Annotated in this window: 236 protein-coding genes, 3 pseudogenes and 1 riboswitch (2 of these 240 running past the window's edge); of the genes and pseudogenes, 64 read left to right on the top strand and 175 right to left on the bottom strand. The window is 38.7% G+C overall.

The window, feature by feature from the left end:
- From cbiB to MHB44_RS10235, 5 genes are all read right to left on the bottom strand, one after another.
- A protein-coding gene (cbiB, locus tag MHB44_RS10255; protein ID WP_341302680.1) for an adenosylcobinamide-phosphate synthase CbiB crosses the window boundary here: on the bottom strand, positions 1-800 show its 5' portion. Its footprint begins 157 nt before the window's first position; only the first 800 of its 957 coding nucleotides appear in the window; the start codon lies at positions 798-800; the stop codon falls past the left edge of the window.
- Complete coding sequence (locus tag MHB44_RS10250; RefSeq protein ID WP_341302679.1) at positions 800-1,480, bottom strand: adenosylcobinamide amidohydrolase; 681 nt, start codon at positions 1,478-1,480, stop codon at positions 800-802. The genes cbiB and MHB44_RS10250 overlap by 1 nt, the downstream gene beginning before the upstream one ends.
- Positions 1,481-1,599: 119 nt before the next feature.
- Complete coding sequence (locus tag MHB44_RS10245) at positions 1,600-1,782, bottom strand: hypothetical protein (RefSeq protein ID WP_341302678.1); 183 nt, start codon at positions 1,780-1,782, stop codon at positions 1,600-1,602.
- Between the two features lie 103 nt (positions 1,783-1,885).
- On the bottom strand, positions 1,886-3,244 hold the full coding sequence (locus tag MHB44_RS10240; protein ID WP_341302677.1) for an aspartate kinase: 1,359 nt from the start codon (positions 3,242-3,244) through the stop codon (positions 1,886-1,888).
- A 410-nt stretch (positions 3,245-3,654) separates the two neighbouring features.
- Complete coding sequence (locus MHB44_RS10235; RefSeq protein WP_341302676.1) at positions 3,655-4,407, bottom strand: glucose 1-dehydrogenase; 753 nt, start codon at positions 4,405-4,407, stop codon at positions 3,655-3,657.
- A gap of 203 nt (positions 4,408-4,610) precedes the next feature.
- On the opposite strand from MHB44_RS10235, the gene MHB44_RS10230 reads away from it, so the two are divergent.
- On the top strand, positions 4,611-5,222 hold the full coding sequence (locus MHB44_RS10230; RefSeq protein ID WP_341302675.1) for a TetR/AcrR family transcriptional regulator: 612 nt from the start codon (positions 4,611-4,613) through the stop codon (positions 5,220-5,222).
- On the opposite strand, the gene MHB44_RS10225 is transcribed toward MHB44_RS10230, so the two are convergent.
- Positions 5,223-7,370 carry a DNA topoisomerase gene (locus MHB44_RS10225; RefSeq protein WP_341302674.1) on the bottom strand — a complete coding sequence of 716 codons (2,148 nt, stop codon included), beginning with the start codon at positions 7,368-7,370 and terminating at the stop codon, positions 5,223-5,225.
- Positions 7,371-7,581: 211 nt separating this feature from the next.
- On the opposite strand from MHB44_RS10225, the gene MHB44_RS10220 reads away from it, so the two are divergent.
- A complete protein-coding gene (locus MHB44_RS10220) occupies positions 7,582-8,127 on the top strand; it encodes a dihydrofolate reductase family protein (protein WP_341302673.1) in 546 nt (181 codons plus the stop codon).
- Positions 8,128-8,178: 51 nt separating this feature from the next.
- Here MHB44_RS10220 and nagZ read toward each other — a convergent pair whose 3' ends face one another.
- Complete coding sequence (nagZ, locus tag MHB44_RS10215; RefSeq protein ID WP_341302672.1) at positions 8,179-9,831, bottom strand: beta-N-acetylhexosaminidase; 1,653 nt, start codon at positions 9,829-9,831, stop codon at positions 8,179-8,181.
- A gap of 84 nt (positions 9,832-9,915) precedes the next feature.
- A complete protein-coding gene (locus MHB44_RS10210; RefSeq protein WP_341302671.1) occupies positions 9,916-10,698 on the bottom strand; it encodes a copper amine oxidase N-terminal domain-containing protein in 783 nt (260 codons plus the stop codon).
- Positions 10,699-10,878: 180 nt separating this feature from the next.
- Between MHB44_RS10210 and MHB44_RS10205 the strand changes: the two genes are divergently transcribed.
- Positions 10,879-11,274 (top strand): glucosamine 6-phosphate synthetase, encoded by a 396-nt coding sequence (locus MHB44_RS10205; protein WP_341302670.1) that lies wholly within the window; start codon positions 10,879-10,881, stop codon positions 11,272-11,274.
- 84 nt (positions 11,275-11,358) lie between these two features.
- Here MHB44_RS10205 and MHB44_RS10200 read toward each other — a convergent pair whose 3' ends face one another.
- Together MHB44_RS10200 and MHB44_RS10195 are read right to left on the bottom strand one after the other, a co-directional pair.
- On the bottom strand, positions 11,359-11,574 hold the full coding sequence (locus MHB44_RS10200) for a hypothetical protein (RefSeq protein ID WP_341302669.1): 216 nt from the start codon (positions 11,572-11,574) through the stop codon (positions 11,359-11,361).
- 317 nt (positions 11,575-11,891) lie between these two features.
- A complete protein-coding gene (locus MHB44_RS10195) occupies positions 11,892-12,401 on the bottom strand; it encodes a hypothetical protein (protein WP_341302668.1) in 510 nt (169 codons plus the stop codon).
- Between the two features lie 83 nt (positions 12,402-12,484).
- On the opposite strand from MHB44_RS10195, the gene MHB44_RS10190 reads away from it, so the two are divergent.
- The 3 genes from MHB44_RS10190 to MHB44_RS10180 all read left to right on the top strand — a co-directional run bounded on the left by MHB44_RS10190 (position 12,485) and on the right by MHB44_RS10180 (position 14,682).
- Entirely contained in the window at positions 12,485-12,937 is a 453-nt protein-coding gene (locus tag MHB44_RS10190; protein WP_341302667.1) for an NUDIX domain-containing protein, read from the top strand.
- Between the two features lie 66 nt (positions 12,938-13,003).
- Positions 13,004-13,249 carry a YkuS family protein gene (locus MHB44_RS10185; protein ID WP_341302666.1) on the top strand — a complete coding sequence of 82 codons (246 nt, stop codon included), beginning with the start codon at positions 13,004-13,006 and terminating at the stop codon, positions 13,247-13,249.
- A gap of 269 nt (positions 13,250-13,518) precedes the next feature.
- A complete protein-coding gene (locus tag MHB44_RS10180; RefSeq protein WP_341302665.1) occupies positions 13,519-14,682 on the top strand; it encodes a Ger(x)C family spore germination protein in 1,164 nt (387 codons plus the stop codon).
- Positions 14,683-14,853: 171 nt separating this feature from the next.
- Here the strand turns inward: MHB44_RS10180 and MHB44_RS10175 are convergent, their stop codons facing one another.
- From MHB44_RS10175 to MHB44_RS10160, 4 genes are all read right to left on the bottom strand, one after another.
- Complete coding sequence (locus MHB44_RS10175) at positions 14,854-17,079, bottom strand: ATP-binding protein (protein ID WP_341302664.1); 2,226 nt, start codon at positions 17,077-17,079, stop codon at positions 14,854-14,856.
- 98 nt (positions 17,080-17,177) lie between these two features.
- Positions 17,178-17,336 (bottom strand): competence pheromone ComX, encoded by a 159-nt coding sequence (gene comX, locus MHB44_RS10170; protein WP_341302663.1) that lies wholly within the window; start codon positions 17,334-17,336, stop codon positions 17,178-17,180.
- A 936-nt stretch (positions 17,337-18,272) separates the two neighbouring features.
- On the bottom strand, positions 18,273-19,208 hold the full coding sequence (locus tag MHB44_RS10165; protein ID WP_341302662.1) for a PD-(D/E)XK nuclease family protein: 936 nt from the start codon (positions 19,206-19,208) through the stop codon (positions 18,273-18,275).
- Positions 19,201-19,785, bottom strand: coding sequence for a TetR/AcrR family transcriptional regulator (locus MHB44_RS10160; protein ID WP_341302954.1), 585 nt, complete (start codon positions 19,783-19,785; stop codon positions 19,201-19,203). The genes MHB44_RS10165 and MHB44_RS10160 overlap by 8 nt, the downstream gene beginning before the upstream one ends.
- Positions 19,786-19,929: 144 nt before the next feature.
- On the opposite strand from MHB44_RS10160, the gene MHB44_RS10155 reads away from it, so the two are divergent.
- On the top strand, positions 19,930-20,850 hold the full coding sequence (locus MHB44_RS10155; RefSeq protein ID WP_341302661.1) for a DsbA family protein: 921 nt from the start codon (positions 19,930-19,932) through the stop codon (positions 20,848-20,850).
- A 42-nt stretch (positions 20,851-20,892) separates the two neighbouring features.
- On the opposite strand, the gene MHB44_RS10150 is transcribed toward MHB44_RS10155, so the two are convergent.
- Entirely contained in the window at positions 20,893-21,633 is a 741-nt protein-coding gene (locus MHB44_RS10150; protein WP_341302660.1) for a sulfite exporter TauE/SafE family protein, read from the bottom strand.
- A 92-nt stretch (positions 21,634-21,725) separates the two neighbouring features.
- Here MHB44_RS10150 and MHB44_RS10145 point away from each other — a divergent pair, with 92 nt between their 5' ends.
- On the top strand, positions 21,726-22,223 hold the full coding sequence (locus tag MHB44_RS10145) for a DUF1648 domain-containing protein (protein ID WP_341302659.1): 498 nt from the start codon (positions 21,726-21,728) through the stop codon (positions 22,221-22,223).
- 306 nt (positions 22,224-22,529) lie between these two features.
- Here MHB44_RS10145 and MHB44_RS10140 read toward each other — a convergent pair whose 3' ends face one another.
- From MHB44_RS10140 to MHB44_RS10130, 3 genes are all read right to left on the bottom strand, one after another.
- The gene (locus tag MHB44_RS10140; protein ID WP_341302658.1) at positions 22,530-22,832 is read right to left on the bottom strand and encodes a hypothetical protein; all 303 of its coding nucleotides are present in this window, start codon (positions 22,830-22,832) and stop codon (positions 22,530-22,532) included.
- Positions 22,833-22,842: 10 nt separating this feature from the next.
- Positions 22,843-23,007, bottom strand: coding sequence for a hypothetical protein (locus tag MHB44_RS10135; protein ID WP_341302657.1), 165 nt, complete (start codon positions 23,005-23,007; stop codon positions 22,843-22,845).
- Between the two features lie 78 nt (positions 23,008-23,085).
- On the bottom strand, positions 23,086-23,679 hold the full coding sequence (locus MHB44_RS10130; RefSeq protein ID WP_341302656.1) for a CPBP family intramembrane glutamic endopeptidase: 594 nt from the start codon (positions 23,677-23,679) through the stop codon (positions 23,086-23,088).
- A gap of 242 nt (positions 23,680-23,921) precedes the next feature.
- Here MHB44_RS10130 and MHB44_RS10125 point away from each other — a divergent pair, with 242 nt between their 5' ends.
- The gene (locus tag MHB44_RS10125; RefSeq protein WP_341302655.1) at positions 23,922-24,614 is read left to right on the top strand and encodes a class I SAM-dependent methyltransferase; all 693 of its coding nucleotides are present in this window, start codon (positions 23,922-23,924) and stop codon (positions 24,612-24,614) included.
- Positions 24,615-24,930: 316 nt separating this feature from the next.
- Positions 24,931-25,272 (top strand): VOC family protein, encoded by a 342-nt coding sequence (locus MHB44_RS10120; protein WP_341302654.1) that lies wholly within the window; start codon positions 24,931-24,933, stop codon positions 25,270-25,272.
- A 26-nt stretch (positions 25,273-25,298) separates the two neighbouring features.
- Here the strand turns inward: MHB44_RS10120 and MHB44_RS10115 are convergent, their stop codons facing one another.
- On the bottom strand, positions 25,299-25,511 hold the full coding sequence (locus MHB44_RS10115; protein ID WP_341302653.1) for a GNAT family N-acetyltransferase: 213 nt from the start codon (positions 25,509-25,511) through the stop codon (positions 25,299-25,301).
- 2 nt (positions 25,512-25,513) lie between these two features.
- Positions 25,514-25,717, bottom strand: a complete 204-nt coding sequence (locus MHB44_RS10110; protein ID WP_341302652.1) for a hypothetical protein — start codon at positions 25,715-25,717, stop codon at positions 25,514-25,516.
- 109 nt (positions 25,718-25,826) lie between these two features.
- Here MHB44_RS10110 and MHB44_RS10105 point away from each other — a divergent pair, with 109 nt between their 5' ends.
- Positions 25,827-27,218, top strand: a complete 1,392-nt coding sequence (locus MHB44_RS10105) for a PLP-dependent aminotransferase family protein (protein ID WP_341302651.1) — start codon at positions 25,827-25,829, stop codon at positions 27,216-27,218.
- Between the two features lie 49 nt (positions 27,219-27,267).
- Here MHB44_RS10105 and MHB44_RS10100 read toward each other — a convergent pair whose 3' ends face one another.
- The 4 genes from MHB44_RS10100 to MHB44_RS10085 all read right to left on the bottom strand — a co-directional run bounded on the left by MHB44_RS10100 (position 27,268) and on the right by MHB44_RS10085 (position 31,287).
- Positions 27,268-28,491, bottom strand: a complete 1,224-nt coding sequence (locus tag MHB44_RS10100) for a GNAT family N-acetyltransferase (protein WP_341302650.1) — start codon at positions 28,489-28,491, stop codon at positions 27,268-27,270.
- The gene (locus tag MHB44_RS10095) at positions 28,488-29,216 is read right to left on the bottom strand and encodes an AAA family ATPase (protein WP_341302649.1); all 729 of its coding nucleotides are present in this window, start codon (positions 29,214-29,216) and stop codon (positions 28,488-28,490) included. The genes MHB44_RS10100 and MHB44_RS10095 overlap by 4 nt, the downstream gene beginning before the upstream one ends.
- A 571-nt stretch (positions 29,217-29,787) precedes the next feature.
- The gene (locus tag MHB44_RS10090; protein WP_341302648.1) at positions 29,788-30,144 is read right to left on the bottom strand and encodes a VOC family protein; all 357 of its coding nucleotides are present in this window, start codon (positions 30,142-30,144) and stop codon (positions 29,788-29,790) included.
- A gap of 195 nt (positions 30,145-30,339) precedes the next feature.
- Positions 30,340-31,287 (bottom strand): YafY family protein, encoded by a 948-nt coding sequence (locus tag MHB44_RS10085; RefSeq protein WP_341302647.1) that lies wholly within the window; start codon positions 31,285-31,287, stop codon positions 30,340-30,342.
- Positions 31,288-31,751: 464 nt separating this feature from the next.
- On the opposite strand from MHB44_RS10085, the gene MHB44_RS10080 reads away from it, so the two are divergent.
- Complete coding sequence (locus MHB44_RS10080) at positions 31,752-31,967, top strand: hypothetical protein (RefSeq protein ID WP_341302646.1); 216 nt, start codon at positions 31,752-31,754, stop codon at positions 31,965-31,967.
- A gap of 284 nt (positions 31,968-32,251) precedes the next feature.
- Positions 32,252-33,643 (top strand): class II fumarate hydratase, encoded by a 1,392-nt coding sequence (fumC, locus tag MHB44_RS10075; protein ID WP_341302645.1) that lies wholly within the window; start codon positions 32,252-32,254, stop codon positions 33,641-33,643.
- Between the two features lie 319 nt (positions 33,644-33,962).
- On the opposite strand, the gene MHB44_RS10070 is transcribed toward fumC, so the two are convergent.
- Positions 33,963-34,979: a DUF4238 domain-containing protein gene (locus MHB44_RS10070; RefSeq protein ID WP_341302644.1), complete on the bottom strand. Its 1,017-nt coding sequence runs from the start codon at positions 34,977-34,979 to the stop codon at positions 33,963-33,965.
- Between the two features lie 174 nt (positions 34,980-35,153).
- Positions 35,154-36,350, bottom strand: a complete 1,197-nt coding sequence (locus MHB44_RS10065; RefSeq protein ID WP_053993757.1) for an IS256 family transposase — start codon at positions 36,348-36,350, stop codon at positions 35,154-35,156.
- A gap of 648 nt (positions 36,351-36,998) precedes the next feature.
- Between MHB44_RS10065 and MHB44_RS10060 the strand changes: the two genes are divergently transcribed.
- Entirely contained in the window at positions 36,999-37,574 is a 576-nt protein-coding gene (locus tag MHB44_RS10060; RefSeq protein WP_053995823.1) for a Uma2 family endonuclease, read from the top strand.
- 1,210 nt (positions 37,575-38,784) lie between these two features.
- Here MHB44_RS10060 and MHB44_RS10055 read toward each other — a convergent pair.
- Positions 38,785-39,663, bottom strand: a complete 879-nt coding sequence (locus MHB44_RS10055; protein ID WP_341302643.1) for a DMT family transporter — start codon at positions 39,661-39,663, stop codon at positions 38,785-38,787.
- Between the two features lie 514 nt (positions 39,664-40,177).
- Here MHB44_RS10055 and MHB44_RS10050 point away from each other — a divergent pair.
- The gene (locus MHB44_RS10050) at positions 40,178-41,047 is read left to right on the top strand and encodes a LysR family transcriptional regulator (RefSeq protein WP_341302642.1); all 870 of its coding nucleotides are present in this window, start codon (positions 40,178-40,180) and stop codon (positions 41,045-41,047) included.
- Between the two features lie 179 nt (positions 41,048-41,226).
- Here MHB44_RS10050 and MHB44_RS10045 read toward each other — a convergent pair whose 3' ends face one another.
- The 18 genes from MHB44_RS10045 to MHB44_RS09960 form a co-directional block, all read right to left on the bottom strand.
- Complete coding sequence (locus MHB44_RS10045) at positions 41,227-41,724, bottom strand: DinB family protein (protein WP_341302641.1); 498 nt, start codon at positions 41,722-41,724, stop codon at positions 41,227-41,229.
- Between the two features lie 259 nt (positions 41,725-41,983).
- Positions 41,984-42,922, bottom strand: coding sequence for a malate dehydrogenase (gene mdh, locus MHB44_RS10040; RefSeq protein ID WP_341302640.1), 939 nt, complete (start codon positions 42,920-42,922; stop codon positions 41,984-41,986).
- Between the two features lie 23 nt (positions 42,923-42,945).
- Positions 42,946-43,308 (bottom strand): BMC domain-containing protein, encoded by a 363-nt coding sequence (locus MHB44_RS10035; protein ID WP_341302639.1) that lies wholly within the window; start codon positions 43,306-43,308, stop codon positions 42,946-42,948.
- 12 nt (positions 43,309-43,320) lie between these two features.
- The gene (locus tag MHB44_RS10030; RefSeq protein ID WP_341302638.1) at positions 43,321-43,587 is read right to left on the bottom strand and encodes a EutN/CcmL family microcompartment protein; all 267 of its coding nucleotides are present in this window, start codon (positions 43,585-43,587) and stop codon (positions 43,321-43,323) included.
- A 6-nt stretch (positions 43,588-43,593) separates the two neighbouring features.
- Positions 43,594-44,436 carry a phosphate propanoyltransferase gene (locus MHB44_RS10025; RefSeq protein ID WP_341302637.1) on the bottom strand — a complete coding sequence of 281 codons (843 nt, stop codon included), beginning with the start codon at positions 44,434-44,436 and terminating at the stop codon, positions 43,594-43,596.
- Positions 44,437-44,451: 15 nt separating this feature from the next.
- Complete coding sequence (locus MHB44_RS10020; protein ID WP_053995832.1) at positions 44,452-44,733, bottom strand: BMC domain-containing protein; 282 nt, start codon at positions 44,731-44,733, stop codon at positions 44,452-44,454.
- 24 nt (positions 44,734-44,757) lie between these two features.
- Complete coding sequence (gene fabG / locus MHB44_RS10015; RefSeq protein WP_341302636.1) at positions 44,758-45,528, bottom strand: 3-oxoacyl-ACP reductase FabG; 771 nt, start codon at positions 45,526-45,528, stop codon at positions 44,758-44,760.
- 139 nt (positions 45,529-45,667) lie between these two features.
- Positions 45,668-45,952: a BMC domain-containing protein gene (locus MHB44_RS10010; protein WP_341302635.1), complete on the bottom strand. Its 285-nt coding sequence runs from the start codon at positions 45,950-45,952 to the stop codon at positions 45,668-45,670.
- A 40-nt stretch (positions 45,953-45,992) separates the two neighbouring features.
- Positions 45,993-46,616 carry a hypothetical protein gene (locus tag MHB44_RS10005; protein ID WP_341302634.1) on the bottom strand — a complete coding sequence of 208 codons (624 nt, stop codon included), beginning with the start codon at positions 46,614-46,616 and terminating at the stop codon, positions 45,993-45,995.
- Between the two features lie 5 nt (positions 46,617-46,621).
- Complete coding sequence (gene pduL / locus MHB44_RS10000; protein WP_341302633.1) at positions 46,622-47,224, bottom strand: phosphate propanoyltransferase; 603 nt, start codon at positions 47,222-47,224, stop codon at positions 46,622-46,624.
- Between the two features lie 18 nt (positions 47,225-47,242).
- Positions 47,243-47,524 carry a BMC domain-containing protein gene (locus MHB44_RS09995; protein WP_053995836.1) on the bottom strand — a complete coding sequence of 94 codons (282 nt, stop codon included), beginning with the start codon at positions 47,522-47,524 and terminating at the stop codon, positions 47,243-47,245.
- 14 nt (positions 47,525-47,538) lie between these two features.
- Positions 47,539-49,026: an aldehyde dehydrogenase family protein gene (locus tag MHB44_RS09990; protein ID WP_341302632.1), complete on the bottom strand. Its 1,488-nt coding sequence runs from the start codon at positions 49,024-49,026 to the stop codon at positions 47,539-47,541.
- 15 nt (positions 49,027-49,041) lie between these two features.
- Positions 49,042-49,332 carry a hypothetical protein gene (locus MHB44_RS09985; RefSeq protein WP_053995838.1) on the bottom strand — a complete coding sequence of 97 codons (291 nt, stop codon included), beginning with the start codon at positions 49,330-49,332 and terminating at the stop codon, positions 49,042-49,044.
- Entirely contained in the window at positions 49,325-50,083 is a 759-nt protein-coding gene (locus tag MHB44_RS09980) for an HAD-IA family hydrolase (RefSeq protein ID WP_341302631.1), read from the bottom strand. Before MHB44_RS09980 ends, MHB44_RS09985 begins: the two co-directional genes overlap by 8 nt.
- A gap of 21 nt (positions 50,084-50,104) precedes the next feature.
- Positions 50,105-51,508, bottom strand: coding sequence for an ethanolamine permease (gene eat, locus MHB44_RS09975; RefSeq protein ID WP_341302630.1), 1,404 nt, complete (start codon positions 51,506-51,508; stop codon positions 50,105-50,107).
- A gap of 31 nt (positions 51,509-51,539) precedes the next feature.
- Positions 51,540-52,553: a phosphotransferase gene (locus MHB44_RS09970; RefSeq protein ID WP_341302629.1), complete on the bottom strand. Its 1,014-nt coding sequence runs from the start codon at positions 52,551-52,553 to the stop codon at positions 51,540-51,542.
- Positions 52,554-52,598: 45 nt separating this feature from the next.
- Complete coding sequence (locus MHB44_RS09965) at positions 52,599-53,885, bottom strand: aminotransferase class III-fold pyridoxal phosphate-dependent enzyme (protein WP_341302628.1); 1,287 nt, start codon at positions 53,883-53,885, stop codon at positions 52,599-52,601.
- Positions 53,878-54,669 carry a DeoR/GlpR family DNA-binding transcription regulator gene (locus MHB44_RS09960; protein WP_341302627.1) on the bottom strand — a complete coding sequence of 264 codons (792 nt, stop codon included), beginning with the start codon at positions 54,667-54,669 and terminating at the stop codon, positions 53,878-53,880. Before MHB44_RS09960 ends, MHB44_RS09965 begins: the two co-directional genes overlap by 8 nt.
- Before the next feature lie 348 nt (positions 54,670-55,017).
- Between MHB44_RS09960 and MHB44_RS09955 the strand changes: the two genes are divergently transcribed.
- The gene (locus MHB44_RS09955) at positions 55,018-56,604 is read left to right on the top strand and encodes a PucR family transcriptional regulator ligand-binding domain-containing protein (RefSeq protein ID WP_341302626.1); all 1,587 of its coding nucleotides are present in this window, start codon (positions 55,018-55,020) and stop codon (positions 56,602-56,604) included.
- 43 nt (positions 56,605-56,647) lie between these two features.
- On the opposite strand, the gene MHB44_RS09950 is transcribed toward MHB44_RS09955, so the two are convergent.
- The 8 genes from MHB44_RS09950 to MHB44_RS09915 form a co-directional block, all read right to left on the bottom strand.
- Entirely contained in the window at positions 56,648-57,415 is a 768-nt protein-coding gene (locus MHB44_RS09950; protein WP_341302625.1) for an SDR family oxidoreductase, read from the bottom strand.
- Between the two features lie 12 nt (positions 57,416-57,427).
- Positions 57,428-58,255 carry a mycofactocin-coupled SDR family oxidoreductase gene (locus tag MHB44_RS09945; RefSeq protein ID WP_341302624.1) on the bottom strand — a complete coding sequence of 276 codons (828 nt, stop codon included), beginning with the start codon at positions 58,253-58,255 and terminating at the stop codon, positions 57,428-57,430.
- Positions 58,256-58,268: 13 nt separating this feature from the next.
- Positions 58,269-59,600, bottom strand: coding sequence for an ArgE/DapE family deacylase (locus MHB44_RS09940; RefSeq protein WP_341302623.1), 1,332 nt, complete (start codon positions 59,598-59,600; stop codon positions 58,269-58,271).
- A gap of 18 nt (positions 59,601-59,618) precedes the next feature.
- Positions 59,619-61,133 (bottom strand): sodium:solute symporter family protein, encoded by a 1,515-nt coding sequence (locus MHB44_RS09935; RefSeq protein ID WP_341302622.1) that lies wholly within the window; start codon positions 61,131-61,133, stop codon positions 59,619-59,621.
- A complete protein-coding gene (locus MHB44_RS09930; RefSeq protein WP_341302621.1) occupies positions 61,133-61,408 on the bottom strand; it encodes a hypothetical protein in 276 nt (91 codons plus the stop codon). Before MHB44_RS09930 ends, MHB44_RS09935 begins: the two co-directional genes overlap by 1 nt.
- A gap of 236 nt (positions 61,409-61,644) precedes the next feature.
- Positions 61,645-62,571 carry a stalk domain-containing protein gene (locus MHB44_RS09925; RefSeq protein WP_341302620.1) on the bottom strand — a complete coding sequence of 309 codons (927 nt, stop codon included), beginning with the start codon at positions 62,569-62,571 and terminating at the stop codon, positions 61,645-61,647.
- A gap of 223 nt (positions 62,572-62,794) precedes the next feature.
- On the bottom strand, positions 62,795-64,567 hold the full coding sequence (locus tag MHB44_RS09920; RefSeq protein WP_341302619.1) for a glycerophosphodiester phosphodiesterase: 1,773 nt from the start codon (positions 64,565-64,567) through the stop codon (positions 62,795-62,797).
- A 21-nt stretch (positions 64,568-64,588) separates the two neighbouring features.
- Entirely contained in the window at positions 64,589-64,732 is a 144-nt protein-coding gene (locus tag MHB44_RS09915) for a hypothetical protein (RefSeq protein WP_341302618.1), read from the bottom strand.
- 47 nt (positions 64,733-64,779) lie between these two features.
- On the opposite strand from MHB44_RS09915, the gene MHB44_RS09910 reads away from it, so the two are divergent.
- Positions 64,780-64,989, top strand: coding sequence for a hypothetical protein (locus MHB44_RS09910; protein ID WP_341302617.1), 210 nt, complete (start codon positions 64,780-64,782; stop codon positions 64,987-64,989).
- Between the two features lie 34 nt (positions 64,990-65,023).
- Here the strand turns inward: MHB44_RS09910 and MHB44_RS09905 are convergent, their stop codons facing one another.
- From MHB44_RS09905 to MHB44_RS09850, 12 genes are all read right to left on the bottom strand, one after another.
- Positions 65,024-66,589, bottom strand: coding sequence for an amidohydrolase (locus tag MHB44_RS09905; protein ID WP_341302616.1), 1,566 nt, complete (start codon positions 66,587-66,589; stop codon positions 65,024-65,026).
- A gap of 18 nt (positions 66,590-66,607) precedes the next feature.
- A complete protein-coding gene (locus tag MHB44_RS09900; RefSeq protein ID WP_205442841.1) occupies positions 66,608-67,159 on the bottom strand; it encodes a biotin transporter BioY in 552 nt (183 codons plus the stop codon).
- Positions 67,160-67,882: 723 nt separating this feature from the next.
- Complete coding sequence (locus MHB44_RS09895) at positions 67,883-68,545, bottom strand: TIGR04104 family putative zinc finger protein (RefSeq protein WP_341302615.1); 663 nt, start codon at positions 68,543-68,545, stop codon at positions 67,883-67,885.
- The gene (locus tag MHB44_RS09890) at positions 68,532-69,050 is read right to left on the bottom strand and encodes a sigma-70 family RNA polymerase sigma factor (RefSeq protein WP_341302614.1); all 519 of its coding nucleotides are present in this window, start codon (positions 69,048-69,050) and stop codon (positions 68,532-68,534) included. Before MHB44_RS09890 ends, MHB44_RS09895 begins: the two co-directional genes overlap by 14 nt.
- 103 nt (positions 69,051-69,153) lie before the next feature.
- Positions 69,154-69,909, bottom strand: a complete 756-nt coding sequence (locus tag MHB44_RS09885) for an ABC transporter ATP-binding protein (RefSeq protein ID WP_341302613.1) — start codon at positions 69,907-69,909, stop codon at positions 69,154-69,156.
- Positions 69,910-69,914: 5 nt separating this feature from the next.
- Positions 69,915-72,233 carry an FtsX-like permease family protein gene (locus MHB44_RS09880; RefSeq protein ID WP_341302612.1) on the bottom strand — a complete coding sequence of 773 codons (2,319 nt, stop codon included), beginning with the start codon at positions 72,231-72,233 and terminating at the stop codon, positions 69,915-69,917.
- Positions 72,234-72,289: 56 nt separating this feature from the next.
- Positions 72,290-72,940 (bottom strand): TetR/AcrR family transcriptional regulator, encoded by a 651-nt coding sequence (locus MHB44_RS09875; RefSeq protein WP_341302611.1) that lies wholly within the window; start codon positions 72,938-72,940, stop codon positions 72,290-72,292.
- Between the two features lie 120 nt (positions 72,941-73,060).
- Positions 73,061-73,282: a helix-turn-helix transcriptional regulator gene (locus MHB44_RS09870; protein WP_341302610.1), complete on the bottom strand. Its 222-nt coding sequence runs from the start codon at positions 73,280-73,282 to the stop codon at positions 73,061-73,063.
- Positions 73,283-73,292: 10 nt separating this feature from the next.
- Positions 73,293-73,763: a DUF2975 domain-containing protein gene (locus MHB44_RS09865; RefSeq protein WP_341302609.1), complete on the bottom strand. Its 471-nt coding sequence runs from the start codon at positions 73,761-73,763 to the stop codon at positions 73,293-73,295.
- A gap of 200 nt (positions 73,764-73,963) precedes the next feature.
- Positions 73,964-75,412 (bottom strand): GGDEF domain-containing protein, encoded by a 1,449-nt coding sequence (locus MHB44_RS09860; protein WP_341302608.1) that lies wholly within the window; start codon positions 75,410-75,412, stop codon positions 73,964-73,966.
- A 239-nt stretch (positions 75,413-75,651) separates the two neighbouring features.
- Positions 75,652-76,845 carry a hypothetical protein gene (locus tag MHB44_RS09855; RefSeq protein ID WP_341302607.1) on the bottom strand — a complete coding sequence of 398 codons (1,194 nt, stop codon included), beginning with the start codon at positions 76,843-76,845 and terminating at the stop codon, positions 75,652-75,654.
- Positions 76,838-77,344 carry a sigma-70 family RNA polymerase sigma factor gene (locus MHB44_RS09850; protein ID WP_341302606.1) on the bottom strand — a complete coding sequence of 169 codons (507 nt, stop codon included), beginning with the start codon at positions 77,342-77,344 and terminating at the stop codon, positions 76,838-76,840. Before MHB44_RS09850 ends, MHB44_RS09855 begins: the two co-directional genes overlap by 8 nt.
- A 114-nt stretch (positions 77,345-77,458) precedes the next feature.
- Between MHB44_RS09850 and MHB44_RS09845 the strand changes: the two genes are divergently transcribed.
- Genes MHB44_RS09845 through MHB44_RS09835 form a run of 3 tightly spaced genes read left to right on the top strand, consistent with a single transcriptional unit; the run spans position 77,459 to position 78,580 of the window.
- Entirely contained in the window at positions 77,459-77,884 is a 426-nt protein-coding gene (locus MHB44_RS09845; RefSeq protein WP_341302605.1) for a MerR family transcriptional regulator, read from the top strand.
- Positions 77,877-78,239, top strand: a complete 363-nt coding sequence (locus tag MHB44_RS09840) for a DUF4260 domain-containing protein (protein WP_341302604.1) — start codon at positions 77,877-77,879, stop codon at positions 78,237-78,239. The genes MHB44_RS09845 and MHB44_RS09840 overlap by 8 nt, the downstream gene beginning before the upstream one ends.
- Positions 78,239-78,580 carry a YrdB family protein gene (locus tag MHB44_RS09835; RefSeq protein WP_341302953.1) on the top strand — a complete coding sequence of 114 codons (342 nt, stop codon included), beginning with the start codon at positions 78,239-78,241 and terminating at the stop codon, positions 78,578-78,580. Before MHB44_RS09840 ends, MHB44_RS09835 begins: the two co-directional genes overlap by 1 nt.
- Positions 78,581-78,627: 47 nt before the next feature.
- On the opposite strand, the gene MHB44_RS09830 is transcribed toward MHB44_RS09835, so the two are convergent.
- From MHB44_RS09830 to MHB44_RS09820, 3 genes are all read right to left on the bottom strand, one after another.
- Positions 78,628-80,403 carry a sodium:proton antiporter gene (locus MHB44_RS09830; RefSeq protein ID WP_341302603.1) on the bottom strand — a complete coding sequence of 592 codons (1,776 nt, stop codon included), beginning with the start codon at positions 80,401-80,403 and terminating at the stop codon, positions 78,628-78,630.
- A 318-nt stretch (positions 80,404-80,721) separates the two neighbouring features.
- Entirely contained in the window at positions 80,722-81,738 is a 1,017-nt protein-coding gene (locus MHB44_RS09825) for an inorganic phosphate transporter (protein WP_341302602.1), read from the bottom strand.
- A gap of 15 nt (positions 81,739-81,753) precedes the next feature.
- On the bottom strand, positions 81,754-82,374 hold the full coding sequence (locus MHB44_RS09820) for a DUF47 family protein (protein ID WP_053995867.1): 621 nt from the start codon (positions 82,372-82,374) through the stop codon (positions 81,754-81,756).
- Between the two features lie 398 nt (positions 82,375-82,772).
- Between MHB44_RS09820 and MHB44_RS09815 the strand changes: the two genes are divergently transcribed.
- From MHB44_RS09815 to MHB44_RS09805, 3 genes are all read left to right on the top strand, one after another.
- Complete coding sequence (locus MHB44_RS09815) at positions 82,773-83,537, top strand: TSUP family transporter (protein WP_341302601.1); 765 nt, start codon at positions 82,773-82,775, stop codon at positions 83,535-83,537.
- A gap of 101 nt (positions 83,538-83,638) precedes the next feature.
- The gene (nhaC, locus tag MHB44_RS09810; protein WP_341302600.1) at positions 83,639-85,030 is read left to right on the top strand and encodes a Na+/H+ antiporter NhaC; all 1,392 of its coding nucleotides are present in this window, start codon (positions 83,639-83,641) and stop codon (positions 85,028-85,030) included.
- Positions 85,031-85,107: 77 nt separating this feature from the next.
- Entirely contained in the window at positions 85,108-85,863 is a 756-nt protein-coding gene (locus tag MHB44_RS09805) for a methyltransferase domain-containing protein (protein WP_341302599.1), read from the top strand.
- A gap of 32 nt (positions 85,864-85,895) precedes the next feature.
- On the opposite strand, the gene MHB44_RS09800 is transcribed toward MHB44_RS09805, so the two are convergent.
- The gene (locus MHB44_RS09800; RefSeq protein ID WP_341302598.1) at positions 85,896-86,630 is read right to left on the bottom strand and encodes a sulfite exporter TauE/SafE family protein; all 735 of its coding nucleotides are present in this window, start codon (positions 86,628-86,630) and stop codon (positions 85,896-85,898) included.
- Positions 86,623-87,492, bottom strand: coding sequence for a LysR family transcriptional regulator (locus MHB44_RS09795; protein WP_341302597.1), 870 nt, complete (start codon positions 87,490-87,492; stop codon positions 86,623-86,625). Before MHB44_RS09795 ends, MHB44_RS09800 begins: the two co-directional genes overlap by 8 nt.
- A gap of 112 nt (positions 87,493-87,604) precedes the next feature.
- On the opposite strand from MHB44_RS09795, the gene MHB44_RS09790 reads away from it, so the two are divergent.
- The gene (locus MHB44_RS09790) at positions 87,605-88,372 is read left to right on the top strand and encodes a sporulation protein (protein WP_341302596.1); all 768 of its coding nucleotides are present in this window, start codon (positions 87,605-87,607) and stop codon (positions 88,370-88,372) included.
- Positions 88,373-88,701: 329 nt separating this feature from the next.
- Here the strand turns inward: MHB44_RS09790 and ptsP are convergent, their stop codons facing one another.
- The 9 genes and pseudogenes from ptsP to MHB44_RS09745 form a co-directional block, all read right to left on the bottom strand.
- Positions 88,702-90,414, bottom strand: a complete 1,713-nt coding sequence (gene ptsP / locus MHB44_RS09785; RefSeq protein WP_341302595.1) for a phosphoenolpyruvate--protein phosphotransferase — start codon at positions 90,412-90,414, stop codon at positions 88,702-88,704.
- On the bottom strand, positions 90,411-90,677 hold the full coding sequence (locus MHB44_RS09780) for an HPr family phosphocarrier protein (protein WP_341302594.1): 267 nt from the start codon (positions 90,675-90,677) through the stop codon (positions 90,411-90,413). Before MHB44_RS09780 ends, ptsP begins: the two co-directional genes overlap by 4 nt.
- On the bottom strand, positions 90,674-91,378 hold the full coding sequence (locus MHB44_RS09775) for a glucosamine-6-phosphate deaminase (RefSeq protein ID WP_341302593.1): 705 nt from the start codon (positions 91,376-91,378) through the stop codon (positions 90,674-90,676). The genes MHB44_RS09780 and MHB44_RS09775 overlap by 4 nt, the downstream gene beginning before the upstream one ends.
- A 13-nt stretch (positions 91,379-91,391) precedes the next feature.
- Complete coding sequence (locus MHB44_RS09770) at positions 91,392-92,102, bottom strand: SIS domain-containing protein (RefSeq protein ID WP_341302592.1); 711 nt, start codon at positions 92,100-92,102, stop codon at positions 91,392-91,394.
- A gap of 14 nt (positions 92,103-92,116) precedes the next feature.
- Positions 92,117-93,265, bottom strand: a complete 1,149-nt coding sequence (gene nagA, locus MHB44_RS09765; RefSeq protein ID WP_341302591.1) for an N-acetylglucosamine-6-phosphate deacetylase — start codon at positions 93,263-93,265, stop codon at positions 92,117-92,119.
- Positions 93,266-93,364: 99 nt separating this feature from the next.
- The gene (gene nagE / locus MHB44_RS09760; protein ID WP_341302590.1) at positions 93,365-95,311 is read right to left on the bottom strand and encodes an N-acetylglucosamine-specific PTS transporter subunit IIBC; all 1,947 of its coding nucleotides are present in this window, start codon (positions 95,309-95,311) and stop codon (positions 93,365-93,367) included.
- A gap of 235 nt (positions 95,312-95,546) precedes the next feature.
- Positions 95,547-97,232, bottom strand: a complete 1,686-nt coding sequence (locus tag MHB44_RS09755) for a HAMP domain-containing methyl-accepting chemotaxis protein (RefSeq protein WP_341302589.1) — start codon at positions 97,230-97,232, stop codon at positions 95,547-95,549.
- Positions 97,233-98,170: 938 nt separating this feature from the next.
- Positions 98,171-99,109 carry an ABC transporter permease gene (locus MHB44_RS09750; RefSeq protein ID WP_341302588.1) on the bottom strand — a complete coding sequence of 313 codons (939 nt, stop codon included), beginning with the start codon at positions 99,107-99,109 and terminating at the stop codon, positions 98,171-98,173.
- Positions 99,087-99,890, bottom strand: a pseudogene (locus MHB44_RS09745) (ABC transporter ATP-binding protein); the annotation flags it as partial. The gene MHB44_RS09750 and the pseudogene MHB44_RS09745, both read right to left, overlap by 23 nt.
- A gap of 450 nt (positions 99,891-100,340) precedes the next feature.
- Here MHB44_RS09745 and MHB44_RS09740 point away from each other — a divergent pair.
- Positions 100,341-103,070: an InlB B-repeat-containing protein gene (locus MHB44_RS09740; protein WP_341302587.1), complete on the top strand. Its 2,730-nt coding sequence runs from the start codon at positions 100,341-100,343 to the stop codon at positions 103,068-103,070.
- A 430-nt stretch (positions 103,071-103,500) separates the two neighbouring features.
- Here MHB44_RS09740 and MHB44_RS09735 read toward each other — a convergent pair whose 3' ends face one another.
- Positions 103,501-103,671, bottom strand: a complete 171-nt coding sequence (locus MHB44_RS09735; RefSeq protein WP_341302952.1) for a JAB domain-containing protein — start codon at positions 103,669-103,671, stop codon at positions 103,501-103,503.
- Between the two features lie 147 nt (positions 103,672-103,818).
- Here MHB44_RS09735 and MHB44_RS09730 point away from each other — a divergent pair, with 147 nt between their 5' ends.
- A complete protein-coding gene (locus MHB44_RS09730; protein WP_341302586.1) occupies positions 103,819-104,367 on the top strand; it encodes a hypothetical protein in 549 nt (182 codons plus the stop codon).
- Positions 104,368-104,746: 379 nt separating this feature from the next.
- Here the strand turns inward: MHB44_RS09730 and MHB44_RS09725 are convergent, their stop codons facing one another.
- Positions 104,747-104,929, bottom strand: coding sequence for a hypothetical protein (locus MHB44_RS09725; RefSeq protein ID WP_341302585.1), 183 nt, complete (start codon positions 104,927-104,929; stop codon positions 104,747-104,749).
- 62 nt (positions 104,930-104,991) lie between these two features.
- A pseudogene (locus MHB44_RS09720) lies at positions 104,992-105,276 on the bottom strand (JAB domain-containing protein); the annotation flags it as partial.
- Between the two features lie 658 nt (positions 105,277-105,934).
- Between MHB44_RS09720 and MHB44_RS09715 the strand changes: the two are divergent.
- The 6 genes from MHB44_RS09715 to MHB44_RS09690 all read left to right on the top strand — a co-directional run bounded on the left by MHB44_RS09715 (position 105,935) and on the right by MHB44_RS09690 (position 109,549).
- Complete coding sequence (locus MHB44_RS09715; RefSeq protein WP_341302584.1) at positions 105,935-106,303, top strand: hypothetical protein; 369 nt, start codon at positions 105,935-105,937, stop codon at positions 106,301-106,303.
- A gap of 822 nt (positions 106,304-107,125) precedes the next feature.
- A complete protein-coding gene (locus tag MHB44_RS09710) occupies positions 107,126-107,521 on the top strand; it encodes a hypothetical protein (RefSeq protein ID WP_341302583.1) in 396 nt (131 codons plus the stop codon).
- A 725-nt stretch (positions 107,522-108,246) separates the two neighbouring features.
- Complete coding sequence (locus MHB44_RS09705) at positions 108,247-108,504, top strand: DUF6870 family protein (protein ID WP_053995887.1); 258 nt, start codon at positions 108,247-108,249, stop codon at positions 108,502-108,504.
- A gap of 55 nt (positions 108,505-108,559) precedes the next feature.
- Positions 108,560-108,706, top strand: coding sequence for a recombinase family protein (locus MHB44_RS09700; RefSeq protein WP_161804084.1), 147 nt, complete (start codon positions 108,560-108,562; stop codon positions 108,704-108,706).
- An 11-nt stretch (positions 108,707-108,717) separates the two neighbouring features.
- On the top strand, positions 108,718-109,191 hold the full coding sequence (locus MHB44_RS09695; RefSeq protein WP_053995888.1) for a recombinase zinc beta ribbon domain-containing protein: 474 nt from the start codon (positions 108,718-108,720) through the stop codon (positions 109,189-109,191).
- Between the two features lie 7 nt (positions 109,192-109,198).
- Positions 109,199-109,549, top strand: coding sequence for a hypothetical protein (locus MHB44_RS09690; RefSeq protein WP_053995889.1), 351 nt, complete (start codon positions 109,199-109,201; stop codon positions 109,547-109,549).
- Here the strand turns inward: MHB44_RS09690 and MHB44_RS09685 are convergent.
- The 4 genes from MHB44_RS09685 to MHB44_RS09670 all read right to left on the bottom strand — a co-directional run bounded on the left by MHB44_RS09685 (position 109,542) and on the right by MHB44_RS09670 (position 111,768).
- On the bottom strand, positions 109,542-109,718 hold the full coding sequence (locus tag MHB44_RS09685; protein ID WP_161804085.1) for a hypothetical protein: 177 nt from the start codon (positions 109,716-109,718) through the stop codon (positions 109,542-109,544). The genes MHB44_RS09690 and MHB44_RS09685 overlap by 8 nt on opposite strands.
- Positions 109,715-110,152, bottom strand: a complete 438-nt coding sequence (locus MHB44_RS09680; protein WP_341302582.1) for a helix-turn-helix domain-containing protein — start codon at positions 110,150-110,152, stop codon at positions 109,715-109,717. Before MHB44_RS09680 ends, MHB44_RS09685 begins: the two co-directional genes overlap by 4 nt.
- Before the next feature lie 251 nt (positions 110,153-110,403).
- Positions 110,404-111,168 (bottom strand): VOC family protein, encoded by a 765-nt coding sequence (locus MHB44_RS09675; RefSeq protein WP_341302581.1) that lies wholly within the window; start codon positions 111,166-111,168, stop codon positions 110,404-110,406.
- Between the two features lie 54 nt (positions 111,169-111,222).
- Positions 111,223-111,768, bottom strand: a complete 546-nt coding sequence (locus MHB44_RS09670; RefSeq protein WP_053995892.1) for a PadR family transcriptional regulator — start codon at positions 111,766-111,768, stop codon at positions 111,223-111,225.
- Between the two features lie 638 nt (positions 111,769-112,406).
- On the opposite strand from MHB44_RS09670, the gene MHB44_RS09665 reads away from it, so the two are divergent.
- The 3 genes from MHB44_RS09665 to MHB44_RS09655 all read left to right on the top strand — a co-directional run bounded on the left by MHB44_RS09665 (position 112,407) and on the right by MHB44_RS09655 (position 114,546).
- A complete protein-coding gene (locus MHB44_RS09665; protein WP_341302580.1) occupies positions 112,407-113,342 on the top strand; it encodes an alpha/beta hydrolase in 936 nt (311 codons plus the stop codon).
- A gap of 376 nt (positions 113,343-113,718) precedes the next feature.
- Positions 113,719-114,069 (top strand): DUF4830 domain-containing protein, encoded by a 351-nt coding sequence (locus MHB44_RS09660; protein WP_341302579.1) that lies wholly within the window; start codon positions 113,719-113,721, stop codon positions 114,067-114,069.
- Between the two features lie 99 nt (positions 114,070-114,168).
- Complete coding sequence (locus MHB44_RS09655) at positions 114,169-114,546, top strand: hypothetical protein (protein ID WP_341302578.1); 378 nt, start codon at positions 114,169-114,171, stop codon at positions 114,544-114,546.
- A 91-nt stretch (positions 114,547-114,637) separates the two neighbouring features.
- On the opposite strand, the gene MHB44_RS09650 is transcribed toward MHB44_RS09655, so the two are convergent.
- Together MHB44_RS09650 and MHB44_RS09645 are read right to left on the bottom strand one after the other, a co-directional pair.
- The gene (locus MHB44_RS09650; RefSeq protein ID WP_341302577.1) at positions 114,638-115,021 is read right to left on the bottom strand and encodes a hypothetical protein; all 384 of its coding nucleotides are present in this window, start codon (positions 115,019-115,021) and stop codon (positions 114,638-114,640) included.
- Between the two features lie 20 nt (positions 115,022-115,041).
- Positions 115,042-115,284 (bottom strand): hypothetical protein, encoded by a 243-nt coding sequence (locus MHB44_RS09645; RefSeq protein ID WP_341302576.1) that lies wholly within the window; start codon positions 115,282-115,284, stop codon positions 115,042-115,044.
- A 604-nt stretch (positions 115,285-115,888) separates the two neighbouring features.
- On the opposite strand from MHB44_RS09645, the gene MHB44_RS09640 reads away from it, so the two are divergent.
- Entirely contained in the window at positions 115,889-116,182 is a 294-nt protein-coding gene (locus MHB44_RS09640; protein ID WP_053995897.1) for a GyrI-like domain-containing protein, read from the top strand.
- 91 nt (positions 116,183-116,273) lie between these two features.
- On the opposite strand, the gene MHB44_RS09635 is transcribed toward MHB44_RS09640, so the two are convergent.
- Both MHB44_RS09635 and tnpA read right to left on the bottom strand, forming a co-directional pair.
- On the bottom strand, positions 116,274-117,350 hold the full coding sequence (locus tag MHB44_RS09635; protein ID WP_341302575.1) for a transposase: 1,077 nt from the start codon (positions 117,348-117,350) through the stop codon (positions 116,274-116,276).
- A gap of 4 nt (positions 117,351-117,354) precedes the next feature.
- Positions 117,355-117,753: an IS200/IS605 family transposase gene (gene tnpA, locus MHB44_RS09630; RefSeq protein WP_053995899.1), complete on the bottom strand. Its 399-nt coding sequence runs from the start codon at positions 117,751-117,753 to the stop codon at positions 117,355-117,357.
- Positions 117,754-118,314: 561 nt separating this feature from the next.
- On the opposite strand from tnpA, the gene MHB44_RS09625 reads away from it, so the two are divergent.
- Positions 118,315-118,632 carry a cytochrome c gene (locus MHB44_RS09625; RefSeq protein ID WP_341302574.1) on the top strand — a complete coding sequence of 106 codons (318 nt, stop codon included), beginning with the start codon at positions 118,315-118,317 and terminating at the stop codon, positions 118,630-118,632.
- A 45-nt stretch (positions 118,633-118,677) separates the two neighbouring features.
- On the opposite strand, the gene MHB44_RS09620 is transcribed toward MHB44_RS09625, so the two are convergent.
- From MHB44_RS09620 to MHB44_RS09575, 10 genes are all read right to left on the bottom strand, one after another.
- Positions 118,678-120,150, bottom strand: coding sequence for an IPT/TIG domain-containing protein (locus MHB44_RS09620; RefSeq protein WP_341302573.1), 1,473 nt, complete (start codon positions 120,148-120,150; stop codon positions 118,678-118,680).
- A gap of 8 nt (positions 120,151-120,158) precedes the next feature.
- Positions 120,159-120,629 carry a hypothetical protein gene (locus MHB44_RS09615; RefSeq protein ID WP_053995903.1) on the bottom strand — a complete coding sequence of 157 codons (471 nt, stop codon included), beginning with the start codon at positions 120,627-120,629 and terminating at the stop codon, positions 120,159-120,161.
- A 589-nt stretch (positions 120,630-121,218) separates the two neighbouring features.
- Complete coding sequence (locus tag MHB44_RS09610) at positions 121,219-121,368, bottom strand: hypothetical protein (protein ID WP_341302572.1); 150 nt, start codon at positions 121,366-121,368, stop codon at positions 121,219-121,221.
- A 7-nt stretch (positions 121,369-121,375) separates the two neighbouring features.
- A complete protein-coding gene (locus MHB44_RS09605) occupies positions 121,376-121,702 on the bottom strand; it encodes a hypothetical protein (protein ID WP_341302571.1) in 327 nt (108 codons plus the stop codon).
- Positions 121,703-121,727: 25 nt separating this feature from the next.
- Positions 121,728-122,108, bottom strand: coding sequence for a hypothetical protein (locus MHB44_RS09600; RefSeq protein WP_341302570.1), 381 nt, complete (start codon positions 122,106-122,108; stop codon positions 121,728-121,730).
- Positions 122,109-122,291: 183 nt separating this feature from the next.
- A complete protein-coding gene (locus MHB44_RS09595; protein ID WP_341302569.1) occupies positions 122,292-122,816 on the bottom strand; it encodes a hypothetical protein in 525 nt (174 codons plus the stop codon).
- 316 nt (positions 122,817-123,132) lie between these two features.
- Positions 123,133-124,683 (bottom strand): hydantoinase/oxoprolinase family protein, encoded by a 1,551-nt coding sequence (locus MHB44_RS09590; protein WP_341302568.1) that lies wholly within the window; start codon positions 124,681-124,683, stop codon positions 123,133-123,135.
- Positions 124,676-125,779, bottom strand: coding sequence for a DUF917 domain-containing protein (locus MHB44_RS09585; protein WP_053995907.1), 1,104 nt, complete (start codon positions 125,777-125,779; stop codon positions 124,676-124,678). Before MHB44_RS09585 ends, MHB44_RS09590 begins: the two co-directional genes overlap by 8 nt.
- Positions 125,776-127,044, bottom strand: coding sequence for a cytosine permease (locus MHB44_RS09580; RefSeq protein WP_341302567.1), 1,269 nt, complete (start codon positions 127,042-127,044; stop codon positions 125,776-125,778). Before MHB44_RS09580 ends, MHB44_RS09585 begins: the two co-directional genes overlap by 4 nt.
- Positions 127,045-127,165: 121 nt before the next feature.
- Positions 127,166-128,758: a PucR family transcriptional regulator ligand-binding domain-containing protein gene (locus tag MHB44_RS09575; RefSeq protein ID WP_341302566.1), complete on the bottom strand. Its 1,593-nt coding sequence runs from the start codon at positions 128,756-128,758 to the stop codon at positions 127,166-127,168.
- A gap of 142 nt (positions 128,759-128,900) precedes the next feature.
- On the opposite strand from MHB44_RS09575, the gene MHB44_RS09570 reads away from it, so the two are divergent.
- Positions 128,901-129,734, top strand: a complete 834-nt coding sequence (locus MHB44_RS09570; protein WP_341302565.1) for a pentapeptide repeat-containing protein — start codon at positions 128,901-128,903, stop codon at positions 129,732-129,734.
- Positions 129,735-129,761: 27 nt separating this feature from the next.
- Here the strand turns inward: MHB44_RS09570 and MHB44_RS09565 are convergent, their stop codons facing one another.
- The 8 genes from MHB44_RS09565 to MHB44_RS09530 form a co-directional block, all read right to left on the bottom strand.
- Complete coding sequence (locus tag MHB44_RS09565) at positions 129,762-131,480, bottom strand: FTR1 family protein (protein WP_341302564.1); 1,719 nt, start codon at positions 131,478-131,480, stop codon at positions 129,762-129,764.
- On the bottom strand, positions 131,455-132,714 hold the full coding sequence (gene efeB / locus MHB44_RS09560) for an iron uptake transporter deferrochelatase/peroxidase subunit (protein WP_341302563.1): 1,260 nt from the start codon (positions 132,712-132,714) through the stop codon (positions 131,455-131,457). The genes MHB44_RS09565 and efeB overlap by 26 nt, the downstream gene beginning before the upstream one ends.
- A 6-nt stretch (positions 132,715-132,720) precedes the next feature.
- Positions 132,721-133,590, bottom strand: a complete 870-nt coding sequence (gene efeO, locus MHB44_RS09555) for an iron uptake system protein EfeO (protein ID WP_341302562.1) — start codon at positions 133,588-133,590, stop codon at positions 132,721-132,723.
- Between the two features lie 163 nt (positions 133,591-133,753).
- Positions 133,754-134,953: an MFS transporter gene (locus MHB44_RS09550; protein WP_341302561.1), complete on the bottom strand. Its 1,200-nt coding sequence runs from the start codon at positions 134,951-134,953 to the stop codon at positions 133,754-133,756.
- An 11-nt stretch (positions 134,954-134,964) separates the two neighbouring features.
- The gene (locus MHB44_RS09545; protein WP_341302560.1) at positions 134,965-135,393 is read right to left on the bottom strand and encodes a MarR family transcriptional regulator; all 429 of its coding nucleotides are present in this window, start codon (positions 135,391-135,393) and stop codon (positions 134,965-134,967) included.
- A gap of 326 nt (positions 135,394-135,719) precedes the next feature.
- Entirely contained in the window at positions 135,720-136,217 is a 498-nt protein-coding gene (locus MHB44_RS09540; RefSeq protein ID WP_341302559.1) for a hypothetical protein, read from the bottom strand.
- Complete coding sequence (locus MHB44_RS09535) at positions 136,210-136,548, bottom strand: nuclease-related domain-containing protein (RefSeq protein WP_341302558.1); 339 nt, start codon at positions 136,546-136,548, stop codon at positions 136,210-136,212. The genes MHB44_RS09540 and MHB44_RS09535 overlap by 8 nt, the downstream gene beginning before the upstream one ends.
- A gap of 290 nt (positions 136,549-136,838) precedes the next feature.
- On the bottom strand, positions 136,839-137,069 hold the full coding sequence (locus tag MHB44_RS09530; protein WP_341302557.1) for a hypothetical protein: 231 nt from the start codon (positions 137,067-137,069) through the stop codon (positions 136,839-136,841).
- Between the two features lie 147 nt (positions 137,070-137,216).
- Between MHB44_RS09530 and MHB44_RS09525 the strand changes: the two genes are divergently transcribed.
- The 4 genes from MHB44_RS09525 to MHB44_RS09510 all read left to right on the top strand — a co-directional run bounded on the left by MHB44_RS09525 (position 137,217) and on the right by MHB44_RS09510 (position 140,876).
- Positions 137,217-137,924, top strand: a complete 708-nt coding sequence (locus MHB44_RS09525) for a class I SAM-dependent methyltransferase (protein WP_341302556.1) — start codon at positions 137,217-137,219, stop codon at positions 137,922-137,924.
- A 96-nt stretch (positions 137,925-138,020) separates the two neighbouring features.
- Positions 138,021-139,151 carry a DUF418 domain-containing protein gene (locus MHB44_RS09520; RefSeq protein WP_341302555.1) on the top strand — a complete coding sequence of 377 codons (1,131 nt, stop codon included), beginning with the start codon at positions 138,021-138,023 and terminating at the stop codon, positions 139,149-139,151.
- Between the two features lie 76 nt (positions 139,152-139,227).
- A complete protein-coding gene (locus MHB44_RS09515; RefSeq protein WP_341302554.1) occupies positions 139,228-140,274 on the top strand; it encodes a sensor histidine kinase in 1,047 nt (348 codons plus the stop codon).
- Positions 140,271-140,876: a response regulator transcription factor gene (locus tag MHB44_RS09510; protein WP_341302553.1), complete on the top strand. Its 606-nt coding sequence runs from the start codon at positions 140,271-140,273 to the stop codon at positions 140,874-140,876. The genes MHB44_RS09515 and MHB44_RS09510 overlap by 4 nt, the downstream gene beginning before the upstream one ends.
- A gap of 62 nt (positions 140,877-140,938) precedes the next feature.
- Here MHB44_RS09510 and MHB44_RS09505 read toward each other — a convergent pair whose 3' ends face one another.
- The 6 genes from MHB44_RS09505 to MHB44_RS09480 form a co-directional block, all read right to left on the bottom strand.
- Positions 140,939-141,637 carry an ankyrin repeat domain-containing protein gene (locus MHB44_RS09505; protein WP_341302552.1) on the bottom strand — a complete coding sequence of 233 codons (699 nt, stop codon included), beginning with the start codon at positions 141,635-141,637 and terminating at the stop codon, positions 140,939-140,941.
- Between the two features lie 44 nt (positions 141,638-141,681).
- Positions 141,682-142,368, bottom strand: coding sequence for a response regulator transcription factor (locus MHB44_RS09500; RefSeq protein WP_341302551.1), 687 nt, complete (start codon positions 142,366-142,368; stop codon positions 141,682-141,684).
- Positions 142,346-143,824, bottom strand: a complete 1,479-nt coding sequence (locus MHB44_RS09495; protein ID WP_341302550.1) for a HAMP domain-containing sensor histidine kinase — start codon at positions 143,822-143,824, stop codon at positions 142,346-142,348. Before MHB44_RS09495 ends, MHB44_RS09500 begins: the two co-directional genes overlap by 23 nt.
- A 192-nt stretch (positions 143,825-144,016) precedes the next feature.
- Positions 144,017-145,378, bottom strand: coding sequence for a PepSY domain-containing protein (locus tag MHB44_RS09490; RefSeq protein ID WP_341302549.1), 1,362 nt, complete (start codon positions 145,376-145,378; stop codon positions 144,017-144,019).
- A 552-nt stretch (positions 145,379-145,930) separates the two neighbouring features.
- Entirely contained in the window at positions 145,931-146,107 is a 177-nt protein-coding gene (locus tag MHB44_RS09485; protein WP_341302548.1) for a hypothetical protein, read from the bottom strand.
- A gap of 63 nt (positions 146,108-146,170) precedes the next feature.
- Positions 146,171-146,293, bottom strand: coding sequence for a hypothetical protein (locus MHB44_RS09480; protein ID WP_341302547.1), 123 nt, complete (start codon positions 146,291-146,293; stop codon positions 146,171-146,173).
- 28 nt (positions 146,294-146,321) lie between these two features.
- Positions 146,322-146,514: riboswitch (cobalamin riboswitch) on the bottom strand.
- A 186-nt stretch (positions 146,515-146,700) separates the two neighbouring features.
- On the opposite strand from MHB44_RS09480, the gene MHB44_RS09475 reads away from it, so the two are divergent.
- From MHB44_RS09475 to MHB44_RS09465, 3 genes are all read left to right on the top strand, one after another.
- A complete protein-coding gene (locus MHB44_RS09475; RefSeq protein ID WP_341302546.1) occupies positions 146,701-147,246 on the top strand; it encodes a hypothetical protein in 546 nt (181 codons plus the stop codon).
- Positions 147,247-147,611: 365 nt separating this feature from the next.
- Positions 147,612-147,779: a hypothetical protein gene (locus tag MHB44_RS09470; RefSeq protein WP_341302545.1), complete on the top strand. Its 168-nt coding sequence runs from the start codon at positions 147,612-147,614 to the stop codon at positions 147,777-147,779.
- A 778-nt stretch (positions 147,780-148,557) separates the two neighbouring features.
- The gene (locus tag MHB44_RS09465; RefSeq protein WP_341302544.1) at positions 148,558-149,913 is read left to right on the top strand and encodes an NlpC/P60 family protein; all 1,356 of its coding nucleotides are present in this window, start codon (positions 148,558-148,560) and stop codon (positions 149,911-149,913) included.
- 42 nt (positions 149,914-149,955) lie between these two features.
- Here the strand turns inward: MHB44_RS09465 and murF (MHB44_RS09460) are convergent, their stop codons facing one another.
- Complete coding sequence (gene murF, locus MHB44_RS09460) at positions 149,956-151,344, bottom strand: UDP-N-acetylmuramoyl-tripeptide--D-alanyl-D-alanine ligase (RefSeq protein WP_341302543.1); 1,389 nt, start codon at positions 151,342-151,344, stop codon at positions 149,956-149,958.
- Positions 151,345-151,380: 36 nt separating this feature from the next.
- Complete coding sequence (murF, locus tag MHB44_RS09455; protein WP_341302542.1) at positions 151,381-152,775, bottom strand: UDP-N-acetylmuramoyl-tripeptide--D-alanyl-D-alanine ligase; 1,395 nt, start codon at positions 152,773-152,775, stop codon at positions 151,381-151,383.
- A 140-nt stretch (positions 152,776-152,915) separates the two neighbouring features.
- Between murF (MHB44_RS09455) and MHB44_RS09450 the strand changes: the two genes are divergently transcribed.
- Positions 152,916-154,127, top strand: coding sequence for an ATP-grasp domain-containing protein (locus MHB44_RS09450; protein ID WP_341302541.1), 1,212 nt, complete (start codon positions 152,916-152,918; stop codon positions 154,125-154,127).
- 131 nt (positions 154,128-154,258) lie between these two features.
- Here the strand turns inward: MHB44_RS09450 and MHB44_RS09445 are convergent, their stop codons facing one another.
- The 13 genes from MHB44_RS09445 to queF form a co-directional block, all read right to left on the bottom strand.
- Positions 154,259-156,433 (bottom strand): YheC/YheD family protein, encoded by a 2,175-nt coding sequence (locus tag MHB44_RS09445; RefSeq protein ID WP_341302540.1) that lies wholly within the window; start codon positions 156,431-156,433, stop codon positions 154,259-154,261.
- 30 nt (positions 156,434-156,463) lie between these two features.
- Positions 156,464-156,883 (bottom strand): hypothetical protein, encoded by a 420-nt coding sequence (locus MHB44_RS09440; protein ID WP_053995927.1) that lies wholly within the window; start codon positions 156,881-156,883, stop codon positions 156,464-156,466.
- 296 nt (positions 156,884-157,179) lie between these two features.
- The gene (locus MHB44_RS09435; protein WP_341302539.1) at positions 157,180-157,530 is read right to left on the bottom strand and encodes a multidrug efflux SMR transporter; all 351 of its coding nucleotides are present in this window, start codon (positions 157,528-157,530) and stop codon (positions 157,180-157,182) included.
- 1 nt (position 157,531) lies between these two features.
- Entirely contained in the window at positions 157,532-157,855 is a 324-nt protein-coding gene (locus tag MHB44_RS09430; protein ID WP_341302538.1) for a multidrug efflux SMR transporter, read from the bottom strand.
- Between the two features lie 44 nt (positions 157,856-157,899).
- Complete coding sequence (locus MHB44_RS09425) at positions 157,900-158,112, bottom strand: helix-turn-helix transcriptional regulator (RefSeq protein ID WP_053995929.1); 213 nt, start codon at positions 158,110-158,112, stop codon at positions 157,900-157,902.
- 11 nt (positions 158,113-158,123) lie between these two features.
- Positions 158,124-158,762, bottom strand: coding sequence for a DUF2975 domain-containing protein (locus tag MHB44_RS09420; RefSeq protein ID WP_341302537.1), 639 nt, complete (start codon positions 158,760-158,762; stop codon positions 158,124-158,126).
- A gap of 165 nt (positions 158,763-158,927) precedes the next feature.
- Positions 158,928-160,445 (bottom strand): osmoprotectant update ABC transporter permease/substrate-binding subunit OpuFB, encoded by a 1,518-nt coding sequence (gene opuFB, locus MHB44_RS09415; RefSeq protein ID WP_341302536.1) that lies wholly within the window; start codon positions 160,443-160,445, stop codon positions 158,928-158,930.
- Positions 160,438-161,394: an ABC transporter ATP-binding protein gene (locus MHB44_RS09410; protein WP_341302535.1), complete on the bottom strand. Its 957-nt coding sequence runs from the start codon at positions 161,392-161,394 to the stop codon at positions 160,438-160,440. The genes opuFB and MHB44_RS09410 overlap by 8 nt, the downstream gene beginning before the upstream one ends.
- Positions 161,395-161,426: 32 nt before the next feature.
- Complete coding sequence (locus MHB44_RS09405; protein WP_341302534.1) at positions 161,427-163,226, bottom strand: VWA-like domain-containing protein; 1,800 nt, start codon at positions 163,224-163,226, stop codon at positions 161,427-161,429.
- Positions 163,227-163,229: 3 nt separating this feature from the next.
- Entirely contained in the window at positions 163,230-164,288 is a 1,059-nt protein-coding gene (locus tag MHB44_RS09400; RefSeq protein WP_341302533.1) for a MoxR family ATPase, read from the bottom strand.
- A gap of 134 nt (positions 164,289-164,422) precedes the next feature.
- Positions 164,423-164,956 (bottom strand): VUT family protein, encoded by a 534-nt coding sequence (locus MHB44_RS09395; protein ID WP_341302532.1) that lies wholly within the window; start codon positions 164,954-164,956, stop codon positions 164,423-164,425.
- On the bottom strand, positions 164,953-165,618 hold the full coding sequence (queC, locus tag MHB44_RS09390) for a 7-cyano-7-deazaguanine synthase QueC (protein ID WP_341302531.1): 666 nt from the start codon (positions 165,616-165,618) through the stop codon (positions 164,953-164,955). The genes MHB44_RS09395 and queC overlap by 4 nt, the downstream gene beginning before the upstream one ends.
- A 58-nt stretch (positions 165,619-165,676) precedes the next feature.
- Positions 165,677-166,177, bottom strand: a complete 501-nt coding sequence (gene queF, locus MHB44_RS09385; RefSeq protein ID WP_341302530.1) for a preQ(1) synthase — start codon at positions 166,175-166,177, stop codon at positions 165,677-165,679.
- A gap of 378 nt (positions 166,178-166,555) precedes the next feature.
- On the opposite strand from queF, the gene MHB44_RS09380 reads away from it, so the two are divergent.
- Complete coding sequence (locus MHB44_RS09380) at positions 166,556-167,305, top strand: glucosaminidase domain-containing protein (protein WP_341302529.1); 750 nt, start codon at positions 166,556-166,558, stop codon at positions 167,303-167,305.
- A 66-nt stretch (positions 167,306-167,371) separates the two neighbouring features.
- On the opposite strand, the gene MHB44_RS09375 is transcribed toward MHB44_RS09380, so the two are convergent.
- From MHB44_RS09375 to MHB44_RS09345, 7 genes are all read right to left on the bottom strand, one after another.
- Positions 167,372-168,292: an LD-carboxypeptidase gene (locus MHB44_RS09375; protein ID WP_341302528.1), complete on the bottom strand. Its 921-nt coding sequence runs from the start codon at positions 168,290-168,292 to the stop codon at positions 167,372-167,374.
- Positions 168,293-168,534: 242 nt separating this feature from the next.
- The gene (locus MHB44_RS09370; protein ID WP_341302527.1) at positions 168,535-170,490 is read right to left on the bottom strand and encodes a methyl-accepting chemotaxis protein; all 1,956 of its coding nucleotides are present in this window, start codon (positions 170,488-170,490) and stop codon (positions 168,535-168,537) included.
- A gap of 418 nt (positions 170,491-170,908) precedes the next feature.
- Complete coding sequence (locus MHB44_RS09365; RefSeq protein WP_341302526.1) at positions 170,909-171,445, bottom strand: DUF1572 family protein; 537 nt, start codon at positions 171,443-171,445, stop codon at positions 170,909-170,911.
- A 169-nt stretch (positions 171,446-171,614) separates the two neighbouring features.
- Positions 171,615-172,223, bottom strand: coding sequence for an SCO family protein (locus MHB44_RS09360; protein ID WP_341302525.1), 609 nt, complete (start codon positions 172,221-172,223; stop codon positions 171,615-171,617).
- 104 nt (positions 172,224-172,327) lie between these two features.
- Positions 172,328-172,450 (bottom strand): YvrJ family protein, encoded by a 123-nt coding sequence (locus MHB44_RS09355; protein WP_341302524.1) that lies wholly within the window; start codon positions 172,448-172,450, stop codon positions 172,328-172,330.
- Positions 172,451-172,519: 69 nt separating this feature from the next.
- The gene (locus MHB44_RS09350; RefSeq protein ID WP_341302523.1) at positions 172,520-172,744 is read right to left on the bottom strand and encodes a DUF2922 domain-containing protein; all 225 of its coding nucleotides are present in this window, start codon (positions 172,742-172,744) and stop codon (positions 172,520-172,522) included.
- A gap of 14 nt (positions 172,745-172,758) precedes the next feature.
- A complete protein-coding gene (locus tag MHB44_RS09345; protein WP_341302522.1) occupies positions 172,759-172,974 on the bottom strand; it encodes a DUF1659 domain-containing protein in 216 nt (71 codons plus the stop codon).
- 121 nt (positions 172,975-173,095) lie between these two features.
- Between MHB44_RS09345 and MHB44_RS09340 the strand changes: the two genes are divergently transcribed.
- On the top strand, positions 173,096-173,524 hold the full coding sequence (locus MHB44_RS09340) for a DUF2621 domain-containing protein (protein ID WP_341302521.1): 429 nt from the start codon (positions 173,096-173,098) through the stop codon (positions 173,522-173,524).
- A 217-nt stretch (positions 173,525-173,741) separates the two neighbouring features.
- On the opposite strand, the gene MHB44_RS09335 is transcribed toward MHB44_RS09340, so the two are convergent.
- From MHB44_RS09335 to MHB44_RS09320, 4 genes are all read right to left on the bottom strand, one after another.
- A complete protein-coding gene (locus MHB44_RS09335; protein ID WP_341302520.1) occupies positions 173,742-174,236 on the bottom strand; it encodes a cytochrome c biogenesis protein CcdC in 495 nt (164 codons plus the stop codon).
- Positions 174,237-174,260: 24 nt separating this feature from the next.
- The gene (locus MHB44_RS09330; protein ID WP_341302519.1) at positions 174,261-174,647 is read right to left on the bottom strand and encodes a response regulator; all 387 of its coding nucleotides are present in this window, start codon (positions 174,645-174,647) and stop codon (positions 174,261-174,263) included.
- Positions 174,648-174,682: 35 nt separating this feature from the next.
- Positions 174,683-175,393, bottom strand: coding sequence for a cytochrome c biogenesis protein CcdA (locus tag MHB44_RS09325; protein WP_341302518.1), 711 nt, complete (start codon positions 175,391-175,393; stop codon positions 174,683-174,685).
- A gap of 227 nt (positions 175,394-175,620) precedes the next feature.
- Positions 175,621-177,297: an L-lactate permease gene (locus MHB44_RS09320; RefSeq protein ID WP_341302517.1), complete on the bottom strand. Its 1,677-nt coding sequence runs from the start codon at positions 177,295-177,297 to the stop codon at positions 175,621-175,623.
- 524 nt (positions 177,298-177,821) lie between these two features.
- Between MHB44_RS09320 and MHB44_RS09315 the strand changes: the two genes are divergently transcribed.
- From MHB44_RS09315 to MHB44_RS09300, 4 genes are all read left to right on the top strand, one after another.
- Positions 177,822-178,568 (top strand): FadR/GntR family transcriptional regulator, encoded by a 747-nt coding sequence (locus MHB44_RS09315; RefSeq protein WP_341302516.1) that lies wholly within the window; start codon positions 177,822-177,824, stop codon positions 178,566-178,568.
- Positions 178,569-178,697: 129 nt separating this feature from the next.
- Positions 178,698-179,414 carry a (Fe-S)-binding protein gene (locus MHB44_RS09310; protein ID WP_341302515.1) on the top strand — a complete coding sequence of 239 codons (717 nt, stop codon included), beginning with the start codon at positions 178,698-178,700 and terminating at the stop codon, positions 179,412-179,414.
- A 15-nt stretch (positions 179,415-179,429) separates the two neighbouring features.
- Positions 179,430-180,857, top strand: coding sequence for a LutB/LldF family L-lactate oxidation iron-sulfur protein (locus tag MHB44_RS09305; protein WP_053995950.1), 1,428 nt, complete (start codon positions 179,430-179,432; stop codon positions 180,855-180,857).
- Positions 180,857-181,573 (top strand): lactate utilization protein C, encoded by a 717-nt coding sequence (locus MHB44_RS09300; protein ID WP_053995951.1) that lies wholly within the window; start codon positions 180,857-180,859, stop codon positions 181,571-181,573. Before MHB44_RS09305 ends, MHB44_RS09300 begins: the two co-directional genes overlap by 1 nt.
- Before the next feature lie 711 nt (positions 181,574-182,284).
- On the opposite strand, the gene MHB44_RS09295 is transcribed toward MHB44_RS09300, so the two are convergent.
- From MHB44_RS09295 to MHB44_RS09255, 9 genes are all read right to left on the bottom strand, one after another.
- Positions 182,285-184,189, bottom strand: a complete 1,905-nt coding sequence (locus MHB44_RS09295) for an endonuclease MutS2 (protein ID WP_341302514.1) — start codon at positions 184,187-184,189, stop codon at positions 182,285-182,287.
- Between the two features lie 506 nt (positions 184,190-184,695).
- Positions 184,696-185,604: an EamA family transporter RarD gene (gene rarD / locus MHB44_RS09290; protein ID WP_341302513.1), complete on the bottom strand. Its 909-nt coding sequence runs from the start codon at positions 185,602-185,604 to the stop codon at positions 184,696-184,698.
- 136 nt (positions 185,605-185,740) lie between these two features.
- Complete coding sequence (locus MHB44_RS09285) at positions 185,741-186,277, bottom strand: hypothetical protein (RefSeq protein WP_341302512.1); 537 nt, start codon at positions 186,275-186,277, stop codon at positions 185,741-185,743.
- Positions 186,278-186,511: 234 nt separating this feature from the next.
- The gene (locus tag MHB44_RS09280) at positions 186,512-187,711 is read right to left on the bottom strand and encodes a toxic anion resistance protein (protein WP_341302511.1); all 1,200 of its coding nucleotides are present in this window, start codon (positions 187,709-187,711) and stop codon (positions 186,512-186,514) included.
- Positions 187,712-187,769: 58 nt separating this feature from the next.
- On the bottom strand, positions 187,770-188,030 hold the full coding sequence (locus MHB44_RS09275; protein ID WP_053995956.1) for a hypothetical protein: 261 nt from the start codon (positions 188,028-188,030) through the stop codon (positions 187,770-187,772).
- Between the two features lie 106 nt (positions 188,031-188,136).
- Entirely contained in the window at positions 188,137-189,381 is a 1,245-nt protein-coding gene (locus tag MHB44_RS09270) for an ABC transporter permease (protein ID WP_083448587.1), read from the bottom strand.
- Positions 189,365-190,270, bottom strand: coding sequence for an ABC transporter ATP-binding protein (locus tag MHB44_RS09265; protein ID WP_341302510.1), 906 nt, complete (start codon positions 190,268-190,270; stop codon positions 189,365-189,367). The genes MHB44_RS09270 and MHB44_RS09265 overlap by 17 nt, the downstream gene beginning before the upstream one ends.
- Positions 190,271-190,281: 11 nt before the next feature.
- Positions 190,282-190,767 (bottom strand): DUF2812 domain-containing protein, encoded by a 486-nt coding sequence (locus MHB44_RS09260; RefSeq protein WP_341302509.1) that lies wholly within the window; start codon positions 190,765-190,767, stop codon positions 190,282-190,284.
- A 27-nt stretch (positions 190,768-190,794) separates the two neighbouring features.
- Positions 190,795-191,109 (bottom strand): helix-turn-helix transcriptional regulator, encoded by a 315-nt coding sequence (locus tag MHB44_RS09255; protein WP_341302508.1) that lies wholly within the window; start codon positions 191,107-191,109, stop codon positions 190,795-190,797.
- Positions 191,110-191,292: 183 nt separating this feature from the next.
- Between MHB44_RS09255 and MHB44_RS09250 the strand changes: the two genes are divergently transcribed.
- Together MHB44_RS09250 and MHB44_RS09245 are read left to right on the top strand one after the other, a co-directional pair.
- Complete coding sequence (locus MHB44_RS09250) at positions 191,293-191,874, top strand: TetR/AcrR family transcriptional regulator (protein ID WP_341302507.1); 582 nt, start codon at positions 191,293-191,295, stop codon at positions 191,872-191,874.
- 59 nt (positions 191,875-191,933) lie between these two features.
- Positions 191,934-193,106, top strand: coding sequence for an ABC transporter permease (locus tag MHB44_RS09245; protein WP_341302506.1), 1,173 nt, complete (start codon positions 191,934-191,936; stop codon positions 193,104-193,106).
- Positions 193,107-193,241: 135 nt separating this feature from the next.
- Here MHB44_RS09245 and MHB44_RS09240 read toward each other — a convergent pair whose 3' ends face one another.
- On the bottom strand, positions 193,242-193,823 hold the full coding sequence (locus MHB44_RS09240; RefSeq protein WP_053995964.1) for a TetR/AcrR family transcriptional regulator: 582 nt from the start codon (positions 193,821-193,823) through the stop codon (positions 193,242-193,244).
- A gap of 143 nt (positions 193,824-193,966) precedes the next feature.
- On the opposite strand from MHB44_RS09240, the gene MHB44_RS09235 reads away from it, so the two are divergent.
- Entirely contained in the window at positions 193,967-194,725 is a 759-nt protein-coding gene (locus tag MHB44_RS09235) for an SDR family oxidoreductase (RefSeq protein WP_341302505.1), read from the top strand.
- 50 nt (positions 194,726-194,775) lie between these two features.
- On the opposite strand, the gene brnQ is transcribed toward MHB44_RS09235, so the two are convergent.
- Both brnQ and MHB44_RS09225 read right to left on the bottom strand, forming a co-directional pair.
- Positions 194,776-196,116 (bottom strand): branched-chain amino acid transport system II carrier protein, encoded by a 1,341-nt coding sequence (gene brnQ, locus MHB44_RS09230; RefSeq protein ID WP_341302504.1) that lies wholly within the window; start codon positions 196,114-196,116, stop codon positions 194,776-194,778.
- A 158-nt stretch (positions 196,117-196,274) separates the two neighbouring features.
- On the bottom strand, positions 196,275-197,027 hold the full coding sequence (locus MHB44_RS09225; RefSeq protein ID WP_341302503.1) for an alpha/beta fold hydrolase: 753 nt from the start codon (positions 197,025-197,027) through the stop codon (positions 196,275-196,277).
- 281 nt (positions 197,028-197,308) lie between these two features.
- On the opposite strand from MHB44_RS09225, the gene MHB44_RS09220 reads away from it, so the two are divergent.
- Positions 197,309-198,199, top strand: a complete 891-nt coding sequence (locus tag MHB44_RS09220; RefSeq protein WP_341302502.1) for a LysR family transcriptional regulator — start codon at positions 197,309-197,311, stop codon at positions 198,197-198,199.
- A 42-nt stretch (positions 198,200-198,241) separates the two neighbouring features.
- Here the strand turns inward: MHB44_RS09220 and MHB44_RS09215 are convergent, their stop codons facing one another.
- Positions 198,242-199,039: a DUF1835 domain-containing protein gene (locus MHB44_RS09215; protein ID WP_341302501.1), complete on the bottom strand. Its 798-nt coding sequence runs from the start codon at positions 199,037-199,039 to the stop codon at positions 198,242-198,244.
- 11 nt (positions 199,040-199,050) lie between these two features.
- A complete protein-coding gene (locus tag MHB44_RS09210) occupies positions 199,051-199,674 on the bottom strand; it encodes a LysE family translocator (protein WP_341302951.1) in 624 nt (207 codons plus the stop codon).
- Positions 199,675-199,890: 216 nt separating this feature from the next.
- On the opposite strand from MHB44_RS09210, the gene MHB44_RS09205 reads away from it, so the two are divergent.
- The 6 genes from MHB44_RS09205 to MHB44_RS09180 all read left to right on the top strand — a co-directional run bounded on the left by MHB44_RS09205 (position 199,891) and on the right by MHB44_RS09180 (position 205,315).
- Positions 199,891-200,274 (top strand): sodium:proton antiporter, encoded by a 384-nt coding sequence (locus MHB44_RS09205; RefSeq protein ID WP_341302500.1) that lies wholly within the window; start codon positions 199,891-199,893, stop codon positions 200,272-200,274.
- Positions 200,275-200,658: 384 nt separating this feature from the next.
- Positions 200,659-201,753, top strand: a complete 1,095-nt coding sequence (gene proB / locus MHB44_RS09200; protein WP_341302499.1) for a glutamate 5-kinase — start codon at positions 200,659-200,661, stop codon at positions 201,751-201,753.
- 12 nt (positions 201,754-201,765) lie between these two features.
- The gene (locus MHB44_RS09195; RefSeq protein WP_341302498.1) at positions 201,766-203,016 is read left to right on the top strand and encodes a glutamate-5-semialdehyde dehydrogenase; all 1,251 of its coding nucleotides are present in this window, start codon (positions 201,766-201,768) and stop codon (positions 203,014-203,016) included.
- Between the two features lie 38 nt (positions 203,017-203,054).
- On the top strand, positions 203,055-203,933 hold the full coding sequence (locus MHB44_RS09190; protein WP_341302497.1) for a DMT family transporter: 879 nt from the start codon (positions 203,055-203,057) through the stop codon (positions 203,931-203,933).
- A gap of 15 nt (positions 203,934-203,948) precedes the next feature.
- Positions 203,949-204,908 carry a carbohydrate kinase gene (locus MHB44_RS09185; RefSeq protein ID WP_341302496.1) on the top strand — a complete coding sequence of 320 codons (960 nt, stop codon included), beginning with the start codon at positions 203,949-203,951 and terminating at the stop codon, positions 204,906-204,908.
- An 11-nt stretch (positions 204,909-204,919) separates the two neighbouring features.
- The gene (locus MHB44_RS09180) at positions 204,920-205,315 is read left to right on the top strand and encodes an RDD family protein (RefSeq protein WP_341302950.1); all 396 of its coding nucleotides are present in this window, start codon (positions 204,920-204,922) and stop codon (positions 205,313-205,315) included.
- Positions 205,316-205,374: 59 nt separating this feature from the next.
- On the opposite strand, the gene MHB44_RS09175 is transcribed toward MHB44_RS09180, so the two are convergent.
- The 8 genes from MHB44_RS09175 to MHB44_RS09140 form a co-directional block, all read right to left on the bottom strand.
- A complete protein-coding gene (locus MHB44_RS09175; protein ID WP_341302495.1) occupies positions 205,375-205,806 on the bottom strand; it encodes a GNAT family N-acetyltransferase in 432 nt (143 codons plus the stop codon).
- Positions 205,807-205,995: 189 nt separating this feature from the next.
- A complete protein-coding gene (locus MHB44_RS09170) occupies positions 205,996-207,123 on the bottom strand; it encodes a virulence factor (RefSeq protein ID WP_341302494.1) in 1,128 nt (375 codons plus the stop codon).
- A 12-nt stretch (positions 207,124-207,135) separates the two neighbouring features.
- Positions 207,136-209,022: an ABC-F family ATP-binding cassette domain-containing protein gene (locus tag MHB44_RS09165; RefSeq protein ID WP_341302493.1), complete on the bottom strand. Its 1,887-nt coding sequence runs from the start codon at positions 209,020-209,022 to the stop codon at positions 207,136-207,138.
- A 173-nt stretch (positions 209,023-209,195) separates the two neighbouring features.
- Complete coding sequence (locus MHB44_RS09160) at positions 209,196-209,810, bottom strand: HD domain-containing protein (protein ID WP_341302492.1); 615 nt, start codon at positions 209,808-209,810, stop codon at positions 209,196-209,198.
- 710 nt (positions 209,811-210,520) lie between these two features.
- The gene (locus tag MHB44_RS09155; protein WP_341302491.1) at positions 210,521-211,561 is read right to left on the bottom strand and encodes a DUF917 family protein; all 1,041 of its coding nucleotides are present in this window, start codon (positions 211,559-211,561) and stop codon (positions 210,521-210,523) included.
- A 17-nt stretch (positions 211,562-211,578) separates the two neighbouring features.
- Positions 211,579-213,153 carry an OPT/YSL family transporter gene (locus MHB44_RS09150; protein WP_341302490.1) on the bottom strand — a complete coding sequence of 525 codons (1,575 nt, stop codon included), beginning with the start codon at positions 213,151-213,153 and terminating at the stop codon, positions 211,579-211,581.
- A gap of 159 nt (positions 213,154-213,312) precedes the next feature.
- Positions 213,313-214,992, bottom strand: a complete 1,680-nt coding sequence (locus MHB44_RS09145) for a hydantoinase B/oxoprolinase family protein (RefSeq protein ID WP_341302489.1) — start codon at positions 214,990-214,992, stop codon at positions 213,313-213,315.
- 3 nt (positions 214,993-214,995) lie between these two features.
- Positions 214,996-217,032: a hydantoinase/oxoprolinase family protein gene (locus tag MHB44_RS09140; RefSeq protein WP_341302488.1), complete on the bottom strand. Its 2,037-nt coding sequence runs from the start codon at positions 217,030-217,032 to the stop codon at positions 214,996-214,998.
- Positions 217,033-217,323: 291 nt separating this feature from the next.
- Here MHB44_RS09140 and MHB44_RS09135 point away from each other — a divergent pair, with 291 nt between their 5' ends.
- Positions 217,324-218,061 carry a hypothetical protein gene (locus tag MHB44_RS09135; RefSeq protein WP_341302487.1) on the top strand — a complete coding sequence of 246 codons (738 nt, stop codon included), beginning with the start codon at positions 217,324-217,326 and terminating at the stop codon, positions 218,059-218,061.
- 74 nt (positions 218,062-218,135) lie between these two features.
- On the opposite strand, the gene MHB44_RS09130 is transcribed toward MHB44_RS09135, so the two are convergent.
- From MHB44_RS09130 to MHB44_RS09080, 11 genes and pseudogenes are all read right to left on the bottom strand, one after another.
- Positions 218,136-219,488, bottom strand: coding sequence for an erythromycin esterase family protein (locus MHB44_RS09130; RefSeq protein WP_341302486.1), 1,353 nt, complete (start codon positions 219,486-219,488; stop codon positions 218,136-218,138).
- Between the two features lie 18 nt (positions 219,489-219,506).
- The gene (locus MHB44_RS09125; RefSeq protein ID WP_341302485.1) at positions 219,507-220,235 is read right to left on the bottom strand and encodes an ABC transporter permease; all 729 of its coding nucleotides are present in this window, start codon (positions 220,233-220,235) and stop codon (positions 219,507-219,509) included.
- Complete coding sequence (locus tag MHB44_RS09120; protein ID WP_341302484.1) at positions 220,236-220,946, bottom strand: ABC transporter permease; 711 nt, start codon at positions 220,944-220,946, stop codon at positions 220,236-220,238.
- Positions 220,943-221,854 carry an ABC transporter ATP-binding protein gene (locus MHB44_RS09115; RefSeq protein WP_341302483.1) on the bottom strand — a complete coding sequence of 304 codons (912 nt, stop codon included), beginning with the start codon at positions 221,852-221,854 and terminating at the stop codon, positions 220,943-220,945. The genes MHB44_RS09120 and MHB44_RS09115 overlap by 4 nt, the downstream gene beginning before the upstream one ends.
- Positions 221,855-222,009: 155 nt before the next feature.
- A complete protein-coding gene (locus MHB44_RS09110; protein WP_341302482.1) occupies positions 222,010-223,368 on the bottom strand; it encodes a HAMP domain-containing sensor histidine kinase in 1,359 nt (452 codons plus the stop codon).
- Positions 223,365-224,033, bottom strand: a complete 669-nt coding sequence (locus tag MHB44_RS09105; RefSeq protein ID WP_341302481.1) for a response regulator transcription factor — start codon at positions 224,031-224,033, stop codon at positions 223,365-223,367. The genes MHB44_RS09110 and MHB44_RS09105 overlap by 4 nt, the downstream gene beginning before the upstream one ends.
- Before the next feature lie 74 nt (positions 224,034-224,107).
- Positions 224,108-224,407 carry an AraC family ligand binding domain-containing protein gene (locus MHB44_RS09100; protein WP_341302480.1) on the bottom strand — a complete coding sequence of 100 codons (300 nt, stop codon included), beginning with the start codon at positions 224,405-224,407 and terminating at the stop codon, positions 224,108-224,110.
- Positions 224,408-224,421: 14 nt separating this feature from the next.
- Positions 224,422-224,805 (bottom strand): annotated as a pseudogene (locus MHB44_RS09095) (DUF86 domain-containing protein).
- 94 nt (positions 224,806-224,899) lie between these two features.
- Complete coding sequence (locus MHB44_RS09090; protein WP_341302479.1) at positions 224,900-225,175, bottom strand: nucleotidyltransferase domain-containing protein; 276 nt, start codon at positions 225,173-225,175, stop codon at positions 224,900-224,902.
- The gene (locus MHB44_RS09085) at positions 225,172-225,621 is read right to left on the bottom strand and encodes a GNAT family N-acetyltransferase (RefSeq protein ID WP_341302478.1); all 450 of its coding nucleotides are present in this window, start codon (positions 225,619-225,621) and stop codon (positions 225,172-225,174) included. The genes MHB44_RS09090 and MHB44_RS09085 overlap by 4 nt, the downstream gene beginning before the upstream one ends.
- A gap of 156 nt (positions 225,622-225,777) precedes the next feature.
- Entirely contained in the window at positions 225,778-227,457 is a 1,680-nt protein-coding gene (locus MHB44_RS09080; protein WP_341302477.1) for a formate--tetrahydrofolate ligase, read from the bottom strand.
- A 208-nt stretch (positions 227,458-227,665) separates the two neighbouring features.
- Here MHB44_RS09080 and MHB44_RS09075 point away from each other — a divergent pair, with 208 nt between their 5' ends.
- Positions 227,666-227,866, top strand: coding sequence for a cold-shock protein (locus MHB44_RS09075; protein WP_004269397.1), 201 nt, complete (start codon positions 227,666-227,668; stop codon positions 227,864-227,866).
- 186 nt (positions 227,867-228,052) lie between these two features.
- Here the strand turns inward: MHB44_RS09075 and MHB44_RS09070 are convergent, their stop codons facing one another.
- Positions 228,053-229,483: a PLP-dependent aminotransferase family protein gene (locus MHB44_RS09070; protein WP_341302476.1), complete on the bottom strand. Its 1,431-nt coding sequence runs from the start codon at positions 229,481-229,483 to the stop codon at positions 228,053-228,055.
- 175 nt (positions 229,484-229,658) lie between these two features.
- On the bottom strand, positions 229,659-230,686 hold the 3' portion of the coding sequence (locus MHB44_RS09065) for a benzoate/H(+) symporter BenE family transporter (RefSeq protein WP_341302949.1). It continues 199 nt past the right edge of the window; only the last 1,028 of its 1,227 coding nucleotides appear in the window; the start codon falls outside the window, past its right edge; it ends in the stop codon at positions 229,659-229,661.

The following is a 230,686-nucleotide window of genomic DNA, read 5'->3' as shown; positions in this document are numbered from 1 at the left end:
TAGCTATTTTTGCCCCCAAGCTGTATACCGAGCTGCACAGCCGTTGCTGCCTCTAAATAGCCACTATTAGGGCTTGGATGCTTCCTTGCATCCTGTACCCAACGCTTTAACCTTTTGCCAAGTGACCAGTTGGTGTCATTTTTTGTCCCAAGTACTAGTAGTAAGCCTGTAAGACGACTTGGAATAAAGTTTAACACATCATCCAACTTGGCAGAAAACATCCCAAAATCTTTATAGGTGTCATTTTTATAGCCAACCATTGAATCTAATGTATTCACAGCCTTATAGCCCCATAAGCCGATTGCACCAAATAAAAAAGCATAAAAGAGTGGAGCTGTCACCCCATCACTAGTATTCTCAGAAACAGTTTCCACAACACCACGAACAATTTCTTCCTCGCCAAGCTTATCCGTATCACGCCCTACAATCCAGGAGAGCTTCACCCGTGCTTCCGTCAAATCCCCGTTGACAAGTGGCACATACACCGCCATTGCTGCTTCCTTAAGACTGCGCTGTGCCAATCCAATGCCAATCAATAGTCCTTCTACGACGATGCCAAAGAGCAAGCTTACCTGATAGCTCAGCAGTACAATCAGTGTAACCACAAACATGGTTGTACCAACAACTGCTAGTGCCATCACCATACCGCGTAATTTACGCCATTTTCCCTTATTCCATAAAACGGTTTGTGATTGAATCAGCTTGCCAATCCAGCGTACAGGATGGGGCAGCTTTGGCGGATCACCCATTACTAGGTCGAATATAAGCCCTATTACACAGGCAATTATGAGTGTTATCATTATGCCTTCTCCTCTTTATCCTTTTTATAGTTGCCAATTGCCTCACGCATCGTCGTATAGACACCATAGCCAATCACCTTGCCGAGCATCGTAATGGGCCCTGCATATTGATGGTAGTCCCCCTTTTCTGTAGAGGCAATCAGTAAGCTATCTGTAGAGGTACCTGTAGCCTGTGTGCCTGTTGTAGGGTCTGTCACCTCTTCATCCATCAAGGCTTTCACTTTTGCCTCTGTCGTGGAAATCATCGCCTGAAATAATGCTTCATCAGACAGCTTGCCATTAATTATTACCCATGTATTAATAGTGCCTGCATGATACTGCTCTGTACGATGAAAAGCACGTGTAATATCGACAGCATTTCCTAGCCCTGCTGTAATCATAATAACAATATGGATACCTTCATATGTAAATTCCTGAACAGTTGCAAACTTAGCTTGGACAGCCGTCATCATTGCCACTGTATTGTCGATAGGAAAGCCCTGTGCCTGCAAAAATTGCTGATATTCATGGTGGGGCTGCCTTTCATCATATGTAATCGGCACTGTGCGGTTCATCAAATGCGTATAATAGCCAAAGCCAGGATTATGCATCGCTGAGGATACAACCTTTAATGGCGAAGTGGCTCGGAGTGCAACATAGTTGTCAGCAATTTCAATATGTTCCTTGCTCAGTATGGGCATCTTTTCATCTCCTTTTATTCGTCTGGAATGGCACATAAAAAAACAAATTCTTGCAAGAAGAATTTGTACTGTTGATGCTCTAACATTATACTTAAATTATTTATGCTTGCCCAGCACTGTTATTGTTTTTGTTTAAGATGCTTAAAGCGAATGACAGAACCAATAATAATAAAGATCCATCCAATGCCTATGTAGACAAATTTCATTGTGTTTGTTGATGACGGCAAAATATTCATAATCGTTAAACAAACAATAACGATTCCAATAACCGAAAACAACATACCGATTGATAAATTTTTCACGTAAGCCCCTCCCAACTATGTACGCCCTCGATTTTACCGTATTCTCCACAAAAAGAAAACACTAATCCAAGCAAAGAACACCTGGATTAGTGTGGATGTTGTGTTAAGCTCTTGCATGAGCAAAAAACTCTTCATATAGCGCTTGTAAAATACGATTTTCATATTCCTGAAGGACACCGAAAACAAGGCTTACTTCAGACGAACCTTGATTGATCATTTCAATGTTTGCACCTGTTTTTGAAATCGCTGTAGCAGCACGAGCAGCTAATCCCGTATTATGACGCATTCCCTCTCCAACGATTACAATCATTGAAAAGCCATGACGCATCTCTACGTGCTCTGCATGTAGCTCTTCTTTTACACGGTTAATAATGCGTGCTTCACTTTCTGGTGTTAGCTGGTCTGAACGCATAATAACGGAAATATCATCTAAACCAGAGGGAGTATGCTCATAGGAAATATGCTCATCCTCTAAAACTTGTAGTAGCTTACGTCCAAAGCCTACTTCACGATTCATTAAATATTTAGAGACATATAAAGTTGAAAAGCCACTGTCTGCCGAAATACCTGTAACGGGACGACCTGTTGCAGGACGGCTCGGTACAATACGTGTACCTGGGGCTGAAGGGTTATTTGTATTTTTAATGTTCACTGGCACCCCAATCTTATAGACAGGCATTAACGCTTCATCATGGAATACGGAAAAGCCTGCATAGGATAATTCACGCATTTCGCGATACGTAATTTCTTTAATTTCCACTGGATCATTAACAACCTTCGGATTCGCAGAGAATACACAATCGACATCCGTAAAGTTTTCATAGAGCTCCGCTTCAACGGCTGCTGCTAAAATAGAGCCTGTAATATCAGAGCCACCGCGGTCAAAAGTTCGCAATACGCCCGCTTTAGTGTAACCGAAGAAACCAGGGAACACAATAATTTCTTTTGTATCTTTTAATGGCGCTAAATTTGTATAGGCCTCTGGTAAAGCAAAGGTACGTTCGGGTAAATCATTAACCACCAAACCTTCCTTTGGGCTTACATAGCGAGCGGGCATACCGATTGCATTAAAATAAGCGGCAATCAGCTTCGCGTTATTATCTTCACCTGCTGCTTTAATGTTATCGACGAATAAATCAATGTTTGTTTTATCACCTTGCACACGTTCACGTAAATCTTCAGCAATAATATCACAAATAACATAGTCTAATGCCAAACCGTCTGCAATCGCCTGATAGCGAGCAACAACCGTTTGCAATTTTTCCTCGATATTCTCCTGCTGTAGCGCTGCATTTGCTAGCTGTATTAATAGGTCTGTTACTTTTATATCGTCACCAGAGCGTTTCCCTGGCGCTGAAACAGCAACGATTTTACGTGCTGGATTAGATTTCACAATATTTGCTACTTTTTGAATTTGCTCTGCACTTGCTACAGATGTTCCACCAAATTTACATACGATCATATCTATCAAATCCTAACTTTTTCAAATTAATTGTATTCCTATAAAAAACATTTGACTGTACACAGTGTACAAATTATCATTTCCCACGTCAATACAATTTCAAAAATTCACGCAATTTATCGAGAAAATGGACAATTTTCGTACTATTTGATTTATTATACGGATTTCATTTGAAATAGTTAAGGTTTTTATGCATTTTTTTCAGGATGTTCACATAATTTTAATGAAGAAAACGCTTTCTCTTCCTATAGTATGCTTTATAAGGTACGATGTTTGTGTTTATTAAGATTTTGTGAAAGTGCAGGGATTACTTAACAAAATTCTCCCCCCTTTTTATCATTAGGATCAATCTTAATCCATATAAAAAAACTAGGCTCACATTGCTGTGATACCTAGTTTTGTTCATGCTATTAAATGGCTGTCCAGCCTCCATCAATAACTAGCTCCGCACCTGTCATAAAGCGTGATTCCTCAGAGGCAAGGAAAACAACGCCATACGCTACATCTTCAGGCTCCCCAAAGTACGGTAGCTGTGTATATGCTTGATAATAAGGCAATGCGCCACCTTCCTCCATTGTAGGGGCTGTCATTGGTGTGACAATTATACCTGGGTGAACCGAATTGACACGGATTTTATCTTTGCCGTACTCAATAGCAGCCGATTTTGAAAGCACACGTAGCGCTCCTTTAGCAGCTGTATATGGGCTTGTCCCAGCCATTCCCACAATACCACCAATGGAAGAAATATTGATGATTGAGCCGCCACCAGCTTTCTGCATTTCAGGAATGACATATTTCATGCCAATGATACAGCCATTCAAATTAATATCCATGACTTTATTCCATTCATCCATTTCCATATTGGCAATTGTTTTTGGAGATGACACGCCCGCATTGTTGACAAGCACATCGACTTTGCCATAAGACTTTACTGCCTCTGCAATCACGGCCTTCCACTCATTCTCAGATGTTACATTATGCTGGAGACCAATGATATCTCCACCATTTTCTTTAATGGCTGCGACTAAGTTCATCAAGGGCTCGATTTGCACATCTGTTGCAATGACCTTTGCTCCTTCTTGTGCAAAAAGCTTTGCCTCTGAAGCACCCATACCCATTGCTGCTCCTGTAATAATTGCTACTTTTCCAGTTAAACGTCCCATCTAAAAAACTTCCCTTCTATTCTATAAATGAACAATTCGTGAATTCATTAACAACTAGTTGTATTATCGACACTGTGTCGTTAATATAATTATAACCTTTTACGCACAAAGGGCAAACAACGCTTACACCATTTATGACGTATTGACAACATTTAAGATAAGTATGTTGTCAAAACAATACATTTAATACAAGGAGCTTAAAAATGTCGAAAAAATTAGACCCTCGTGTAAGAAGAACACGGCAGTTATTAAGAGATGCATTAGTAGAATTAATTGATGAACAAGGCTATGAGAAAATTACTGTGCAAGATATTACCCAGCGTGCAACCTTGAATCGTGCCACTTTTTATTTACATTATCGTGATAAGTTAGATTTACTGTATCAAAGCTCAGCGGAAATTTTACAGGAATTAGTAAGCAGTATTCAGCCAACTGTGCGTGAAAAGAAGGAAGTTGATTTATTACCCAATTACGACCAGCCCCATGAAACATTTATGCATTTATTTGAGCAAATTGCGTTTAATAGCAAGCTTTATAAGGTTTATTTAACAGAGCAAAATATTCCGTATTTTGCGGCTGGCCTAAAGGATATTATTATTGAGTTTGTGGCAAACGGTATTGCTTTAATGGAGCCTAACGATCAGAAGCTTACTGTGCCGCGTGATATGGCTGTGCGTTTTTATGCTGCTGCCTTTCTTGAGGTCATTATTTGGTGGCTTGAGCAAGGTATGCCCTATACACCCAAATTTATGGCGACACAGCTTATGCGGCTTACGATAAAGGGGCCGTATATGGACAACCCCTTTCAGCAATAGCTATTGATTTTTATCTGGAAAATGCATCTGCCAGCTAAAATAGTCGTTATCTGCATTCTTTGTATATTGTAAATAAGCATCAAATTTCTGCCCTTTTTTACTTGTTAAGCCTTTCACCAACACCGTCCCTTTGGTAAGTAAGGCTTTCACCATTGTTTTCGTTGGCTTTTTCTTTAATGCTGCAAGAAATTTATCATTTTTCCAAATAACAAATTGACAGCCATTTTTCCAATTACTACAGCCAAAGCCCTTATGCCCTTCAATGACTTGATGGCCGCATAGAGGGCATTTGCCAACTGCCTCAAACTTTTTCTTCGTACGTGTGACCTTATTTAATGTCACATCTTCGCTATTTTTAATGGTTTCTACAGCTCGAACTGTAAATTGGCAAATAAAATGTAAAAACTGCTCTTTGGAATACCTTCTTTTTTCAATATCAGCCAATGTTTTTTCTAGTCGTCCTGTAAATTCTAAATCAAATAAATCTTTCACAGGGAAGGTTTCCACTAAATTGCGCCCAAGCTCTGTGCATACTAAGTTTTTATTATCCATTGTGATATAGCCAATCGTCAGCAGCTTTTTAATCGTTTCAGCGCGTGTAGCAGGTGTGCCAATACTATAGCCGCTTAAAATAGCTGCCATAGTAGCAGGGTCCTCCACACCTTTGCCGCATGTTTCCATTACACGCAGTAATGTTTTTTCAGTATGACGCTGAGGTGGTGTTGTGACATGCTTTGTAATTTGGTGCTCTATAATATCAACAGGCTCATTGACATGAACAAGTGGCAAAATAACATCCGTTGACGTTATGCCCTCAACCTTTTTCCAGCCCTCCACTAATTGCACCCTTCCCTTTGTCGCAAAAATTCCAGGTATCTCCTGCACCTTTGTTATAATACGTGTTTCCTCATACTCCGCAACAGGCATAAACTGCATAATAAAACGATTTTTAATGGCCTGATAAACAATTGCTTCATCTGTGGGTAATGATTTCGGCATCACATATGTAGGAATAATGGCACTATGGCTTTCCACTTTTGCATTGTCAAAAATTCGCTTCTTCTTTGCGAACTGAATCTCATGCTCATACGGTAAGCCTGTTTTAAGGCGCTCCAGCACTTTAGCGGTTTTCTCGACTAAGCTTTCCTCTAACACGACACTGGCTGTACGAGGATAAGTAATATATTTTTTTTCATAGAGTGTTTGTGCCACTTTGAGCACTTTATCAGATGTCCAGCCCTTATACTTACTCGTAATAAAACCCTGTAAATTCGATAAATTAAAGAGCATTGGTGGATATTCTTTTTTACGCTCTACTTTTTTATCAACTATAGTAGCTTGCTCATTATGGAGCGCTTGCTCAATACGCTCTAGTTCCTCTCTATTTTTAAACCTATCGACCTTATTTTCATAATAGATGCCCTCATAGACTCGTCCATCATCGGTGCTAAATTTTGCTACTAGTTTAAAATAGTCTTCAGGGACAAAGCGTTCAATTTCCTGATCTCGGTCATAAATAATTTTTAAGGTTGGTAGTAGCACACGTCCAATATTTAAGGCTTGTCCTGTGCCTTGTTGGTATTTTAATGTCGCAACAGATGTCAGGTTAATGCCAATCAGCCAGTCCGCCCATTGCCGACTCACCCCTGCATCCTGCAATGGCTTTAATTCACTATTGGGCTTGATAGTCGCTAGCTCTTTACGCACCTCTTCCGCTGTCCACTCATTTAATAGCAAACGGTACACAGGCTTTTGACGATTTAGCTGATAAATAATACTATCGCCGATAATTTGCCCCTCACGATCAAAATCACAGGCTGAAATAATCAGCTGTACATCCGAACGATTGATTAAACGTTGAATAATTTTTAATTGCTTCCTTGCGCCTGTATCTTCCTTGCCACGCTTTTTGGCATCCAGTTTTACCTTGTAGCGAAAATGTTCTGGAATAAATGGAAAGTTCTCCATCTGCCATTTTGTCATTTTGGGATCATAGTCCTTCGCATCATAAAGCTGTAATAGATGGCCAAAAGCCCACGAAATAATATAACCATTGCCTTCAAAGAAGCCGTCCTGCCTCTGTTTAATATATAAGGCATCTGCAATATTTTTCGCAACAGATGGCTTCTCGGCTAAAATAAATTTCATAGCTAAACGCTCCTTACCCGAATGTTTGTTCTTTATTATACTAAGAAATTAACAATGTTTCAAAGCAGCTACTATTATGAACCCTAGATGAAAAAGTTATTACCCAATTTAGCAGCTTTATCACCCAATTTCGTGCGTTTATTGACCAACCTTCCTTGTTTATTTCATTCCATCATGATAGAATCAAGCTTCTCTCGAAAGGAGCGTAACTATGGCAGATAGAAAAATCATATTAGATTTAGCGGTTACATTAGATGGCTTTATTGAAGGTAAAAACGGTGAAGTGGATTGGTGCATTATGGAGCCTGACATGGAATTTACAAGCTTTTTGCACGAGATTGATACTATTTTATATGGCAGAAAAAGCTATGAGGCATGGGGACAATATACACCGTCAACAAATGATGCGGAAGAGCAACAATTTTGGTCGCTTATCCATAGCAAAGACAAGTATATCTTTTCAAAAACACAGCAAGACGATCATGACAATATTACCTTTATTCGTGAAAATATTGCCGAGGAAATGTTCAAGCTCAAGCATCAACAGGGCAAAAATATTTGGCTCTACGGTGGTGCCAGTCTCATTACAACATTTATCAATTTAAGACTTGTAGATGAATTTCGCTTATCTGTTCACCCTATTGTATTAGGTGAAGGCAAGCCCTTATTTACAAATATTACAGAGCGACTTCAGCTAACACTCATTCAAACCAAAACATTTTCCTCTGGTGTTGTACAGCTTATCTATCGTCAATAATAAAAAATGAACTATCTCCAAAATACTCTAGGAGATAGTTCGTTTTTATGATTATTTCATATAAGTATTCAATACCCTGTCAGTTGCTGTGTTGAGCTTGTGAAGATCAACTGTGGCTGCTGGGTTATTGCTGAGCTTATATTTTTGTTTGAGCTGCATAATTCTGCGAACACTTTCATCAATGCGTTCTTCTGTGAGTTCACCATTAGAAACAGCCGCTTTAATTGCCCCTACAGCCGCCTCTACATTGGCATACTCATGGGCAATTAACACAATATCATTGCCTGCCTTGATCGCATCCACTGCTGCCTGCCCAATCTCAAAATGATTAGTAATTGCCTTCATGGTCATATCATCTGTCATAACAACCCCATCAAAGCCAAGCTCATTGCGTAAAATGCCTGTAATAATTTCCCTCGACATTGAGGAAGGATACTGGGCATCTATCGCTGGCAATAAAATATGTGCCACCATGACCACATCTGCTCCCTTCTCAATAGCTGCCTTAAATGGTATCAGCTCTAGCTGCTGCAAGTCTGCCAAGCTTTTTGTGACCTTTGGCAATTCTAAATGAGAATCTACCGTTGTATCACCATGCCCAGGAAAATGCTTGATCACTGGAATAATCTGCTGAGACGCCAGCCCCTTCATTGTTTGAATACCTAGTTCACTCACAATATCGGGATGACTTGCAAACGCACGATCACCGATAATTGGATTATTGGGATTGCTGTTCACATCTAACACAGGAGCAAAATCAAGATTAAAGCCAAATGCCTTTAATTGTTCCGCCAGTAATTGACCAATTTCATAAGAAAACTGTGGCTGATTAATCTCCCCAATTTTCTTATTTGTTGGGAAATTTCTCACATTACCAGGTAATCTCGTGACATTACCACCCTCCTGATCTGTTCCAATAAAAAGTGGAAAGCGATTTGCCTCATTTTCAGCCTTTATCGCATTGATCAGTCCCACCGTTTGCTCAGGCGTTGCTAGATTATTGGCATAGAAAATAAGTCCGCCCACTTTCAACTGATGCATCAAGTTTGTTGTTTCCTGCTGAAGTATTGTACCTGACACACCTGCAAATAGCATTTGACCGATTTTTTCATCTAAGCTCATCTGCTCCACAGTATCCTCCTCTAATGTTGTATAGACAGAAATATGATGGACAACAGGATCATTATTGGCATCTGTTGGCTTTGGCAAAATCCACTTAAGCTGATAGGTATCATTTACCTGATAGACAAGAATTATTTGATCTGTTGTATCATCTTGATAATAACGGCTTTCATCAGGCTCACCCATACTATTTTTAATAGCTGCCAAATGAATCGTTTGTAAATCTGCTTTAAAAGAACGAATATCAAAGGCACGTGTTCCTTGATAGCCGATCGTTACATGATGATCTGAGTAATCTTCGTATTCTCCATTTGTTGCCTTTGACACTTGCTGAGGCTCTCCCCATTGCTGGTAAACGGCTTTTTTATCTGCCTGACCTACTACAAACGGCACAGCTGGCACTTTCCCTTCTTGGGCTAGGCTGGCAATATGTTGAACCAATGCCTCACTATTTTGAACCTCCTCTTCAACGGAAGGTGATACTGGCTCTTTAGCAGGTTGCAACTTGATGCCGATAAACAAGAGACACGCTGTCATAAGAAGTGCAATTACTAGAAGCAAGCGGCGTTTTCCTTTCTGCATAGGCAACCTCCTTTTCTCTATACTAAGAAAGGTGCTTTCCTCAAAAGGAGAAAGCACCTTATAGGTAGCATACCATAAGATTCTTTATTTTATCGGCTGATCCTCAAAAATAGTTTGATAGTCATCCACCACTAGCTGACCATTTTCCTCGATAAATGTTAAGATTTCCTTTGTTTGATAAAAGGCAGGTTCACTTGTTGCTGTTCTATATAGAATTGTTGCGGTCATGCTCTCTATCTCAAATTCAAAATCAACCACCCACGGACTTGACACACCGATGACATATTTTCCTTCTTCACCATTTACATTGATTTGCTCCTGCACAAATCTTTCCTGTGCCCTTTGTGACATCATTTGATAGCGAGGCTTGCCATCCCTTGTTTTCAAGGCATTTGCCCAAATAGATGTCAGACCTGTGATATCTTGAAAGTTAATGGAAATTTCTAACTTCTTTTGATCGAATTGCACCGTCCCGCCAAATGATTCGGCGATAAAGCGCAAATTTACATACATTCTGCCATTCATAATTTGTGGTGCTTGCTGCAATTGCACCTCTTTGCCATTCAGAAGCGCTACTGTTTTACCAGCCGTTAATATCAGTGTTGTATCGTGATTTGTGGCAACGACTGTTTTACTTTGATTAGTAAACGTTGCCTTGATATTCAGTGCAGAGAAAAATTCCTTAAAGGGTACAAGCGTGTGGTTATTTGGAGAAATAACCCCTTGTAATGCTTGTTTTTCACCATTAATCGAAATATTTGGACGGTTTATCTTATCAGCAATCGGTGTAGCAACAGTCGCTTGAACATCTGTTAGCAATAAGCTACTACATAATACACCACTTATGAAAAACAAAGAACATTTCATATGCCGATCACTCCTTTGATCAATTGTGTCATATATACATTTATTTTAACAATTATTTTAAAAAATAGCTTGCATTCATTATACTTCCTAGTATCCATTCTCTTTTTAGAAAATATTATCGTAAGCTAGCAATAATGCGGAAGAAGGTGTTAAAATATGCTTATAAAGGGGGATGTATGTATGCGAAAATTAAGTAAAAGGAATATATTGTGGATTGTGCCAATCGGCATTTTAGGGATATTTTGGTACTTTTATGGTCCACAAAAAGATATAACAGACAATGAATACATTACATATGTAAAAAATTATTCTTATGAAGAGCACACAAAAACATTAGAGGATGCCTTTGCCTCTGCCTGTGAAAATCCGTCGTGGATTTATTTTGAAACACAAAAGGGGCAGGATGTAGTTGAAGTTGAGGGAGATTGCTCTGTTAACAGCAAAGTCGCAAAGGTCAATGTCCAATTTCTTGTAGACAGTGCGATGACCAACGTGCAATCTGGAGCGATGCTAGTGGATCATAAAATGCAGAAAGAAACAGATCGCGATCAATTTTTACTAACACTTGTTCAATAACATAGGCAAAAAAGAAGCTCCTAAATGTGAGCTTCTTTTTTGATGGAAAACATATGCATTGTGTTTACATATGGTGAGCTGCTATTAACAATTTTCTATAGAACGAGAGGATCGTAAAATCGTCCGTTCAATCAGTCGAATTTCATTATTTAGCTTGGCAATCGCCGCTTCAATTTGTCGATAGCGCTCCATTTGGTTGATTTTCTCAGTCGGTATAGAACCTTTTAATGCGGCCTGCCCTGCATATAAGCTTGCTAATAAATCTAGCTTTTGAAAATAAGCTGTGCTATATTGTTCCATGTCACCCAGCCCCTCACCTATAACTTTTTAATAATGGAATGAAGTAATGCTCATATTAGCACTATAACCGAAAATAGTTGCAACAAAACTCCATCTAATTTATTATTTATTCACCAAATTAAGGTAAGTAATCATCCTTACAAATTACCTATATCCTTAAATATATCAATTTTTCATTAAATATCTATGAAATATAGCTGTATACTTATAAATTTTAACAAATATAGTCAGGAAGAACCTGCTATTTCTGTTATCGCTCTCTATAAAAAAAGAATAGGACAAACCATGCCTGTCGTTTGTCCTACTACTGTCTGCTGCTAGGATTGAAAATAATAATCCACTACGTCCTGCGCTGACTGAAACACTTTATTATTTTGTGTTTTATAAATAAATGTTGGATTTGTGCAAGCTTTTTGGAGGCTTTTTGCTTGCTTTAGCGTATCGGTCATTTGCTCAATAATATCTGTATAACCATCTAGTTGATTGGATATTTTCGGCATCATAATAGGTGATATATCTAATACAAGGCCTACTTGATCCTCAGCAAAGCTATTTAAATTAATAAAAAACCATTCCTCTAAATTTTTTGAATGCTTATCCACATTAATCGTTGCCTCTTGATAATTAGCAATTAAGCCTGTGGATGTCTTGGTCACCGTAAAGCCCTGCTTTGATAGCTTATCTTCTATTAGCTTTAGCAAGCGATCAACCTCTGCATGTAATTTTGGTGTAACCGTTGATTCGATAATTTGCGTACACTGTTGATAAATTGCGTCTATTTCTGCTTGCTTGTCAACAAGTATTTTAAAATTGGCGATGGAATACATACCTCATCCTCCCTTTTTATTAAGCTAGACATTCCATACACATTTTAGTCATACCCATTACAAATAAGTGAGGCGATTGATGAATGATTAGAAATTCTGTAAAAGCTATATTGATTGTAGACAATCATCTATTATTAACAAAAAATCAAGATGCAGAAGGCTATTTTTATCTTTGTCCCGGAGGTGGGCAGGAGCATGGAGAAACATTTCATACCACACTCCTGCGAGAATGTCTTGAAGAAATTGGTGCTTCCGTTGTCATTGGTGAGCTGCTGTTTATTCGAGAATATATTGGCAAAAACCATGAGCATGCCGCCTTTGACGCGCATGCTCATCAAATAGAATATTATTTTTTATGTCAATTAAATGATATAACATACCAGCCAATCCAGCCTGATTCCCATCAAGTCGGTATAGAATGGGTACCTTTGGACCAGCTTGCTAGCTATCGGCTATATCCAAAAGCTCTTATCCTCCAGCTACAACAATATAGACAAGGCCAAAAAACAGCGATTTATTTAGGTGATGTAAACTAAGGCGCTCGATTCTATGCATAAGAAGCAATAGGAATTGGCACATTAGTTGTAGGAGGTGGACAAATAATGTCTAAAATTATTGGTATTGAACAATCCTTATCGAATATTGAGAATGCTTTAAAGGCAAAGGGCTTTGAAGTGATTCAACTACGCAATGAAGAGGATGCTAAAAAATGCGATGCCTGCATTATCACAGGACAGGATCGCGATATCATGGGAATAAGTGATCCTGTAATAGATGGACCTGTGATTGATGCTGATGGACTTTCAGCAAATGACGTTGTTCAACGAGTTGAAAAATATTTCCATTAAATAGACGTACCTGCGTAATCCTTCTTTACCATGGTAGAAATCCGCCTTACTTTTTGCGAGCATCGGTCATATATGACTCCCTGTTAGGTCTTGTCCTTTGGTCTTTGATGCAGAAGTTGAGGCGGATTTTCATTCTTATATCAAAAAAATAACAAATAAGCTTTTCTGGCTCACCCTATATTTTCTTGAAGTCCTCATTATTTTACTTATAATACATATATTTTTAGTCCACACTAGGATACATGAACTTCAAAAAAGTAGGGAGACATATGCACAAAAAAAATATAGTGATTGTTACTTTTATGCTAGCTACTACCTTATTGCTAACAGGTTGTTGGGATGTAGCAGAGCCACAACGAATGTATTATGTACAAGGTGTCGGTGTTGATTATAAGGATAATGAATATATTACTTATTTACAAATCATCAACTTTGCCACTGTTGCAAAAACAGACCAGGCGAGCCCAGATGCTGCACCTACTGAAATTGGTCAAGCAAAAGGGAAAACAATAGAGGAAGCTATCTATAAATTATACCGATCGATGGATCTGGAAGTATTTTGGGGGCATATGACGTTTATTCTCTTTTCAGAGAAAGCTATGGAAAATGAGCATGCCATTTCAGTAGTTGACACTTTTTTACGCTTTCGAGAAACTCGGTATCATATTTGGGTCTATTGTACACAGGACCCTATCGAGGACGTATTATTAGTTTCGCCATTATTAAAACGCTCACCAACCAGTGCAAAGCTAAGTAACCCTGAAAATATTACGAAACAAGATTCATTTGTAGATCCTGTTAATTTAAGACAGCTTGTTATTGGTTTAAACGAGCCGAGCTATGAGGTAAGTATCCCCTATATCACGCTCAATAAAAGCTGGGAAACAGAGGAAGAACAAACAACCGAGACTAGTTTTGCAGGTGTCGGTATTTTAACGAAAGACAATTTCAAAGGCTTTATCAAAGGGAAAAGTGCCCGTGGTATTGAATGGATGAGCGATGAAACACAGCAAGGAGAAATTACAGTCCTGCTAGATGATAGTGAGCAGGATTATTTAACGGTTGATATAAAAAAATTAAGTGTGAAGGTAAAGCCTATCGTTCGTAATAATCAAGCAACATTTGAGGTGCTCTTGAAATTCAACGTTATTTTAAATGGCTTTAAGGGTAAGCTAACATCTGGTGAGGTACGAGAAAAAGTGGCAGCGGAAATCAAAAAAGAAATAGTCAATACCTTTGAAGAAGGTCTAAAAATGGACGCTGATGTATTCCGTTTATCTGAATATCTATATCGCTCCGATGTTAAGGCATGGAAAAAGCTAGAAGAGGATGGCAAGATTCCCCTAACGAAGGAGTCCATTAGCAAAATTGATATTCATATTAATAAAATAAGCCCTGGCCGAAAATCATTTGCAGAAACCGTTGAAGAATAAAGCTAGTAAAAGACCACCCATTATCGGTGTGGTCTTTTGTTGTGGCTAGCTCTAAAAAGTGAACAATTCTGCTAAATATCATACGATTTGGCTTAAGTATGATACATTCTAACTTGTCTACATAGAGACGAGGAAGGGAGAATAAACTTGGTTGATGGCATTACCCTCGGCTTAAATAAGGGGGCGTTTCAATGTGTGAGGTGTATAAGATGGCGTATGATGACCTTCACTTACCCGAATATGAATCGTCACCCCTTCCCCAACCTTCGTATCTAATGTGAATTTCCCATTAAACGCCTGAACGCGCTCCTGCATACCACGAATACCCATCGAATCAGCACGTAGAAGATCATCCATATTACAGCCTATGCCATCATCTGTATAGAGAATTTCAAAGCCTTCCTCTGTGCTAAGCAAATGCACTTCAACTGTATCGGCATTCGCATGTTTGAGTGCATTGTTTAATAGCTCCTGAAACAGTCGATAAATTATTAAATTTAAACGCTCATCCTCCAAATAAAGACGATCCATCGTATAAATTAATAAAAAATCAGCACGCTTATTAATTTTTTGAACAAGCTTTTCAAGTGCTGCGTTTAATCCCAATGTATCCAATAATGGTGGCTTTAAACTTTCACAATACCCTCTTAAATCATTTAAGGAGATTACCAGCTGTTCATGCACCTTCACAAGCTGCGACGAGATTCCTTCTATGTCCTTCGCATGTACTAGCGCATCCATTTCTCTGGCGATATGAAGTTGTTCCTGTAAAATCGTATCATGCAGTTCTTGGGCCAATTGATATTTTTCTTCCTCAAAACGTAGCCATAGTAATTTATTGAGCCATGATAGTTCCTGATTACCAGCGGCTTTCATATGCTTGAGCTGCTGTAAAAGATCCTCTACCATTTTAGTATTTTCAATAAAATTATTTACGTATAATAGCAATAATTCAAGCCAGAGCAATTCCTCATCCTTCAGGTAAATCGATTGACGATGATCGATGACAAGAATCCGTTTAGAATGGGCATCTTGGTGAATAAAGGCTAGGTAAAAATAGTCTGTTTTGTGGATATCGCCTAAGCTTAATCGTTCTAACAGAGTTTCATCAATATGCTGCATATACGCCTGAGATTGAGCGTTCAAGGTGACACGGTGGGTATAGAAATCATAGGTAAGCACAGTCACATTTTCTACCTCAAGCTGGAGTGCCACTTCCTGCACAAATCGTGCCAACAAATCTTCAATTTTAACCACTCTACCAATACTGTCGATAGTTGTATACAGATGATGAATATAATCACCTTTGGTAGAGAAAAGAATCTTACGCTTACCATAATCAATCCGTTCCTTTATATAAAACAGTGCCATTAAGGAAAGAAACGCAAAAAAGAAAATCTCGGTTAGGCGAGCCAGTGGTAAATCCGTTAAAAAATAGAGTCCTAATAATAGCCAAAGCGTAAAGACAAAGGAAAAATTAAAATAATAACGCAGCCTCGAAATATAATACTCCATATCAAAAATCCGCTCAGTAAGCTGTGTGAAAATAAAACTAAAAGGAATAAGCATTAAGAATAATGAACATACATCAGCAGACATTAATTGTTTATTAAATAAAATTTGAGGTAAAGCATAAAGAAATAGAAATGGTAAAAACGGGATAATAATACTACTTAATAATATTTTTAATTGTGGAGTTTTATATTTGAAATATCCTACTATTATTATTCCTAGAATCAGTAACAGTAAAAAGAAAAAAAGTCCTAAAATAATATATGAATTTTGAAAATGAGTAGAAGGATATAAAATACCGAAAATACTAAGTAATACACTTATTATAGGAAAAATGTAGAATATATTAACTTTTTTAATAAATAACCATTTTAAATTCATATTTAAACTTATAAATTCAAAATATATTTTCAGAAAATGCATTAATATTGCTAAACAAAGTAACATACTACTTCGATTAATTATAATTCCTAAAGTATTTAATCGACTAGCCGCTCCACTACTAACATAAGCTAAAGAAATCGTTAAAATAAAAAGAATTAGCAGGTTTATAAGAATCGTATTTTTTTGTTTATAATATAAATATAAAGTGATAAACAGTGTAAGTAGAAAATAACAAAAAGGAACTATTAAAACATAATAAAATTGCTGAGGTATATCGAATAGGCTTACTTTTAAACTAATAATATCTCCATTAGTCTTTTTAATAGTTAGTTCTCTGGCTGTCCGAATTACATGTTCGTACTTTAAATCATAAAGATAATCTACTTTTACTCCATTCACTTCTAAAATAATATCCCCTGTTTTAACTTGATGTCTCTCAGCCCATCCTTTGTAATATGGCTCAGTTAAAATCCAATACCCATCTTCTTTTGCTACCTTCATATTTAAAACAGGCTCACTATATGTAACATTTAGTAAATATATCCCTAGTACCAAATATAGACTTATAGCAAGCCAAAACCATTGTTTATTATTTGAATTTAATACCAAATCGTACTTTCTAAGCCTGCATCTTCATCAAATGAATCTACAATTGCTTTTTGCTCTAGCTCTGTCATACCGATTAGAGAAGCTTTTTTTTCTTTTAACAATGTCACTAATGCTGGATTCTGCTCTAAATACTGAATCATGTTAATCATAAAATCTCCCCATTTCTCTAGTTTTTATTATAGTGATAGTTACATCTATATAGCTACTAAATCTCTATAATGGAGGAATTATTAACCATATTGGCAACTATGCCTTTATTATACTATCGCCTCCCAATAATTCAACTGCATTTTCTAAAAAATTCAAAAAAGTCTTAGAAAATGTCATATTTCTTCTTGTTTATTCGATATTTTTCTATCATTATTTTGAAAAAATACCTAAATTAACCTATTTGATATATGGAACGATTAAGGACTTCCATAAAAGTTTTTAAAAGGTAATTGGTAAAATGATAGGCTTATTACCTGCTCACTCGATTTCTATAACAGGAACCATCTTTATCATCATACCAAAACCTTTCTCAATGCTTGTACCTAAAATATCCTACCCTTTACTTTACCTCCATTTCTTGAATACGTGCAATTGCATGCTGTGCTTTTTCTTGTTGTGCCTTGTCGTATGTGCTAAAGCAGCCTACGATCATCTCATGAAACGGATGTCCACTTACTAATGCATAAACAATATAGACTTTGTCACTTTTTTCATTCTATTTACACCTCCCTTCAACCTACCATATAAAAAAGCCACATCCATGCGATGTGACCTGTTAAAGTTTATTGATGAACATACAAACTCTCTTGCATAGCGCCTGTTCATCTCTCAAGTGCCCTATGATTGACTTTTGGGTATCCTTTCTTGTAACAATCACCGTGGTAGGAGCTATTTGGTCGATTCATCGCATCAGTCAAGTGAATGGTTGATAGATCTCACCATTGACTGCCATTCACTAGATACTTTTTCATCTGATTAAAATCCATAAAATAGTATATTTTCAATAATATATCTATTTAATCTTTTTTTCAAAAAAATTGACCCTTAACATAAAAAAATAAAGCAAGGGCTTTTCTTCCTAACCCCTGCTTTATTTATGATTGTCTACATAATTCCCTGAAATTACAGCTACGACATTGCCATTGTTGACTTGTTTGCTGAAAGTCCTCCACGTCTACAGGCTCGTTGGCAAAAATATCGGCTTGGTATTTTTTCATTTCCCATACACTGCACTGAAATGTATGCAAAATATTAGCCATATCAAAATCTGTAAATTGATATTTTTTACGTTTACCCGTTAGTAAATATTCATTATAAACCTCAATTTGCACCAACGATACACGATATTTTTGCTGGACATAATAAGCATAAAGCGCTAATTGCTGACGGTCATCATCAGACTCCCCACCCGTTTTCCAATCGATAATTACCCATTTATCTGTTAGCTCATTATAATAATGGAAATCCATTACCACAAATACTTGAATATCGTCAATTTTCATTGAGCGGAATTGCTCAGGCTCACCAATTCGTAAAGAGCCTTTTTGAGCCGTAATTTGCTGAAATGTCTCACTCATCAAAAAATGTTCGAAAACAAGCTGTAAACGCTCTTTATAGTCTCGAATAAGATCAGTAGGAAGCTGCCCTTGATAGTAAATTTCCTGCATCATATAGTATTTTGTCGGCTTTTGTCGCCATTGTTCTGCATGGCGAGTTGAGTCAATAAATGCCGCATTTAGCTGTCCACGTGCGCTTTGAATCAGCTCCTCTACAGTCGGAATTTTTCCTGTTTGCAAGTAGTCATTAATCGCCTGCTCAATAAAGCGATGGACAATTTGCCCAAATAAAATTGGCATCGACTGTAGCTTCTTTAAACGATAGACATGCTGATGAAATGGCTCAACATTGTAGCGAAGCCAGCCATTATGTGAAAAATAGTATTCATAGCCATATTTGCGTGCGCAGCCTGTCAGTGTTTTATGACGTGATAGCGACCATGAAAAGGTTGGATATGGGGTTATCTCAAACATCCCCATCACCTCCTACATAGGAAAGTTCAATCCCTGCAAAAATAAATGGAATTGCCTTTTTAATAAACGCTTCAGGTACGATATGCATACTATTTTTACGCCATTCTACTGATGCCCCATATATTGCCCAGCTTAGCATAGCCGTCGTTATTTTTACTATTTCAGGATCTTTTCCTGCGTGTTTTGCAGCTAACAGTTTATCAAAAATAACTTCAAGCTGATCTCTAATGATACGAGCAATCGTATCTTCATAGCCACGATGACAGCGTGAAGATAACGAGCGCTGAAAGTTGGTGATCGCTGTAAAAATACTGATGACTGTTTCTTCATTGAACATATTTTCAGCCAAAATATAGTAATCTAAATTGATTAAAAACACTTCTGCTAACACCTTTTCTAATAAATCATAAATATCTTCAAAATGCGCATAAAAGGTTGCACGATTAATCATTGCCTCAGCTGTAATATCTTTAACCGTTATATCTTTAAATTCCTTTTTAGTGGAAAGCTCAATAAATGCATCCATAATAGATTTTCTTGTACGTAACACACGAGGATCAGTTTTTCCTTGCGTCATCATGACCCCTCCTACTTTTTCAACAATTTTGCCAATATGTTGGCTAAACAACATATCTTATAATCTATTGGTATTTTTTTATTTTTATTATTACTACAATAAAGCTATAAAGCAAATAGAAGACGCTAATTAGGAGGTACTCAAATGACCAATAGGAATATGATGTGTGATTTACAAACAGGTATATGTGGTGTTGCCGGCGAGGATGATATGGAAATAATTGATTTCAGTCAACCAGCAAAAACGGTGAATGTTTATTATGTAACAGACCCGATTTGCTCCCATTGCTGGGCATTAGAGCCTGTTCTGCGACGCTTCCAAGAGCAATATGGGCACTACTTCAATTTCCATACAGTGCTAGGTGGATTATTAGAAAAATGGCATGATGGACCCATCGATCCTGCAAACGGCATTTATAAGCCAGCAGATGTGGCACCACACTGGCGAGAGGTTGGACAGCATTCACGTATGCCTATTGATGGCTCTGTGATGCTCGATAATCCTGTACAATCGTCCTTTCCAGCATCCCGTGTATTAAAAATTATCGACAACAATCATGGTGCTGACAAAGCATCCCAATATTTGCGTCGCACAAGAGAGCAGCTTTTTCCTTTTAATCAAAATGTTTCAGCATTAGATGTATTAGCTAACATTGTTGATGTGATGGGGCTTGATGGTAAGGCTATTGTGGAAGAAGCAGAAAGCCCAATTGGCCATGAACTGTTAAATGAGGACTTTGCACTTGCACGCAAGCTTGGCGCAAGAGGCTTCCCCACAATTATTATGATAAACGAGGCAAATAAAGGTGTAAAAATTGTTGGCAGTCGTCCACTTGACATATATGTACAAGGATTACAGCAAGTGCTTGGCAAAGAGCTACAGCCAAAGGAGCTACCTTCTCTTACCAGCTTACTGGAAAAAGAAGAGCTGCTTTTTTCAAAAGAAATTGAGGAAATGTATGACCTCGACCAAGCATCTGTTACAAATTTTTTAAAGGAAAATCTCGCAACAGATGCTTATGCATTCAAAGAAATTCTTGGTGAAAACTATATTATCAAAAAATAACACAACAAAAAGCTGGCTTACTACTTGTAGCGAAGCCAGCTATTATAATTGATGAATAAAGTCATAGACAAGCTGCACAATCAGAACAATGGTTACAATACGCAGTAACAGCTTGACTTGTTTGGCTTTCACCTTTCTTGCCAAGACAATGCCAATTTGTGCACCAATCACCGAGCCGAGCATTAAAATAAGTGTGAGTGACCATTCAATTTTGCCAGTCGCAATATAGGTAATGGCTGCACCTGAGCACATTGCAAAAACACCGATACGTGATAGTCCTACTGCTTTTATATAGGCAATCTTTTCATGGGCATATGTATAAAGTGCCAGCGTGCTACTGCCAGGGCCAAACATCCCATCGTAAATCCCCACACCAAACAAGATCGTGCCATTTTTCCGATTCATCACAAAGCGTTCTCGATTCCCAAAGTCTGCCCCTCCCATAAAGGACATAACAAGGGCAAAGCCTAATAAAAGAATAGCAGTTAGTGTTAATGCCTGACTGCTCATGAACGAGGCAAAAAGTCCACCACAAGTACCGCCAATTAAAGACACTAGTAACACCGCGCGCATTTCTGCCCAAACCAATTCTTTTCTGCGATAAATGCTGTAAAAGCTTGAAAAAGCACTAACCATATTAGACACTTTGTTTGCGCCAATTGCAGAGTGGACAGGCACACCCATTAGCATCATTGTGGGTAAAGTAATTAAGCCACCACCCCCTACTAATGTGCCAATAATATTCCCGATGATACCGATGACTAAAAATAATAGGTATTCCATGCAATCCTTCTTTCTCTCATACAAAAACGATCATTCTATGATACAGTATAACAGATTGCTATTTTGAATGAGAATGGAAATGAGGGACATGGATGCAGCACCAACAAAAAACACCTATACCACGCTTTTGTCACCACCTAACAATCATCGTGGCTATTATTTTTTTCGCTGGCATTACAGCAACACTCATCCAATATCATAAGCTTCCTGCCACAATCCCTGTATTACAAAGCTTTACAAGTGACCATGCCCAGCTTGGTCCTAAAATTGCTATTTTTTATTTACCCTTTGTTGCCCTTATGCTTTTTTTACTGTTACACTATTTAGAAATAAAAGCGGCTTATCCTGTGCTACGTAACAACAAACCACCGCTTTCACATAAGCAGCGACAAAATGGCATTATTACATTTTGCCTGATGAAAAATAGTATTTTACTATACTTTACCTATTCCCTTTTAAACGACCTGACCATCGCATTAGGGCGTGACCGTATTTTACAACAGTGGCATGCCTATCTATTTCTCTTGTTCTTATGCGGCATCTTTAGCCTAGGGATTGTACGTGGTTTTTTATTAGAGAAACGTCAATAGGCTACCTGATCATCAATCAAGTAGCCTTCATTATCACTTGCTCCATCTGCTTTAAATTATGGATTAAACTATATTTTTGCATACCATCAGGCTGTTCAATGCTAGCCGCAACATTGCCTAAACCTTTAGTGTATAAGCATAAACCGCTTCAAACGCTGGCTACCTTCCTGGCTATGTCAGCTTATCACTGCGCATATCAGCCATTCTGCCTTCTAGTACCGCCATATAACACATAACTCGATAATGGCTCTTTTTGAATATGCTGTGCAGCTACCTTTGCCGCACTAAGATTTTCCTCCAAAATTGCTAGTTATATTGGATAGCTGGCTGCTTATACCGCTGGATAATGGCATCCATTGTGTAAAGCCGCTCTTCCTTTGTGCCATACGTCATTGCATAAAGTCCAGCAAAAATCGTCTCTTTTTGGCGACGTTTCACCAATTTATCCACCAGCTTCATATTACTGGAGCGATAGAGAATATGTATGTGATGATAAATTACGGCAAGTGCGATGACAGCAACTATCGCAAGTGCAATAGATAACCACGAAAGCGCCATTCCTACTAGAATAATCGCTAAATAGAATAGCATTAATTGAACGATTCGCATAATGCCCCTACTATAATCTTTTACGCATCTTACGTGCAAATATCAGACCTGCCCCTAAAAAGAAAATGAATAACATCAATTTCATAATAGGGATTATCACTAGCTTGCTGACCAGCACAACAACCACGATATAATAGACAACCATTGCCAGCGTAAACAGTGTAAGTTTATTCATTAGACCCCTGCTTTCTAGTTTCTCACCCTAACCAAACTCTCTTTATTATGCAAGCGCCCTACAAGAAATGCAAATACCTCACAAAATTTGAAATATCGACATACCAGCAGCTAAAAAATTAGCCATGCTATGTATAGCCCAACTTGTTAAAATCGAGCCCCCTGATAACCGTTCATTTAGCCAGCCCATTATATAACCTGCAAATGCCGTCGCAAGTACGATAAGTAATAGCACAAAAACAGGCAACACCGACCATAGCATTGCTCCATGGATACAGCCAAACATAAGGCTTTGCAAAATATTCCCCATTTGAAAACCAAACCACCTAGCTAATCTTTTCAATAAAAAACCCCGAAATAATAGCTCCTCTGATAAACCCGTTTGAATAATAGCATAAGAGAGAGCGGGAAATAGCCCTGTTAACCCAAGGTCAACAAATTGATTGGATGCGAGTAAGGAGCTGTCAATATAGAAGAAAACAAGAGCTTGTAGAGGGACAATAAAGAGAGCAATCGCTAACAGACATAAAGCAAAATAGGCTCCTTTATAAGTAATAATAGGCTTGTGAAATCCTAGCCATGCTTGAAAGGACTCTTTTTTTCTCGCTGTAAAAAACCACCAAATAAATGGGATTATTGAAAATAATGGGACTTGTAGAATGGCATTTATCATCTTTCTCCCTCCAGCTTTCTTTGTTACGATAAGCATAGAAGAAAATAACTCTATTTTCAACAAAATTTTAATGATAATCATTAAATTATTTATTTTTAGGGTTAAATATTATATGATTTACAATAAATTCATTCAAACTATTGGAGGACTTCTACTTTGTGATTTTATTTATTTTTATGTATACTTAATTAAAGACAATAAAGGTCTATAATATATACATTAAGATAATGGAGGTACTATTTATGAAAAATGACGCCACACAGCTTCTTCAAAAATCACAGGCATATGAGCACAACGCGCGTATCTCTGTGCCTGGCTATGATATATTATTTTCAATGATACAAGCATATTTTCGTGCGCAATTAGGAGTACACCAGGCTTCTATCCTCATCGTTGGGGCGGGTGGTGGCAATGAACTTTCTGCCTGGGGACAGTTCAATCCTAAATGGTCATTTACAGGGGTTGATCCATCTGAGGAAATGCTGCAAATCGCATCTTATAAAGCGACACAGTGTGGCTTAGACAGCCGGGTACAACTTATTCAAGGTACTATTGACCATTTGCCAGCAACAACGAGAAAGTTTGATGCGGCTAGCTGTATTTTAGTGCTGCACTTTATTGAACAGTGGCAGGAAAAATTAGCGTTGCTGCAAAATATTCATGAGCAATTAAAGCCAGGTAAGCCATTCGTCCTTGTGAGTGCCTATGGGCAGCGAGATAGCGAGGAGCTACAAGATCGCATTAAAATATGGCAAAGCTTCTTTTTAGATGTGGGCTATCCTCAAGCAAAGGTGGAGGATATGGGGAAAGTTATTATGAATATTTCCTTTATTTCAGATCAGCAAATTGAGCAATTATTGCGTGAATCAGGCTTTCAACATATTACTCGCTTTTTTACTTCGGGTCTTTTTGCAGGCTGGATGTGTCATGCTTAATCTACTGGGGCGCTCCCCTCATTAGATACAGCACCCCAGGTTTATGATTGAGCGAATTCTTTGCTTGATTGAGCACTTTGGATTCACTATTGAGCGATCTTTCGCTTGATTGAGCACTTTAGATTCACTATTGAGCGATCTTCTCGCTTGATTGAGCACTTTGAGTTCACCATTGAGCGATCTTTCGCTTGATTGAGCACTTTAGATTCGCTATTGAGCGATCTTCTCGCTTGATTGAGCACTTTGAGTTCATTATTGAGCGATCTTCTCGCTAAATTAGGCACTCCCCCAATACTATTTCAAACAGAGGTAAACTATGAAATTAAATCACTTAAATTTAACAGTCAATGATGTGGATGCTACACGCCAATTTTTAGAAACCTATTTTCATATGATATGCGTTGGCAGCCGTGGCAAAAGCTTTGCTGCTATGCTGGATGATCAGCAATTTGTTTTAACATTAATGAAAGGAAAAGATGTGCACTATCCAGCTACCTTTCATATTGGATTTCCACAGGATAGCAGAGCAAAGGTGGATGCTATCAATAAGCGCTTAAAAAATGATGGCTATAAGGTGGATGCTCCTATTGAATCTCATGGCTATACATTTTATGTCCAAGCACCGGGTGGCTTTACCATTGAAGTGTTAGCAGAATAGTGCTGCTGTGATTTCACCAATAAATACTATAAATAATAAACGCTTTGATCAATGGTCATGCCAAGCTTGTTATAGAGCTTTTGTGCCTGTTTATTATCTACTGCTGTTTCAAGCATCATAGAGTGGGTGTTCTGCTGCTGACAATGGGCATAGCATTGCTCCATTAAAGCTTGTGCGACTCCTTGCTGTCTTACATGTGGTGCGACAAATAAATCATTTAAAACAAACGCTCTTTTCATGGCTACATCGGATAGAGCTGTGCAAAACCAACAGCCTCCTCCCCTTGATAAGCAAGAAAAATAATCGACTCCTTGTTATCTATACGCTGCTGTATAAACTGTTCGGCTCCCTTAGCATCAGAGGGCTGACCATAAAATTCACGATAGGCATTAAATAATGGTGCAACTGCCTTTACGGTTTGCTGTGTCACTGTACAAATTTTCATAGTTACTCCCCATTTCTTTTTAATTGTCCTTCTTGTATGATGATAGTAAGTAATATGACATTCTAAAAGAAACAATTTTCAATATTTCAGCATGTCAAGGCGGTGCTCCATGGACAATTTTATCTTTTTGTTAACAGAACACGAGGCAAAGTATAAGCAAATTTATCAGCAAATAAAAACACTTATTTTGCAAGGAACGCTGAAAATCGATGATACCTTACCATCCATTCGTAAACTTGCGGAAACATTACAGGTTAGTCGTAATACCACATTAACTGCCTATGAGCAGCTTGTAGCAGAGGGCTATATACGTGGCGAAGGGCGAAAAGGCTATTTTGTCAATGCATTGGAACAAGTTTTTTTACAGGAGCAAGAGCAGCCCGCTGTTTTCCAGCCCCCCGTGGATACAGCCACATACATCGTCGATTTCCGAGCAGGAGCTGTTGATCAGCAATATTTTCCACTAAAAATATGGCGTCACATGGCAAATCAAGTATTACAAACCCCTGAATGCTATAAATATGGGGAGCCCTTTGGAGAGCCATTGCTTAAGGAACAGCTTGTGCCCTATTTACTACAAGCAAGGGGTGTTGTCACCACTGCTGACAATATTATTATTGGCAGCAGCACACAGCAAATGCTTCTGTATTTAGGGTTTTTATTCAAAGAAAATTTCTCAAGCATCATATTGGAAGACCCAGGCTATAACGGGGCGCGTGAGGCTTTTCAATTGCATGGCTTTCAAATAGAGGCATTGCCTGTGTCAACACAGGGGGCTCAGCTTGATCAATTAACACAGTGTTCAGCACGCTTGCTCTATGTCACCCCCTCACATCATTTCCCATACGGCGTATCCATGACTATTCAGCAGCGACAAGCCTTAATACAATGGGCACAGCAAGTCAATGGCTATATTTTAGAGGATGATTATGACGGGGAATTTCGCTATACACAGCAGCCATTTCCCGCCCTTGCGTCGATTGATGCATCTCGTGTTATTTATCTTGGTACTTTTTCAAAATCCTTTTTACCTAGCATCCGTTTAAGCTATATGGTATTGCCAAATATACTTGTGCAGTCATTTAAAATACGCTTTGCTGCTTTTGAGCAAAATGCCTCGCCCCTTCATCAACGCACATTGGCACAGTTTATCGCTCAAGGAGAATGGACACGTCATATTAAAAGAATGCGACTGACCTATAAACAAAAAATGCAACACCTTGTACAGGAGCTGCAACAACATTTTGGTAAAAACATAACGATTTTAGGCGAGCAGTCAGGACTTTATATTTTAATAAAAGTAAAATCCTTACTATCAGAGCAGCAGCTAATCGAATGTGCAAAGCTTTATGGTGTCAAGGTGTATCCAACCAGCCCATTTTTTCTCCATCAAGTAAGTGAGGAACCAATGCTGCAGTTAGGATTTAGTAAGTTAACCATAGAAGAAATTAAGAGAGGCGTCCAGCTATTAAAGAAAGCTTGGGGAAAACCAGAACTTTAAATGATTATGGCTTTCCTCAAGCTAATTGGTCACATACTCATGCAATTCTTTAAAAATAATCAATAAATGTCGGAATACCTACTGGTAGCACGGCCTCTAGTAGCGCAATATCCTCCGCACGGCCCTGTAAACGCTCGATCTTTTCTAAATAGCTTGGTCGTTTATAGCCTAACAGCATTGTAGCAAGGGTTTGAACCGTTAAATGAACCGCATCCTCTCCCAGTACCTCACTTACCTTTTGAACGGATAGCTTACCTGCTTTCATATTCACTATAAATGTGCCATTATTCCATGCGACAACGCGATCATTAACAGCCAAACGAAGCTGAAAATCATGACCGTTAAATGGATAACGCAATAAAAACTCTTTTACATCAACAATTCTTGCCATAAAATAAGGCGAAACCTTTTGAATAATTTCGCTATCCTCTAATAAAAATGCCACTGCTTCATTACCTGTTGTTTTTCCGTATACATTATAAATCATCGAGCTATGTGCAGAGACAAAGTTCCACAAGCCTTTACGTGCCTCCTCCTGCAAATAGACGATTTCATCAATATAATAATTCTCCTCCATAATACGATAAAACAGATAGCCCTGTGGTGTATCCTCTTCATCATAGTAAACCGCTGCCTGAAGATTGACATCACTATCAATAAATTTTTCCTCCCAAAAATCCTCCTGAAACTTTTCATTCCAAGCAATACTATTACGCACCATCACACCATGTGTTCTCTTGGCATAGCCTGCGTAGATGGTAACCACATCCTCATGCCTGGGATCAACACGGCGAATTTTTCCATTGAGCCCCGTGTAATGTGGGAGTTGGGTATCCTTCACCTGAAACTCCACGATATCACTCATAATTTCCCAGCCCTTTTTACGATAATAGGGAATTGAGTATGGAAATAAATAGGAAATATATTGATCTTCGTTGCGCATTCTTTGCAGGCTTTCAATAATCAAGCCCTCCATTAAGCCATGACCTGAATATTCAGGATAGGTTCCAACCGCCGTAATACCACCCATTTCGTAAATTTTGCCATGCACATTGACCTCAAAAGGCAAACTTAAAATTTGCGAAACAAGCTGTGAGCCATCAAACCAGCCAATTGCATGTCCCTCGTTAAATTGCCTGCTTTTTGCATTGACAAAGCGACGATCCTTATGAATGGACATGGACATTTGAAAGACATAATTGAGCAAATCAATGGATTGTGCCATTTCGTCTAATCGAATGTCTCGCATAACTAAGCCTTTTCGTTGATTCATGATTCCCTCTCCTCATCAAATAACTCGCGTAAAATACTTTCAGGTGCAGCTAAAAAGCGTTTCGTGACGATATAATGGATGGTTTCCTCATAGCGAATCGCTTCAATTTCACCGTTATCAAAACTATAAATCGTTGCCTCAGGATAGCCAAGCAAAATAGGCGAGTGAGTCGCAATAATAAATTGTGCTTCCTGCTCTAAGTCCTTGATAATTTTCAGCAGGCTTAGCTGTCTTGTTGGAGACAAAGCTGCTTCAGGCTCATCTAATAAATAGATAGCCTTGCCCCTAAAACGATTCATAAATAACGACAGAAAGGATTCACCATGGGATTGATGGTGCAATGATTTCCCTCCAAAAGCAGCATATTTATTTGGGTGTTCTAACAAATCAATATGACTGGCAAATTGATAAAATGTTTCAGATCGAAGAAAAAACCCATTCGATATTTTGGGTAGCCACGACAAACGGATATATTCCCCCAATGAAGATTTCGCTTTATGTACTTCATATAAATTTTGACGACCACCACCCGCTGTATTAAAATCGCAGCGATCTGCAATCGCCTCAAGTAATGTTGATTTTCCCGAGCCATTTTCCCCTACAAAGAACGTCACATTTGTCGGAAATTCCAGCTCATGTAAATCTTTCAAGCTTGGAATATTAAAAGGATACACCTGTTTATTTGGAATCGTATCCTGTAATACCTTACATGACTTTAAATACATCTCGTCTCCTCCTTTCCTTTATTATAACGAACATCGCCCTAGCTGAAACGTCATCCACCTATTTCTATGAACGGATTTTAATTAAAAGCGCTCTATACACATAAATTAACTGAAATAGCTTACGATGGGTCCTAGCATTTCCCCAGATCCCTATGAGATATTTCCTGAGAAATAAATAAAAAATATGTCGAAAGTTACAATTACTACACGTAAAATCATGTCATATTTTTGATTTTTTTATAAAATAAGTGGATGTTGACCTCCTTTCTCCTGAATGATTAAGTGATTTCTATATAGATTTTATTTCGCAGGGCTTTGTTTATTGATTATCTTTGATAAAAATGTTGCCTCTATCTTGTTTCTTTTTGAGAGGGTTGCCTCACTTAGAGTTCCTTTTAGTGTCACTTTAGAAGCTAATTTGCATCTATTTTAATTGTTTTTTTGCACTATAAGTAAATAAAAAAAGCCCAATTTCTCAGCATTAAAACTGAGAAATTAAACCTTTTTCGTTGTCCACAATCGCACCCTTTAACGGCAAAACATTTTTATCTTTGTACAAACTAAGGAGGATTTATCCGTGAAGAGTAATATAATATCCATCAGGATCTTCTACTGTAAACACCTTACCAAAGGGACTGTCTGCTAAATCCTTAACAATCTTCACTTTTTTACCACGCACTTCATCATATCGTTTTTCCACGTCAAAAACGGAAAACCAAAGTGCGATTCCCCATCCAAGTTTGCCTGCTTTGTCCAAATCAACCAAAGGTTTTCTAATGGCAAAAGAAGCACCCTTTTCATTTTTAAAGATATAGGCTTCTGGATTTTCATTTTCAATTTCAAAACCAAGAATATTCTGATAAAATTCACGTGATTTTTCAAGATCCCTTACCTGAATTGATAAAAAGTCGAGTTGAGGTGTAGCCATGTATTCCATCTCCTTAAATATTTATTGTGTGATATATTAGCATTTTGTCTTTTGAACGATTTCATTCTAAATAAACGATACAATTTCGTATCTTATCATCTCTCCAACCGATGTAAGATATACGACTTCGCATTTCTCTCACTCCTTTAGGCTTACTTACTCCGATTATAAAATAACGCTACTGACAACGGTATGTCAGTAGCGTTTTAACATTTTTTTGGCTTCCTCACGAATTCGATTTCGAAACGATTCAGGCTCCAATACTATCACACCTGCTCCCCAGCCAAGCACCCATTGCAACACTTCGTCCAGTTGACGAACGCGTATGAATACATCCAATCCATCTTGATGCTCTACCATATCCTCTATGTAATAATAGTTAGATTCCTTCACCTTATCTGCGATCTCAAGATTAAATCGGAGACGAACCAGTAAGTGCCGATCATCCGCAGGGGTATAATCTCTAAAGTTAAAGTGCGCCGGTATTTTAAATCGTTCTTCCAGATCGATAAGTTCCGTCATTCTGGATAATCGGAAATGGCGAATGTCTCGGCGCAGATCACAATAGGCCACGAGCATCCACGAGCCTTGAACGAGCACCAATCCATAGGGAGCAACAGTACGAACACTATGGCGATTCCCCTCAGAATCCGCAAGTCCTTTTACATATTGAAAGCCAATCTTTCGCTTGTCTAATATCGCCCGACGGATCTTTTCTAGATATTCCTTTTCTTTTGACGGCATGGCCTGTTTATCGGAATTGAGCAAACGCATAGCGTTGCGTACACGAGATGTTTCATTGCGAACGTTTTCCGGTAGAATGATCTCGAGTTTGCTGCGAGCGTCTTGCGCCTTGACGCGATAATCATCATCAAATCGTTGTTCAATAAAGTCTGTTCCAATCAGCAAGCTCACGGCTTCCGGTACCGTGAAACTGATCGGTGGTAGGAAATAGCCTTCCATCAGGGAATATCCTATACCAGGTGCTCCTATGATCGGCACGCCCGCTTCACTCAGCGCCTCAATGTCACGATAAATGGTCCGCACACTAGTTTCAAATAGGGCTGACAAATCTTCGGCCCGTACAACTTCTTTACGTTGCAGCTCCAGCACGATGGCAAATAATCGGTCTGTTTTGTTCATTGGTTGCCCACCTTGTTGTTTATTGCAAAATAATAGTACCACATCTTAATGGAGAAGATGATTTAGTTAATCGGGAGCTAGTATTTATCAGAAATCCCTAAAAATAAGGGCAATATGGTTCTGTTGCATTGTTTCATAAATTGGCCCGATTGCTAAACAAAAAATGTACAATATTGAAGCTTATTTTAAATCCACATTTTAATTTCTCTTTCATTTTACATTTAGATTACTTAATTGTCTTCTACTACATATAGCAAAAGTAAATAATTTAAATATTTTGAAAATAAATCCAAAATAGATACTTTCTAAGTCTATTTCCTCACTTTAAGATCACCTCTAACATTTTTATAAGCGGACTGAACTTGGTTCATCTATATTCACCATCTTCCACCATCTCAAAAGTTCTAACTATTATCTTCCGCTCATAAATTGAGTAATAATCAAAAGTCAGAAGGAGAATCGTGATGTTTGTGACTCATTTTTATGAAAACAAGACGTCCGTTTTAAGTCAATTGCTTGTCAAACTACCTACTGTGGAAGAGGATATTCGCATTAAAGGACGCAAGGCAAAGGTGTTGGAGGTACTTCAAGTCGATGACAATAATTTTCATGTAAAGATAATGTTCGAAAAAATCCCTAAAAAACAATCGCTTAAAGAATTAGGGAAGAAAAAGAGATAGCCCAGCAAAATGTAGTTTATTCCCTAAAAGTTCGGGAATAATTATAATAATTATTGCGAATTATTCTCATTATAAAATTTCTTTAAACAAAATCGTTGACTTTTTAATTGATAACAATTATCATTATCAGTAGATTATTTCTTTTCTCCAAATTGCTTTATTCAAAATCCCCCTCTTTTTTGAATAAGCATGTATCAAACGGATATTCTTACATCAGACTAAGAGTATCCGTTTTTTATCTGCATATTACGGAGAAATATACATACTAAAGGAGCTGTTTGGACATGGATTATCGTATTGAAAAAGACACTATGGGTGAAATTAAAGTACCCGCTAATAAAATTTGGGGCGCGCAAACACAGCGCAGTAAAGAAAATTTCCAAATTGGCACGGAACAAATGCCAATCGAGCTTGTGCAAGCTATGACGATCTTAAAGAAAAGTGCGGCGATTGCGAACAACAAATTAGGCAAACTTTCCGATATTAAAACAAATGCCATTGTACAGGCTGCCGATGAAATTTTAAATGGGCAATGGGACGATCAATTTCCACTTGTTGTTTGGCAAACTGGTAGTGGTACACAATCTAATATGAATGTAAATGAGGTCATTGCACACCGTGCGAATCAGCTTTTACAGGATGCTGGTGAGGCTGATCGCATTCATCCAAATGATGATGTCAATAAATCACAAAGCTCAAATGATACATTCCCAACAGCCTTGCATATTGCGGCTGTTTTAAAAGTAGAGGATTATTTATTACCTCGACTACGTCTATTAAAAGCTACATTAGAAGAGAAGGCAGTACAATTTAAAGATATTATTAAAATTGGTCGTACGCATTTACAGGATGCGACTCCCCTAACATTAGGTCAGGAAATTAGCGGCTGGGCGGCCATGCTGGCAAAATCGGAGCATATGATTATTCAAAATATTGATTATATGAAGGAGCTTGCAATTGGCGGAACAGCGGTTGGTACGGGTATCAATGCACACCCTGAATTTGGTGACCGTGTAGCTACGGAAATTAGTGAGCTAACTAGCAAACAATTTACATCTGCTGCAAATAAATTCCATGCATTAACAAGTCATGATGAAGCGGTTGTGGCACATGGTGCATTAAAGGCTTTAGCGGCTGATTTAATGAAAATTGCCAATGACGTTCGCTGGCTAGCAAGTGGTCCTCGTTCAGGTATTGGTGAAATTACCATCCCAGAAAACGAACCAGGCTCTTCCATTATGCCAGGTAAAGTTAACCCTACCCAAAGTGAAGCAATGACAATGGTTGTCACGCAAGTAGTTGGAAATGACGCAACGATTGCCTTCGCCGCTTCTCAAGGTAACTTTGAATTAAACGTCTTTAAACCAGTCATTATTTATAACTTCTTACAATCAACGCGCTTATTAGCAGATACAATGAAATCATTTAACGACCATTGTGCAGTAGGCATTGAACCAAACAAAGAAGTACTCGATCATAATTTACAAAATTCATTAATGCTTGTAACAGCATTAAACCCATATATTGGCTATGAAAACGCAGCAAAAATCGCAAAACAGGCTCACAAAGAAGGCACTACATTAAAAGCAGCTGCTATCGCAAGCGGCTTACTAACGGAAGAACAGTTTGATGAATATGTAGACCCAGCTACAATGATTTATCCAAATGTCAAGTGAGTATATGAAGTTCTCACTTGACATGTCAATAATGCTTTGAAACAGCTCGCTCCACTGTGTAACAGCCTTATTTTAAGGCTGGTCACTATATGTGGTGTGTATAGAAATATGTGATTGCCATTATAAAAAGTACAACTTTCATTTCACAACCACAATGCTTTGAAGCCACTTAGCCTACTCTATTTTATTGGGACTAAGTGGCTTATTTGTTTTTTGGGATGGTGTACAAAAACATTTTATAAACAGCCTATCATTCTTGCTCACAATATCCTTAGCAAAAAAAACAATACATCCTAAAATAAAGTATATCGCCTTTCATTTAACCAGTAACAACAGCAAATTTATCTGCATTGTGTGTATAAGTGGACGGAAGTTTAAAATACTTTTCCAATTTTGCTTTACTGCTGGATTGATTATAAAAAATTTTTCGGCTGGAGAATCTCAATTGGTAATCATTATAAATACGTACATCATTAGGTATTGCCTCAAAAACACTATTTGTTGGCATCCCAAATGGGAAATTAGGTTCTCGCAGTAGCAATAAATATCGACTATTCAATGGTAGAGCAAATTCTAAAGATAACCTCCGAATATCATTATTTGGAATGTTTTTAATGTTTACAACGGGGTTATCTGATAATAAAAATTCTGCAGTAACATGCGATTTTGCCACATGTGGAATTGGAGATTCTTGTGGTGTTTCGATGACAGCTATTTGCCAATGGAAATTTTCAATAAAGTGTAAGGATAGACATGTTAAAATTCCGCTAGCAAGATGATAGAATAGACGCTGGTTATCATCTAAGAAATCAGTAGCTTCTATATACGATGCTAGAAAAGGTGGTAACGATTTCTTAAGTAGCGGTCGTACCTTTTCACCTAATTGACGAAATGAAGGAACTCGAATTGCCTGTAAAGCAAAAAAGTCAGCAATTTTTTCCTTTTCATCGTCAGAAATAATAGTATCAAAAGATGTTTGTAATAAATGAGGCTGTGCATCAAGTTTCTTAATTAAACTAGAAAATCTAGGAGCGATTGTTGACTCAAGTTCACTAAAATAGTTTTCCAAAAATTGCTTATCAAAGTTGTTTGGCTCAAAGGTGGGGTAAATATGTTTCTTAACTAATTCATCTAAGTTACTTGTTCCATTTTGAACGCTTTGAACAAACTCGTCAGGCAAATCATAATAATAATTCTCATGTCCAAGGTTTTTTACTGCTGTATTCGGTTGGTTGATTTTTAAAATTTTATCAAAACCGTTAATTCTATCTTTGCCACTATACTGTGTTAAATAAAACTGCGGAACGTAATGTTGTTTCTTTTTTATCTCTGGCATCTTCACCAAGTTCCCCTGGTACTGTCAATATTTTTGTGTAAATGACGATTCACCCGTTCAAGGGAACTCATCACCTGTGTATTCAATTGTACTTGTTCGAAGTGTTGATTTGAGTGTGTAGGAAAGGGCTAGCCCTTTCCTACACACTCAAATTTCGCGCTGGCGCGTCCCGGTCTAGTTTGCCGGTTCGTGCAGCTGCTCAAACATTTCTTCTAGCTTTGCACGGGCCTGATTGAAGCCGATGTGGCAGCGTGTGGCGAAACGTTGATTATAGTCTTCGAACTGCGTCACTAAAAAGCGCTCCAACGATTCTTCGTTCGGGAACTGTTCCTTGCGCTTTGTATATTTTTTGATTTGCTTATTGAACGACTCGATTAAATTCGTCGAGTAGATGCTTCGCCAAATCGCCTTGGGAAAGCCGTAAAACGTCAGTAAATACGGGTTTTCGAGTAAGCCTTGTGCGACTTTTTTATACGATTTGCCCCATTTTTCGCAGAACGTCTCGAGCGCTTTTTTCGCTGCTTCAGCGTTCTTTGCCTGGTGAATCGTTTTAAAATCCTCGCACACTTCCTTGCGATCTTCTACTCGGACTTTATGCATGATATTGCGTGCCACATGGACAAGGCACACCTGATATTTTGCCTTTGGAAACACATTAAACACAGCGTCTGCCATGCCTTTTAAGCCGTCTGATACGAATAAAAGTACGTCTTCTACACCACGGTCTTTGAGCTCTTGTAGTAGCTCCTGCCAGTTGTAGGCCGATTCTGTTGGGGCAATCGTATAGCCAAGCACTTCTTTAGAGCCGTCTTCACGAATACCAACTGCAATATAGACGGCCTCTTTTGACACCGTATCACGACGCACGGCAATATACGTCGCGTCTAAATACACGCATACGTAACGATTGTGCAAAGGACGGTTATTAAAGGCTTCTACCGTTTCTGAAACAGCCTTTGTCATATTCGAAATCGTTTGCGGCGTATAGTGATGCCCATACATTTTCTCAATTAATTGCGCAATTTCCGCCATCGTAATGCCTTTTTTGAACAAGTGAATGACCGTTTCTTCCAGCGTATCGTTCGAGCGCTTATATGGTACCACTGTCTGTTGTTTAAACTCACCGTTGCGATCCCGCGGGATTTGAAGCGTTAAATCGCCGTACTCCGTGTGAAGTGTACGCGAATAAGACCCATTGCGAGAATTGCCTGAGTTGAACCCGATACGATCGTATTTTTCGTAATCCAAAAATTCCGTCAGCTCTGTCGCCAGTAGCGAGTTGATCGCCATTTCCAAGTGCGAACGAAAAACCTCGGTAATATCTTGTTTTTTGACTAGTGCATCGACAATTTCTGTTGTAAACTGATTCATAGGGAAGACCTCTTTTCTAGGATTGGTTGTGGTGACTTAATTCTACCAAGAAAGGGTCTTCCTTTTTCTATGGAATTTTCTATTTACACAAAATATTTTATACTCTCAGTCCCCTTGTATCTTAAGTTATCGTACCTAATATATTCATTTCACTAAAGTCCTTTTGAAAGAATACATTTCAAGCACCTTTACATCAAGTTTTCATTATATACTTTTTTCACTATCACTTACAATTTCATCTCCCTAAAAATAGCTATATACCATAGAATAGGTACTATTTTAAGATTACATTTATAGCGCTCAGCTTATTATTCTTGTTCCACAATAAATATAATAAACGTAGCCACGCTCTTTTTATGATGCCTTCCTGATCTAATTGACAAGGAAGTAAATCAAAAAAGATGCACTACTTTCTCCCCGCAATAATGGATAAAATTCCTAAAAGCGAAAACATGTCTATGGTTATATGGCGAGTCTCTAAATTGTGTGAGTGAGGATGTTATTTCATATGTAAAAGAAACCACAAAAAAGCACCTACTTTCCGTGAGAGCGGGTGATTGAATTATCTTGTTTGCCTATCAGTAGAATAAATATCTTATATATGCGATGATACGAATAAAATAAATGGACGTTAAAGGAGATGAGGAAATGAAGGCGAACGAACAATTTATAGAACCTCGTTATGAAATAGTCAGCGGCCAAACGATTATGATGTCACCACGCCCGACACTTAACCACAACATAGTGATTACCAATTTAGCTGTAGTGTTTGATAAGTATTTAGACGGTAAAAAGTGCCGCTACTTTACGGACGGTGTGGACGTTCACCTTGATGAAAAAAATAGGGTGATCCCTGATAGCATGATTGTATGTAACCCCGATATTATGAAACCAAACGGCATATATGGTACACCCGATTTAATGGTCGAAGTACTTTCTCCCTCGACTGCACGCCATGACAAAATACGAAAAAAAGCGCTCTATGAAAAACATGGGGTGAAAGAATATTGGATTATTGACCCTGTCGCTAAATCTATTGAGGTCTATTTATTAAAAGACAGCAAATACGACCTAGATAATGTTTATACCGTTATTCCTGATTGGGATTGGTCGGAAATGACAGAGGAAGAAAAAGCAGAAGTTGTACTCACGTTTAAAGTATCGCTTTATGATGACTTCATTATCGACATCAAAGATATATTTAAAAATGTAATGACCTATTAGTATTTCTTTCGCATTTATGGTACTAAAATATGCTTTAAGAATATCAGCGTACATTTAAACTTAGCTGTTCTAAATTAAAACAAAGCATCCATTCACTCGAATAGATGCTTTTATTATTTCATACGTAAAAAGCCCATTTGCTTGCGGAAAGTCCAGTCTCTCATTTAGAGCTATAGCATTTATTGAACTAGCTGCTAAATCGTAAGGCAAATGGAATATCACTTTCTAATTTTCTTTATAATGCTCATTTTGTAAGCATCCAATCGAGGACATTCACATGATTGAAAGCTGATTTATTTATCTTTCATCCCCATCTCACTTCAATGTTTAGTAATAACCAATTATTTTATCAAATGTCAAATAAATAGGATTGGGGCAATAGTGATCCCCAACCCTATTTTTATAGCTTAGCAACGTAAAATTTCGTAGCGTAAAGCTAATTTTTGCAAGACTGGATGTACAGTCAAATGCTTTTGCAAGAATCGTTTCTTAAGAAATTGCAAGAAGCTCGATTGCGGATTAATTGTCTGTTTCTTTTGGTAAGGCTTGCTACCGTACTTCAATCCATGTAATGACAGACGCTTTAATGGTCTGGTGCTGCGGTGGTGTTTTTGGCTCCATATACAAGGTTGTGTAATACGCATCCGCAATGACAATCAAGTAAATCACAAACAATAGCTGCTTTGTTCAATAGTTCAAAATATAGTGCTCCTTTTTCAATAAACTTATTTATTTATACGGACAACATAAAAATTGGTTTCATTATTTTTAGAAAGGTACATAAAAATTTCTCCCACCATCATTTTCCCAACGGTCAATGTCCCAGCGATGATCTTCTTTTTCTGTACTCTTTACTAACATAGCCCCCACCCTTTTTAATCATTCTTCTCTATTTTATGAGGAATAGGCTAAATTCGTTCATGATAACGTGAAACTTCCATCTAAAATCATGAGAGAAACAGTTCTAGGAATGTATAGACCTTGCAACGGTGATTGATCTGAATATAAAGTCACAGACCAATATTTTGTAGGAATGAAGCAGACCATATAGGGCCGTTCATACTCCTATATACATAGGATATTTACAATATTTCTAAAAATAGTACATATACTTTTACAACTAAATTTTCCCTTATTTACGATTCCATTTTCAATAAGCCCTTTTTATTTAGTAACCCTCGTGAATCATTAAACTATTTTTTATTAAAATTCACATTAATCGTTTTGAAAAGTTAAGTGCTCTAATTTCGCTCACAAATGTGGAGCCTAATAACAGTAAACCTCCAAATAGTTGCACGGGGGTCATCTGTTCTTGTAATATCATTGCAGAAATCAATATTACTACAAATGGATCTACATAACTCAGCATTGCAATACTCTGCCCTTTCAAATTCTCCATTCCTGAGAAAAACAACCAAAATCCAATCCCTGTATTGACGATCCCTAAAATTAAAATAAAAGGAATAGATGCACTTGATAATTCAAAGATGCCAAAGCCCTCTGTCAAAAAAACATAGGGCATCAGTAATAATGTCGTCGTTCCAAGTTGAATGATGGTCAGCTCTAGCTTACTCATCTCTTTAATAAATTTGTTTAAAAGTAATAATGTAGCATAAAAAGCTGCTGCGATTAATCCAAAGATAAGTCCAAGCAAATCATCTGAGTCGGATGTACTCACCCCTTCTCCGACAATCAGTACCATACCGATAATTGCAACAACAATACATACTATTTTTTTTATGGATAAGTGTTCTCGCAGTACAACAGGAGAAAGAATCATGACAAACACAGGTGCAAAGTAATATCCTAGTGTGGCATTCGCAAGTGATGTATGGTCATATGATTGATAAAGAAAAATCCAGTTTCCTCCCAATGCAATACCAGAGAGAATCAACAATAAAGCATTCGCTTTTACTATATTCCATGCTATTTTTTTCTTCATAATAGTGAAGATGAGGAGTAAAAATAAACATCCTAGAAAACTACTTAGTAAAGCTCTTTCACTTGCTGCTAAATCAATGTATCGAACAACCAAACCGATTGTACCAAAAATAATCATTGATACGATAAACTGAATTTTAGATTTCATAGGCTACTCCTCCAAATCTGCGGCATAACTGATATTTTCAGATGACGAATCTATTTATGAATTCACTGATTCTGTTAAAGCTAAATTGAGTCATGTTCTTACATATTGTTAAATTACAATCGGCAGGTGCTTTGCAATAAGAGAGGGATTTATTAACAAGCTGCTCGGTTTTAGCCTTCATCTACTCCTTTATCGTACCATTCTGCTGAAGGGACAGCTTTACTGTTACAAAGGAAAAGTATTTTGACCATTTTCATATTCAATTTCCTCTATAATCCTCCATTGAAATTGCTTTGTCCTTGTCCACACATTTAAATAACATTTCTAACATTGTTAATGTTTCATAAACCATTTTTGTAGAGGTTTCTTATAGCTATTAGGTGCTTTTCCTTACCATCACTCTCCGTTCCCCTTGCTTTTCCAATGGTAATAGCATAGCATGCTTATAAGCATTACAAAATTGAATGTTTATCATGTTATGTATAACAAAATATCATGCAAGGGGAAGAGCATCTTGAATATCCAAAAATATCTAGCCTTTGTCAAAGCAGTAGAATATGGGAGCTTTACAAGAGCTGCCGATGCATTAAACTATACACAGTCCGGCATCAGCCGTATGATCAACGATTTAGAATCAGAATGGGGAATATCCCTTTTTGAAAGAGGTCGTGCTGGGATTAGTTTAACATCTGATGGCTTAAAGTTACTGCCACAATTACAGCGTATCTGTAATGAGCATGAAATGTTAATGATGCAGATCGAGGACTTACATGATATCCAGTCTGGGATCATTCGGATCGGTACATTTTCTAGTGTAGCAACCCATTGGCTACCTAATATGATCAAATTCTTTAAGCAAGATTATCCGGGGATTGATTTCGAATTACTGCTAGGGGATTACATGGAAATTGAAAGCTGGATTATCGAGGGTCGGGTCGACTTTGGATTTTTACGATTACCAACAAAGGCTGAAATGGAAACAATCTTTGTGGAGCAAGATCGTTTGTTGGTAGTCATTCCTCAAGACCATCCTCTTGCTGATTGCGATCAATTTCCAATCAATGAACTATTAAATAGCCCTTTTATGCTGTTAGAAAAGGGAGCAAAAGCTGAAATCTCTGAAATTTTCGAGAAGCATCAAATCTCACCGCAAATTTCTTTTACAACATGGGACGACTATGCCATTATGTCAATGGTGGAAAACGGGTTGGGCATCAGTATATTACCAGAACTAATTTTACAACGGATTCCCTACCAAGTTATCGCAAAAGAGCTTGACGTGCCTGCTTTTCGAAATGTGGGAATTGCTATGAGAGAGCAAAAATCACTGTCACTTGCAGCGCAGAGGTTTTTAGAATATTTATCTTATAGAAAGAGAAAGTAAAAAGCACACATTTGTTACGAATATCATCCAAGCCGCTATCTTATTTTAAAGTACCATCTTTAACAATTATTTTATAATATAGCCCTTTTCATAAAGAAAAGCACAATTCTGTTGAATTGCGCCCTTTTATTGAATAACTATTCCACTGCCCCTGCACTTATGGGATCAAGAAACTTAGTTCACTGGGCCTCCTCGTCAGCTGAGGGACCGTAAAAGCCCGGCACTGGAATATCGAGAAGTCGCAAGTATACCCCAAGTTGTGCTCGGTGGTGGACCATGTGGCTTAATCCGAAGGTGCGGAATGCCATTGCTCGTGGCTCACAGCGAATGATATGATCCCCATGGCGTAGCATCCATTTTTCGCTGAGCTTTTCTTCGTCACATTCGGCGAGCAGCTTTTCTAACTTGCCAACGTTCGTATCAAATTCATCCAGAACATCAGCGCATTTTTTCAAAGATTCCCGCCTTATCGGCACGGTTGAAAGATCAAACTCTGGGTACTGAAAAATCGCGATTTGCCAATTCAGCAGGTTGATCAGGTGCGTAGCAAGTCCACCGAGTGTCATCGATTTCTCGTGTGGTTTCCATGACATATGCTCCTCAGGCAAGCGTTCCAGAATACGACGTGTAGCAGCCAGTTCATGCCTTGCGTCGCCAATAATCAATTGTTTAACCATAAGTCCCTCTCCTTCCCTATGGTTTAGCATACTATAAATTCCAATCAAGTTAAAAGCTCTATAATTAATAGACTATAATACTATACTATTTTGTCTATAGCTCAAGTACATTTCTACACACTTTTTTGTATTTTAAGATAAATATTTAAATTTCTGATTGAGAGTTCTTCAAAAAAATAGCCCTGGTGTGAAATAAGAAAAAAGCCTGCTTTGATACAGGATTTTTAGTCAAACTTTGTTTTATTTATAAAGCTATATGCTATTTTACATATTCGATTGTTTGATAAACAGCATGAACTGAATGAGTAAAAGCCTCCTGCTCCTCTGCATTTAAGTGCAGCTCTACTACACTCTCAATACCATTGCCACCAAGTACAACTGGTACACCAATACAGGCATTATGCACTTGGTATTCGCCTTGCAAATAAGCAATAACAGGTAAAATTCGTTTTTTATCCTTTAATAGGGCTTCTAGCATCACAATAATGGATGCAGCAGGTGCATAATAAGCACTGCCATTCCCTAAAAGTGCCACAATTTCACCACCACCTTTACGTGTGCGCTCTATCAATTGCTCGATTTGGGTATGGGGCATTAATTTCTCTAAAGGGATGCCGCCAATATACGTATAACGAACAAGCGGCACCATTTCATCGCCATGTCCCCCTAATACAAAGCTGGAAACATCTTCAACAGATATATTGAGTGCCTCAGCAATAAAGGTATTAAAGCGTGCTGTATCCAAAATACCTGATTGTCCCATGACACGATTTTTCGGAAAACCTGTTGCTTGCAGGCAAACATATGTCATTGCATCGACAGGATTACTTAAGACAATAACATAGCTATTTGGTGCGTACTGTTTTACATGATTGCTGACGGTGCCGATAATCGCAGCATTGGTACTAATTAAATCTTCCCTACCCATGCCTGGCTTACGCGCTATTCCCGCTGTAATCACTACAATATCAGCATTGGCGATTTCAGCGTAGTTCGCCGTACCCGTAATATGCGTAGTAAATTGTTGAATAGGAGCCGTTTGTAATAAATCCAATGCTTTTCCTTTTGTTGGATTTTCAAGCTCTGGTATATCTACAAGCACAATATCGCCTAGCTCTTGCTGCGTAGCCATCAGCGCTACTGTTGTGCCAGTATGCCCAGCACCAATAATTGCTATTTTAGGACGCTTAAAGCCCATTGTCTATCACTCCTTCCACCTCATTATTGATCTGTAGCGCTATCCGTAACATCCTTTGCTTGTGCTTTACGCACAGCTGGTTTGGAAGCTTTTGTTGCTTGCTTAACAGCAGGCTTTTTTTCAAGAATAGTATTGTGGATATCATCTGCTGCACGCGGAATTACATGTGCGCTGAGCACCTTGCCAATACGTTCTGCGGCTGCTTTTCCTGCCTCCACAGCCGCTTGCACAGCTCCTACATCACCAGCAACGATAATTGTTACAATGCCTCCATCTACAAACTCATGACTCACTAGCTGGACATCAGACGCTTTTAACATAGCGTCTGCCGCTTCAATGGAGCCAATCATGCCAAGTGTTTCAATCATACCAATGGCTTCTTTCATTTTTTCACCCCACTATTCGTCTGATCCATCAATAATACCAACCACAATGGCATCAATTGGACAAATCACTTCCTTAGAAAAACTGCGAACGGCTGCACTGCCCATCGTTAAAATTACATCATCGCCAACCCCTGCACCAATACGGTCTGCCGCAACAATTTGCTCATCAACGAGTTGACCATCTGTTTTTTTAGGCTGAATAATGAGCAATTTTAAGCCCTGTAAACCCTCCTCTTTGCGAGTAGCCCATATATTTCCAACAACGGTCCCTATACGCATGCTTGATCATCCTTTTTTATACTGTATTTCAATGCCTAAATTCGCTATTGTTTCCCTTGCAAGCGCGGTAAAAATAGCTGCCTGTGGGACAATTATTGTTGTATCTTGATACTGTGCAATATCCTGTTCAGTAATAATTTTTTGCGTAAGCTCTACAGTCGTCGTTTGCGGGCTAGCGCTGGAAGCAATCTGCTGACAGGCCGTTAAAATAGAGCCGATTGTCCCTTGCTTTATTAAGCCTGCATTCGCTTCATCGGTATCAATATGCATTTCTAATTGATACTGCTCGGCTACACGGATTTTGACTTGATGAAAGGTTACTGGACGGATACCTGGCACTTGAATCGCCACATATTCCCCATCCTGTACAGCTAAATGCTGGGCATCCTGTGGTGACATATGAATATGAGCCTGTGCAATAATCACACCCTCCTGCAAAAATAAGCTACCTTTTGGTCCTACTAATGTACAGCTAGCAGAGCCTGCAATATTGCCTGATTCTCTTATTGGTGGCTGAATGCCTAATGCAATGGCATCTGTATGGCTAATTTCTACCTGTGTTAATGTTCGTGCAGGTCCTAAGACGCGTACATTAGTAATGCTACCTTTAGGGCCAACAATAATAAGCGTTTCCTGTGCTGCAAACTGGCCAGGCTGGGAGAGCATTTTTTGAACGGTTAATGCAGCGCCCTTGCCAAAAAGATGCTCCACATGCTCCTGCTTTAAATGAATATGTCTTGCCGAAATAGCAATTGGAATAGCATTTGTGGAAGGTAGTGTTGGCTGTTTGGTTGTCAGCACTTCGGCAAGTGCCTCATTGACGAGTTGCTCGATTATTTGTGGATTCATAAAGCCACCTCACCTTCACGATTGTACGGGTAAAATGGCTTCTAATTCTGTATGAGGACGTGGAATTACATGCACCGATAGCAATTCGCCTACTCGCTGTGCTGCCGCAGCGCCAGCATCTGTTGCCGCTTTTACAGCGCCCACATCCCCACGCACTAATACGGTTACAATGCCACCACCCACATGTACTTTGCCAACCAAATGCACGTTTGCTGCCTTTACCATGGCATCTGCTGCCTCAATCGAGCCTACCAGCCCTTTTGTTTCAATCATGCCTAATGCACCTAAATGATTCATCTTTGTTCCTCCTTATCCAGCAAGTTAAAATGCCTCTGAATCTTCTGGCAGTGTTTGTCCGCCGTCAATAATAATGGATTGCCCTGTAATAAAGCTTGCTTCTTTACTGCTTAAAAATAAAGCTGCATAGGCAATATCCTCTACACTACCAAGCCCGCCGAAGGGAATAGCCTTCGCCATTTTTTGAAGATAATCCTCCCCAAGTCCATCCAAGCCTTCTGTGGCAATATTGCCCGGCATTACTGCATTGACCGTAATTTTATAAGGGGCTAATTCAAGTGCCGCTGTACGCATAAAGCCTAGTTGTGCCGCCTTACTTGCTGCATAATGTGTCCAGCCTGCATAGCCTGTTACAGGCCCTGTAATTGACGAAGTAATAACGACCCTGCCATACGCCGCTTCTTTTAAATAAGGAAGACATGCCTTCACTGTAAACATGGTTCCTCTTGCATTAACATCTAGCACATGATCCCAATCTGCTGTCGTCATTTCCTCTAGTTTCACGGACGGAAAAATCCCTGCATTGGCGCAAACAATATCAATACCGCCATAGGAAGCTGCTATTTCACGTGCCATCTGATCAACAGATTCATAGTTTTCTACATCCACAGCGATGGCTGATGCCGAATAGCCATCAGCTTTTAATGCCGTGACTAGCTCATTAGCCGCGTTAAGACCTCTTGCCGCAATGACGACATGTGCGCCTTGCCTGGCAAAAACCCTTGAAATTCCTTTGCCGATTCCCTTACTGCCACCTGTGACCAATACAACTTTTCCAGTTAAATCTACCTTCATCTCTATTTCCCACCCTTTCATCATTAATAAAATAAACCTTCAATCAGTAGGATTTTCGCCCTCTGCCACTGCTTGGACATTTGTTTTTATGGGGTGTAGCTTTCAGTGCAAACAGCATTATGAATACGGGGTAAAATCATTACGGCTTTATCGCAATTTCCTCTACTAATGCTGTGAGCGTATCATCAGGTCTTAAAATAGTGGTAGAGGCAACCCATTGATTTGCTGCTTTTGCTATACGTGTACCAATCGCAATCGCCTCTCGAATCGCCTCTACATCACCTTCAATCGTGATTGTCACAAGCGCTAAATCAATCGTTTCTTGTCGAAGCAATCGTATCTCTGCTGCTTTTAACATGGCATCTGCTATTTGGATTGAAATCGCAAGCCCTCTCGTTTCAACAACACCAATTGATTTTGTCATGCAACAACACTCCACTCGTACTTTGACATGTTCTTACTCGCTATTTTCGTTGAATGGTAATCCCTTTTTCCTGTAAAACATCAAGAGCTAATGGCGTTAGCCTTGTAGTAGCAGGAATTACAAGCTGTTGTCCCTGAAATGTCCGAATCATTTCCTCAGTAATATACGTTGGATGCTGATCGGCAAAAGACAAGGCCTGCTGTGTCGCCTTAACAGAAGGGATAAGCTGTGAAAATAATTGCAAGTCACAGCCAAACGACTTTAAGTTTTCCATTTGCTTTTGTAGCATACTACTATAGGCATTTGGTTGTTTGACGGTCATCACCTCAGCCATTTTTTGCTGAGGGACTAGCACAGCTGGCTCGCCCCTCAGCAGTAGGTCTGCTAAGAACAAGGTTGCTGGGGAATTAGGCAAACCTTGTGCACTCGCAACAATAAAAGCTTGGTCAACTTCCAGAAAAACAATGGCATCGTAGAACATTTGGGGAATGTTCGTAGCATCTGTGCCCTCGTACCATTCTTCCACTGTGCAATAACTGCTTAAAGTTTCCATTTGCTTATTAGAGATTGTTGTATGGGGATGAACAATCAATAATCTTTTTTTAGGTTGGACAATCGTTGTCACAATTTCTTGAATGAGCTGTTGTAATTGTTGAGCATTCATTCACTTCACTCCATTTTGATGAGCTTACCGTACTGATTAGAGACGATAGAGGCTGCGTTCGCCTCATCCGTATCAACATGCATTTCTAAGACAAAATTTTGGGATACACGTACAACAACATTCATAATTTGTAGCTGCCGTACGTCATTGATGATTTCGATTTTGACAATTTCCTGATCCTTCACACAAAGAGCCTGTGCATCCACTTCTGACATATGAATATGAGCTTGTGCAATAATAAGTCCTTGTTGTTTCTGCATCGTTCCCTTTGGACCAATTAATGTAATGGGTGCGGAATCCTGCACATCACCAGACATACGAATAGGTGGCGTGACACCTAATTTCACCGCATCTGTTTGGCTGACCTCCACCTGTGTTTGCTCGCGAAAAGGGCCTAATATACGCACCTTGTCAATACAAGCTCTGGGACCCTGAATGGTAATCACCTGCTCTGCGGCAAACTGGCCTGGCTGTGATAAGTCTTTCCATTTTGTTAATACTGCCTGTGTACCAAATAAATAATGGAAATCTTCCTCACTAAGATGACAATGTCTTGCTGAAACAGCAATGGGGATTTCGTCAGCAATAGCTATTGGATTGTGCTGCATCAAGATAACCCCCTCCACTTATTTTGGTAAAATAGCAAGTAACTCTGAATGTGGTCGAGGAATCACATGCACGGACAATAATTCACCTACGCGACGAGCAGCCTCTGAGCCTGCATCCGTTGCCGCCTTGACTGCGCCTACATCACCTGTTACTAACACTGTTACAATTCCGCCACCAACATGGACTTTGCCAACAATATTGACGTTTGCTGCTTTTACCATGGCATCTGCTGCCTCAATCGAACCGATTAACCCTCTTGTTTCAATCATTCCTAATGCACCATTAATTTCTACGCTCATTGTGAACTCCTCCTCTAAACTGTTAATTTCGAAACAATATCTTCTACTATTTTGCGAATCATCGCAGGATCAATCGTTACATCTTCACCTGTATTTACTGCTACTGCTGGCTGTTGAATATTTTGCGGATGCTGTGGCTTTGGCACTGCTAGCTCCTTGATACCATAGGCAACGCGCTTTTTATTGATTAAATGACGAGCTGTAATATTATCACTCGTAATATTGCCGCCATATGCACCACAGCCTAATGTATAGGATGGTGTTAAGCTCGTTGTGCCGCCCGCTGCCCCGACAGAAGCCATGGTATTCACCAAAATCCGTGACACAGGCATCTGAATGGAAAACTCTTTAACAAATTGATCGTTTTCCGCGTGAATTGCCGCACTATGCCCGCGTCCACCTACATCTAACAATTGCTGACATAGTCGAATCGCTTCCTCCTGAGAATGTGCTGTATATAAGCCTAAAATGGGCGATAACTTCTCCATCGAAAAGGGATGCTCTTTGCCAATATACTGCTCCTCAGCCACAAGCACTCTTGTACTTGCTGGTACTTGAATCTGTGCCATCTTCGCAATGTTTATCGCAGGCTTCCCAACAATTTGCGTATTTAATGTACGTGGCACCGGAGAAATTACCTGCGCTAATTTTAGCCTGTCCTCTCCCGTCACAATCGTTGCACCATTTTGAGCTAAGGCAGTCATCACCTGTGCCTTCACGTCCTGATGCACAACAATTGCCTGCTCTGTTGCACAAATTGTACTATTATCAAATGATTTGCTATCAATAATTTGCTGTACAGCGCGGGCAACATTAGCTGTATGATCGATATAAACAGGAACATTCCCCGGCCCCACACCATAGGCAGGCTTGCCAGAGCTATAGGCTGCCTTAACAAGCCCTGAACCGCCAGTCGCTAAAATCAATTGAATATTCTTATGCTGCATTAATGCCTCTGTGCCCTTTATCGTTGGATGTGCGACCCAGCGAATTAAACCAGCAGGTGCACCTGCTCGGACAGCCGCCTCGTGACAAATTTTCAATGCTTCAATCGTACAGTTCACAGCCGTTGGGTGCGGGCTAAAAACAATCGCATTTTGCGCCTTCAACGCAATTAGCGTTTTATAGATAGCAGTGGCAGTTGGATTTGTCACTGGTGAGACAGCAGCAATTACGCCGTATGGATAGGCAATTTCTATTTGCTTTGCAGTAGGATCCTCATGAACCACCCCTACTGTTTTTTCATGACAGATGGATGCATAAACACCTTTTGAAGCGAGTTCATTTTTAATTTTTTTATGCTCAATCACACCCATTTTTGTTTCCGTTACTGCCAATACAGCTAAATGTTCTGCTTGTCGGTAGGCTTCCTCTGCAATCGCCTGAACAATAGCATCCACTTGCTGCTGGGAATAGCTAGCGTACACTTTTTGAGCTTCCGCTGCCTCTACAACAGCATCATGCACCTCTTGAATAGAGAGTAAATCCTGATCTTTTATCATTGCTTACACCGCCTATCATATAAATTTTTTAAATGCGATGAAATCAGACGATGAAGTTGTTGTTGATTGGGTGAATGCTTGCTGGCGATGCAAGTCTTCCCAATGCTGCAGCTCCTGTGTTGACAATGGCTGATAGTTTCCTATGATAGATGGCGCTTGCTGAGAGCTGCCACTCGCTGTCATTAAACGAAAGGACTGCCATTCTTGTAATTCAGCCTGTGTTAAACCTTGGATTTGTTCCTTTGGCATTTGTGCCACTTTCTCCATCACTAACGCTGTAATCTTCGCAATAAGTTCATTATCCATGTTGATCCTCCTTCGCTATCAGCAAGGTTATAAGCGATTCATCATACACTTCAATAATTTTCATGGCATCTGGTAAATAATCTTTTGGGTATACGTCTTGTGGAATAATGCCAATTGAATAGAGCATGCCTGCATTTTTGGCAAATAACATATCCGCATTGGAATCACCAATCATTACTGTCTGTTCAAGCGATACTTGATAGCGTTCTTGTGCCAAATGCGCTAAATCTGGAAATGGTTTGCTGGATGTTACTTGATCACTGCCAAGTACAAATTCAAATAATGACCATAGCCCAAGCTGCTTTAAATGCAATTCTGCTCGTGCTGTTGAATCTGCTGTTACAACGCCTAATCGAATACTGTGCTCTTTTAAGCTGATAAGAAGCTGTCGAATACCTGGCAATTCTTGTACAGTTATACTTTCTTGCTGTGCTGTTGCTAAGCTGGATGCTGCCCTTGCTAACATAACACCTTCACTCCAGGCAATACCTTGTTGTTGATAAAGCAAGTAAGCCATAATTGTTTCTGCTTCCTGTATGCTCCCAACGGCTAGCGGGCTTGTTGGGTCAATCGTTGTTCCATCGGCCGTTACACCGATTGTTGTTAAAAAGTGCTGCAAGGAAAACGCAACTTCAAAATCAGAATTTTCAGTTAAATTTAGGTAAAAATTTTTAGCCCATGGAATCCATATAGAATCCAACTCAATAATGGTTCCATCTTTATCAAAGATGACCCATTCTACTTTTTGCATAAAGCACACATCCTCTACGCTTTATTCTGTCATAGATCCAATAGACGTTTGTGTAATTTGACTATCTTCCTGAGCTGCTTCTTTTGCAAAGCGTTCCTCTGGCGCATCTTCATTAATTTGATGTCTTGCCCACAGCCAATAGTAAATACTTGCCACGGCAAAAACCGCAAGACAGACAATGAAAAACGTCAAATTTGCAAAGAAACTCGCAAAAATCGCAATCACAGATAGTGTTAATGAAATAATCGGTGTCAATGGGTACAATGGTGTCCGAAACGTTCGCGATAAATTCGGCTCCTTTTTGCGTAAAATTAACACAGATAAATTCATCGTAATGTACGATACTAATGCTCCAAATGTAGAAATTAAAATTAAATCGTCTGGGTTAAATAATATAACAAGCACTAAGCCGATAAAGCCTGGCAAAATAATCGCCATGTAAGGCGTTTGACGTGTTTTATGCATTTTCGATAAGATGCTTGGTAGATAGCCTGCACGTGATAGCGCATAGACCTGACGCGAATAAGCTAAGATTACACCTGAGAAACTTGCGATTAACCCGACTAATCCCACAGAGGCTAAAACTTGTGCTAGCCAATACGTATTGCCAAAGGCTGCCGCAATTGCTGCTGGTAATGGATCTTCTGCTACTGTCATCGTATCAATGCCTGCAAGTCCGATCGCTACTGTCGTTGTGAGCACAGATAAAATCAGCAGTGTCACCATGCCAGAAATTAAACCTTTCGGCATATCCTTTTGAACATCTCTTGTTTCTTCTGACAGCATTGGCAGCATTTCTATCGCTAAAAATAGCCACATTGCATATGGTAGCGCAGACCAGATTCCTTTAAAGCCACCCGGTACTAGCTCACCACTTGCGGGGAACAAATTCTCCACTTGAATCTGTGGCAACCCAACAAAATACATTAGCACTAATAATCCCAATGCGATAAATACAAGAACCATTTCAATCGTTGCATATTCCTTAATACCTAAAATGTGTACCCCCATAAAGAGTGCATACATAAACGCTGCGGCTACAACTGTTGGCACTGCGGGGAATAAGAAACTTATATAGCCTCCAATTCCAATTGCAATAATAGGTGCAGCAATTACATATTGAAGCACAACCCCTATTCCAGTAATGAATCCCACGTATCTTCCCATGGCACGCCTTGCAAACGAGTATGGTCCCCCAGCATAAGGTAACATTGTCGCTAATTCAGAGATTCCTAGCGTCATTGTTAAGTACATAATCGCCATAAATATCGTAGCAATTAGCATGCCTAAATAGCCCGATTGACTTAAGCCAAAGTTCCATCCAAAATAATTTCCTGAAATAACAATTCCAACACCGATTGTCCATAAATGAATAGGTGTAAGGGCTTTCTTTAAAACAATGATTTCATTCTTTTTTGAAGTCATTCAGTTCGCCACCTTTACAATTATTTGGATGTTATACAATTTTATTTTTTGCTAAATAATTTTTCACTAAGGCATCACTTTGAATGGTATAGTTTTCACCAAGTAAGCGCGTCGTTTCATTATCACGACTACCTACCCAAGAAATGAGCTGTAATCTTCTCATTAAAATAAAGGTTGGAATCATCTCAATTTCTTCCTCAGATAATGTTCGCACTTGACTATAGCCCTTGATCCATGACGCAATTAAATCATCCAAATACGGCATATGCTCAATAAAGCTTACAGATGTTGCTAAATCATATAAATACCAGCCGAAACCACAATCATCAAAATCAATCACTTTAATTTCATCACCATAAATGAGTAAATTGGCTAAGCGTAAATCCGCATGAATTAGCCCGAACCGTGTTTTACTTTTGCCAAATGCCTCTAGCTTCTTTTGAATAACTTGAGATGCTTCCTCATATAAAGCGATGCGAGCTGGTGTCATACCAAGTCCATCCTGCCATCTTGCCCACTTTGGTGATTGCCCTAAAATCGTGTCATAATCCCATATCATACGCTGAAAATCTTCGTAGTGATCATGTTGCTCGATTGTATGCTTGTGGAACAGTGCTGTAATTTTTCCTAATGTTTCAAATTGGTGAATTAAATTTTCTTCATTATTTTCATCTGGAGCATTACCCTCCAAAAATGTAAATAATGTGCTATAATAAATTGTGTCATTATACTGATGAGCATGTACGTAGTCACCGTCATCTGCTCGCATCGGTAATGATACATCAATAGGAGATTGCTCATGTAGCGAATTTAACCAAGCAATCTCCGCCTCTATCTCTTCTTTCTTATGATAATTTGGACGACTAATTCTCAAAATATACCTTTTACCTTGTGCATCCTCTACGAGATACGTAGCGTTTTCGGAATAATCAATCATTTTACAAGATGCTTCTACTAAACAACTAAACTCCTTTAACGCATCATTTGCTGCTTGATGAAAAGTAGAAAGTACAGCTTCTAAATCTAAGAAATCCATTTGACCCATATAGTAAACCCCCTTGTTTACGAAATGATAAGCTTTCCTTCTATATTAATAGCGTCCAAACTTTACAAGCTGTGCAGCCTCTTTAATACCTGCCTCACATTTTTCCAGCAATTCATCACAATACGCTTTATCACATAATAACCCTGGTTTAAACTGTAAAACGCGTGTATCAAGCATTGAATAGATTGCCCATACACCATGCTTGTACAAAGAGCTCATCACATATTTCGCACCATCAGGATGATTAAACTCTAAGCCCATGACAACACCAAGCTGACGAATACCGACAAAGAAATCTGGATATCTTTGCTGAATTTGCTCTAAACCTGTTCGTAAATAGCGTGCCACATAGTCAACATTTTTAATGACTTCAGGTCGTTGTGAAATTTCCAGCACCTTCATCGCCACAACACAGCCAAGCTCTGCTCCGCCAAAGGTAGAGATATGTGCTAGTCCATCCTCTTGCATCCAACCACCTGCACGCTCATTCACTACTGTTGCAGCAATTGGATAAATACCACCACTTAGCCCCTTTGCGGTTACTAAAATATCTGGCTTAACACCATAATGCTCAATACCCCAAAGCTTACCTGTTCTCATTAAACCTGTCTGCACCTCATCCGCAATATAAAGTGCACCATAACGCTCACACAACGCCTTGACACTTGTTAAATAATTGGCATGTGGTAGCGGAAAACCATATGTCGCTGGAATCGTTTCAATAATTACGCTCGCCACATCGCCCTTGGCTAGCTCGCGTTCCATTGCATCGAGATCATTAAATGGCACATGCACAAATTCAGTTGGGTCGCCTTCACTTAAAAATGGCTTGGAATAACGTTCATTACCAAGTGATACGGCTAAGCCTGAATGCCCATGGTAGCCATTTTTGATCGAGATGGTTTTTTTACGCTTCGTCGCATAGCGTGCACATTTCAACGCCACATCAATCGCTTCACTACCACCACTAGAAAAAATTGTATACTTTAAGCCATCTGGTGTGCACTGTCCTAATGCTTCAGCTAATTGGGCGCGCGCTGTCGATGGAAAATGGTGATTGCCAATATCAAAATAATTGGTTCCTTCCACTAATGCTGCAATGACTTCTGGATTACGATGTCCTAAGTTGTACGTACCGCCATTGAGATGGGCATTCATTAATTGTTTGCCATCCACATCATAGAAGTAATAGCCTTCTCGTTTGCCGATCACCACATCGACGCCATCCACTTGCCATTGCTTCGTTTTTCCTGGATTCCACCAGTCAATTGATTTTTGTAAGGTTTCTTGTTTACTCGCAAAATAGTCCATATTTTCCACCTTCCTATACATGGATATCCTCCAACATTTCACTTGCTATTAATAACTCAACTTTTTTCTGAGCTAAGCGTTCCTGCCATTGTGTAGAGCTTTTTTGATCTGTAATAATCATCGAAACATCCTCTAAATGGCAAATATGCGCAAATGTAGAAACCCCAAATTTTGTATGGTCTGCTAAAATTACAGTTGTTTCAGCACGCTCAATTAATTTCTTTGAAATGGCAGCACCTGTAATATCATAATCAGTAATGCCATCAGTTAAGGAAATCCCACCCGCAGCAACAAAGGCTTTATTTGCCTTTAATTGATTGAAAAATAAATCGGCTAATGGGCCACCCATAAACTTTTGTCGATGTTCATACTCACCTCCTGCAAAAAGGATCTTTCCTTGAAAGCATTCTGTTGCTAGCGATAAAACAGGGAGAGAATTTGTCACCACGATGACATTTGGTTTATCACTTAAGAAACGTACAATTTCATAGGCCGTTGTACCGTGACCAATAAAAATCACATCACCGTCCTCCACAATATTTGCGGCAGCCTTACATATTAACCGTTTCTCTAAGTTATTGAGTGACGTTTTTTGTTCAAATGTACGTTCATACTTTTGCTTCGTCTTGACAGCACCGCCATAGACTTTGTGCAAGAGCCCTTCCTTCTCCAAACGATCCATATCTCTCCGTATAGTCTCACCTGATACGTTTAATAATTGTTCAGCATCGCTTACTTTCACTTTTCCTTCTAAATCTAAAATATCTAAAATTACTTTTTTACGTTCTTCAAATGAAAGAGACATACACCATCACTCCAAACACAAAGTTAAATCCAACAAAATCCACAAATCAAACATTCAATTTCTGTATTTATGTGGATTTGTTTTGAATTTTAAAGAATAGTCACACAATTGTCAATACTATTAGGCTGATTTTTTTATTTATTAAGGTTGCATCGCCCATTTCACCCCCAAATGCACAACATAAATCCACAATAAACATGAATTCTACTAATTTAATAAGTGAAAATTACAAAAATTTCGTGTATTATACTAGTAATCTCACCTTTTATAACAAAAGCATTGCAAATCCTTCTACTAATGATAGAGCATACATCATCACCGTTCATTAAAATAACTGAGGTGATGACTTTGCGGATAAAAGATATCCTGCTTTTACAGGAATTTCAACATGCCAACATACTATCAGGAAAAAATTTATTAGACACAGAAGTAAACGGAGCAACGATCATCAATACCCTAGGGGGCTGTGCTTCGATAGAACGAGGAAATTTTATTCTTACAGCAGGTTTTCCATCTTTCACAGATGAAGCATTCAAACAGTTAATTCGCTCCCTCGCTGAAAAAGGAGTCAGTGGCTTAGGTATTAAAATCGGTCCAGATATTCCGTCTATTTCTTCAGACGTCCAAAGCTTTGCAGAGCAATACAAGCTAGTGATCATCGAGCTGGATAGCAATAGTGCTTGGGCGGATCTAATGATTTCCATTGTCAACCATATTAATTACGAGCAAAAGCTTGAATTGGAAAAAATAAAAAATATTTATGAAGCATTCCAAGCTTTTTTATTAGTAAAATCTGATATTCAGCAATTACCATCATTAATGGAAAAATTGCTTGCTAAAAAAACAACCATTTATTTGCATGCCGTTGATAAATCCTACAGCTCTTTTGCATTATCACCTGTATTTGAGAACGTCTTGTCAAACATTGTCCAAACAATAAAAACGCAAAATTTAACAAAAGAAAGTTTTCAAGAACTACCAATCCCTGTCTATGTAAAGCCGATTTATGAAAATCGCCATCTGGAGGGCTGTATTATCATTTGGGAATGCCAAATGCTTGGTGCTTCCTGGCACAATGTGGCAATTTCGCAAGCGACCGCTATTCTATTAACGGAGCTACAAAAAATCAAAAGTATTCTTTCATTATCGCAGCAAAATAGAAGTAGCTTTCTGTTAGACGTGTTTCGTGGCAAATTTAATAGTACAGAGGAGATTGTGCGCGTTTCAAAAGAAGTTAATTGGAATTTAGCCGATCATCCCTATCAATTACTATTAATTGAATTAGCATTTCCTGCTGACCAGAAGCAGGATGCCTTTATCGTAACCTCTCAGCTAATCTTTTTATTAGAAAAATATACTTTAACGAAAATTTGCTTTGATTCCAATAATTATTTAGTGCTGCTGCTCGATACCACATCAGAAATAACGGCTGATTTTATTTGTAAAAAAATTGATTTTTTATTAGCGAAATATCATCTCCAAGTCACCTATTTTGGTGGGGTTGGACGAGTATATGCATTACCGTCCATTGTGAAAAGCTATAATGAAGCATTAATTTCATTGCACTTTGCCAAAACAAAGAAAAATTTATTGGCGAAGGTCATTCATTTTGAACATTTAAACTTTGAGCGCATTTTGTTCTCGAACCATCCAATAAAAGAAGCTTCCTTTCTTCAGCAAGAATATTTACTGCCATTAAAGGAGTTTGATCAGAAAAAAGCAGCGGAGCTTTATCATACACTAAAAGTCTTTTTATTTAATAATGCGGATTTTAATAAAACTGCGGAACAGCTCTTTGTTCATAAAAATACAGTTCGCTATCGCCTAAGTTTAATTAAAGAAATCTCCAAGCTCAATCCCGAAAAACTGCAAGATCAAATTTTATTTTATATTGGCTTCTTGCTTGAGGAAATTCAACTTCCTGCCTATCAATAATAAACAAGGGTGACTCAAAGGTATATTTGAGCCACCCTTAAACTTAAGTCGCTGTATAGCCACCATCCACCGGTATTAATGCACCTGTAATAAAGGACGCTTCATCAGAGGCTAAAAAGGCAATTGTATTAGCGACTTCCTCTGGCTTGCCTAACCGCCCTAATAAATAGGCATTTTCATAGGCTTGCCGGATAGCCTGACCGCCGCCATCACCTTCAATAAGCTGGTCAGCCATTTTTGTATCCGTTAGCCCCGGGCAAACAGCGTTAACCCTTATACCATGCTGCCCAAGCTCTACAGCCGTACTACGTGTAATCCCTACCACCGCGTGCTTTGTCATAATATATAAATTATGATTTTTCGTACCGATCATACCCGAAATCGATGCCAAATTGACGATGGAACTGCCCGCTTGTCTTTTTAAATATGGAATGGCATACTTTGTGCTTAGCATAACGCCTTTAATATTAATGTCGGAAATTTTTTCATACATAGTAGCCTCAAATGTTTCAGCCGTATTATTGACAAAAATTCCTGCATTATTAACAACTGTTGATAGATACCCGTATGTTGCTACAGCTTCCTGATACAGATTGGCGATATGCTCTTCATCGGTAATATTACAAACGACCGCATGAACATCATAACCATTTTGCTGTAATTGACGAGCCGCCTCCTGCAATTTTTCTGCATTCGCATCTGACAGAACGATTTTTGCGCCCTCTTGCCCACATTTTTGTGCTGTAGCCAAACCAATCCCTTGTGCTGCCCCTGTGATAATGACAACTTTATCCTGTAATCTTCCTGTCATATCCTTCTCCCCCTACATTGTTAAGTAACCTGCATCCACCGCAATATGTGATCCTGATATATTATTGGAATCATCTGACACTAAAAACAATGCTGCATTAATCACATCGTTTGGTGCGATAAAATCTTGGTTTGGAAACACATGATGGTTGCCAAATGCAGGCGTTGCTTCCTCTCTTGTTGCCCCTTTTTTATTTGCCAAGCGGTCATATGTTGCTTGATTGTTTGCCATTGTTGTATCAACTGCCGTTGGGCAAATCGCATTGACATGGATATTATACGGGCCGACCTCCATTGCCATTGATTTCACTAGCCCTAATACACCATGCTTAGCCGCTACATAATGCCCTACATTTTGCCCACCTCGTAAGCCATTGACAGAGGATACACATAAAATTTTCCCCTCTTGGCGTTCAATCATATACGGAAGGACATGCTTGCACGTTAACCACGTGCCCTTTAAGCAAATATCGAGCATATCATCCCACTGATCCTCTGGCATTTCCCATAGCTTGTTATAGGAAAGAATACCAGCATTGGTCACAAGAATATCTATTTTGCCAAAATGTTCAATCGTTTTTTGCACAGCCTCTTCCAGCTCCTGCGAATGACGCACATCTGCGATAAACCCTAAAGCATCAACACCTCTGCCTTTTATGTCATTCACTGTTTTCGTTAGTTCCGATTCATCCGCCATATTATAAGCAACACTTTGCAGATTTCTAGCAATATCTGTAATCACAATTGCCGCGCCCTCTTCTGCAAATTTTAATGCATATTCCTTGCCCATCCCACGTGCACCGCCTGTTATAAACGCTACTTTTCCTGTTAATTTTCCCATATAAGCATCCTCTCTACTGCATTTCTTCCATATCACACCACTCTAAGGCTGTTAAGGCATAGGTTTTTGTTGCTTTGATTAAATCTTCGACTAGTACATACTCATTCGCTGCATGTGCTACTAAAATGCTCCCAGGACCATATATAATAGAAGGAATTCCTTTCGCATTTAAAAACGCTGCATCTGCCACCGCTGCAAAGCCATGAATAACCGCTTCTTCTCCCGTTGCTTCCTCATGCGCACGGCTTGTTGCTTGCACAATTGGATGATCTGTTGGCACATTGAAGGCTGGCCAATGCAATAAAAATTCAATCTCTGGTGGATGATTGCGTAGCCATAAATCATTTTGGACAGCTCTGTCAACATGTGCTAAAATTTCAGCCTTTACTTCCTCAAAGGATTCTAATGGATGATGCCAAACCGCATATTGAATCGTACAATAATCGGAAACAACAAACGGTAAGTCAACATCATAGGATTTACCATGAATAATACCCGGATGAATGGAAAAATGACCTGGCTCAAAAAGATCATGTGTCTTTGTGAATCCCCACTCCTCCTCTAATTGCTGGAGCGCTTGGACAATATACATCCCTTTTTCTACCGCATTAATGCCCACCTCACCATGCTTGCCGCCTGCACGAATAAACTCTCTTCTTACAGAAGCATGTGTCGTTTTACCTTTCACGGTAATATGCATACGAATAACGCCTGGGCTTACAGGTACTACAGCTAAACTTTGCGGAGGTCCAGACGGCTCAGATACAATCGCCGCATCTGCCTTATAGCCTCTTTCTACTGTTGCCGTGACACCTAATTCATGGTCCATTGTTTCCTCGCCAACAACGGTTTCTAGCAATAAATCACCCTTTAATTGAATGCCTAATTTTTTTAATGCTTTAGCAGCCATAATTTGAGCCGCTATCCCGCCCTTCATATCACAGGCTCCACGTCCATATAGTTTGCCATCCTCTACTCTCCCTGAGAATGGATCTTCAAATTTCCAGTCAGTGTTTGGGCCTGGTGGCACTACATCAATATGGCCATTGAAAATCAACGACTTGCCATTTCCTGCCCCTTTTATCATGCCAACTAGATTTGGTCTTTGTGCCTCTACTTCCCACATATCCACTTCATCACAAATTTCTTCAAAAATAGGCTTCAGAAATTCTTGGACGTTCTTTTCACCACCGATGACTTCCTCTTTCACAACCCCATCGTAATTTGGGTTAACGCTTGGAATTTTCACCATATCACTTGCTAAACGAATAATGTCCTCACGCATTTCATCAATCGTTGCCACTAGCTCTTGCTTTATTTTTTCAAAAGATAAAACATTTTTCATATTATTCCTCCTAGTTTACTAGTTTTTTAGGTTCGTATTTGCCAATGCAGGGTCGACAGCAGGGAGTGGTACAGATTTTTTATTGCTCCTGGCTATTTCAATATCGTTCCACAGATCTTCCACATGTGTCTCGACAGGCTTTGCATAACCAGCAATAAGCATAATAACAGTTGTTGTAACAAGCCCATAAACACCTGCAGACCAGCCTAAATTTGTAATAAATGCAGGCTCCGTCACCGTTAATGTCATCGAAACAATTGTCCCAATAATCATACCTGCAAGAGCGCCTTCTTTGTTTGCACGCTTCCAATAAAGCCCTAAAATCACAACTGGGAAAATCATAATAATCCCTTGGTAGGATAGCAAGGCAATATTGATTAATGCGCCAACATCAACCGTTGCAAGGACAGCACATATTGCGCCAATGATAAACACTGAAATTCTCGCTATTTTCATGGCTGTTTTTTCAGAAATATCCTTTTTAATCACCGTCGCTACATCACGAGAAATGGATGTGGACATTGCTTGAATAATACCACTTACCGTTGCAATACTTGTTGCCATAATAACCGTCGACATGAGGGCAAGTACAACTGGTCCAATTTCTCCAGCAGCCCACATATAGGCTTCTTCAGGTTTATTTCTAGCTGTATCATTCATATATAAGATATTCCCCAACAGTTGGAATACAACATAGAATATTGCACCAATAATCGGTGCGATCAATGCAGACTGCTTAATGGAGCGAATACTATCTGAGGCAAATAGTTTATTGTAAACCCATGGCCACATAAAGCCGCCCAATCCACTTGTCACGATAATGGAAGTCCAAAATGCACTAGGCAATTCCCAGCCTGGTCCCGGAAATGTCAACGTTTCCGGGTAATTCGCCACTAATGAATCCATTCCTGCCGCAATACCACCCGAAAATTTAAAAATCATATAGAGCATAACGCCAGTGCCAGCAAAAAACATAAATGTGCCTTGGAAAATATTTGCTGTTATTACTGATTTCATACCGCCTAAAGACACATAGGCAAGCACGACCACAATGCCAATTAACATACCAACTACAGGACTGATTAAACCATTTGTGGCGTAATTAAAAATAACGCCCTGTGTAATCCATTCCATCAATAGCCAAGGAGCTGTAAAGACAATGCCCGCAATCCCCACCACTAAACGCACCATACTGCTTTTATAGCGCAAATCCATCAGTTCTGCTTGAGTGCCAATATGATATTTTTTCCCCCAGATATATGTTTTTTCGGCAACTAGGTACATGGAAAGCATTGTTAATGTTGCATAGGTCAGTACATACAAGCCAATAAAACCATAGCCAACAGAGTATCCTGCAAATGCTGTAAAGGTAGCGCCTACATACCATGTAGAAAATACAGCTAATGAAATCGCCAGCACCCCAAAGCTGCCTCGTGCTGTTGCGTATTCCTCAAAGGATTTAACACCAAAATTTTTCGCATTAATCGCAAACACAATAACAAAGAACACAACAATAAAGATTATCGATAGCATTATTTTCTCACCTCCAATTCCTGCAATTGTGCTTTTGTCAAAGGTTCAATATCAATATCTAAATCACCATATTTGTCATCTACAAAATACCACGTTATTAATAATAGGAAGATCAAAATATTTATAAAGAATTGCCAGAAATATGAGAATGGTAAGCTTAAAATACGTGGCTCAATTTTATTACTGAAATCAAATAACCCTGGAAAACTAGCAAGTAAAACTAAGACAATAAAGCTAGCAGCAAAAAACAAATTTCTTTTCCCTATAGATTTCAAATATTTTCACCTCTTCTATGTTGTAAATTTCGTGCTTTAAAGCATTTATTTGTTCACCGGTTAATGAACATCATATTTTTAAGTGCTGGCAAAGTCAATTAATTATCAGACTTTTTAAAATATTTTGAATATAGTAAAAATAAGCTCTCTTCTTTTGTTTATTATCCAAAACTTTTTTTAAATCTTTCCATTATAAAACCCCTTTATGACAAAAACCATAAAGGGGTTAGACTCGTTTATTTCACTAATTCCTCAACAAATTCAACAGGTACATATGTTTTTGTAGACTCTAATAAAGCTGGTGCTACATTAAAGTGGCGAATTGCTTTATTGTAGCCATATTCCTTTTGCCCACGTGTAATCGTATACGATAGTGCACCTTTAGAGATAATCGCTCCTGTTGCTGTTGCTTTCACTGTAAAGCCAAGCTCTTCTGCAATTAAGCGTAGCGGCACCATTTTTGTGCCATTCACATCATAAAAATCATTATTGATAATGTCTTGCACAGCAGTTGGGATTGTGTTTTCTTCAGTAGCCTCATCCTGTTCTATTTGATCTAACACAATGACCTTTGAAGGGGAAGTTTGTGCTGGAATACTCATTGTTGCCACTGTGTAGAACGCTACTAAATGCTGCCCTGCTAAATCTTCAGCCTTTACTGCTTTGCCAGAGGTACTTTGTAGTTTTGTATCTGGACCAATTGTTAATTTTACATAGTTTTCTGTATCGACTAATTCGTTATTGAAAAAATCCACTTCTACAGTGCCCATTTCTTCTGTTTCCACAATCATTACTTCTGGGTTGTACTGTGGTGGATAAATCGCAAGCATCGGCTTCTTGGCATAAGAGTAAGCGGACACCTTATCTCCTTTTTGAAGCTTGACTTCTTTTCCCGTATTGTCGAAAACTAAAGAGTCTTTATCCACAATCACAATATTTGTATTGTCACCCTCAACCACTGTATAGTATGTGGCGTTTTCACGTACATCTACGTTTTCAACTATACCTGTCACTTTAATAAAAATAGGTTGCGCTTGTTGCACAGAAGTTTCTGCGTTAATCTCAACAGTCTCCCCTTCGTTCGCTGATGCAGTTGGAGCTCCAATCGCGCCCCCTAATAATAATGCTGACATAGCAAATGGTACGACTTTCGTCATTTTCATACAAAAAGCATCTCCTTCATTTTCCCGAATTCAATAAAGTAGTCGTGTTCACAAGAAAAAGGTTACAATCTGGCTAATTTTTTATGGCTAGAGTTGTGCTTACTAATTTTGAGCAGGTATGCCCTTTCTTTGAGCGACTTCTTTTGACTATTCGCTTCAATATGCAGTGTTTGCTTTGCTTCGTGGGTATTCGCTTCTACTTCGCGAATTTTTTCACCCCTGATCAAAAGATAAATCTCAGTCGATTCAGAACGCGTTGTAAAAAATATTGGTGTTCGCTTTGCTGGGTCCTTAGCTCGCGGGCGACGTCGGGGTGGTCGGTGATGACGCCGCTGACATTTTTTTCAATAAAGGTTTGCAGGGAGCGGTCGTCATTGAGTGTCCAGACAAATAAATCGGTCGGGTGCTGCTTCAATTCTGCAATAAGCTGCTCCGTTACCCAAGATTCCTCTAATGCGATAAAATCAACATTTTCCTCCATTGGGCCAATATTGAGTGCATAGACAATGCCAACACGCAAATTCGGCACCAATTTTTTTAATTGTGTCATTTTCTGTCCATCAGCGGATTGCACATAGTAGGAATCTAGCACCTTGTACTTTCGTAGCTTCTCTACTAATTTAGGTAAAACATCTTCTGTTTCTTGACCATGCACCTTTAATTCGATTAGTAGCGCCACATTTAACGCTTTGGCAATTTCAATACAATCATCTAATGAAGCAATTTTATCGCTAAAGCCATTTTGATGAATCGTTAACGTTTTTAGTTCACTCAGAGTCATATTCGCAATGACACCGTTTTTACCAGCTAACCTGCGCAATGTTCGATCATGGAAGACGACGAATTCCCCATCCACAGTTTGCTGAATGTCGATTTCAATTAAATCTGCCCCCGCATTGGCTGCACTCACCAATCCACTAATTGTATTTTCTACATTGCCAGCTACATAGCCGCGGTGAGCAATAATTTTGGTGTCGGGAGCATAGATACTTTTCTCTAATGAATTAATATTCATCATACTTAATACGAGAAACACGATGCCGCTTATCAACAGCAATGGCTTATAGCGCCGCTTTCGATGTGTAGTAGCGCTGACTTTGCCCATCACCAGCGTATTATATGTGATGGCGACCATAACTTGTGAAAACATCGCCTGTAATAGACTAAATAGCACCACAAAGACCATTTCTAAAAAGGCTAGTGTTAGCCCAGCCGTAACCAATGCAGCACTTGGCATTAAACGCTCGATTAAATAGAGCGGAAACGTAGTGATCACTGTTATCCCAAGCATCATCAACAGATGACCTGTTAAAAGCATCGCTAATAGCACGACTAGTTCAAATAATCCTCGCTTGGAAAATCGCCAGCTTTGCTTAAAAGAACGCAAAATAGAGATGTTCGGTTGGATTGTAAAAATAGGTAAGGTTAAGATACTTCGAATGCCTATCATCACTACGATGCTTGCCACCACCGCAGCATATGCTAGCCTACCCGCTCGACTACTCATGATTTCTTCAGTTAGAAAATGTGGTAGGGAGACGGATTGAGTCAATGTAAGGGGCAGCATAAAGGAAGCTAGTGGCATTAATAGTGCTAGATAGACGATTAGAAACAGCACTTGGACGCTAAAAAAATAAACAACCTTGCGATTTAATTGCTGCCATAAAGGAAGAAATCGATAGCGAATTCCTCGTTGCTGATGAAAGGCCATGAGAAATAGAAAGCCCATCTCATAATATACAAATAATAAAAACAGCAAAATTAATAGACAAATCATTATCATGACAAAGGGATGCGTCACAAAGCTTTGCCAATTTTGCTCGGTAATATGTGTAAACCCTGTTACTCGTAGCATGAGCTTCAAGACGATAGAGGTTACAGGGATCATCAATAAAAACTGAAAGATTCTAATGAGTGCGAAAACCTGTACATAATCGAATCGATAAACATAAATATTATGGACAGCCTGTCGCATTACTTGTCCTGCCTTGTGCACATACTCACCCCTATCATGCTGTTAAAATCGCTCACTACTAACGTATGTTTTGACTGCTATGGCCCATTCCTTAAAGCCAATAAAATAGCACTCCTCTACACCAAAGTAGGTGTCAATTTTTGTATTAATCGTGACATTCTCCATTTTTTTGAAACTTTTTAGCATGCCACCCTGTATATAACTAGATACCCACTACAGAAAGGAGCGCAAACATGAAATTCAACCTTGGCGATATCATTAGTACAACCGTTCTTTTATGTATATTCTTAGTTATCTTTTTTGTAATGATTCAGATGATTAAAAAAATGAAAGCCACTACCCCCGTGCCTCCTCCACCAACCATGCAACAGCAAGTAGAGGACTTATCAAAACGTGTGTCGACCTTAGAACAACAAGTGAAACAACTAGCTGACAAACAATAGTCCCATAAAAAAATCGCTGTGAAGGATAACCTTCTCAGCGATTTTCATATACTATCTGACCATTCACAACCGTGCATGCGACTTGAATGTGTGGAAGCTGTTCCATCGTTACTGTAAAAACGTCCTTTTGTAAAATCGTAAAATCTGCTGCAAAGCCTGCTGCAATTTTGCCACGCATAAATTGCTGTCCAATTATTTCAGCCGCCCCTACTGTGTACAAACGGACTGCCTCAAATCGGGAAATTTTCTCATGCGGGTTATAGCCATCATGTGTTTCCTCAAAATTTCTTCTAGTGACAGCCGCATAAATACCATGCAGCGGGTTTGGCACTTCAATCGGCGCATCACTGCCGCCTGCGACAATCAGCCCTCTGTCAAGAAGCGACTTTAAAGGATGTAAGCCCTGTGCGCGCTCCTCTCCAAGTCTCGATAGCTCTGCTTGGTATTCCCCCTGCACAAACTGCGGCTGCATATCCACTGCCACTGGTAATGCAGCTAGCTTTGCTAATAGTTCCTCATCGACTAAGCTACAATGAATCACACGATCAAGCTGACCTTCCTGAGGAGGATATGCCGCAAAAACGTCTAAAATCGTTTCTATTGCTAAATCGCCAATGGCATGCACGGCAACGGTTTGTCCATAATGACGTGCCAGCTGGACATAGCTTGTTAATTGCTCAGTTGTATGAATAAGCATCCCTGCATTGTCCGAATCATCACAGTAAGGCTGACGTAGTGCAGCCGTACGACCTCCAAAGGCTCCATCAATAAAAATTTTCATCGCACCAAACTCCAAAAATGGTGAGGAAGCTAAATCCATCTTCGCAACCTCTTCAAAGACTGTATGATGCTGTAATAAATGCACCTTAAAGGATTGCTGTGCCTCTACTATTTTGCGATACGCCTGAATCGGTTGGCTTGGTGGTCCATAATAGCTTAAATCCTCTGAATGTCCCCCTACTAAACCATAGGATTGCAATGAGGTCACCGCCTTTGTCAGTGCATCCTCAATATACGCAGGTGTAATATGTGGCATATGGTTAACAATTAAATACAATGCGGCATCCTTTAGTATCCCTGTGAGCTGACCATCTACTTTGTCAATGACACCCCCCTCTGGCGAAGGAGTCCTATTTGTAATTCCAGCAAAAGCGAGTGCCTTGGAATTGGCTAGGATCAAATGATGACAGCTCCGTTTAATAATTAAATGAGCATCTCCAAGGGTATCTAGCTCCGCTAAGGTCGGGAAAATGGGCTCCTCAAATTGGTTTTCATTTAGTCCAATCGCAATGACCCATTCATGTGCTGACGCCTCAGCCATTTGCTCCTGAAGTTTCACAAGTAACGCCTCTTTACTCGTAACCGCCGATACATCAAGATGCTTGAGTTTTTCTCCGTAGCCAATAATATGTAAATGGCTGTCGACAAAGCCTGGATACATGATATTCCCCTCTAAATGTTGGATAGAAGCAGCTAGTGGCGACAAGCTCTCCACTGAGCCTGTCGCCACAATTTTTCCATCTTCAACAAGGACTGCATCCACTGTTTCACCAACCTGAGCCATCGTGTAAATCTTACCACCTGTCCATAATGTTGCCAAAACAATTCCTCCCATGTCCTATGCTATTGCTTCAATTAAGTGCGCTCTTTCTAAGCGACGACGAACAATGACACCAATCCATGCTGCAAGTACCGCCTTGACGATCCCCACCACGATAAATGGTGCAACTCCACCCATAAAGGCAGCTGTCCATGTATAATCTGCTACAATTTTTAACCACACTGTCCCAAACGCTAATGTAATGATCATCCCAATGATATTCGCAATAATAGCTTGAGCAAATGTAATACCAAATTTATCTAAGTATAAGCCCATAATAATCGCTGTGGCAAGGAAACCGACAATGTACCCACCTGTTGGACCAACTAAAATTCCTAGTCCACCTGACATACCACTAAATACAGGTAAACCTGCTGCCCCTAGTAAAATATATAATAGAACAGATAACGTGCCTAATCTTGTCCCTAAAATCGTCACGATGATTCCAACCGCTAAAGTTTGACCTGTAATCGGAATAAGTGGTAATGGAATTGTTACCTGTGCTAAAACCGCGATAATCGCTGCCCCAAATGCTGCTAAGACGTATTGATATGTACTTCCTTTTTTCAATGTAAAAAGCCTCCCCTTTTGCGTTAACTAATAATAAAAATAAGTTAACACAAAGATAAAGCAAATGAAAACCATTGTCAATCTATTTTAGAATAAAAAAAGAAATTGCTAGATTACAATAGCAATTTCCTCATAGTGTTGAAAAACAAAACAATCAATAGAATTTTTGTGAAAGGTGAAAATGGTTTCCGTTGCAGGCTACTTGCTTTCCTGTGGGCGAGCGTCGAGCCGCTTCCTTTGCTACCGCTCCGTGCAGGGGCTCGCCTGTCTCGCTATCCCACGGGAGTCAAGTAGCCTTCCACTCCAACCTACAAAATGTTAACTTTTTAGCAAAGGTTTTCAAATAAAGTGAAGGTGTTCACTACTCTTTATGAAGGGGTGTTGTCACTACACATTGAAAATAAGAGCCTATCTAATTATACAAATCATGGGCAAATTTGATTACTACGGCTAGCTAGTATGAAAGATAAGGAAAAGCCACTTTTGCAGAATGGTTGATTGGAGTGGAGCCAGCGTCACTCCTAGGGGTAGTGTCACAGATGAGACCCTGGAGCGAACGGAAGTGAGTGAAGCGGCTCATCGGACGCCCCCCGGAAAGGACGCTGGCGGAACGGAAATCAACCCCTCACCTTGCTAAAAGTTCTTTTTCTGCTAGTGACATGATCTTTTTTCAACAACATGAAGAAATTGCTAGATTACAATAGCAATTTCCTGTCATAATCATTACCACAAAGGTTCATTCATTGGATCTTTTTCTTGTAGCTTAAACACATATGGCGCAATTTGATAATGGTAATAGAACATCCCCACTAAAAAGAAAATAATACCGATGACAAAATGTTGAAAAACATGCTGCAGCATAATCAACAAAGGTACTGGCATCGTCATCACACCACTGATTTGCATAGATTTTTTTGTGCGATATTGCTTTTGTCCACAATGAGGGCACACAATTTCACTATTTTTGCGATATAATTTACGTGCATCCTTCTCAGACCAGCTTTCCCCACATTCAATACAAACAGGTAAACCATAACCCTTTTTCACTAGATAACGTTTGACTATAAATGTCGCCCCTATAAAAATGCTCAGTAAGATAAAGCCTCTTACATAATCCGAATCAAAAAGTGACCACCAATGCCAAGTATCCGACTGTAAGCTAGCCGCTTGATGGCTTGAAGTCCGTTGTTCTTTCTGTTGTGTCAAGATATAGCTAAAACCGATGACAAAAATAGTAAAGGTTGCGAGCACGAAACGATACGTCCATTGACCACCTGCTTTGCGTTGAACCTTTCGTCGTGCTTTTTCCGCGATTACTTGTTTGCGCTGCTGTGAGAGCTTGACATTTTGTAGCTCCTTTAATACATCCTCTTTAAATTGATTCATGGCGTAGCACCTCCCAATCAAAGTCACCCATTGCTGTTGCCAGCTGTTTACGAGCTCGCTGTAATCTTGTGCGAATCGTTGCTTCCGGACAGTGTACAAGCTGTGCAATTTCCACTGTCGACATCTCCTCAAAATAATACAAAATCAAGACCTCACGATAGGCAACTGATAATGTAAACAATGCCTCCGTCAGCTCTTTTTTGACGGATTTCTCTAGCATCTCCTTTTCAGGTGTCATAGCTGTTGTGCGCCCCGTGATTTTTTCAAACAATGTCAGTTGTTTACTTTTCCAACTTCGTAAATAATCGTGACTTCGATTAACCGTCATTTTCACTAAATATGTACGCAAGGATGCTTCCTGACGAAACTGTCCCTGCTTTTGATAAAAGGCGATGAACACATCCTGCACGATGTCCTCCGCCGTTGCCTTATTTTTTACATATAGATAGGCGACCTTTAGTAAGTAATCACCGTGCTCCTCGATTATCTGTTCAATATCCATCATTGCCCTCACCTACTTTCTACACTACTGACGGACGCCACAACAATTGCGATTCATTTTTCACAAAAAAATCCGTAATTTTTAAATCATTACGGATTCCTTCAAGCTAAATACCTATTTTTTGCATAGCAGACACCACTTTGACCATTCGATCGTCTAAATCATTGCCCGTGAATTCAGGCAACCGCAGTTCATTCACGATAGCGCCATCAGACATAAAAAGGATACGCTCTGTTCTTGCAGCAATTTTTGGATCATGTGTCACAAGCATAACCGTTGTGCCTTCTCGATTGATGGCGGCCAATAAATCCATGATTTCCTGAGCAGACGTTGAATTTAAAGCGCCTGTGGGTTCATCTCCAAAAATGATTTGTGGGTTGCTAATCAAAGCGCGACAGATGCCTGCTCGTTGCAGCTGCCCGCCAGAAACCTGGGTAATATCTCGCTCTGCCAAATCTGCAATCCCCATTTTGTGCATGATTTGCAGCGCCCTTTCTGTCAAGGCCCTCACATTTTTTCGCTGATCACGCATGGCAGGTAACAGAATATTATCAAGGATATTTAGGCTTTTTAGAAAGGTCGGCTGCTGAAAGACAAAGCCCATTTTCGTTCTACGCAAATCAGCCAGTTCTTTGTCACTTAGTGCTGTTAAATCCATTCCATCAAAGGTAACCTGACCATGATCAATACTGTCCATCCCACTAAGGGCATACAATAATGTCGATTTCCCACAGCCAGATGGCCCCATAATGGCAATAAACTCCCCTTGATTGATTGCCACTGAGACATCCATTAAAACCGGATGCTGGTCATTGCCTACTTGAAAAGACTTTGCAATTTGCTCACCACTCACTAGATTCATAGGTTCTACTCCTTTATATGCTCTATTATTTTTACCTGCCCTGCCCTTGACGTACCGAATAGCGTGGCTAACAGTACGACGCTTGTGAGCGCTAGTGGGCAAAAAACATAGGCTGCTAGTGGATTAATCATAAAATCAAATGATGCCGCCCCAAATGAGGCAATGACTGTACTTGTTAGAAATTCGCCTAGCGTGTTTGCGAGCAACGTTCCCATCGTAATGGCTAGCAGTAAAACAAAAACCGAACGCGCCGCATATTGTGTAGCAATATCAGCATTCGTAAATCCTAACGCTTTCATAATAGCGATAGGCGCTTGATCCTTCGTAATCAGCATGTTCATAAATAATAATGTCACGAGCACACACAGCAATAGAGCTATGACGAGTGCTGCACGGGCTGCCTTGTCAATGGCATGAATCGTCGTACCAAATGTTTGATTGATATAATCATCAATCCCTGACACCTTGGCAAAAGAGAAAGTTTTTGCATATTCCGCCCTTTTATCTGTGACGAGTGATGGATCTGCCATCGTACTATAAATAACACTCCACATGCTTTCCGTGGAATGATCAGAGAAAGCTGCTTTAGCTGTCTTGCCGCCATTTGTAATATCTGAATAAATACCGCTGACCCTCAACTTTTTCTCCTCATCATTGATGACCACTGCTATCCGATCGCCAACCTTTTTTTGAAGCTCCTCCGCATTGAGCACCGAAAGCGCTACTTCATTAGGGGCAACCGGTGCCTTACCATGCGCATATTCTAAGGGGAAGATCGTATGGTTACCCAACTCTATTTTTAGGTTTTGCGCTGTTCCGTCCTCGGCAATCGTTATGAACTTTTTCGTTGTCAAAACAGTGTAATTCTTGATGGTTGTGTCATGCTCAAGCGTATCGATCACCGCTGCCACCTGCTGTGCATTTTGCTTGCCTTGTGGGATATCGATTCGGATGTCACTATTCCCAATGCCCATATACGTAATAAAGCTTTTAGCCGCAATCGTGTTGTGTAGATTTTGAGGAACGATGATAATAAATGTTGCTAATAATAGCACGGCAAGCATTGTCGCATAAAGACTTTTTCGCGCGAGCACATCCTTCATGCCAAGAAAAAGATTAATCGGAAGCCTTTTATTGGAGCTGAGGTTCAAAAATTTTGCATGTTGCACTTTACCTTGCGTTGTACCGAAGCGAATAGCCTGTGTGGCTGATAGCTTGCGAAACTGTTTCAATACTGATTGTACATAGCCCATTACCACCATAAATACGAGCAGCAACCCGAGACCAGTGAACAGCCAAATTTGTGAGCCATTGTCCGTTTCTCCCATGAACAAACGAATATTTTCTAATAGCATATCTCGAAGCAAGAAAGAGCAGGCAAAACCAAGCAGGCAGCCAATTACAGCGATCACACCATACTTGGCTAGATACATTTTCTGAATATCCCCCACGCGTAAGCCAATCGCTTTCATCATACCGATTTCTCGAGTATCCTCTTCCATTTTAGTGAGCAATGTAAATCGAATACACATAAAAGCAATAGCGACTACAAGGAGACTGATGAGTAAGATGACAGCAATCATGAGCCCATCGGATATGGCATTCAGCATTTGAAAAAGCTTGTAGGTAATGGTCGGTCCGTTTGCTTCTAACCCTGCACTTGTATAGGCTTCTTCAAACTTCTTTAAATCCGCCAAACTTTTCAAACGAAACTCAAGTAAATATTCAACCGTTCCCGCTCCCTGGATTGCTGCATAATCTTGTTCACTGACCAGAAAGCGTTTAGAGGAAGCCAGCATAGAGTTCATCTGTGAATCCCTTAGAAATCCAGCTATTGTAAAGGTTTGATCATGAACGATTACAGTATCCCCCAAGTCGGCCATGCCGTCCTTCCAATAGCTTACAGGTACATAAATATCACCATTGGACACTTCAATCACATGACCATCAAGATTAAGTAAATAATCAAATTTCTCACTTTGTGTGCTGAAACCATTGTCCTGCACACTATGTGCCAATGTGGTACCCGCAATATTGATCTTTGAGCCCTCCACATTTAGAAATTCATTGATTTGAAATTCATCTACATATTTATTTTGCTCCCCAAATTCAGTGAGCCGCACTTCATCGATTTCACCTGCATGCATCTGGAGAAAATGAGACGTTTCTGCTTGCTTCATCAGCGTGTCAATTGCACTTGTCAAATGGACAATAAGTACTGCTGATAGTGTGACAAGCAAAGCCGCTGCCGCCACAAATAGTGTTGTCATACCTGTTATTAGCTTGCTGTTTGCCATATCATTGCGCACAATTTTCCAATACATAGGTCACCTCTTTGTAAGTAGTTAACCGTCATCAAGCCTAACAAGAACTAAAAAATTTAGTTCGTACTGCCTTCTCCTTTATTCCCAAACATTTGCATCATATACAATAAGCTACCACTTTCAACCCCTAGCATTCGTTCAATATTAAAAATCAATGCTGGAATACGGGTAGCTCGTTCCTCATCTGTCATCAAGACTAAATCATCATCGAAGACTGTATTGGTATATGCAATAATCATTTCCATACACTCATAGGGATAAGGTGTTTGGTAAATACCCTGCTCAATGCCCTCACGAATAATAGCAGTGAGGATTGGCGGTACTTGATTGATGACTACCTGCTGTATTTTGCGATGCATCAAAGCATTTTGTGGCCTATGAACATGCTCCATCATTTCCTGTCCACCATGTTCGTTTTGCATATTTAACGCCATAACAACGCGTAGTATACGCTCATTTACAGCTATACGCGTATCTGCTGCAATAGTTCTTGCCTTTGCAAGCATCGTGCTTGTGTAACGCTCAATAAGAGCATCCATAATATCTTCCTTAGATTTAAAATGATAATAGAGAGTGCCTCTAGCAATGCCTACTTTTTCCAGGATATTACTCGTACTAGTGCCATCAAATCCCTTCTGCGCAAATAGTTCATCCGCTGCATCTAATATTTCATTTCTGCGTTCTTCCGCTTTTTTTATTTCCCTCATCAAGACAACTCCTTGTAATTGACCGACTGCCTGTCGATTATTCTTGCTTTTATCTTAGCACACGTCTGCTTATGATGGCAATCATTTCTACCAAAAAAAGAATCTGCTTTACGCAGACCCTTACTTTTGTGTATCCTCGTTCCTTTGATATTCTAAAATATCGCCAGGCTGACACTCTAATGCCTCGCAAATAGCCTCTAATGTCGAAAAACGAACAGCTTTAGCCTTACCATTTTTTAAAATTGAAAGGTTTGCCATCGTAATTCCTACTTTTTCTGAAAGCTCTGTAACACTCATTTTCCGTTTCGCCAACATGACATCAATATTAATAATTATTGCCATAGTAGTCACCTCAAACCGTTAGATCATTTTCTGATTTGATATCAATGGCATTTTTCAAAAGCTTTTGAAGCACAGCCGCAAATACTGCTATCACAAAGGAAGCAAAAATAATAACCATACCAATAATAATTAGCCCAGGTGCATCATCGACTTCCGCAACGTAGTAAATAAGCGGCATACCTATCACATACAAACTGCTAATCACAATTGCACAATATTTGATATTTATTAACGCGTTCACAGATCGTTCCGAAAAAGCAATGTTTTGATCAATATAGCTTAATAGCTTGAAAGCCATATATAGGGCTACAAAAAAGGCGATTGCTGCTCCATAGATGACCACTAAAGCAAATAAAGTTGTTTTTGGAAAATGCTGAATTGCTTCCTTCGCAATCCAAGGAACCCCTAGCAAACATAAAGCAAGAATAGGTAGCCCCATCAGCACAACAGCAGCCTTTAAGAATAGTGTTTGTCGTTTCATTTAACACACCTCATTGGTTTATTCTCCAATTAACCTTATCATATAATTTATCGTTTTTCAATAAATTTTTATTGATAATTCAGCTTTCCGTCCTTCTCTTAAGCAAGATAAACTGTTTATGAATGGATGAAAAACGATCATTATAATCAATTGCTTACAAGGTTTAAACGAGATTCATATGAGTAGTGCCTTTTTCTATTTTAAATACCATTTCCCATATTACAATCGTGGTTATAGTGTGTAATTTGGTTACGCCCATTCCGTTTAGACGTATAGAGCGCTTCATCTGCATATCGAATTAGTTCCTCCACTTGCACAATCTTCCCATTGTTATTTGTGCTAACACCGATACTAAATGCCAATTGAACAACTTCCTCTTGAACAGTCAACGATAATGAAGATAACGCTTGATAAAGATTAGCACCCATAGTTTGAATCGTTTCTCCGTCTTTTATTTGACTAAGCACAATAAACTCATCCCCACCAAAGCGGGCAACAATGGATGGCATAGGCTGAAAAAAGTCCTTTAAGGTTTTGGCGGTAATTGTTAAAGCATCGTCGCCAAAGAGATGACCGTTCGCATCATTAATTTTCTTAAAATGGTCTAAATCTATCATCATTAAGGCTAATGGCTGACTGCTTTTCGCTGCTGCCTCCACCATTTTTTCCGCGTGTTCATCAAAATAACGACGATTATAAATATTCGTTAATGGATCCATATACGCATTGTTTTCAAATTGCTTTTTATGATCCTTATATTCCATTTCAAACAATACATGTGAATAGTTCTCCCGCTGCATTTCTAACAAAATATGAATATATTCTTTTTGTATCGCGCATAAAACCACTTTATTCCCCTGTTCCTCAATTAGCTTTACTAAGGAATTATAAATCATTTGAAGCATTGCTAAATCATTATTCTGTAAAGCATAATGCTTTATTTTTTGATATAAATCAATCGCTTCATTGACACGCCCTTGCCTTTCACATAACAAAGCATAAGCATAAAATACCTCTAGTTGCACCTTTGAATAAGGTGGCTGGTCAATCATTGCTAATAGCTCCTTTAATATCGTATTCGCCTTAGAAAATTCCTTTAGCTCAATATGCGCAACAGCTAAATTTGTTTTAGGATGAATAATGCCTGTATACGGTTTTTTATGCTTTACATCAGAGGCATTGGCATAATAAAGACTTTTAAAGGCAAACTCCTTGGCTTTCTCATAATTCCCCATTGAAATTTCTAAATCACTAAGGTTATTATAAAGTTTGCCTAAGCTTTCTACATGTTGAATATTTTCAGCAATTTTTAACCCCTTTAACATCAGCTCTTCCGATTTCTTTAAATGACCAAATGTTCCCCAATAAATAGAAGCGATATTGTAATATTGAATCACATCAATATCGCTGCCATGTTGAAAAGTTAGTTCACGATATTGTTCAAGCACATTAATGGAGAGCTGTAAATCACCTGTTTGAAAATAACTGGCACAGCTATAGTTTAATAACACGATTGCCTTGTCATACATCCCAAGCTTAATGGCACTTTCAATTGCGGCACTACTGATTTCTATATATTCTAAAAAGCGATTCGCATTATATAGTTCATTAAGCGTAATCCAAAGTTCTTCAAATTCTTCTGTGTTCATACCGCCCCTCCTTCTCTTCACCCTTACTTCTTTAATACTACCCGCGCCAAAAAAATATTACAATTCTTTGGACTTATTTATTTTCCATAATTTAAGTAATTAATCCTATTCATTAAGCGTATTATGTATTATGCTGTACAATTTAAATGTATTATCTCCCTTAAGTTCTGCTAAGCTGGTACAAATAGATCAGCAAAAAACAAGTCTCCTATATAAGACTTGTTTTAAAAAATAGCGACTTAGGCTTCTTCTATTCCTAAAAGGGTCTTTAGTTGTGTTGATTTTCCCCCTCTTAATTGAATCTCCCCGCTTCCTACCTTTTGGAGATACAATAATCCACCATAACCTTTCCAAATTTCAATGCGCACACCTTCTAGTATAAAGGAATAGTCAGGAGGTCTGCCGATATGCTCTGTAGGATGCCAAATTATACCCTGCAAAATTTGAGCTACCTCCTGTTCATTTTGTACCTCAAGCTGCTTTGTCACATTTGCATCTAAAACTTCCATACTATCTAATAACCCATATTTAGCCACAACTCCATCGCTTTCCATGATATGTGTGCTAATTGAATGCAATGTAATATAGTCCCCTTTTGCTACAGAAAAATCAGTTAACACAGGATACCACTTAGCCTCTTCATATTGTTGCATAACTTCTTCCTTCGATAGCCGTTCAATATCCGTAGGAATTACGCCTTCCACAAATAAAAACGTATTCTCTTCTACTTGTGCAACTGTTCCTACTTTGCTGGAACCACGTAAGCCAATAGTCATTTCAATATCATTTGCCCGTTGAAATTCAGTTGCCTGCTCTGCAAATTGTGCTTGAAAATAATGACTCGCCTCAATATCTGCTACTTCTTGAGAGGGGTGGAAGGTTGGATATTTTTCCTTATACAGAGCATATAGCTTTGTTCTAATCACATACATTGGCAATAATGGCTCCAGATAGGCTTCCACATATTGCGCTGGCTTTAACCCTTGGAACAGCCCTGCAAAGTCCGGTACTTGCTGAAGCAGATTCAATTCCTCGAGTTGTTTTTTTCTCTCTGCCTCCAGGTCTGCTTTCGTATAAGTGAGACCTAATGACTTTCCGAAATAATAAGAGGCTACAAGCTTCTCATAGCTACGATAAGCTTCATTTTTATAAAATACTTCCTCTTGTCGGGGCCACATCGTATGACTTATCTTTTCAAAATGCTCAAGCTGTGTTTCATGAAACAGCGCAGTTCCCTGTTCAGTATCCTTTGCTATAAGCTGTACTAGCATAAACCCTACTAGACAAATTGTTAAAATAGCTGTTAATACGGAAAAACGCATTGGCTTTTTGCCTCTGCCTTGTCGCTGCTGGCGTACTCGCTTCTTCACACGCTCCTTGCTTGCTGTCATATCCCCTGCAACCTTTTCTAATTCCTTTTGCACATTATTCATGTCGTAGCACCTCCCACTCCTCCTGCTTTAAATAAGGCTTTAACGCTTCTCTTGCTCGCCTCAGCCTTGTTTTTACCGTATTTTCTGCAATTCCTAGCAACTGGGCAATTTCATGAATCTTCATTTCTTCATAATAATAAAGAATGATAGGCTCCCGGTAGAGCAGGGATAACTGTAAAATAGCGGCTCCAATTTGAGAGCGTTCCTCTGCAGCAATAAGCTCATCACGCTGTTTCTTTCCATGCAAAGGAAAGAGTTTTTCTTGGAATAATAATTTTTTATAATGCCAGCTTTTTAAATAATCCTTGCTTTGATTAATTGTGAGTGTTGATAAATAAGCCCGTAGCTGTCCTCGTTCCTCATAATCACGCTGCGAAAATTTAATCAAAACCTCCTGCACAATATCCTCCGCTGCATGACGGTTTTTCACATAAAAATAGGCGAGACGTAATAAATGCTCTGTATGTTCATCCATTATTTTTTCAAGTATGGCGTCCACCTCCCCCTCTTACACTATAAACGATTACCAATAGCCGACCGTTTCATCTTCTTGCAAATACTTCTTGACCTTGGAGTCTACTCCAATGTTAGGATCAATGGAGGAGGTGCCTGTATGAGAATTAAACAATTCGCAGAGAAGTTTTCTGTCACAACCGATACTATTCGTTACTATGAAAAGGAGGGGCTATTGTATCCAGCGAAACAAAACAATGGCTATCGTGTTTTTAATGCTAGCTGCGAGCATACCATGAAATTAATTATCGTGCTACGACAGCTTGGCTTTACCCTACAAGAAATAAAGCAGTTACTGACACTCGGTCAAAAGCCTATCTCAGCAGCATGCAATAAGGAAACAATGCTGCTTTTTTCTACAAAAATTGCCTATATCGAACAGCAACTGCATTTTTATCAGCATGCATTGCAATCCTTACAGCTCACGCAAACATATATAGCAGATGGCCAATATGCAGAGAATCAGGAAAAAATCGCTGGATTAATAGAGGATATGTATCAAAATTTACAGAAGGGACGTGACTAAGCTGAAACTCCGCAAGCTCATCGCCTTAGAATATCTTATGGCCTTTAGCATCACAGCCTTTTTTTATGGACACTTGGATTTTTCATGGCTTTCTTTTATAGTGTTCATCTTGCTGCCTGATATTACAATGCTCGGTTACTTATGGAATACAAAAATAGGTGCTCTTTTCTATAATATAGGGCATAGCTTTGTGTTACCTGCTCTCCTTATGGTGATTGCCTTTATAACATCTACCCCAATACTTCTAATGACTGCCTTAATTTGGTTGGCACATATTTTCCTAGATCGCACACTTGGCTATGGTTTAAAATATGATGAAGCTTTTAAGAAAACGCATTTACAGCAAATTGTGTAATAGGAGGTAGCTATGATAGTCTATTTAGCACTACGTTTTTTATTAGAAATCGGTGTCCTATTAGCGGTTGGCTATTAGGGCGTATATACAGGGAAAATGTGATTTTTCAATTTTTATGTGGTATTGCACTACCATTGCTGATCATAGGGCTATGGAGTATTTTTGGGGCACCTAAAACAATGATGCCATTAAATTCCTTTATGCATGCTCTTGTGGAAATTGCACTATTTACATTGGCTGTGCTTGCTTTGTATAACACAGGCAAAACTTCGTTAGCTATTACGTTTGCACTAATGGTTCTTTTCAATCAAATGCTATCCTTTCTTTTGAAGACCAGCTAAAAAACCAGCCACTCTAAACGGTTAGCTCCCGAATAGAGTGGCTGGTTTTAACCAATTAAACTAATAATGGTATGCGGTTCCTGTTTTAGATCGTCATATTTATTGACCATATCTAACACAATATCTCCACCCTGTGTAAGGGCATACACCATGACTGCATAAGGATTTTGCTCTAAATAAACCTTCCATGTAAATACTTCTGTAATTTTCGTTTGACGCAGTTGCGCACCTTGCTCTACCAGTTCATTTAATCGATGAATATCATGGTGTGCATCCACAAGAAGCTGTCCCCCATACTTCCGTGAGTAATTTTTAGGATCTGTAGAGTGTAAAGCCGTTTGATAAATATTAAGACGTCCTAATTCAGGAACAAAGTCTGCACAAACTAGAACATTATAAGCATCCTGCTTTGTCGCCACAATAAGCTGATCATATGGGGTTAAATCAACATAAAATTCCGTATGCTCACTTAATATATCGCCCGTTTCCGTTGTAATACCATTTTGCCGCGCTGGTGTTAAATCTTCCCATGAACGATCCATCAATAACACATCAATACCATTATTTTTGAGGGATATGGCTAATTGCGTGGTAAATGGAGAAGCTCCTACAATGATAATACCTGTACCAGAAGAGGCTTGTAAATTTAGCTTCTTTGCTAGCCAGCCAATACTAAAGCCATGGGCAACAACCGTGGCAAATACAAGGGCTAGCGTTAGAGCTGTGAGTAATTGTGCACTTTGAAAGCCTACTTCTTGAAGCGCTGTCGCAAAGTAACCAGAAACTGTTAATGCTACAATTCCTCTTGGTGCAATCCAGCCTATCAGTGCCCGCTCCTCCAGCGTTAAGCCTGTATTAATCGTGGCAATCCAAATGGATAATGGACGAACAACAAACATCATTGCTAGTACAAAGAGTAGCATACGCCAATCAATAATTTGCCCTAAAATATCAATCGTTAGTGAGGATGTTAACATAATAAAGACGCTTGAAATTAAAATAACAGAAATGTTTTCTTTAAAATGTAGCAATTCATGATGACTCGTTAAATGCATATTCGCCATCACCAGCCCCATCACAGTCACAGCTAGCAAGCCTGTCTCATGCATAATCGCATCACTTATCGCAAACACCAGTAAAATCATTGCTAGCAGTAAAGGCGATTTTAAAAACTCGGGAATCAAACTTCGTTCCAAGCATTGCCCCATTATAAAGCCTATAAGCCCACCTAAAAGAGCCGCTAAAAAAGCAGAAACAAAGAAAACCGTTAAGGAGGTGCCACCCTCTAATTGATAAATGCCTAACACAACTTGATAAGCAAATAAAGCCAGCAAAGCTCCGAATGGATCAACCACAATGCCCTCCCATTTAAGAATCGCCGCTGGTCGCTCCTTGAGTTTTGCCTGTCTTAGTAACGGTAAAATCACCGTTGGCCCTGTCACAATAAATAAGCCACCAATGACAAAGGATACAGGCCATGATAAACCTGCAACAAAATGAGCCGCAACAGAACCTGTTAGCCAAGCAATAGCTGCTCCTACTGTGGAAATGCGTAAAATAGATTTCCGGAACCCTCGTATTTCGCGAAAATCGAGACTTAAGCTTCCTTCAAATAAAATAACAGCCACAGCCAGAGAAATAAGTGTTTGAAACATCGGCCCAAATGTTTCTTTCGGGGACACTAATCCTGTAAAAGGACCAATCAACAAACCGGCTATACTCATAATAACAATCGCTGGCATCCGAAAACGCCACGCAAGCCATTGGGAAAATAAACCGATAAAAATAATAAACGGTAACTGAAATAATAGATTATCGAGCATATGTATCACCTACTTACATGGACTAAGAATATATACCTTTTCCTGTTTTTTATTCAGGATAAACCTATTATGTTCAATTTTTACTTTAATTATCATATAGGCACCAGTATTATCTCAACATTATCATAAAAGCAATTGCTTGATAAAGCGGCCACAACCTGCACCAGTCCTGATTGGCGCTCTATCCACTGCTTTGCTAGCTCTATCCATTACTCTTCTCCTTCTATTCTCCACTTTTGCGGTTCTAACCACCCTACCTTCACTCGCGCTAGAAGCCTCCACCAAAAAAAGAAACGCACAATATGCTGTGCGTTCCTTTTAGAAAAATAAACTTAAAATATAGTAAATTAATGCTGCCATGACAGCAGAGATTGGCATCGTGATAACCCATGTTGTGACGATTTTGCGTGCCATTCCCCATTTTACACCTTTCACACGGTGTGCTGTTCCTACACCCATGATAGATGAAGAAATAACATGTGTTGTGGATACAGGTAAATGGATTAATGTCGCACCAAAAATGATGGAAGCAGAAGCTAAATCTGCCGCTACCCCATTCACGGGGCGAATTTTCATAATCTTTCCGCCAACCGTTTTAATGATTTTATAACCACCAACAGAGGTACCTAGTCCCATCGCAGCCGCTGCTGCAAAACGTACCCAGAAGGGAATATCATCCCCTTGATGTAAGCCACCTGCAATTAACGCAAGAGTAATAATCCCCATCGCCTTTTGCGCATCATTTGTACCATGTGTAAATGATTGTAGGGCTGCTGTTCCGATTTGCATTGTACGAAAACCCTTGTTTGTGCGATATAAATTCATATCTTTAAAGATTGTTTTCAATATCGTCATCATCAGGAAACCAGCCGCAAAGGCTAGTAATGGTGAAAAAATAAGTGCTTGAATAATTTTAATAAACCCTTCATAGTTCAAAATATTAAAGCCTGCTGCGGCAATGGCTGCACCTGCCACAGAGCCAATTAATGTATGGGAAGAACTCGATGGAATTCCGAAATACCATGTTAATAAATTCCATGTGATGGCAGATAATAGGGCAGCTAAAATAACAACAGAACCTGTAATATCGCCATCATAAGCATTTAATGTAAATGGATCTACAATATCTTTTGTTAAAGCTTTTGCTACCCCAACAAATGTAATCGCTCCGACGAAGTTCATCACCGCAGCCATATAAACTGCTGTACGAGGCTTTAAGGCACGAGTTGATACAGATGTGGCAATGGCATTTGCAGTATCATGGAAGCCGTTAATAAAGTCAAATATAAGGGCGAATATAACGACTAGTATGGTGATTAATAAGATTGTATCCATTTCGTACACTCCATCTTATGCATTACGCATAATTATTGTTTCAATTGTGTTTGCGACTGTTTGACAGCTATCCGCAATATCCTCAAATTGCTCATAGATATCTTTGAAAACAATAATGCGCATTGGGTCTTTTTCTTGGATAAATAACTGCTTCATAGAGGAGCGAAAAATTTCATCACATTCACGCTCATTATCCTTAATTTGAATCGCATGCTTACGCATATCTACAAGCTTTTTACTATTTAATAGCTCCATCGCTTGTACCATTTCATCTGTGCTCTTGGCAATATATGTGAGGAATTGACGCATTGGTTCTGTTACTTCAGTTAAGTTGTACATATCGAAATGCGCAATACAGCCTTCCATTCCATCAATTACATCATCTAACTTATTAGCTAACGCTAAGATATCCTCACGCTCGATTGGTGTCATAAAAGATTTATTTAACATGACAATCAATTCATGGATTAGTTTATCGCCACTTGTTTCATATTGCTTCATTGTCCCAGCAATTTCTTTTAACGCATCTATATCTTCAATGCGGGCATTATGGGCATAATAAATACCCTCATTCACATTTTTAGCGATTTTTAATAATGATTGAAAAAATGGATCTTGCTTATTTGAGTTGAACATTCTGTTCGGTTCCTCCCGTTAAATAAAAATTGTCGATTGCTGACATCATCATAACAAAACATTTACACAATTCTACAAAGTTTTAAACATAAAGCGGTTGAATTTACAAAAATGTAATATAAATTTCGCCACATTTATTTTTATGTTGTTTTCTAAGTTGAAATCGTTGGAAACTAACTATCAAAAAATCCCGTTTTTTCTTTAAATATGATCGTTTTTTCTTTTATTTTTACAAAAATACTTGAAAAAAACTTTTTTTCTTTCAATTACTTTTACATATAAAATGTTAAGGAATTGTAAACGATATTTACATAAATATAGTAATGTTTCATTGTTATTTTTTATCATTCACAGTACGCTTATAAGAAAAATTACTGAGAAAGATGTGAACTATACATATGGATATCGACTTCCTTTCCCTCGCTCTATTATTACTAGTCAGTTTTATCGCATCCTTTTTAAATGCCATTGTTGGGGGCGGAGGGCTTATCTCCCTGCCTGCATTATTGGCTATTGGCTTACCGCCAAGTACAGCGATTGCCACAAACAAGCTGGCGAATACGATTAGCAATGGCACAAGTATGCTGACCTTTTTACGTGCAGGAAAAGTGGATTTTAAAAAAATTGGTAAAATCCTTCCTTTTATTTTTCTAGGCTCCTTGCTTGGTGCATATACTGTCCACCTTGTATCTCCTGCTATTTTAAAGCCGCTTATGCTTGTTATGCTCGTCCTTGTGACAGCTTATACAATATGGAAAAAGGATTGGGGACAGCAGCCTCAACAACGTGTGCTTCATACAGCAAAAAAAATAGCATATATGGGGGCATTTACAGCGATTGGCTTTTACGATGGCTTTTTTGGACCAGGGACAGGCTCATTTTTTATTTTTCTGTTACTTATGATGGGACATGATTTTTTACAGGCTGCGGGTAATGCTAAAGCGTTTAATTTTACCTCGAATTTAGCCGCTCTTATGATGTTTTTATATTTAGGGGAAGTTAATTTTTTATATGGCTTCTCAATGGGCTTTGTCATGATTTTTGGAGCAATTTTAGGCTCAAAATTTGCACTAAAGGGCGGTACAAAAATGATGCGTGTTATTTTTATTATGATGACATGTATACTCATTGTAAAAAATGCTTGGGATTATTTTTCGCATTGATTATAGCAATTTTCTGTCAATTGACAAAATATATGCTTGTGCTATAATTCTTTTTGGCTTCAACGCGTTGAAGCGAAGAAGTATTTAATAGGAGGACTTATATGTTTCGTATTGAAGCAAAGAGCAATCCTCGATTTATAGAGGCATGCTTTATGATAGTATTGTGCATTACTATTCTGGCTATAAGCATTGGCTATTTACAAGCAACCCCACATATCCCTATTTTCCTTGTTATTGTCCTGTTGCTCACGTATGGTTTACTGAAAAAAATACCCTTTCGTGACCTTGAAGGGGGAATGATTGCCGGAGCAAGTGCTGGGCTCGGTGCTGTCTTTATTTTTTTCTTTATTGGTCTATTAATTTCAAGTTGGATCATGGGTGGAACGATTCCAACTCTTATTTATTATGGCTTTTTAACGATTTCACCAAGCTTCTTCTTTGCCATTGTCTTTTTAATTTGTAGCATTGTGGGTGTGGCAGTTGGTAGCTCTTTAACAACGGTGGCAACAGTGGGCGTGGCATTTATAGGGATTGCGGGGGCGATGGATATATCGCTAGCCATAACTGCGGGCGCAATTGTGTCTGGTGCCTTCTTTGGCGATAAAATGTCCCCTTTATCCGATACAACCAATCTTGCCTCAGGTACAGTTGGGGTAGACTTATTTGAGCATATTAAAAATATGGGCTGGACAACCATTCCTGCCTTTCTGATTTCCTTTGTGCTTTATGCGATGTTGTCTCCAACAACGGCCACTACATCCTTTGATACAGTGGAGCAATTAAAAGAAGGCCTACTCACCACGGGAATGATTCATTGGTATACATTATTGCCAATCGCTGTCCTTATTATGATGACTTTTTATAAAGCACCTGCCATTCTCACATTAGCTGTTGTGTCCTTACTAGGTGTAGGTCTGGGCTCTATCATTAATCCGCTCCCCATTGCTGATGTCTTTCATATTCTTTTTGATGGCTATGTATCGCAAACGAATTATCCAGCAGTCGATGCGTTGTTAACACGCGGAGGAATGAATAGTATGCTGGGTACAATTGCGCTTGTGTTACTTGCTTTAACAATGGGCGGATTATTATTTACACTTGGGATTATTCAAAGTATTTTAGCAAGGGTGGAAAGCTTGTTTAAAAGCGCTGGCTCTGTGATTACAGGAGCTGCGATTACAGGCGTTGGTGTGAATACATTAATCGGGGAGCAATATTTATCAATTTTATTAACAGGGGAGGCCTTTAAAGCACAGTTTGCGAAGGTTGGCCTTGCGCCGAAAAATCTTTCTCGTGTGATGGAGGATGCAGGCACAGTCGTTAACCCACTTGTACCTTGGAGCGTTTGCGGCATTTTTATCGCCAGTGTCCTTGATATTTCCACCTTGGCTTATTTACCGTTTACCTTCTTCTGTTTACTAGGACCTATTTTAACAGTAATCTTTGGCTGGAGTGGCAAAACATTAACCAAATTACCGTCTAATTCCAATTAGGCATCAAAATCTATCGTTTTTGGCATTTCTGTTGTTGCTTGTTCTTTGCTATGCTCAAATAAAGGAGATGAAAGCATATGACCACACAATGGAATGCACAGTTATATGATCACAAGCACGACTTTGTTTCAAAATTTGGTGAAAGCTTAATTGATGTATTAGCACCTCAAAAGCATGAAAGTATTTTAGATGTGGGCTGTGGTACAGGTGATTTAGCCTATGAAATTTCAACATTTGGTACTACTGTCATAGGGGTGGATGCCTCTGCCGAAATGATTGCTGCGGCACAGCAAAAATACCCTGCCATTGCCTTTCAAACAATGGATGCCACAGCTATGCCCTTTACACAAGCCTTTGATGCAGTCTTCTCTAATGCTGCCCTTCATTGGATGAAAGAACCTGATAGGGTGATCGGTAATATTTACAAGGCACTTAAGGAGGATGGACGCTTTATTGCTGAGATGGGTGGACAAGGTAATATTGCCTCGATTGTTTGGGCTTTACAAACAAGTATGGAGGCCTTGAATTTCCCTTATCACGAGCAATATTTCCCATGGTACTTCCCAAGTCTCGAGGACTATCAATTGAAGTTAGAAAATGCGGGATTTAAAGTGGAGATGATTACACTCTATCAACGTCCCACACCGCTTCAAGGAGATGATGGTCTACGCAACTGGTTAGTGATGTTTAGCCATAATATACTACAGCATCTATCAGAGGCAGAGAAAGAACAGGTTTATGCCAAATGTGAGGAATTATTAAAGCCAATCCTCTTCCAACAAGGACAGTGGATTGCCGATTACTGCCGCCTACGTTTTATTGCCTATAAATAGAGAAAGGTTACTAGAGCAATCTAGTAGCCTTTTTATATATGCCAGTAAGTAATAGTGTCTGTTATACCCATAAAAATTAATAGTAGCCCTGCAACTATTTGTATCACTCTCCCCACTTTCATACTTGTACGCAGCACTAAACGCTTTGCATTCAATAAATAGATAAGTAGCAGCATTACTAGTAATGGTATTGAGGTGGCAATGCCAAAAATAGTTGGTAATAACAGTCCATAGGAAACGCTTGCGACAAGCGGCATCAGCCAAGCAAAAAATAGCACAAACATCGTTGGACAAAAGGCAATGGAAAAGCTAGCTCCCATTAAAAAGGAGCCTGCCTTGCCCTCTTTTACGACAGAAGGAAGAAGCGCTGATAGACGCTGTAAAAACTTTAATTGAAATAAACCAAGTAATACAAGTCCTGTTATGATCATAAGAGGCCCAATGACTTTGCGAAACATTGGAAAATAGAGTGTCATCTTTGTTTCAAATGACTGTCCAAAAAGCCAGGCCAAAAGACCAAGCCCACTAAAAACAACGACTTTGCCAAGTATAAAACAAAAAATCTCCTGCCAATTGCCCTTCATTTGCAATGTTCGATTACCATAAAATGTGATAGCACTTATATTTCCTGTAAGCTGACACGGAGCTAAAGCCCCAAGCAAACCGAGTAGCACCGCCATTACCAATGCCGAGTGCTGGTAATGAAGCAAAAATTGGGTAATAGGCTCACTTATCCATTGACTAATTGTTGATAATATACTATACATCCCCATCCACCTTGTAAACAATATCGCAAACCGCTAAAAATGCATCAAAATCCACAGAGGTATATTTCGTTAACGCATATGTATTAGACTTAATATGAGCAAATTCCGCCACTGCGTAACGATGCAACAGATGTTGTTGATAGTCTGCCTCGATCACACTTTTTGGCAAAAAGGCAATCCCTAGTCCATGCTTAACAAAGTTTTTAATCACCTCTGTTTGATTAATATGCATCGTTTGATAGCTTGTGAATTGCTGAAGCACCTGCTGAACCTCCTGCCAATAAGGGGCATATTCATGTGTTAACAGTGTTTCCTGCTGAAGTAATACCATGGCATTCAGCTCTTTTTTAGCGATAGGGGCAATTAATTGCAACGGCTCCTGTGCTAAAATAACCGTATGTAACTCACGCGTAGACGTTAATTTCGATAAACCAATATCTACTGTTCCCGTGTACACAGCTTCTCCGATTTCATTAGATTTTAGCAGCTCAATCACCACTTGAATCGTTGGCTTTCTGTGCTGAAACTCTTTGATAATAGTAGGTAATGTGGAATTGGCGATTTGTGGCGCAACGCCGATCGTTAGCTTCGATGTATAGCCCTGCAAAAAGGACTCCATATTTTGCAATCCTTCATCTAAAATAGTAAGCATTCTTTGTGCCTGCTGATAAAAATAAGCACCTGAGCGATTTAATATGACCTGCTTCCCCTGTCTGTCAAACAATGTTGTTTGCAACGCCCTTTCTAAATGCTGGATATGCTTTGTTACCGTTGATTGAGTGATAAATCGTTTTTCAGCCGTCTCGCGAAAATTTTCAGTTTGAGCAGCAACCATAAATGTGCGCAACCATTCTGTCTCCATTCATCTGCCCCTTTCATTTTTCCCCTAGTATAGCGAAAAATTTGCTGCACTTGAAACCTTTTTTCTAAATAAGCGTATGTATAGCTAACAATATCAGTAGGAGGAATGAAAGATGTCTTTTTTTCAGAAAGCTTTAGCAAGTATCGGAATTGGTTCAGCAACCGTTGATACAAGGTTAGACAAGGATACTTATCGTGCTGGAGAGGTTATGCGAGGAGAAATCATTGTGCGTGGCGGTCAAGTCGAGCAACAAGTGGATACCATCTATCTATCAGTTAATACCACGTATATTCGTGAGTCGAATGACCACAAACATACAGAGGTGGCCGCACTACAAAAAGTCAAAGTAACAGAGCCTTTCTTACTGGTGGCTGGTGAAGAAAAGATATTTCCCATTTCATTAACACTGCCATTTGAAACGCCGATTAGTGCTGGTAATACACAGGTTTGGATTCAAACTGGCCTTGACATTAAAAATGCAGTTGATCCAGGTGATAAGGATTATATTCGTGTCGAGCCCACTGCACTTGCAGGACATATATTAGATGCTATTCGTGGATTAGGTTTCCGTTTACATGAAGCTGAATGTGAACAGGCTCCTTCACGCTTCCGTGGCTACTATCCATTTGTCCAGGAATTTGAATTTGTGCCTACAGGTCCATTTAGAAAGCATTTAGATGAGCTGGAAATTGTTTTCTTATCTCAATCCAATCATTCCGCAGAAATTTTAATGCAAATTGATCGTAAAGCAAGAGGAATTGGTAGCTTCTTTGCCGAGGCATTAGATATGGATGAAAGCTATGTTCGAACAACGATAACGATGCACGACCTACCAACACTGCAAGCTAAGCTTCAGCAAATCATTTCGAAACATATATAATTTACTAAAAAGTAGTTGAACCTTATTTTCAGCTACTTTTTATTTGCAATCATTCCCAAATAATAAAGTGTGATTAAAAAGCTCAACCTTCATCTATTTGAGATTGCAATCGAAAAGCGGAATGTACTTCCTCATGAATGCGTTTTTATAGAGGATCATCCAAGGGGCTTAGCATGAGCATTTTGGAAAGGGATGGACAATGGAAAGCTGTTGAAGTGAATGCCATCGTAGAGAATTTATTAGAATTGCCTGCCGTCAACACTTTAAGTAAACAAAGTTAAAAACCCATCTACCATAACTGTTTGTTGGTAGATGGGCTTTGGTCTAGCTTATTTCATAGCTTGCTTTACTTTTTCTACTACTTCCTCAGCTGTCGCTAACTGTAATGCCTCAGTTGCTAAAGACTGCATCTCTGGGACAGTTAGTTGTTTTAGCAAGTCGCGTGTTTTTAAAATGGATGTGGCACTCATGGAGAACTCGTCTAAGCCTAAGCCCAGTAATAGCGGAACAGCTAGCTCATCGCCTGCCATTTCTCCACACATTCCTACCCATTTCTGTTCTTGATGGGCAGCTTTAATGACCATTTGAATTAAGCGTAAAATGGCTGGGTTATACGGCTGATATAAATAAGAAACTTTTTCATTCATCCGATCGGCAGCCATCGTATATTGAATTAAATCATTTGTGCCAATGGAGAAAAAATCCACTTCTTTTGCAAAAATATCTGCCATTACGGCTGTAGCTGGAATTTCAACCATCATCCCGACCTCTATAGCCGCACTTACTGCAATGCCTTCAGCTATCAGCTTTTCCTTTTCTTCAAGCAAAATTGCTTTTGCCTCACGAAATTCCTGAATTGTCGCAATCATTGGGAACATAATTTTTAAGTTACCGTATACAGATGCTCGAAGTAATGCGCGCAATTGTGTTCGGAATAGCTCCTGTTGATCTAAACATAGACGAATGGCACGATGTCCAAGGAATGGGTTCATTTCTTCTTGCAATGGTAAATATGGCAAGTGTTTGTCGCCACCAATATCCAGTGTTCGAATAACAACTGGCTTGCCCTTCATTCCCTCAATAACCGTTTTATATGCTGTAAACTGTTCATCCTCTGATGGCAGGTTTTCTCGACCCATATATAAAAATTCTGTACGATACAAGCCAATTCCTTCTGCCCCATGACGCAATACACCATCCAAGTCACTTGGGGATCCAATATTGGCCGCAAGCTCAATATGCACGCCATCCTTAGACATAGTTTGTTCGTTCACGAGTGTAACCCATTCCGCCTGCTGTGTACGATAGCTTTGAGCCTTTTCCTGGTAATCTGCAATCACATCTGCTGTTGGATTCACAAGGACTTGACCTGATAAACCATCCACAATCAACCAGTCGCCATTTTGAATTGTTGTCGTTGCTGTCCCTGCACCCACTACGGCTGGGATTTCTAAACTACGTGCCATGATGGCTGAATGGGAGGTACGGCCGCCAATATCGGTAATAAAACCGAGAACATAGTTGCGGTCCAATTGGGCTGTCTCTGAAGGTGTCAGATCATTCGCCACGATAATGACCTGTTCATTGATATTGCTTGGATTTGGAATATGTACACCAAGTAAATGTGCTAATATGCGATTTGTCACATCTTTAATATCTGATGCACGAGCACTCATATATTCGTCATCCATACCTTCAAATAATGTCACAAACATAGAGGACACTTCATGCAGTGCATACTCTGCGTTCACCGCCTCATCTGCAATTTTTTGATTGATCGGCCCAATTAATTCAGGATCATTGACCACTAATAAATGCGCCTCAAAAATCGCTGCTTCTTCTGCACTAAATTTTTTCAATGTTTGCTGCTGAATAATCATCAGCTCTTGTACTGTTTTAGCAAGAGCAGCTGCCAAACGTTGCTGTTCAGCCTGGCTATCATGAACAGTTGTTTTCGTGAAGGTTAAATCTGGTTGGACAAAACGATACGCTTTGGCAATGGCAATGCCGTCAGAAGCGGCAATACCAGTAAGCTGTGTCATTGTGCTAGCCCCATTTCTGCAATTAGTGCTGTTAATGCTGCAAATGCTTGCTCTTCATCACTGCCCTCTACATAAAGGGTAAATTGTGAGCCAGGCTTAAGTGCTAGCCCCATCACACCTAAAATAGATTTTAAATTAGCTGCTTTTTCTGCTGTACGCACCTCGATTTCTGAAGCAAATGGAGTTGCTTTTGCGACCAGCTGACTTGCTGGACGTGCATGAATACCTAATGGATCGACTACAGTAAATTGTTGTGTTTTCATAATTTATTCTCCTCTTCTTGTAAGTCTGTTAAAACGATAACATTTGGATGTTTGGATAAAACGGTTGCAGGTACATCCTCTGTATAGTCAGAGGCTAGCACGCACTCTAAGGCATTGCGTTTTGTTTCTCCCACTGCGATTAATAAAACGCATTTTGCGCGCATAATTGATTGAATGCCCATCGTGTACGCCTGTGTTGGCACTTCGTCAATGGATGAAAAGAAACGCGCATTGGCTTGACGAGTAGATTCTTCAAGCGTCACAAGATGGGTTAAAGAAGCAAATGACGTACCAGGCTCATTGAAGCCGATATGACCATTTTGACCAATACCAAGCAATTGGAAGTCTAAGGGATATTGTTGCAATAATCCTTCATAGCGGGCTGTTTCCACTAGAGAATCTACTGCTAAACCATCTGGTAAATATGATGCTCGAAATGGTTTTTGGTGAAATAAATGTTTGTTCATATAATAGGCGTAGCTTTGCTTATGTGTTGCCTCAAGCCCAACATATTCATCCAAATTAAAGCTAATACAATTAGCAAAATCAATTTCTGTTTTACAAATCTTAGCATACACTGGTTCCATCGTTCCACCAGTAGCTAAGCCAAATGTGGTTGCACCATTATTTTTTACTTCTATTATAATGGCTGCTGCACGTGTATATAACTCCTCTTTTGAGGAGAACCTTTCGATTCTCACGCTATCTCCCCCTCTAAAAATGAATGCGACGTCCATATTGCTCAATCAATACATCATTATCGGTCTTGCCAACATTACTGCTACCAAACACTGGTAAGCTTGCATCTTGTTTATGCATAAGCTCAATAATTTCAGCAAATAATGCTTGTAATATTGTCGCCCCTAGTACAGTAGAAACAGGTGCATATTGCAATTGGTCGATCGATAAAATACCATCTCCTACTGGCACATGTGTATTTAAAACTGCATCAACGATATGCTCTAAACGCTTACCTGATGGATGGCGTGATGGCTGGTGTTGGTATGCTAATGATTGTAGTGATATGGTCAAAGCACCAGCTTCCTTTGCATATACTGCCATATCAATTGGCACAGGATTGCTGGCAGATGTGGAAATAATGATACAAACATCCTGTGCATCAAACTGTAGCTCATTCTTATAGGCTGCTAAAAAGTCTGCTGTCTTTTCATTTTGCGAGGATTGCCGTGCACCATGATGTAGCATTAATGACTCAATATGTATTGGTTTCACAGGCACTAAGCCCCCTGCACGGTAATAGCCTTCCTGTGCCAATAACATAGAATGCCCTGAGCCAAATAGTTGAATAATACCTCCATGTGCTAGGCGCTTCACAATTTGCTGGGCTATATGGGTAATTTGCTCGCTTTCCTGCTGGGCAATCATCGTGATATAGTGATTTACTTGCTGGAAATAAGTAGTCATTATCAGTCACCTTTTCATTTCAAGCTATACATAATCTGTCCAGCCTTAATAGTATGCTGCAATAGAAGCTGTTGATCCATAATTACTGCATCCGCATCATAGCCTTGTACAAGCTGTCCTTTTTCCCTTAATTTTAATTGCTGGGCTGCATTAAAACTGGACATTTTTACAAGTTCCTCCAATGTGCAATGGGTCACTTGTTGCATATTACGTACAGCCTGATCCATTTTTAAAATACTGCCAGCTAATGCGCCATTAGATAAATGAGCTCCTGCTTCTGTCACATGCACCATTTGCCCTCCCAAATCATAGTCCCCATATGGCATCCCCTTTGCACGCATTGCATCGGTAATTAAAATAAGGCCATCTGCCCCCTTTAAACGATAAGCCATCTCCACTGCTCCTTGATGGGCATGAATAAAGTCGACAATTAACTCAGCCTTTATAGCATCCAATAGCAAAACGCCTCCAACTACACCAGGGTCTCGATGATGAAATGGACGCATTTGATTGTATAAATGGGTTCCCTGTGTTGCACCTAATTGAACAGCTTTCTTCATTTGTTCAAATGTGGCATCTGCATGACCAATCGACACAATAACACCACTTGCTGCGATTTTTTGCACCGCTTTAAAGCCATTTGGTTCTTCTGGGGCTAGTGTAATTTGCTTAATTTTAAAGCCACTTAGTGCCTGCCATTTCGTAAACAGCTCAAGATCTGGCTGTACAATATAATCGAGAGGCTGTGCACCTGCACGCTTTTTGGAGACAAAAGGCCCTTCCACATGAATGCCAAGCAGCTCCGCCTCATCTGGCTGTGATTGAAACTGTGCAATATTGGCAATGGCACGCTCAATATTCTCATAGCTTTGTGTCATCGTTGTGGCTAAAAAGCTTGTTGTGCCCTCTTTTAATAATGATTTAGCCATCACATGAAGTCCTTCATCGGAAGCATCCATTGCATCCATTTGCGCAGAGCCATGAATATGCATATCAATAAAGCCTGGCAATAAAAATTTTCCTGCCCCGTCTAGCTGCTCAGTAGCATGAACATCAATATATGGAGCAATTTGTGCAATTTTGCCATTCTTCATCCATACATCCATTTGCTCTTCTCGACCAACTGCATTGACAACTGTGATGTTTCGAATTAATAAACTCAAGAAAAACATCTCCTCTTCTTGAACAAAGGCTGCTGCAAGGTATCCATCCGCAATCATATATTGCCTCTGTATCCCTTAGCAAACAGCCTCACTTTATCATTACTTTTTCACTGAAATAATATTCGTAGAGCCTGCTCGTTGGTAGCCTGATTTTTCCAGCTTTATTTCTTGCCCCATTAAGCCTGTAAAAATAACTGGTGTTATCATTGAAGGTACTTGGTCTTGAATACGTGCAATATCCACTTTTAATAGTGCATCACCACGTTTAATTGTTTGACCATCTAAGACAAACATGTCAAAGCCCTCACCATTGAGTTTAACAGTATCTAAACCAACATGAATTAATAGCTCTAAGCCTGTGTCTGATTTTAAACCAATTGCATGCTTTGTTGGGAAAATCATCACAACCTGCCCATCAAATGGTGCATATACGGTACCATCTGCTGGACGAATGCCAAAGCCTGGACCCATGAAGCCTGCTGAAAATGCTTCATCTGGTACTTCTGCTAATGGTACTAAATCACCTGTTATCGGCATTTCAAAATCACGGATGGCTGCTGTTCCATTATCTACTGTTTCTGTTACTACAGGTTGTTCCTGTGGCAACTGTGCGTAAGCAGGCGCTGGATTGCCCTTTCTTAGACGTTCCTTCATTGCCTCTGCTAAAAATTCAACAGATGTACCAATAATTACTTGAACATTTGTTTTACTAATACGCATCACCCCACGCGCACCAGTTTGCTTTAATGTTTTGTCATCGACCTTATTAGCATCCTGTACAGTCATTCGCAAACGCGTTGTACAGTAATCAATGTGCTTAATATTGTCCTGTCCACCTAATGCTTCAATTGTATAATAGGCACGTACATCAACATCATCAGATATAGCAGTATCTACTTCTATGTCTTCCTCATCATCGTCTTCACGCCCAGGTGTTTTTAAGTCTAATTTTTTAATTAAGAAATAGAACACTACAAAGTAAATTGCACCAAAGCCTAACCCTAATGGAATTAATAATAATGGTTTATCGGCTAGACCAAAGTTTAATAAATAGTCAATTAAGCCTGCTGAGAAGCCAAAACCATCGCGGAATCCAACAATATAAGCAAGTGCAAGTGAAATTCCTGTTAATACTGCATGAATACCATAAAGAACTGGCGATAAGAACATAAATGAAAACTCAATTGGCTCTGTTACCCCTGTTAAAAAAGCTGTTAACGCAATCGAAACAAACATTCCTCCAACGATTGGACGCTTTTCCTTTTTGGCTGCAAAATACATCGCAAGACAGGCTGCTGGTAAACCAAACATCATAATTGGGAAAAAACCTGCTTGGAAATGACCTGCTGATGGGTCGCCAGCTAAGAAGCGATGAATATCACCTTTGACAATATCACCCGCAGCATTTGTAAATTCACCAAAATCAAACCAAATAACGGTATTGATTACATGATGTAAACCAACTGGAATTAACAGACGGTTGAAGAAGCCATACATCCCAACGCCAAGTGAACCTGCGCCAATCATCCAGTTGCCGACAGCATCGATGCCACCTTGAATTGGACCCCAAACAATCGCTAAAATACTGCCCAAAATCGCCATGGTAATCGATGTTATAATCGGTACAAAGCGTCGTCCACCAAAGAATGATAACCATTCTGGAAATTTCACATTATAAAATTTGTTGTACAATAAGCCTGCTGTAATCCCAGCAATAACTCCACCAAATACGCCCATATCTAAGGTGTCATTCACAGCCTCTAAAACAGCTGTTAGCACAAGATGTGCAATCGCCCCTGCTAAGGCTGCTCCACCACCACTATCATGTGCAAAGCCCATCGCAATACCGATAGCAAAAATAATTGGTAAGTTGCCTAGAATAGCATCCCCAGAAGCGGCCATAATACTAGCAATGTACTGTATGACTTCATTTGGTATTGCCCCAAGCATATCGTCAGAGCCTAACCGTAATAGTAAGGCCGCTGCTGGTAATGTGGCGATTGGAAACATTAGCGATTTACCAATTTTTTGTAAGAAAGCAAACATATTTTATCCCCCTTTATTCTTGGTATAGTTGTCTATACCACTTTGTTTAAAAAAAAGCGTTTTCACTAAGTTGCTTTTATTATAGGCGCAATTCAAAAAAAAATAAATACTTTTTTTATAAAAATGACAATATTTCATCGTTTTACCCCTAAATTTCTACTTGAAAGTGCTATCAATATCAGGTTATACCCTTATAAAATGAAGCTACCTCGTGATGGGAGATAGCTTCATTTTTTTATACTTTAAACTTCCTTACCTCTTCCTGTAATTCCTGAGCGTTTTCGCTTAACGCTGTCGCCACATTTGTCACTTCATTCATCGTTGCAGACTGCTCCTCCATTGCGGCTGCCACCGTATCAATATTGCTTGTGATATTTTTCGCGCCTGTGGCAATCTCTGTGACAGAGGCTGACACTTGCTCCGCACTGGCTGAAAGCTCCTCAGCCGTTGCCGATACCTCTTGAATTTGATGGGTCATTTCACCAACTGCTCCCACAATTGTTGCAAAGGACTCGCCAGCCTTGGTGATCACCACTACCCCATCCTGTACAGACGCCAGTGAATTGGTCATAGCACGTTCGACATTTTCCGTATCCTGCTGAATTTCTGTTGTAAGCATTGTAATACTATTTGCAGATGCCTTGGATTCCTCTGCCAGCTTACGCACCTCATCTGCCACAACGGCAAAGCCTTTCCCATGCTCCCCTGCACGCGCTGCTTCAATCGCTGCATTTAACGCTAACAAGTTGGTTTGCTCAGTTATATCTGTAATCACCTTCGTAATATTGCCAATTTCCTCTGTTTGCTTTGCCAGCTTTTGCACCAGCTCATTGACGGTAGAGGTTGACTCATTAATCGTATCCATTTGCTTTTTGGCATCCGCAATAATTTCTGTACCATTTGTTGCTGTCTCACTCGCATAAAGGGAAGAGGTGTGAAGCTGCTGGGAAGCCTCGGCAATACGCTGGATACCGTGTGCAGTTTCCTCCATTGCAACCGCACTTTCATTTGCTGCACCGGACGCTAGTTGTGAGCTTTCTGCCGTTTCTGTTGCCTGCCTTGTCACATCCTCGGTTGTCGCTGTCATTTCCTCGGCACTTGCAGAAAGCTCCTCAGCAGATGCACTCAATTGCTCCGCATTTGATTGGATATGTACAATTAAACCACGTAAATTATTTTTCATATTATTAAAAATAGCTGCCAGCTTGCCTAATTCATCCTTAGATGTAATCATTACATCTTCTTGTGATAAATCCCCATCACCAATTACTGCTGCACTCCCCATAAGACGTTGTAATGGGTTTGTAATCGCACGACGCACATAGAACATTAGCCCTACAGCAATGGCTATACTTATCGCTAAAATAATACCAGAAACTGTACGAGCAGATGTCTGTAAAGAGGATAAAGAGGCCTTAATTTCATTGACCTGTGCTAACTGGTACTGTTCCATCTCTTCTGTAATCGTAAATGTATCTAAATTAATCTGCTGGATAGCTGTATTCAATATCGTTGTAGCCTGTACAGTATCACCTTCTTCAACAGCTGCTATGACTTTAGGCATTTCGACACTAAATTGTTCATTAGAGGTATTTAATTTCTCATGTAATTCCTTCATTTTTATAGATTTTGAAGATTCTCCTAACCTAGCAATTGACTCCGTTAGCTCCTTAGCTGTTGTAAGAAGCTTTTCTTTATTCTCAGTTGAGGGACTTAAAATAAGCGAACGAACATACAGTCCTTGCTCAGTCACTTCTTGACGAATCCCTTTGATACTGAGCAGTTGTTCTATACGCCTTTCAATTGCCTCATCCGTTTGGTTCTCAATTCTATCTAAATTAATAAAATTACTGCCGATAGCAATTGCTAATAACAGAATAAATGTAATAAAAGTTACATTCAATTTTTTTCCTACACTCACTATGAACCCTCCTTACCTCAAAATCCTTCAATAATAATGATTCTATAATGCTAAATTTTATGGAACCCCCTCATAACAAGTAGTCTATTTCTATCATATTAAATTATCAACTTCCACTCATTATTTGCCATTTAATACGTTGCTCATTCACTAATATATGAAATATGCCCCTATAGAATTGATAGCTCTTTCAACAATAAAACAGGAGCTATTTATAATTTTCCAAACACTACAATTATTAACTACTTATTTGAATTTGTAGCTATGATTATGTTGATTTGCTATATTCCTTCAATTGGTTTTATGCGCTGTGCCCCCTCAAATCAATTACGCCCTAACGCTATGGCGTCCGGATTCTTTCGAGTTCACCAAGGGAAAACTGTCACACTTATTAGGGCTTTTATCTTAATTTAGCAAATGCTTGGCCACCCACTTAATCCAGGTAACAACTTGCATTCATCCCGTCACCTGCCGAGATGAGAGTCTTCTGTACCTGCCGCTTTACTTTCGCGCAAAAAAGATTTGTCGCTTCAATTTTGGTACAAAAACAGCTGTTGAAGCAAGATAAACATTCTTGATAGGCACATCTTCAATTTAAGTTAATTTTATTTAAAATATTTTTAATATTATACTATATATTGTCTAAATCATATACTTTTTTACTTAATCTCTCTTAAATCACTTTTTCCACGCATTATAAACGAAAGGGCTGTCTGAAATGGCAGTACCATTCCAGACAACCCTAGCTCCTCTATAAGATAATCGCCTTAAATGTGCTCTGTGCAACTACACAACAAAATATTACCCTCCTCATTGAGGCTAAGCTATAATTCAGTTGGCCATTGTGAAAGCCGAATCATTTTAAATTTACAAATGATAGTTTGAGTTTTCATTGACTGAGATCCTTTTGTCCTAGCCTTATATTGACTTTCTTCTACTTACGCCGTGACATCCCGCTTTATAAAGGTTGTATAGCTAATCACAAGGAAAAGTATTGCGTAAATTGTGAGAATCGTTAATGAAAATGGCATCGTGATTCCTTCAACCATAAAATCTCCTTGCACATACTGTGTTAAATCTGAATGTGTAAGCCAAATATATTTCACAATATCATATCTGCTCAGGAACATCACAATCATGCCGCCTGTAAAAGATAAAAACATAGTTAACCCAATGGCTAATGAGCTTGAGCGGAACACAGAGCCAACTAAAAAGGCAAATAATGTCGACATGACAAAATCTCCGCCAGACAATACATAATAGTAGGCTAAGTCTTCCCATACTGCCTTTTCAACAATTTGACCATTGACAATTTCTAATTCTACTCCTGTGCCTATGCCAAATAATAGTAAGCCAACAAACGCACTAACAACAATATTTACAGTTACTAAAAATAGACCAAACAAGAAGGTCGTTAGCAATTTTGATGTTAACACTTTCATCCGAGATATTGGGCGCGTTAGTAGCATTTTGATCGTACCTGTTGAAAATTCACTCGACACAATACTAGCAGCGACAATAACGGTAAAAAGTGTGACAAGCGTTAACAGATTACTTGCGAAGGACATAAAGCTTACTAGACTAGTCTCCCTTTGACTTGGCACATCATTGGCTAAACGATATTCTGAAATAGCCGTTTGCTCTTCAAAGTATACTTTATCTTCCTCCATTAATTCCTCACTAGCCAGCATCTCTTTATTCGCTTGAATGGCTTGCTGCTCTACTTCCTGCCAAGAGCCTTCATCTGTCGACTTTCCATCGTGATATTTCATAATGGCACCTGGAACGACAATCACACAAATCAGCATGGCTACCATTGCCCATGTACCTTTTTTATGCCATAATTTCATCCACTCATTTTGAATTAGCTTCAGCAATTTGTCCGCCTCCAGTCATTTCTAAGAATTGATCCTCTAATGTTTTTTGATATGGCTGTATCGCAAATAATTGGAGATTTACTTGTACAAATTGGGCAATTAAAGCTGGTACATCCTCTTTACTCATTTCCACTACATAGCCCTGCTGCTCTGCCATAAAGTTATAGTTATGCTGCTCCAAATAAGCCGCCACCTGCTCTTTGGGCTGTGCCTCCACATAGTAAAATGACGTACTTTCATTACGAATTTCACGAATATCAATCAGCTTCCCATTTTGAATTACCGCTACCCGATCACACATTAACTCAATTTCAGACAATAAGTGACTAGAAACAAAGACGGAAACACCATCCTCTGTGGCAATCTTACGAAGGTATGTACGGAATTCACGAATACCCGCAGGATCTAAGCCATTTGTCGGTTCATCTAAAATTAAAAATTTTGGTCGATGTAGCAATGCCTGTGCCAATCCAAGTCGTTGACGCATACCAAGTGAATAGGTGGATACCTTTTCATAGATACGATTTTCTAGCCCCACCTGCCTAACAACCTCTTGAATACGTTCTTTCGTTATATTTTTATGCATACGCGCAAAATGCAGTAAATTTTTATAGCCTGACATAAATTTATACATTTCTGGATTTTCAACAATCACGCCTACTTTGCTAATCGCTTCCTCATACTGCTCCTGTAGTGACAGCCCATCGATAATGACCGTGCCCTCTGTTGGATGCATTAGCCCTGTCATCATACGAATCGTTGTTGTTTTACCAGCACCATTAGCCGCATGTGCATATAGACAACCCTTTGAAACCCTTGATACACAAGGCTTTATAAAAATCTAAAGACAATTAAACACATCTATAATCACACCTAAAACGTCATTTGAACGGTATTTTACCGACAGATGGCGTTTTTAAGTGGTCTATTTATTTTCTTTGCCCAAACAAAATGAATAGGCGTAGATTGTTCTGAGAAATCATGAATTTGAAGCACAAATAATAGAATGGGTGACTGACTATTTCGTTTTGCCTGACACAGAGATAACGAACTTTCCGTTTTTCCTTTTTAATAACTACCCTATTATTTTATTTTGAGAACAGTCTTGTATGTATTGAGCTAAGATAATCACCCTTTTTTAGATTAATTTTTATTGTTTAACCTAATTTTAACCTTCGCTCTGTATACTTTATCCACGTGACAACAAAATCAATCGAAAGGAGCCACACACATGCAGCGAAAAACAAAGCCAACCCCCGTTCTGCTAGCGATAGTTGTCTTGTTCATGCAAACGCTATTTGGGAGTCTACCAGCAATGGCGATAGATGAGAATAATGCAATAAGCTCTATCGTCACACAAATGCCAACGACTTCCGCAGATAGTGCAGCCATCACACAACAGACAACGACAGCGGATAGTGCGGTGATTTATGTGAAACAAGGCACAAGTGGCAATGGCACAAGCTGGACAAATGCCTTTGGCGATTTACAATCAGCACTTGAAGAAGCATCCACTAAATTAACAGCTGTAGAAATTTGGCTAGCGCAAGGGACGTATACACCAACGAAAGAAGTTGGCGCAACAGGTGCTCGCTATGCTACCTTCCAAATGCAAAATAATGTCGCGATTTACGGAGGATTTAATGGCACAGAAACCACTGTTACAGAACGAGATTGGAAGAATCATAAAACGATTTTAAGTGGGGATATTGATAATACCCCAACGGATAATACAGGAAATGCTTATCATGTCTTTTGTCATCCAGATGGCTTGAATTTAAATGCTACAGCGATTTTAGATGGTGTGACCATTACAGGAGGAAATGCTAATTCTAGTGTAGGTGGTGGCATGTTCAATGCTAAGAGTAGCCCCACTCTAACAAATGTGACGTTTGATAGCAATACTGCATTTTCTGGAGGCGGCATGTACAATAATGTTAGTAGTAGCCCCACTCTAACAAATGTGACGTTTGATAGCAATACTGCAAGTTCTGAAGGAGGAGGCATGTTCAATAAAAATAGTAGCCCCGCTCTAACAAATGTGACGTTTGATAGTAATACTGCACATTATGGTGGTGGCATGTACAATGATAGTAGTAGACCCCCTCTCACGAATGTGACGTTTGATAGTAATACTGCACGTTTTGGTGGCAGCATGTACAATTATGATAGTAGCCCCTCTCTCACGAATGTGACGTTTGATAGCAATACCGCATCATCTCATGGAGGGGGCATGTACAATAGTGTTAGTAGTAGCCCCATCCTAACAAATGTCACAATGAGTGGCAATAAAGGCACAAACGCTATATATGGTGGCAGTGCAAACAGTAAAATTCAAAATAGTATTATCGTAGGTAATGATGGCAACTCAGTACTTACTTACTATAGTGGTACGATTGAAAATAGCTTATTGGATGTAAAGGAAGGTGGGAAAGTTCTAGCTAAGTTCCATCAGTCAATAGCAGATATACAACCAGACACGTATACACCAGAAGCTATCTTTATTGACCCAAGTCAGCGAAATTACCAATTACGAGCAGGGTCGCCAGCGATTAATAAAGGAAACGATGCGCTCAATACACAATCGACTGACCTTTTAGGCAATCCACGTAGGCAAGGTAGTTTCATAGATTTAGGGGCATATGAGTCAGAGTTTGCGTACCATGTGATGTACGAAAGAAATGGCGCAATAGGTGATACACCCGTGGATAACATGACTTATAAACAAGGCGGTACTGTAACCGTACAAAATCGTGGCAACTTAGCAAGAACAGGTTTTACATTTACAGGCTGGAATACACAAGCAGATGGTCAAGGACAGGACTATGCTGAAAATGCCTCTTTCACAATGCGCGCACACAATCAGACATTCTATGCCCAGTGGGCAGCGAACACCTACCCTGTAACCTTTGAATCAAATGGTGGGAGTACCATCACAGCGCAACAAGTACCATACAATACACAGGCAAGTGAACCCACGCCCCCAAGCAAACAAGGGCATACATTTGTTGGGTGGTATAAGGATGCCGCATTGACACAGGCATGGCATTTTACGACAGATGTTGTGACAGAAGCTATCACGTTGTATGCGAAGTGGACAGCGAACCCACCCGCAACAGGTGGAGGCAGTCAGCCATCACCGCCACCTGTGTCGACTGATAATGACTACTCGCCACCGAGAAAAGTGACCATCACCTTGCAGACAAATGGAGGAACAATTTTAAAACCAATTGAAATCACCTATAACACAAAAATAAGTCATGTACCTAGCCCAACAAGAGCAGGCTATCGCTTTGACGGTTGGTATCAAGATGAAGCACTCACAAAGCCGTTGATAGAGGAAACGGTTGTGCGAGAAAATATGACGCTTTATGCGAAGTGGACAGCACTGCCTGTGGAAGAGCCGAAGCAGCCACAAGAACCACCCTCCCCACAGCCAGTTGTAACATTTAGCGATATAGAAAGACATTGGGCAAAAGACATGATTGAGGAATTAGCGACACGAGGCATTATTCAAGGCTATGAAGATGGGTCTTTCCGCCCGAATATACCAATTAGCCGTATGCATGTGGCAGTGTTACTCACAAGAACCTTTTCACTCGAAACCGTAAGAACCGCTGAGAATTTCTCAGATGTACCGAAAAATCATCCTTACTATGAGGCGATTGCGATATTACAACAAGCAGGTATTGTAGATGGCTCAAATGGTGCGTTTCATCCAACCGAAAATATGACAAGAGCACAATTAGCGAAAGTCCTTGTGGGCGTACTAGGGCTAACACCACAAGGCACAAGTTCATTTAAAGATGTAGATAGCCAACATTGGAGTGCAGGCTATATTGCGGTGTTAGAGCGTGAAGGTATTGCATTAGGCGATAATGGCAATTTCCGCCTAAATGAACCTGTTACAAGAGTGCAGTTTGTTGCTTTTTTATATCGGATTATGCAAATGGAAAGATAATTATTTTATTAAAAAACCTGAACTATTATCGTCACATGTTCAAGTGATGTGATGGTATAAATAGGTAAATCAGCAAGAACAGCACATTGTGGTCAGCGAAGCGAACAGACCACAATGTGCTGTTTTCTGCTGGGCAGGGCTTGCCCTGCCCCAGTGTCAGCCCCTCGTATCTAACAGGGGGGTACAAATACAACAAAAAACAGTTCCTGACAACTGCTCACGCTAGATGGCGCAAGGATTTTGGAGGTATAAAGCAGATGTCAACTATACCTCATTTAGTTGACATCTTTGAATATCTATGAATAAATATACATGATATCGAAAATGAAAGGAAAAGCAACTTGCATACGATGCTTTGCAAAATGAACAAGTGCCATATTTCCATTTGTTAGGCATTTTCAATCAAGTGAAAAGATTGTTTATTTGTCTATTAAAAATAGCCTTTTTCTCTTAGTGAGGTAAATTGATTACTTGTTGCGATTAAATGGTCGATTAATTCCACACCCAGTATTTCACCTGCTTGTTGTAAACGTTTTGTTACCGTAATATCTTCCAGGCTTGGCGTACAATTAGCACTCACATGATTATGTGCGACGATGATAGATGTTGCATTTTACATAATCGCTGTTTTAAAAACATCTTTCATTTTTCTCAATTTTTGCAAATTATGCAGTAAATATCTCTAATAATTGACGATAATATTCATAGAAGAAGATATGAATATCTCAAGAAAGGAAGCATGATAACATTGAATGTAAATCCTCTTTCTACAGAAAATATACTTTTCACACAAAAACTCCTTCAAGAATTGTCTGAAAACAAAAAATTAAATTTATCAGAAGAACAAAAAAATGCTTTCAAAAATGTATTAACAGATACTCTTTTTAATAGTTCAAATATAAAAAACTTATCTGATATACAAAAACAGTCGTTATTAAAAGAACCTAAAGTATCAAATATATTAGACCTGTACACTGAGAATGGTTTTCTAAATCTACTTGAAACTAAATTAGATAAGGACAGTAATTTATCCACTGTACAGAAGCAATTAATAAATAGCATTGGTTTAACAAGTGGGGGTTCTATCTCGTCCTCAACTAACACTCTTATTGACGCCATAGCAAATTCTATATTGAAACAAAATAAAGTAACGGATAAGACACAAGTTGGAAACAACAACGCTGTTAAAGCTAAGGCAAAATTTTCATATCAGCAACAAATCCCGATAAGCATACTTACAAATATGGGAGGTATGGCTTCCAGAATCGAACAAATTAGAACTAATTTCTTTGCATAGGACTTATCCTCTTTGTCTTTGAAAAATCAGAAATTTAACTATCTTCTTCTACTTAAAGTGGCAGTATAACATCGCCCTTTAAAACTTAATACTCTATTTAAGGTCTTGGCACACACTTCTCAATCCGTTTTGTCAACAGTCTGGACAGCAAGTACGTGTGTGGGTAACAGTCAAATATTAAGATGAAATCATAAAAGCAACCCAGCTTTCGCAATATGAATTAACCTTAGAAAAAGATGCAAATTGGATGATTGTGAAATAAATACATTTGGTTACATCATTTATGTTGTAATGTGATTCACTAAACAACACCTAACAAGCGCTACCACTGTACTTGTTAGGTGTTTACAATTTTTATTCAATGAAATAAAGATATTCATTATTTATCTTGCGTTTTTGGCACATATTTATTTAGGTATCTAGCATCATGATAAGCGGCTAATTCTATATTATTTACTTTTTCAGCAATATCAAAAACTTTTTGTATATGTTTGACGTTTTGTTCATCAATCACGATATTGCCGTCCTTATCCCTTTTATAACCTAATGGTAAATTATTCATTGCTCTATTTCCTTTTCATTTATTTTTAATAGTTCAATTGTAAATGATTCCTTATTTACATACTAGAAATAACCTCTTTCTTTTAGCGAGGTAAATCGGTTACTTGTTACGATTAAATGATCGATTAATTCCATACCTAGTATTTCACCTGCTTATTGTAAACGTTTTGTTACCGTAATATCTTCTGGACTTAGTGTACAATTAGCACTCATATGGTTATGTGCCACGATGATAGATGCCGCATTTTGCATAATCATTATTTTAAAGACTTCTTTTGGCGATGTTAGGTTCATATCCAGTGTTCCAATATGACAACGATTTAAAAATAATGGCTCGTTTTGAGTGAATAGACAAACAGCTAATCATATTTCTCTATCCTCATTATCAATGTATTTTATCGCAATACTTGCAAAATCTTCTGGAATTCTGATTTGGTACTGGTTTAAATATTCTGTAAGATATTTCTTTGGTAACTTGCCTCTATCTGCCCTTAATCGAATAATTTCATAGATAGGTTAAATGTTTTTTCCTCATTTCTCTAAAATAATAACCCTATTATTGGCGTTTAAGGAAAATAATTGTTGTAGGTTATGAAGGGAAACCACTGACACCTTTGCAATAGTGAAGAGAGGTGAATGCATGGAACGTATACGTGGCAAGTGTGTTGTACGTTTAATAGTTTCTGTAAGTGAGTATTGAAGAATGAAGTTGTCGATATCTATTACCAAAGGCGTAAACAGCAATCACAAGTAACAGCCCTTTCTGACCTTACACTACAAAAAAATCAATTTTATATGCTAGACAACTATGGCTATAAAAAACTTTATTAGAATACATACCTCTAATAATAAAACTTTATTAAAAAGTATTGTTGAAAAATCATGGTTTCAGTCGTATTTTGTCGGTAAATAAAAACTAATTTACTATTTATTTTTTTGGATAATAATGTATTATATGTATTAGGTATTGTACAATCGCCTTAAAAATACAAAAGGAGACATAATTATGAAAAGAATAACAGCCATCTTGTCAGCATTATTTGCTATATTTATTGTATTTGGGATGATGGAGAAAGCATCAGCATCTGAGTTAGACCAAGAATTAAAGGAAGATTTTCCTTCCGGTTTTTTTACAGAAACTTCAATTGATGAACACGAACACGAACATGAACACGAACACGAACATGATACTTTTGCACATGATAGTGTAATTGAAAGTGAACAAATTACAACTTTTGTTGTGTGTAACCATGTTGGTACTCTAAAACAAACAAAATATGTTGGCATTCATAGCAAATGTGGAGGACCTTTATACTATGTATATTGTAAGCCATGTGGTAAATTTACAGGTAAAACCATCTGTCTATGTCCTTAATAGATTCTCATTACGTATAGTATAGCTACTTACACTACACTTTTATGATGTGTTGAAAAACAAAATTGACCATGAAATTTTTATGAATCCTCGCAAGAGAATTCTGATTTCAGGCGATTTGTTTGATACGATGTTTCGCCAATAGAAGAAGCATGTAAGGTTGTTGCTTTTACGCGGAAATTTACTTTGTGTGCAAGCGAAGTGACCGTGATGGGAGTAGCCCTCCATTCCAATTAGCAATCCAATAGAAGTGCCCGCGAAAGTTGCTAGTCATGAAAGGATCGTGCTACTTCATATGCTTAGGCAATCTGTGAGGAGGAACACTTTTAAAGAATGGTTGATTGGAGTGAAGACCGTGTGACTCAGCGTCGCAGATGAGACCCCACAGCGCAGTGAGGAGGCTCATCGGGCGCCCCCAGGAAAGCACGCGGTCGTAACGGAAACCAACCCCTCGCTTTGCCAAAAGTTAGCTTGTTGCCATGGACACAATCTTTTTTTCAACAACGTGTTGACACACTATAATCATAGTGTGTCAATTGTACATTCCCTCCCCCTTGACAAAACAAGTGTGTATTTCAATCTTTCCGTATGTTTGTTATTAAAATTTAAAAAAAATAAGAGTTATTATATTGATATTTTGAAAAAAATTTTTTACTAAAAAATATTGTAGTTTCATATGAAATATATCAAAATTTTCTTCAATGGTACGAAATGTAAGGTGGATTGTAGTGACGAGTTACATAAAGCTATGGGGAAGTTATAGCGAATCTAATGTCAATCATTCTTAGTTGTACCACGAAAAAATTTATTAGGAGGATTTATATGAACATTAATAATCTTAATACATTAAATACTTTTACAGATAACAAAATGAATAATGTTGTAGTTACTGTTCCAATAAAGACTTCTTTATTTGCAACTGTATTTAATGATTTTTTGAAAGAAAAATCATTAATAATAACTAATTCTAACGATTTGAATTCTTCACTGGAATTACAGCTTTCGGAGGATAAAGTTAATGCAACAGTTGAGCTTGAAGACAAGTATTGTTCACTATGTGGTTCTATGATTGAAGATGATGGTAGTTGTCCACTATGTATTGTACCTATGTTTATAACTGGTAACAGCAACCAAACATTTCAAAATCAACATGCTTCACAAGCAAACAATCATTATGCGGAATTTGGAAATAGAATACACAAGCCTTTTAGAAAGTAAAAAAGTGATATTACACATTTTGGGATTTATAGAAAAATTAAACAATTTATTTAAATAGGTGCTTCTTTGTGTCATTATTTAGTTCTAATCAATGTCTGTATTATTAATTACTTCAGCAAGCTTTATGTTTGGGGTATATACATTATAAAGTAATAAAAAAGCTATCTCAATTGTCTATCAAATTGGCTTTTGATGATGGTCTCTTTTATTATAAAAATATACAAGTAGAATATGATAAATTAGATTTTTTATTTCGAATTCCAAAAATTCTGCGCTATAATTTTGGCATTTTATAAAAAAATCTGTTGAAGGTTATGAAGGAGAAAATCAATGACACCCTTGGAAATGGTCATTATTCTCTTTCATTTAAAATATTTATACTATCTTGTTCTTTGACAAAGAAAGCACGAAAGAGAACATCGTGCAGTATATCAAAAAATCAGATAAGTTTTATGAATAGTCAGCTACCAAACAAGTACGCCACGACTCTCGCATGAGAATGAGTGAAATCTACTTTGTCTAACACAATCGTGGTAGATTTGTGAGCCATCACCTATCCATAAGATAATGATACTCCCCTACAGTCACTGTCCGAGCGTTCAAAGCATCACAGGCTATGAGTAGGGCTGGAAGCAATACTTGCAGAGGTTGAAATACCTGTGGAGCTGTACCAACAGCCATCTGATTTTCAATTGCTTACAATGTACATGTAAAGAGGAAAGAACATGGGAGCGTTAAAAGGGCTTGCAGAAGCAAAACACAAAGCGAAAGAAACTCGACCAACACAAGACCTTATAGACATACGACATATCCAAATTCAGCATGACTTACCTGCATTGGAGCGATTAGAAAAATATCTTCAAGACATCCAAAAACCTTACCAATTCTTGTGTGGGAATGTGACAGTTTATATTCGTTTTTTAGAGGATGGAAACGACTTATCTATGCAATTAAAACGCTACTTTTCAAGCTATAATCACTGAAATGATAGGTTACACATGATATAATAAAGATGTGATTATGGAGGATTGGAGGAACATGGTACGAGTTAGAAAAAAGTCAAAAGTTCAGCAACCACGTCAAAAAATTTGGTATGTATATGATGGCATGTGGGCTTTAGGTACAATTCATCGTATCTTAACCAATGAAAAGTACATCGGTACAAGGGCAACAACGAGTAATTAGTTATAAAATTCATGAAAATTACACCACCAGAAGAAGAATGGTTTGTAGTGGAAAACACGCATGAACCAATTATTGAAAAATCTCTCTTTGAACAAGCACAAAATTTACAAAAGCGAGATACTCGTACTGCACCATCTGAAAAGAAAGTCCACCTTTTTTCAGGTTTCCTTCGTTGTCCAGATTGCGGAATGGGCATGACAAGGAAATGCTACCGCAGACAAACAAAGTCTGGATGGAAAGAATATGCCTACTATATTTGTTCTACTTATGCAGTGAAACATAGAGGGAAATGTACTCGACATAGTATGGGTATAGAGGACATCACAGAAGCCGTATTACGGGCGATACAAGCGCAAATCGCACTTGTAGATGGATATGACCACCCTTATCAAACATCCTATTGTGCGGACAAAATCGAAACAATTAGAACAGTTCTACAAAGCGAAACAACAAGAGTTAGAAAAAATAACAGCCGTCACAGATAATCTGTATATGGATTGGAAAACTGGCGATATTACCAAAGCTGACTATTTGCGAATGAAAGCAAAATTTGAGCAGAAAGTGAATGAAGTGACACAGGTGATTACCAACCTCGAAACAGAACTGGCGACTGTTCAAAAAGGTATTGGTGTGAACCATCCCTATCTCCAAACATTTTTAAAGCATAAAAATATTCAAGCACTTGACCGAGGTTTGTTGGTTGAGCTGATTGATACAATTTATATTCATGAGAACAAAGAAATGACAATCCAATTTAATTTTGCAGACCAACATCGACATATGTTGGAATTTATTCAACAAAACAAGAAGCCAATCATGACAATGAAAAACCAAGTCATGTGATTCGCTGACTTGGTTTTCCTTCTTCGCAAATTTGTCTATATATAGATGCGCCATTAACACCAAGGAGAGCAAAAATTTCCCCTTGCTGAACAGCTAATGACAATGGGTGCACAGCCGTTTTCGTGCTATAGATTTTACCTAATCCCTCTACATCAATGGCAATTGTCATTCAGCATCCCCTCTTGTATGCTTATTGACCGTCAGTGCTTGATCGAAAAATTTTTGCGTATAGCTCTCTGGTACAATGGCTAGCCCACGCTCCTCATCCCCCACAATAATCAGTGAATCGCCTACCTCAATTTTAAATAAATCTCTTGCCTTTTTCGGAATAACGATTTGCCCTCTCTCCCCTACAACCGCAACACCGAATAAATGCTTGCCCGTCGGTGGAATCCCTAGCCCCATATCACTTTGATAATTGACTAAGTCATCTAATGTGACCTGATATAATTGGGCTAATGCTATGCAGCTTTCGATATCAGGCGTTGATTCACCCTTCTCCCATTTCGCCACAGCCTGACGCGATACATTAATTTTTTCTGCTACGTCCTCTTGAGTATAGTGATGTTGCTTTCTTAATTCCTTTAAATTCATACTTATCATCTTTTTCATCTCCTTCTGCTTATTATTACGAATGGCTGCTAGATCGTCTATCAACAAACCATAACATCCATGTTAAGATTCATTGCTTTTTCGCTTTATATACTTTGACTTTCCCAAAATAGAAAAATCCCGAATAGGTCCACTTTTTTAAGTGCCCACTATTCGGGGGTTCGTTCAGGTTTGATCAAAAGGCAGTTATGGTATTTTCTATAATGGAAATACTACGCTTTAATTAAACATTATACCAATCCTTAAAAATTCAATATTCTTAGGTTTTCTATCAGTAACGGAGGCAGTATTTTACCCTTAGAATCAAGTAACACGCGTGTTTCAATCGTATCGCTATTATAAAAATGGATTGATTGACCATTCTTAAGTGGAATATCAAGTTGATTGGAATTTTTACTAATGCAGTAGAACACTTCTTTTAACCATTCGAAGTCTCGACATGTAAACGGTCCGAAAAATTCGACGGACTTTATTCCATTGATACCCTTATTTTCACTATTTGGTACCATTCGCTTGCGCATTTTCTTTTCAATTTGCGGCGTATCGACTTGCTGAAACCCTAATTGAAATGGTACTTCGTCAAAATAGGGAAGATATGCATTTTGCCACTTAGCAGAAACGGTAATTAGATTAAAGAAAAAAGGAAAACTAATTCTTTCAGGACCATATATGCCAAGGCTACTCAATACATCAGTAGTTTCTTCAATATTATTTGTTTTGAGAAATAGTCCAATAACACCTCTGTGACCAGAATTATACTTATCAACCCAGTCTTTGATCCAACCACCACCATCTTTCGATTTAATATGGATAAATTCAAAATATTCATCTCCTATCCATAAGTTCGAAGCTTTAAACCCTTTATTTCCTTTACCTTTTGAGGGTGTATAAGGCAACCCTACCTGATTAACTTCCTCAATGAATTGAACATTTTCTTGATATTTCTGATCAACATTCACCACAATGTGGTCGATAGAAAATGGATTTATGTTAGACGCTTGTACCATATAGTTCCTCCTTATATAGTCAAAGTTGAATATATTATTAAAAATAAAACCGATCTAATCGGAATTATTTTCTTTATTAATTACACCAATAACACTTTCGATCAACTGACTTTGCAACTCAATTGTTTTTATCATGTGATTGATCACAATTGAGGATAGTTCAGATAATTCACCATTCGTTGCAATTTCTTTTTGTTTCTTTCCTGCAATAATTTCTCTTTTTTCTGTGTTTAAAGTGCTCATATTGTTCTTAAGTATTGAAATTGCAGACTGATTATCTAATTGATACGCAAAACCAATCCCCGAATATAGATCTCCATTGTATTGAATGGGTGAGGATAAGGCATCTTTTATAAGGGATAGTTGATAATCTTGTCCCTTTTGGGTAATTTTGTATTCAGAACGTTGCCGATTACCTGTCATTTCAATGCTTGAAATGATGATATATCCCTCCTTTTCTAATTTTTTGATTGCATTATAAATCGAACCCGGTAATACGCCGCTCCATCGTTTGGCATCAGTATTTTCAAGTATTTGCTTCATCTCATAGCCTGACATAGGGCGTTGACTTAATAACTCCAACACCAATAATTTAATCATTTTGTCGCTCCTATATTCAACGTTGAATATATTATCATATAAACTTCCCAATGATGTCAACACCTTCAATCCTCTTACTTTCTAGCGGAAACAGTAAGAGGATCATTTTTATTTGTTCATTCACAAATCATTGATGTAATTAAGCGTGCAAAAATGGTTGGACTAGTGCAATCGACTGGAAATATTCAGTGTCCAAATATAATTATTTTCTCTTTTAAGAATAGATAGCATATTTTTATAAACAAATACCGAGAATGTGTGAATCGTCTATCTCGATTTTCAATAAGTCTCTTGCCTTTTTCGGAATAACATTTTACCCCCTCTCATCTACAACCGCAATACAGAAAAATACTTGCCCTTCAGTGAAATCCCTAGCTCTATATCAGCTCTTTATAAAGAGCATCCAGTGCCTTTCAATAATTGATTAAATGAATGTTCTTCCACAATAACTCGTCTGAAATGGTAGATGGCAATAGTTATCCAAATGAAGTCAATTGAGGTATTATTAAACTAACTAAGCAGGATCATTGACACGTGTTGTAAATTTGTGTTCAACAATTGGGTCAGTATGTATGAATAAGGTAGTGGATAAATTGCTATAAAATAAAAAATATAGGTAAAGGGGATTTAAATGTATCATGCTGATAATCGTTACAGTTATTATTTCGTTTTCTGTGTTGGGTCTTTCTGCGAGCTTTATTAATCACAAAATACAATTGTCAAAGGAAGAAGAGCTATTTGTTTCAACTGGACAACTTGTAGAAGTTAATGGTCATCAAATGCATGTTTATACAGAAGGAAAAGGAGAAGATACGCTTGTTTTTATGTCTGGTGGTGGCACGAGTTCACCTGCATTAGATTTTAAATCACTTTATTCCCTGTTAAGCGATAAATATAAAATTGTTGTGGTTGAAAAGGCAGGCTATGGATTTAGCGAAGTCACAGATACTGATCGAGATATTGATACAATTCTAGCTGAAACAAAGGAAGCTCTTTTAAAATCAGGAATGGAAGGACCCTATATTTTATTTCCTCATTCCATGTCCGGCATTGAAGCCTTGAAATGGGCACAAGACTACCCTGATGAAATAACAGCTATTATTGGATTAGATATGGCTGTTCCAGTTACATATGAAAAATTAAATATCAATATGTTCCTTATTCAATTAGGTGCTTTAGCTGCAAATACTGGCTTAACTAGGTGGATTCCAAATCTATCAGAAAGTTATGCAATAAAATATGGAAATTTAACAGATAAAGAGAAAAAGTTGTATAAAGTCATCTTTTATCGAAGAACATTGACTAAAGATATGGTCAATGAAATAAATCATATAAAAGCCAATGCACAAAAAGTAAAAAAAGTCGAAATGCCCGATATTCCAATACTTTTATTTTCATCTAATGGTGAGGGAACTGGTTTTGATAACAAAACTTGGAATGGAATTCACAATGACTTTATTCGTATGATTGATAATGGTAAAGTCATTGAGTTAGATTCATCTCACTATGCCCATAGTATTGACTATGAGCGAATAGCTAAGAACTCAGAAGCGTTTATAGAAAGTTTAAAATAGCTAGTGCTTTAATAGCTCAAAAAGACATAAGCTTGAAATAGAGATGGGGAAATTTCAAAAAAAGTGCGAAGCTCGTCTATTTTAATAACATGGTAATTTTAGAACTTCCATTTGTTGTATTATAGTATGTCCATGATCCATCTGTAATGCCCAGTGTTGAAATTGTAGATTGAGTGTTTATTTCTTCACTTTCGATAACATTTTCAATCAGAATTTATGGTAATGAACCTCAATTTTATGTCCTTCTTCATCTGTTGTAGTAACATACCTATAAACAGTTGGTTCTTCGACTATTGCATTATTTATTGCAGCATATAATTCTTCATCAATAGGAGGTGTCGTTATAAGAACTTTCATACTTCTTGCAAGTTGTCTGTTGATCCTAGCTGCCTGTGCTTCTCAAAATATCGACAAAGAACATCTTGCATATATAGAAAATTTAGGCTGGACGATTCAATCATTTGATTCAACTGAGCATGTAACCCTGGCATTAGCCTCTGAAACGATCGCAAACTATAAAGCTGCTACAATCAATTTTATGGAAGAGTATATCGGAAAAGAGGTAACCATCACAAGCTATACACTAAAAGAGAAAGACTCAGAAAACGATCATCTCACCGTATTTATCTATGAGTATCAAGGAGAAATAATTGGCGCTATCGGAAAAATCCCGAATGCAACACCAGGTATCTTTAACCCCACCAATAAAACAGCGCTAGAACTATAGATTTTTAATGCTTTTGTCTATTATTTTTAAAAAGGGTGTTGGAATGAAAAAATAGTATTATCCACTTTGATTATTGCTCTTTTGAATGGGTGTAACGGTTTGCCAAATGGGACGGTTAGTCAGCCAGAAGGAAAAGTGATTGTGGACAGAGAACAGTATACAATGATGCCATATGATTTTGAATGGACCGAAGATAATGTTGAAATAAAAGATTTGGGCTCTCCAGATATAAAAGAATTAGCGGATGAATTTCCAACATTAGAGGTAGAAAAAGAGGAAAGTTTAAAGTTTGACATTGACCAAAATCCTCTGTCTATTACTGTGATTAAATGGAATGAGGACGGTTTAAGTGATATTGTTGAAATGGTTGATAATCAACTAACAATGCCAACGAAAGAAGGCTATTATATTTATGAACTTCAAGCAACGTGGGATAAAGGAAAAGAGTCTTTTATTTTTGATGTTGATGTCAAGTGAACTGCCCTACTTAAAAAGTACAAAAATATCTGTGCCCTCTTTATTAAAAATTTATAAAAAAGAGTAGTATTTTATTTTTTATTACTCTTTTTTATGTTGGGTTAAGGGGAACTTTAATAAGCACATAGCGCGATGTCCACATCTCTGTACTAACAATTAAACGCTCACCATTTTTTTCAAAGAAAAGACCGCTACCATTCTTCTCGTTGAATTCCCATCCATCACGACTAATGAATTGCTTGATCGTTTCATCTACTGCTAACATACCCTTTTCAGGATTCTTTGTCATATACCAAGTTACATTGGAATCAGTTCCGATTTCTACAATCTTTTGGTTGGATGTCTTTAGTTTTTGAAGCGCTTCTTTTGATGTTAGAGCATCTAGTGGAAGCGCTGGGTAATACCATTTATTAACAAACCCTAAGGTTATAACACCCACTATAAGAATTAGTAGCACTACCCCAACTTTTTTCAACTTCACTCACCCCATTGTTTCTATTTCAAATCACGCCATATTATTACCCTCTTTTCTAAAAACCAAAAAGCCATTGTTAGCATCAATAAGAACAGCGGTGTAAAACCAAGAGATTGCCAAGCATTATTTGCACCCAAAAAATAAGCTGCAACAGGTATGGATGTAATTGCACTAATAAGCATAAACATCCATGAGAACTTCACAACAGCTAAAACAAGGGCGAAAATGGCAACAACGAAAGACATACTCCACAGTAATAGCATATATAGTCCTCCTCTCATCAGTTATTTAAAAGCCCAATAAACGCAGGAAAAACTTGATGTTTTAATACATAGTATAAGGAATCTGTATACAAAAGCCCTCTTTCAGCCGAAATATCATCCTTTAATCCAAGAATTCCGCTTGATAAATCACTTCAAGTTTAAATAAAGGTTCTTCATCTATATGATTCATTACGGGTATACTAAGCTTCTTTAATGATATTTGATTAATTATACGAGTACCTTGCTCTCTTGTCAGTCTTTGCTATAAACTAGAACTTTTCTGTCGGCTGTTCTTCTTCACTACAGCTAATAAGAAATAAAGAAAAAGATAGCACTACAATCACAAGTATAATTCTTATTATAACAATCTCCTATACACTCTATTGATTCCTCATAAAATTAGATGTAGATATTGTTAAAATATTACAAATTTAACTTTTTTTAAAAGATAACTTCACTACATTTAAAATAAAGTAGCAAATTGACTATCTATTTATGCGTCCTTGTCAATAAATTTTAAAAATTCAATTGTTATTTATTTTAAAGCATTATACGATGTTTGTAGACATCGATGTACTAAATCAAAGGAGATTTTTATTTATAGATGAAAATTGAACAAATGCCAAATCTGAATACTATATTTATGCGAAGAACTGGTGCTTATGGTATTGAAAATACAAAATTAATGGCATCTTTTAAAAAATGGCTAGTATCTAATGACCTTTTACATGATGACTCTGTTATTTTAGGTATTGCACAAGATCATCCATTATTCATAAAGCCTGAAGATTGTCGTTATGATGTAGCGCTTATCGTATTAGATGCTAATAGAATTAGTGATACAAATATTATGAATGGCCTATTGAGACTCCCACAGCTAAAACAATGGGATTCTTGAGTGACTAAGCGTTCGCAGTCCATTTCTGTTTTAAACAGTCCTCAAGATGAGGGTATCTCATTACCCCTCATAGGGCAGAACATCTAGTTCCCTATGCTGATTGACTTTTACCATCAACCACAGGCGCATAGCGAATATTCATAGCTCCAATTATATCTCTATGCTTCTCGAATCCACATTTACATTTGTATTTTCTATCTTGTGCCTTGTTCTTCTCTGAACATTTCGGGCATGTTTGACTTGTATATGCAGGATTTACGTACTCAACTTTAATTCCTTCTAACCTTGCTTTGTATTCAATAAATTGAGATAGTCGATAGAATGACCATGTATGCAAATTCTTTTCGTTTTTACGACTGGTTCTTGTCGTCTGTCTAATATTCGCTAATTGTTCTAAACGAATGACAGAAATTTTATTCTCTTTCGCAAAATCAACAATGGCACGACTCGCTTTATGGTCTTGGTCTTGCATCCAACGTTGTTCCTTGTTGTTCAACTTACAAATAGCAGTTACCTTTTTCTTTTCCCCTAATTCTTTACGAACTGAACGGAATTTTCTTTTCTTGAATTTGTTTTGTCTGCCATTACCAAAAAATCGTACCTTCTCATCGTCTGTTACAGCAACAGCAGGTACTTTTAGTCCTAAATCAACACCCATTACTCTTACTCCTGGTTTTTGAACAGTAAGAATGGTCACAGAAATTTGTGCTATCCATTTATCCGACTTTTTTGTGATACGCAGTGTGCCTAACTTATGTTTAAGCAAATCAAGATTTCGGTGACCTTTATCAACCAATAAAGCACGAATAGGCGTTTTTTTGGTTTTGCCGTCAGTCATGATAGGCAAGGAGATATGAGTGGAATCAAAAGAGTAGTTTTGATTGTTCCAGATGCACATAGGCTTCTTTAGAACTGGAACTGTTTCGAATTTTGTTTTTTTCGCCTTCCTGAAAACACTTTTTGCCTCTTTAATTGCTTGGTTTTTTACTGCACTTGGCAAAGATACATGAAGGTTTTTACTTGTTTTCTTAGTGCTTTTCTTTTCTTTTACCATTTCAAATACAAGGTCATTGATTGTTGAAATGTATATTTTACTCATTTCAGTTAAAGTCAAAGCCTGTTCTTTTGTAGGCAACAATTTTATTTTGACAGTGATTGGTTGCGACATGATTTCACCCCCTTGTTTTCTGTTGCTCTACATAGCGTTTGATGGTTTGACTCGATACATTTCCAGCGGTAGAAACAAAATAAGAACGTGTCCATAAACTTGGCAAGTGTTGTAGGTGAGGAAATTCTTCACGCAACTGTTTAGATGTCACTCCTTTGATTTTTGCCATGATGTTTGCAGGACTTAATGTAGGTAGTGCATTTAGAAATAGGTGGGCATGGTCTTTGTCACATTCTAAGGCTACCACTTTTATTTTTAAAGATTCACATATTTCGTGTACCATTTCTTTAAATCTCTGTTCTATTTTGTCATCAAGAAATATCTTTCTTCTGTATCGAGGGCAAAACACAAAATGATAATTAATCAATGATACGGTTGTATTTGTTCTTCTGTATTCTTCCATAACCAAATTGTATCAATTAACAAAATAAACTGCAACAAATGTATAAAAATATAGTTAGTGAAAATTTCGGTCAATTGAGATAGCAAAAGCTATCCCTTGACCGACCTCACTATCATCCCATATCTATAGACGATGGGCTTTCCCGTTCGGTAAATCTGTAAAGTTTGATATCGAGGGACAAGTGACAGGGTTCACTACCAATACGCTGTTATTGCTTAAAGAGGTGGAAAATTGTGTAGTTGTAGATATGCAATTTAAAAATAATGTATAGAAAAGCGTTAATTATTGCAAATCAGCGCTCTTTTCATTATTTTCTGTAAAATAAAGAGAAGAGTTATCATAATTTCTATCAAAACAGTCTTAATACAGTAGGATTATAATGATATGCCGTTTTTTAAGTACCTCAACTTGTTACTTGGCTTGTATTAAATATTTTATAGAACACTTTAGGATTTGGAAACAAAAATGCAAACTACTGAAATTGAACAAATACAATATTTATTATACAATGTAATTACTCAATCTGACCGCTCGAAAGAATAGATGTTGGGAGGGGAAACATTGAAACAATATGTAAAGTTTTTCATAGTCATAGGTACAATATCAGCAACCCTATTAACTGCTTGTAGCAGCAATGAACAGCAGGCTGAGCTCGACGCAGATTTAGTAGCAGAAGGTGAAAAAATTGCGAAATCTAGCTGTATCGGCTGCCATGCTGCTGATTTATCAGGCGATATGGGACCGAATTTACGTCAGCTAAAGCTATCAAAAGAGGAAATTGTGGAAGTGCTTGAAAAAGGGAGAGGCTCCATGCCACCAGCCACTGCAAAGGGGCATGAAGAAGCAGTTGCTGAGTATTTGTTGTCATTACAATACTAAAAAAGGCTGATGGGAAATTTACTTTCCTATCAGCCTTTCTTCATTTTATTCCGTTACTTCAAAATACATACGCAATGCAGGGATACCTGTTCCAGGATGATCATCGCGATATGTTAATTGTGGGTTTAAATATAGATTGGGTTGAATTTGCTGCCCTTTATAGATGGAAGGGTAAATGTCAATGGCGCGATGGCCTGTATCACCCGTTGCCACTAAAGGAAGCTTAATCGTTCCTTGACTATTAAATCCGCAAATATACCCAACATATGAATTGTCATATGTTACGGCTAAAGCATTGTCAAATTCAGTCCAGCCTGAGCCTTTAATTTCTACAACAAATTTCGTACCAACAGGACCAGAGGATGGTGTAATCGACACAATGGATGGTAAAATGCGAAGCGCTGTTTGCCCATACACCTCATCCTTTACTTTCACATCAATTAGATGAGGTAGTCCGCCTAGATCATCAGGAATAGCAAATGTGTATGTTAAGCTTCCCTCTGCATCTGTCTTTAAACTTTTCTCCAATGTGTTGACTTTTTCACCATAGCCGGCAGCGGATACACGGTTACCAACCATCGTATGCCAATCTATTGATACATTTTCGTTTTTTGGTAGCCCATTAGCAGTTAATGTGACTTCTTCTCCAACGATACCTTCCTCTTTATTTAATGAAACCGTAACTCCCTTTTTATTTTTTGGTGGATCTAATTCAATACCCCCACCTGCTGCAGTAGGCGCTTCCTCCACATAGCTCTCAACGGTAATTGGCTGTTCATTTGTTACATTAAATGTAAAATGTTCTGTATGGATATAATTAATGGCTGATTCTGAGCGATTTAAATAAGGCGAGCCAGATGAGCCACTTTCAATTGTAATCGAATGATCGCCTTTATTGCCTGTAGCACGAATGACAGCGGTAGCCGAGCCTTTTGTCGAAACGCCTGTAATCATCCCTGTATATTTATTATCATAATTCAGGTGCCATAAGCTACCATACATTTTCCAGCTTAAGCCTTCACCTTTAATGGTAATTTCTGTTCCAATAGGGCCAGATTCAGGACTCATCGTAAAGACTGTTTCCACAAAGTAATTTGCTTTTGCTACAACTGTATCTTTTTGGTGAATTAAAATATCATGGTCATCACCAAAGCCTTGCGGAATTGTAATGGTGCCTTCCCATTTTCCATTGCTATCTGCTTGTGCCGTTAAAAGCTCTTGATCATTTGGCTCATATGTAGTACCGATAAAGGAGTAATTTTCCTCCATCTCATATTTGCCGATCATATCCGTCCAAACAACTGTTAACGGCTCATTCGGCATTAATGACTCCGCGGTAAGCTTTACTTCATCACCAATACGACCTTTATCTGCACTAAGATTTAATGTACCCTGTAATGCAACCTCTTTTTGCTGGGTGTCCTTTTTATCGCCAGTACTTTTCTCCTCTTTATCACTACAGCCGACTAGCAACAGCAGTAGCAATGCTGAAAATACAATCGTATACCTTTTCATCATAGGCTTACTCACTGTGCAGAACTTGCAATAATTGTTAATTTAGAAGGCGCTACATTAAATGGCTCATAAGAATATTCCTTGCCATCAACTTCAGCAACATATTTATAATCTAATGTACCAGTAGGGAAATCTTCTGGAATTGTCCAGCCAACTGTATAAAGCTCTGTTGCTTCCTCACCGTGTGGTCCTCGTGCCATTTCCATTTCTTCCCCATTACCTAACACAACTTTCACTTTCGCGTCACCAATAGCCTCATTTGTTTTTAAATCGGTTACATTAGCACGGAATACAAGACGATGTCCTTGCTCAAAGCGACTATTTACAATACAAACTGCATCTTCAACAAGATGAGAGTTAATTGTATCACCTGTAACAGCGATATAGCTCACCTCTTCCTCCTCTGTAGCTGAACAGCCAACTAACAATGCTGCTGCCATAACAGAACTGCCAATAAAAGTAAAAATACGCTTTCTAAACATTGGAAATTCCTCCCTTTTAAAATATTATTTATCTATTTTGTATGTCTTTGATGAGCAAAATGGTAAATAGGATACAATTCAATTATCCTACTTTTCAGAATAATAAGTCAATGGAATTTTAGAATATTATAGCGAAGAAAGTAATTTGATGACGAATGAAGGGTGATGCTGAATTAATAAGAAGTTTTATAATCAATCTATGTTGAGCTTTGAATGTAAATGATACAAGCCACTCTATTATTTTTTCAAAATCAAAAAACAATCATTACTATGAATGGGAAAATAGGCGCAAAACCAATATTTTGCCAAGCATTATTTGCTTCCAAAATAAAATACAAGGGGTAGGGATGTTAGTGTACTGCTCAGCCTCTATACTCCTGAACGCTTAACGATTGTCCATAATAAAGGAAAAAAGTGCAATAACAACGGAAAAGCTCTAACATAAGAGCATTCCTATTCCACCCTCAGTATCTAACGCAAACAATTGGCTATGCTCAAATAAAGTAGCGATGTTTTAGGCTCCCAAAGCTAAATTGGATGACTTTCCATTTACTATTCTTGATACTAAAATCACAATAAAATGCCTGCTTTACTTTTCGAATTGCTGTAAAATATGCAGTATTCTCGTTTTTGCAGCATAGCCTACTAAATTTCCGTATTGACGGTCTTTGGCTGCACGTGCCCCAAACTCAGCAATCCAATCTCGTCGTCCAGATTTATCTGCCTCTGTTTCATACATAGTAAAATTAGCCGAAACATACACGGGAGCATGTTGTTTGATATAAATTAGTAGCCTTTTCATAATCAAATGTTAAGGTTACCACTTCCTTAAACGTAATTTCACCAGCTTTATAAAGCCTTGTTGCGACTTCCTTCACCTCATCAAATGTGGCATTTTGCATATTATATGTTTGTGCAAGTTCTTCCCAAATATTTGTAACAATAGATTGTGAATCGTTTATTTTTGGTACTGTAAATAAAGTGATTTGAGCCTCTGCCTTCCCACGATTACTTACTAGATTCCAAGAATTGAGCTGTGTAGAACCAATTGCCCCTATCATCTTGTTATCCATCCCTTCATTCTATATTTAATCATCCTTAAATTGCCCTTGTATACGCATTAATCGTTGAATTAAACATGTTTTGCCTAAATAACTTAGCATGTTTAGGATTTCCTAACCCTTGACGTAAATCCAGCATGCCTAGCTCACCCATTCTATTCAGTAACGGAACTAGCCAACTCCCACTTGACGCTCCATTTAACATATGTATTTGACCAGATGATAATTTGGAAACTTTACTTGCATCAATCGGTTCAGTGGCATTTTTTAGCGCATCCATAAATCCTTTCATATCATTTCTATACCCGATGACTTTCCCATTTTCATCTTTTATATCTATCTTAAATCCCTTGTATCCATATGCACCTCTAAGCATAAATAACTGCATACTAACAGCTAGTTCCCTAGTCATTTCCATCAACATTCTCCTCCTTTCACACCATCTATCATTTTGTTACTGTAAACTATGAAAATTATTTTTTCCCTTTCTTATATTTAGTATCGGCTCCCTCCATCAAATCTAAAGTAAATAACCAATAATGAAAATCAATATATATTATGGGATATATAGGAATATAATCCTTGATATATAGAAAACATACTAATCATATATCCCCCATTCAAACAAAAAATAATGACTATCAGATTGCCCAAATATGTAATCATATGTATAGCCCTTTTTTATTTGAATAGCTTCAATGTGATTCAATCTAGTGAAAAGCTCTTTAACAATTGATTCTGTTACATTCAGATAGGTCAATTCATTTTTAAATCTCCATCTAAACTCATCTTTGTTTACTAACTCAAGACAAATATATTTTTTGGGATAATATTCATTAATCCAGCCATCTGCTAACGCTTTTATCCATTGTTCATCTGAAGGGTCTGGATCATCATTTATATCCCATTCCTCTCCATCGAATAGTTCTTTTTTAAATATTGCAGAAAATGCCTCTTGAATATGATCAAATTGACTTTTTTCCGCAAATATTAAATCCACTTGCATTACGTATTTATCTCTGAATTCATATACATCAAAAGATAAATTTGATAACCTTACATTTGCAATTTGTCTAGCAAATGAATTGTGATCATCAAGCAACTTTTGAATTTCCTTATTAATCATATAATTTCCATTCCTTTATTTTACTTTTCTTCCATTAAAACAATAGTATAACAAACCATATTATTTAGATAACGATTCTCCTTTCATCATTGTATATAAAATTTGCTTATATTTTTAGATATTCACTAATTAATGGCTCTACTTACGTCTTAACAAGTATTAATTTGTAGAATTAAAAAAAGACCAGCCTCAAAATTAATTGAGAACCGGTCTTGGCTTTATACTTACTTTAATATATTTATCATAGAAGCGCTTGAGCAAGGTTACCATCTGCTCACATGTTCATGACTCACTAAAAAAATTCATACTTTTCCCATTACACCATATGCCCTACTACCTTTACTTTTAAGCGTGTAGCATTTTCTGGATGATAGGCAAGTGGTGTTTCCTCTACCTCTACAAGCTCAATTGACTTCTCTATTGCACCTGCTAAGACAGCTTGTTTAACGGCTTTGCCTTGGGCATCCTTTAGAGAATCCTCGCGAGACTCTCTTGCATAAATATAAATTTGCTCGTATTGACCGCTAATTTGAGCGATGGATGCACCAATGGCATTAGCTACACCGCCATATTCCGATTTTACAATATGGGAAACGCCTCGAATTTTTTCAGGCACAATCACAGCGCCACCGCCGACTAACACCAGTGACACATCCTCTGAGGAGGTTTTCATTTTATCAATAGCCTGCTCCAGTAAAGCAGCAATTTCCTTTTGTACATCCTTCGCAAAGGCTTCATCAATATGTGCTACTAATTGAGGATCACCAACGTCTGCCAAGCCTAGACGTACAGCTATATCTGTTGTTGTTAATGTGGAGCCGCCGAAAACAAGTGCCTCCTCGTTAATGCGATAGCCAACACTATCTGGTCCTACCGTAATGTTATCATTCTGTACACGTACAATACTGCCACCACCAAGACCAACCGAAATAATATCAGGCATTCTAAAGTTTGTACGAATATCCCCTACCTCCACGGCAACAGAGGACTCTCGTGGAAAGCCATCCTGTAATACACCAATATCGGACGTTGTGCCACCAACATCTAACACCATTGTATTTTGAATTTGGGATAAATACGACGCACCACGTATACTATTTGTTGGACCACAGGCAATTGTTAAAATCGGGAATTGCTTGGCATAATCAATGGACATTAATGTGCCATCATTTTGACAGAGGTAGACCTCTACATTTGAAATTCCCTCCGCTTGTAGTGCTTGCACAAAGCCCTGTGTCGTTGTATCAATTACCTTACACAAAGCAGCATTTAAAATTGTTGCATTTTCACGCTCAATTAAGCCAACAGAGCCAATTAATGAAGAGCAGGAAATAGGAAAGTCCTTACCATATACCTCCTGTATCCATTGGCGAACCTGTAATTCTTGGTCATTTTTAATAGAAGAAAAGACACCCACAATGGCAATGGATTCTACTTGATCGTGCCATTCTGCTAATAGCTTTGTAATTTCCTCCTTATCAAGTCCACTTAATAATTGACCATCATATTCATAGCCGCCATGCACAATAGCATATTGCCCTGATAATGTATCAATCATATCCTTTGGCCATGCTGTATAAGGAAGGACAGAGGCCGTTGCTGGATAGCCCAGTCGAATTACACCAACCTTTGCTAACTTTTTACGCTCTACAATCGCATTTGTACATTGCGTTGTGCCTAGCATGGCATGCGTAATTTTTGTTTTATCAATATTTGCACCCTGAAGCAGCTCCTGCAATGATTGTTCAATCCCTGATTTGATATCTAAGCTTGTTGGTGATTTTACACTGTAAATTAACTGACTATCATGGTCTAAAAGGATAGCATCCGTATTTGTTCCACCTACATCAATTCCAATTTTATACATGCTCTGCTTCCTCCTTTTTCACCATTTCCTCAATCGGCGTATACTCATAGTCATAACCAAAGTATCGTGGTCCCGCTGTTTCAATGCCCTTGGCTGTACGCCATTTTTTATGTGCTGGTAAGCCAATTACACGCACACGCTTGCCATATTTCAAGCTTTCGGTTGTGACAGGCTGTAATGTTTCAAAATCCACCAAGCAAATTAAATCTGGTGTCATCGCAATAACCTGCTCATTTTTCTCTGCAATTAAATTTTCATTTTGGAAATGAACCTTCATTTGGTCCGCTTTATACGTATCAATACCCTCTAGCACCATTTTTCCAAGATTAAAGCCACCCTTTGTTTCACGAATGACATCGACAATTTTTCCTTGGAATAGCTCGTATCCTTTTACAAGCGTTAGTAGGCTCTCTAGCTTATCATTTACTTCCTGATCTTTAGAGGCAATAATTTCACCAATTTGTTCAGATAGTGTAATAATATGATGCACACCACTTTGCTTAATTTGCGCCCCTGTTGTTGGATATAAGCTTACTAATGAGCTAGCCCCCATCTCAACAGTCGCTGAGCGTGCTATGCGCTCTGTCCATTTATTATCGATGGTTTCGAAAATACCAATATTACCTTTTTCATCTGTAATCGCCATTGGTGTTGCGGAAATGCCATCAAGATGAAAGGTTACCATTTGCAGCTCTGGAAATGCACGTCCCATGCCATCACAATCAATTAATGGTAAGCCTAGCTGTGCTGCCACAACAATCGGAATCATAGAATTGACGCCACCCGCCTCCATTGGATATGTGCCAGCAATTTTATCCTTGCCTAAGTATTGGGCAAGCTTTTGAAAAACTTTGACAAACTCATCGCCACGTGGGAATTTTTCAATTAGTACGGATGGTGCACCCATCATCGCTGCTGGAATAAAAAAGTCCTCATCTGCTACTTCATCCACTGAATATAATTTTACAGGACCATTTTTTTCGATAGCGGAAAGTGCCATCAGCTTGCCAATATACGGATCGCCACCTCCGCCCGTTCCTAGAAATGCTGCGCCAATCGCAATATGTTCAATAGCTGCTTGATCTAAATATCTCATTGCTGTTCCTCCAGTACGACCGTTTTTTGTGCGGATATACGATACCCAATATAGTAAAGAATAAATGAAATGATAATACCGATCATCGGATTATTTGGTAATGCTGGTAATTCAGGGAATAAAGAGAAGAAAACAGGTAAGCAGGCTATCACTGCCCCTACAAGCCAAGAAAAGACGCCTAATCGATTCACACCCTCTACCTCATGCCAGCTCGTTTTATTGCCTTTATGAATCACCCAATATGAAGCAATCATTACCCCTGCAACAGGTGGAATCATCGCTGATAAAATCGACATAATTGGTGTAAAGTAATTTAAAATGCCGATAACCGCTAAGACAGTGCCAATTGTTCCCGCAACGCCAATTGCGATTTTTTCTTTATTTTTAGCAACATCAAAGACATTAATGAGCGCAATGCCTCCTGAAATCGCATTGACTAAGTTTGTTTTCCATGTTGCTAAAATTAAAGCAACACCACCAATAAACGGTGTAGCAATATGGAGAAATACAGCGGTTAAATCACTTGTTTGATAAGCAATTGTTAATACAGCACCTACGCCAATCATCAGCACACCAGCAGGAATAATCCCTAATGTAGCAGCTTTAAAAACATCTGATCGTTTTTTGGAAAATTGCGAATAATCACCTGCGATTACTGCCCCTAATGCAAAGGAGCCAATTGTTACAGCTAGGCCATCCATAAAGCTCATCGTGCCCTGTGGCTGATAGTTACGAATCAATTGTAGTTGATCACCTGTTAATGTTTGTACTAAACCATAGATACAAATAATTACTAAGATTGGTACAGCAATATAGCTTAAGATTCGTAGCACCTTCATCCCGTACATAGCGGATACAACCATAACTAGTCCGCTAATCAAAGATGCAAGTGGTACGGGTATCGTCAAATTGTAGACTGCTAATAAATTGGCAAGGGCAACCCCACAAACATTTGCCTGAATCCCAAACCATCCTAAACAAGCAATACTTAAAATAATGGATAATATGGTACGAGAGCCTTTTTTGCCAAATACTTGTCCAGCAATATGAACGGTTGGCTTTGCTAAATCACTGCTTTGCATGCCCTGTAATACCATAATAAAGACCACAATGGCATAGCCGACAAACGCAACAGCAAGTGCCTTTGGTAAACTCATATTGGTAATAAGTGCGTTTCCTACTAATAAACTTGGTATACAAATCATGGCGCCAGCCCAAATAATTCCTAAGCTATACCAGGATTGAACGTTATTGTCGTTTTTCATGCGACTCCCTCCCTGTTGATGAATGTTTTTAATTATAAGAGAAAGCTATACTACACGTCTTTTGCCTAAATGAAAAAAATAATCTGAAATTTTGTTCAAAATGACAAAATTTCAGATTATTCTATCCATTAATTAAGCGATAAAGCATACAAGCCATATAAACATCATAAAATTCCGAGTAAGCTGTAATATCTGTCCCAAGCAGCTCACTAATTTTTTTAATACGATATTTCACCGTATTTTTATGAATATAGAGCAGCTCCGCACAGCGCTCTATACTGCCCTTTGCATCGAGTAAAAAGGCAATTAATGTTTGTAAAGAATCCGTATCATGCAAAATAGGCTCAATCACTGCTAAATATTCTTCAATGATTTCCTCACCCTGCTTACTTGCATCAATAGCTCGCTTCATTGAGCGAACTTCCGCGGCTGTAAATAATTTGCGCATGGGATAAATTGTCTGCGCTTTGTCGCCTACTTGATTGACCAATTGATACATTTGCCGCACTGTTTTCGTGCTTTTCATATTTGGCGCATAGACAATTTCGGCAAGCTGGGCATCATACATCGTTGTTTCGCTATATTCCACCGCAATATCAAACTCATGATGCTTATACAAGCAATTGCCTAATAGCACAATGATACAATGGTCAATGCATTGAATCACCCTTGTTTGATAGTAGGTGGAAAGCTGCCCCTCTAATTCCTCTCGAATGCTTTTTTCATCTGCCAAATCGTGAATATAGACAAGCCACATCATTTGAATGGCAGAGACCTCAATATGAAGGAGGTTTGCCAATCTTCGCATTTTTTCACTTTCATCATTAATAATTGCCTTCATAAGGGCATATTCACTAACCTCATCATGCTTATCTCCCCATAAATTAATGGCTACTTGGACAACCTCACTAACCTTTTCCATTGTTTTGGCAGGTAGCTTGGTATTTTCCTTAATTAAAAATAAAAAGAGTGGCTCTCCATTTTTTTGGTGTACACGTTTATATTCCACAACACAAGAAACATCCTTTTTTTCCAATGCCAGCTTGCCCGCCTCTCGGTGCGTATGTGTTTCAGCACATGTAGCAATAACATCTACAACATTCAATGTGGAATTTCTAGGCCACATTACTTGGTTCATAATGTCAAAATGGCTAGTTGTCAGCACAATATTGACCTTTAATCGATCCGATAGCATTTTTAGCGTAATTTCCACACTTCTTAAATGCTCTGGCAGCAAGGATACCTTTTCTAATGTTTCCTGAACAAAATGATCATTGACACCCTCATTGTTGACAATTGCCTCCATCACCTCATAAATGACCTCATTATAGCGTAAGGAGTAATCATTTCTTGGCATACAAATAATAATAAAGCCCTGCTCCTCTGCTAAAGCAAGAACCTCCTCCGGAATATCAGGCAAAATTATCCCAACATAATATAAAATAAGACCTAGCTCCCCTAGATCATGCAAATGCTGAATCGTTTCACATTGCTTCTCCACACTGTCGCGAATGGAATAAAACGAGCTAATGACAAGCTCCTCTGCATACCATTCCTCCTGCACACGATTAATAATTTTAGAATAAAAGTCAACATTTGATACTTCTAGTACAGACAGCGAGGATACTGTGCGATGCAAATTATCCTGACCCGTTAACACCTTTGCTCCTCGAAAAGATGGCAATTGTAGTAAATCTTTAACCGTTACGCCCATGTTTTATCACCAACTTTTTCAACATTCTTGTGAAGAAGAATACCATATTCCCTTGTATCTTTCAAAATGTCTATCATTCAATTTCCAATCTGTTAATGATAAAATAAGCACTAAATTAATAAAGCGAAAGAGGGGAGCAGGAATGTCTAATCATCTATCAATTGCTATAAAGGTTCGAGAAAGTTTGCAGGCTGATTGTCAAAACTGTTTTGGCTTATGCTGTACGGCCTTAAATATTGTCGCTTCCAGTGACTTCGCCATCAATAAACCAGCAGGCAAGCCATGTCCAAATTTACAGCAAAACTATCATTGCCGTATTCATAGCGAGTTAAGAGATACAGGCTTTAAGGGCTGTACGGTTTTTGACTGCTTAGGGGCGGGACAGCAGGTTTCACAGATTACATTTAAGGGGCAAGATTGGCGACAATCTCGTGCACATGCGGAGAAAATGTTTCAGGTTTTCCCTATTATGGAGCAGCTCTACGAAATGATTGCTTATCTAGCGGAGGCTTTATCCTACCAGGTGGATCATGCGCTTTATCAGCAGCTCTTGGCCCAACTGGAAGAGCTTCAACAACTAATAGAGCATGATGCTGCTACCTTATTAGCATTGGATATTATTGCTATCCGTATGCCTGTGAATGCACTATTGCTTCAAACAAGCGAGCAAATCCGACTAAAAGGCAAGGCGGCTAAAAAATTAAATCAGCGTGGGGCTGATTGGATGGGCAAAAATTTAAAAGGCAAGGATTTACGAGCTACTGACCTAAGAGGTAGCTATTTAATTGCAGCGAACTTACAGAATGCTAATTTACAAGAGGTAGATTTTATTGGGGCTGATTTAAGGGATGCCAATTTACGTGGCGCTGACCTTTCGACAAGCATGTTTTTAACACAAATGCAAATCAATGCCGCACAGGGAGATCGTTTCACAAAATTACCTTCTTATCTAAAACGCCCAGCACACTGGCATTGAAAAAAGGTAGATGGCGATTGACACCATCTACCTTTTTTGTTTCTTTTTATAGAGCATCGTAGCCGCAACCAACACGAGCAAAATAGCCTGACCAATCATTGTTTCCACGGTTGGATAAAAGCCAATCCAGCTAATTACAGGCAAGCCGTCAACAATCGTTGTGGACAGATTATCTGTAAGCTGTAAGGTATGCAGACTAACACCAATAATTTTAAAGGCTAATGCATAAATAAACACCGTTGCAACTGCGAAAAATTTATGAATGGGAATTTTGCCACTTGCTTTAAACAGTACAATCGCCAACACTGCTAAAATAAGCAATGCCACGCCAATGCCAAGGATAAATTGGGATGTCTCCATTTTCGGAGCAATACCCGCGTAAAAGACAAGCGTTTCTGCTCCTTCACGAAAGACGGATAAAAAACTAATCATCGCCATCGCGAAAATAGAGCCACTAGAAATAGCATTGCCCATTTGCTTGGAAATATAGCGATTCCAGCTCGCCACACTTGATTTACTATGCAGCCAAATGCCCACTCCAATCATCATCGCTGCTGCCAATAAACCAACATAGCCCTCCATTAGTTCTCGATTTGTATCAATCGTTGCCGAGTTCAAAATAGTAGACATCAGAACCGCCGCCACTGCCGAAAGCAGCACGCCAACAAATGCGCCAACATAAATCCATTTGCGCATCCTGCTTTGTCCTGATTTGTCCAAGAAGGAGACTAGTGCCAAAATAATCAGCAAAGCCTCTAGTCCCTCACGTAGCAAGATCAGTGCAGCATCCCAAATGGTGTAATCCGGATCATCTTGAATCAATTCAATTTCTGTGCGGAAATTCGCTAATTTCTTGGTAATCGCCTCTTGATCGACAGATGATTTTAGTAAATCACTGACAATAATCGGCATATCACTTTCAATTTTTGTATAAAGGCTACCATTACGCGTGGAGATTTCAATTTCAACGCTTGGCCAAATCTTAATAAAATCACGGATTTTATCAGAGGCCTTTTTATAGTCGCCTGCATCTATCAAATCCATTGCTTCATTAATATAAGCGAGCAATGTTGCTAATGAATAGTCTCCCTCTATCGCTTCTGCTGTTTCCTTCCCAGCAACAAAGTCCTCTATTGTTTGCTGTAAATCTGCAAATTGCGCTTGCATCAGCGCTATATCAGGCTCCTCAGCGGAAATGGAGATACGCAGAAATGCCATTTGCGTTTCGATTTGCCCATACATTGCTATACTTTGTTCACGCACAGGACGCTCATGTTTATTCCATTTATTATTAAAATCTTTGTAGGCTTGATCAATCGCCTCGATATTCCCACCTGCTAAAGCTTTTTCAAAGTCTACCATAATAGGCTTAAACTTTTGACCAAATTCTGCCCGCTGTGCCGCTTCATCCACTGGATTTTCCAGCTTTTCTAAAGCGCGCAAGGCATTGGATAGTGCTGATAAGGCCTCTAAGCGCTCTTCTTTAGACGCAGCCTCAGTTGCCTGCACAAGAATTTCATCAACCTTTGCTTTTGCCTCTTTTTGCTCAGATGTAATCTTCGCCCAATCTGTGGCAAATTGCTCAAGTGCTTTTTTTGCCTCTGCTTCTTTATCCTGCTTTGTATTGATCAGCGCATCACTAATCGCGATATATAAATGACTATAGGATTGCGCAGCTTGCACGGGTAACGCTAAAGCTAAAAAAAGGCAAGCGATTATGCTACAGCGCATTAAAAAGTGCTTCACCTATGTAACTCCCCTTTTGTACGCCAGGGAAGCAGGCAAACACTGCACTGCCTCGATGGGTAATATATTCATTCATTTTATCCATGCGCCCTAGGCTATTTTGGACGGCGATAAATTGAGCTGGGTCTTTTTGAAACGAGATAAACAGTAGCCCCGCATCATGTGCACCTGTATTGGACAAAACCCCTGATGCATAGGAATAAGAGCGCCGTAGCATACGTGCACCAGATTTACGGGCTAAATGAACATGTGAGATATCAGGTATGATATAGTTGCCATCCTGATCCTTTGCCTCTACATCAAACTCATCAAACTCGCCTTCTTTACCAAGGGGTGCACCACTATCACGGTAGCGCCCAAATGTTGCCTCTTGATCCTTTAAAGATGTACGGTCCCATGTTTCAAGATGCATTTGAATTTTACGGGCAATTAAATAAGAGCCGTTTTTGAGCCAGCCCTTATCCACCCACACAGTTTTCTGTAAGTCCTGCTCATCTGTTATAGTTGGATTTACTGTACCATCCTTAAAAGCAAAGAGATTGCGAGGTGTGCCCCCATCTACTGGAAATGCATTAAAGCCAGCCTGTGACCATTTAATCGCTACTTTACCAGACGCAGCGCGCACTAAATTACGCACTGCATGAAATGCTACTTGTGGATCATCTGCACAAGCCTGAATACATAAATCACCGCCTGTCGATTCCTGCTGTAGCTGATCCTTCGGGAAATGCGGTAAATCCTTTAGCTCTGCTGGCTTAACATGCTGCATACCTAGCTTATCAAACAAGGATGGACCAACCCCAATAGTTAACGATAAATGAGCAGCATCTAAACCCTCTGCCTCACCTGTATCCCCTGGCGGCACTCTTGTATTAGTTGTCATATCCACCATTTGTTCACCATTCATTAAGCGTACCATCAAAGGTGTCCATTGCTGAAATAATTGCTGTAATTCCTTTGGAGATGTCACTAGCACATCTAGGGACGCAAAATAAATATTGGTCTGGACAGGTGTTACAATACCTGCCTGATGCTTGCCGTAAAAATCAACTTTATGTTTTGCTGTTGTGCTATCAGCAACAGGCTCAAAAATAGTATAGCCCATTGCCTTCATCACACCACCGAAGCCCGAGGCACCAACAGCTACCCCTGCCACACCAACACCTGTTAGCTTCAACATATCACGTCTTGAGATTTTTTTATCAATCCATTTTTCATCATTTGACGCTGTCATTTATGCTCACTCCAAAATAATACCCATTTGACTTAATGGCTCTCCAAGCTGGTTTACTGCCGCTGCAAGTGCTTTTGTGTTGTCCTCTGTTAATTCCTCATAAGATACATAGCCACCATCAGCCGTTGCATGCTGCGCTAATAGATCATCCACTGCTTTGAATTTCTCATCAAGTGTTGACACTAATGCGGAATCTTTCGCTTCTAATTTTGAGCGTAAAATTTCAAAGATTTTTTCTGCACCTTCAATATTCGCTTTAAAATCATAAAGGTCTGTATGTGAGTAGATTTCTTCCTCACCTGTAATTTTAGAAGTGGATACTTCATTTAATAAATCAACTGCCCCTGTAATCATTAAATCAGGTGTCACTTCCACTGTTTGCACAAGTGCATGTAATTCTTTTGCATCTGCAAGCAGTTGATCTGCTACAGCCTCATAGCCCTTTGTTGTATTTTCTTCCCATAATGCATACTCCAACTTATGATAGCCTGACCATTCTTCCTCGCCTTTTCCTTCTTCTTGGATATCCGCTAAACGTCCATCAATGCGTGGATCTAAGTCACCGAAGCTTTCCGCGATTGGCTCTGAACGTTCAAAATACATACGAGCTGGTGCATATGCTGCTTTTGCCCCTTCAATATCGCCTGCCTTAAATAGATTCACGAATTTTTCTGTTTCTAGTAAAAATTGATCCATTTGCTCTAAGGCAAATTGTTGATAGGCTGATAGTTCAGAAGATAAATCTACCCCTTGTGTTTTTTGATCTGCCTGTTCTGTTGCGGGCTTGTCCTCTTTTTTTACTTCCTCTGTATTGCCACAGCCAGCCATTAAAAGACCCCCTGCCACTACCACAGATAATAATGCTTTATATTTCATACTTCCTACCTACTTTCCAGTTAATTTTATACTTTGAATGATAATGATTATCACAATTGATTACAAGCCTATTTTTAATTAAAAGAAAAAAACGTCATTTTTCAGTTGTTCTTTACAAACAACTAGAAAAAAGACGTTTTTTCTACAATATAATGATTCTAATCTACAAAATTTTTGCTTGTTTCAAATTTTCATGTTTTCCATGTAAGAAGTAATACAGCACAATTGACGCTAAAATGACAAAGACCATCGAAAGGAAAATTGAGCCGTAGCCCATAGAAGGTACAAATAAGCCTAAGAAATAAGGCCCGACACCTAAGCCTAAATCATAAAAAATAAAATACGTAGATGTCGCAAGTCCTAAACGCTCATTCGGTGTTACTTTGATGGCAATCGCCTGTGCCACTGAGTTGAAGTTCCCATAGCCAATTCCGATACAAGCCGCAGCGATTAAAAAGGCCATCGTTGTTGTTGCTGAGCTGAAGGCGTACATGCCAATTGCAAACAACACTAAGCATGGATAGATAATTATATTAGCCCCTCTTGTATCAAGCAATTTCCCTGTAAATGGACGTGTCGCCAAAATAACAATGGCATAGATAATAAAGAAGTAGCTGCCTGCTGCTACTAAATCTAGTTCCTTCGCATAAAACGTCATAAACGACATGACACCTGAATACGCAAAGCCAATCACAAGTGCCACAAAAGCAATCGGTACTGCGCGCATTTCAATAAAGTTCGTCACTTTAAAGCCAGCCTTCACAGCTGTATCCTTCGCTTTTTTCGGTGCATCTGGCACAGTCACAATGAAATACATAAAGAAACAAATAATAGCTAAAACAGAGTCGACTGCAAAGATCATGCGATAATCTTCAAACAGCTGTGTTAATAATATCCCGACAAATGGGCCAATAGCTGTGGCTAAAATGGCGCTTAAGCTATAATAACCAATTCCTTCCCCACGGCGCTCAGCCGGTAAAATTTGTGCAATAATGGTACCTGTTGCTGTACTTGCAATCCCTAGTGCAATCCCCTGTACTAAACGATTGACCATCAGCAGTGGTAAATTGCCTGCTATAAAATAAGACATTGTTGATAACATAAATAATAGCAATCCGCAAAATAATGTTTTTTTGCTACCCCAGTCACCAATAATGCGCCCTGTCCCAAGACGACCTAATAGTGTCCCGATAATAAAAATACTCGATACAAGCCCTGCTGTACTTGTAGAGGCATGAAAATGCTCCACCGCATAAGCCGCAATCGTCACCATTAATAAATAAAAGATTAACGTAAGGGTAAAATTAATAAGTGAGACAATTAAAAAATCCTTTGTCCATAGTTTCGTTCTGGTTGCTTCCACGTTACTCTCTCCTATTGATTAATATTCATACAAATCCGTGCTAAAACCTCTGTCGCAATATCAATATCTTGCTTTGGCACACCTGCTAATGCTTGCTCAAAAAATGATTTTAGCTGTAATTGAATTTTCTGCACAAGCTCCTCCCCAAATGGTGATAAGTACACAAGCTTTTCACGCTTATCCTTGCCCGTTGCTGTTTCCACATAGCCTAGCTCTATCAGTTTATGAACAAGTTTTGTAACACTTGGCTTCTCAATCGCCATAAAATTAGCAATTTCTACAAAAGAATGCGGTCCTTTATCTCTTAAGAAACGAAGGACTGCCCATTGCGAGCTATATAACTGATATGGTTCAAGCTGAATATTCAGCTGCTTAATAAATGGTCTGTACATTAAACGGTACTGATTGAAAAAATCCTGTTCAATCGTCAACAATATCACTTCCTTGCAAATTAGTTAGCCTAACTAACTATATACCCCAAATTCACATTTGTCTAGTAAGAAAGCAGAGAATATGGATTATATATCCTACTAAATTATGGCTTTACGTAGCGTACCTGTCGCTTTTCATGTTCTATCTGTTACTCTGCGTATTCTATACGTCACTTTCTGTATTCTATCCATCATTTTCCCTGCTCTATCCACCTTTAATTTTATAAGCTACCATTCAGATCGCTTGAATTGGTAGCTTCTTCTTTAATGTATAATCCAATATTTTCGATGTCTTTTAGTGCCCTCTACTTTTAAGGGCATTTGCTGACGCGAGTTTATATGCTCTCTGTGGAGAATCGATAGCAAAAAACTCGCGTCAGCATAGATCCAACTAATAAATGATAATCCTCTAATGTTTGATACAACGCATTGTGTTCTTCTGCTCCACAGCGTGGGCAAATCCATTTTTTATAGTGATAGCGCAAACATTGCCCATCAGCACACTGGCTACATAGCACACTCTTTATTATTTCTTGCAATGACACCTTCATTTCTTTTGTCACTTTTTGATGCATCGACAAAAGTAGCATAGCAAATCGAAACAGCTTCTTTGTATCCTTCTCCAACAGTGGATATTGCTGTAGCCATTTTTGCATATGTGTACGCAAACCTGTAACATGAAAAATCGACTGCTCTCTAAAACTTTCTATTAAAATCCCGTTTTTCGATGCTACCACAACGGCATGTAGGACAGGCAAATCAAGGCACTCCTGTTGTAACAGCGATTTCATCCACGTCACATGCCGTGCAACCTGCTGAAACGGATCAGTCATACCTTCCTTCCACCACACCTTCTGCTGTGGTACGCGAAAATTGTGAAAATGCTGCATGGTATGAAAGAATACCTGTTATATTTTTAATCTCTAAAATAAGGACAAAATGAGGGCAGAGAAAAATAGTGTCCATTTGATGGGTAGAGCCAAAGCGATTTATTGTTTGGAAGTTATGAAGAAAATAATGTGGGGAAGGTAACTCGATTTCTAGCCATTCGGCGTCCACGCACTGTTCACCAGCAAAGCCTGCTTGGATACGCCGTAAGTGCTCATCATAATTTCTATACTCGTGATGGCTACTAGGCAATCTTCGGATCATTTCTTCTACCATTTTTTTGTAATTCTGATGGTTGTCGTACCAATATAATCATCTATTCACCTCCTACCAACATTATATAAAAAAAGAACCTCAGCAAAGGAGGTTCCTAAAAATTTGTCATCTATATTTTGTAAAATAAATTTTTTATTACATTTTAGTAGATAAAAAGGCTGGATATTTGAGCCGAAACAAGCGACCATCATTATTTTTCTGCTCTTTATTCATCACTTTGCACGGGTTATCCGCTACTTTCTTTATCTTATCCGCTCCACAGTGCGATTCCTACAACTCTGTGCATCCATTTATCTAAATAAACTCAACAAGGAGCCCATTTGTCTTAGCATATTTACGCCATTTGTAATTATTCCGACATGCCCCATAATGGTATTGACATGGTCTGGTAGTCTACCTTGTGTTGGCTGATTGGGAGAAATGTAGGGCTGCATCTGTCTAGCTCGATAAGGAGGGCCAAAGTTTTGGCGATACCTTGGCGGATAGGGTCTTCTTCTAGGTTCTGGCTGAAAAAATGGCATCCATTCACCCCCTATCTATCTTGTTTTACTAGTATATGTAGAAAGCTTAAACGTGCATTAGACTTTTGAAGAAGTAGGAAAAAATATCAACCTCTAGTGATTCGCAGTGTGTAGCTAGCATTCTTTTCATATCATAAGAAAAAGAAGGTGATTCTTATTCAAGATTCGTCGTATCTCGATTTTTTAGCTAAATTTGGTGTTGGCGGTGCACATCCTGGCGGCATTCAGCTATCAAAGGAGCTATTGAAGGCAGAAAACATTCAGCAAACCGCCCATATTTTAGATGTTGGATGTGGCACAGGTCAAACGGCGGCTTATTTGGCAGCTTCCTATCAAGCAAACGTAACAGCTCTCGATAGCCACCCCCTTATGGTAGCCAAAGCAAGGCAAAGAATGCATAAAGCTCGATTACCTGTCCAAGTTATACAAGGTTCGATTGAGCAACTACCATTCCCAGATCAATCATTTGATTTAATTATTGCCGAATCTGTGCTGGCATTTGTTCCTCAGCAACGTGCTTTACAAGAAATATATCGTTTATTAAAGCAGGGTGGCCGCTTTATTGCTATTGAATGCACCATTCCTCCATCACTGCCCTCTTCGCTAGCAAAGACAATCCAGAAATTTTATGGATTTGAGGCGCTTCTGACGAAAAAGGGGTGGGTTGATCTATTGCAACAGTCTGGCTTTCAAGCGATTCGTATACAAAAAAATAAAACGATCTCCTCTCCCCCTGAATTTTATCTCTCCAAGGATATTGAACCTGCACTTTATCAAGTAATGGAGCAGCATATGATGATGAATGAAAAATATGAAAATAGTTTGGACTATCGTATTTATTCCTGCACAAAATGACACCTGTCATAAAAATTCTTTGACTGCTGTGAATAGGTTTTCTTTTTGCGTTTTCTTATCATGTAGGTAAGAAGACAAAGAAAGAGGGATTATATCATGCAAACACAGCAAAGACTACCCTTTATTGATATCGTAAGAGGATTCGCTGTTTTAGGAACGCTTGGCACAAATATTTGGATTTTTGCTTATCTAGGGGATTTATCATATATTACAACGGCTAACTATATTGGTTGGTGGTCCTTCAACGACTTTTTACGAATGGTAGTATTATTTTTAGTCAATGGTAAATTGCTTGGGCTCTTAACAATTATGTTTGGCGTAGGCTTACAATTAAAATATCAGCAGGCATTAAGAAAAAGCCATGCTTGGCCCGGTGTCTATCTTTGGACAATCGCCTTTTTAGGGTTGGAAGGGCTGCTTCATTACACACTTGTGATGGAGTACGATATTTTAATGAGCTATGCTGTCACAGCTTTTATCGTTGCCTTTATCCTCAGATTGGGTGACAAAGTCATGACATGGACTTTCTATCTAATTGGTAGCTTTCACATCCTTCTGATCCTGCTTATTTTTATTAGCACCTTACAAGGAGCTGCTATTTCCTTAAATGGGATGGAAACCGTTGTTACATTGTATGAAAACGGTACATGGCTCGCACAGGTACAGCATCGCCTGACGAACTTTTTATTTTATCGCACGGAAGCTATTTTTATTATTCCTCTGAATATCTTTTTATTTTTACTTGGCGTGAAGTTTATGCGTAATGGTGTGTTTTCACCAACGGATAAAGGGCGTCAAGCTCGCCGAAAGCTGTTTAGGATTGGCGTTTATATTGGCATTCCCTTTAATCTTCTTATTTTTATACCAGGAGGCCTTTTTGATTTACCTGTTCGTTATGTATGTGCACCGATTTTATCAATTGGTTATATTGGAATTTTAGGTAAACTGGTAGAATATAAGAGGTTAGACTGGCTTTGGCAACGCTTTGGAGACATCGGTAAAATGTCTTTGAGCTGTTATGTCCTCCAAAATGTGCTAGCATCTATTATTTTTTATGGTTGGGGACTTGGCTTAGGTGGGCAATTAAATAGTAGTCTCATCATTATCATTTGGCTAACCCTGTCCTTCTTACAACTTATGATAGCGTCAACTTGGATACAGCGATTTCATATTGGTCCGATGGAGTGGCTCCGTAAAAAAACTATTCAAGCCATGGCGCATCATTAAAGAAAGGATGGTGTAGGCGATAAACATTTATCCAAGAGACCAAGCAAGACATTATTTAATTATTGATGCAGTAGCCTTGATTTTCCTTATAACGCTTGTCTTAGGGTCAAATTCGGCAATTCCATTTGGTGTTAAAATAGCGATTCTCATCGTGTATCTAGTGGCTTTTTATATTGCTTTATGGCATCGAGATTGGAAACTACTACTTGCTTCACTAGTTGGCTTTATACTTATTGCAATATTAGGTATTTACGAAGATGTATATATGCTTATCTTCGGTTTTACCTTTGCCGATTTACTTGGAAGAGCCAAAGCAAAATGGCATATTGCGTGTGGTATATTAGGCATTGCTGGAATGTTCCTCACAGTCATGTGGATGGAAACTGGTCCACTTCTACACATCGAATCACAGCTATTAATACCGATAATGATAATTCAGTTAGTGTTCCCTATACTTATTTATTTTGTAGAAAAATCAAAGAATCTGCAATCTGAACTGGCTGAGGTGAACACGCAGCTTGTTCAGCAGGAGGAAAGACAGCGTATTGCTAGAGATCTTCATGATACAATTGGTCATACACTAATGATGATTAAAGTGAAAACAGAACTGACTACAAAACTTATTGATCGTGATCCTACAAGCGTTAAGCAAGAATTAAATGATATATTATCCACAACGCGTACAGCCTTAAAACAAGTACGTGAGCTAGTGTCTGATATGAATTTTATTTCATTACAAACGGAGCTTGTCCATTGCCAACAGCTTTTACAAAGTGCAAATATTACAACGACCCTCAGCAACCATTGTCCGAAAATCGTTCTTTCAAGTGTGGAGGAAACAATGCTAGCTTTATGCTTACGTGAAGCCACGACAAATATACTCAAGCATAGTAAGGCAAAAAATTGCCGTATTACGATACAATGTCAAAATGGTCAGTACACGCTTGCTATCAAAGACGATGGGATTGGACTACAAAATAAAGGATTCGGCAATGGGATCAACTCGATGCAAGAAAGAATGCATGTTCTTCAAGGTTATGCCTTATTTGAAGGGGATACAACGACAGGTACAAGCGTGTTATTCAGCATACCTATTCAAAATGGAAAGGAGCCTCCGACATGATACGTGTTTTACTAGCAGAGGACCAACAAATGTTACGTGGTGCCTTAACATCACTGTTAGCATTTGAGCCTGATATTGAGGTAATCGCTGAAGTTGCGGATGGGCAACAAGCGTGGGACTATATCCAGCAGGAGCTACCTGATATTTGTCTTGTCGATATTGAAATGCCCAATCTATCAGGCTTAGCGCTTGCCGAAAAAATAAAACAAGCAAACTTGCCTTGTAAAGTAATGATTGTGACAACCTTTGCACGACCTGGCTATTTACAAAAAGCTATGGACTGCGAGGTACATGGCTACCTATTAAAGGATGAGCCGATTGATTATTTAATCGCTACGATTCGGAAAATTATGCAGGGTGAAAGGGTGGTGAGCAAGGATTTAGCTGCTACCTTGTTTATGAAGGAGCAAAACCCTTTAAATGAACGAGAGATTGCAGTGCTACAGCTTGTTAAAGAAGGCTTAACCACCCAAGAGATCAGTAAACAATTATTTTTAACAAAAGGCACCATCCGTAATTATTTATCGACCGCTATTCAAAAGCTACAGGTTGAATCGAGACAGCAAGCTGCTCAAGTTGCTAGTGACAAAGGCTGGTTATGATTATAATAGACAAAGTCAAAAAATTCGACTTTGTCTATTATTCAGAAAGTATATTATATTTTTCATACCGCTCCTGCTGCAAGAAGAATGTGTTCAATCTCTTTAAACCCTCGCTGTTTCGCGTGCTGTAGCGGTGTGACATCATCATGATCTGATATATTCACATCAGCACCATATTCAATCAGTAATTGAACGACTGTTTGCTGAGTTGAATTGCCATTATTTAGAATAATCGCCTCCATTAAGGCTGTCCATCCCAATTTATTAATATGATTAATATTGATCTGTGTATTACTTAATAATTCTTTTATAACCTCCACATGTCCATGCTCTGCTGCTGGAATGAGCGCCGTTCCTCCATATCTATTCAAAATCGTAGGATCTGCCCCAGCTTGTATCGTTAGCTGTAAAATATCGAGATAGCCTTCTGCACCTGCATAAAGAAAAGGCGTGTTTAACCTATCATCTTGAATATTGACGTCAGCACCTGCATCCATTAATAATTTTGCTACCTCAACATTCTGCTTGTACGTAGCAATCATCAAGGCTGTTCGATTGTTTGAATCTTGAGCATTTATATCCACCTTTTGATCAAGTATATGTTGGAGTGTCCCCATATCTCCATTTTCTACCGCTTTAAACCATTCTGTTGCCATCTCCTCACTGCCTCCTTTATCGAGCTGTAAAGTTACTATATTACTTAAGACACACCCTTGCAGCAAAAATGATACAGCTATAATAATCACGGCTAATTTCCTCATCCTTTACACAACCCCTCACATGGGCAATACAGATTAACTATTTCTTACACATTGAAGCGATAGCCTGCACCCCAAACTGTTTCCAAGAACTTGGGCTGTGCTGGATCACGTTCAATTTTTTCACGTAGCTTTCGGATATGCACGGTAACGGTTGACACATCTGCTGCTGATTCATAGCCCCAATTTCGCTCATATAGTTGCTCTTTACTTAATACTTGATTAGGGTGTTTGACAAAAAAGACAAGTAAATCAAATTCCTTTGTCGTAAAGGCAATTTCATCTCCATTGATAAACACCTTTCTAGCTGATGTATCGATTGTAATGCCATGAATGGACATCATATGATTCGTTTGCTGATTAGTAGCTAGACGCTCATACCTTGCTAAATGAGCTTTGACTCTTGCTACTAGCTCACTTGGGCTAAAGGGTTTCGTAATATAATCATCAGCCCCGAGCCCAAGACCACGAATTTTATCAATATCCTCTTTTTTGGCTGATACAAATAAGATAGGAATATTATGCACTGCTCGAATTTGCTTACAAATTTCAAATCCATTCATGCCAGGCAGCATAATATCCAAAATGATTAAATCATAATTGCCTTCAAGAGCCTGCTTTAGCCCATCATCTCCATGATGTTGAATATCTACAAAAAACCCATTAATTTCTAAATAATCTTGTTGAAGCTCGGCAATACTTATTTCATCTTCAATTAATAGTATTTTTTTCATGGTTGTTCCCCTTCTCTTCAGCCTTTTTCAATAACATAACTATACTTGTGCCCTTTGTTAATTCACTTTCCGCCCAAATGTCGCCATTCATTTCAACAACGATTTGTTTTGCAATGGCTAATCCTAAGCCACTGCCACCTGTTTGCGAATTACGGGAAGGCTCTGCACGGTAAAAGCGATCGAAAATATAGGGCAATGCGGCAGGATCAATGCCTGCCCCATTATCTGTTACCTGAATAACCACATCCTCTGCTCGCTCATGCAATGAAATAATAATTTGCTTATACGGCTTATCCATATATTTTTCGCTATTGCTTAAAAGGTTCGTCAAGACACGCCTTAATTTATCTAGGTCAGCCATTGCATAAAGTGGAGAGCCTGCTGAGATATATTGTAAATGAATGTCTCGTGCAATAAAATCAAAGCTCGCATCCTCTACATAATCATGGATATATTGCTGGAGATTGACGCTTTCGATTTGAAATGGAATCTTCTTTAAGTCCAGCTTTGAAAACAAGAATAGCTCATCAATTAATACATCCATATCCTTTGCCTTTGTATAAATGGTTGTTAAATATTTATCCATTTTCTCCTCTGTATTCGCCACACCATCTTTAATGCCCTCAACATAGCCGATAATAGAAGTCATCGGCGTTTTTAAATCATGTGAAATATTCGATAATAATTCTTTACGGTTTTCTTCATATTGAAGCTGTAGTTGAATAGATTCCTTTAATTTAATCCTCATCTCCTCAAATGATCGATTCAGCTGACCAATTTCATCATTTGAATGAGAAGTAATTTCAAAATTTAAGTCGCCTGATTTAATGCGTTGTGCCCCTTCCTTCAATGCTGACAGCGGATTAATAATGCTTCTTGACACTAAATAATTTAATAAGCCAATAATCATCATAAATAAGACAAATAAAATACCTAAAAGAATGGGCAAGAGCTCTCGCGTTACTTCCGCACGGGAACTTACCTCTCTTAAAACAAAAATGCTACCCTCTGTTTGATCAGGAAAATAAAAGTCGAACTTTACATAGGTGTAAAAGGCTTGATTTATCATGATTGTGTCACGCGAATTAATGTTGGTCGCCTCAAAGCCAGGTAAGCTTTTCAATAATACTCTTTGATGATCTTTTTGAGATGCATAGACAAGTTGATGATCTTTCCGCACAACGATTTCAATGGAAGGTGTACTTATATTTTGTAACTGTTCGATATCTAAAAGCTGCTGGGGATTATTTTTAGCAAGTAATTTTAAATCGAGAAAAGCATTTTCTTCTATTGTCGTCAAGGGCTTTTGTACATAGGATTTTTTATAAAAATGCTCAATTGCTTTAATATCACCTGTTATCGCAAAGGCAAAAAGAAAAATAGCTACTAGTAAAAGGGTGATGGCAATCATAATAACCCCTACATAGGATAGTAAAAACCTTGTTTTAATCGACATATGCTTTCCCCCAATAAACTGAAACTAATAGCAATGTACCAGACAAATCTTAAAACTTTATAAAATCATTCTGAAAAATCTATAAACATTTTTTCAGCATCACTCTAGTATTGCGCCCACATAGATGAATTAAACACAAAAAGATACGGTATACCATTCATTTACTCAAAGGGTATACCGTATCGTAATATTTTATTTAGGTGCTTCTGTTCTTAGCTTCCTCTTTGCTTGCCATCCTAAAATGATATATTCAATCAAGACAACAGCAATCAATGAAGCACCAAATAATGGCATTAAAACACCTAAAATGATGAGGAAAATGATAAAGGGTAACGATATTTTATAAGAAATTTGCGGTGGTGCAGATAGCTCACCTTTTTTCTTGCGTAAAATCCAAGTACGAATGCCCCACATAATCACGGCTAAAAAAGCAAGGCAAACAACGAGATTTAATAGTTTATTTGGCCAGCCGAATAAGTGACCTTCATGTAATGGAATTCCCCAAGTAAAGACTTTTGCCAACATACCATAGTCCTCGTAGTTGACTTGGTCGATGAGCTTCCCACTATATTGATCAAAATACATGGTTGCTTCATCAGATGGGTTCACATCGAGACCTGTGACACCAGAGTTACTAGCCTTGGCAACTGTAAATACACCCTCATCATTCGAGGGATAGAGAATGGTGTATGGTTTTTCAATATTTTGGACCTCTATTTCTTTTAGTAGACCAACGATAGTCACTTGGTTCGGATTTGTATAACGCTCAACACCTCCACCATGATGACGAGCATGCTCCCCATCAGAAACAGGTGCTTCTAATTGGCGTGTTGCCCAAGGGATTTCAGAAACATCAGATGTGGGTGGCTGTTGCTGTAATAACGGATAGCCAAATGTTGGACTTTCAGAAGCTATATCTGAAAGCACAGACCCTAGAAAAGCAGACCATAACAGCCCTGTAAAAATAAAAATCACCATCGGAATTGTAATAATTGTCCCAACAAGAGCATGCCATCGTTTATTTTTTTGGCGTTTGTTCTCCAACTTCCGCTTTTTCAATAAATTACCCTTAAACGTCATATAAAGACCTGACAGTAATAAAAAAATCGTCCAGCAAGCCGCCAGCTCCACTAAATAATTGACAAACGTCCCTCCAATAAATAAAGAGCTATGGATAGATCGCATAATATTGGAAAATGTATATTGAGCATCCTGACTGCCCACCATTTGATTGTTATCATCTAAAAAAATATATTTCTCATCTTTGCCATTCGACAATGTTAGGCGTGTATTATAAGGTTCTTCCAACACGATCACTTTATTAGTGGAGTACCCTGCAAATGCCGCTTCCGCTTTTTTCACAGCCTCATCTATCGTTAAGACCTCTTCTTTATCGCTTTTCCCAAAAAAGTAATCATCATATAATTGATTTTCAACATCAGTGAAAAATAAATAGCCAATCCCGCTCAATGTCAGTGAAAGAAGCAATGGCGTGATAAAGAGTGCAGCAAAGAAATGTAGCCGCCAAAATCTTGTATAAAGCAAATTTTTCATATTTAATCCCCTATCTCTCTATTTATAGCAGATTAATTATATAAATAAAAAGTGAAATAAGAATGAAGTCCTAAAGGCAGTTTTATGACAAACAGATGTATTCCAATTGGTTTTATGTTAATTAATAGACAAAAATAATTTTAGCTAAACCTGTTTTAATGCAAGTTTGGCTATGATTTTGGCAAAATTGACTCATATGAATAAGAATTTTATTTTAGCTACAGTCTTTCGTTAATGCCTCATAGCCTTTTTATACAATATCATTTGGCTTATCCATCAATAACTTCACAAGCAACTAATCGAATCACTTTTAGTTTTAAGATGAACTGTACTAACTAACACCTGTCGCCGCATATGCAACAGCTATTCCACCTCTGTCCTTTGAATTAATACATATTCAAGAGCTTTTTGAGGGGGTTCATCGGAAGGCCTCTACCACAAAGGTTTCACTTGCTCCTATCACCTACAACAGAAATTGTATAACTGTATGGTTGTTAATGAATGTGCCTATTAAAAATGGCTACTTCCAAAATCGAAGTAGCCAAACCTATTCTATCCAATCAATTCCTTTAACACATTCGCGTACGCCGCTAAAATAGATTGCTCATGTGCAGCATCATGTCCGACGTATTGTGTTACAAGCTCCTTTAATGGTTTTGCAGCATAAGGCTCCTGCATAATTTCAAATTTCAATAAACTTTCATAGTACTCAATAACTTGTGGATTCATGTGGACCGCTCCTTTTAATAAATTACATAAAAAAACATCTTTCCCTCATCAGAAAGATGTCTACTATGACAAATACACGACATAATACGGTGATTGCCACGTTAAAATAAGCTCTCTATTAAACATAGAAGCTACCTCTTTAGCAATCATCGTACTATGAGCATGCAGGAGAATTTCTCTAGTCACACTCAACACCCCCTATCCGCGTAGGTTTTTGGCTGTACTAGATAAAGGCAGGTCTCCTGGCTTATGATCATCACACCTTTCACCTTCCCATTACAAGTCGTAACAGTGGTCTTTTGAAATGTGCTCCCATTTACAGTTGCGGGACAGCGTCGGATTCACACCGATCTTCCCTTTTAAACAAATCCAAAAATCGGATTTGTACCTCTATCCTATTATTCCGTTTTTATTATTATACCATAAAGGTTTGTGTACATGGACACTATCTTAATAAAATATTGGGATCTATCGTAACCATTCATGATCTCTTCCAATCACACTTTACTTTCTCTCCTCATGAACATTCTTCTTTTTTCTATTTCTTTACTATGTTACCATACATAGAAAGATTTAGTTTAGGAGGAACATATGTGAAATTTAATAGAATCAGAATACTACTATTGATTAGTCTACTTTTTATCTTACTTCTATCTGCCTGCAGTAAAGAAAATGATACAGGTTTCGATGACCAATTTATCGCTGATTTAAAGGACTATATTAAAGTAGAATGGGCATATAAAAACGTAGAAGAAAATAATATTAATAGCTTGATGAATTTATATGAATCGCAATCATATTCATGGCTAAATTCTAGCGATGAAGTAAAAGAATTACTCGCTCAACAGCAAGTATTTGCTGAAGATAAAGTAAACTATATAGATAATAGATTAGATTTCGAACCAAAAACAAGCTCACCAGAAGAAAAAGAAGTTTATGATGCGATAGATGAGTTTGAAATGAAAAAACTCTTTCATGACACGGCAACTAGAAATTTAGTTAATGCAACGAATCAAGTTGATATACAAAATGTTAAAGAAGAATATGAGCATTCTTTACAAGAGCTAGATCAATCATGGGATCATATTAAATCTCTTTCAGAAAAGTATAATTTAAATCTTTTTGGAGATGAAGAATGAAGGGATGGAAGAAGCCTTTCGTATTCTCTAATGTGTAAGGCTACCTCAAATTACGATCACTATAAAAGTATATGGTGTTGGGTTAACAGAGACAATGGAAGAAGCTTTACCATATTGAGAAAATGATATGTTTCATTTCGCCAGTGAGATGCCTCAAAAGCTATCTACCAATACAAATAGGTAAAACGATAACTAGTTTACATAGGATTGCACCTAGGTTTAAAAATCTTTTAAACTACTATTAAAACAGTAGTTTGTAAATATTTTACATTAAATATATTTGCATTCCATTTATGTTTAATGTAACCTATTATGTAGACATCCTTTTACAAGGAGTCAATACAAATAAGAGGAGTGCAATAAACATGGCAAAAAAAATTAAGAAAAGCAAAAGTGAAGAAGTTGTAGCAGAGAAAAAAGCAAAGAAAAAAGCTGACAAAAAGAAACTTGAGAAAAAGTTAGCGAAGAAAAAAGCAGAAAAAAAGGCTACGAACAAAAAAGGGAAAAAGAAAAGTAGCAAAAAAGCAGCCTAACAACATAATAAGGTAGCTGGGGAAAACAAATGGTTTTTCTCCAGCTACCTTTATTTAGATAAATGGCGTTCCATTTAGAGATTCTTTTCACCAGTTCAGGGACTAGCCTTCACTTTAGAAATTCTATCCACCACCTCAGAGACTATCCTTCACTTTGAAAGTTTTATCCGCTAGTTTTTGAGCACTATTCTCCGCTTCAGAGATTCTATCCATCAGCTCTCGCCTTCCCTACGCACCATCATTTCAAATATTTAAAAGTTAAACTATAATTAAGGGAAAATAGGCATTATTATTCTATTGGCATATCTTAGGTCCTTAGCAATTAGAGGAACCCCATCCTCTTAAAGAACGTGTAGGGACAGAAGATGACTTTGAGCGTTTAACAACAAAGGTTTATATTGCATATCCAGTAGAGGAACATTCATTACTGGAAGAAGATAAAGGGACTAGATTCTATACTAATTCCTTATTACGAACGCTTTGAATTCCATGTTCCCTTTGGCAATCACGCAGAAATGACGCGGGAACTAGTTTAAGTTGCCTAGTGTTGGGGCAATTTTTCTCATGTAACTGTTCCATATTACAGTCTACTGAAACATTTGTAATAAAACTGTAAATTCCCTCGATAAAGCCAGTTATACCAAGTATTGAAGCCCTCCCCTCTTTCCCCTGGCAACATTTACCGTCAAGAAGTGCTAGATTTTCATGCTACGATTATTTCCATGGCAAAGCTATACAGGAGAAATTCTACTAGAAGCTTTAGGAGGTTATCTACAACATGAATAAACGATTTTTATCTACGACACTTGCATTAACAATTGGATTTAGTTCATTTGGAATGGTGCAAACAGCGATCCAGCCGATACAAGTAGAGGCTGCAACAACAAATACACAAAACAACGCACAGGCTGTTGCTGCAAAAGCCGACCAATTAATTCAGACAGGAAAAAGCTTAATAGGTCAAGCAACATACAGTGATGCGGTATATAAGCCTACATATCCATATAAATTTTCTTGTGCTTCCTTTTTAATGTACATCTTTGAGAAAAATGGAGTAGACCTTGGTACATATAATGAAGATTATATGATCCAGCAAGGAACCTATGTAGCAAGAAACCAATTACAAAAAGGCGATTTAGTGTTCTTTAAAAGTAAAAAAACAGGAACTGATCCTGATCATGTCGGCATGTATATTGGTGATAATAAAATCATCCACATGGCTGATACAAAACAAAATATTGTTATCTCTGATTTAAATAGTAAGCCATATTATACAGAAAACTATGTATCTGCACGGAGAGTATTACCTACCTTACTATCAGCCAACCCTGCTACAAAAGGCGATAAAATTATAGAAAACGCACTGACTTATAAAAATAAAGCAACGATTAGCTCAACTACAAACGAGTCGAGTCTACGCTTTACAGCTCCAGCATTTGTTGATTTCATCTATCGTAAAAGTGGTGTTACACTTGGCTCAACTTCATTAAACGATTTAATGAACCAAGGATCAACTGTGGCACGTGCTAACTTGAAGAAAGGTGATTTAGTTTTCTTTAACAGTACAAAAGGCTCGAAAACACCTTCTCTTGTAGGGATTTATGCTGGTGATCACCGAATCATTATCCCTAACTCAGATGGTGTGATGACAAGAGTACTATTTGTGGATTATTATACTGAACATTATATTACAGCGAAGCGCGTGTTCTCTGATAGCACCTCTACTCCCAGTGTAAGTGCACCTTCTGCTAGTACTTCAGCCGATCAAATTATTGCAACTGCTAGTGGCTTAACAGGCAAAGCAAAATTCGGCTATACGTACAATGAAAGTGCACTGACTTTTACAAGTGCAGGTTTTACGTATTATGTTTTTAAAAAGCATGGTATTGATTTAAAGGAAAAACTAGCAAGTAAACAGGCTTTAGTTGGGACACATATTCAAAAATCACAGCTTCAAAAAGGAGATCTGCTGTTCTTCTCTACGGATAATGGTGGACAAAACATCACGCAAACTGGGATTTATCTTGGCAATAATCAATATATTAGTATGACAACTAATAATATTGCCAAACAAAATATTTCTTCAACTTGGGCACAAAAGAACTTTGTTACAGCACGCCGTGTTTTAAAATAAATAATTGTTGGGTGTCTCAATGTTTTTGAGACACCCTTTCTTCTATGGTGAATTTTTAAGAATATTGGCAAATTCAATCATCGATCTACTCGACATTGGGCCTTTTATTAAGACAATCGTATCCACATCAAGCTTTGGTTTTAATAATTCTAAAACACCTGTTACCTCTTTAAAGGAATAAACCTCGGCTTGCGTTCCGTCTTTTTGAGCTTGTTCGGCAATCTTCTCTGCCCTTTTCCCAATCGTAATTAATGTATCAATCTCTCTGCTAGCTACCATGGAGCCAATTTCACGATGATATTTTTCTTCAAAATTACCTAATCGCTTTATATCACCTAAGACGAGAATGACTTTTTTCTCTTTTCCTACCGTATCTAACACTTTCAATGCTGCCTCTACAGATGTCGGGTTATTTGTCCATGTATCATCAATAATCGTACTGCCACCAAGTCCAGTCGTAAATTCTAAGTGTCTTGCCATCTGTTTAAAAGTTCGTAGTCCTGCTATAGCCTGACGAATTGTTAGCCCCATCTCATGACAAGCAGCAATCGCGGCTAACGCATTATAGACCTGATGCTCACCATAGCCTGGTACAAATACATTGTACTTAGTATCAAATGCTTCAAGGACGAACTTCATACCCGTATTGGCAAATTGCACATTTGACGCTCTGTAATCAGCCGTATCCTGTAAACCAAATCTAATAATCTTCCCTTTAAATCTTTTCAATGAGATTTTTTGAATATTATCATCATCGGCATTGATAATTAATGTCCCATCTTCCTTGATGCCCTCTACAATTTCCGCTTTCGCTTTAATATAGCCTTCGAGATTAAGACAGCCATCCAAATGATGCACACCGATATTTGTAATAATGCCAATCGTTGGCTGATAAATCATACATTGATGCTTAATATTTCCGGTATTGCCTAAACCTAACTCAAAGATAGCTGCCTGTGTTTGCTGCTCAATACCTGTTAAGTAGGGTAATGATTGCCTTGGCTCATTCTTACTACTAACGGATGCTTGCACTTGCCAATGCTTGCTAACAATATGCTTAAGCATCTCCTTGGTCGTTGTTTTACCGCAGGTTCCTGTTAAGGCAATAACAGGAATTTGGAAAAGCCCGCGATAATACTCGATAAATGCCCAATAAGCCTGTGCCACACTCTTCACTTGTAAGACAGTGGTATTAGCTAGTGCGTTTTTTAAATCTGTGGATGGTTTATCGGATATGATGAGGGATGGACCTTTGCGATCGACTTCTTGCCAGTTGATGTTATCGTTGCGACTAACAAACATCAGCGTATGACTTTGTGTTAACTCATGGCGATTATAGTAAATAGCGTGCTGTACAAACCATTGCTCTGATCCATGAATAAGCTTTCCCTGTAGTATTTGCTTAAGTTTTTGCACACTAATGGATTGCAAGTGTACGACGCCTCCTCTCTTTATCAACTAAGACCGCTATTCTGCTGGCGGTATAGGTTTTAGCTTAAGCTCAGTTGCTAATTTAGAAACCTGTTTACTATACATATCACCCTTTATCAAAATAATCGTATTGGCATCTACAATCTTCTGCAATAATGGGTATACTAATGTACTATTTTTAAATGTATAGACGGGCGCACTAAACCCTAATTTTACGGCATGATCAGCCATAATTCTGGCATGCTCCCCAATGGTTATTAGTACATCCACGCCAATGCGTTGAATACACTCACCCGCTTGTTCGTGAATAATATAGCCCCACGAGCCTAAATCGGTAATGGTTCCAATAATCGCTATCTTTTTCTTGCCATCCCCTAGTGCATTTAAGACGTGTAAGGCTGCCTCTAAAGAAGTCGTTGTAATGCTCCATGTATCATCCAATAGCATGGAATGATGAATACCCTCAAAAAGCTGGAGCTGTTTTTTTAATTGAGGGAATGTTTGTAGCCGTTTGGCTGCTACGGGAATCGATACCCCTATGTCATAGACTGCTGCAATCGCTGCAAGAGCATTATACACTTGATGCTCTCCAAACCCTGGCACAAAGATATCATAGCTCTTTCTGCCATGCTGCAATATAAATTTCATTCCCTTTTGCTCGTAGTGGATATGGCTTGCTCGAAAATCACATGATTCATGCTTTCCCACCTTTAGCACACGTCCCCGAAATGTAGCTAGATCAATTTTTTTCGTATTTAAGTCTTCCGCATTAATGATTAATGTGCCTGTCGGATGAATAATATTAAGCATTTCTGCCTTTGCCTGAATATAACCCTCTAGTGTTTTACAATAGTTTAAATGATGTGCCCCAATATTTGTAATAATGCCAATTGTAGGCTTAAAATACTTTCCCGCATTTGTCACATCCCCTGGTGAGCCAACAGCCGTCTCAAAAACAGCTGCCTCGGTATCGTCATCAATATCCAGTAAATATTGCAAGGATGCTGTTCTGGAATTACTGCTTAAGGTCGTTGCTGCTACTTGTCGATCTGCTGTAAGAATATGTTTTATCATCTCTTTTGTGGTCGTTTTACCTGATGTACCTGTAATCGCAACGATTGGAATATGAAACTGATTACGATAAAAATGCACAAACTTCCAATAAGCTTCTTCGGCATTGGCTACTTGTAGTAAAATAACATGCTTGGGCATTTCATGTGGACGATAAGCTCTATCCGTTACTAGCACTAGTGGAGAAAGTGGCTCAAGACTTTTCCAATTAACAATACGTTTACTTGTAAAAAGGGCTGTATTAGGCTTTTTCACTTGTTTTAGCCGATAAGCACCATGTTGAATAAGGACTTCCTCTGCTCCTTGCACAAGATTGCCTGCCGTAATTTTTGCTAAATTCTTCACCGAAAGAGGCTTCATATCTTTTCTCCCTCCTTTCTTTTTTAGTATATGTCGCCTCTTAAAAGTTGCTTGGATGTAGACAAGATACATAACTAGAGGAAGTCTATATTGTTGCATATATATAAAGGTGATTAAGTATCTAAGTACCAATAAAAGGAGTGATATACCTGAAAGCCATTATCTTTATCGGTACAAACAAATCTGGATCAAGCCGTGAAGCAACAAGAGCAGCAGAAAAATTAGGCTACTTCACTGTACTGTTCACAAATAACGAAAGGCAACTTCAGCAGCGCCGAGCCTACCCCGATATTCATAAAATGATACTCATTGATACTTTCAATATCGAAAAAATGAAAGAGGAAATTGATAAACTAGGAAAAAATGGGTTACAGATTAAAAATATTGTGAGCTTTGTCGATCCATTTGTGCATATTGCTGCCACGCTATGTGATGAATTTTGCCATAACTATACATCCTCCTCTGCGATTGAAATAATGGAGGATAAAGAACAAACAAGAAATTATTTAAAGGATCAACCATACTCGCCAAAATTTTCGTTAATAAAGCCTAATGATGCCCTTGCAGCCAATTTAACATTTCCATTAATCGTTAAATCACCTAAATCAACAGGCTCAAAAGATGTTTTACTAGCCAATAATGCCGAACAGCTCCAACACCATCTCCAAACATTACGCACGAAAAACCCTTATGAAACGATTATGATCGAGGAATATTTAGACGGTCCACAGTATTTAGTAGAAGCTCTTGTCTATCAACGACAAGCACATATTATTGGTATTATTGAGCAGGAAATTACACAAGGCAAACGTTTTATTATTACAGGCTATGGTGTAATGGTCAAAGCGCCCCCAACTATTCAAGCAGGCATTGAAGAAGTGCTCCATTCCATCGTCAAGACCTTTAATATTGAAAATGGTGCGCTGCATTTAGAGCTTCGTCTCACGCAACAGGGCTGGAAGCTAATCGAGATTAACCCACGTATTTCTGGAGGTGCGATGAACAGTATGCTACAGGCCGCCTTCGGATTTAGCTTAGTGGAGGAAACACTCAAGCTATTTCTTGGTGAACAGCCTAATATTCAGCCAAAGCATCGGAAATTTGTCTACACCAAATATATGATTGTGGAAAATAGAGGAATTTTAGAAAAGGTTATTGGTAAAGCAAGAGCGACGCGAGCAACAGGTGTGGTAGATGTTTATGTGAAACCAAAAAGAGGTACAATGCTGACCCCTCCTTTATCAATGGGCCACCGTTATGCCTATATTATTGCTGAGGGAGCAACTTTGACGGAAGCGAGAAATAATGCCATCAATGCTGCCAAGGAAATTAAATTTATTTTACGCGTTTGACAAAAACTTCCCGAATAATTGCCGCTTGCCAGTGGACAGTTACTCGGGCTTTTTATCTTTATTTAGCAAGGCCCTTGTAGCAAGTTCATTGCCTGTGAAAGGCAAATAGACCTACGCAAAAGGAAAAATGATTATTCTTCCTTAAACGTTTGATCTAAAAATTTCACGGTTTCAAACATATTCGTTTTACTAGCACCTTTTACGAGAATTGTATCATCAGGCTTTATAAGCTTCTCCAGATAGGCATGTAATTCATCCTTATTAATAAAATGACGTACCTTGGATGGGTCCATTCCTTTGGCGATGGCGGCATTACTCATTTCATCTGTCCTAAAGCCATAGGTAATAAATTCATCAATGCCTACCTCGTAAATATACTCCCCAACCTTTTTATATTCTTCCTCCCTCAAAACACCAAGCTCTCGCATTTGCCCAATAATTGCTACTTTTCGCTTCTTCGCGATATTCGTCAGTACATCAATTGCAGCACGAACCCCTTGTGGATGGGAGTGAACGGTATCATCAATGACCGTAATAGCATCACGGCAATTATAAATCGTTAAGCGTCGCGGTGGCTTTTTAAAGTTGAGCCCAGCCTGAATATCAAATGGACTAAACCCTAAAAGATCAGCTACGGCCACGGCATTGAGAGCATTGTAGACATGATGCTCTCCTAAAATTGGAATATACATGTCAATTTCTTGTCCCTGTAGCTTTATTTTAAAGGACATACCAATATCCTTATATTGTAAATCATATGCACGATAGTCGGCTTCTTTTTTAATGCCCACCGTTATGATTTTCCCTTTGAATTGCTCTGTCTCTAAGTATCTTGAATTGTCATCATCTTGATTGACAATGAGTAAGCCTTGTTGATCCATACCATGAATCAATTCCGACTTTGCCTTCGCCACACCTCTTACATCTCCATCAAAGTTCCCGACATGTGCTAAGCCAATATTCGTGACAATACTAATATTCGGCTGGATGATGCTACAATGGTTCGTAATAATGCCTGGATAAGCCATGCCATACTCTAAGACAACCGCCTGATGGGCATCATTAATTTCTTCCTTATGCTTTTTTGTATGCTCTGTCGTATTCCAATAATCCTTTGATTCAAAAACATTCCACTTTTTCGATAAGATCGAGCCAACAAATGCCTTTGTCGTTGTTTTCCCTGCACTTCCCGTAATCGCAATAATTGGCAAGCTTTTCTTTGTCTCAGCATGCTTATTTTTTTGTTGGATAATATCCTTTTTTAGGCCTTTTTGATTTTTTGCAAGATACATCGCATAACGAATGGAATGGATAACCACATCTAATTCTAAATAAAAGGCAGGAGGGCAGCCTGGACGCCAGTTTACCTCATACATCCAAATTTTTTGGTGCTGATCTAAGCCAACATCAATACCAATTTCATCAATCACCTCACCAAATTTCACTATTTGAATTTCGTCGAGATGGTGTGCCAGCGCTAAGGAGAAATGTTCAAGCATACGGCGAATATTATAGGCTTCTTCCTGAAATTCCTGCTCTAAAAAAGGATCTAAATAATTCGTATAACCCCCATTATTAATATTCGGAATAATCGAGCCAGTTGGGGCAATACGTGGATAGACCGTTGTTACAACCCATTTACCTTCTCCATTTTTCTGGACATGCAAACGGAAATCATACACCTGCCCCGATTTTGTGACTGATTGAATATAGGGTTGCATAATAAATGTACCTGTGGCAAGCTGCTCCTTTAACAACGCGTCTAATTGCTGCTGTGAATAGGATGTGGTCGTACGATCCTTCCTCACCTCGTAATGTGTTTTACCAACCTTTGTAATAAAATAAATACCCTTCCCTTTCCGTCCATCAATCGGTTTAAAAACAACCTTTTTGTAGTATTGAATAAATTTATGGAATAATTCAGCATTCTTAACAATTTCAGATGGTATTAAATATTGCTCAAATTCCTTTGCTTCCTTTAAACGCTTCATTACGTTCCATTTATTCCCTATTGAATGTGTTGTAAAGGGGATTTCCTCTTTTAAGCGATCAATAATCTCTTTAGATACCGATAATTTTTCAGGGCTTCCTGCATTATAAATAACATCTGGAAAGGGCATCGTTTTTTCCTGCCATTGCCCATTTTCATAAACCTTTGCCTGAATGGAGCGTTTGACAAAATCAACACTTTTCGGGGTAAAGTAAAAAAACTGCGCCCCCTCTGCCTTGGCAACTGCTGCGTAAGCATAAGACTTGAGAACCGTTGTTGGATCAAGTCGGTGATGTAGCATACCAATTATCGTCATTATTAAACTTCCTTTCATTATGATCTTACACTACCATTTAGGCTCAATAATAAATTTCCCTTTTAGCATATCTGGCTTTAAGAGCTGAATCGCTGAAATGCTCCCTAGTTCAATGGACTTCTTAGTAGCTGTTTTTTCTAGCCTTATCACATCCCCAATATTATTTGTATCTTTTCCTTCATAATCAAAAGCTCGTAATAGCGAAACAATGCCACGACAGTGCTCCTGATCCACAGCCTCAATACGGAAAAACTCTGTTTCAAACTGTTTCACTGTATCCATTAACCTTAAATGTGTACCATTATGTGTAATTAAAAAAAATGGAATCGTATCACTCCCAACAATTTTAACAAGTAGCTGATCGAAATATTTCGAGTGAAAATTCATCATCATATCCTGCAATGTTTTTAAATCAGCTAGCGCTTCACATAAAAAATGATGTCGCTTCAACCTTCAAGCCCCCCCTTCCGCAAAGTTGCTCATAGAATAGCCCTCTCATTATCATATGTAGCAAGAAAAAATATGGCGACTTGAATCATAAAAAGCCTCCACCAAATAGGGAGGGCACTGAAAAACTAAAAAAATTCATTCTTTTATATTAGTAATCTGTCTTTTATTAGATTTGAAAACTTAAAAAAGTCGATTTGCATCACATTTTTTGTGGCAAATCGACTTTTTCAGTGCCTTCCCAAATAGGTGAGAGGCTTTTTCCATGTGCTATTCAATATTTTAGTGATTCTATCTGTCTATTTTTGTAATCTATCCGTCACTTTGCTGCTTCTATCCCCTTGATTTAATAAAATTACGCCACCAATAATAAGCACGATCCCAAGCGCAGAGTAGAGGTTAAAAATATCGTGCCAAATCACAATGCCAACAATAACCGTAAGTGCCGTGCCAACGCCTGACCAAATCGCATAGGCTAAGCTTAATGGTAAGGTTTTCAAACATAACGATAAACTATAAAATGAAATGCCATAGCCAATTGCCACTGCCAAGGATGGGACGGGCACTGTAAAGCCCTCTGAAAGCTTAAGCATTGTTGTCGCAAAGACCTCACTAATAATGGATAACGTTAAGAAAAGATAACCCTTCATCCTAATGCTCCCCTGCAAGATTAAGCATAACAACACCTAAAATAATGCATAGAATCCCTATAACCTTCTTGCGATTAAAAAATTCTTTATACAATACAACCCCAACAACGGCTGTTAATGCTGTGCCTAAGCCTGCCCATATCGCATAGGCAGTGCCGAGGGGAACAGTTTTTAATGCTAACGATAGGCTATAAAAAGCCGTGCCATAGCCAGCTACAACGCCAATGGATGGTAAAACGCGTGTGAAGCCCTCCGTCCGTTTGAGCATGGAGCTTGCAAATACCTCTGCTATAATGGCAATTAATAAAAAAACAAAAGCTGTCATGCTATAAAATCCTTTCTGTTAGTTCTCGTTGCATAGCCGAATGACTATTCCTCATCCTCAACGTACTCTAATATATCTCCTGGTTGGCAACCCAGTGCCTTACAGATTGCATTTAATGTAGAAAAACGCACCGCTCTTACCTTGCCTGTTTTTAAATTAGAGAGATTGACGATTGACACATCAACCTTCTCTGCTAGCTCACTTAGCTGCATTTTTCGATCCGCTAGCATGCGATCTAAGCGAATAATTATGGTCATATTCTCACTTCCTAAGCTGTTGCATCATATTCATCCTGTAAAAATGCACCGTATCGGAAAATACGCGCAATCGTCCAAATCACCAAACCACATAGTAATAGTGTCCAATTAATACCTGTAAAATGATAGCTAATACCCTTGATTATATCTGCCTTTACAAATAATGACTCAATCTTAAATTGTTGCATCATTAGATAGACGATATATGTACGGAACGCATTCACTGTCAGGCTTAACACAATCACTCCGTAGGCAATGCGCTCTATTTTTTTACTAGTAGCGAGTGAAAAAATAATTCCCTTTGATAAATTGCTTAATACATTTCGAACTTGGATTACCATTAATAATAAAATAGCTATGTATATTGTAGCAGTAAATAATAATGTCACGATATCTTTTTTTGTATAGTGAATATCCCTTGCCACTTGGTCTGCCAGCATCATTTCCAGTCCTTCAAAATGAATGGAAGCCGTTACACTGCCCTTGGCTAAGAAATGATTCACCTCTTGCTCTGTCACCACCATCACACCTACGAAAAAAATCGCAATCATTGTTAAGCTAAATATCATTAACACCATAATTATTGTAAAAATGGTACGAAGCCCCTTTGTCAATAATCGAAATTCCTTCCCTTGAACTGTTTGCTCCATTAAAAGCATCCCCTTTCCTAGTTTTATTATACACAAATTTTTATCCTTATCAATAATTTTTTAATGATAAACATTAAATATTTACTGATATAAATAAAAACGAACTATTTTGCGAAACCTCACTTTTCATGTTTCGTCATAGTTCGTTTTTTATCTTATTTGCTGTTATTGAAGCAAGCCGTTCTCCTGTAAATAAGCTTTCGCTACGTCTGCTGCAGACTTTCCTTCCACATTCACCTGATAGTTCATTTCACGCATTTCATCGTCAGTAATTTGATCGGCAAGCTTGTTTAACGCTGTTGCAATCTCAGGATATTTTGCCAATGTTTCTTTTTTTATTAACGGTGCTCCTTGGTAAGGCGGGAATAGTGCCTGATCATCCTCCAACACCTGTAAATCATACTCGCGAATTTCACTATCTGTTGAATAGGCATCAAGTACATCAATATTCCCTGCTACAATGGCTTGATAGCGCAGCTTTGGCTCCATTGTTGTAACATTGGCAAGCGTCATATCATAGCGCTCTTGTATCCCGACATAGCCGTCCTCACGATCATTAAATTCTAGTGTAAAGCCTGCTCGAATTGTCTGTGCAAGCGGCTTTAAGTCTGAAATTGTTTGTAGCTGATAGGCTTCTGCTATTTTCTTTGATACTGCTAGTGCATATGTGTTGTTATAATGCATAGGACTTAGCATTACCATATCAAATTGCTCTAGCATCCCTTCCTTTGCCTGCTGATAGACATCTTCTTGCTGATTATTCACCGCTTCCTCCTTTAAAAATTCAGCAATGGCTGTTCCTGTAAACTCAGGATAAAGATCAATGCTTCCTGATTTTAAGGCATTAAAAACAAATGACGTTTTTCCAAGCCCTGGCTTTAATTGCACCTCTAAGTCTGTATCTTGCTCAATTAATAATTGATACATATTAATTAAAATTTCAGGCTCAGCACCAAGCTTGCCTGCGATAACAAGCTGGTCATGATTTTTCCCTTGTAGAAGTGGGAAAAACATCATGGCAAGAGCGGCGACACTAATAAGGCTTAATGTCGTCACTGTTTTTTTAAATGATAGTGCCTCTAATTTTTTTAGCAATACATCAAAAATAAGTGCTAAAATGGCGGCTGGTATAGCGCCTAATAGAATAAGTGCTGTATTATTGCGATCAATGCCAAGTAAAATAATATCACCTAAGCCACCAGCACCAATTAATGCGGCTAATGTAGCTGTCCCAACAATTAATACCATCGCTGTTCGAATACCTGCCATAATAACAGGCATCGCAAGCGGCAATTCAATCTTTACTAAACGCTTGGGCATATTCATCCCCATTGCCAATGCCGCTTCCTTCAACGATGGGTCTACTTCCTGAATACCTGTATATGTATTCCGTAAAATAGGCAATAGCGCATAGGCAACTAACGCAATAATTGCAGGCACTTCACCAATTCCAAATAATGGAATTAACAAACCAAGTAAGGCGAGTGAAGGAATCGTTTGCAAGACGGCACTAACACCAATAATACTTTCAGCAATCTTCCTTTTATTGGTTAAATAAATGCCTAGAGGAATAGCAATCAGCACAGCAAAAAATAGCGCAATAAAGGAGATTTGGATATGCTCAAGCAATGCTGACAATAGCTGTCCTTTACGCTCATTGAATACTTCTAGTAAATTAGTCATTAGCAGCACCTCCTTCTCCGTACTCCTTTGCTAAATACTGCAGCATAGAGGCTCGTGTAATGCTGCCAATACGTTCTCCCTCCTTTTCCACGGCTAAACTATCATGCTGTGCAAGCTGTTCAAGAATGGTTACCAATGAAGCATCCGCCAAAACTGTAGCATCTAATGGCTGTGAGGTAACGATTGGCTGCATCACTGTTTGGATATCAAATAGATTTGCTATATCCTCCTTAATTCCTATAAACTGCCGCACAAAGTCATTGGCAGGATTTTGGAGAATATCGTGAGGTGTGCCAACTTGCACAATTTCACCATCCTTCATCAGACATAGTCGATCCCCTAATTTTAGCGCCTCCTGCATATCATGGGACACAAAGACAATTGTTTTTTGAATGGTACGCTGCATTTCCAGCAAATCATCCTGTAGCTTTGTACGGCTAATCGGGTCCAATGCACTAAAAGGCTCATCCATTAAAATAATATCAGGGTCAGCCGCTAAAGCACGTACAACCCCAACCCGTTGCTGCTCACCGCCAGAAAGCTCCTTTGGCTTGCGCTGGCGATAGATAGCTGGCTCTAGTCCAACCATTGCGAGTAATTCATCCACTCGTTTGTCAATTTCCATCTTCGACCATTTCTTTAATTCAGGAACAATGGCAATATTTTCTGCAATCGTCATATGCGGAAAAAGAGCGATTTGCTGTAACACATAGCCGATACGCCAGCGCAATTCATGAATATTGTAATCGCTAATTTTTTGCTGCTGAATCCAAATCGTTCCCTCTGTGACAGGGATTAATCGGTTAATCATCTTTAATAAGGTCGTTTTACCACAGCCGCTTGGACCAATAATCACAAAAAATTCGCCCTTGTTAATTTCTACGTTCAAAGCTTTCACAGCCGTATGATCACCACTATAGCTTTTAGAAACATTGTCAAATTTAATCATTGATGCACTCCTTTCCTCACTATGCACTGCCATTATTTCATTCTAAAGACCTCGCCTTTTGGTACAAATGGTAGTTTGGCTCCTTGTGGTAGCACAAAGGCATGCGCTCGTTTAATGGTCAGGCGATCGCATTGTCCATCTGTGATAATAAGAATAGGGCCGTCCTTAGGGAAATCCTGTGCCGCTTCAATTAGCTGGATGCCAGGCTGTAATACTGTGCCGCCCCTTCCCCTTACCTTGACCTTTGTCAGCAATTCCTCAGGCGCTATATAGCCCGCATCATAGGCAACAGCATCACAAAAAATAACACGTACAAGGGGTACATCTCTTGCTATACTATAGCTGGCAATCGTACCAAGTGCCTTGCCTAAAAGTAAACGGTCCATTGAGCCTGATGTATCAATAATCACCGCAAATGTACGTCCATCTGCCTCACCACTTTGATATATCCATCTTGGGCGTGCAATATCAGGCGTTGAGGCTTGTCTTCTGCTTGGTCGTCCATACGTTCTCGCCTTGTCGATCGGCTGAAACATACGATCAAACCAGCGCGCTAATTCCACATCCCAGGCAATTGGTGGCTGTGAAAGACTGCGAATTTCCTCCACAAGCCCCTGTGGCAAGTACCCTCTATCCTGCGCCATATGATAGCTCAGCCCTTGACTTAGCGCTCGTCTATAAAATGCATCCAAATCCATCCCTTTTTGCCCTTCCCAAAAATCCGGTGGCTTCGTTTCCATTATATCCACAGCACCCTGCCCCCGAAACGTTCGCAGCTTACGATACATTCTTATATCCGTGACAATTCGATCATAAATGGACTCCGCTGATAAGCCCTTTAAGGCAGGGTCATAGAGTCCACCAATCACTGGCATCTCCCCGATTTTCATATCAATAAGCCAGCCATTAATGACATAATCACAGGCAACATTCCATAAATACGCATCACGCCCTTGTCTGCGTGTAGCATGACTAAGCCCCGCATGTAGCAATTCATGGGCAATTAGAAATCGCATTTCCTCATCCGTCATCGGTACAGACGAATTAATATAAATTTCCTTTGTATCAATCGCAATTGCTGCAACCGAAATATCCATTCGTGTACAAATCAGTGGGTCTTCAATAAGCGTAAAATCTGCGGCTAGTGCGCCAAACAATGGATAGGAGCTCATAAACCAAGCCCTTGCACGCTCTGCCTGTGTTGGGACGGTAGAGCCTCCTAGTGTACTATCTACGCCCCCTGCTACACGAATCGCGCTTTGTACAGCCTTTGATAAGCCCTCAGCAAATAGTAGCGGATAATTACTACGATAACCGTGGTAAAAATAGTCATTGCCCTGTGCTGTAGTGACAAAGTCGGCTTGCCCTGGCATTGTACTATAGCCCTTTAAATGCTCTGGTACACCTTCACGCAGCAATTTTTCATATAATTTCTCCTCAGAGCTAAAGGATTCAAAAAGTGGCTCATTCATCTCCTTCGGTGCTTGCCCAAATTTTAGCTCTGCTAAAAATTTTGTAATATAGCAATCACAGGCAATATTCCATAATTCAGGCTGCTCTTTTGGCTGATGATGGGATAAGCCAAGATGCAATAAACAATGGGCAATCACATATGCCCATTCATTTGGCTGTCCTTTTTGATCTTGATTGACACTAATCATGCCTGTGCTTGTCACATAAGCCCAATCTTTTTGCGGCATACTTTCATATTGCAAATAAACGGCATGACAAAGAGCCGCAAATAGTGGATGCTCAGCTACAATGGCATGTCCAAGCGCAATATTTTTACTATTTTTATGTTCCTGCTGTGCCGTTTTCCTTTTTTTCGCCATCTATTATCCATCCTTTTTAGCAACCAAACGTGGTAAATCTCTAATTACCTCTAGCATAAACCATGCAGGTAGGGCCTCGCCCTTTTGCTCTGCTACAACCATTTGTGCAATTTCTAAGCTAATGGCTGATAGGTCCTTGATTAAATCCTTAGCACGAAAGGCAAGCTGTCGTTGATTTGCCTTTAACGTCATATGTTCATTTGGTAGCTCCTTTATAAGCTGAGCCCGCAAGGATTGTGCCATAAAATACAATAAATCTCTTTCATCAGGCTGATCTGGCCAGCGCAGCTCACCATTAATAATTTTCGCTAAATCATATTTGCTTTGTATTTGTTTTAGAAAGGCTTTAAATTGGCTTGCTGTATGTGGCGATAAACAGCTACTTGTTAAAATATCAATATCTGTTTCTCCTAAGCTCTTCCCATAGGCATAAAGACAATCGCTTAGCATATGCCATGAGCGTGGTGTGGAGAAGGGCTCCTCGGTTTTTGGTGGCTCACTCCATAAATGATCTGGACGCATTTGAATATATTCAATCACATATGGATGGATTTCATGTGCATAAGCCCATTCTAGCCAATCTCGATGGGAGGCTCTTAGCTGCACATGTACCATTCGGTTTATTAATGCAGAAGACATTGGCTTGACAATGGCACTATCCTGCGCTCGATTGCCCGCTCCAATTACAATCGTTCCCTCTGGTAAAATAAACTCACCGATTCTTTGCTCATGAATTAAGCTATAAAATGCTTTTTGTACCTCCTGTGAGCAAGCATTTAATTCATCTAAAAAAAGACAATAAGGCTCATTTCGAGCAATCATTTTCGGTGGACAGAAAACACTATAGCCATCCTTAATTTGCGGAACGCCAATAATATCCTCAGGTGCTAGCTGACTGCCTAATAAAGAAACACATGGCAAGCCTAATTCACTCGCAAAATTTTCAACGATTGCTGATTTACCAATACCCGGTGCTCCCCATATAAAAACAGGCCGTACAGGCGCTACATTTAATAAAAAATCATATAATTGTTTTTGTGTAACACTAAAAATTGTATTCAATACAAACTTCCTTTCAACAGTTAATCGCTTTAAAGGTACATAATACCATTTTTTATGGATCCATGCCTGTGCCCGACTTGGCTCTTATAAATAGGAAAAGGATGTGCCAGAATTTTTCTGAACACATCCTTCTTTTAAGCCAATCGTTTCTCACGCAATGCCTGCCCTTGAACAATAACCCATACACCAACTAGTTGCAGCGCTGTTTTGACAATGACTTGCCCAACAATTGCTGCAGGTACGGCTGCCCACGGAAGGAAGCCTGCACCGAGTGGGCTTAGTCCAACAATAACGAAAACCGTTGAATCAAGCAGTCCTCCCACAATGCCGCTGTAAAGAACGCGCCAAGCCATCGGTAGCTTTAAACGTGTATAAATTTCAGTATCTGCTGTTTCAGAAATAATAAACGACAGCGCTGATGCTGCCACAATCATCAATGTATCTCCTAAGGAAAACGATACAGCAGCGGAGAAAAATAATGCAATGAAAATAAAGAAATACGTTTTTTTACGTCCATATTTATTTTGTACAAGGTCGCGGAATATAAATGTTGCACCAACAAAAAATGTCCCTATTGGCACGATAAACATGCCCATTTCCAATGGTGCAAAACGTGCTGTCACAACATTTGCAATAACAATCGAAGCTAAATAACAAAAAATTCTCATGCTTCTTGCCCTGCCTTCGTTGCTAAATAGCTTTGCAGCCCGTTTTGTCGCAGCTTACATGCAGGACATTCTCCACAGCCATCTGCCATAATACCGTTATAGCAAGTGAGCGTTTGCTCTCGCACAAAGTCGAATGCATCAAGCTCATCCGCTAATGCCCACGCCTGTGCTTTGTCAAGCCACATTAATGGCGTATGCAAAACAAATGGCTCATCCATCGCTAAATTAAGCGTTACATTAAATGATTTTACAAACTGATCTCGGCAATCAGGATAGCCGCTAAAATCGGTTTCACAAACACCCGTCACAATATGCTTTGCCCCAACTTGGCTTGCCAGTACACCTGCGAAGGAGAAAAATAGCAAATTACGCCCTGGTACAAAGGTTGACGGTAGCCCACCATCTTGCCCTTCCTTAATATCCATATCCTCGCGTGTTAATGCGCTAGCTGCTAGCTGATTTAATAATGACATATCTAAAATATGGTGCTTGACACCAAGCTGTTGTGTGATATTTTTGGCACAGTCAATTTCTAAGCGATGCTTTTGTCCGTAATCAAATGTCACAGCCTCCACTTCACCAAATTGTTGCAATGCCCAAAACAAACAAGTTGTACTATCCTGCCCGCCGCTAAATACGACGATGGCCTTTTCCTTTTTCATTATAAATAAAGCCTCTTTTCTTAGTTTTTTTCAGAGGGTTGCTAAAAACCTCTTTGTCTTAACGATTATCAATTTTCTCTGGATATAAATCGTGATTCATTAAGCGATAGTCCGCGATTTTTTCATATTTTGTCTCAGGACGCCCATAGTTACACCATGGGTCAATTGAAATACCTCCACGCGGCGTAAATTTGCCCCACACCTCGATATAACGAGGGTCTAATAATTTAATTAAATCGTTCATAATAATATTCACGCAATCCTCATGAAAATCGCCATGATTGCGGAAGCTAAATAAGTAAAGCTTTAACGACTTGCTTTCCACTAGCTTTTTATCTGGAATATACGAAATATATATTGTCGCAAAATCAGGCTGCTGTGTAATTGGACATAAGCTTGTAAATTCTGGACAATTAAATTTCACAAAATAATCACGCTCTGTATGTAAGCTCTCCACAGCCTCCAACACTTCTGGTGCATATTGCATCGGATATTTCGTCTGTTGCTTGCCTAACAATGTTAAATCTCCTAAACCTTCTTGTTCCGTACGACTAGACATCAAAAAGCCTCCTTCAAAGTTGTGTACGACAAAACTTTTAAAAGAGGCTCAGCTATTTTCTATATCATATGTAAGAGGAAAAATGACCCTATGCATAGTTTTTTATAGAGGGTATAAGCTATGAACCTCTGTTATGAAAGTTTTACATACGAAATTCTATCAACTATTTGGAAACACGTCAATACAAAATCTACACACTCGCTCTCTCGCTAGCAAAGGAACCAATCCATTGCTATAACGTTTTATTAATAACTATAGCAATTTTATATCACATTTCTTTATTTCTCTTTCACTCTCTGCAATAATAAGAGTTAGCTAAACTTTGATAGAAGGGAGGGAGATGTTGCCAGTTCAACATCAAGCAGTGCAATGAAATACATGTTCAAATTTTTTCAAGGGCTTATTATTACAATTGTTGTGATATGTCTATCATTTTTTATGGTCACACAGCTCTTCAATCAACCTGAAATGGGAGAGCCTATCATTGTGGATGACCGCCCAAGTGTAGAAGAATTTATCGGTACAATTGCTGAAACAGCACGAGACCTTGGTGCTAAAAATGACCTCTATGCCTCTGTGATGATTGCACAAGCAGTTTTAGAGAGCAAGCATGGGCAAAGCGGTCTTGGTGCTGCCCCCAACTATAATCTTTTTGGCATGAAAGGTAACTATCAAAATAGCTCTGTCACACTTGAAACCGTTGAGGATGATGGTTCAGGCAAGCTTTCAACCATGATGGCTGAGTTTCGGAAATACCCTTCCTACGAAGCCTCCATGCAAGATTATGTAAAGCTAATGCGAAATGGGGTTTCTTGGAATAGGGATTTTTATGCAGGCGTCTTTAAAAGCAATACAGCATCCTACACAGAGGCAACCAAATTTTTAACGGGCTCCTATGCCACAGATTCAACGTACAATGAAAAATTAAATGCTCTTATCACCAAGTATGACCTTCAGCAATACGATAGCCCTGTGAAAGATAAGAAAACCATTACAGTTGCTGACGGTGATTCGCTAATGCGGATTGCAGAGGCCTATAATGTGAACGTCACATCTATTAAACAATGGAATCAATTGCGTTCAGATCGTCTCGAAGCAGGGCAACAGCTCAATATTTATCATTATTAGCGCAAAGTGACTGGGACAACAGGTAATTGACCAATGCAAAACCGCTTTTTATAATGGACAAATTAGTTATGTCCCAGTCTCTTTATCATAAAAAGCTATTATACGTCGATGGTCTGCATCCATCACAATCGTTGCCCCTAAAGGTAATGACATGGTGGGCAGACAATGTCCACAGGCTATATCGGCAATAATCGGCTTGTTTAAAGAAACTAACATTTCCCGGAAAATAGTTTGTAAGACAGAATGTTCCCCACAATTTGTCCAAGCACCTAGTAAAATACCTGCTGCCTCATCAAACTTTCCCGCTAGCTTCAATTGAGTAAACATACGATCAATACGCTGGCTATTTTCATCAATATCTTCTAAAAATAAAATTTTTCCTTTTGTATCAATATCATAGGGTGTGCCAAGCGATGCAGCAACTAATGTTAAATTGCCTCCAACAAGCTGACCTGTAGCACAGCCAGCTACAAGTGTCGTCATTGGCTGTGATACGGGATTTTCCAAATGAATAGCTTCTTCTGTCATCATGTGTTGTTTAAAGGATTGCCATGTATATGCATCCATCTCCTGCTTAATAAATTCTGTGGATGGCATCGGTGTATGGTAGGTAATAAAGCCACAAAGCTGATTAAAAGCTATATGCAAAGCTGTTACATCACTATAGCCTGCAAATACTTTAGGATGTGCCCTGATCATGTCAAAATCAAGCTGTGGTAAAATTTTTGTAGCCCCATACCCTCCTCGCATACAAAAAACTCCATCAATTGTAGGGTCTCGAAACATCCGATGGACATCCGCTGCTCGCAATGTCGCTGTGCCAGCAAAATAGCCCTGATGTGCATAACATGTCTCTCCAGCAACCACCTTTAACCCTAGCCTTTCAATACTGGCAATAGCAGGCTGTACCTTTTCGGGTGGTACAGCACCTGAAACACTAATAAGCCCCACCGTATCTCCTTTTTTTAATGGTCTTGGACGAATCAATCATTGCCCTCCTTTACGGCTTTATCCTAATTATTGAGCGATCTTCTCCCATTATTGAGCGGTTCTCTCATTGGATTGATCACTTTTCTCTCGCTATTGAGCGGTTCTCCCATTTGATTGATCACTTTTCTCTCGCTATTGAGCGACTTTCTCTGAACGGAGTGACTGATCCTCTTTATTTCCAATAGTATACGTATAAATTCCAAAAACGCTACTCCACAGAGAGAGTAGCGTTTTATATATTAGTATTTAAATTGACTAATAAGCTGTTTTAGTTCGTCAGCCATGTATGCCAGCGCTTGGGCGGAGGCATTAATTTCTTCCATGGATGCTAATTGCTCCTCGGTCGATGCTGCTACATCTTCTGAAACGCTTGCATTTCCGTTGGCGGTTAATGCCAAATCCTCCGTAACAGCCGCTACTTCTTGTACACTTGCAGACATTTGCTCAGAGGCAGAGGACGCTTCCTCCATTTTCGGCATAATTTCATTCATACTTGCTATAATTACTTGGAATTTTGCAATGGCCTCATCCGAAATATGTAAGCCCATTTGTACATCCTCTGTCATCTTTGCCATAATATTCACGGATTGCTCTGTTTCTTGTTGAATTCCTTGAATCAATTCAAAAATTTGTTGTGCCGAACCCTGTGACTGTACTGCCAGCTTACGTACTTCATCCGCTACCACAGCAAAGCCCTTACCATGCTCACCTGCCCTTGCTGCCTCAATCGCTGCATTCAGTGCCAGTAAGTTTGTTTGATCGGAAATACTTGTAATAACATCTAAAATGGACGTAATTTGCTGAGAACGCTCTTGCAATGCTTGAATTTTTGCATTAGAGTCAGAAACCGATACATGAATGGAAAGCATTTGATCCTTTGTGTTTTGAACAGCTTGTCCACCCTCATCTGCTTGTAATGTAGCATCCTGCGTTAGGTCTGTTACAGCAGAGGAAATTTCCGCTACATGCAGAATAGCTGTTGACAGTTCATGGAGCGACTCTGCATTTTTATTCGCATTAACGGTTTGTGAATCAGCACTTGTCGCAACATCCTGAATTGCAATGGCTACTTTCTCTGTTGCAGTCGTTGTTTGATTGGCATTAGCTGTCAATTGCTCAGCAGATGATGCTACCTCTTCTGCATTTTGCTCAATCTTTTGAATAAGTGTTCGGAGACTTTGCTGCATATCATTAAAGGCTTGTCCTAATTGTCCAATCTCATCTGTCGAGGCAACTGTGATACTTTCCGTCAGATCGCCTTGACTAATCGTAATAGCACTATCTTTTAATGCTTTAATGGGTCTGAGAATAGCCTTCATCACAAAATAAAACATAATGGTACTTACAATAATAGCAGCTACTAGGACAAGCATCGTATGGAATAAAATTGTTGAGGCAGCCTTATCAATTTCATCAGCAAAAATAGTCCCTGTGATTTTCCAGCCTGTTAATTCATTGGTAATAAAGGAGAGTGTACGGTTATCACCACTATAGGTATAGTCATATATACCAGATGCGCTATCGTACATTTGCTCAATAAAGCTTTCATCCAGAACTTCACCTGCTGTTAATGTAGGGTGTGCAATAACCATATGATCTTCACCGAAAATGGCTGGATAACCATTTCTACCAATTTGAATAGAATCTGAAACTTCCTGTAAACCTGTTAACTGAATATCAACAGCTATAACACCGGAGTAATCGTTTAGCTGCTTAGCCACGGTCACAACCATATCTCCTGTTCCTGCATCTTTATAAGGATTGGTAATTAACGCCCCTCCCTTTAAAGCTGTTGCCTCTTTAAACCAATCTCTTTCCAATGGATTATAGTCTGCGCTGTTTATTCGTGGTTCCTGCGTAAAGGCTCCATCATTCGCACCAACGTAAATACTTAAAATATCAGGATGAAGCTTTACATATTGCTGCAATTTTTCACGTATTGTCCCTTCTGATTGCTCAAGAATTTTAATTTCCCCACTGAAAATGCCAATATCATGCACTTTTTCACTAATTGTTTGATCAATCAGCTTATTTAAAATTTCTACACTTTCATTTGCGCTATATAAGATTTCTTCCCTAATGGCATCTTTAGCTGAAAAATAGGATAAACTCCCAACAGATAACACAGGAATTAGTAAAATAAGAGCAAATAATATATAAAGCTTACCCTTAAAGCTTCCCATTAATTGTTTCATACAATCCTCTCCTTCTTTCTTCTCGATGTAAAAATATTTGTGCGGCAATTTGATTGCTTTATGGGCCCTATCCAATGTAATTAAATGCTATGCTTTTCAATAAGATCTCCTTTTCTTTAGTGGTTTTACATATTTCCCAAATCTTTTATCGGATAAAATATATAATTTCAAACATTTTTATGATTTTCTTACTATTCAGGCTTTACAGATAAATCCATTACTCTTTAGCATAAAAGTACTTGTCACTACGAGTCCATTTTCATACACATAAACCATGCCTCAAGATTTTTGCAAACCTGTACTAGAGTGAAACATAACGACAGTCTGTGCTGCCTTTATCTTGGTTTAACAGGTAGAGCGCTGAAACAAAATAAAAAAGATCGTAGCGACTTGATGCCAGTAGCTACGATCTCTAATATTATGACTGGAATTTTTCTAGCATTGCCTCTGTAAAGGTTTGTGATTGCCCTTTTGGTATGCTTAATGTCTGCCACTCTGCGCCCTTTACTTGTTTTGCAATATAAATAATTTGACCTACGTGCTGTGCATAGTGAGCCATTTGTCTTTCAATTGCATCCATTACCGCTAGCCGCTCACCTCTAATCGTAATATCCCCATCCAAGTCGGCTCCTGTTAAACTTGCTAAAGTATCTAAAAATACTTGCCAGCCCTTTTCCCAAGCAGCAATAATCGCTTCTTTTGTGTGAAAACTATCTATAAACTCATCATCGCGATTTCTAGTAGGCTTTTCTCCATCTGTCGTTAAAAAATCAGTCCAGCGTGAAATCATATTGCCACTTAGATGCTTGACAATAACAGCAATACTATTTGATTCTTCATTGTATGCCCAGTGTAACTGTTCACCCTCTAATTGGGCTAATGTTTGATCACCTTGCTCCTTCATACTTTTAAATCGTTTTTGGACAATCTGTAAATAGATTTGTGCTAATGTCATGGTCATCGCTCCCTTTTTATTTTACAATACCAAAACCTGTTATAATTGTCATCATACGGTTTATCATTAGAAGATATAGTTGATTATGACTCCTAGAAATTAAACGTGGTTGATTGTTGTCTACCTCACAAAAACCGTCTCAATGAATCATGAGACGGTTTTCTGATATTTATAAGTTTTCATCAATATATGTTTCGATATCGGAGGCAATCGTATCAATAGGCACATCTTCGATATTTTCAGCATAGCCATTGTACATTTTCACTAATATACCATCTTTATCGACTAAGAAAAATTGATTTCCATGAATAACTTGATCACTGTTAGGATCGTTTTTCACCAAAATCTTTGTATTTTTCACTGCAAATTGTTCAATATATTTTTGTGAATACCCTGTAAGAAGGTTCCATTTTGATTCATCCGGGACATTGAATTTACTAATATAATCCGCTAACACTTCAGGTTTATCAACATCTGGATCGACTGAAAAGGCTACAATGTTATAATCCTCCACACCTTTTTTCTGGAGCTTCTCTTGGACTTGTGCCATATTCAATGACATTGGGGGGCAGATTGACACACAGTTTGTGAAAATGTACATCCCAATCCATGGCTTTCCTTTTAAGCTGTCTAATGATACAGCCTCTCCATGTTGATTCACATGTTCAAAATCAGGTATTTCAAGGCTATAATCTTCTTTAAATTTTGTATTTCCACAGGCACCTAGTATAGATGCACAGGCTAACAGTACGACAAGCCCTATTAATTTACGTTTCATCTTAACACTCTCCCTAGCCTACACTATCCTCATCCTAACGTAGGTTGTAAACGTTGACAAGAACTTCAAGGTGACAGCTTTCGTACATCTTTGTGAAATCCAGTTCATTTTAAGGAAACAAGTGCAGCATGAATCGCATCCAGCTTTACTTCGATGCGGTGCAATAAATAAAATGACACTAAAATGGGAAAGCCAATATCGGATAACATGTTGAACCATTGTTCCATAAAGTTTCCTCCTTTCACATATGATAAAAGTGGTCTTTGCCTAGCACGCTGCAAAGACCACTTCTTCTATTATGTTGTTGCCATATCAAATTCTGTGACTTGACGATCGACAATACGCGCCCCTTTAATGGCTGCCAAAGCACCTGCTTGTCCCGTAAAAACATTTTTCGTTATAATGGTTTCCATGACCTGCTGAACTTCAGCTGCTGTAATGGTTGACTTTGGTGCATCAATTGTCAGCGTTGTTGTTTTGCCAGTAGCTGTAGCAAATTGCAGCTCTAACACTTGTGTCATTCCATATTCCCCCTTTACGATAAATTTGTTGTTTCTTGCTTGACGATGCTTGCTAATGGCTGTGATGATAGACTGGCCATAGCGTTCGCAACTGCCACTAAATCGGCTGTGCTATGGGTGCTGTTAAGGTTACGATACGACTTCGTGGCAAATAGTGGTTCGTTTTGTTCATCATAGCCAATCGTATACGTAAGGCGCAGTGTAGCATTTACAAAGCTGATGTTTGTCATGTAACATCCCCTCCTCTCTACACTCTATATACAGACTTATTACTAAAAAAGGACAATTAAGGATGAATTTTTTTTCGTAAGCTTTTATAATAGAGTGAGAGAAGACAAAGAGGTGAACGATTTGTTAGAAGGTTGGTTTTTATGGTTTATTTTATTTTGGGTTGTTGTTCTTATTTCCTTGATGGCGATTGGTGGATTTTTTATGTTCCGCAAATTTTTAAAAGCATTGCCTAAACAGGATGGCAAATCTGATTTAGATTGGCAGGAATATTATTTAGATAAAACGATCCATTTATGGGGACAAGCTGAAAAAGAGCTACTCTATGAGCTTGTAAGCCCTGTACCTGAACTTTTTAGACAGGTAGCCAAGGAAAAGATTGCAGGTAAAATTGGCGAGCTTGCTTTAGAGGAAAAAGCAAAGGCCATTGATCACGACCTTATTATTCGAGGCTATATACAAGCAACGCCAAAGCGTGACCATAAATTTTTACGCAAAAAATTAGAGGAAATGCAAATTGATATCGCCCCATATGAGCATTTATTCGAATAGTAACCACGCTGCACAAGAATTCTAGTGTAGCGTTTTTTCTTGCCATTAAAAGTGTTTATCCATCGCTTTGCATATCCTATCCGCCACTTTTTAAGTGCTATCCTCCATTTCAAGCGTTCTATCCACTTGCTTGCTTTCTATCCTTCATTTTGTATATTTTATCCACGACTTTCTTTCCACCCTATTAAGCCATAAAAAAACTACACTAGCCTTCATACTAGTGTAGTTGCGGAATCGTTTTTTTTACTTTTTTAAACTGGATGAGCATAGCTATTCGCCAAGGTACTAGCATAGCAAAGGCTAAGATCCAGAACATACCTGCTAATTCCCCGACATCGATGGAATTACTTAAAATCATTTTTGCCACCACACGGAATATTAACAAACCGATTAATATAAACGCAAATGCCTTTGAACGTTTTAAATAAATATCTCGACCCTTTACTTCAAATTTAGAAGTAGCAATTAAAATCGTCGAGAACACCATTCCTACAGCAGCTGCCTCAAAAATTTGCATAGGTGGCACTCGAAATTGTTCAAATACAAACATAAGCGCGCCTGTAGACATGGCAATCGGTGGAATAATAATTTTCTTCTCATTGGTTGGCATTTTGGAGGCTCGCATTCGTATAACCATCACAAAGCTCCCCATTAAAATGGCCATGATGGTTGACCCGATAACATAATAGTGAGAAGGGATGCTGCTTAACATAAAAGGTCCTCCTCTAATATCTAATTAGCAATTTTGTCCCAATAATTGATCGGCTACAGCTTTTAATTTTTCTGGCTCAAAAGGCTTTGTAATAAAATCTTTTGCTCCGCTTTCAATCGCTTCTACGATAAGCTTTTGCTGACCAAGTGCTGTAATCATAATAATTTTTGCATCTGGAAATTCAGGAATAATCTTTTTCACTGCTGTAATACCATTCATAACGGGCATCGTTACATCCATCGTTACTAAGTCTGGCTGTAACTCTTGATACATTGCCACAGCTTCTTTCCCATTCACTGCCTTTCCAACAACCTCATAACCCCATTCTGTAAACATATTACTGATGGCAACACGCATAAATAACGTATCATCCACTACTAAAACTGTAGGCACCTGTTTATCTCCCTCCACGTTAATATGGTATAGCCCTTCTTTAGTTTAACAAATTAAAAGCCTGTAAATCCACCGAAAATAGGCTCTAATATACGTGTAATATACGTTAATCCATCAAAGAACAATAAAATCCCTACAGCAATCATAATATAACCGCCGATTTTCACAATTTTTTGGCTATGCGTGCGAATCCATGTCATACGTGAAATAAAGAATGATAGTACAAAGAACGGTATCGCAAAGCCTAAATAATAAGCAAACATATAGCTAAAGCCTGCGCCTGGATTTGTACCAGCTAACATGATAATAGACGCTAGAATTGGTCCTGTACATGGTGTCCATCCTGCTGCAAAGGCAATCCCAATTAAAATGGATCCAAAATAGCCAGATGGTCGATTTTTAAATTGAATTTTATGATCCTTATTTAAAAAGTCTATTTGTAAAAGTCCCACAATCATTAAACCAAATACAACAATTAAAATAGCGCCTACCTGGCGTAATAGAGTTTGATAATTATGGAAAAAATTAGAAAATAAGGACGCGCTCAGCCCAATCGCAATAAAGATAATTGAAAATCCTAGTAAAAAGAATAATGTGTGAAAAATAGCACGTTTTTGTAACATACCTTTTTCTGATTTTAGCTCATCTAATGTCATTCCCGTTATGTATGATAAAAATACTGGATACAAGGGAAGCGTACAGGGGGAAATAAAGCTTAAAAAACCTGCACCAAAAGCTAAAAATACGTTAATATCAGATCCCATATTTTGAAATCGCTCCTTACAGTTACTGCCTCCATCGTACCAAAAAACACTATAAAATGCGCCCTTCCAGCCTGTGAACGTTTCATGGCAAAATCATGAGATTTATAAGAAATCCTTGCCAAATAAGTTTTCTTTCTGCATTATGCCCTCCTTCTGATTTTCTGTCAATACGACATAGATAAAAAGGATGACAAACGTTAACCGTTTTCATCCTTTCATCTTACTTTTTATGGAATCATCCAAGCTAATACATTGCTTTGTAAGTATGTCAAAATACAGATAAATAGCAGTAGCATAATACTATATTTTACGGCAAAGCGCAGTAATTCTGATTCTCTGCCCACAAGTCCAACGGCTGCTGCGGCTACTGCAATGGATTGGGGTGAAATCATTTTCCCTGTTACTCCACCTGATGAATTGGCTGCAAGGGCTAGTACAGGGTCCATACCCACTGATTCTGCTGTCACCTGTTGGAGCTTGGCGAATAATACATTGGAGGAGGTATCCGAGCCTGTAATAAATACGCCGAGCCATCCAAGTACAGGTGAGAAGAATGGGAATAACGCGCCTGTTTTCGCTAGCATTAAGCCAAGTGTTGTCATCATTCCTGCTGCATTTGTGACATAAGCATAGCCAACCACACAGCAAATTGTAATCAATGGAAACTTAATTTCATTTATGGTTTCCATAAACGTTGTGCCCCAGTGACGCCATGAAATTTGTAAAATAAACTTTGTCACGATCGCTGCTAATAAAATAGCCGTGCCTGCTGCCCCCAGTAATTCTAGCTTATATACTGCTGCAATTGGCTCACCTGTTGTACCATTTAACACTTGATTATGTAAAAAAGGTACTTCTGGCATAAATGTCAGTGCTTGCCCTAACGTATTGACGCCTTTCAATAAAATATTAGAACCCTCATAATGACCTGTTAAAGCGCTTTTGATTGCTGGAATTCCCCAAAAGGAAATAAAGATTGTTAAAATAATAAATGGTGACCAAGCCTTTACAATTGTTGCTCCGCTATAGGATTCATTTGTCGATAGTGTAGCCGTTGTTTCTCGCTCCGTTGCAAAGCGATAAATTGTTTTTGGCTGCCAAAACTTCATAAAAATTGCTAATGCAAATAAAGATACTAATGCAGATAGTACATCTGGTAATTCAGGGCCAAGGAAGTTAGAGCTTAAATATTGTGTCACCGCAAAGGAAATCCCTGACACTAAAATAGCGGGCATAACCTCCCAAGCCTTTTTAAAGCCCGTCATAATAAATACTAGAAAGAATGGAATAAAGACTGCTAAAAATGGTAATTGACGCCCCACCATTTTTGATATTTCCAACGCGGGTATACCTGTTGGCCCCTCCATAGCAGTTATAGGGACACCAATTGCACCAAATGCCACAGGTGCCGTGTTCGCAATCAGGCAAAGCCCTGCAGCATACAGCGGATTAAAGCCTAGCCCAACTAACAGTGCGGCTGAAATGGCAACAGGTGCCCCAAAGCCCGCTGCTCCCTCTAAAAACGCACCAAATGAAAATGCCACAAGTAATGCTTGAATACGTCGATCCTCTGTAATGGATAGCACTGAATGACGAATAATATTAAACTTCCCTGTTTTTACCGTAAGATTATACAGAAAAACAGATGTCACGATAATCCATCCAATTGGAAGAAGCCCATAAACCGCGCCTTGTGTAGCAGACATAACGGCTGTGGCAGCAGGTACTTTAAAAGCAAAAACCGCTAATAGTAATGATACAAGAAGCGTCGTTAGTCCCGCCATATAGCCCTTCATTTTTTTAATTGCTAGCGCCCAGAAGAAATAAAGTATCGGCACAACTGCTACCACCGCCGACCAAGCTAAACTCCCTCCAACGGCTGTGAAATTTTGTGTAAAAGTCAAACTACATCCCCCCATAGTTGTATTTTTCCTAAAAAGGTTTTCCACAATAATGTGATAAAATATTTCCCCCTGTATGATTAGTCACGTTTCCCCTAAGCTTTCAGACCTTGTCGATTTTCTCCTCTTTTTGTAGAAGCAGCTTCCTTTCTCAGAAATGCACCATCATTCAGATATTATTGCAGTAAACCTTCCACATTCACTGATCTCAACAAATCAGCGGAAGATTAGGTCATCAGATGACCGTATGCTATGATTATATTAACTATATTCTCAAAATTCAATATATTTTTCACAACACTAAAATTCGACAGCGCTCGATATTTTTAGCTTTTTCCTATAACGCAGTGGATTGAATCCTTGAAATGCTGGATAGAACTGCAAACCTGATGGATAGACACGGAATAAACGTTCCAAATCTCCAATAAGCCCTCCAAAAGTATTCACTTCACAGTAAGTAAGTTGTTTTTTCATGTATAATAAATATAACAATTAAGCAATTGTAGAAAGATAAGGGGTGTTGTTCCATGGAATTAAGAAGAATAAAGCCAAAGAAAATATATGAAGAAGTATCCGAAATCCTCCATGAAAAAATTAGAGCCGGATTATTAAAGCCAGGGGATCGGCTTGACTCCGTGGAACAGCTAGCCGAACAATTACAAGTCAGTAGATCTGCCGTACGTGAAGCACTCTCCGCTTTAAAAGCAATGGGGCTTATTGAAATCAAGCAGGGCTCAGGAACATTTGTCAAAAGTGTCACATCCAATCAGCTTGATTTCCCTCTTTCAACAGCTATTTTAACGAATAAACAGGATGTCTCTCACTTATTAGAGGTTCGTAAAATTATTGAGGTAGGTACAGCCGCAAGCGCAGCCATTCATCGCACAGATGCAGATATTCAAAAAATGACACAAATACTTGAAGAAATGCAGCGTGTACAAGGTGATGGTGAATTAGGTGAAAAAGTTGATTTTCAATTTCATGCTGCGATTTCTGCTGCTTCACAAAATCCCCTGCTGACGATGATTCTCGATCAAGTGTCAGGACTGATGCTGGAAACGATGAAGGAAACGCGCCGTATTTGGCTTTATTCTAAAAAAACAACGAGTGAAAAATTATATGATGAGCATATGCAAATTTTTCTTGCCATTAAACAGCAAAATGAGGAGCTGGCAAAGCATGCGATGTCTTCCCATTTAAGCAATGTCGAAAAAGTGTTACTGCAATATTTTGAAACAACAGAATCTATGCAATCCCCCAAGCTGCCTTTATAACAGGGCAGCTTTTTTGAAAAATTTTATGAATCTCTTTTATTCTTCTGAATAGTTGTAGTATTATAAAAACAATCTATTTGTTTTATTAGTCATCAGATGACCGGTTGATTATGTAGGAGGAGTGATAAAATGAAAGTGACACTGTTTGCAACCTGTTTAGTAGATATGTTTCAAGGTGATGTAGGCAAAGCAACTGTTGAAGTATTAGAAAGACTTGGCTGTGAGATTGACTTTCCAGAAAATCAAATTTGCTGTGGACAGCCTGCCTATAATAGTGGCTATGTGAGGGAATCTAAAAATGCCATGAAAAAAATGATTACGACCTTTGAGCATGCCGAATATGTAGTGTCCCCTTCTGGCTCTTGTGCCTATATGTTTAAAGAGTATCCTGAAGTTTTTAAGGATGACCCTATTTGGCAACCAAAGGCGCAGGCATTAGCAGATAAAACCTATGAATTCACAGAGTTTATTGTGGATGTTTTAAAGATAACGGATGTGGGCGCACAGTTAGAGGGCACAGCAACCTATCATACATCCTGCCATATGACACGTCTACTTGGTATAAAGGAAGCGCCATTTCAACTATTAAGCCATGTTAAAGGCTTACAATATATGGAGCTACCAGGCAAGGAACGTTGCTGTGGATTTGGTGGTACATTCTCAGTCAAAATGGGCAATATTTCTGGAGAAATGGTTGATGAAAAGGTATGCAATGTGGAAGAAACAGGGGCTGATATTTTAATTGGCGCAGATGCGGGCTGTTTATTAAATATTGGAGGGCGTATTCAACGTCAAGGAAAGCCAATCAAAGTAATGCATATTGCGGAAGTTTTAAATAGCCGATAAGAGGAGGAATCGATAATGGCAATGAAAACGAGTGAAGATCGCTTTAATCAGCGTGTGACAAAGGAGCTGGACAATCAATTTATGCGCGGCGCTGTGTCCAGTGCCCAGGAACGCTTTCAAACGCGCCGCCTCCAACAGGCAGAGGAGCTTGGACACTGGGAGGAATGGCGGTCACATGGCGAGGAAATTCGCAAGCATGTATTAGAAAATCTTGATTATTATTTATATCAATTAAGTGAAAATGTGTCCAAACGAGGTGGACATGTATTTTTTGCACAAACAGCACAAGAAGCAACGGACTATATTCAAGGCATTGCGAAAAAGAAAGAAGCCGCTAAAATTGTGAAGTCAAAATCAATGGTAACAGAAGAAATTAACTTAAATGCTGCGTTAGAGGAGCTTGGCTGTGAGGTCATTGAAACAGACCTTGGTGAATATATTTTGCAGGTGGCAGATCACGAGCCACCATCACATATTGTTGTACCTGCCCTGCATAAAAATAAAGAGCAAATTCGAGATGTTTTTAAAGAAAAACAAGGCTATAAGCAAAGCGAAAAGCCAGAGGAGCTTGCCCTTTATGTACGTGAGAAATTGCGCAACGAATATTTAACAGCAGATATTGGTATTACAGGCTGTAACTTTGCCATTGCTGAAAGTGGCTCGATTACACTTGTAACAAATGAAGGCAATGCTGATTTAGTAACAGCCCTGCCGAAAACGCAAATTACGGTGATGGGTATGGAACGAATTGTCCCTAGCTTTGAAGAAATGGAGGTGCTTGTTAGCTTATTAACAAGAAGCGCTGTTGGACAAAAGCTCACAAGCTATATTACAACGCTAACAGGGATAAAGGATGAGGGAGATAGCGATGGACCAGAGGAATTCCATTTAGTGATTGTTGATAATGGACGTTCAAACATTTTAGGCGGTGAGTTTCAGCCGATTTTACAATGCATTCGCTGTGCTGCCTGTGTCAATGCTTGTCCTGTCTATCGTCATGTCGGAGGGCATACGTATGGCTCTATCTATTCAGGTCCTGTAGGTGTGGTACTTTCCCCTCTTTTAGGGGGCTATGATGATTTTAAAGAGCTACCCTATGCCTCTACATTATGTGGTGCATGTACGGATGCTTGTCCTGTGAAAATTCCGCTGCATCAGCTGATTCACCGACATCGACAAGTCATTGTGGAAAATGAAGGCAAAGCACCTGTCTCTGAAAAACTATTAATGAAAGCATTTGGTTTAGGTGCCTCTTCCCCTTCTTTATATAAAATAGCAACAAAAATGGCTTCTCCAGCTATGTCCCCTTTTACGAAAGATAACACGATTTCTAAAGGGCCAGGACCATTAAAGGCATGGACGGAGGCAAGAGATTTCCCTGCACCAAATAAAGATAGCTTTAGAGATTGGATGAAGCAGCGGACAAAAGGAGGCAAGTCATAATGACAGGTACAATACAAAATCGAGAAACTTTTTTAGCCAATATTGCCAAGCAGCTAGGACGGTCACCAAAAGCGGAGCTACCACGCCCAACATGGCAATACCAGCCGCAAGATGGTGTGCTAAAAGATGCAACAAAGGATGAGTTAGTAGAGGTGTTAGTGAAACAATGCAAAAATATTCATACAGATATTGTGATGACAAATACAGCGAAGCTTCCACAAGATTTACAAGCTGTTATCGATAATTATGGTGGTCAGTCCGTTATTACATGGCAGGATAAACGATTCCAAGACTACGGATTATCTGCATTAATGACAACACAATGGCAACAAGCCAATATTGAGCATTATGAATGGAATCCGCAGCAACCTGAGGAAAATATCCGACAAGCTGAAAAAGCCAATATCGGCATTACCATTAGTGAAATAACATTAGCAGAATCAGGAACGGCTGTGCTTTTTAGCAGTCAGGAGCGAGGTAGAAGTGTCAGCTTTTTACCAGAAAAATCAATTATTTTAATTCCTAAAAGCACCATTGTCCCCCGTATGACACAGGCTGCACGCTGGATTAGCGAAAAAGTGCGCAATGGTGAAAATATTGCCTCATGCATTAACTTTATTACGGGTCCTAGTAACTCAGCCGATATCGAAATGATTCTTATCGTTGGCGTACATGGACCTATCAAAGCAACGTATATTGTGATTGAGGATCAATAAATGACAACATACTTTCTGGTATGACTTCTTTGTCATCATACTCTGGATGTGCTTCCTTTAGATGACTGGTCGTAGCATCATAAGTCAATGCCCATAAAAACCAACTGTTCTATCATATTGATAATATATACAGAATGGGTGCCTATTGTGCCTTGATTAATCATGATTTTGAACATACGAATCATATGTTTATGAAACTGGTGCAATATCAGGCATTTGCCGAACGTGTTGAGGTTAACGCTTTTGTTTTTGTATTAAAGCCACATTATTATAATAATTACATTTATAATTACGAGTAGGCTCTGTTAGAAATAGAACGTTTTAATCAGCTTAGATACGATGATTATTTAGATAAGCTTGTTTCAAACTTTTATTATGCTGAAAAAGGAAAATCCTTATATTTACTTGGACGTTATGAGGAGGCGAAGGCTGCATTTGTACAGTATAAAAACATACCGATCTATATTAGCCATCCTTATAATATTTTAAGCTTAAATGAATGCTTTTCCTATAAAGCCCTTTGCTATGCACATTTTGATGAGCTAACAATAGCCTATGAAATTGCTTAAATGGCTTACACAAATTCACCTGATTTAGTGGATTTACTCTATAAACGAAAAATCGAGGAAGTCTATCAAACGATTAAGGCACAAATTGCTTCCATATCTTCATTATTAAAAGGATTGCACGAGGCTGTGCAATCCCTTGTTTTTACGGCTGACGATCGTTCTTTATTTGTTTCTGGATCTTGCGTAACGCCTTTTTCGATCCCCGTTCGATATCATGCTGAAGCTTACGGTCTTGATAGTCTACAAACAATGTCTCTAAATCATATCCTTCAGGGTATAGCTCCGTTGCAGGTAATTCTAGGGTAAGTCGCTTCACATTCATCTCTAGTATTTGCCCCTGATAGAATACGCTAACATTATTGTACGGATTCATTTCTTCATACACCAATCCCACATCATCATAGTCCAATAATTTCACACGGTCCCCTTTTGCAAATGCATAAGTCGTTGCAACATTCGCTTTCTCTATTTTAGGCTTACGAATTTTACTGTCCTGAACGAGCCTCAGCTGATACTCCTTGTTATTTATATAATCCTTTGCTCTTTGCAAAACAGCTTCACGGATATTCATTTTTTTAGAAATCCATAAGGCATTACTTTCTCCTGACGTGCCGATGAGTAATTGATACAAGGGCTCTAGTGTTTCACTATTAAAGCGCATTGCCGCATTCATAAAATCAGGATGCATTTCAGAAAATCGCTTAATTTCACCATAATGTGTAGTTGCCACAGTTATACAGCCCATTTGATAAAATTCCTCTAATATCGCAATTGCCAGTGCAGCTCCTTCATTTGGCTCTGTTCCACTGCCAATTTCATCAAACAGCAATAGTGTATGATTATTAGCGGCTCTCATAATATCGGAAAGATTTTTCATATGCGATGAAAACGTACTTAGTGCATTTTCTATACTTTGATTGTCGCCAATATCAACAAAGATATGATTAAATACAGCCATTTCCGTTCCTTCGTCCGCTACAATATGGAAGCCCGACATCGTCGCTAATGTTAAAAGGCCAATGGTTTTCAACACGACCGTTTTCCCGCCAGCGTTTGGTCCTGTAATAATTAGGCTACGGTAGTCTTTAGCGATGGCAAATTGAAGGGGCACCGCATTTCCTGGTAGTAATGGATGCTTGCCATTGATCAGTTGAATATAACCGTAATCATTGATACGCGGCTCCCTACCACCAATTTGTCTACTGAACTTCGCTTTGGCAAAGACCATATCATATTGGCTAATTAACTCCATGTTAATCGTAATAGCATGAAGATGTTCCATCAATAGCCCCGATAAAGACGCTAAAATCTGATATTCCTCCACCGCTTCCTCAGCCTTCAATGTAGCTAATTCTACATTTAATTTAGCGACAACGCTCGGCTCCATAAAAACGGTTGCCCCTTTTGAGGAAATTTCAACAGCCGTTCCCTGTACATGATTTTTATAGGTCGCCTTAATTGGAATCGTATAGCGATCATCCTTTTGACTAATAAAAAATTCCTGAATATACGGTTTATTGGCACTGTTATTTAAAAATTTCGTTAAACGTTCTTTAATTTTTTCCTCTGTCGTTTCCATATGATGTCGGATGCGTTTTAATTCACGACTAGCAGCCGAATCTACACGATTGGCTTTGATCGCAAAATTAATCTCCTCCTCCACGCTCTTAAATTCAGCCATAGAATGAGCGTAAGAAGAAAGAACGGGCGCAAAAAATTCCTTATCTAACATAAATTTTTTGATGTTGCGACAGCCTCGTAAAAAATCGGAGATACTCACTAGCTCACTTGGATCAAGAATCATCCCCTTTTCAAGCTTCGTCATGATATGCTCAATATTCGACACCCCTAAAAACGGAACATGCCCCTCTGCATCCAAAATGGCACGAGCCTCTGTTGTTTCATTCAAGCGATTTTTTACCACTGCTAAGTTTGAGCTTGGCATTAATTTATCTAAAAGTTGTTTTCCTAACCCGCTGACACAGTAGGATTTAACGATGTCCTTTAATTCGTGATATTGTAATTTTTCAAGCGTAGTATTATTCATTTCTTTTTGCTCCTCATTGTCATGTTTTAACATACATGAAGATACCTAGCCAATATTAGATAGCAATGATGGTTTAAACAATATAAAAAAGCTGTGAGGAATCCCCACAGCTCTATCTTTAAAAGGCGCATTTTCCCGACATCACAAATAAAACCTCATCTAATTGAAGTTTCAGTTCTGTATGCCACGCTTAATAAAGTATTGTAGGTATCTACATAGGTTGTTGAAATAGGTCCATGACAAAATAAGGGGTGTTCATAACATGTATCCCCTGCTGTCGTCATCGCCACTATTTCATTCAATTTTTTACCTAGTTAGAACCTACCGCACTCACAAAAAGCACCTCTCATTAATTGATCATTGTTATCTAATTATTGACATTTTACTATATACTAGCATGAAAGTAAAGGTGCCCATGAGTAGGAAAATTCGCGTCAACTTTCCCATAGCACCAATATTATCGTCAGAATTTTATAAAAGGACCTGTAGAGAATTCTACAAGTCTTTTACGAAATGGATTTATGATGGGCTTTCCTGGTCTCTATGATCTTGGAACCGGAGAATAGTAACAGCGCCGCCCAAATAATGCTAAAAGCCATAAGCTCTACCTGACTAAATGGTTCCTTGTATAGCATAACGCCTAAAATTAATACAATGGTTGGTGTCATATATTGAATAAAGCCCAATAAATACAATGGTATATTTTGTGCGCCTTTAGCAAATAAAATTAAAGGAACTGCTGTGACGATACCGCTTAAAATCATTAAAATATCTGTTTTAACATCAATATGTAAAAATGAAGCTTGGTGAGTTGTAAATAAATATGCATAATAACCTAAGGCAAATGGCAAAATCAATAATGTTTCAATAGCTAAGCCTCTTGTCGCATCAAGCGTAATTTTCTTTTTCAGCACACCGTAAATAGCGAACGATATAGCAATTAATAATGCTACCCATGGCACAGAGCCGTAATTAATCGTTAAAATTAGCACCCCAATAAAGGCTATTACCGTAGCAATCCATTGCATACGGTTTAACGATTCTTTAAAGAAAATAACACCAAAAATAACAGACAGCAGCGGATTAATATAATAGCCTAAGCTTGTTTCAATCACATGATCATGCGTTACAGCCCAAATATATAAATACCAGTTCATTGAAATAACAAAGGATGCACCCGCAAGCTGCCAAAAGTGCTTTTGATGGAACCATAAATACTTTAAATCTGCCAGTAGCTCCTTACGCATTCGGAATATGCTCACTGCAAGCACCGTAAAAACGAAGGACCAAATCACGCGAGATAATAAAATCTCCATGCTTGGTACGTGCTCTAATAGCTTCCAGTAAAGCGGGAAAACTCCCCAAATCATATAAGCAAAAAATGCCGCTAAAACCCCTTTTTTCTCATTTGACATTGCCACTAACGCTCCTACTCTTACTGAAATCGATGAACGATTCCCTATCATCTTGAACTAGTTAAAGAATCGACTCAATTATAGGACTTTGAGTAGCCACTGTAAATGCCCAATTTCTAAAGAGTGTAATAGCTCGTTAATCTTTCTGTTCCGACTCTAGCTCAGAAATATACTTGCGTACGGTACTATAGCTAATCTCTGGATTGATTTGGCGCTTGATGCGAATATGAATTTCTTTAATTCCAACTCCTTGTTCACGCATATCTCGAATCATTGACTTCAGTGGTCCTGTTAGTGACTCCCTTGACATCGCTGTATATTTACTTAATTCAATCAGTAGTTCCGTATTTTGTTGGCGGAGCACCTTCATTTCCTCCACCACACAATTGTATTCTGTTACCTTTTTTTGTAGCACCGTGTTTTGCTGCTTTAGCTTTTGTAGCTCTTCTGTAAGCTGTACATTTTGTTTTTTTAGCATTTTTCGTTCTCGTTCTAAGCCATTTTGCTTGTTATCTAAATCTGTATGCATAGTATTGTACAACTCTTCCATATGCAGCAGCTCTAAATAGCGGCTTTGTGGCACAATCATTAAGCTATCTGTCGCATATAGAGCAAGCGTTCCATCTTTAAAAGGCTCGTACGACAATGTAGAGGGCTTTATTTTATTCGCCATTTATTTTTCACTCCTCCACAGGTAAATTCATATAATTGTCTTCTTTGTGTAACATCTATCCGCTTCCTTTTTCACATGATAATCATTCTCATTTATTTTTATCATAATCAGTATTTTGCTTTTTGTCAAAGAACAATTCCCTCTTGGCGAATATTGTTGCTAACAGGCCTCATCTCTGACTACGCATTCCATCTAAAAAGCTTCTTGCAACAATAGCTGCAAGAAGCTTTAGACTTACATTTTTTTCAGTTTTTCATACTCTAATTGCAAACGCTCAATTCGTTTACGCCCTTCTTCACGATTTTTCACTGTTTCTGCTTGAATTTGCTTCGTCTCTTGGATACCAGCCATAATCGTTTGCCATGTTGTTTCAATCGTTTCGATTTTAATGCTTGGGCTACCTGCTTGACGCGCAATATTAACACTGTTTTTACTAATATTTTCTGCATTGCGTACAAGCATTTCATTGGTACGGCGGTCTAGCTCACTCATCGAATCAGAAATAAGCTTTTGACGCTTTAATGTCACCGCATGAATCAAGCCCTGTTTAAAAATTGGAATTGTTGTAACAAAGGCAGAGTTAATTTTTGCAATTAAATGGGTATTCCCCTGCTGCATTAAACGAATTTGTGGAGCAGATTGGAAGGATACTTGCTGTGCCATCTCTAAATCATAGCGACGCTGCTCTAATAATTCCACAGCACGCAACATTGTTTCATATTCCATGGCTGCTAATTGGTCACCTGCCTGTGCCTTTTGTTCGAGCGCTGGCAATGACGCACGTACATCCTCTATTTTCACTTCAATCGCTGCTACAAACTTACTTAATGATTGGAAATAGTTCACATTTTGATCATACAGATTTTCAAGGTCTACTGTATTTCGCTTCATTTCGCTTTCGTATTTTTGAATTTCACGATAAATCACATCTACTTCTTTGTTCATTCTATCGTACTTGGCTAAAAATCTTTCTAATTGCTCTTTCCCTTTATTAAACAGCTTTGTTAAAAAGCCACCTTTTTTCTCCTCGGCAAAATCCTGTGGATCAAATTTATCCATAATTTTATTCAGATTATTTAGCAAAACACTTGACTCTTCTAGCTTACTTGCTTTCATTGTAGCAAGCATTCTATCTGAAAAAGCTGAAATACCGTTTGCCGTCTCTTTACCAAGCTCTAGCATCGCAATTTGATCTTTTACATCAATTTTCTTTGAAAGTGAGTGAACCTCTGGGTCTTGCTTCAAGCGCAGTTGATGTTGTGCAATTTGTGATAGTTCCTGCTTTGATACAAGCTCTGATGGTTGTTGTGGCTCTGTATACATCAACGGACTTTCCTGTGGCTCTTGGAACCCTGGATTTGGCTGTGGTTGTTGTTGGAATAAAGGATTTTCGGAAGCGAATGGGTCCTTTGATTGGTATTGGTTATTAGACATGTATATACCCCCTATTACTTACTCTCTTGTACTATACGAATCATGCTGAAAAAAAGTTTCATCTTACCCGAAGAAAGTAAGCGTCTCGTAAAGTATACGAATTAACCTCTTCTTCGTAAATCAAACTATACCAAGTTGAATCTACCTGATCGACATATATTTGAACATATTGTCGCTTTTGTAACATATTAGCCAGTGTAGGATTGCTTGGAAGCTGCTCTATCTGTTGAAAAACATACGCAGCTTCCTCCTCTGTTGCTGAACGTCGCATATGTGTACCTTGTGCCAATATCGCTTCAATTTCTGCCCTCGATAGCATACTATCACCTCATTCTTCAAGTATAGCCTGTTAAACGAGGAAATTCGACTAAATTTGCAAATTATCCAAAAAAAGTAGCCATATTGCATTGGCTACTTTCCAATAATTAAGTTGTCACTTTTAATACTGTTTTAATTTTTTGAATAACGCCACCTGTGCTGTATGTGAGCACACTGCGTTTATAGAAGGATAAGCTAAATAGATACACGACAACAATTGTTGCGATTAAAATACCTAAGGATAGCATTGGCACCATCCCTCCGATATCTGTAGCACCTATACGCATTGGCATCACCATACCAGACGTAAAGGGAATATAAGAAAATACCTTAATCAATATGGTATCTGGATTGCCAATACCTGATAACATCACATAAAAGCCAATTAACGTAACCATCATTGCAGGCATTAATACTTGCCCCGCTTCCTCGACCTTTGATACGAGTGAACCAAATAATGCACCAACGATTAAATAAAGAATAATTGTTAATAGCAGGAACACAACAGCATAGATCACATAGCTAATGGATAGCTCTTTAATAATCGTAGCGGCTGCATTCCAAATGACGCCATCCTTCACAAATTTCGCATATAATAAAAAGGCGGCTACAATAATACCCATTTGTGTTAAAGCTAATAATAGTACGCCTGCAATTTTTGCTTTAAAATGGGTGGCTGGCTTGACGCTGGCTAGCAGCATTTCCATAGCACGAGAGCCCTTTTCAGAGGCAATTTCAGTCGTAATCATGGAGAGGAATGTGGAGATAAAGAAATAAATTAAAATCCCAATGCCATACGAAACCCATAGTCCTGATTGCTTTTCTTCCTCACTTTTTCCACCTGTTGATGCCTCATTTAAATTTTTCGTGGAAATTATCGTTTGGGCAGACATAATTTGGGCTGCTTGCTCAGGTGACAACGATAGCTGCTGAACAGCATAATGTTGACCAGCATATTGTAATAACGAGGACAATGTTGTTTGATCATTTAATTTCAGCGGTACAAACGTCGCAATTTCAGCATGTAGCTGACCCTCTTGATCACTGACCCTCACAATCGCATCTAGCTTGCCATCTTCTACCCTTTTTTCAAGCGCTGCCACATCTTGTTCATCCTGAATAAAGGCTATATCCCCATTAGATACAAAGATACCGCTTAATTCAGCAGAGGTTTCATTGACAATGGCAATTTGCTGGGCCTCATCTTCGCCTGTAAAGAGTGCTTTAATATCTGACCAAAATATCGCGACAGACATTAATAACACATATAAACACGTCATCAAAATAAAGGATTTTGATTTAAATTTCGATTTATATAATTGCATCATTAATAAATTAAACTTCGACAACATTTCCACCTACCTTATCTTTAAAGATTTCATCCAATGATAAATAATCGAGACTAAATTTTTCGATATACTTCCCATTAGAAAGCTGCTCAAAAATGCTTTGGGCATAGCGCTCATCCTCCAGCATTAAGACAGTTTGCTCCTTCTCTACACGCACATCCTTCACGCCTTCAAGTGCTAATAATTGCGTTGTCGACCAACCTGTACGTACCGCCAGCTTTGTTTTGCCATATTGTTTCTTTAAATCTAGTAGGCTTCCAGAGAATAAGGAAGCACCTCGTTTTAATAGACATAAATGATCACATAGCTCTTCCACATTGTCCATTTGATGGCTGGAGAATAGAATCGTTGTGCCCTGTTCCTTTAATAGTAAAATAGCATCCTTTAATAAATCCTTATTGACAGGGTCTAAGCCACTAAACGGTTCATCTAAAATTAAAAACTTCGGCTTATGAATAAAGCTTGCAATCAACTGAACCTTTTGCTGATTGCCCTTTGACAATGTTTCAGCTTTATCCTTTCGTTTTTCCTCCAGCTCAAAGCGTTGAATCCAAAAATCAATATCCTTTTTCAATTCTGCTTTTTTCATGCCACGTAACTCGCCAAAAAAGTAGAGCTGCTCCTCGACTTTCATCGTTGGGAAAATCCCTCGCTCCTCAGGTAAATAGCCAAGTATATCGCGATTAATCGTATTAACAGGCTGCCCATCCCAAGTAATCGTGCCAGCCGTCGTCTCCTGTAAATCTAAAATCATACGAAATGTTGTTGTTTTCCCCGCTCCATTCTGCCCAATTAGCCCAAAAATTTCACCCTTTTCAATGGTAAAATTCAAATCATTGACAGCGGTAAAATCTTTATACTTTTTTGTGACATGCTGTAGCTGTAATGTCATCCCTTTTCCTCCTACCTTTCAAATAACTGTGCTTCTTGTTGTAATTTTTTTATACGCTTGCTTGTTTTGATAATAGGTACACCTAGCAAACATACGAGCAATACATCTATCAGCCCGATGCCTTTATTGAGGATATGTTCCTGCACAATATTCACACCGCCAGCAAAAATACCGAATCCCGCAAACACTAACATCAAATTGCGAACCCATTGGAAATAGTTCAATTTTGAATGATGATCTGATAGTAATTCAAACGTTCCCTCTACTGCTTTTTTCCGATAATACGCCCATGCACCATTTTTCGTAACATACTCAATATGCATAGATGTTAAAAACTCAAAATAATCCTTTGATTTCCCTATAATTAGCTCATTGCGATAGATATATTCTCCTGGCTGACCTTGCTCGAAAATAAAATAGCCTATAAACGCTTTTTTTAAATACCAGCCCTGATCTGCCATGTCATTGATCCATTGCTCCTCTTTTTCATAATCCACAAAAAACGAAATATTCTTTTTTTCATTTTATTCGGCTCCCCTCGTTATACGGATACCATTGTCAAAAAGTTCCCTTAATCGTAAAATTTCATATTCCACTACTTTTTTGCCAGCTTCCGTAATCAAATACTCCTTCTTTCTACCATCTCCACCAAGCGCCTCAATCCAGCCTCGCTCTAGCAATGTTTTAATAGCACCATAGATCGTACCTGCTCCTAAGTGTACACGCCCCTTGCTAATTTCTTCTACGAGCTGCATAATACCATAGCCATGCCTCGGCTCATACAAAGCTAATAAAATATAATAAACGCCCTCTGTTAATGGCGAATGCTCCTGTGTCATATAATCCCTCCTTTATATCGTTCAGCAGTATATCATCTGTCGATACACCTAAAATATATCAGTAGTCGATATAGTTGTCAATGCTCTTGCTGTGTATTAAAAGTTTAGTCATAATTTATATTGCAGATAACAATGTACTATGTTAGCATGTAAGTAATTACTTGCATGAAAGGAAGTATATTTTTGACAACAAAGGGAACAGCAGAAAGAATCATCGAAGCTGCGTTACAATTAGTGAGTGAAAAAGGCTATACGGCTGCAACAACCAAATCCATTGCAGAATTAGCAGGTGTCAATGAAGTTACTCTTTTTCGACATTTCGGCAATAAGCGTGGTTTATTAAAAGCCATTATTGAACAATTTTCTTATTACCCACTTTTACAACAGGAAATCAATCAAAATGTTACATGGGAATTAGAGCAAGATTTATTAAATTTCTCATTAAAACATTTTCACTTTTTAATGTCGATTAAAGATTTTGTTATGATTGGCTTTAAGGAGTCCATTCAGTTTCCTGAAATTAGTGAGGAGATCGCGAATATTCCTCTCTTGATCAAAGAGGAACTCATTGTGTACTTTCAAGAAATGCATCGGCGGGGAAAAATAAGAGAAGTTGATTTTGAAGCAGCAGCATTATCACTTATTGCTCTTAATTTTGGTCATTTTATGTCACGTGCACGACTTGGAACGATTGTATCTAGCATCCCGACCGAAGAACTTCTCCAAACAAGTGTGACTATTTTTTCTAGGGGACTCGTTTCCTAGAAAAAATTTTTCTTACAAATGCAAGTAAGTACTTACTTATTTTTAGGAGGAATTTAGAAATGAGCGGTTTACAAGCATTATTACGCGTTCGTGAAACCTATATTGGCATTGTGGCTACCATCGCTTTTCAATTAATCTTTTTTACAATCTGGATGACTGCCTATGATGGTGTCAATGAAAGAGCTGAACAGTTAAGCATTGGCATTGTTATGGAAGATTCCGCAATGGGTCCACAGTTAGCACAGAACATCAAAGGCTCCATCCCCTTTACAATGGAGGACTATCCATCCATGAAGGAAGCAGAGAGCGCATTAAATGAACGACAAATTAATATGATTATGCAAATTCCCGCCGATTTTACAAATCAAATACAAGCAGGGAAAGAGGCTGAAATTATTTATGCGATTAATCAAGCCAATGCAAGTGTAGCAAAAAATATGATGGAGGGTGTAGCAAAGCAATTAACAGAGGAAATCAATCTAGCCCTTTATCCAATGCAACAAAATCAGGCAATTGAGGTCTTTTCTCAACAATTCGCTCAGCTTCCCTTTGAGCAACATACTGCCCAACAAATTACCACTTCTGTCAAAACGACAGTAATGAATGTGAAAGACCATGCCGTCGATGGAACCATTGTTAAAACCAATGATGTGAAGGGATTTGCTGCAAACTTTGTCCCTCTTATGGTTATCATCTCCTCCTTCGTGGGAGCGATGGTCATGATTATGCAACACCAGCAAGCAGCTCAGCTCGTTCAAGAAAGCCTATCAAAATGGCAATTGTTCCTCGCACGACAGCTACTCAATGTGGGCGTAGCCTTTACATTGCCATTCATAACAATTGGTTTGATGCACCTTTTTAATATCGCTAGCCAGGAAAACCTGCTGTCGATTTATTTCTTCCAAGCTGTAATGTATCTTGCTTTTCTTAGCTTGGCCCAAGTATTTGTGATTGCCTTCGGGAATATGGGGATGGTATTTAATATTTGTGCTCTCTCACTCCAATTAGTAACATCAGGCGTCCTTGTACCAAAAACCATGCTATCTGAAGGATACAAGCAGGTCGCTGCCATGCTACCAGCCACGTATGGAGCAGATGGCTACTACACAATCATCTTTGGTGGTAGTTCTGATAATCTCCTGCAAAACAGTAGCTCCTTAGGCATCATCATCTTCGTGACACTAGCCATTGCTACGTTGATCGTCACATTCAAACCTGCTCCAGTCCGATGATTTAATAGAAAAGAGAAGGTCTACAAGTTGATGTAGACCTTCTTTTTGGGTGGTTATCCGCTACTTTTTATGTTCTATCCTTCAAATCGAGCGTTCTATCCATCACTTCTCTTTCTATACTTCACTTCAAGCATTCTATTCACCACTCCTCACATTCTTTAAAATAGCTGCTAGCTGCTTATTTAACATGGTCACGCTATCGCTGAAATCGCCACGATACCATTGAATGATAAGTCCGATGATAGCGTTTGCTTGATAAGCGCTATAATAGTCGATTGATATATGATCCTCCATTTGATGCACGTGATGTGTGGAGATATCTCGTTTTAACAGCGAATAAATCCCATCAAATAGCATGTAATAGTACGTTAATGGCACGTTTTTAGAAAACACGATTCGGTAAAACATTTTAAAGCGCTCAATATGGTGAAAAATGCGAATGGTATTTGGGTCTAAATGATTGGTATCCAATGTTGTGACAGCACGATATGGTTCTTCGTAAGATTGATATAAATCCTCCATAATTTCCTGAAAATATTCTTCAAATAGTCCCTCTTTTTGCTCATAATGCAAATAGAAGGTTCCTCGATTGACCTTTGCCTCCCTGCAAATTTCTGCAATGGATATTTGCTCCAATGGTTTTTGACTAAGCAAGGTCAATAAAGCATTATGCAAGGCTTGCTTTGTTTTCATAACACGTAAATCCGTTGTGCGCATTTTTTCAGCTCCTTATTCAACAGTTTTTTTAAAAGCGTTGATTACTCAACACATCGAGAAATTTTGCATATTGAAATCGCTTTCATCTTTATTATATGATTTTAATGAACAGATGTTCAATATCTAACTAGGAGGTCTTTGAGATGAGATTAGCAGATAAAGTAGCCATTGTGACAGGTGCAGCTTCAGGTATGGGGAAAGCCATTGCAGAAGGATATGCGAAAGAAGGCGCTAAGGTGGCCGTTTCAGACTTAAATTTAGAGGGTGCCCAAGCGGTTGTGGAGGGTATTCAAGCGGCTGGAGGAACTGCCTTTGCCATTCAAACAAATGTCGCATCAACAGAAGACTTACAACGTTTATTTGATGAAACGAAAACGAACTATGGTCAATTAGATATATTAGTTAACAATGCAGGTATTATGGATGGTATGGAGCCAGTTGGAGAAATTTCTGATGAACGATGGGAAAAAGTATTTGCTGTAAATACAACAGCCGTTATGCGTTCCATGCGTATGGCGACAGAAATTTTCCTTGCGCAAGGCCACGGTGTCTTTGTCAATAATATTTCTGCTGGTGGCTTATATGGAGCACGTGCAGGAGCGGCTTATACAGCTTCCAAACATGCCGTTGTTGGTTTAACAAAAAATACTGCGTTTATGTATGCGGATAAAAATATTCGCTGTAATGGTATTGCGCCAGGAGCAGTTATGACGAATATCGCCTCCTCCATGACAAATATGAGTGAAGCAGGGGCTGCACGCCAAGCACTTGGTCTATCCATTAATCCGCGTGCTGGTCAGCCAGAGGAAATTGCACAATTAGCTATTTTCCTTGGCTCGGATGAAGCAAGCTTTGTCAATGGACAAGTGATTGCCATAGATGGTGGCTGGACAGCATACTAATTTATAAAAAAGCACGCACAGAGACATTTTCTGTGCGTGTTTCTTCATTATTATATGACCTTTCGAGACGGAATCAGGCTTCCAAGCACTGCCCCTATTAACGCAGGTAGTATCCATCCTAAGCCAATATCATAAAAAGGCAGCATCGCAGAATAGTATTTCTCTACTGCGTCCAAAACACCTAACTTCGCACCTGGCACACTTTCAACCAACGCTTTATAGCCATCAATCAAGCTAATGAAAAAGGTAAAAATCATCGCAATCGCATAAACCGTTTGCTTATTCTTAAAGAAGGATGAACCAAGAGCAAGCAAGATTAATACGATGGCTAATGGATACAAGAACATTAAAACAGGGATCGCAAATTGGATGATATTGTTTAAGCCAAAGTTTGCAATCATAAAGGATACTGCACACAATAGGAACACAAACCATTTATAGCTGATTTTTGGAAATACCTCGTGGAAAAATTCACTACAAGATGTAATTAAACCAATGCTTGTCTTTAAACAAGCTAGCACAATAATAACAGCCAATAAAATAGCTCCAAATGAGCCGAAATAATGTTCCGCCACTGCGGCAAAAATTAAACCACCATTATCAAAAGTGCCTACTGCCTGAATACTGGAAGCACCCATATACGTGATCAATCCGTAAATTAGCATCATTAATGCCATCGCAAAGATTCCAGATGTCCATGTTGCCTTAGCAATTGCCTTACGATCTGAAATGCCCGCATTTTTAATAGCATTAATCACCACAATCCCAAAGGCAAGTGAGGCAAGAGCATCCATCGTATTATAGCCCTCTTTAAAGCCCGTCATAAAGGCAGCATCTATATAATCGCCCATTGGCTGCTGGAAATCCCCCATTGGCTTTACGATGCTTGTGATAATTAGCATAAATAGCACAACTAAAAACGCAGGTGTTAAATATTTACCCACGTAATCCATAATTTTGGCTGGGTTTAAAGAGAAATAATAAACAATGGCAAAAAATAAAAAGCTAAATACAGCAAGTAGTATTGTGGCATGCTGTGCTTGAATATATGGTTCAAAGCCTACTACAAAAGGAACTGTAGCTGTACGTGGGATCGCAAAAAATGGTCCTATCGTTAAATAAAGGGCTAATGAAAAGACAATGCCAAATACAGGATGAACACGGCTTGCTAAATCACGTAAACCATTGCTGCCTGATAAGCCAATTGCTAATATACCGAGGAATGGTAGCCCAATCGCTGTGACTAAAAAGCCAATTAAGCCAAACCAAAAATGAGTGCCTGCTAATTGACCTAGCTGAATCGGAAAAATAAGGTTCCCCGCTCCAAAATACAGTCCGAATAACATTGTGCCGATGACTGCGTAAGTTGAAAAAGGTATCTTTTGTTGCATCTTTGATGTACTCCTTAGAAGTTTTTGATAATCGTAAATTATTTTAATCAAATATTTTTACACTACAATTTCACTATGGTAGCAGGCATTTATTATAATTACAATACTTTTTTATTTATCTAAAATGAAAAAAAGAGCTGCCTGCTGACAGCCCCTCCTTAGTTTGCAACTGACCATTCAATATGATCTAAAAATTTATAAACATCTTCATACACTTTATCACGCTCTTTATCTAATGTGATAATATGTCCAGAGTTTTTATACCAAATAATTTCCTTGTCATCGGTTTCTACCGTATTTAAAATAAACGGTGCACTTTCTTGATAGAGATCATCATCTAATGCACCTTGTAACACTAATGTCGGTGCTTTAATCTCTGATAATTCTTCGCGTGTTTCAGTTGTTAAACGTGTTACACCATCTAAAGAATCTTTTGGTGAAATACGTAACTCATGCAATTCTGAAATAATTTGATCTTTTGATTTATTTTCGAAATGTTTGTATAGACGAGCATAATGGTATAAACGTGTAAATAAACCTTTTGAGTTATCACGCGTAATCGGTGCACACATTGCCACACAAGCTTTTACAGGGAATTTCTCTGCAACTTTTAAGGAGAATACGCCGCCAAGTGAAATCCCAACTACAGCGATTTCTTCATAGCCATTTTTTTGTAGGAAGTTATAACCTTCCACTACATCATTCCACCAGTCCTCTGGCTTTGTTTCTAATAATGCTTCAGGTTCTACACCATGCCCGCTATAAATCGGTGCATGTACAGTATAGCCTCGTTTGGATAAAAATTCTCCTAGCTTTTTCACATCCTTTGTGCTACCTGTGAATCCATGCAGTAATAATACGGCTTTTTTGCCTCTCTCAATTGTTAAAGGTTGTGGTTTTGTCAGCTTCATATTATGATATCCCCTTCGCGGAAATGTTAATTGTGTATTTTATGTGTCTATCTTATCATCCTTTATTCATAATGTATAATTTATAGTTTTTATCAAATCAATTCACTTTATGCATGAATGATGTCAGGTTAACAGCGCTACTATCACACTTTCTATACCTTAACTTTCCAAGCTGGTTGTAAAATGCTGCATTCTTTGAAAAATTTTTTACGCCCTATACTTCCTCGCGGTTTCTCGTTATAATGCAGTTAACTCAATTTTAGGAAAAAAGAGGTGAAAAAATGGAGTGGCAGCAATTAGAATATTTTGTAACGGTTGCAAAGCTAGAGCATATGACACGTGCTGCAGAAGCATTAGCAATTTCACAGCCTGCACTCAGCCGTTCGATTTCCAAACTAGAGGAAGAATTAGGAGTACCCCTATTTGATCGACAGGGACGCTCCATTATGCTGAACCGCTATGGTGAACTATTTTTATACCGTGTACAGCGAATGCGTAAAGAATATGAAAAGGCTGTTTTAGAATTACAGGAGTTGAATAATCCTGAGCTTGGAGATGTGTCACTCGGTTTTTTACATACACTTGGGACTAGCATTGTACCAGACTTGATTCGTGCCTTTCGTCAAAAGCACCCCCGTATCCACTTTCACTTTACACAAAACTATTCACATTCACAGGTAAAGCAATTGCTCGCTGGCGAATTGGACCTTTGTTTAATTGCTGCAATTGATACAGAGCCGCCAGTTTGCTGGCAAGAGCTGTGGCGCGATGAGCTGTTTATTATGGTGCCTATCGATCATCCAATGGCCCATCGTAAAAGCATTAAAATGAAGGAGCTGGAGCATGAAAGTTTTATTTTAATGAAAAAGGGTTATGCCTTGCGTCGTACTGCCGACCGTTTGCTCCATGCAGCAGGCATTAAGCCGATCATTACTTATGAAGGTGATGAGGTTTCAACCATTGCGGGTTTTGTGGGGGCTGGACTTGGTGTTTCACTACTACCAGATGATGAGGACTTAAATCCAAAAAAAATCGTTAAAATCCGTGTGGATGATATGGTATGCGAACGAATTATTGGTATGGCTTGGGTGGAGAATCGCTATTTGTCCCCCTCTGCACGTCAATTCCAACAATTTGTCTTTGATTTCTATGAACAAAAAAGCACTAAATAAAGCGGTAGATTGCACTGTCCAATACAGTCTACCGCTTTTTTCCTATGCCTCTATATATTTCACATGACAGCTATGAATATCTGTTAAATCTCCGTCAACCTTTAAGTAACCTTGTTCGTTTAAAACGATGATTCGATTAATAATAAATTCCTCACTGAGATAATCATCGGATGTATCATAGACTGCACCAATAACACGCATAAGCTCAATCCATTCCTGATACTGTTGCTGATGTAAATCTTGTACACAGCTTATAATCATTGCATCCAGTGCAGTCTCCTCTACATGTACAACCCCATTTTCCCATATGCGCAATGTACTAGGATGGCGCTTTAGTTCTTCCCACTCCTTGGCAAGGCGCTGACATGTTGGAATAGAGAATCGTTTTGCGTCAGCTCGAAGCTTCATCAGCATATCAGACGATAGCTCACCTGTATAACGTATGCTTGTATTTTCTTGTAGGCGCTGCAAACCCTCTGTTGCATCAATACCATAGATTCTATTGCATTTATTGGCAAACTCACTCATTACATAGCGCAGTCCAATTTGTTCATGCGCATTTTGGCTGTACCAAACCCATACATCTACATCACAGGGTATACCCTCGATTTTTTTCTTCCAGTTTTTATAAAGATCATCGTACAATTGCTGATCCTCTTCATCTTTAAAAATATGTGAGGCTAACCAGCTTTTGCGCTCTTCCATGTTTTTTAGTGGACCAATCGAAAAAATATCGTGAATACTTAAAACTACTTCATCGCGCTGTAAATGATGCTGACGTATCGCCAGCTTCATGGAACCTTGAGTCGCTAAACTTAAGGTAATATGTAAAATAGCCATATCCATTCCCCCTACTGTTTGCTTAATGCAATTTTCATCCCAATAAATGTAAATAAAATACCTTGAACGATATTTAAACGCTTTGCAATCGCTGGTTTCCCGATAACCACTTGCCGTGCCTTTCCAGCAAATATGCTAAATAATGAAAAAAGTATAAAGGCTTGCACTAAAAATACAATACCCAATATAAGCATTTGCCATGCAATATGCCCCTGTGATGGATGAACAAACTGTGGTAATAAGGCTAAGAAAAATAAAGATACTTTTGGATTTAATATATTCATCAAAATGCCTTTTTTATATAATTCTACATAAGCTTGTGCGTTTTGTTGCTGCAATCTAAAGGGATCACCCTTCGCACGAAAAGATTGCCAAGCTAGATATAATAAATACGCTGCTCCTGCAAACTTCACAATTGAGAAAATAATTGTGGATTGATAAATAATTGCCGAAATACCGAGCACCGCTGCGCTAATATGCACAAGTAGACCAGTACAAAGTCCAAGTGATGTGACAATACCAGCTTTTTTATCCTGTGTAATACTTTGGGCAAGGACAAATAAATTATCTGGCCCTGGTATCAGTGTTAACATGATCGCTGCCCCTAAAAATGCGAATATTGTAGAGAGTTCCAACATGTTCCCTTCCTTCAACTTCTTTTACAAACTATTTACATTATACTACATGACGTTGTTCTCTTTTGCTGTAACTTTATGAATTTATCGAAAACTTTTCATGAACTTTCGTGTTGTAAATTTTTCTCGTTTAAGCAATACTTTTCTTTCCTAATACCTTATAATAGTAGAAACTTATAAAAAAGTCAGATTCCTTTAAAAAAGAGGTGGTTGTGATTGGCAGTTAGCGATATTGTGACACGGCATGAGGATGAACAGGGTCAGGTTTATTATAAAATGAAATCACATGATATTGAGGTAAAGGCAACGCAAAATGCAGGCTTAGCCCCTGTTATTACCTACTGGTTAGGCGAACGGGAAATTACGGATGATATTCGTGATTTACGCTTTAGCCCACGTCCTCCAAATAGTTATATTCAGGATTATGAGGAATTTCAAGCAATGCTTTATACAAAAGAACAGCGTGCCATTAATCAGCTTTATGAGCAATTGAGCATTAAACCGAAAAATATGTCCACGGTGAAACAAATCATCTGGAGCTTCTTTGTGATTGTTTTAGCCATGCTGCCTCTTCTCATTGCTATTTGGTGGCTTCAATAATGACCACAATCCCCTTATCTTACTTTATCAAAATTTTCAAGTAATTTTTCTTATCCATCTTGACAGACTAGGCGAAGTAGTGCATTCTTGAGTCAATAATAAAAAACGAACGAAGACTAGTAGTAAGAAACTGCTTGAATAGAGAGTAATGTCCATCGGCTGCAAGACATTGTACAAGAAAGACTTATGAACCTACTTCGTATATCGTCCTAGCCAATCTAGGCGCAGTCTCCAGCGTTATGAGCAAAGTGGAATGTCTAATGATATTCAATGTAGGTGGTACCACGGAAAGCAAGCCTTTTCGTCCTAATTTTTAGGATGAAAAGGCTTTTTTATTTTTATTCTATAGAAAATGTTAAACAAACGGCAACTGGAGGTAGTGTAATGGAGAAAAAAAGAATTGTCGTGAAAATTGGCAGTAGTTCTTTAACCAATTCAAAAGGTGAAATCGATAAAGTTCGTTTAATGGATCATGTACAGGCAATCGCAACGTTAAAAATGCAAGGGCATGAGGTATTACTTGTATCATCAGGTGCTGTAGCGGCTGGCTTTAAACAGCTTGGCTACCCTGCTCGCCCTGTTACCGTAAAGGGTAGGCAAGCTGCGGCAGCCGTAGGGCAAAGCTTACTTCTTCAAACCTACCATGCATTATTTAGTATTTACGATATTATACCTGCGCAAATTTTACTGACACGCACGGATTTTTCGAAAAAAGAATGCTATAAAAATGCCTATGCTACGTTCGAAGAATTATTAGAACGCTCGATGCTACCGATCATTAATGAAAACGATACTGTCTCTATTAGCGAATTAACGTTTGGAGATAATGATATGCTGTCAGCACTTGTTAGTGGTCTTGTTCATGCAGATCAACTTATTATTTTAACAGATATTAATGGCTTATATGATGCGAATCCCGCGAAAAATCCACAGGCTCAGCGCATTGATCGGCTCACAGCAATTACAGATGATATGTTTTCCTTTGCCGATGGGGCAGGCTCAAAGATTGGTACAGGCGGTATGACCTCTAAGCTATTAGCAGCACGAGCAGCTCTACAGGCAGGCGTCAAAGTATTTATTGGGACGGGACAAGGTGCTGATAAGCTTGTGAAAATTTTAGCAGGTCATGGAGATGGCACCTATATTGAGCATGATGAGCTAGCTGTGTTAGCCAATCATAAACAATGGATTGCACTTACGGAAGTATCTGGTAAAATCTTTATAGATAGTGGTGCTGCACAAGCATTATTAATCAATGGTAAAAGCTTATTACCTGCTGGTGTGTATCGTGTAGAAGGTGATTTTTCTAGCGGTGATGTGGTAGAGGTGTATAGCGACACTGGACTTTTAGGACGGGGGGAAGTTTTATATTCATCCCTAGAGCTAGCTTCAGCAATGGGCAAGCGAACTGACGCTCTGTCAAAATACCCATGTGAGGTTATTCATCGCAATAAATGGCTGAAAATTCAAGCAAATTAAGGAGGAAATTTTATGACGAGTGAAATTCAAGAAAAAGGAAAACGTGCAAAGGCAGCAAGTTATGTTTTAAATATTAAAACAACTAGTGAAAAAAATGAGGCACTTACAAAAATTGCCGAACAATTATTAATCGACCAACAAGCAATCATCGCTGAAAATGCCAAAGATCTAGCAAATGGCGAAGCACAAGGCATACCAGCCTCTACATTGGATCGTATTATGCTTAACAGTGAGCGCATTACAGCTATGTCGGATGCTATTCATTTACTTGTAAAACTAGATGATCCCGTAGGAAACGTTGTGGAGCGAATCGAAAAAGACAATGGCTTACAAATTGAAAAGCGCAGTGTGCCACTTGGTGTTATTGGCATGATTTATGAGGCGCGCCCCAATGTAACCGTTGATGCAGCTACACTTGCTTTAAAAACAGGTAATGCAGTCGTTTTACGTGGAAGTTCATCTGCTAAATTTTCAAATATCGCTTTAGTAACGAGCATTCATCGCGCACTTGCTAAAACAGCTGTTCCTACAGATGCTGTACAACTAATTGAAGATACAAGACGCGAAACAGCCAAAGAATTATTTCATTTAAAGGATTATTTAGATGTGTTAATTCCTCGTGGCGGTAAGGCTCTTATTGATTTAGTGGTCAATGAGGCAACTGTTCCTGTGCTTGAAACAGGTGCAGGCAACTGTCATATTTATGTGGACGAAATGGCGGATTACATAAAAACAGAAAAAATTTGTTTAAATGCTAAAACACAGCGCCCTTCTGTTTGTAATGCAGCAGAGAGCTTATTAATTCATCCTGTCTGGTTTCAAACTTATGGTACTCAGCTACTAACAGCCCTTCAGGAAGCAGGTGTGACGATTATTGGGGATGCCAATGTCTGTCAAGCATTCGATGCTGCCCTTCCAGCAACAGAGGAGGATTATGCAACAGAGTATCTTGATTTAACAATTAGCGTTAAATTGGTTGAAAATGTTTATGAAGCCATCGAGCATATTCATCAATATGGTACGAATCATTCAGAGGCCATTATCACAGAAGATCAAGTGGTTGCGGACACGTTTTTACATAGTGTTGATGCAGCTGCTGTCTATCACAATGCCTCTACTCGCTTTACAGATGGCTTTGAATTTGGCTATGGTGCAGAAATTGGGATTAGCACGCAAAAACTACATGCTAGAGGACCAATGGGCTTACCTGCCTTAACATCCACGAAATATTTTATTTATGGTAATGGACAAATCCGTGTATAAATAGAGGCGCTACTGTTATTGAAGAAAGAGGGTTATGGATGAATATTTCAGCCATTCTTAAACTAACTGTATCCATGGCACTTTTTGGCTCTATTGGCTTTTTTACTGTTCATACAGGTATACCTGCTATAGAGCTTGTCTTTGTTAGATGTATTTGTGCAACCTTCTTTCTAGGAGGTTTATGGCTGCTTGTAGGAGGACATAAAACAGAGGATTGGGAGAAGAGGGAAATTTTCCAAACACTGATTTGCGGTGTTTTTCTCGTCTTAAATTGGGTTTTTTTATTTAAAGCGTTTGAGGAGATGTCAATTTCCATTGCGATTTCTATTTATAATTTAGCTCCTATCTTTGTATTAATTTTAGGGGCTCTTCTTTTAAAGGAAAAGTTGACAATTCAGGGACTTGTGGCAACTGTTACTTGCTTTATTGGCAGTATGTTCATTATTGGTCTGAATAACTTTATGTCCTTCTCAACTTTTATGCAATCAGGCTTTGTTTGGGCATTCTTATCAGCGATATGTTATGCCCTTACGATGCTGACAAGTAAGACCATTACAAAGCTTAGCTCCTATGCCTTAACTTATATTCAAACAACAGTTGGCATTGTGATGCTACTGCCTTTTATTGACTTTTCACTTTTTGAGGGCTTAACTACAACGAATTGGCTCTATATTTTAGGCACAGGATTCATTCATACAGGCTTTGTTTACTACTTATTTTTTGATAGTATTCGCAGTCTTTCCACTATTCTTGTATCCGTGTTAGTTTTTGTCGATCCTGTTGTGGCAATTTTACTCGATATACTACTTCTTGATTTTATGCCAAGCTTTATGCAAATAATGGGCATTTTGCTTATTTTTGGTGGTATTTTCTATACAATTTATATACCAAAGAACAAACGACTTTCTCAGACGTAAAAAGGAGGTATAGGAATGGGCAGACTCTTTACTATTGGTGAATTATTAATTGATTTTACACCAGCAAATGAATACGGCTCTCTTACAACAATTGAACACTTTACCAAAAATGCTGGAGGAGCCCCCGCTAATGTAGCAGCAGTTTGCGCAAAACTTGGTCAACAGGCTGCTCTTTTCACACAGGTAGGTCAAGATGCCTTTGGCGATTTTCTTAAAACGACATTGCAGCAGGCAGGTGTAGATACACGCTATATTCGTCAAACAACAGAGGGCGAAACAAGCCTTGCTTTTGTGTCCTTAGCGACGAATGGGGATCGTGATTTTTTATTTTATCGTCGACAAACGGCAGATTTATTGTACAAGCCTGAATATCTTCCCTTGCAGCTTTTAACGTCTAATGATATCGTTCATTTTTGCTCAGTTAATTTAGTAGAAAGCCCTATGAAACAGGCACATATAGCACTGATCGAGCAGGCATATCAAGCGGGCAGTCTTGTATCCTTTGATCCAAATGTGCGCTTGCCCTTGTGGCATGATGAGTCTGCCTGCCGTGAAACCATCCTAGCGTTTTTGCCAAAAGCACATATTGTTAAGCTTTCTGAGGAGGAGCTGGTGTTTTTAACAGCAATAGAAGATGAGCAAACAGCTGTTCAAACATTATTTCAGGAAAATGTAACCGTTATTATTATTACACATGGTGCAAAGGGCGCTTCTTTGTATACAGCACAGCAGCATTTTTATGTCCCTGCTACTAAGGTGACTACAGTTGATACAACAGGAGCAGGAGATGCGTTTATCGGAGCTATGCTAAGTCAATTTCTTGCTCAGCAATTAACAGTGGCTACAATCACTGCCTTTTGTGAACAGCATGCAGAGGCTCTTTTATCATTTGCTAATCATTATGCAGGCATATCAACAATGAAACATGGGGCTATCCCCTCTTACCCTGCACGTCATGAACTATCCTTTAGATAAGGGAGGAAATGATGGAAACTATCATTAAAAAACGAATAGCTGCCTATATGATTGATCTAGCCATTTCAACAACTGTTACATTAGGTATTGAATATTTCCTACAAAAAAAAGTAAAAAATGAGGTTGTTTATGCACTTGTCACACCTACTGCTGTCATGTGGACATGGGAATATGCACAGTTGCGTAAAAAGAGACAGACCGTTGGCTATAAAGCAATGGGACTAGTGCTAGAAGGTGAAGATGGGCAGGCATTATCCGGCTCTCAACTTATCAAACGAATGGCCTATCGAGATACACTTAGTACATGTGACTATATCAAAAACCCGCAAGCTTTTACTCAGCAAAATGGACAACGGCTTCCGCATGATCGTATTTCAGGGACCCTTGTTCAAGAACAATCATCCTAACAAAAAAATCCACGTTGCTTTCTGTGAACTCAGTAAGCAACGCGGATTTTCAACTTAATTTACCAATATTTTTTCATTAAAATATGTGGAATATTGCAATCCATAAATTCTTCGCCTTCACTTTTATAGCCTATTTTTTCATAAAAGCCCTCAGCATGGGTTTGTGCCTCTAATTTCACTTTTGTTAAGCCCTTCTCTTGGGCAATTTGCTCTAATCCTAAAATAATTTCCTTGCCAAGACCATATTTACGGAATTTTTCCAGTATGCAAATGCGCTCCAATTTGCCATAGCCCTCTACTACTCGTAGTCTACCTGTGCCAACAGGCTGCTCTTGATAGTACACAAGAATATGGTCGCATGGAGCATCTAATACATCATAGGCATCAATTTCTTCTTCCTCTGGTACTTGTTGTTCTTCAATAAAAACTTTTCGACGAATATTTAATGCTGTTTGTAATCCTGCTTCTGTTGTTATTTTTTCGGTGCTCACTAGCGATTCCTCCTTGTATCAGCTTTTAGTGCCATCTTCATTTAGAGATGATGTTCCTATAGTATAAAATAATTTTTATTGCAAATACAACAAAAATTTATATTAAGTGAGAAAATACCTTTAGATGGAGCGAATTTTACACTTTTTTTGAGCGAACACAGAAAAAACCAGCAGCCGCTGGTTTTTTGTTTATTGCTGACGAGATTCTGTCATTTGCTTCCATACAGAGCCTTTTGCTTCCTCACCCTGTTCAATGCGTGCAATGGCCATTTTGATTTGTAATTTTACTTCAAATTCTTTATCATCTTCAGCCGCCTTTAATGCTGGTAAAGACTGCTCCGTACCAACCTCATATAAATACATGGCTGCACGCCAACGCACAAGCTTGTTTTTATCTTGTAACGCTTTTTGCATAGCTTCTTCAAATTCTACAAGGCCCAAATCACTCATACAGTCACCCGCTGTTCTACGCACGGCTGCACTTTTATCCTGTAAGGCTTTTTCTAAATAAGGCACTACTGCCACATCCTCAATCATGCCTAAGTATACAGTCGCTAGTCGACGAATAGACATTTGGTCATCCTGTAGAGCTAAATCTAATAGGGCTAGATCATCTAGCTCTGGATCAGCCATTTGATCAAGCAACTGGAAGCGTTTCTCCCACTCAGGTTGATTGAACTGCTCAACCGTTACTTTTAACTTGTCCGTTTTCACAACGGCTTTTTCATCATCATTATTGATAGCAGCGACAATTTCTGCTAGACGTTCTGCAGAATATGTGACATTGATCTCTTGTTTAACAGCTTCTGCAATTTCTTCTAGTTCGCCATAGCGCACACCATAATCAATCCATTTACGTTGGAATATATAGTTTTCATCAACCGCTGACTCAATAATTTGATTAAACGCATCTACAAAACGGTCACCACAGCTCACACGATGTTCTTGTTGATTATCAAAAACCTTTACCTGTAATGGTATTTGCTTATAAAATTGCACATGCACATAAACCTCACCATAAAATTCATTGGCAATTTGTGTGTCATCCTGTGTTTGTACATCTTCTCCTAGCACTTGGCGGATACTAGCTAAAATTCCTTCCCATGCGTATTTAGCATTACGTTCAACTGCAAAGAAATCAGCTACATGGTAAACACCCTTGACTCCTTCTATTGCTAAAATTGCTGCTGCTTCACCAGTTGCTTCGTGCTTATTATCCTTCGTAAAATTATAGCTTTTACCAAAAGGTAGCTCTGTATCCACAACAATTTTCATCGAATTCGGGCTTGGTGTCGGTTCAATTGTGATAATTTTCATCTTTATCGCTCCTTATCCATTGACAATTTCATCTAAATAAGACCATCTTTCAATCAAGTGCTCATACTGTCCATTTAGCTCATCCAGCTTGGCTGTTAATTCCTGTAGCTTGGTAAAATCTGAGCCAGCATGTGCAATGCCTTCTTCGGTCTCCATAATCGCTGTTTCTATTTTTTCAATCTCATCTGCAATCGTTTCCCATTCCTTTTGCTCTTTAAACGATAGCTTTTTCTTCTCTGCTTTTGGCTTTTCAGTCTTAGCCTTTTCTACTTTTGGCGTTGCCACTTTGACAGTTGCTGCCTGCTCACGCTTCTCTAAGTACTCACTGTAAAGATCCAGCGTTTCCTCTACTTGTCCCTGTCCATCCAATATCCATAGCTTTTTCGCAATACGGTCTAGGAAGAAACGGTCATGAGAAATCGTAATAACGACGCCAGGGAAATGCTCGATGAAATCCTCTAGCACACCCAATGTTTCAATATCCAGGTCATTCGTTGGCTCGTCCAGTAACAAAACGTTAGGTTGCTCCATCAATAAACGTAATAAATGAAGACGCTTGCGCTCACCGCCCGATAATTTTCCAATCGGTGTACCATGTGCATGCAGTGGGAATAAAAAACGCTCTAGCATTTGCGCTGCTGAGTAGCGCACACCCTCTGCATCTGTAATATCATTTGAAGCCTCACGTATATATTCAATCATACGCTCATTTTCATTCATTTTCGGCAATGTTTGCTTGAAATGTGCTAGCTTCACTGTTGACCCAACAAGAATTTCTCCTTGATCGGGAGTCAGCTCCCCTGCTAGCATGTTCAATAAGGTTGATTTTCCTACCCCATTCGCACCGATAATGCCAATTCGGTCACCCTGCTGTAATAAAAATGAGAAATTTTCAAGGATTTTTTGCTGTCCAAAGGCTTTCGAAATATGCTCAGCCTCCAGCACCTTACGACCAAGGCGTGTTGTGGCAAGCCCCATGTCCAATGAAACATTCTCTGATTTACGCTCTAAGTTGTCCTCTAGCTTTTCAAAGCGTTGGATACGCGCTTTCTGCTTGGTTGAACGTGCCTTCGCACCACGACGAATCCATTTTAACTCTGAACGATAACGGTTGCGATCCTTCTGCGCAGAAGCAGCCTTCATTTCCTCACGAATAGCACGTGCCTCTAAATAATCACCATAATTGCCTGTATGACGATACAAGGTTTGATCCGCTAACTCGTAAATATGTGTCGATAATTCATCTAAGAAATAACGATCATGGGTGATGAAAATCACTGCACCCTTTAGTCGTAGCACCATTTCTTGGAGCCACTCTGTTGCCTGCACATCTAAATGGTTGGTTGGCTCATCCAATAAATATAGATCAGCAGGTTCAATTAATACTTTGGCTAGGGCTACCCGTTTTTGCTGACCACCTGATAGCGTTAGCACTTCTTTTTCAAATGCTTCAATGCCTAGTTTTGTTAAGGCGGTCTTCGCAAGAGCGTTGATATCCCACGCTTGCTCCTCATCCATACGTTGCTGCAAGCTAAACAAAGTTTTTTGTAGACTTTCGGATGTTGGATTTACTGCTAGTGCAGCAATGGTTTCTTCATATTGACGATTCAGCTGTAAAATGGGTGAATCGCCTGCAAAGACAGCCTGTAAAACTGTTTCACCAGCCTTAAATATCGGCTCCTGTGGCAAAGAGGCAATACGGTATTTATTTGGACGATCTACTGTCAACGTATCCGCTTCAATATCACCTGCTAAAATGGATAATAATGTTGATTTCCCTGTGCCATTAATACCGATTAAGCCTGCTCGCTCTCCTTCATAAATAGTAAATTCAATATGTTGAAAAAGCGTTTTATCGCCAACTGTTTTTGTTAAATTTTGTACGATTAAATGACTCATTCCACTAGTTCATCTCTTTCATGTTAGGTATGTTGATGCCCACACGATTTTTATGTAGACGATTATTGATATCCATTATTCATCATAACATCAATTGTCAGGTAAACAAAGAGCAACACACTAGATGCAACAAACCGCCTTCCATTATAAAAGGCGGTTTGTTTGGCTTGGTTTTATTGACCGATTTCTTGTTGCAACTGCTGTAAAAAGCTTTCCATAAATTGATGGCGTTCAAGAGCCATTTGCTTGCCCTTTTCCGTTACCATTAAATCCTTCAGCAATAATAATTTTTCATAAAAATGTGTTACAGATGCCGTATTTTTTTGACGATATTCCTGCTCTGTCATATTTGTACGCACTTCTTCGTCTTGATCATAAAGCTTGCGACCTTTTGCGCCGCCATAAGCAAACGTACGAGCAATGCCAATGGCCCCAATTGCATCTAAACGATCTGCATCGCGCACAATTTTAGCCTCTAATGATGTTGCAGCTAGCTCATTGCCACCATTATATGAAACTTGTGCGATGCAATCTCGAATATGCTGCTTTTTGTCTTTACTCAATGGTAGCTCGGCAATCAGCCTTTCCTCTTGTTCCTTGCTATTGGTATACTTTTTATCACTTACATCATGCAAAAGCACCGCTATTTTTACAACCTCAGCATCTGCTGTAGGCTCGGTATGTAGAATGGCTAAGGCATTGTAATAGACACGTTCAATATGCTGAAAATCATGGCTAGCATCGAATTGCGCATATATTTCACGTACTTGCTTCATTAAATTATCCATGTTCTAAATTCATTCCCTTCCTATGTAATTATAGGGTATTTTTTAACCAATTAGGCATCTCAAAAAAATAAAAATTTAATGTAATTTCAATTGACTAATTTTTCAGAATATTATATGATATATGTACAGAACAAATGATTTGTTCTGTAACTCATATTTTTCAGTAGTGTACAGAAGCTATGTGTTCAACAAATGTAAATCTAACTTCAGCGGGCGTGTAAGTGAGTAGCTTGTAAGACCCTATATGTATAGAAAACCAATTATCTCAATAAATAAAAGTGAACACTTTCCCTTAGAAATTTTTTGTTAAACCCGCATAGCGCAATGTGCCTACCGAAATATGTGAACAGCAAGTTAGTTTGTTTGGACGACCAAAAGGATATCACCTAATGTAGCATGAGTGTAATTGTTTTTTCATAAATAGTTGTTACCTTTTTTACATCCATCTTTGAGCATGTATGAACGTAACTCCTCCTATCTATGAAAAATCCTACGCTATTTTTGCTAACAATTTGTGATCACTCAATATGCAACAGAGTCGTGCAAGCAAGAAAAAAGATCATTCATTTAAGCCAAAGGTAATAAAAGCTATAAAGGAAGTAGGAACTAGTTTGATAAAATGTATGACCGTCCCGCTGAAGGAACAATAAAAGCTGCCCATCTTACAATCAAGTAGATGCTGGCAGCTTTTATTATGTGTCTTGTTCTTATCAAACGTTTTGAATCACTTTATCGATCTGCTGTAATAATGTTTGATTTTGCATCGTGGAGCTTAATGCTAAATAACGCTGATCCACATGAATAACCGCTACATGCATCCCCTCTTTAATACTGGCACTTGGAATGGGGAGCATATTGTCAATATCGAACGTCATGATCAGGTCTGGAAACTTCGATTGTAGCTGTCCTGCTTTCGACAATGTCATGTATTCATTCCAAAAGGTTAAATGATAATCACCAACTGATAATTTTCCAATATCAAAGCCATTATCCTTCGTTAACGAATAATTTGTGACTTCACCAGATATAAGGTGTACACCATTTAATTGCTGCAAAACATTGGCCAATTTCTCCTCAAAGGTTTGTCCATTCAAAAAGCTATAGCCAAGCTCAATAGCCATTGTAATGGCATTCGGTGCACCATGTTGCTGCAAGTAATCAATTGATACAGGGTTGCGTGTGACGGCAACTAGGCCGCCAGCTAAAATAGAAGCATGACGGACTGTTTGCGCCGTGTTTTGTAAATCACCTTCTACAAATCCTTGAATCGCAAAATCCCCTTTTCCTCCTGCATAAAATTGCACAGATTGATAATCCTGTTGTTCGTGTAAATTTAAGGAGCCCATAATGCCCGTTGGATGTGCCCGTCCATTACAAGGAGCATCAACGACTGGTACATTTAATAAGACAGATTGCAGCCAGCCATTAATCGTTGTAATTGCCCCATTTTCATTCGTAATAATACCTTTTAAACGTTGATTCATATACGTGTCCATGCTTTGGTAGCTCCAACAAAGCTGCTCATTAGAAATATATTGATCGGCTGCTGAAGGCGCGCCCACCATTGCTACACAAGCCACTAGATCTTTATGATCTAATTCCGTTATGTCGACTAATTGAGGCTCCCCAGCAGCAAAGATTTCTTCCACTAGCTTTAGTCCTTCCTCTAGCAGACCACCTCCGCCACCGCCAAGGATTGCGCCTCCATAAACCGCTGCAATACCATCATTATAGGTTAATGCTTTGACCATTTAGTATACGCTCCTTTCTACTTCCCGATTTTCACAATAGAGGTAAAGAAGCTGTATAAAGCATCTCCAGCAATAACTCCCGCTGCAAACACAGTCATTTCAGATTCTTTCTTCCCTTTTGTTAGAGACGTGAAAATAATACGCAGGACAATACCCGTTAATACAGCCCAGCCAGCAATCGGATTAACTAATAGCAAACCTGTTGCAAAAAGAATACCCATTTGACGTTTAGCACCGCCAAGTAACTGAATCAATGCACCTGGAATCGCCCAAATCATTAATTGCTTTGCCACATCACCAGTAACGCCTGATTGAATCGTTGCTGCATAAACATGGTTGACAGGTGCTACTAAATCTTGCGCAAAATAAGATTTATAGGATAGTAACACAACAATCGCTGAAATGGCGAAGGCTAGCATACCTGCAATGAGCTGCTGCTTGCGTCCCTCTTTTTCTAAAGCTGGATCACTACCATTGCCACGTAAAATAAAGCCTGTTTTTAAGTCATAGCCCATATCTGCAAAAGCTACCCCTGTCGCTGCACTATAGCCTGCTAATAGGGCAAGAGCTGGCGCTGGGAAGCCCAGTAAAATACCAACAATCAGGGTAATAAATGCTACAGCAAATGCAGGGAACCAACCAGCATGCATAGCCGCAATCCCAACAATAAGCTCATGTACAAATGCCGCAATCGCCGCAAATAATAGGAAACCAAGCAACATCCCAAAGGACATATGAGAAATTAAACCGCCTAATAATGCAATTAATAAAGCAATCGCTAAATAAGCAATAAATCCTACACCAAAGCCTTGGCGAATTTCTTTTTCATCCTTCGTATACCTTACTTCCTCTACTTCCTTAGCAGCTCTTTTAGTAAATAATGAAAATCCTACTTGGAACAGTGCCACAATCCCAGCACCAACCATCATGCCATGTGGAATATAATAGTCATTTAAGTCAATATTAAATAATTGAACCGAATAGCCTCGTAGTAACAGACCAATACCAAACATTGTTAGTGCCCAAATATTACCGATAAACGCTACGCCAAAAGCCGACATCGGTATTTTTAAAACAGACCCTACAATACCAATTAAGACACCACCAACTAATACTTTGGCATTTTTACCACCTTTATCGCCTGCTTTAATCGCCTCAGCCGTAGCAATTCCTGGCGGCCATGTGCCTGCTGCTGGAAAAACCTTTGTATCAAAAAATTTATATAATAATAAAGCATCCACAAACATCGCTAAAACTACACCAATAAATAATGGTAATACTAAATTTTCATAGCCTAATACATATGGAATCCCAATTGGCAGCATTAAGCTACTTGCTGCACTAAATGTAGCGGCTGATATCGCCGTTTGCACAATATTTTGTCGATGTATAGATTTAAAGGCAATTAGCTTGCCAATTGGAATTCTCCCTAGAATCATCGCAAATATTGCCCCAACAATGGATGTATTTGCAGAAATCCCTAAAGTCGTAATTAGCTGTATCCCAATAATTGCCCCAATTACAGATGTGAAAACAATCATTAGTAATGTAACAGGCTCCAAGGCCCTAGGATGTAATACTTTATTATTCATAGTGTCAGCTCCCCTATTTGAAATATGTGATACTTCATGTTTCAAGCATTTATTTCTCCCTTTGAGTATCCACAAGAAATGGCATTATATCTTTCTTATTAGCACACCGACACTAGATAAGCTTAGAAATATCGACTCACTTATAGTGGATTTCTCCTTTTAAGCATTGTGATAACCATATTGCTGCTTAGCTACTTCTACTGAAATATATTCATTTAGTATATCTCGCTCAATAGCTTCCTTGCTTCTTGCTAATGGATTGCCGTAGCCACCACCCGTTGCTGTGACAAGTTCAATGCGGTCACCCTTGTGTAATGCATAATTTGCCAGCACACCTACAGGCCCAAGCTTTGTACCATCTGCTTTATGGATCACTAAATAATTGTGTGAGCCCTCGCCACCACCGTTTAAGCCGAATGGTGCAAATTGATGTCTGCCTAAATTGACAGATACTCTTTGTCCATCATGATTCACCGTATACACACGACGTACACCTAAACCGCCTCTAAATTGACCAGCACCAGCACCGTCACAATTTAAGCTATATTCATCAATTTGAATACCGTATTTTGTTTCTGCAATTTCAACTGGAAGATTATATGTTTCACCATCTCCCATACAGTATTGCCCGCTTTGCCCATCCTCATCATTCGCTGCGCCCCAGCCACCAACAGATGGCTCAACAATTAGGAATGACTCATCATTTTCAGGATTTTTCCCAGTGAGAATAAACGTACAAACAGATTGTAAATGCCCTGCCGATAAGCGTTCTGGTAAATGCGGCGCAAGAGCTTTCCAAATTAGATCAGCTGCCCCAATACGTGCCTCAAAATTCATAGACACAGGATGTGGGCGTTTAGCTGAAACAATCGAATTGTCATCTGTGATAATCGTTAAGCGTTTAAAGACACCTTCGTTAATTACGTCAATATCGCCAAGTAATGCTAGGAACATAACGCGCACACTTGCCATTAAACCAAACTGAGAACAGTTCATTGGCACATTGACTGCAGGATGTGAGCCTCTGAAGTCACAAATAAACGCCTCATCACTAATTGTGACTTTCACTTTTATTGGATAAGGTCCACCCTTTAATGGGTCCCCTTCAATAAAGTCCTCCGCATAAAATTCACCTTTAGGTAGGTGTTGAAGCTCATACTCTACAATTTTCTCACCCTTGTCCAATAATTTTTGAATGGACAATTTCACCGATTCCGCACCAAACTTCTGACAAAGCTCTGCGATTCGTTTTTCACCTGTTTTTAAGGCGGCTACTTGTGCAAACATATCACCGATTGAAAGCTCTGGTAAACGAACATTCGTAGAAATGATTTCATAGACTGCATCGTTCAACTCACCTTGATGATAAAGTTTGACACCTGGTAGCTGTAAACCTTCCTGATAGATTTCATTAGAATTACTTGTAAACGAACCAGGGTCCATGCCCCCTACCTCTGTCCAGTGTGCTTTATTGGCAGAGTACGCAATAATTTCACCGTTGTAGAAAATTGGGAGAACTAAGCCCACATCCGATAAATGCGAGCCACCTCCAACATAAGGGTCATTGATAATAATGACATCACCTTCATGTAGTTTTTTCCCATTATCAAACTTCTCTATTACACGCTGTACCATTGGACTTAACATCCCAATAAAGCTCGTTACACCGTTTCCTTGACTAATTAAATTACCCTTGGCATCTGTTAAACCACAAGCATAGTCTAATACTTCATAGATTACTGGACTCATAGAAGAGCGTGCTAAAGCTATAAACATCTCATCGCCTATAGCTAGCAATGAATCTTGAATAATTTCTACTGCAAAAACATCTTTTTTCATGTTTTATTTCCCCTCCATCTCTACTATCAAATTGCCGTATTTATCAATTTCAATTGATTGATTATTATTGATTACGACCGTAGATGTTGGATTTTCCACAATTGCAGGACCTGTAATGACATAGCCAGGTACTAATTTTTGTTGGTCATAGACATTGACCTCTACCCAACCTGTTCCCTTCACATATAAATTGCGTTGTGCCTTGATACATGTGGAATTGTCGATATGAGAGAAGTCTAGCTCTTTAAATTGAACCGCCTCATCTTTCCCGTAGATTGTAAGATGTAAGTTGACTAACTCAATTGGTGTAGCTGGTAAATCAAAAGAAAACTCTTGTTTATGTTTGATATGGAAGGCTTCTGCTAATGCAAGTAGCCCCTCTTCATCAAGCGTAATAGTTGATGCATTTAATTTAACGGCATGCTCTTGACCTTTGTAGCGTAAATCATAATTAATTTCAAAATAATAATGATCCTTTGATAATGGTGCATCTGCATAGGCATTAGCAATGACTTGATCAATATTTTCTTGAATCGCCGCTAGATGATGATGATCGAACCCCATTAAACTTGTTTGAATATAATCTTGTCGGTATTCAGTCATCATCATTCCTAATGCTGAGAAGACGGATGAACCATAAGGAATAATGACTTTTTTCATACCTAGTTCTTCTGCTAGGTTAATCGCATGTAGTGGACCACCTCCACCAAATGCCACCATAGTAAAATCTTCAGGGTCATAGCCTTTACGAATAGAGATCAGCTTCAGTGCGTTTAACATATTGGAGTTTGCAATATCTAAAATACCTTGTGCTGCTTCTTCTGCTGACACATGAAATGGTTTCGCAATTGCTTCAACAAGAGCCTCCTCCACTTTGTTAATGGATACTGGGTTATCAAAGTTTGCTAAGGATAATCTTCCTAAATAAACATTGGCATCTGTAATTGTTGGCTGTGTATTCCCTAAGCCATATGCTACAGGCCCTGGATTTGCCCCCGCAGAATCTGGTCCAACCTTTAATGAGCCAAACTGATCTACACGTGCGATGGAGCCACCACCATTGCCGATTTCAACAATATCCACTACAGGTGTTTTAATCGGATAACCTGCAAATTTTTCATTTTTTTCAATATAGTAATCTGTTGTGACGTTGACTTTGCCATCTGTAATAAGCGAGCATTTTGCTGTCGTCCCACCAACATCGAATGCGATAATATTGGATTCATTGAGAAGTTGACCTAATTTTGCTGCCCCAAACATACCAGCTACTGGACCAGATTCTACAAGGTTAATCGGTAGCTCCATCGCTTTATCAAAGCTTGTTGTTCCGCCATTCGATTGCATAATTTTTAAATGGTCTGTAATGCCAATTGTGTTTAATTTCTCTTTTAGGCTTTTTAAGTAGGCATGTGCAATTGGCTTTACATAGGAATTAAGGACTGTTGTGTTTGTTCTTTCATACTCACGGTATTCTTTAATCGTTTCACTTGAAAGTGTGATATATACCTCAGGCCAAATTTTTAAAATAGCTTCTTTTAACTGTTGTTCATGAATTGGATTTTTATAGCCATGAATTAAGGAAATAGCAATCGCCTCGACACCTAATTCCTTAAATTTATGAACGATATCGCCAACTTCCTCGGTATTAAGCGCTTTCATAATATTTCCTTTAAAATCGATTCGCTCATCAATTTCTTGTCGTAAATAACGCTCTACAAATGGTTCTGGCTTTTTATATTTAAAATTATATAAGTCTGGTCGATTTCCACGTGCAATTTCTATGACATCGCGGAAGCCTTTTGTTGTTATTAACCCAACTACTCCCCCTTTTCGTTCCGTTAGTGTATTGATGATAACCGTCGATCCATGAATAAATGATTCAATTAAAGAATCTTCCGTTACATGTCGTTCTAATACATTTAATATACCGTCCTCAAAATGACCAGGTGTCGTATGTCCCTTATCAAAATGAAGATTTCCCTTTTCATCTGTGAAAACTAGGTCGGTAAAAGTACCGCCAATATCTGTTGCGATTTTCAAGACTTCATCCCTCCGTGTTCCTATTATCGGTACAGTGTTCCGAATTAGAATTAAGTAAATTATAGTGAAAAGAAAAAGAAAATTCAATATTTTTTCAATAAAAATTCATTTGACAATTTATGCTATTGAAAAATTTACTTTTCTCAAATTAAAATTGTCAGCTTCCTTAGCGCAAAAATGCTCGTTTTGCATCAGCAAGTTAGATTAATATAAAATTAATATTGACTCTATGGATAAAAATTTTTCATCAGGAATAAAAAAACTAATACGTTGTCAGAGGGGGAGGGTAATATGAAAGAGAAAAAAATCGCAGATATTAGACTATTTGAAGAATTAGCGCGTACAAAATCGTTGCCTACTTACATGGGGGAAATATACAAATTAGAAAAAGATACTCGGTTGATCTGTACACGATTTGCCAGAAAGCTTCGAGAAAAAGGTTTTATAACAGGAAATTTTGATCATCTCTATATTGTTAGTACACCATTACTGGGGGAGCAAATTATTCAGGAGTCAGTGCGAGGGACTGAACAGCGAGTAAAATATTATGATGTAGGTGTTGCAGTCGATTCTTTTAACAGAAAAACGAAGCAGGAAAAAGAGCTTTATCTATTAAAGCTTATCTCCAATGTTTTACAGCAAATTGCTAGCAATACAGAACAACTAAGCCTTATATTAGATGTCTATCATATAATGCTTCAATTAGGCAGTGAGATGGCAATAAAACATCTATCAAAAGAAACAAGTCAGTACAAGGTAACCATCTCCTATCAAATTAAATCTTTACAGGAGAAATCAACAGCCATTATTGAATACCATGATTATAAGAAGCGTGTCACAAGAAAAGCTGCATTTTTAGACTTGAATATGTATGAGGATATTTATTATTTAGTATCTTCCATTACAGTAAAAAATGGCATGATCTGTTTAAAGCCACGCCTATCACAAACGGCAAGCTATCACACACAAGCCTATCCAACCCCTATTACTATTCCGATTCACGATATCCCTCTACTAGAAATAGAGTGAGCAAGCCAAAAAGCTGTAAGAAAAATCTACTTTTCCTACAGCTTTCCGCTCTTTTTAGGCTAATTTAACACACTTTATTTGATATAAGTCGGTTGAGTGGCTTTATCAATCAATAAAATGCCATCATATTGTTCCTGTGGTACAAAGCTTTCTTCAATCAATCCCCAGCTATAAGATAGTCGCGGTTCAAACATCCATGAATTGCCTCGTTCATTTTGACGGTAGCGCATATCAATAAATGTATAGGGTGCATTTGCAGCAGCAAGGATATCTTCCATTGAACCTCTTTTTACTGGTAAAACAGGTAACACATCACGAGCATTACTTACACTTTCGCCACTTCCCATATAAAGCCCTAATACATAGCTCGATTTTTTCTTTGCTTCAGGCAAAAGCTCGCCCATCATTTTTACAGGATAAGGCGTTCCCATCACTTCGGAATGCGCTTTACGTATATGATCATTATGTGCCCAGACAATAAATTTCTCATTCGGATAGACGTCGTTTGCTAGCCACAGTAAATTTTCGACCATGGCTTGGTCACGCCATTCCATTGTTTTATAAAATGTGGTTGGGTTATTTTGCTTCAGTTCAATATTCGACTGAATGTTTAGCTCGATATATTCCTCCGCTACGTGAATACGCTGAGCTAAAGTACGCTCCATTAACTTCACAATATGTGGCTCGTTTGGATAAGCTGCCTTCAATACTTGCTCCTGCTGTTTAACCTGTGACTTTACATCTGTATATATGGTAATCAACTTCGGTTTTGCCCGTCGGTAGCCCTCTATATCCTCACTAGAGCTCCAATCTACTAACTGTTCCTCTACAGTTAAAAATTGCTTAGCGAGTTGCTTATTCTGTAACCAATCACCATTTGTAAACATCCCCTGTAGCTGCATATCAAAGCCCACTAACGATAATGGCTGGTCGGTCGTTTGTGATGCTTTTATATAGTCAAATAGCGGCAATGTTTCCTTTGTCCACCATACGCCAAAAATAGCTTCCTTCATCGTCTGCTCAGCAGATTGTTGGTCTATGTTTCCATAGGCATCCATTATATTACCTAGCCCGCTTTCAAATGCTAGGACATTGAAATCCATCTCTTGATGTAAAAATTGAATAAGGCGTGTCTTGGCTAAGCTAAATTCCGCTACCCCATGAGAGCTTTCACCTAAAAAGACCATCCGTTTATCATGCAATAATGGCTTTAGCATCTCTAAATCGTCAAAATCTGTTGTCCGTTGAATAGATGTTAGCTTATACGCATGGTCATTGACCCAGTCCTTCCATTCTGCCACCGCTTCATTTGCTGTGCGTATCTGCTGTGCCTCTACTGTTGGCACTGCTGCAGAAGCATTTGATAGGCTAATACCACTTGCTAAAACAAGTGTTAAAGATAGTAAAATTTTTCTTGCTTTAAGCAATTGTTCATCTCCCCTTCCTTAAACAGCCTTACGCTGAAAATAAATATAGCCGCCAATAAAAAATAGTAAAAAGCTGCCTCCTACAACCGTTAACAATTGCTCCCATGGGATAAAGAAAATATCATCTATATCGCCACCAATATACATCATGGAAAATGGCTGAGCCCACGGATAATATGGTGCGATTTTCTCGGAGTTTATCGCTAGTATCGTAGGTAAAGTAAAAATCACATTGATTGCAAACGGTGCTGCAAAGCTTTTAAATGCAACAGAAAGCCATAATTGTAATGCTATCAACGGAAATGTCGCAATCCAGCCACCTAGAATACTTTTCCAAATGATTTCAAGTGGGAACGGTGCGGTAAAGCCCCTTACTGTACCTACTGTATAAATAGCAGCAAGATATAATACTTGAATCACTAACACTAATAGTATTAATAATACATATTTAGCAATAAATATCTTTCCTCTCGAAAGAGGCAGTGCCAATAATTGCTTCCACCCTCCTGCTTGATGCTCGTAACGACAAATCGAGCCTGCCAATACACCTGTAATTAACGGTAGAAATAGTAAAGCATAGGTGAAATTCATAAATGCAATCGCAAAAAACCACTTAGTGAGACCGTCTTCCATTTGTAAATCAATACTTATTCCAATTATTAGCGCTACCAATGGACCAACTGGCAAAATCGTTGTAATTTTAGATTTGCGTAGCTTAAACCATTCAGACTGTAAAATTGCTAGCATTTACTTCACGTCCCTTCTAAAAAAATCCAACATGCCAACAACATATAATAAAGCGCCTACACTGACACCTAGCCCAACATTCACTAGCGGCTCGTCCCACGCATTTATCAATGATGGCCACTTCCAAATAAACCAGTCTGGTAGGATATCAGCAGAGTAAGCAAAAATTACCCCTAAAATACCTGTTGTAATCGGAATACCTTGATTTTGACTAACTGTTGCAATCCATAGCTGCAATGCTAATACTGGTATAGCCGCTAAATAAGGATAAAAACTATATTGCAGTAGCTGCTTGTAAGGGAGGACGTCGCCTAACTCTAAAAAAATACCAAATGCGGTACTAAACAACATTAAAAGCAGGGATGACAGTCCTAATAATAAAGCAACAACTGTAAACTTCGATAAATAGACCGTCATTTTAGAAACAGGCAATGCAATGAGCTGTTTCCATGCATTTGTTTCATTCTCTACACTTGCCATAAATGAAGTAAATATCGCAATGCCTAATACAAGCGCTAAGGGGGTAAAAGCATGAACATTTCCCAGGTAATACATCCAATCGTCATCACTTTGCTCAAGCAAATAATCTTTGCGGACACCATAATTGACCATCTGCAGAGCAACAACACCAAAAGGACCTAAAATCGTTAATAGCCAAAAGCCCTTACGTTTGATTTTAAAAAAATCAGCACGAATCAAATTTCCGATCATACGATTTCGTTCCCTCCTGTCATTTGTAAGAAGATATCCTCCAATGACTGCTTTTCCTCCTCCACACGATAAATGGAAAATCCATCTTGTACGAGTAGGCGAACGGCCTCTGCTATACAGGCATCGTCTGTATTTGTAAGTGCAAGCATGCCCTCTCCGTAATCTACTTGTATCCCTTTCCCTAGCAGGGTGCGCCATGCCTGCTCTGTATCGTTGACTTTTAGCCAAATTTTTTGCTTAGCATGCTTACGCATTACTTCAATGGAATCTTGGAAAATTAATCTACCCTTCGCTACAATACCGACAGTCGTTGCGATTTGGTCAATTTCTGATAATAAGTGACTTGAAATTAACACCGTCATGCCGTATTCAGAAGGCAGACGTTTTATTAAATGACGAATTTCAATAATGCCAGAAGGGTCTAGCCCATTCGTTGGTTCATCTAAAATAAGTAGTTCAGGTTTGCTAAGTAGTGCCGTTGCAATACCTAAACGCTGCTTCATCCCTAACGAAAAACCTTTTACTTTTTTATTAGCTACATCTGATAGACGCACAATTTCCAGTACCTCATCAATTCTTGCTTTAGGCACTTGTAAAATTTTTCGCACTGCTTCTAAATTTTCATACGCTGTTAAATGCGGATAATAGGACGGGTTTTCAACTAATGAGCCCACCTTCTTTAAAATGCTAATGCGCTCCTTTCTTAAATCCTTGTGAAAAATATGAATGTTGCCTGCACTTGGCTTTATTAGCCCTAGCAGCATACGAATAGTCGTCGTTTTTCCTGCCCCATTCGGCCCTAAAAAGCCATATATTTCCCCTTTTGGAATACGTATATCTACCCCATTTACTGCCTTTTCTTTGCCAAAGTTCTTTGTTAAGCCCTGTGTTTCTACGATATAGTTCATTTCCATCACCTCTTTATTAATCATAAAGTGTGAAGGTTAAAAACAAGGAGGGGACAAGTTTAAAATTTGTTTAAAAAAGTGGCTAAGAGCAACGATTCTCACAAATTAAAAGCACCTCACATCAAGGCTGTTCACTTTGATGTCAGGCGCTTTATTTATTTTATTTTTTTAATTTCAACGCTTGTCCCATTTTCACTTGTTGTAATTGTCCACTCTAAGTCCATACCTTTGACCATCATATCCACAATAGACAAGCCAATACCAGCACCTTTTTCGTTGGATAAATGCTTCATTCCCCTGCCTCGGTCTGTTAAAACAATGGCATCATATTTTTCGCTCGATATGGTTTTCACCTGAATATAGCGACCCTCTTTCGCATGACGTAGTACATTTTGTAGTAAATTATCCAGGATACGTCCTATCCATATTTTATCAACAATCCATTTATTGTCAATAAAAGCTATTAAATCAATATCAATGAGAAAGCCTTCCTTTTCAAAAACTGGATACCACGTAGCTAAATGCTCACGCATAAATCGCACAATATCTATTTCCTGTGGCTGATAGCTGAATCGACTTGCCATCAGCAATGTATAGGACATTAAATTTTCCATTAAGCTGTCAATATTCATAAGTGAGCCCTCTAATGCTTTCACTGCTTGCTCACCCTCTGGCGATAAATGTTCTTTGCTAATCGAATAGGCTTGCGCTCTTACTTTTGTCAAAGGTGTACGTAAATCATGCGAAAGATTTGAAATGAGCTCTCGTCGTAGCTGTTCCTCTCTTTGCTCGCGTTGTCTGCTTTCTTTGAGCTCATACACCATGTGATTAAAGCTTTGCTCTAACTGCCCAATTTCATCCTTCTTTTTCACTGCCATTGGCAATGGTAATCCGTCCATATCACGCAGTTCCATTACCTCCTGCAACTGCAATAAACGCTTGCGAATCCCTCTGAAAAATAAGAAAGATACAATAATAAAAAGTCCTATTATGACAAGTATACTAATCAGCAAAAATGTACCATAGCGCTCATTTAATTTTTGTAATGGTAGCTTGAACATTTCCCTCGGTATTTCAATCACAGCAAAGCCATTTGCTGCATCCTGTCCAACAAAGGCAAGTATGGTAAAAGGGTCTTCTCCATAGTGCGCTTTCATATATTGTGCTGTTGTCACAGCATCCCAGTGAGTAGGTAGGTCTTCCATCACATCTACTTGCTCTGCCAAACGTCCATCTGCATTTACCCAAAACATCTTAGCATCTGGAAAACGCTGCTTCCATTGTGAAAAATATTGGTGCATTTGTTCTTTAGAAGCTTGGCCTAACTCATTTGCTCCTTGATGCCATTCTTCTTCCACCACATCATAATCGAATCCTATTTCCTCAACATACTTTTTATTCATCCAATTAATACCAATAAAAGCATAGGCAATTTGAATAATCCAAGTTAATCCAATTGCTATTACAATAATCATCATATATTTTGTTTGTAATGAATGAAAAAACTTCCTCATTCCTTCACCCTATAGCCAATACCACGAATGGTTTCGATAATTAGAGGCTGCGCTGGATTGATTTCAATTTTTTCACGTAAATAGCGAATATGCACCATCAGCGTTTTATCGCCTTCTATATATGCCTCGCCCCACACATTTTCGTAAAGCTGTTCCTTTGTTAAAATTTGATTCAAATGCCGAATAAAATATTGAAATAAATGATATTGCTTACCCGTTAATTGAATTTCCTCCTGTGTCTGCTGGTTGATTATACGCATATCCTTTGTATAAACAGTCAAATGCCCAATCGTTAATAAATCCTCATGTTTTTGGAAGCGTCTAAGTAGTACCTCTATGCGAGCAATTAGTTCATCTGGATGAAAGGGTTTTGTTAAATAATCGTCCGCAAAGCTTAGCCCCTCTAGCTTGTCCTCCACCGCTGTCCGTGCAGAAAGCATTAAAATCGGCAACTGTCCATTTTTATTTTTCATACGCTTCCCAATTGAAAAACCATCTAAGCCCGGCAGCATCACATCCAACACAACAATATCTGCCTGCTCCACATATTGCTCAGCGCCCTCACCAGACGCTAGCCATGTCACCTCATAACCGCGCTCTGTCAGTTCTTGCGCTACCCAATTACCAATTTCTACTTCATCCTCTATATATAATATATGTACCATATGTCTCTCCCCTCTATCTCACAGAAAATAACAAAAAAAGCTCTGATTTGCAACAATCAGAACTTTCCCATCCATTATTTTTTCAAGCGTACAACGATCATCTCGCAATCTTCCACTGCTTCAAGACGATGCTTTTCATTTGGCTCAAGCATTAACAGTGCATTAGCATCAAGCTCTGTTACTTGCCCTTCACCATAAAATTTTACACGTCCTTTGCGACATACAATCAACACCTCACCAGGTGCTGAATGCTCTGCTACTGTTTCACTTGCTCTTAATTGAATATTTAGTACATCATAGCCTACCCCAGCCGCTACTTTCCCCGTATGCTTTTCCTTGTCCTGTAAAAACTGCTCTACTTGAATATGCTGCATATTAAGTACCTCCCTTATTGAATGGCTAAAATTGTTTGGGTGTAACTTGTAAAATCATTCAAATGCTTTTCAATAATTGCTTGATCATCATGTACAACAATATGGCAAAAACCTACCATATTCATTCATGATTTTGCTAATTTTTCATCAATCATATTTGCCTCTAACAATAATTTGAATGTCTCTCAACTTGTTTTTGGTAATCCTCGTTTTTTTCACTCACAATATGCATCGCTAAATCTATACTTGTCTCACACGCTCGTTGAATATTGAGAATGATACTATCTTGCTTTGTAAAATCTTTCAAATTATTTGGATGGCCTTCATAGTACATCTTCAATTCGTTGCACACAACATTCAATTGTAGTTACTTTATTCAATACTACATCACTATTCACCATATACTGTTAATGTAACATAAAGCGATAATGCCCTTATGCGCTCCTTATGAAAACAACTACTATTAGCACAATATAATAATTCAGCGGTTGATTAAATTTGCGCTGCGAATACTGTATCTACTTCTTTTAGATCAACTAAATCTACCTCGATATTTACCAGTTGTGCCACTTCTCCTGTCAATAAAAAGCGTTCATCATGTGAAATAACCTTGTTGCTAAAATCAGCAATATCTAAGTCGCTTGTCTTATTTGCCGTGCCTTTTGCGTAGGAGCCGAACAATAAAATAAAGGATGGTCCTTTAACACTTCTACACCAGCCATTAACTGTTCTCTCGTCATCATTACATGGCTCCTCCATCACTATCATATCATTGTTTTTTCCATCGTTACATTCGGCACCAGCACGTCTATTTCTTCTGCAATAATAGAATAACCAAGCTTTGTATAGAGACGAATATTGCCGTCCTCACTTGCGCGTACTTTGCATGTAACACGTTTAAAATCATGAGTGGTCGCATAGTGTTCGATAAAATGAACTAATTGTGTAGCGATCCCTTTTCCTTGCTCAATAGGTAGTACAGATAGTCGTGAAAAATAGAATGCATCTGTTTCTAGCTTACATTTTACAACAGCAATCACAGTGTCCTGCTTTGTCACACTAAAAACCATGATGCCTTCGTCAAGCTCTTTCTTTATAGATATCGCAGTTTCCTTTAAAGCACTAGATGGGACAGCGTCACTCTGATAACGTTGAAATGCTGCATGTATAACGTGGATTATTTCTACCGGATTATGGCATTGTTGAATTTGCATAACATCATCCCTTTTGTATATTAATACTATTCATCGTATCAAAATACATTCATAAGTCAATAAAGCAATAGAAGAATCATTGTCCATCTACATTATTTCATGAATTCAAAAAAGATAGGATTCCCTAGCAGATCACGGAAATCCTATCTTTATCATTTAAAACAGCCCTGCCGCATGCCCTTCGTTATCAACATTCATACGTAAAGCAGCTGGTGTTTTTGGTAAACCTGGCATTGTCATAATATCGCCCGTTAGACAAACAAGGAAGCCCGCGCCTAGCTTTGGAATCACTTCGCGAATCGTTACTGTAAAGCCTTCTGGACGACCAAGTAAACTTGGCTGATCGGATAAAGAATATTGTGTTTTTGCCATACAAATCGGCAAAGAATCCCAGCCAAATTTTTCAATTTGTGCAATTTGCTTTTTCGCTTGGTCTTTAAATTGGACATCTTTCCCACCGTACACTTTTTGCACAATGCTACGAACTTTTTCTTCAATAGATTCTGTTACCTCATATAAAGGTGAGAAGGTATTTTCATCCTCCAGTACGGCTAGCACTTGCTCGGCTAGCGCGATACCTCCCTTTCCGCCCTCTTCCCAAACATTTGTACGAGCAATACGCACATTTTTCTTCTGACACCAGCTTAAGACAGCCGCTAGCTCAGCCTCTGTATCGGTAATAAAGCGATTTAATGCAATAATGGGTTCGACACCAAATGTACGAATCGTTTCAACATGCTTTTCAAGATTGGCAATTCCTTGTAGAAGTGCCTCAACATTTTCATCGACAAGCGCTGTTTTCGCGACACCCCCATGCATTTTTAATGCACGAATTGTTGCCACAATAACAACGGCACTTGGCTTAAAGCCTGCTTTGCGCGCTTTAATATTCATAAATTTTTCAGCGCCTAAATCAGAGCCAAAGCCCGCTTCTGTCACAACGATATCCGCTAGCTTACGAGCTGTTTGTGTAGCCATTATGGAATTACAGCCATGGGCAATATTCGCAAATGGACCGCCATGAATAATAGCAGGTGTCCCTTCTAATGTTTGCACAAGATTTGGCTTAAAGGCATCCTTCAATAATAATGTAAGTGCTCCTTCTACTTGTAAATCACGCACAAAGACAGGCTCGCGCTCAAATGTATAGCCAATGACAATACTTGCTAAACGCTCGCGTAAATCATCAATGCTTGTTGCTAAACAGAACACAGCCATAATTTCAGAGGCGACGGTAATATCAAAGCCATCCTCTCGCGGCATTCCTTGCACAGGACCACCTAAGCCAATCACTACTTTTCTTAGTGCGCGGTCATTGATATCTAGCACACGCTTCCAAATAATACGACGTGGATCAATGTTTAACGCATTGCCTTGATGGATATGATTATCAATAAAAGCTGCTAATGCATTATTGGCTGTTGTAATCGCATGAAGGTCACCAGTGAAATGTAAATTGATATCCTCCATCGGTACAACCTGTGCATAACCTCCACCTGTTGCACCGCCTTTTACACCCATTACTGGACCTAGTGAAGGCTCACGTAAAGCTACCATCACTTTCTTATTTAATTGATGAAGGGCATCCGCAAGTCCTACAGTCACTGTTGACTTTCCTTCACCTGCTGGAGTTGGGCTAATAGCAGACACTAACACAACCTTTGCATCCTCGCCTTGAGCTGTAATTTTTAATGGGTCAATCTTTGCTTTGTAGCGTCCATATTGTTCAATGGCATCCGCTGGAATACCCGCAGCATCAGCAATTTCCGTAATTGGTTTCATCACTGCTTGACTAGCGATTTCTAAATCTGTTAATGGTTGATTTTTCGTTGTCATTTGGCATCCTACTTTCTATGTTGTTCATTTCCATTATAATCTTTAGTGTGAAAAAAAAGAAAGCAGTTATACCGGTATTTCGACAATCAATTGACATCTTTGTTTAATTCATGTATGTTCTAAGAGAAAATGCAATTTTTTCACATTTTCTCAATAATAGTACGACTAATTTTATTTTACATTCAAGCGCATTGGAGGCGAATGGCTTATGCAACAGGGAATCGTAAAGTGGTTCAATAATGAAAAGGGTTACGGCTTTATTGAATGTGACGATGGAGAAGATGTATTTGTACATTTTACGGGCATACAAGAGGAAGGCTTCCGTACACTTGAAGAAGGTCAAAAGGTATCATTTGATGTAGTGGAAGGCAACCGTGGACCACAAGCATCAAATGTGGTGAAATTATAAAGGATAAGTGGATTAGTGGAAAAACTCTTAATCCCACGACATACACACGTTAGGACCATTGGAAGAAAACCTTTTCCACTGGTCCTAATTTTTATATCTTTTGAAAACCCCTTGCTATGCGAGAGATTCTAGCTTTGGACATATACTCCCTGAACGATAAATAATTGTATACTTAAACCTACTATATTATAAAAGCAACTCAGCGAGACGAAAGATGCCTTCTTCAATTGCAGCCTCATCTACTTTAGCAAACCCCAGTACCCATCCTTTACGATTACTTTCTAAACAATATTGACTAAGTGGATAAATACGGATTCCTTTTTCAAGTGCTAAGTTCGTCATTACCTCTTCATCAAATGCTTCTTGAGCCTCAAGAAGCATATGTAAGCCTGTTTCAATGCCACTTAGTTTGAAGCGTTCAGTTAGTCCAGTTGCAATAATGGCCTTCGTCATCGCTTCATGTCTACGGCGATATATATTTCTTGCTCTTCTCATATGACGCATAAAATGACCATGCTCAATAAAATGCGCAAGCGTTAATTGTTCCATGATGGGAAGATGCCGATAGGTTAATTCTTGTACCTGGGCAAGCTGGCGAATGGCTTCTTTTGGACCGACAACTGCTGAAACTCGTATGCCTGGAGCAACCATTTTAGAAAAACTCATCATATACAATGTGTTTTGAGGTTGTTGGCTAAACAAGGTAGGTAGCGGATTACCACGATGTCTAAATTCACCATCATAATCGTCTTCCACAATCCAAAATCGATCTTGCACAGACTTTTGAAGCAATTGTTGCCTACGTGGTTCAGACATAATGACACCAACTGCGCATTGATGCGAAGGCGTAACAAAAGTAAGTTTGGTTTGTAGATGTATGTAATCTACTTGGAGTCCATATTTATCAACAGGTACAGGAACAACATTCATGCGTCGATATTTCATGGTCATCCACGAAACAGGAAATCCAGGATCTTCAACAGAAACCGTTTCTCCTTCATATAATAATGCCTGAGCAATTAAATCTAGGCTATGATGCGCACCTGAAGTTAAAATGATTTGATCAACATCAACATGAACCCCCCTTTCAAATGTTAAGTAACGTTGAATTTGTTCACGTAGTGGTATAAAACCATAAGCATTACCATACCCCCAATTGGTCAGATCTACTTCGGTCGATGCCTGTAAAAAGGATTGTCGCCAGATTTTTCGGAAATGCTCGTCCAAATATGGCTCATGGGGGGAAAAATCGATTTCTACTTGTTGATTTTCTTTACCTCTAAACCAACTATTTAGCTCGTCAACTGCCACATTTAATAAAGGTAATTCTGGCGCGGATGGCCCTTGAGGAATAACCGTTTGGGATGATTGCGTTTTATAGCCCCATTCACTTACTCTAGTGCCACCACGCCAATTTGTAATAGTATATCCCCGACTAAATAATTCCTCATAAACAATCTGTATAGTTGAACGTGAAACACCAACTAATAAAGCCAGTTCTCGAGATGGCGGAAGTAGCTCGCCTGGTGGCCATTTTCCTGTTGTAATATTATGAATAGCTTGGTCAAGCAACTGCTGCCAAATTGGATTTTTATCGTTTCGGTTAACTGTTAGCATTCAATTCACTTCCAGTATAAAATTTAGGTGATGAACAAGTCCCTAAAACAAATGAATGAAGAAATATTCACTTAATCTATTGCTTCATAAAAAAGCAAAACGATGATCTTCTTTCTATAGAATATCACTGTTTTGCTTCTTCTAACTAACTTATTGTCCTTCTAGTTAATTTAGTCTATTTTTGATTCATTTGTTGTACTTCATTGAGCGTTTGCTGTTTTCTAAGAAATTGACCATTCATCAATAAATGTGCCCCTAAACCAGCTACAAGTCCCCAAAATGCCCCACCTACCCCAAGTAATGTAACATTTGCGGCTGTTGCTAAAAAAGTAATGAGTGCTGTTTCGCGGCCATAAGGGTTTGTTAAAGCATTGGCAAGACTACTACCAATTGTACCGAGCAGTGCTAATCCTGCTAATGTCGCAATAAACGTAGCAGGAAGAATTAAAAACAATGCAGCTAATGTCACTCCAAACACGCCGACAATAATATAAAAAATGCCACAGACAATACCAGCAATATAACGTTTTTTTGAATCCTCATGAGCATCTTTCCCCGTACAAATTGCTGCTGTAATTGCTGCTACGTTAAAAGCATGTGAGCCAAATGGGGCCATTAGAAGTGAGCCTAATCCTGTTACAATCAAAATTGGATTTGCGCTTGTTTTAAATCCATCATTTCGTAACACTAACATCCCAGGCATGTATTGTCCCGTCAAGGTAATAATAAAAAGTGGTAAAGCGACACCCAATACAGCATGAAGGGAAAATACTGGAGCCACAAATACTGGAGATGCAATAGCCAATGTGACATTGCTGAAATCTATCTGCCCCATACTTATTAAATAAATTAATCCAATTACTAAAATACCTACGATCGCATATCGAGATGTAAATCGTCTTAAGAGGATATATGTAGTAAACAGGACAATTACAAGTAAAGGATCAACTTTCGCACCACCAAATGCAGAAATACCAAACTGCAATAAAATACCTGCTAGTAGCCCAGAAGCAATACCTGGCGGAATAAGCTGGACAAATCGTTCAAACATACCAGATAAACCTAATAAAACAAATGCGACAGCAGAAATGATATAAGCACCAATTGCTTCAGCATAGGGCGTAACGGCCAAAGCTGAAACAAGAAATGCCACACCTGGTGTTGACCAGGCTGTAATAATGGGTTCACGATAACGGTAACTTA

This window comes from Lysinibacillus sp. FSL H8-0500 (assembly GCF_038051955.1).
Classification (GTDB): Bacteria; Bacillota; Bacilli; order Bacillales_A; family Planococcaceae; genus Lysinibacillus; species Lysinibacillus macroides.
This window is presented reverse-complemented; position numbering and strand designations above follow the sequence as displayed.

What these genes read in the sequence shown, in the direction of transcription:
- MHB44_RS09925 (WP_341302620.1), bottom strand. Translation starts at nt 62,571, where the DNA reads ATGAAAATGACGAAAGTCGTACCATTTGCTATGTCAGCATTATTATTA.
- MHB44_RS09170 (WP_341302494.1), bottom strand. Translation starts at nt 207,123, where the DNA reads ATGAAAATTATCACAATTGAACCGACACCAAGCCCGAATTCGATGAAA.
- MHB44_RS09265 (WP_341302510.1), bottom strand. Translation starts at nt 190,270, where the DNA reads ATGACATTACAGCTACAGCATGTCACAAAAAAGTATAAAGATTTTACC.
- MHB44_RS10045 (WP_341302641.1), bottom strand. Translation starts at nt 41,724, where the DNA reads ATGGTTAAACAATTGATTATTGGCGACGCAAGGCATGAACTGGCTGCT.
- MHB44_RS10150 (WP_341302660.1), bottom strand. Translation starts at nt 21,633, where the DNA reads ATGGAATACCTATTATTTTTAGTCATCGGTATCATCGGGAATATTATT.
- MHB44_RS10125 (WP_341302655.1), top strand. Translation starts at nt 23,922, where the DNA reads ATGAAAAATGACGCCACACAGCTTCTTCAAAAATCACAGGCATATGAG.
- MHB44_RS09970 (WP_341302629.1), bottom strand. Translation starts at nt 52,553, where the DNA reads ATGGGTCAAATGGATTTCTTAGATTTAGAAGCTGTACTTTCTACTTTT.
- MHB44_RS09350 (WP_341302523.1), bottom strand. Translation starts at nt 172,744, where the DNA reads ATGACACAAGTGTTAGAGCTGCAATTTGCTACAGCTACTGGCAAAACA.
- MHB44_RS09070 (WP_341302476.1), bottom strand. Translation starts at nt 229,483, where the DNA reads ATGCTAACAGTTAACCGAAACGATAAAAATCCAATTTGGCAGCAGTTG.
- MHB44_RS09600 (WP_341302570.1), bottom strand. Translation starts at nt 122,108, where the DNA reads ATGGAAATGACTAGGGAACTAGCTGTTAGTATGCAGTTATTTATGCTT.
- MHB44_RS09465 (WP_341302544.1), top strand. Translation starts at nt 148,558, where the DNA reads ATGAATAAACGATTTTTATCTACGACACTTGCATTAACAATTGGATTT.
- MHB44_RS09595 (WP_341302569.1), bottom strand. Translation starts at nt 122,816, where the DNA reads ATGATTAATAAGGAAATTCAAAAGTTGCTTGATGATCACAATTCATTT.
- MHB44_RS09195 (WP_341302498.1), top strand. Translation starts at nt 201,766, where the DNA reads ATGACGAGTGAAATTCAAGAAAAAGGAAAACGTGCAAAGGCAGCAAGT.
- MHB44_RS09310 (WP_341302515.1), top strand. Translation starts at nt 178,698, where the DNA reads ATGAAAGTGACACTGTTTGCAACCTGTTTAGTAGATATGTTTCAAGGT.
- MHB44_RS10020 (WP_053995832.1), bottom strand. Translation starts at nt 44,733, where the DNA reads ATGAATCATTTAGGTGCATTAGGCATGATTGAAACAAAAGGGCTGGTA.
- MHB44_RS09945 (WP_341302624.1), bottom strand. Translation starts at nt 58,255, where the DNA reads ATGGGAAAATTAACAGGAAAAGTAGCGTTTATAACAGGCGGTGCACGT.
- MHB44_RS10130 (WP_341302656.1), bottom strand. Translation starts at nt 23,679, where the DNA reads ATGATAAATGCCATTCTACAAGTCCCATTATTTTCAATAATCCCATTT.
- MHB44_RS09190 (WP_341302497.1), top strand. Translation starts at nt 203,055, where the DNA reads ATGAATATTTCAGCCATTCTTAAACTAACTGTATCCATGGCACTTTTT.
- MHB44_RS09135 (WP_341302487.1), top strand. Translation starts at nt 217,324, where the DNA reads ATGAAAGAGAAAAAAATCGCAGATATTAGACTATTTGAAGAATTAGCG.
- MHB44_RS09505 (WP_341302552.1), bottom strand. Translation starts at nt 141,637, where the DNA reads ATGAGGAAATTAGCCGTGATTATTATAGCTGTATCATTTTTGCTGCAA.
- MHB44_RS10070 (WP_341302644.1), bottom strand. Translation starts at nt 34,979, where the DNA reads ATGCCAGAGATAAAAAAGAAACAACATTACGTTCCGCAGTTTTATTTA.
- MHB44_RS09780 (WP_341302594.1), bottom strand. Translation starts at nt 90,677, where the DNA reads ATGAAAACACAACAATTTACTGTAGTCGATCCATTAGGTATTCATGCA.
- MHB44_RS09255 (WP_341302508.1), bottom strand. Translation starts at nt 191,109, where the DNA reads ATGACACAGGAGCATTCGCCATTAACAGAGGGCGTTTATTATATTTTA.
- MHB44_RS09160 (WP_341302492.1), bottom strand. Translation starts at nt 209,810, where the DNA reads ATGGATAATTTAATGAAGCAAGTACGTGAAATATATGCGCAATTCGAT.
- MHB44_RS09620 (WP_341302573.1), bottom strand. Translation starts at nt 120,150, where the DNA reads ATGATGAAAAGGTATACGATTGTATTTTCAGCATTGCTACTGCTGTTG.
- MHB44_RS09725 (WP_341302585.1), bottom strand. Translation starts at nt 104,929, where the DNA reads ATGAATAATTTACCATTAGGTTATAAAAGGGATAAGGACGGCAATATC.
- MHB44_RS09980 (WP_341302631.1), bottom strand. Translation starts at nt 50,083, where the DNA reads ATGCAAAAAGTAGAATGGGTCATCTTTGATAAAGATGGAACCATTATT.
- MHB44_RS09380 (WP_341302529.1), top strand. Translation starts at nt 166,556, where the DNA reads ATGTTCAAATTTTTTCAAGGGCTTATTATTACAATTGTTGTGATATGT.
- MHB44_RS09860 (WP_341302608.1), bottom strand. Translation starts at nt 75,412, where the DNA reads ATGAACACAGAAGAATTTGAAGAACTTTGGATTACGCTTAATGAACTA.
- MHB44_RS09820 (WP_053995867.1), bottom strand. Translation starts at nt 82,374, where the DNA reads ATGTTCAACTCAAATAAGCAAGATCCATTTTTTCAATCATTATTAAAA.
- eat (WP_341302630.1), bottom strand. Translation starts at nt 51,508, where the DNA reads ATGACTTCAAAAAAGAATGAAATCATTGTTTTAAAGAAAGCCCTTACA.
- murF (WP_341302542.1), bottom strand. Translation starts at nt 152,775, where the DNA reads ATGAAGCCTCTTTCGGTGAAGAATTTAGCAAAAATTACGGCAGGCAAT.
- MHB44_RS09935 (WP_341302622.1), bottom strand. Translation starts at nt 61,133, where the DNA reads ATGCTATCGATAATCTTTATTGTTGTGTTCTTTGTTATTGTGTTTGCG.
- MHB44_RS09090 (WP_341302479.1), bottom strand. Translation starts at nt 225,175, where the DNA reads ATGATAGTGATGGAGGAGCCATGTAATGATGACGAGAGAACAGTTAAT.
- MHB44_RS09150 (WP_341302490.1), bottom strand. Translation starts at nt 213,153, where the DNA reads ATGAATAATAAAGTATTACATCCTAGGGCCTTGGAGCCTGTTACATTA.
- MHB44_RS09700 (WP_161804084.1), top strand. Translation starts at nt 108,560, where the DNA reads ATGGTACGAGTTAGAAAAAAGTCAAAAGTTCAGCAACCACGTCAAAAA.
- MHB44_RS10160 (WP_341302954.1), bottom strand. Translation starts at nt 19,785, where the DNA reads ATGACGCAAGGAAAAACTGATCCTCGTGTGTTACGTACAAGAAAATCT.
- MHB44_RS10200 (WP_341302669.1), bottom strand. Translation starts at nt 11,574, where the DNA reads ATGGAACAATATAGCACAGCTTATTTTCAAAAGCTAGATTTATTAGCA.
- MHB44_RS09740 (WP_341302587.1), top strand. Translation starts at nt 100,341, where the DNA reads ATGCAGCGAAAAACAAAGCCAACCCCCGTTCTGCTAGCGATAGTTGTC.
- MHB44_RS09425 (WP_053995929.1), bottom strand. Translation starts at nt 158,112, where the DNA reads ATGACCATAATTATTCGCTTAGATCGCATGCTAGCGGATCGAAAAATG.
- MHB44_RS09470 (WP_341302545.1), top strand. Translation starts at nt 147,612, where the DNA reads ATGGCAAAAAAAATTAAGAAAAGCAAAAGTGAAGAAGTTGTAGCAGAG.
- MHB44_RS10135 (WP_341302657.1), bottom strand. Translation starts at nt 23,007, where the DNA reads ATGAATAAACTTACACTGTTTACGCTGGCAATGGTTGTCTATTATATC.
- MHB44_RS09165 (WP_341302493.1), bottom strand. Translation starts at nt 209,022, where the DNA reads ATGAGTCATTTAATCGTACAAAATTTAACAAAAACAGTTGGCGATAAA.
- MHB44_RS10205 (WP_341302670.1), top strand. Translation starts at nt 10,879, where the DNA reads ATGCGAAAATTAAGTAAAAGGAATATATTGTGGATTGTGCCAATCGGC.
- MHB44_RS09280 (WP_341302511.1), bottom strand. Translation starts at nt 187,711, where the DNA reads ATGTCTAATAACCAATACCAATCAAAGGACCCATTCGCTTCCGAAAAT.
- MHB44_RS09885 (WP_341302613.1), bottom strand. Translation starts at nt 69,909, where the DNA reads ATGAATCTAGTGAGTGGTGAGCAAATTGCAAAGTCTTTTCAAGTAGGC.
- MHB44_RS09815 (WP_341302601.1), top strand. Translation starts at nt 82,773, where the DNA reads ATGGATATCGACTTCCTTTCCCTCGCTCTATTATTACTAGTCAGTTTT.
- MHB44_RS09610 (WP_341302572.1), bottom strand. Translation starts at nt 121,368, where the DNA reads ATGTATGAAACAGAGGCAGATAAATCTGGACGACGAGATTGGATTGCT.
- MHB44_RS09540 (WP_341302559.1), bottom strand. Translation starts at nt 136,217, where the DNA reads ATGACTGATCCGTTTCAGCAGGTTGCACGGCATGTGACGTGGATGAAA.
- MHB44_RS09710 (WP_341302583.1), top strand. Translation starts at nt 107,126, where the DNA reads ATGAACATTAATAATCTTAATACATTAAATACTTTTACAGATAACAAA.
- MHB44_RS09305 (WP_053995950.1), top strand. Translation starts at nt 179,430, where the DNA reads ATGGCAATGAAAACGAGTGAAGATCGCTTTAATCAGCGTGTGACAAAG.
- MHB44_RS09315 (WP_341302516.1), top strand. Translation starts at nt 177,822, where the DNA reads ATGGAATTAAGAAGAATAAAGCCAAAGAAAATATATGAAGAAGTATCC.
- brnQ (WP_341302504.1), bottom strand. Translation starts at nt 196,116, where the DNA reads ATGCAACAAAAGATACCTTTTTCAACTTACGCAGTCATCGGCACAATG.
- MHB44_RS09360 (WP_341302525.1), bottom strand. Translation starts at nt 172,223, where the DNA reads ATGAAACGTAAATTAATAGGGCTTGTCGTACTGTTAGCCTGTGCATCT.
- MHB44_RS09950 (WP_341302625.1), bottom strand. Translation starts at nt 57,415, where the DNA reads ATGACAGGAAGATTACAGGATAAAGTTGTCATTATCACAGGGGCAGCA.
- MHB44_RS09180 (WP_341302950.1), top strand. Translation starts at nt 204,920, where the DNA reads ATGGAAACTATCATTAAAAAACGAATAGCTGCCTATATGATTGATCTA.
- MHB44_RS09155 (WP_341302491.1), bottom strand. Translation starts at nt 211,561, where the DNA reads ATGGTCAAAGCATTAACCTATAATGATGGTATTGCAGCGGTTTATGGA.
- MHB44_RS10230 (WP_341302675.1), top strand. Translation starts at nt 4,611, where the DNA reads ATGTCGAAAAAATTAGACCCTCGTGTAAGAAGAACACGGCAGTTATTA.
- MHB44_RS10080 (WP_341302646.1), top strand. Translation starts at nt 31,752, where the DNA reads ATGTTTGTGACTCATTTTTATGAAAACAAGACGTCCGTTTTAAGTCAA.
- queF (WP_341302530.1), bottom strand. Translation starts at nt 166,177, where the DNA reads ATGTCTAGTCGTACGGAACAAGAAGGTTTAGGAGATTTAACATTGTTA.
- MHB44_RS10140 (WP_341302658.1), bottom strand. Translation starts at nt 22,832, where the DNA reads ATGCGAATCGTTCAATTAATGCTATTCTATTTAGCGATTATTCTAGTA.
- tnpA (WP_053995899.1), bottom strand. Translation starts at nt 117,753, where the DNA reads ATGGAAGAATACAGAAGAACAAATACAACCGTATCATTGATTAATTAT.
- MHB44_RS10225 (WP_341302674.1), bottom strand. Translation starts at nt 7,370, where the DNA reads ATGAAATTTATTTTAGCCGAGAAGCCATCTGTTGCGAAAAATATTGCA.
- MHB44_RS09145 (WP_341302489.1), bottom strand. Translation starts at nt 214,992, where the DNA reads ATGAAAAAAGATGTTTTTGCAGTAGAAATTATTCAAGATTCATTGCTA.
- MHB44_RS09370 (WP_341302527.1), bottom strand. Translation starts at nt 170,490, where the DNA reads ATGAAACAATTAATGGGAAGCTTTAAGGGTAAGCTTTATATATTATTT.
- MHB44_RS09965 (WP_341302628.1), bottom strand. Translation starts at nt 53,885, where the DNA reads ATGTATAGGAAGGTGGAAAATATGGACTATTTTGCGAGTAAACAAGAA.
- MHB44_RS09615 (WP_053995903.1), bottom strand. Translation starts at nt 120,629, where the DNA reads ATGTTTAGAAAGCGTATTTTTACTTTTATTGGCAGTTCTGTTATGGCA.
- MHB44_RS09120 (WP_341302484.1), bottom strand. Translation starts at nt 220,946, where the DNA reads ATGATCGGAAATTTGATTCGTGCTGATTTTTTTAAAATCAAACGTAAG.
- MHB44_RS10115 (WP_341302653.1), bottom strand. Translation starts at nt 25,511, where the DNA reads ATGAAAAGAGCGTTTGTTTTAAATGATTTATTTGTCGCACCACATGTA.
- MHB44_RS09995 (WP_053995836.1), bottom strand. Translation starts at nt 47,524, where the DNA reads ATGAGCGTAGAAATTAATGGTGCATTAGGAATGATTGAAACAAGAGGG.
- MHB44_RS09695 (WP_053995888.1), top strand. Translation starts at nt 108,718, where the DNA reads ATGAAAATTACACCACCAGAAGAAGAATGGTTTGTAGTGGAAAACACG.
- MHB44_RS10250 (WP_341302679.1), bottom strand. Translation starts at nt 1,480, where the DNA reads ATGCCCATACTGAGCAAGGAACATATTGAAATTGCTGACAACTATGTT.
- MHB44_RS09115 (WP_341302483.1), bottom strand. Translation starts at nt 221,854, where the DNA reads ATGAACTATATCGTAGAAACACAGGGCTTAACAAAGAACTTTGGCAAA.
- MHB44_RS09845 (WP_341302605.1), top strand. Translation starts at nt 77,459, where the DNA reads ATGAGAATTAAACAATTCGCAGAGAAGTTTTCTGTCACAACCGATACT.
- MHB44_RS09335 (WP_341302520.1), bottom strand. Translation starts at nt 174,236, where the DNA reads ATGTTAAGCAGCATCCCTTCTCACTATTATGTTATCGGGTCAACCATC.
- MHB44_RS09590 (WP_341302568.1), bottom strand. Translation starts at nt 124,683, where the DNA reads ATGTATAAAATTGGAATTGATGTAGGTGGAACAAATACGGATGCTATC.
- MHB44_RS10185 (WP_341302666.1), top strand. Translation starts at nt 13,004, where the DNA reads ATGTCTAAAATTATTGGTATTGAACAATCCTTATCGAATATTGAGAAT.
- MHB44_RS09960 (WP_341302627.1), bottom strand. Translation starts at nt 54,669, where the DNA reads ATGTCTCTTTCATTTGAAGAACGTAAAAAAGTAATTTTAGATATTTTA.
- MHB44_RS10145 (WP_341302659.1), top strand. Translation starts at nt 21,726, where the DNA reads ATGCAGCACCAACAAAAAACACCTATACCACGCTTTTGTCACCACCTA.
- MHB44_RS09100 (WP_341302480.1), bottom strand. Translation starts at nt 224,407, where the DNA reads ATGCAGCATATTCAAGTAGAGCAGTTTTTACAGGACAAGGAAAAGCAT.
- MHB44_RS09295 (WP_341302514.1), bottom strand. Translation starts at nt 184,189, where the DNA reads ATGAATAATACTACGCTTGAAAAATTACAATATCACGAATTAAAGGAC.
- MHB44_RS09805 (WP_341302599.1), top strand. Translation starts at nt 85,108, where the DNA reads ATGACCACACAATGGAATGCACAGTTATATGATCACAAGCACGACTTT.
- MHB44_RS09355 (WP_341302524.1), bottom strand. Translation starts at nt 172,450, where the DNA reads ATGGAACAATGGTTCAACATGTTATCCGATATTGGCTTTCCCATTTTA.
- proB (WP_341302499.1), top strand. Translation starts at nt 200,659, where the DNA reads ATGGAGAAAAAAAGAATTGTCGTGAAAATTGGCAGTAGTTCTTTAACC.
- MHB44_RS10065 (WP_053993757.1), bottom strand. Translation starts at nt 36,350, where the DNA reads ATGAATCAGTTTACAACAGAAATTGTCGATGCACTAGTCAAAAAACAA.
- MHB44_RS09520 (WP_341302555.1), top strand. Translation starts at nt 138,021, where the DNA reads ATGCAAACACAGCAAAGACTACCCTTTATTGATATCGTAAGAGGATTC.
- MHB44_RS09830 (WP_341302603.1), bottom strand. Translation starts at nt 80,403, where the DNA reads ATGCTCGATAATCTATTATTTCAGTTACCGTTTATTATTTTTATCGGT.
- fumC (WP_341302645.1), top strand. Translation starts at nt 32,252, where the DNA reads ATGGATTATCGTATTGAAAAAGACACTATGGGTGAAATTAAAGTACCC.
- MHB44_RS09865 (WP_341302609.1), bottom strand. Translation starts at nt 73,763, where the DNA reads ATGAAACGACAAACACTATTCTTAAAGGCTGCTGTTGTGCTGATGGGG.
- MHB44_RS10155 (WP_341302661.1), top strand. Translation starts at nt 19,930, where the DNA reads ATGACCAATAGGAATATGATGTGTGATTTACAAACAGGTATATGTGGT.
- MHB44_RS09405 (WP_341302534.1), bottom strand. Translation starts at nt 163,226, where the DNA reads ATGGCGAAAAAAAGGAAAACGGCACAGCAGGAACATAAAAATAGTAAA.
- MHB44_RS10060 (WP_053995823.1), top strand. Translation starts at nt 36,999, where the DNA reads ATGAAGGCGAACGAACAATTTATAGAACCTCGTTATGAAATAGTCAGC.
- MHB44_RS09395 (WP_341302532.1), bottom strand. Translation starts at nt 164,956, where the DNA reads ATGAGAATTTTTTGTTATTTAGCTTCGATTGTTATTGCAAATGTTGTG.
- MHB44_RS10010 (WP_341302635.1), bottom strand. Translation starts at nt 45,952, where the DNA reads ATGACAAAATCAATTGGTGTTGTTGAAACGAGAGGGCTTGCGATTTCA.
- pduL (WP_341302633.1), bottom strand. Translation starts at nt 47,224, where the DNA reads ATGCAGCACAATCCAATAGCTATTGCTGACGAAATCCCCATTGCTGTT.
- MHB44_RS10210 (WP_341302671.1), bottom strand. Translation starts at nt 10,698, where the DNA reads ATGAAATGTTCTTTGTTTTTCATAAGTGGTGTATTATGTAGTAGCTTA.
- MHB44_RS09795 (WP_341302597.1), bottom strand. Translation starts at nt 87,492, where the DNA reads ATGGAGACAGAATGGTTGCGCACATTTATGGTTGCTGCTCAAACTGAA.
- MHB44_RS09275 (WP_053995956.1), bottom strand. Translation starts at nt 188,030, where the DNA reads ATGCTATCGAGGGCAGAAATTGAAGCGATATTGGCACAAGGTACACAT.
- MHB44_RS10090 (WP_341302648.1), bottom strand. Translation starts at nt 30,144, where the DNA reads ATGGCTACACCTCAACTCGACTTTTTATCAATTCAGGTAAGGGATCTT.
- MHB44_RS09420 (WP_341302537.1), bottom strand. Translation starts at nt 158,762, where the DNA reads ATGGAGCAAACAGTTCAAGGGAAGGAATTTCGATTATTGACAAAGGGG.
- MHB44_RS10120 (WP_341302654.1), top strand. Translation starts at nt 24,931, where the DNA reads ATGAAATTAAATCACTTAAATTTAACAGTCAATGATGTGGATGCTACA.
- efeB (WP_341302563.1), bottom strand. Translation starts at nt 132,714, where the DNA reads ATGACAGCGTCAAATGATGAAAAATGGATTGATAAAAAAATCTCAAGA.
- comX (WP_341302663.1), bottom strand. Translation starts at nt 17,336, where the DNA reads ATGATTAACATGATTCAGTATTTAGAGCAGAATCCAGCATTAGTGACA.
- MHB44_RS09915 (WP_341302618.1), bottom strand. Translation starts at nt 64,732, where the DNA reads ATGCTAAAAAGTTTCAAAAAAATGGAGAATGTCACGATTAATACAAAA.
- MHB44_RS10220 (WP_341302673.1), top strand. Translation starts at nt 7,582, where the DNA reads ATGGCAGATAGAAAAATCATATTAGATTTAGCGGTTACATTAGATGGC.
- MHB44_RS09510 (WP_341302553.1), top strand. Translation starts at nt 140,271, where the DNA reads ATGATACGTGTTTTACTAGCAGAGGACCAACAAATGTTACGTGGTGCC.
- MHB44_RS09220 (WP_341302502.1), top strand. Translation starts at nt 197,309, where the DNA reads ATGGAGTGGCAGCAATTAGAATATTTTGTAACGGTTGCAAAGCTAGAG.
- mdh (WP_341302640.1), bottom strand. Translation starts at nt 42,922, where the DNA reads ATGGGCTTTAAGCGTCCTAAAATAGCAATTATTGGTGCTGGGCATACT.
- MHB44_RS09445 (WP_341302540.1), bottom strand. Translation starts at nt 156,433, where the DNA reads ATGACGATAATTGGTATGCTACATCACCGACTTGATCCAACAACGGTT.
- MHB44_RS09580 (WP_341302567.1), bottom strand. Translation starts at nt 127,044, where the DNA reads ATGAAAAACGACAATAACGTTCAATCCTGGTATAGCTTAGGAATTATT.
- efeO (WP_341302562.1), bottom strand. Translation starts at nt 133,590, where the DNA reads ATGAAATATAAAGCATTATTATCTGTGGTAGTGGCAGGGGGTCTTTTA.
- MHB44_RS09855 (WP_341302607.1), bottom strand. Translation starts at nt 76,845, where the DNA reads ATGAATAATGTGCAAAAGGAATTAGAAAAGGTTGCAGGGGATATGACA.
- MHB44_RS09365 (WP_341302526.1), bottom strand. Translation starts at nt 171,445, where the DNA reads ATGACATTAGCACAAATCTATTTACAGATTGTCCAAAAACGATTTAAA.
- MHB44_RS09705 (WP_053995887.1), top strand. Translation starts at nt 108,247, where the DNA reads ATGGGAGCGTTAAAAGGGCTTGCAGAAGCAAAACACAAAGCGAAAGAA.
- MHB44_RS09575 (WP_341302566.1), bottom strand. Translation starts at nt 128,758, where the DNA reads ATGGGCGTAACGGTTAAAGATTTACTACAATTGCCATCTTTTCGAGGA.
- MHB44_RS09605 (WP_341302571.1), bottom strand. Translation starts at nt 121,702, where the DNA reads ATGGATAACAAGATGATAGGGGCAATTGGTTCTACACAGCTCAATTCT.
- MHB44_RS09875 (WP_341302611.1), bottom strand. Translation starts at nt 72,940, where the DNA reads ATGAGGGAAATAAAAAAAGCGGAAGAACGCAGAAATGAAATATTAGAT.
- nhaC (WP_341302600.1), top strand. Translation starts at nt 83,639, where the DNA reads ATGTTTCGTATTGAAGCAAAGAGCAATCCTCGATTTATAGAGGCATGC.
- MHB44_RS09430 (WP_341302538.1), bottom strand. Translation starts at nt 157,855, where the DNA reads ATGACAGCTTTTGTTTTTTTATTAATTGCCATTATAGCAGAGGTATTT.
- MHB44_RS09585 (WP_053995907.1), bottom strand. Translation starts at nt 125,779, where the DNA reads ATGAGATATTTAGATCAAGCAGCTATTGAACATATTGCGATTGGCGCA.
- MHB44_RS09870 (WP_341302610.1), bottom strand. Translation starts at nt 73,282, where the DNA reads ATGGCAATAATTATTAATATTGATGTCATGTTGGCGAAACGGAAAATG.
- MHB44_RS10110 (WP_341302652.1), bottom strand. Translation starts at nt 25,717, where the DNA reads ATGAAAATTTGTACAGTGACACAGCAAACCGTAAAGGCAGTTGCACCA.
- MHB44_RS10240 (WP_341302677.1), bottom strand. Translation starts at nt 3,244, where the DNA reads ATGATCGTATGTAAATTTGGTGGAACATCTGTAGCAAGTGCAGAGCAA.
- MHB44_RS10165 (WP_341302662.1), bottom strand. Translation starts at nt 19,208, where the DNA reads ATGTTTGAGATAACCCCATATCCAACCTTTTCATGGTCGCTATCACGT.
- MHB44_RS09715 (WP_341302584.1), top strand. Translation starts at nt 105,935, where the DNA reads ATGAAAAGAATAACAGCCATCTTGTCAGCATTATTTGCTATATTTATT.
- MHB44_RS09940 (WP_341302623.1), bottom strand. Translation starts at nt 59,600, where the DNA reads ATGAAAAATGTTTTATCTTTTGAAAAAATAAAGCAAGAGCTAGTGGCA.
- MHB44_RS09495 (WP_341302550.1), bottom strand. Translation starts at nt 143,824, where the DNA reads ATGTCGATTAAAACAAGGTTTTTACTATCCTATGTAGGGGTTATTATG.
- MHB44_RS10055 (WP_341302643.1), bottom strand. Translation starts at nt 39,663, where the DNA reads ATGAAATCTAAAATTCAGTTTATCGTATCAATGATTATTTTTGGTACA.
- MHB44_RS10235 (WP_341302676.1), bottom strand. Translation starts at nt 4,407, where the DNA reads ATGGGACGTTTAACTGGAAAAGTAGCAATTATTACAGGAGCAGCAATG.
- MHB44_RS09990 (WP_341302632.1), bottom strand. Translation starts at nt 49,026, where the DNA reads ATGATAAAAGATCAGGATTTACTCTCTATTCAAGAGGTGCATGATGCT.
- MHB44_RS10030 (WP_341302638.1), bottom strand. Translation starts at nt 43,587, where the DNA reads ATGCGTATAGGGACCGTTGTTGGAAATATATGGGCTACTCGCAAAGAG.
- MHB44_RS09635 (WP_341302575.1), bottom strand. Translation starts at nt 117,350, where the DNA reads ATGTCGCAACCAATCACTGTCAAAATAAAATTGTTGCCTACAAAAGAA.
- queC (WP_341302531.1), bottom strand. Translation starts at nt 165,618, where the DNA reads ATGAAAAAGGAAAAGGCCATCGTCGTATTTAGCGGCGGGCAGGATAGT.
- nagE (WP_341302590.1), bottom strand. Translation starts at nt 95,311, where the DNA reads ATGTTTGCTTTCTTACAAAAAATTGGTAAATCGCTAATGTTTCCAATC.
- MHB44_RS09185 (WP_341302496.1), top strand. Translation starts at nt 203,949, where the DNA reads ATGGGCAGACTCTTTACTATTGGTGAATTATTAATTGATTTTACACCA.
- MHB44_RS09270 (WP_083448587.1), bottom strand. Translation starts at nt 189,381, where the DNA reads ATGTTGTCGAAGTTTAATTTATTAATGATGCAATTATATAAATCGAAA.
- MHB44_RS09080 (WP_341302477.1), bottom strand. Translation starts at nt 227,457, where the DNA reads ATGACAACGAAAAATCAACCATTAACAGATTTAGAAATCGCTAGTCAA.
- MHB44_RS10005 (WP_341302634.1), bottom strand. Translation starts at nt 46,616, where the DNA reads ATGAATGCTCAACAATTACAACAGCTCATTCAAGAAATTGTGACAACG.
- MHB44_RS09800 (WP_341302598.1), bottom strand. Translation starts at nt 86,630, where the DNA reads ATGTATAGTATATTATCAACAATTAGTCAATGGATAAGTGAGCCTATT.
- MHB44_RS10180 (WP_341302665.1), top strand. Translation starts at nt 13,519, where the DNA reads ATGCACAAAAAAAATATAGTGATTGTTACTTTTATGCTAGCTACTACC.
- MHB44_RS09125 (WP_341302485.1), bottom strand. Translation starts at nt 220,235, where the DNA reads ATGCTAGCAATTTTACAGTCTGAATGGTTTAAGCTACGCAAATCTAAA.
- MHB44_RS10175 (WP_341302664.1), bottom strand. Translation starts at nt 17,079, where the DNA reads ATGAAGGTAGCAAAAGAAGATGGGTATTGGATTTTAACTGAGCCATAT.
- MHB44_RS09300 (WP_053995951.1), top strand. Translation starts at nt 180,857, where the DNA reads ATGACAGGTACAATACAAAATCGAGAAACTTTTTTAGCCAATATTGCC.
- rarD (WP_341302513.1), bottom strand. Translation starts at nt 185,604, where the DNA reads ATGTCAAATGAGAAAAAAGGGGTTTTAGCGGCATTTTTTGCTTATATG.
- MHB44_RS09665 (WP_341302580.1), top strand. Translation starts at nt 112,407, where the DNA reads ATGCTGATAATCGTTACAGTTATTATTTCGTTTTCTGTGTTGGGTCTT.
- MHB44_RS10035 (WP_341302639.1), bottom strand. Translation starts at nt 43,308, where the DNA reads ATGAAAGAAGCCATTGGTATGATTGAAACACTTGGCATGATTGGCTCC.
- MHB44_RS10195 (WP_341302668.1), bottom strand. Translation starts at nt 12,401, where the DNA reads ATGTATTCCATCGCCAATTTTAAAATACTTGTTGACAAGCAAGCAGAA.
- MHB44_RS09790 (WP_341302596.1), top strand. Translation starts at nt 87,605, where the DNA reads ATGTCTTTTTTTCAGAAAGCTTTAGCAAGTATCGGAATTGGTTCAGCA.
- MHB44_RS09105 (WP_341302481.1), bottom strand. Translation starts at nt 224,033, where the DNA reads ATGGTACATATATTATATATAGAGGATGAAGTAGAAATTGGTAATTGG.
- MHB44_RS09325 (WP_341302518.1), bottom strand. Translation starts at nt 175,393, where the DNA reads ATGGGATCTGATATTAACGTATTTTTAGCTTTTGGTGCAGGTTTTTTA.
- MHB44_RS09535 (WP_341302558.1), bottom strand. Translation starts at nt 136,548, where the DNA reads ATGGTAGAAGAAATGATCCGAAGATTGCCTAGTAGCCATCACGAGTAT.
- MHB44_RS09645 (WP_341302576.1), bottom strand. Translation starts at nt 115,284, where the DNA reads ATGCTATTACTGTGGAGTATGTCTTTCGTTGTTGCCATTTTCGCCCTT.
- MHB44_RS09075 (WP_004269397.1), top strand. Translation starts at nt 227,666, where the DNA reads ATGCAACAGGGAATCGTAAAGTGGTTCAATAATGAAAAGGGTTACGGC.
- MHB44_RS10105 (WP_341302651.1), top strand. Translation starts at nt 25,827, where the DNA reads ATGGACAATTTTATCTTTTTGTTAACAGAACACGAGGCAAAGTATAAG.
- MHB44_RS09500 (WP_341302551.1), bottom strand. Translation starts at nt 142,368, where the DNA reads ATGAAAAAAATACTATTAATTGAAGATGAAATAAGTATTGCCGAGCTT.
- MHB44_RS09570 (WP_341302565.1), top strand. Translation starts at nt 128,901, where the DNA reads ATGTCTAATCATCTATCAATTGCTATAAAGGTTCGAGAAAGTTTGCAG.
- MHB44_RS09895 (WP_341302615.1), bottom strand. Translation starts at nt 68,545, where the DNA reads ATGAATCAATTTAAAGAGGATGTATTAAAGGAGCTACAAAATGTCAAG.
- MHB44_RS09490 (WP_341302549.1), bottom strand. Translation starts at nt 145,378, where the DNA reads ATGAAAAATTTGCTTTATACAAGATTTTGGCGGCTACATTTCTTTGCT.
- MHB44_RS10100 (WP_341302650.1), bottom strand. Translation starts at nt 28,491, where the DNA reads ATGAATCAACGAAAAGGCTTAGTTATGCGAGACATTCGATTAGACGAA.
- MHB44_RS10025 (WP_341302637.1), bottom strand. Translation starts at nt 44,436, where the DNA reads ATGAATCCACAAATAATCGAGCAACTCGTCAATGAGGCACTTGCCGAA.
- MHB44_RS09880 (WP_341302612.1), bottom strand. Translation starts at nt 72,233, where the DNA reads ATGTATTGGAAAATTGTGCGCAATGATATGGCAAACAGCAAGCTAATA.
- MHB44_RS09685 (WP_161804085.1), bottom strand. Translation starts at nt 109,718, where the DNA reads ATGACAATTGCCATTGATGTAGAGGGATTAGGTAAAATCTATAGCACG.
- ptsP (WP_341302595.1), bottom strand. Translation starts at nt 90,414, where the DNA reads ATGACACAGCTTACTGGTATTGCCGCTTCTGACGGCATTGCCATTGCC.
- MHB44_RS09670 (WP_053995892.1), bottom strand. Translation starts at nt 111,768, where the DNA reads ATGATTAAATTATTGGTGTTGGAGTTATTAAGTCAACGCCCTATGTCA.
- MHB44_RS09225 (WP_341302503.1), bottom strand. Translation starts at nt 197,027, where the DNA reads ATGAAGCTGACAAAACCACAACCTTTAACAATTGAGAGAGGCAAAAAA.
- MHB44_RS09825 (WP_341302602.1), bottom strand. Translation starts at nt 81,738, where the DNA reads ATGGATACAATCTTATTAATCACCATACTAGTCGTTATATTCGCCCTT.
- MHB44_RS10190 (WP_341302667.1), top strand. Translation starts at nt 12,485, where the DNA reads ATGATTAGAAATTCTGTAAAAGCTATATTGATTGTAGACAATCATCTA.
- MHB44_RS09910 (WP_341302617.1), top strand. Translation starts at nt 64,780, where the DNA reads ATGAAATTCAACCTTGGCGATATCATTAGTACAACCGTTCTTTTATGT.
- MHB44_RS09345 (WP_341302522.1), bottom strand. Translation starts at nt 172,974, where the DNA reads ATGACAAACATCAGCTTTGTAAATGCTACACTGCGCCTTACGTATACG.
- MHB44_RS09890 (WP_341302614.1), bottom strand. Translation starts at nt 69,050, where the DNA reads ATGATGGATATTGAACAGATAATCGAGGAGCACGGTGATTACTTACTA.
- nagZ (WP_341302672.1), bottom strand. Translation starts at nt 9,831, where the DNA reads ATGCAGAAAGGAAAACGCCGCTTGCTTCTAGTAATTGCACTTCTTATG.
- MHB44_RS09285 (WP_341302512.1), bottom strand. Translation starts at nt 186,277, where the DNA reads ATGGCGAATAAAATAAAGCCCTCTACATTGTCGTACGAGCCTTTTAAA.
- MHB44_RS09530 (WP_341302557.1), bottom strand. Translation starts at nt 137,069, where the DNA reads ATGCCATTTTTTCAGCCAGAACCTAGAAGAAGACCCTATCCGCCAAGG.
- MHB44_RS09485 (WP_341302548.1), bottom strand. Translation starts at nt 146,107, where the DNA reads ATGAATCCACAAGTTATTGAGTACTATGAAAGTTTATTGAAATTTGAA.
- MHB44_RS09640 (WP_053995897.1), top strand. Translation starts at nt 115,889, where the DNA reads ATGAAAATTGAACAAATGCCAAATCTGAATACTATATTTATGCGAAGA.
- MHB44_RS09085 (WP_341302478.1), bottom strand. Translation starts at nt 225,621, where the DNA reads ATGCAAATTCAACAATGCCATAATCCGGTAGAAATAATCCACGTTATA.
- fabG (WP_341302636.1), bottom strand. Translation starts at nt 45,528, where the DNA reads ATGAAGGTAGATTTAACTGGAAAAGTTGTATTGGTCACAGGTGGCAGT.
- MHB44_RS10095 (WP_341302649.1), bottom strand. Translation starts at nt 29,216, where the DNA reads ATGTATTTAAAGTCATGTAAGGTATTACAGGATACGATTCCAAATAAA.
- MHB44_RS09245 (WP_341302506.1), top strand. Translation starts at nt 191,934, where the DNA reads ATGAGCGGTTTACAAGCATTATTACGCGTTCGTGAAACCTATATTGGC.
- MHB44_RS09110 (WP_341302482.1), bottom strand. Translation starts at nt 223,368, where the DNA reads ATGAGGAAGTTTTTTCATTCATTACAAACAAAATATATGATGATTATT.
- MHB44_RS09770 (WP_341302592.1), bottom strand. Translation starts at nt 92,102, where the DNA reads ATGACTACTTATTTCCAGCAAGTAAATCACTATATCACGATGATTGCC.
- MHB44_RS09985 (WP_053995838.1), bottom strand. Translation starts at nt 49,332, where the DNA reads ATGGATAATGAACTTATTGCGAAGATTACAGCGTTAGTGATGGAGAAA.
- MHB44_RS09675 (WP_341302581.1), bottom strand. Translation starts at nt 111,168, where the DNA reads ATGGTACAAGCGTCTAACATAAATCCATTTTCTATCGACCACATTGTG.
- MHB44_RS09410 (WP_341302535.1), bottom strand. Translation starts at nt 161,394, where the DNA reads ATGATTAAATTTGACAATGTTTCTAAAAGCTATAGTGGTGATCATACG.
- opuFB (WP_341302536.1), bottom strand. Translation starts at nt 160,445, where the DNA reads ATGACTAATTTACTAGAAGTATTCAATGAGCGTAAAGGACAGCTATTG.
- MHB44_RS09690 (WP_053995889.1), top strand. Translation starts at nt 109,199, where the DNA reads ATGGATTGGAAAACTGGCGATATTACCAAAGCTGACTATTTGCGAATG.
- MHB44_RS09215 (WP_341302501.1), bottom strand. Translation starts at nt 199,039, where the DNA reads ATGGCTATTTTACATATTACCTTAAGTTTAGCGACTCAAGGTTCCATG.
- MHB44_RS09235 (WP_341302505.1), top strand. Translation starts at nt 193,967, where the DNA reads ATGAGATTAGCAGATAAAGTAGCCATTGTGACAGGTGCAGCTTCAGGT.
- MHB44_RS10085 (WP_341302647.1), bottom strand. Translation starts at nt 31,287, where the DNA reads ATGAACAAAACAGACCGATTATTTGCCATCGTGCTGGAGCTGCAACGT.
- MHB44_RS09680 (WP_341302582.1), bottom strand. Translation starts at nt 110,152, where the DNA reads ATGATAAGTATGAATTTAAAGGAATTAAGAAAGCAACATCACTATACT.
- MHB44_RS09240 (WP_053995964.1), bottom strand. Translation starts at nt 193,823, where the DNA reads ATGCGCACAACGGATTTACGTGTTATGAAAACAAAGCAAGCCTTGCAT.
- MHB44_RS09435 (WP_341302539.1), bottom strand. Translation starts at nt 157,530, where the DNA reads ATGAAGGGTTATCTTTTCTTAACGTTATCCATTATTAGTGAGGTCTTT.